Origin of the sequence: Hymenobacter yonginensis, from assembly GCF_027625995.1 — a bacterium.
Classification (GTDB): domain Bacteria; phylum Bacteroidota; class Bacteroidia; order Cytophagales; family Hymenobacteraceae; genus Hymenobacter; species Hymenobacter yonginensis.
Window position 1 is genome coordinate 2397671 of the sequence record NZ_CP115396.1, and the last position, 227779, is coordinate 2625449.

Here is a 227779-nt window from a genome sequence, read left to right on the forward strand (position 1 = left end):
GCTGCGCAAAAAGCATGACGTGCAGCACCGACTGGTAGAGCAGCTGCGCCAGAACGAGGAGCTGAAAGACCAGCTGAACTCGGAGCTGGAAAACCTGGTGGCCCAGCGCACGGCCGAGCTGCAGCGCCAGGGCGAAACAATTGCCTCCCAGAACCGCGACCTGGTGCAGGCCAACGGGCTGCTGGCCTTGCAGTCGGCGGCCATTGAAAAGCTGAACACCGACCTGCAGCGCGACCTGCAGAAGGCCCAGACGGCGCGGGTGCTCTCGCAGGAAGTGGATTTCGGCGAGTTCAGTCAGATCTACCCCGACAAGGAAGCCTGCCTCACCTACCTCGCCGACCTGAAGTGGGCCCACGGCTACCACTGCCGCAAATGCGGCCACGACAACTACTGCGAAGGCCGTGAGACGCTTTCGCGCCGCTGCACCCGCTGCCGCTACGTGGAATCGGCCACAGCCTACACGCTGCTGCAGAAATGCAAGTTTTCGATTGTGAAGGCATTTTATGCGGTGTTTTTGTTGCACACGCACAACGGCAGCTACTCGGCGCAGGAGCTGTCCCGGGTGCTGGATCTGCGGCGCGCCACCTGCTGGAGCTTCAGCCATAAAGTGCTGGAAGCCATGCGCCGCCAGCCCACCGACCCCGCCGGCGAGGACAGCTGGACCCGCCTGCTGCTGGACGACAGCGGCACCGAGCCAGACGAGCCCGCCGAGGAAGAATTGGCAGTAGCGGGCGAGGCAGGCCCGGGTTTGGAGCACGAACCAGCCAAACCCAAAAACAAGCAAAAAAAAGTGGGCTGAGGCCCCTTTTTTTTTGCTTGTTTTTTACCCGTTAGCTGGGCCTGAGGGGAATATAGGATTTGGAAGGACTAACGGCGAAATGCTCCTTAAAAGTGGGTGCCGTAAGCGTACAGGGATGCGTGCGATGTAAGCGAAAATCGGCCTTCCCGCTATTCCTAGCGGGGTTTCACGCTTGATTTTTAAGAAAAATGGCGGATACCTTTGATCATCCCCCCCGCCCTTATGATCCGTTCTGCCCCCTTCCCGTGCCTGCCTCGGGTGAGTGAACACCCACTCCTTTGCCCGGCAACCCGCGCCGACAGGCGCCTGCCCGGCACCCACGCCCGCGCATCACCTGTGCGCCGGCCTTGAGCTCTTATGCAGGGCTCCTGCCTGCTCCCTTTTTCCGGCTGAGTGCCCGGCGCACCTCCCTCTCTGCGGGTACCCGATAGCCGGCAAACCGGCGGCCCAAGCGGCCCAAGCGGCCGTGAGTTACTACTCACCCCGGAAGCCTACCACGTTTTCCTGTGCGACTTTCCGCCCTGCTCGCAGGGCATTCGGACCGTCGTTTTCAAATTCCCACACTCTTCCCCACTTCCTACACATGAACCGCAATCAATACTCGTATCTGGGGTTCCGGCGCGTGGTGCCTCTCGCAGCCTATGGGCTGCTGAGCCTGGCGTCGCCACTGGCTGCCCAAGCCGCTCTGGCGCCCGATGCCAGCCTGGCCTTTGTGGCCGACGTTCCGGTTTCGGGACGGATTACGCAGCGTAACGGCGACGGCCTGCCCGGCGTGACGATTATCGTGCAGGGAACCACCATCGGAACCAGCACCGACTCCAACGGCAACTTCTCGCTGTCGGTGCCCGAAGGCAGCACTCTCATTATCAGCTCCATCGGCTTTACGCGCCAGGAAGTTCGCATCACTGGTGCCAACCCTTCCCTGAACGTAGTGCTGGCGGACGACGCCAAGGCCCTGAGCGAGGTAGTAGTGGTCGGCTACGGCACCCAGGAGCGCGGCAGCGTGACGGGCGCTATTTCGTCGGTGGGGGCTGCGGAAATCGTGCGCCAGCCGGTGGCCGATGCCACGCAGGCCATCCAGGGCAAGGTGTCCGGCGTAACGGTGATATCGAACGGCGGGGCGCCCGGTGGGGCCTCCGGTACGGCCGTGCGGGTGCGCGGCATCACGTCGGCCGGCAACAACAACCCGCTGTACGTGGTCGACGGCTTCCCGCTGCCCGACGGCGGCGACAACCAGCTCAACGCCATCAGCCCCAACGACATCGAGTCGATTGACATTCTGAAGGACGCTTCGGCTACGGCCATCTACGGGGTACGCGCCGCCAACGGCGTGGTCATCATCACCACCAAGCGTGGCAAAGCCGGCCGCACCAACGTCAACCTCGACGTGTACCGCGGCGTGCAGACCGTGGCCCGCCGCCTGGACTTGCTCAGCGCCTCGGAGTACGCCGTTATCAACAACGAAAGCCGCCTGGCCAAGGGCCTGCCCATTGTGGTAGACAAGCTGCGCGACCCGGCTTCGCTGGGCGAAGGCACCGACTGGCAGGATCTGGTGTTTCGCCGAGCTCAGATTCAGAACTACTCCCTCTCGGCCACCGGCGGCAGCGAAAAAGCCCGCTATGCCGTGTCGGGCACGTATTTCCAGCAGGACGGTATCATCATCGGCACCAACTTCGAGCGGTTTACGATACGGGCCAACGGTGACGTGCAGATTGGCCGCATGCTGAAGCTGGGCAACAACATCCAGCTCACGCACCTGGAAGACCGGCAGGTAACCACCAACAGCGGCGAGTATGGCACGGTACAGCAGATGCTGCGCATCCCGGCCACCGTGCAGCCCTACCGGCCCGATGGCTACTGGTACCAGCCCAGCTCGGGCGCTGACAACTTCATCGAGGAAAACCCACTGGCCAGCGCCCTGATCAACAACCAGAAGTTCACGCGCAACCGGGCCCTGACCACGTTCTTCGCTGAGCTGGAGCCCCTGAAAGGCCTGCGCTTCCGCACCAACGTGGGCGTCGACTTCATCTTCGACAACTTCAACCGCTTCACGCCCAAAGGCCCCGAGCTGGCTGGCTACACCCAGCGCTACTCTACGGCCAGCGCCGAAGCCAGATCCAGCTACGCTCCCACGTATCTGATTGAAAACACGGCCACTTACGACCGCCTGTTTGCCGATAAGCACCAGCTGACGGTATTGCTGGGCCAGTCGGCGCAGGAGTTCAACTTCAGCAACGTAGTGGCTAACCGCCAGGGCTACCTGCGCAACGACCTGCAGGTAATCAACGTCGGCCCCATCAACTCGCAACTCAGCAACGAAGGTGCCATTAGCCCGCCCCAGCGGCTGGCCAGCTACTTCGGGCGCGTGAACTACGAGTTTGCCGGCAAGTACCTGCTTTCGGCCGTGGCCCGCTACGACGGCTCGTCGGTATTCCCGCCCGGTGAGAAGTTCGGCTTCTTCCCCGGCGTATCGGTGGGCTGGCGCATTTCGGAAGAAGGCTTCCTGGACGGCAACAGCACCATCAGCAACCTGAAGCTGCGCGCCGGCTACGGCAAAGTGGGCAACCCCCTGAACGCGGGTCGCTTCGCCTCGCTGTACACCATCAACTTCGGCGCCATTTACCCATTCGGGCCCGATGGCACCATCAACACCGGGGCCGCGCCCACCCGCCTCGCCAACCCCGAGCTGCGCTGGGAAAACAATAACCAAACCAACGTGGGGGTGGATGTGGGCTTCCTCGACAACCGCTTCGAAGCCAGCCTCGACCTCTACAACCGCAACTCGCCCAACCTGATTGCGCCGGTACCGCCGTCTTTGGTATCGGGTACGTTTGAGTCGGTGAACACCAACGCAGCTTCGGCCTACAACCGGGGCATCGACTTCTCGTTTACCTCGCGCAACGTGCAGGGTAGCGGGCAGGCTTTTAGCTGGACCACCCTGCTCAACATCTCAGCCTATAAGACGCGGCTGGAGTCGCTGGGCTTGGGCGTACCGTACAACGGGCCCAACTTCCTGAGCAACAGCGCCGTGGTTCGCTACGATGTTAACCAGGCCTTTGGCTCGTTCTACGGTTTCGTGGCCGACGGCCTGTTCCAGACGGCCGACGAGGTGAATGCCGCCCCCCGGCAGGAAACCGGCACCGCCCCCGGCGACATCCGCTTCAAGGACCTGAACGGCGACGGGGTCATCACGGCGGCCGGCGACCGGACGTTCATTGGCAACCCCAACCCCGATTTCACCTACGGCATCACCAACACGCTGGGCTTTAAGGGCTTCGACCTAAGCTTCTTCATCCAGGGCGTGCAGGGCAACGATGTGTACAACATCAACCGCTTCATCACGGAAAGCGCCCTGTACGGATCCAACAACGGCACCACCCGCGTGCTGAACCGCTGGACCGGCCCCGGCACCAGCAACGACGTGCCCCGCGCCATCGACGGTGACCCCAACACCAACCTGCGCGTGTCGTCGCACTTCGTGGAAGACGGCTCCTACGTGCGCCTCAAGAACCTGACGTTTGGCTACACGCTGCCGCAGACTCTGCTGAGCCGTATTTCGGCCAGCCAGGTGCGCTTTTACGTGACGGCCCAGAACCTGGCCACGCTCACCAAATACACTGGCTACGACCCCGAAGTAAGCCCCAGCGGCATCGACCTGGGCGTGTATCCGCAGGCCCGCGTGTTCATGGGCGGCCTCAATATCGGGTTCTAATCTTCTCCCTACAGCTCTACTGCAATGACTATTTCCAAATACGCTTGCGGCGCTTTCCTGCTGTCGCTGGGTTTGCTCACCGGCTGCGGTGAGAAATTCCTGGAAGAAACCCCTTCCGACCAGATTACGGACGCCAACTTTTACCGCACCCAGGACGACGCCATTCAGGCCGTTACGGCTTCCTACAGCGAGCTGACCAAGGAAGGCCAGTACAACCTGGCGCTGTGGGCCATGGACATCATGGCCGACATTTCCACCACCGGCGGCGGCGGCGGCAGCGACGGTATTGAGTACACCCAGCTCGACGACTACAACATCCCGACCACCAATACCGTGGCCAACCGCCTCTGGGGGGGCTGCTTCATCGGGCTGCAGCGCGCCAACATAGTATTGCTGAAGGTGCCCAACATTGAGGGCATGGACCCTGCCATCAAACAGCGCTGCCTGGGTGAGGCGCAGTTCCTGCGGGCCAAATATTACTTCGACCTGGTGCGGGCCTTCGGCGACGTGCCGCTGTTCACGACTCCACCCTCCGGGCCGGCGCAGGTGTATATCCCGCGCACGCCGGCTGCCGACGTGTACCGCCAGATCGAGCAGGACCTAACCGATGCCTTCAACAACCTGCCGCCTTCCTACAGCGGCGCCGACCTGGGCCGGGCCACCAAGTGGGCCGCCGCCGGCCTGCTGGCCAAGGTGTACCTGACCGACGGCAAGAAAACCGAAGCCGCCCAGTGGGCCCGCCAGGTCATCAACAACTCCGGTAAAAGCCTGTGGCCGAACTACGGCGACAACTTCAAGATTGAAAACGAGAACGGCCGGGAGTCGCTGTTTGAGGTGCAGTATGTGAGTGGCCGCAACGGCTACGAGCGCAACAACGTGGGTTTCAGCGGCAACGAGTTCTTCGCCCCCCGCGGTTCCGGCACCACGCCGGCCGGTGGTGGCTACGGCTTCAACATTCCGGAGCCCGACTTCGTGAGCGGCTACGAAGCCGGCGACACGCGCAAAGCCGTGACCATCTGGGTACCCGGCGACCCATATCCGGCCGGCAGCGCCACGCCGGCGCAGCTGCCCCAGGCCCCTGGCTCGCCGTTTGGCTTCAACTGCAAGAAGTGGTTCATCGGTAAGGTGAACACCAACATCTGGGACTCGGGCCTCAACATTCCGGTGCTGCGCCTGGCCGATGTGTACCTGATTCTGGCCGAGGCCGTGGGCCCCACCACCGAGGGTCTGGACGCCATCAACAAGGTGCGCCGCCGCGCCTTCGGCTTGCCCATCAACACGCCTTCGGCCGCCCGCGACCTGACGGCCGCCACGCCCAACTTCAACGACGCGGTGCTGCGGGAGCGGAAGTACGAGCTGGCCTTCGAGTTTGACCGCTGGTTTGACCTGAAGCGCTACGCCGGTACCCCCAACGGCCTGGTGCCACGCATGACCCAGCAGTCGGCCTTCCTGCGCACGCTCAACATTCAGCGCGGCGTGCCCACCGACAAAAACCTGGTGCTGCCCATTCCGCAAAGCGAGATGGACGCCAATCCGGCGCTGGTGCAGAACCCCGGCTACTAAGCCGCCTGCTTTCCCCCTTCCACGATTTTCAGCCTGATGTTCATGAAAACCCACTTTCATAAAGCAGCCCTGCTACTGCTGAGCGGCTCCCTGCTGCTGGGCGCCTGCAAGAAAGACGACACCGGCAGCCTCGACGGCGCGGTGCCGGCTTCTGATTTCACCTTCACGACGCGCACCGTAGGCTTCACCACCGAAGTCACCTTCACGGCCACCAACACCGACGCCTTCCTCTACCAGTGGGAGTTCGGCGACGGCACCGTAGGCTCCGGCCAGCGGATTGTGCACACCTACTCGGCCAGCGGCCCGGTAAAGCCCCGCCTGGTAACGGCCTACCGGGGCGGCACCAGCGTATCGGCCCAGAAGGAAATTGTGCTGCCGCCGGTGTTCGAGTTGGTGAAGACGGTGCTCACGGGCGGCTCGTCGCGCACCTGGGTGCTCGACGACACCCAGAACGCGCCCATCATCGTGGGCCCCAACGACTCCGACCCCGGCGGATACTTCTCCGGCAGCCCGGCGGGCTCACTGCCTGCCTGCCAGGCCGACGATGAATTCACGTTCAGCACGGCCAACGTGTACACCTACGACGCCAAGGCCCAGACCTTTGTGGCTGGCGGCGGCGGGTGCCAGGCGCCGCGCTCCGGCACCTCGGCCTTCACCTTTGGGGCGCCCACGGGCCCCGGCCTGGCGCAGTTCGTGCTGGCCCGCACCGGCGCCTTCATCGGCGTCACCGACGCGCCTGACCTAGTGTACCGCGTGCTGTCCATCGACAACCAGCGCATGGTGCTGCGCGCCGGCCGCCCCACGGCAGGCGTAGTGTTCACGATGAAACTGCGCGTGAAGCCGTAAGCACACCCCCGCCAACCGCCGGCCCCGCCAACCACTGCGGGGCCGACGGCTGACGGCTTTCGTACGCATTCCTCCTCCCCACCACCCATTTACATTTCCGCTATGTCTTTTTCCACTTCTTCGTGGGCGCGGGCTGGCCTGGGGCTCAGCCTGGCGCTGAGCACGCTGGCGGCCTGCACCTCCGATCCGCCCAAGCCCGTGCTGCCACCCGCCGCGCCGCCCGCCGTCAACTCCGAATCGCGCGACTACGCCGCCTACACCAAGCTTGTCTGGAGCGACGAGTTCGACACCGGCTCGCTCGACCTGACCAAATGGGGCTTTGACCTGGGCGCCGGCGGCTGGGGCAACAACGAGCTGCAGACCTACACCAACGCCCCGGAAAACGTGACGACCACTGCGGGCGGCACCCTCGTAATCAAGGCTATCCGGCCGGCCTCCAACAGCCCGGCCTACACCTCGGCCCGCATCCTCACCAAGGGCAAGCAGACCTTCGTGTTTGGCCGGATTGACGTGCGGGCCAAGATTCCGAAAGGCAAGGGCATTTGGCCGGCCATCTGGATGCTGGGCGCCGACATCGACCAGAACAACTGGCCCAAGTGCGGCGAAATCGACATTATGGAACTGCGCGGCAGCAAACCCAAGGAGCTGATTTCCACGATGCACTTCGCCAACAGCGCCGGCACCCGCGAGTTCCGCACGACCACCAAAGTGCAGGCCACGGACCTGTCCGACGACTTCCACGTGTACTCGGTGGTGCGCAGCCAGGACCAGATCCGCATGTTCCTGGATGGCCAGCAGTACCTGACCTTCAGCAAGAGCGACGTTGGCTCAGCCCCCTACCCGTTCAACAATCCGTTCTTTGTGATTCTGAACATTGCGGTGGGTGGCGACTTCGACGGCAACCCCGACGCCAGCACCACTTTCCCGCAGCAGATGGAGGTCGACTACGTGCGGCACTACCAGTACCAGTAATGCCGCCCGGCAGCCGGCGCCTGCGTCGGCACTCACGGTCTTTTCTATGGCTATGAACTTACGAATGCCTTTCCCCCGCCTGGCCGCCGTGGCTGCCACGGCAGGCCTGCTGCTTTGCGGCCGTGCCGCCAGCGCCCAGACCAAGCCCGCCAAAACTGCCAAGTCGCCTAGCTACAGCTTCAAGGAGCTGATCTGGAGCGACGAATTCGACAAACCCGGCTTGCCCGACTCGCTGAAGTGGACCTACGACGTGGGCGGCACCGGCTGGGGCAACAAAGAGGAGCAATTCTACACCAAGGCCCGCCGCGAAAATGCCCGCGTCGAAAATGGCCACCTCATCATCGAGGCCCGCAAGGAAGCCCTCAACGACAAGAACGCCTACACCTCGGCCCGACTGGTGTCGCGCGCCAAGGGCGGCGGCAGCCTCACCTACGGCCGCGTAGAGGTGCGGGCCCAGCTGCCGGCCGCTCGCGGCACCTGGCCCGCCATCTGGATGCTGCCCGACGATTGGAAGTACGGCGACAAGAGCTGGCCCGCCAACGGCGAAATCGACATCATGGAGTACGTGGGCTACCGGCCCGAAGTGGTGCAGGCGTCCACGCACAGCAAGAAGTACTACTTCCGCCTCAACAACCAGAAAACCGACTCCGTCCGCGTGCCGACGGCCACCACGGCCTTCCACGACTACGCCATGGAATGGACGCCCGAAACCATCACGGTGTTCGTCGATAACAAGCCCTACTTCACCAGCCGCAACGAGCACACCGGCTGGGAGGCCTGGCCCTGGGACCATCCGTTTCACCTGCTGCTGAACGTGGCCGTGGGCGGCGAGTGGGGCGGCCTCAAAGGCATCGACCAGACGGCCTTCCCCCAACGGATGCTTGTGGACTACGTGCGCTTCTACAAAATGCGCCAGCGCTAACCGCCGGCGCCTCACCCTGCCTTTTTTCAGCGTAGCGGCCCTTTTCGGAGGGTCTGTTGCCACGCTTTGCCCTCTATCTACCACACGACTATGGGCCGCCAAAGACAGTTTTTCCGGTTGTCGGCCGCCGAGCAGCAGGAGCTGCAGCACTACCTGCTGCTGCCCGGGCTGCTGCGCCGCCAGACCAACCGCGCCCACACCTTGCTCGACTGGCACGCCGGGCTGTCCGCCGCCGAATCGGCCGAGCACCTGGCCATGACTGAGGGCCGGGTGTATGCCCTGCGGCGGGCTTACCAGCGGCAGGGCCTCACGGCCTACCTCAACACCCAGCCGGGCGGTGGGGCACCCACTAAGCTCACGCCCGCCGTGGAAGCTGCGCTGCTGGCGCTGCTTTCGCGCCGCAGCGCCGACGCGCCTCGCCGCTGGACGCTGCGGCAGCTGGCCGCCTACCTCGTGGCCCAGGGCCACACCAAGTCCATTTGCCCCGTGACGGTGGGCAAGGCGCTGCACCGGCTGCAGCAGTTGCTGCCGACTGCTGCAGCCGGCTTGCGGGCTGCCTGAGCCGGTCGGATTTTTTCGAGCGGTGAGATGCCGGCTGCAGGAAGCTGAACGGCCGGCGCAAGCCTGCTTTTTTCAGCCGCCTGCCCCATCTCACTGCTATCCACTCAATACCTAATACTCCTCCGATGACTTTCTCCCGCTTTGTTGTGCTTACGCTGCTGACCAGCCTGGCCGCGCCCACTGCCATCCACGCCCAGAAGGCCCGACCCCGCCAGCCGGCCCGCACCGCCAAAACTGCCCGGCCGGCCGCAGCCCCGCTCACCGAAGCCACCATTGCCCGGCAGGTAGATGCCCTGCTGGCCCAGATGACGCTGGAAGAAAAAGTGGGCCAGATGACCCAGGTGACCATCGACGCCGTGACGCAGGGCAAGAACCGCTACAGCTCCGACGAGCCGCTGGCCCTCGACCCCGCCGACCTGCAGAAGGTGCTCGTGGACTACAAAATCGGCTCGGTGTTGAACTCGGCCAACAACCGCGCCCGCACGCCCGAACTCTGGTACACCACCGTGAAGCAGATGCAGGACGTGGCCACCCAGAAAACCCGCCTCAAAATCCCGATTATCTACGGTATTGATGCCGTGCACGGCGAAACCTACACGGCCGGGGCCACCATGTTTCCGCAGGAAATAGCGCAGGCTGCCAGCCGCAACCGTGCCTTGGTGCGCCGCGGCGCCGAAATATCGGCCTACGAAACCCGCGCCAGCAACATCCCGTGGGCCTTTTCGCCGGTGCTGGATCTGGGCTCCGATGCCCGCTCGCCCCGGCAATGGGAAACCTTCGGCGAAGACCCCTACCTAATTTCCGAGCTGGGCGTGCAGATGGTGCGCGGCTACGAAGGCGACCCGAACAATATCGGCGACCCGACCAAAGTTGCCTCCAGCATCAAGCACTTTCTGGGCTACCAGGTGCCGCAGTCGGGCAAGGACCGCACCAACGCCTACATCTCCGACGAGGCGCTGTATGAGTACCACGTGCCGCCGTTCCGGGCCGCCGTGGCCGCCGGCGCCCACACCATCATGATCAACTCGGGCCTCATCAACGGGGTGCCCATGCACGCCAACTACGCCCTGCTCACCAAGCTGCTGAAGCAGGATCTGGGCTTCAAGGGACTGGCCGTGACCGACTGGCAGGACATCGAGAACCTCTACACCCGTGACCATTTCGCCAAAGACCAGAAGGACGCCATCCGGCTAGCCATCAACGCCGGCATTGATATGTCGATGGTACCCTACCAGTACGAGCAGTTCTGCGACAACCTGGTGGCGCTGGTGAAGGAAGGCCAGGTGAAGCAGGAGCGCATTGATGATGCCGTACGCCGGGTGCTGCGCGTGAAATACGCCCTCAACCTGTTTCAGCAGCCCAACACCAACCGCCAGGATTACCCGCTGTTCGGTAGCAAGGAGCACGAGCAGGCCAGCTACCAGATGGCCGCCGAAGCCATTACGCTGCTCAAGAACACCGACAACATTCTGCCCCTGAAGAAAACCAGCAAGGTGCTGCTGGCCGGCCCCAACGCCAACTCCATGCGCACCCTGAACGGCGCCTGGACCTACTCCTGGCAGGGCGAGAAAACCGAGGAATTTGCCCAGCAGTACAACACCATTCTGGAGGCGGTGCAGAAGGAAATCGGGGCCCAGAACGTGCAGCACGTGCCCGGCGTGAGCTACAAGATGGACGGCAAGTACTACGAGGAGTACGCCGACAAGCTGGACGAAGCCGTGGCCGCCGCCCGCAACGTGGACGTGGTGCTGCTCTGCCTCGGCGAAAACTCCTACGTGGAAAAGCCCGGCGACCTGAACGACCTCTACCTCTCCGACCTGCAGACCCAGCTGGCCCAGCGCCTGCTGGCCACCGGCAAGCCCGTGGTGCTGGTGCTCAACGAAGGCCGCCCGCGCGTCATCAGCCGCATCGAGCCCGGCATGAAGGCCGTGGTGCAGACCTACCTACCCGGCAACTTCGGCGGCGACGCCCTGGCCGACATCCTGTTCGGCGACGTGAACCCCTCCGGCAAGCTGCCCTACACCTACCCGCGCTACCCCAACGCCCTCATTTCCTACATCCACAAGTACGCTGAGGAGCAGAGCAAGGCCGAAGGCGCCTACAACTACGAGGCCGATTACAACCCGCAGTACAAGTTCGGCGACGGCCTGAGCTACACCACCTTCCGCTACGCCAATCTCACCGTCGACAAGGCCTCGCTGCCCAAAACTGGCCAGCTTACGGTATCGGTTCAGGTGACCAACAGCGGCGCCCGCGCCGGCCAGGAAGCCGTGCACCTCTACTCCTCCGACCTCTACGCCAGCCTGGTAGCGCCCGACATGCGCCGACTGCGCCGCTTCGAGAAAGTGAACCTCAAGCCCGGCGAAACCCGCACCGTCACGTTCACGCTGCCCGTTTCGGAGCTGAGCTACGCCGGCCCCGACGGCAAGCCGGTGCTGGAAGCCGGTGAGTTTGAGCTGCGCATCGCCGACCAGACCACCAAGTTCATGGTAACCGAATAGCTTGAAACCCCGCCGCTGCAATTGGCGGCGGCAGCTCTATCTTTATCGGCCCGGCTGCCTGTGCAGCCGGGCCGTTTTATGTTGCTGCTATGTCTATTCGTCTGGTTACAATTATGCTGGAACGCCGGGGCCGAAAGCACTGCTTTGGCGCGCTGCTGATGGCGGCGGTTTTCGCCTATGGCGGCCTGTGGGTGGTGGCCGGCGCCCTGGCCCTGTTTGCCCTGTTCCTGGTTGGATACTCCTCGCAGTGGCAGCTCGACATCCGTACCCGCCAGTACCGGCACGGCGTCAGCCTGTTCGGAATGCACCTGGGTTCCGACTGGCTCCGCCTGCCCGACGTGCAGCGCGTAGTAATCCGCTACTTCTCCGATTTCGCGGTGACCGACAGCGGCTACAGCGACGGCGACGAGTCCAGCAAAGACCGGCGCTACATCCTGCTGCTGTCGGTGCCGGAGTCGGCGCAGGGGCTGGTGGTGGCGCAGCTTCGCAATCAGCAGCAGGCGGTGCAGCTGGGCTGCCAGCTGGGCCGGGCGCTGGGCTTGCCCGTGCTGGAGTGCGACCGGTACGGCGAGCTGACGGTGGTGGAGGAAGCCGATCCAGCTGACAATCGAGCCTACAATCCGCCGCATTTCGAGCCTGCGCCTTCAATAGAAACTTGATTTAAGGCGGCGCTGCAGCACGGTTCCGCTACTCCGTCCGCCGCTCCTTCTTGGTGCCCAGAATAAACAGAATCAGCAGCAGAAACGCCGCCAGCCCCAGGCTGTACCACGTCACGACGGGCAGGCCGCGGTAGTAGGGCATCTGGCCGGCGGGGTAGCGGCCCAGCAAGCTCAGGCCCGCAAACAGGATCAGCGCCACCGACACAGCCGCCAGAATGCCGCGGCTCACCAGCTGGTCGGCTTTGTGCAGCAGCAGCTGGTAGCCACTCAGCTCGATGCGCACGCGCAGGTCGCCGCGTGAGATTTTGCGCACAATCTGCCGGATATCGGCCGGCAGCGTCTGGATGAGGGCCAGCAGCTGGGTGCCGGTGTATTCGGCTTCGCTGAGGATGTTCTCGGTGGAATACTGCTCGGCCACGATGCGCGCGCCGTAGGGCCGCACAAACTCGAACGTATTGAAGCGCGGGTGCAGCACCTTGCCGATGCCCTCCAGAATCACGAGGGCCCGCAGAATCAGGAACACGGCGCCCGGCACTTGCAGCTTATAATTGTAGATGACGTTCTGCAGCGCGTCGGCCAGGTCCGACATGCTCATGTCCTTGACGTCGAGCGAAGCAAAATCCTCAATCAGCTCGCCCAGCGACGCCTCAAACGCCCGCATATCCGGAATATCCGACGTAAGCGCCAGCCGCCGGAAGCTCAGGGCCATGCCGCGCGGGTCCTGCCGCGCCATGCCAATGAACACGCCCGCAAAGGCGTATTTCTGCTGCTTGCTGAGCTTGCCCACCATCCCAAAGTCGATGAGCACCAGCGTGCCATCGGGACGCACCAGCACGTTGCCGGGGTGCGGATCAGCGTGGAAGATGCCGAACTCGAATATCTGCGTCAGGTAGATATCCATGCCGGTTTCGGCCACTTTCTCCGGGCTCAGGTCCCAGGCTAGCAGCTGCGGCTTGTCCGTGATTTTGCAGCCGCTCACAAACTCAATCACCAGAATCCGGGCCGTGCTCAGCTCGCGGTAGGGCTTCGGAATGTAGAAGGTTTCGTAGTTCTCGTAGAGCGAGCGGAACTGCTCCATGCTGCGGGCCTCGGAGGTATAGTCCAGCTCCTTGGTCATACTCCGCTCGAAGGCGTCCACAACGTCCTGGGGGTTGCTCAAGCCCTGCTTGCGCAGGAAACCGGCCGTCAGGCGCACCAGCTCGTTGAGCAAAGCCAGATCGGAGCGCACCTTTTCCGGCACGCCGGGGCGCTGCACCTTCACCACCACTTCCTCGCCCGTGAGCAGCCGCGCCCGGTGCACCTGCCCGATACTGGCCGAGCCCAGCGGCACGTCGTCGAACTCAGCAAATACCTCCTCCAGCGGCTGCCCCATTTCCCGCTCGATGATGGCCTTGGCCACCTGCACGTCGAAGGGCGGCACGTTGCTCTGCAGCTTCTCAAACTCATCGATCAGCGGCTGCGGCAGCAGGTCGGCGCGGTTGCTCATGGCCTGCGCCAGCTTGATGAACGTAGGCCCCAGCTCCTCGATAATCATCCGGATCCGCTGCCAGCGCGTGGTTTCAAACACGGCCTGCTCGCCCTCCTGCCACGAAAGGCGCCGGCTCCGCGTCACCAGGCGCCGCAGCGGCGTGCTCGTCACCACGTCTTCAAAGCCGTAGCGGATCAGCACCTCCGCCACTTGCCGGATGCGGGTCAGGTTGGATATCGTTTGCTTGAACATGAATCGCAGATTTTGCGGATTTTACGGATTTCGCAGATTGAGCGGTGCTGTTTCAGACGTTCAGGCAGCAGCTAAACAGCCACGCGGCAGCGAAATCAGTGGACGCCAGCCGCAAAGCTATTCCAACCAGCCACAATCCGCGAAATCCCCTGAAATCTGCAAAATCTGTGATCAAAAAACCCCGCCCGTAAAGCACGGACGGGGTTTCCAGCGGCACAAAGCCGCGCGGTATTAGGAGTTAGCCTGCGACGACGACGAAGCCGCGCCGGCTGCTTTGTTTTCTTCTTTCTTAGCGGCACCAGCCGAGCCGGCAGCCGATTTCTGCGTTTTGCTGGCAGCAGCGCTGGTTTTGTCAGCAGCCTTCTTCACCGTGGAAGCGGCTTTGCTGGTGGCGCTGGCTACAGCCCCTTTGGCGGCCGCAGCCGTTTTGCTGACCGGAGCTTTGGCAGCAGGCTTAGTAGCCCCGTTCTTGACGCCACCTCCCCCAGAAGCTGAAGTAGATTTTGAGCTGCCTTTCACGGTACGCTTCAGTTCCTCTACCTCTGCGTTGGGCGCTACGCCTACCGTCTTCATCATTTTTGCGGCCAAGCCCTGCACCTGCTTCTCCAGCTCCTTGCGCTTGGTTTCGCCGTTTTTCTTCAGCTCGTCCATGATCTTGGCCCCTTCCTTCTCCGACAGCTTGCTCTCTTTCACCAGCGTGTCGATGGTTTTCTGCACCCGGTCGGTGGTGAGCGAAACAAAGCCTACGCCGGCGTTAACGAACTTCTTAAATAGATCTTCCATGAGACTGTAGGGGATTGGAAAATGAAGGTGAGAGAATGTGAAACCCGGTACCGCAAAAATGCTGACCGGAAAAAGTAGTATGCAAGCCGACTACTTGACGCAAACCTACGAAAACGCCGCTATATAGTTGGATATGAGGATTGAAAATTTATCCATGCTGCTTACTGGCGTCTGTAAAAAAGCAAATTCAAGGCCTCTAAATGCCCAATTGAACGGTTTTCAGCCCGCTCAATTGGCCGCTACACCTGCGGCCGTGGGCGGTACGGCGTAGCTGAGCGGGCTTTCTGGCTGGCGCGCTCAGCTACTGCCTGCGCTGCCTCCTGAGCCGCCCACACACCCCGCGCGAAGTCCCCAACCTGCGCCAGCGCCAGCCGCGCTTCCGGCACGAAGCGCCAGAACAAATGCCACCAGTGCACCAGCCCCCCAAACACCTGCAGCGTGACAGGTACGCCCACGGCCCGAGCCTTCTGCGTGAAATGCAGCACGTCGTCGTGCAGCACTTCGGCGTCGGAAATCTGAATCAGGAGTGGCGGCAGATCGTGCAGTTGGGCGCGCACCGGCGAGAGCAGCGGGTGGGCCAGCGGCGTCTCGTGGGCGTACATGCCGCCCCACCCCCGGATTTCGAGGGCCTCGAGCAGCTGGCTTTCCTCGCGGCACACCTGCCGGAGCGTGGCGGTGGGCAGCACCAGGTCGGTCCAGGGCGAGAGGCCGATGGCGGCGGCGGGCAGCGGCTGGCCGGCGTCGCGCAGGTGTAGCAGCAGCGCCAGAGCCAGTCCGCCCCCGGCCGAGTCGCCGGCTACCATGATGTTGTGCGCGGCGTAGCCTTCGGCCAGCAGCCAGTCATAGGCCAGCCGGGCATCGTCGAGGGCGGCCGGAAACGGATACTCGGGCGCTTTGCGGTAGTTGATAACTAGCGTGTTGAGCTGGCAGCTGCGGGCCAGCACGCCCACCAGGGAGCGGTGCGTATTCAGGGAACCCAGCACGTAGCCGCCGCCGTGCAGATACAGCAGCACCCGCCCGGCGGGCGCGCCGGCCGGCCGCAGCCATTCAGCGGCCATGCCGTCCACGTCGGTTTCTTCCAGAAACACGTTCCAGGGCACAAACTGAAACAGGGCGGCCGCCTCGGTGGCCAGCCGCATGGTAGTGAGGCGGGGGCGCTGCCGGGCAAGCGGGCCGGTGGCAGCCGCCAGAAACTGCTTGAGCAGCAGGTGCTGAGGAGAAGGCATCAGAAAAGCACGTGGGAATTGGGCAGAAACCGGAGCAGAACGGTGGAATGCCGGAGCCGTCCACCACCACTATGCCAGATACGCACGGTGGCAACGATAAGATACTGATTTACTTGAACTCCACCTGAAAAAAGCCACCGCCACCAGTTCCCGAAACGGCCGATCCTCCGGCCGCCGCCTTTCCGCACCAGGCAGCCAGGCGCTGCGAGGTAGCTACGGCGTTACGGCTTTTCGCCGATGCGGTGGCCGCGGTAGCCGCGGATGGCAATCGGAATCCAGCCCAGAATCGGGATGAAAAAGGACAGGGTGAAGGGGTTGCGCCACACCATCCGGAGCCAGGCACCCGGCTTGTCGAGCTGCATCTTGAAGTCGCGGCGCCCTTCGCGCACGTACAGGCGCTCGAACTCCTGAAACAGCGCCGGCCAGGCCACGGGCAGGAAAAACGGGAAGCAGCGCCAGTTGGCCTTCATGCGCTGCCACAGCTCGCGCCAGCGGTAGGGCTGCTGCCCGTGCTTGGCCACGGCGGCGTCCAGCTCGGCCTGCATCAGCAGCCGCACCTTTTCCGAGAGGGCCGTGTAGTCTTCGCGCGTCATGTCGGCGGGGTCCTTGTCGAGCATCTCGTAGGGCCGGATGCGCGAGCCCAGCACAAACGTAAGCTTGGCCGGAAAGGCCATGTAGAACGACCACGGCTGCAGCAGCACCAGCAGCACAATGGGCCCCAGCGGAATAAACGGAATCCCGATTTTCTTGCTCAGGTTGTTGAGCCAGGGCCAGCTGTAGGCGTAGGGGTTGAGGTATTCGCCGTTGATGGTGTAGAACGGCACTACGTCGGTGCGGTGTGTGATGCTGTGGCGCACCATGCTGGAAGCCAAGCGCTGCAACTCGTACTTTTTGTTGAACCCCTTCCCGATGCCCGGCACGCCCTCCGGGTACAACATCAGGTTGTGGTCCTGGTAGTACATCATCGTCTCGAAGTTGAGCGTGGTGGCATCCACGCAGCCGCACTTCTTCCAGAATTCCTTCACCTGAAACGGGTTCATGAGCGTGGACTGCGAGAGCAGCGGCGCCGACAGCGGCCGGGGCAGCCCGCGCTGACCCGGCAGCGTGCGCCACATGTGTGCCAGGGCCACAATGGCATCCCAAGGAAAAGCCATGCCCGAGTGGTTGGAGGCGAAGATCAGGGGCACATCCGGGTCGTTGCGCTCCGGGAAGTTTTCGAATCCTACCAGCTCCGAGCGAAACCAGACGGCATCCAGCAGCTGCAGGATGTTGTTGTCGAGGGTTTGCACGAAGTCTTCCTCGAAATAATCGGAGTAGATGTGCTGGTTGGCTTGGATGGCGGGAGGCGGCTGGGGCAGCGCGGCAGGCGTGGTAGCCGTGGGCATCGGGAAGCGGAATGGGCGGGCGGAGAGGATAAACCGGAATAGCAGCGCCGGGTGGCGGCGGGCTTCTAATGTAGGCATTTTACGCGCCAGGGCAAATCCAGGACGCCCACCGGACGCCATACCGCCATGTCAGCGCAGCTTCGGCCTCTCGCACGCATTCTACCTTACCTTTTATAAGCATATTTTATATAGATTTAATTAAATTGTATATTTGCAATATATTCATTCTCGCCTCGGCATGAAAGCACTATCTATTCTACTTCCCGCGCTGATGCTGGCAGGGGTTTTACGAGCCCAGCCAACCGTGCCGGCACGCGGGCTAAGCGCCGGACCGTGGCGTGAAAGCGCCACCAAGCTGCTCCCGGCCACGCTGCGCCAGGCGCGGGCGTTGCTGCTCGATGAGCCGGCCCTGGCGCGCCTGTTGCAGGCAGCGCCGGCCGAAACCCAGGCCAGCCGGGGCGTACTGCTGCCGCTGCCCCTGCCCGATGGCCGGATTGACACATTCAGCGTGTGGCAGACGCCGGTGCTGCATCCGGCGCTGGCGGCGCGCTACCCAGCCATCCGCACGTTTGCGGGCCGCAGCCTGACCCGCCCGGGCGTGACCGGGCGGTTTGACCTTACGCCGCAGGGTTTCCATGCCTATGTGCGTGGGGGTGGCCAGGGGCCTGAATTCGTGGACCCCGTACCGGCCGAGCCGGGCCGCTATGCCGCCTTTGCAGCCGCCGACCAGCAGCCCGACCCGGTGTGGCGCTGCCTGACTACCGGCCAGTTGGAACTCACCTCTACGGCCGGCCGCACGCAGGCCGCGCCTTTCGGCAGCCAGCTGCTGACCTACCGCTTGGCGCTGGCCTGCACCGGCGAGTATGCCACCCGGGTGTGCCAGCCCGCCGCCCCTACCGTGCCCGCCACGCTGGCCGCCATGACGACGGCCGTAAACCGCGTAACGGGCATCTACGAGCAGGAAATAGGCGTGCGGCTGCAGCTCATTGTCAACAACACCGTCCTGATTTTTCTGGATGGCGCCACCGACCCATACACCAACACCAGCGGTTCCACCATGCTCACCGAGAACCGCAACACGCTGCGCGACCTGATCGGAGCCGACAACTACGATATCGGGCACGTGTTTAGTACGGGCGGAGGGGGCATCGCCAGTCTGGGCGTGGTGTGCCTCGGTGCCACCACCGGATCAGCAAATATCCGCAACCAGAAAGCCCGCGGCGTTACGGGGCTACCTAATCCCACCGGCGACGCCTTCTACGTAGACTACGTAGCCCACGAAATGGGGCACCAGTTTGGCGGCAACCATACCTTTAACAGTGAGACCAACAGCTGCGGCGGAGGCAACCGCAACGACGCCACCGCCATTGAGCCAGGCTCGGGCAGCACCATCATGGCCTATGCCGGCATCTGCGGCGCCGACAATATCCAGAGCCGCTCCGATGCCTTCTTCCACGCCATCAGCCAAGATGAGATTCGCACGTATATCACCTCCGGCGGCGGCAGCACGTGCCCGGTGAGCAGCAGCACCGGCAACACGCCGCCAAGCGTGAATGCGGGCCCCGACTACACTATTCCCCGGGGCACCCCATTTGTGCTGACCGGCTCGGGCACCGACACCAACAACGATGTACTGGCCTACAGCTGGGAGCAAACCAACCCCGACAATACGCCCACCGGCGGAACCCCGGCGGCCGCCGCTACCAGCACTACGGCGCCATTGTTTCGCTCGTTTGCGCCGGGAGCCAGCCCCAGCCGCACGTTTCCACGCCTGGCCGATATTCTGGCGGGCACGAATACCACGGGCGAAATTCTACCGCAGGTGGCCCGCGTGCTCCGCTTCCGCCTTACTGCGCGCGACAACCGCAGCGGCGTAAGCTCCGACGAAGCGCTGGTGACTGTGCTGGACGTCAACCCGTTTCTTATCACCAACGCCAATACGCCCTTCACGCAGGCCCCCAACAGCACTTTCACGCTCACCTGGGACCAGACCGGCACCACGGCCGCCCCTATCAGCGCGGGCACCGTCAATATCCTGTTTTCGGCCGATGGCGGGCTGACGTTTCCGTATCTGCTGGCAGCGGCCACGCCCAACGACGGCTCGCAGCAGATTGTGCTGCCCAACCTGACCACCTCCACCGGGCGCCTGCGCGTGCAGCCGATTGGCCAGGTGTTCTTCGACATCAACAACGCCAACATCACGCTGGCGGGCCCGCTGCCGGTTACGCTCACCTCGTTTGAGGCCACGGCGCACAATGGCACAATTGAAACGCGCTGGACAACGGCCCAGGAGCTCCGCAATGCCGGCTTCGAGGTGCAGGCGCAGGGGCCCGGCGAAACCGGCTTCCGCACCCGTGCATTTGTAGCAGGACAAGGCACCAGCAGCACCCCACGCACCTACCAGCACACGCTGCGCAACCTGGCCCCGGGCCGCTGGCACCTGCGCCTGCATCAGTTGGACCAAAGCTCCGCGGCCGCACCCGAAGGCAGCTATACCGCCGTCCGGACGGTGCAGCTACAGGCTGGTGCCGCGGCCGTACAGGTCTGGCCGAACCCCGCGCTAACCGACCGGCCGGCTACCGCCAGCATCTACCTGCCCGCGGGCGGCCCGGCCCAACTGGAGCTGTATGATCTGCTGGGCCGGCGCGTGCTGAGCTTGCCCCTGGAGCTGGCAGCCGGTGGTACGGAAGTGCCCCTGCCGCTGCGGGGCGTACCGGCGGGCCTGTATGTGTGGCAGCTGACGGCGGACGGGCACGCCCGGCTGCAGGGCCGGCTGGAGCTGCTACCGTAAAGCCACGTGTTTCGGGGTGGCCGACGCTAGATCTTGCGCTGCAGCCGTACCTGGGTGGTGTACAGCTCGCCATCGGGGCGGCGGAGCACCAGCAGCAGCATGCGGCCGTTGCCAGAATGGAAGATGCGGCTAAGCTCGGTGAGGCTGATGGCGGCGGCTGGCTGCAGGTTCACGGAAAGCAGTTCGTCTTTGGGCTGAATGCCAGCCATGGCTGCCGGCGAGCCGTCCTCAATCTGCATCACAATGTAGTTGCGGTATTGCTGGCCGGTAGCCAGCAGCTCTAGGCCGCACATGTCGTGCTCGAAAGGGTCGTGGTAGAGGGCATTGGGGCGCAGCCACACTTCGCGGCGCGAATAGTCTATCACCAGATCGAAGCGCTTGAGCAGCTCGAACCCGATGTTGCCGTTGCGAGGCACATCGGTGCGCAGGGCGGCGCTGTTGGCTTCCGGAAACGACGTGAGCAGCGTCTGCAGCTGGTAGCGGCCCAACTGCAGGCTCCGCACCCGACCCAGGTACCCGTTGATGGCCCCACTCAGGCCCCGCCCCAGCTGCGAGCGAAGCCGCTGCTCGGGCACCCGCAACCTTGGGTCGGAGGTGGTTTCGATGGATAGGGCGTGGCCGGCGCCGGTATCGAGCACCAGCTTGAGCGGCAGCGTGAGCGAATCGGTCAGGCCCACAGGCACGGTCAGGTAGGGCTTGCGGCGCTCCAGGGTGAGGGGTACGCGCGTCCAGCGGCGGCCGCGGCGGGGCTGGTAGCCAGCCGGAGCGTGCAGCACCAGCTGGGTGGCATTGGGCTCGATTTCGATGACAAAGCTCCGGAAGATGTCGTAGCCCAGAATGCCGTGAATGGGCATGCCCACGTAGCCTGACAGGTTCAGCACATCGGCAGAAAGCACCAGAAACGGCAGCGCTGGCGCCACAATGCCGGGCAGCGTCACGCGGATGCTGTCGGCGTAGTGGGCTTCGAGCGGCTCCTCCTCGCCCACCCCCGCCACCCGGTACACCTCGGCCCCGGGCCGCAGGCGCAGCAGCGGGGTCAGGCTGGGGTCGGTGATGATGGAGGTAGCCACCCCGGTATCGAGCAGGAAGTTGTAGGGCCCTGCCCCGTTCAGCTTCACCTCCACGATAATGAGGTTACGCTGGAAGTAGAACGGCAGCCGCACCTGCTGCTTGCCCGGCTTTTCCAGCCGAAACGGCAGGTCGGAGGACTGGGCCACGGCGCCGGAGGCAGCCCCCAGCAGCAGCAGCAGGCACACCCCCGCGGGCGCGACACGCAGCAGCAACAGCAGGAAGCAGAACCAGCGGGCGGGCATAGAAATAGGGGAGGCCGGGAAATATAGCCAAAAAACTACCTGTCTGCCTTACTGGTTTTTCCGGGCCCCAATGTTCTGCTTCGGCGGCCTGTTTTAGTCCAGCAGGCCCGCCTGCGGCAGCTCCCAGGAGCCGGCCGGATCGAAGGTCAGCTCGCCGGCCCGGATGTGCAGGGGCGCGGCCAGGTTGTTGTGGTAGAGCTGGCCCGTGCCCAGCCCCTGCGGAAAGCCCGGCAGCGCATACTCGCCGGCCAGCTGGCTCACCGCGTTCAGGCCGATATTGGATTCCAGGGCCGAGGTCAGCCACCAGCTGATGCCCTGCTCCTCGGCCAGCTGCCACCAAGCCAACGAGGCCGCCAGCCCACCCACCAGCGTGGGCTTCAGGATAATATACGCCGGCCGGATTTCGTGCAGCATCTCGGCCTGCCGGGCGGGGTCGGTTACACCAATCAGCTCCTCATCCAGTGCCACCGGCACCGGCGAGTGACGGCACACCTCGGCCATGGCCGCCCACTGCCCGGCCGCAATGGGCTGCTCGATGGAGTGCAGCGCGTAGCGGGCCAGCTGCTCCAGCTTGGAGGGGGCCTCGGCCGGGGCGAAGGCGCCGTTGGCATCCACGCGCAGCGTCAGCTCGTCGGGCCCGGCCTCGGCCCTGATTTCGGCCAGCAGCTGCAGCTCGGTGGCAAAGTCGAGGCTGCCGATTTTAAGTTTCAGACAGGAATAGCCTTCGGTGAGCTTCTTGCGGATCTGGCTGCGCATGAAGGCGGCGTCGCCCATCCAGACCAGGCCGTTGATGGGTACGCCGGCCTCGCCGCGGCTGAAGGGGTTGCTGAACAGCTGGCGGCGGCCGCCGTGGTGCAAATCGAGCAGGGCGGTTTCGAGGCCGAAGCGCAGGGCGGGCCACTCGGGCTCCACCAGCGCCAGCACTGGCTCCAGGTCGGTGTCGGGGCTGAAGCGCTGCTGGTTGAAGGCGGCGCACAGGGCCTGCAGGCGCGCCTCGAAGTCGGGCCGGAAATCGGGGCTGAGGCCGGCCAGCGGGGCGGCTTCGCCCAGGCCCAGCAGGCCGGGCCGGGTGGTGTCGGTCAGGTGCAGGTACCAGGCGGCGTGCTCGGTGAGGGCCCCGCGCGAGGTGCGGGCCGGAAAGTTGAAGCGCAACGTGCGGCGCGAGTACTGCAGCTCAAGCATAACCAGACAAATGAAACGGGCCCGCAAATAACGCGCAAAAGCGGCATCGGTTTGGCAAAAGCAGAAGCCCGCTTCCGGCACAGGCCGAAAGCGGGCTTCCATAGATAACAATGCGGATTGCGTAGGGGGTGCCGGCTGCTTAGGCTTCCGGCTGCGGCCGGCGGGTGGCCTGGCCTCCTTTGCGGCCGGCAGCACGGGCCTCTTCCGAGGTGAAACGATGCCCACGGCCGCTCAGATGCGAAGCCTTACCGCCTTCGCTGGCAATACGGCGCTGCATCTCGGGGTCCATAGACGCGAAGCCGCGCGGGCGCTTGGCCTTTGGTTCGGCGGCAGTCTGGGCCTGGGCAGATTTAGTCGTGGCAGAAGTTGTTAGAACGGAGGCTGGCATGCGCTTCGGTGGTTGATAAAGCTGACGAACATTTTCGATCAGCTAAAACAACGCAATAGATGGCGTCGATGGCGGTCTTTTAATGGCCTAATTCGCTGGATACTCCATAAAATACCACTTATTACGGACGCGTTCCGCTATTAATCCCGGGCCGTGTGCGGTAAATACCGATGGCCCGGCCGTGTCCGGCTGTCGGAGGCGGGTCAGGTGGCGCAAAACCCACGGCGCGCAAATCCAGTTAAGTACCTGGCCCTACTCTTTCCCACTATGTCTACTACTCTCCTGGCTGCTCCCGCAGCTGTTTCCGCCGCTTCGCTGGCCCACCGCTACCAGCAGGTTCGCCAGCGCACCGTGCTGCTGTGCCAGCCGCTGCTGCCCGAAGACACGGTGGTGCAGCCTATGATTGATGTGAGCCCGCCCAAGTGGCATCTGGCCCACGTTACGTGGTTTTTTGAGACGTTTCTGCTGAAAGCCTACCTGCCCGGCTACAGCGTGTACCACCCCGAGTACGCCTTCCTGTTCAACTCCTACTACAACTCGCTGGGCTCGCGCGTAAACCGCGCTGACCGGGGCACCCTCTCCCGCCCCGCCCTGGCCGACGTGTACAGCTACCGCGCCCACGTAGACGCGCAGATGGCCCGCCTGCTGGAGCTGGCCGATACGCTGCCGGATACCTTCCGGGAGCTGTTTGAGCTGGGTTTGCAGCACGAGCAGCAGCACCAGGAGCTGCTGGCCACCGACATCAAATACATCCTGAGCACCAGCCCGCTGGCCCCGGCCTATCTGCCGGCTTCGGTCGCCCCGGCGGCCGCTACGGCCGCGCCGGCCGTGGCGTGGCTGCCGGTGCCGGGCGGCGTGTCGCGCATCGGCTACGAGGGCACGGGCTTCTGTTTTGACAATGAACAGGCGCCCCACGACGTGCTGACGCCCGATTTCGAGCTGCAGAACCGCCTCGTAACCAACGGCGAGTATCTGGCTTTCATGGAAGCCGGCGGCTACCAGGATTTCCGCTACTGGCTGGGCGAAGGCTGGGATTTGGTGCAGACTCAGGGCTGGGAAGCGCCGCTCTATTGGACGCTGCACGAGGGCCAATGGCACCGTTTCACGCACCACGGCCTGCAGCCTGTGAACATGGCCGCACCCGTCACGCACGTCAGCTTCTACGAGGCCGACGCCTACGCGCACTGGGCCGGGGCGCGCCTGCCTACCGAGCCCGAGTGGGAAGTGGCAGCCCGCTACTTTGGGGCCACGCCCACCCACGGCACCTTCCTGGAAAGCAACCTGCTCGACCCGCAGCCCCTGCCCACCGACGCCGACCCGACCCGCTGCCACCAGCTGCTCGGCGACGCCTGGGAGTGGACCTACTCGGCCTACCACCCCTACCCCGGCTACGTGCGCGCCGCCGGCGCGCTGGGCGAATACAACGGCAAGTTTATGATCAACCAACTGGTGCTGCGTGGGGGCTCCTGCGCCACGCCGGTCAGCCACATTCGCCTCACTTACCGCAACTTCTTCCACGCCGACAAGCGCTGGCAGTTCACGGGTATCCGGCTGGCCCGCTGAGGGCAGCCCCGTTTTTCGTTTGCCTCTCTCCTGGTCGCTTTGGCTGCTTTCCCGCTCGTTTTCTGCTTATGACCTCTCTTTCTGCTGCCGCCTCGCCTTCGTTCTACGCTTCCGAGCAAATCGGAACGGACGCCGCCCCGGTTCCCCAACAGGCCGCCACTCCCAACCAGTCCCTCGAAGCCCTGAAAAAGCACGTGGCCGAGGGGCTGGCGCGCACACCCAAAACGCTGTCGTCGATGTATTTCTACGACGATGAGGGCAGCCGCCTGTTTCAGCAGATCATGGCCCTGCCCGAGTACTACCCCACCCGCACCGAGTTTGCCCTCCTTACCCAGAACCAAGAAGCCTTGGCCGCGGCGCTGCGCCCTGAAGACGCCCAGGAGCCCTTTTTCCTGCTGGAGCTGGGCGCCGGCGACGGCCTGAAAACCAAGATTCTGCTGCGCCACCTGCTCGACACCGGCGCCTCATTCACCTACGTGCCCGTCGATATTTCGGGAGCAGCGCTGGATGGGCTGGCCGCCAGCCTGCGCCAGGAGCTGCCCGCGCTGCGCGTAGAGCCTATCGTGGCCGACTACGGGGCGTCCCTGCGCCTGATGGCGGCCCGCCCCGGCCGCAAGGCGGTGCTGTTTCTGGGCTCCAACATCGGCAACTTCCTGCCCGCCGACCGCCAGGCGTTTCTGCAGGAGCTGGCCGCGCCGCTTTCCCCCAACGACCGGCTGCTGCTGGGCTTCGACTTGCAGAAAGACCCGCGCTTTATCCGGGCTGCCTACGACGACACGCAGGGCGTGACGGCCGCCTTCAACCTGAACCTGCTCACGCGCCTCAACCGCGAACTGGCCGCCGACTTCGACTTGGCCAGCTGGCAGCACTACACCGACTACGACCCGCTGTCGGGTGCCATACGCTCGTTTCTGATGCCCACACAGGCGCAGCAGGTGCATTTCGGGGCCTTGGGCCGCAGCTTCGATTTTGCTGCCTGGGAGCCGATTCATACCGAAAACTCCTACAAGTTCACCCGCCCGCAGATCAGCAGCCTCGCCGCCGATGCCGGTCTGGCCGTAGCCGAGTTCTTCACCGACGATCAACAGTATTTCGCTGACGTGGTGTTGCGCCTGGCAGTATAAAGCCACCAACCAGTAGCGCAAAATTTGCAGTTCGCGCCCCCGCGCCGTTCTCATCACCCGAACGGCGCGAGGGCACGAACCACACGATGCGTATCGATTAGTAGCGCGAACTTTGCAGTTCGCGTCCCCACGCCGTTTTCATCACTCGAACGGCACAGGGACGCGAACTGCAAAGTTCGCGCTACTGCCTATCGGCCCCTTCCCGCCTTTTTCCTATGCCTGCTTCCTCCGATTTGCCGCTGATCAGCCTGGCTTCCGGCTACGGCAATTTTTCCCTGCCCGAGCCGGTAGCAAAGCATGTGCAACGGGCCCTCACCCGGTTGCCGCTGCCGACCAGCCCCACCGAGGGCCTGCCGGAGCTGCGGCAGGCGCTGGCCCGCCGCTACCAAGCGCAGGGCGCCACCGTGGCTGAGGAAAGCATCGTAGTTACGCCCGGCACGAAAGCCGCGCTGTTTCTGCTGCTGGCCACGGTGCTGCGGCCCGGTGACGAGGTGCTGCTGCTCACGCCCAACTGGTTCGGCTTCCGCGCCCTGATTCAGCAAGCCGGCGCCACCCTGCGCGAGCTGCCCCTGAGCCCATCCGACGATTACCGAATCCAGCCGGAGACGCTGCAAGCCGCCATCGGGCCGCGCACGCGCCTGCTGCTGTTCACCAACCCCAACAACCCCACGGGCCGCGTGTACACCCGGCCGGAGCTGGCGGCGCTGCTGGCCGTTACGCAGCAGCACCCGCAGCTGCTGGTTTTGGCCGACGAGATTTACGACGGCATCCGGTTCGGGCCCGAGCCGGTGCCGACGCTGCTTTCCTTCCCCGACCCGCTGGGGCAGCATCTGGTGGTAAACGGATTTTCCAAGTCGCTGGCGCTGCTGAACTGGAACATGGGCTACCTGGTGGCGCCGCCGGCGGTGGCGCAGGCCTGCATAACGCGGCAGTTTGCCACCGGCGGGGCCGTGGCCACGCTCAGCCAGCTGGCCGCGCTGGCCGCCACCGAGGCCACGCCTGGCATCACAGAAAAGCTGCAAGCCAACCTGCAACCTAGCCGCCATCTGCTCCTCGACTTCCTAGCGAATCTTCCCGCCGCGCTGCCGCATCTGCCGCTGGGCACCTACTACGCCTTCCCCGATTTGCGCGCCTTCCTGGATCCTGCCCTGCCGCCCGAGCAATCTTCAGCGGATTTGGTGGCACGCCTGCGCACCGCGGGGGTGGACGTAGTGGACGGGGCCACCTGCGGCGCGCCGGGCTTCGTGCGGCTGTCGTATGCCGTGCCGGAGCCGGATTTGCGGGAAGCCATCCGGCGCATGGCGCAGGTGTTGCGCTAGCGCCGTAACGCGAAATTCTGTTTCGCGACGAGCGAGACGAGTTCCCACACGTTGTCAGGCATCGGATACTCGCTGTGCTCGTCACGAAACGGAGTTGAGCGGTACGGGGGCGGAAGGCCCTACCTTTGCGGTTCTTCGTTTGCTTCCTGCTATGCCGTTTACTGCCCTTCGCCCCCACCTCAAACCCCTTATGCTGCTGGCCTATCCGGTGGTGCTCAGCCAGCTGGGCCACGTGCTGGTCAACGTCTGCGACTCGGTGATGGTGGGCCAGACGGGCAAAGTGCCGCTGGCCGCCGTGAGTCTCGGCGTGAGCGTCAACACCGTGGTGATGGTGCTGGGTTTGGGCCTTTCGATGGGCATCACGCCGCTGGTGGCCGCCGCCGATGGCCGCCGCGACGTGCCGCAGCTGGGCCGCCTGCTGGTGGCGGGCGTGTGGCTGAGCGCCGTGGCTGGGGTAGTGCTGGCCGCCGCGGGCCTGCTGATTGCGCCGCTGCTGGGCTACCTGCGCCAGCCAACCGAAGTGGTGGCGCTAGCCGCGCCGTGGGTGCGGGTGCTGTTCCTGTCGTTGCTGCCGCTGATGGTGTTTCAGGGTTTCAAGCAGTTTGCTGAGGGCCTGGGCCTCACGCGGCAGGCTATGTACTTGTCGGTAATGGCCAATGCCCTGAACGCGCTGCTGTGCTACGTGCTGATTTTCGGGCACTTCGGGGCGCCGCGCCTGGGCATGATGGGCGCCGCCTGGGCCACCCTGATTGCGCGGGTGCTGATGGCCGTGTTCATGGCCACCTACGTGCTGCGCGCCGCCCGCCTGCGGCCCTACCGCGAAGCCGCCTCCCACTGGCTCCGCCCCGACGGCGCTACCCTGCGCCGCCTCGTTGGACTAGGCTCCCCTATCGGCGTGCAGATGATGTTTGAAATGGGTGCCTTCAGCTTTTCGGCCATCATGATTGGCTGGCTGGGTGCTACCTCCTTGGCCGCCCACCAGATTGCCATCAACGTAGCTTCCGTGACCTACATGGCCGCCAGCGGCATTGCGGCGGCGGCCACCATCCGGGTGGGCAACCTGCGCGGCCTCGGCGACGCGGAAGGCTCGCGGCAGGCCGGCTTTGCGGCCTACCTGCTCACGTTCCTGTTTATGAGCTCCATGGGGCTGCTGCTGGTGACGTTCCGGCACTACATTCCGCACTTCTACAACCACGACGCGGCCGTAGTAGCCCAGGCCTCGGGCCTGCTGCTGATTGCCGCCGCCTTCCAGGTGTCCGACGGCCTGCAGGTGGTGGGGCTGGGCGCGCTACGCGGCCTGCAGGACGTGAAAGTGCCTTCCATCGTGGCGCTGCTCTCGTATTGGGTGATTGCGCTGCCACTGGGCTACGGCCTGGGATTCTGGCTGAACCTGGGCAGCCTGGGCGTGTGGCTGGGGCTGCTGACCGGCCTTACGCTGGTGGCCGGCGCTTTGCTCTGGCGCTTCCGGCAGTTCAGCCGGGTGCCCGCGGCTGTGGCCCGACCCGCCGCCGTGTCGGCGGCTTAGCCGCTGCTACCGGCCAAGCCGGACCGGCAGGCGACTGCCGGGAACGGGAAACCGGTATTTGGTGTATTTTCTGCGCTAGTCACGTCTTCTTTTCTGCCTGTTGCATTCTATGGCGCTGCCCTCCCTCCTGCTCCCATTGCTGCTGCTGTTTCAGCCTGCTGCGGTCCCACCCCAAACCACGCCTGCTCCCGCCGCCAAACCCGCCAAGGAAATCCTAGGCTGGTCGGCCAGCCGGCCCCTCACCTGGGCCGACTTCAAGGCCCGCCCCATGGGCACCGACCGCCTGAAGGCCCTCACCTCGGCCAATATTGATGTGCAGGTGGCCTGCAAGGATTTTGTGTTCAGCTCCACCGTCACGGCTGTATTTCTGCCGCAGGAGTCGTGGGTGCAGGATGCTGGCAAGGCCTCGGCCAACCTGCTGCGCCACGAGCAGCTGCACTTCGACATCACCGAGCTGCACGCCCGCCTGCTACGCCAGAAGCTCAGCACTGTAAAGCTAGACTGCCAGCACCTCAACCCGGCGTTCAACACCCTCACCAAAAACTATTTCACGGCCTGGCAACGCGAAGAAGCCCGCTACGACGCCGAATCCAACCACGGCCTCAACCAGGAAAAGCAGCTATTCTGGGAAACCCAGGTCAAACAGCGCCTGGCCTTGCTGGAGTCGTTTGCGTCGCGGTAGTTTTGGGGTGATGAGGTGATGGAGAGATGAGGTGATGAGGGTAGAACGTCATGCAGAGGCGCAGCCGAAGCATCTCGCGTGAGCCTCCCCCCCTGGCCCCCTCTCCTTCAGAGAGGGGGAGCCAGACGAATATTTTCAGGTGATACAGCTTTAGGGAATTAGCCCGCAAGCGAGATTCCTCACTCTGCTCGGAATGACGTTCTTCCCTCATCACTCCATCACCTCATTACTTCTTCACCACCTTATGTCTACTATTTCCTGGGCTGATTTTGAACGGGTTGATCTGCGGGTCGGTACCATTGTGGAGGCGCAGGAATTCCCGGCGGCGCGGCGGCCGGCGTATCAACTGCTGATTGATCTGGGGCCGGAAATCGGCCTGAAACGCTCCAGCGCCCAGATAACCTTCCACTACCAGCCAGCCGACCTAGTGGGGCGGCAGGTGCTGTGCGTGGTCAATTTCCCGCCCAAGCAGATCGGCAAGTTTATGTCGGAAGTGCTGGTGACGGGGGCCGCCGATGAGCAGGGCCACATTGTGCTGGCGGCGCTGGCCGGCCCGGTCCCGAACGGCAGCCGCCTGATCTGAGCTGGGTTGGTGGAGTTGTGGGTGAGTGGAGTGCGGCAAATCCACCAATCCACTACTCCGCGAATCCACTTTACTTGGCGGGACCTAATTTCACTTGGCGCAGGGCCAGCGTGTCGATGACGAGGCCGTAGATTTCGTCGAGATCTTTGTCGTGGCTGGCGTAGTAGCGGTAGCTCTGATGAAACAGCGAGTCGGTGACTTCGCGGCGCCAGAACAGCGCTTTCTGCTGCTGCAGGTACAGGGCGCGGGCTGAATCGGGGTTCAAACCGGCCGTCTCCACGCGGGCTTCCAGCGTGTGCAGGTCGGCGAGCAGGCTCACCAACTGCTCACGCGGCAGCAGCTGCGGCGGCGGCAGCACCTCTTCGGGCGTCTGGCAGCCGGCCACCAGGCCGCTCAGCAGTACGCTGACTACCAACGAAAAAGCACGGGGATTCAGGAGTTTCACGTTACAAAAGTAAGGGTTCGGCCGCTTCTCAGCGCCAATACTGCCACGATTCGCGTAGTTTAGCCAATATGAACACGCCCACGCCCACGCCGTTTCAGTTGCTCGTACGCAAATTGCGGCAGGTGGAAATCCGGATGCTGAAGGCTGTGGATGCTCAGTTGCAGGGCAATTTCCGGTCCGTTTTCAAGGGCACCGGGCTCGAATTCGACGACGTGCGCCTTTACCAGTACGGCGACGAGGTGCGCGCCATCGACTGGGCCGTATCGAGCAAAGGCCACGGCACGTTCATCAAAACCTACAAGGAAGAGCGTGAGCAGCAGGTACTGCTGCTCTTCGACGTGAGTGCCTCGCAGAAGGTGGGCGCCGCTGGCTTGCGCAAGCTCGATGTGGGCCGCGAAATCTGCGGGATTCTGGCCCTGGCCGCCGCCCGGCAGGATGCGCAGTTGGGCATCCTGGCTTTCTCCGACCAGAAAGAGCTGTACCTGGCGCCCGGCAAGGGCGTGCGCCACGCGTATTCTTTGATCAAAAAATTGTTTGCGCTGGAGCCGCAGTCGGGGCAGACGGATGTGGGCAGTGGCATCAAGCAGGCGCTGGGGCTGCTCAAGCGCCGCAGCATTATCCTGCTGATTTCGGACTTCATCGACAGCGGCTACGAGCGGGAGCTGACCATGCTGGCCCGCAAACACGACCTGGTGGTGGTGCAGCTGCTCGACCAGCGCGAGCAGGAATTTCCGCCGCTGGGCATTGTGCCGCTCTACGACCAGGAGTCGGGCCGCACGCTCTGGACCAACACGTCCTCGGCCGCCTTCCGGGCCCGCTACCGCGCCACCTACGAGCAGAACCGCGACCAGATCAGCCAGATCTGCCGCCGCCACCGCACCGAATACCTGTCCATTGCCACCAACGCCGACTATCTGCCCCAGCTGATCCGGCTGTTCCGGCGGCGCAATCTTCGTTCCGGCCGTGCGTAGGAAGTCGTTGCTTACAGGGTTCTTGAGCTTAGGCTCGCTGCTGCTGCTGCTGCTGCTGCCGAGGCTGGCCGGGGCTCAGCCGGCCGCCGCCCCGCCGCAGGGCCGGTTTCTGCAGCCCAACACCCGCGTGGGCGAGATTGTGGAGTACGAGCTCAGCTACCGCCACGCCCCGGGCCTGAACGTCATCTTCCCCGACTCCACGGCCGAGTACGCGCCGTTTGAGTACGTGGGCAAAACCTACCAGCCCACCCGCACCCGCCAGGGCGTCAGCCTCGACCGCACCATCTACCGCCTGCGCACCTTCAGCCTGGCCCCGGAGCAGACCCTGCAGCTGCCCGTAACGGTGCTGCAGGGCCGCGACACGCTCACGCTGCCCAGCACCCGCGCCACCGTGCAGCTGCGGCGGGTGGTACCGCCGGCGGCCGGCGGCGCTACGCCGGCCCTGCGCCAGGCCACAGCGCTGCTGCCCGTGGAGCCGGCCTTCAACTACCCCTACTGGCTGGCCGGCGCGGGCGTGCTGCTGCTGCTGCTGGGCGGGGTGGCCCTCACGTTTGGGCGGCGCTGGCGGCAGCGCTACCAGCTGTACAAGCTGCGCAAAAACCACGTGTACTTTCTGGCGCAGTATGCCCGGCACGTGGAGCGCTTCACGCTGAGCCGCTCGCTCACCAACATGGAGCGGGCCATCACGCTCTGGAAAAACTACCTCACCAACCTCGAAAACAACACCATCAACAGCCTCACCACCCGCGAAATAGTGGCGCACTACCAGAACGACGCCGACGTGCGCCTGGCCCTGCGCCTCGCCGACCGGGTGATCTACGGCAACCAGTTCTCCGAAGACGACACCGAAACCGACCTGGCCTTCGACCTGCTCCGCACCTTCGCCGACCGCCGCTTCGAGCTGGTGCGGCAGCAAGTGGAAAAGTAGCCGGCCACCTATCCAGCATAGCCAGCCGCACAAACCAGCCGCTACCTTTACCAGCCCTCTTTACCTGTCACCTCATCATCCACCGTGCAGCAACTCTGGCAACAGCTTTTTGGGCCGATAGTGGATAGCCTGCGCTATGCCACGCTGGCCAGCTATGCCTGGGAGAAGCCGCGGCTGTTGCTGCTGATTGCGGCTATTCCGCTGCTGTTTGTGGGGCGGTGGCTGCTGGCTTACCGCCGGCGCAGCAAGCTGGGCGTGGCCTTCGTGAAGGGTGAGGTGCGCCGCGACTGGAGCGCCGTGCTGCGCTTTCTGCCCGATGTGGTGCTGGCCCTGAGTCTGGCGTTTGCGGTGGTGGCCCTGGCCCGCCCCCAGCGCACCGACGAGCGGGTGGTGCAGAACGGCGAAGGCATCGACGTGCTGCTGGTGCTCGATGTATCGGGCTCGATGGAGCTCGGCGACCTGAAGCCCAACCGCCTGGAAGCCGCCAAGCGCGTGGCCCTGGAGTTTGTGGACGGCCGCCAGGGCGACCGGCTGGGGCTAGTGGTGTTCGCCGGCGACGCCTACTCGCTGGCGCCCCTCACCACCGACTATGAGCTGCTGCGCGAAAGCCTGAGCGGCCTGCGGCTGGGCATGATTCCCAACGACGGCACGGCCATCGGCACGGCGCTGGGCGTGGCCACCAACCGCCTGCGCACCTCCCGCAGCCGCACCCGCGTGTGCATCCTGCTCTCCGACGGCGAAAACACGGCTGGCAGCCTCGACCCGCTCACGGCCGCCCGGCTGGCCCACGCCTACGGCCTCAAAATCTACACCATCGGCCTCGGCCAGGACGGCACCGTGCCCTTCGGCCGCGACGAGCTGGGCCGCCCCCGCTACGTGGAAACCCGCCTCGACGAAACCACCATGCGCCAGATTGCGCAGGCCGGCGAGGGCCAGTTTTTCCGGGCCACCGACAACGCCGCGCTCCGCCAGATTTTCCAGCGCATCAACCAGTACGAGAAGTCGGAAATCAAGCAAACCCGCTTCCGCAACACCAAGGACTACTACCGCCTCTATCTGTGGTGGTCGGTGGGGTTCTGGCTGCTGTGGCTGGGCCTCAAAAACACGTTCCTGGCTAACTCGCTGGAAGATTAGGCCACCGCGGCCACCAAAGTGTGCGGCGGCGCGGCAGCTGCCGGCAGCGCGCGAGCCAGCAGTTTTTGCTGGAATTTTCTTCTTAGCTCATAGCTAATTTTGCTCCGGCCGGGTTTATAAAAAACCTATCATCCACTCAGCGGAATCAGCTTAAACTCTCCCTACTCTGTGATTCAGGAAAACCTCAATTTCTTTCAGCAGCAACTGGCCGGCACCAACTGCCGCCTCGTCACGGTCACGAAAACCCACGCCGTGGACAAGCTGCAGCAGGCCTACGACGCCGGCGCCCGCCTGTTTGGCGAAAATAAGGTGCAGGAAATGGCCGCCAAGCAGCCCGAGCTGCCCGCCGACATTGAGTGGCACCTCATCGGGCACCTGCAAACCAACAAGGTGAAATACATTGCCCCGTTCGTGCACACCATTCAGAGCGTGGATAGCCTGAAGCTGTTGCTAGAAATGGAAAAGCAGGCCGCCAAGCACAACCGCGTCATTCGGGGGCTGCTGCAGTTTCATATTGCCGCCGAAGACACCAAAACCGGCCTCATCCTGCCCGAGGCCGAGGAAATCCTGCAGTCGGAGGAGTTCCGGGCGCTGCGGCACGTGCGCCTCACCGGCGTGATGGCCATTGCCACCAACACCCCCGATGAAGCCCAATTGCGCCAGGAATTCCAGTTGCTGCGCGGCTACTTCGAGCAGCTCAAAGCCCGCTACTTCGCCTCCGACGACGAGTTTCGCGAGATTTCCATGGGCATGAGCTCCGACTACCGCCTGGCCATCGAAGAAGGCAGCACGCTCATTCGGGTGGGCAGCGCTATTTTTGGCGCCCGGAACTATCAGTAGCACATCTCTGCCTGATGGGTTACGGTCATGCTGAGCTTGCCGAAGCATCTCGCGTGCTGACCACAGATTAGCAACTCGATATCAACACGCGAGATGCTTCGACAAGCTCAGCATGACGGTTTTACTACACTGGCGAGATGCTTCGCTTCGCTCTGCATGACGTTCAACGAATCAACCATTCCATATTCCACTAGATGACTGCCAAACTCATTCTGCAAATCGCGGCCCTGCTAGGCGGGCTGGGCGTTGCCATCGGCGCGTTCGGGGCGCACGGCCTGCGGGCCATGCTGGAGGCGTCCGGCCGCTTCGACACGTTTGAAACCGCCGTGCGCTACCAGTTCTACCACACGCTGGCCCTGCTGGCCGTGGGTGTGCTGCTACACGCTCGCCCCGAACTGCGGCTGCTGGGCACCGCCGCCTGGCTCTGGACTGGCGGCGTCATCGTGTTCAGCGGCTCGCTGTATCTGCTGTGCTTCACGGGCATCACCAAGCTGGGCGCCGTGGCTCCTATTGGCGGCCTGCTGCTGATTGCGGGCTGGATTGCGCTGCTGCTGGCCGCCCGGCAGGCCTAGCAGCCCGACCCTAAAGCCCATAAAAAAAGGCGGCCCGCACAATGCGGGCCGCCTTTTTTTATGGGCTGATAGCGCCGAAAGCCTTACGACTTCTTGGCTTTCACTTTCAGCTTGTTGTCTTCGGATTTCATCTTGGCTTTCTCGCTCAGCTCCGCCGACTCCACTTTGTCGCTGGCCATGGCCGTAGCTTCTTTCACCTCGCCTACCACCGACACCATAGCGTTGCCGTTGGCCGAGTTCGACTCGATGGTCAGCACCTTGTTCTGGATGCCCATTTTGCCGGCCGTGTTGAAGTTGGCGGTGATGGTACCGGTTTTGCCGGGCATCACGGGCTCCTTAGTCCACTCCGGGGTGGTGCAGCCGCAGCTCACGCCGATGTTGGAAATCACCAGCGGCTGGGTGCCTACGTTTTTAAACTTGAAGACGTGCTTCACCACCTCACCTTGCTTGGCGCTGCCGAAGTCGTACTTCATTTCGTCGAACTGAATTTGCGGGCCGGCCACTTTGGTCTGCGCGTTGGCAGGCTTCACGGAAGCCGATTGGGCCTGGGCGGCAAAGCCAGCGCAAGCCAGCGACAGCGCCAGTACAAGTGCTTTTTTCATGATTGCTACTTCGTTAGGGTGTTGATGGAAACAAAAATACACGTTTTGGCGGGCGGGGCAAGTTGAGTGCCAGTTTTCTACTTTCCCGGTGAAGCCTGCATGAAGACAGACGCAGCGTCTGGCCCGCACGTTCCGCCGGCCCCGCCTAAAACAACAACAGGACGAGCCAAAGCTCGTCCTGTTGCAGGAAGTAATCATACCGATAGCGCACGAAAGACTGGCAACGTGTTTACGATAGCCGATTTGTAAGTAATTATTTATCAATAGGTAGTCTGTATGATGCTTATCCTTTGAACTCCTTGGAGTACGGAAACTGGCGCGAGGCCTTGCGCATGATGGTCGTCACGATGGTGTTGGTGTCGCTGCCGAAGCCGCGCGAGAGGCTCTTGTCGTATTTCCACAGCAGCTCGCCCGATTTGCCGTCGTGGATGTTGATGAGCAGCTTGCCGGTGTTGGTGGGGCCGCTCATGCCTACCGCCAGGCTCAGAGCAATGGCCGCACCGTTAGACATGGGCTGGGTGCTGGCAAACGTGCCGGAGATGATGCCATCCACACCCAGCAGCAGCGCCAGTTGTTCGGGCGTCTGGGTGGCCAGCTGCTCCGGTGTGAGGCCGCTCTGGGCCAGCAGGGCGTTGGTGCGGGTGGGGTCCTGCATGTCCACAGTCAGGTCGTTGGAGGCCTTCTGCTTCAGGAAGTACGAATGCAGCGCCTGCTGCACGTCCAGGCCTTCGCGCTGCTCCAGCCGGGCCACGCCCTCGGGGCCGCCATTTTTGGCCACTTCCTGCGGCCGCAGCTGCAGCTTCACCATGAAGGGCAGAATGGCCAGCGTTTTGTGGCTCTGGGCCAGGGTTTTGAAATTATTGTTGGTGTAAATCTCGCGGGTCTGGGCCTGCGCGGCCAGCGGCGCTACTGCCAACAGGAGCAGGAAGAGTAGCAGCTTTTTCATAACAGCAAAAAAGGAAAGAAAGGAGAGGAAAATAGCAGCTCGCGAAGCCTGAATGGCACGTTACCAACATCGTGCCATAAAAACCCCAACTAATGAACTTTTTTCTTCTTCCTTTCGTTACGCGCCGTCTTACACTACTCTTCTATCTTATCTCCCAGCAATTTAGGATTAAAATTGAGCAGGAATAATTTTTCCGAGGCCCGCGTAACGGCCGTGTAGAGCCAGCGCGCAAACTCGGAGTTCACCATGTCCTCTTTCAAAAAGCCGTGATCAACGAACACGGCCTGCCACTGGCCGCCCTGCGCCTTGTGGCAAGTGAGGGCGTAGGCAAACTTCACCTGCAGCGCGTTCAGAAACGGGTCTTTGCGCAGCGCGGCGCTCTTGTCTTTTTTGGTGGTGAGGTGGTCGTAATCCTTGCCTACTGCCTCGTAGAGCTCCTTGCTGCGGTCGGCGGGCAGAGCAGGGCTTTCGGTGTGCAGCGTGTCCAGGAGCAGCTTGATTTCCATATCCGGCTCGTCGGGGTAGTCCACGAGCCGCACGCGGGCATCGGCGAAGCGGAAGCCGAATTCCTCGGTGAGGCGGATGATTTTCACCACCTGCACGAAGTCGCCGTTGGCCAGGAAGCCCATTTCCGAGTCTTTGGGCAGCCAGAAGTAGTTGTTGCGCACCACCATCAGGTAGTCGCCGCTCTCAATTTCGTCTTCGGCCTCAAACAGCACCCGCCGGATCATCTGGTTGTACTGGTTGGCATTCTTGTTGGAGCGGCAGATGATGGTGGTGTTTTCGTGCCCGAAGTTCTTGTAAGCCCAGCGCAGGCCGTCTTCCAGCTTGTCGCCGCCCATCTGAAACAGGTCGGGGTAGCCGCGGGTGTGGAACTGGATGTTGGGCTTTTCCTCGCGCAGCTCTTCGCGCAGCACAGTGGCGTTCATCAGAATGCCCGACTGCTCGGCCTGGCGCATCACCTGGCGCAGCTCCACCCCATCCACAGTGGCGCGGAAACGGTGGCGCAGCAGGTCGGGGTCGAGGGCGGGGCTGAGCAGCTGGCCCACGGGCGGCAGCTGGGCCGTGTCGCCGATGAGCAGCAGGCGGTTGGAGGGCTTCTCGAACACGTAGTTGAGCAGGTCGTCGAGCAGGCCGGTTTCGCCGAACGATTTCTCGTCGGAAATCATCGAGGCCTCATCCACAATGAACAGTGTGTCCTGGGCGCGGTTGGGCTGGCGCTGAAACGAGAGGCTTTGGCTGGGCGTGCCGCTGGTCTGGCGGTAGATTTTCTTGTGGATGGTGCTGGCCGGCACGCCCGCGTAGCCGCTCATCACCTTGGCAGCGCGGCCGGTGGGAGCCATCAGCACGTATTTGCGGCCCAGCTTGTGCAGCCACTGCACCAAGGCACTCACCACGGTGGTTTTGCCAGTACCAGCATAGCCACGCAGTACGAAGGCCTTGCGCCCCGGCAGGTCGTCCTTCAGAAACACATCCAGCTTCTGAAACAGCTGGGCCTGGTCCTGCGTGGGTTCGTAGGGAAAATAGTCGCGGACGGAAGGGGTTCTTACGGAGAGCATGGGCAGGGTGTATTCAGGCAACAAAGCTACACCCGTTTCAGGTCCCTGCCGCACCGGTTTCGGCATTGGAAAACCCCGCCCAACCGGCAGTTCAGCCCACGGGCAGCGTCACGATAAACTCGGTGCCCTGCCCGGCCGCCGGCTCCACCCGCAGCGTACCGCCGTGGCTCTGCACGATGTCGTAGGACAGAGAGAGGCCCAGGCCGGTGCCTTCGCCCAGGGGCTTGGTGGTGAAGAAGGGCTTGAACACCTCACCGCGGATTTCCTCCGGGATGCCGGGGCCATTGTCGCGCACACGCACCTGCACTGAACCATGGTGTTGCGCGCTGCTGATGTGCACCAGCGGCCGGTAGCCGGTTTCGCCGGCCTGCTGACGCTGTTGCACCGCGTAGAAGGCATTGGTGAACAGGTTCAGCAGCACGCGGCCCAGATCGGGAGGCATGGCGGGCACAAGGGGCAGATTGGGGGCCAGCGCGGTTTCGACCTGTACATTCGAGGTCTGGCCCCCAGGCGCCTGGCTTTGGCGGGCCAGCTCCAGATACTCCAGTACCAGGGCGTTGAGGTCGGTGGGCAGGCGCTGGCCGTTGCCGCTGCGGGCGTGCTCCAACATGTCGCGGATAATGCCCGAGGCCCGCAGCCCGTGCTGGCTGATTTCCTGCAGATTCTGCTTGAGCCCACTCAGAATCTCCTGCTCTAGGCCGGGCGCCTCGGCCTGCTGGCCCATGTTGTCGACCAAAGAGGTGCTCACCTCCGCAAATCGTTTCATGAAGCTGAGCGGGTTCTGTAGCTCGTGCGCAATTCCCGCCGACAGCTCCCCCACAAACGCCCACTTCTCGGCAGCTACCAACTGGCTTTGGGCCTGGCGCAGTTGGGCCAGGGTTTGCCGGTTGAGGCGCAGCTGCCGGTACAGAACCACCCCCAGCGCCGAAATCAGCACCAAAGCGGCCACGGCCACGGCGAGCAGCTGGCTGCGCTGGTGCAGCCGAAGCTCCTGCACCTCCTTGTCGTGGCGCAGGTTGGTAATTTCCTCGTTCTGAGCCTGCTCCACCCGTTCGGCCTCGTACTGGGCCAGTAGGTCGCCGCCTTGGGCAGCGTGGAGCGTATCCTGCAGGGCCAGGTAGGCCAGGCTGTACTGCCGCGCGGCGGCGGGCGTGCCGTGCGCCGCCTCAAAGCGGATCAGCGCCCGCAGATACTGGGGGCGCAGCATCTGCAGGCGGGTGGCAGTGGCCCGCGCGTAGGCTTGCCGCCAGGAGGTGGCCGCCTGCGGGTAAAGCTGGCGCATGGTGTAGTAACGGGCCCAGGTGGCATCCAGCGCAAACTCCCCGGGCCGGCCGGTAATCTGCATCTGGAGCGAGTCGGCAATCTGCTGGGCGCGGGTGAGCAAGGGGGCCGCCGCAGCCGCCTGCTGCCGGGCCAGCAGCAGCTCACTTTGCAGCACCAGCGCGTAGGCCATATACTGGGCGGCGTTCAGTTGGTCGTGGCGGGCCGTTTGAGTGGCTTTAGCCACGTAGCGGGCCGCCGCCGCGGTGTCGTCTTGCCGCAGGTACAGCTTGGCAATGGCATGCTCCGAGTAAAACCGCTGCAGGCCACCAATACGGGACTGGTCGTTCCAGTTCGACGCCATTTGCATGTACTGCAGAGCTTTGCGTGTGTTGCCCCACTCGGCGTAGGTGCTACCGGCCACCATCAGCTCGTTGCTGTAGAGGCGGCGGTTGAAGTGCCGGAACAGGTCGGCCGCACGCAGGTAGTGGCTGATAGCTTGGTTGAAGTTGCCGCGGTGCCGGTAAGAGCCGCCCAGCACCAGATGGCACGCGGCCTCATTTTCCGGGAAGCCGCCAGCCACTTTGTACTGCCGTAGCTTGCGCTGAAAGTAGCGCATGCGGCCTTCTGATTCGTGCAGTTCGTTGAAGACGGGCGCCAAGTCAATCAACAGCAACGGTACCGGCTGGCCGCCTTTGTCGAACAGCTCAACGGCCTGCTGCAGGGCAGCCAGCGCCGGGCCGGGCCGCTGCTGCAGCCAGTGCTGCAGACCCGCCTGCAGCTGCCGGTACGGCGCTTCCTGGAGCAGCTGGTGGGTGCGGGCATTCAGGCGCAGCAGCTCCGCCACCAGTCCGGCGGCCTGCCGGCGGTGGCTGGGCTCGGTCAGCTCCGTCACGTGCAGCATGTGCACCAGCGTCCGGACGCGGGCCGTATCGGCGCGCTGCCCGGCCAGCACCTGCTGCAACGAGTCAACATCAGCATTCCAGTACCCCGACTGCGCCCGCAACGGAAACCCGAGCAGCACCAGCCAGGTGGCAATAATCCATTTCATACAGTAGCCAGCAACCTGGGCACTAAGTGTTGCCTGGCGGCAAATAATGTGGGGAGAATTTGGCGTGTTCCGGCACCTGCACGGCAGCCCCTACCCCTGCGGCTCCACCACGGCCATCGTGGCCGTGGCCTTGGCAATCAGCTTGTCGTCGCACCATACCTCCGACTCGCAGAAGTGCAAACGGCGGCCGGCTTTCAGCACCCAGCCCACTGCGCGTAGCTTCTGCCCGATGCCGGGGTGCAGGTAGCTGGTTTTCAGCTCCACCGTCACCACGCCGGTGCCGTCGGGCACGAGCGTAACGGCCGCAAAACCGGCCACCAGGTCGGCCATGGTGGCCACAAGGCCACCGTGGGCGAAGCCGGTGTGCTGCTGGTGCTGCTGCTGCAACGTCACTTCGGCCTCGATACGGCCCGGCTCAATGCGGGTGAGGTCGGCGCCGATAAGGTGCATGAAGTGCTGGCGCGTGAGCTTGCGGCGGATCCGGGTTTCGAGCGAGTCGTCGGCGGCGGCGGGAGTTGGCGTGGTCGGGTTCATTGCTACAAAGGTCGGGAGTTGGCGGGCGTTGTTGGTGGTTTGATTTTCGTTTTTCGGCGTTTGTTTTTCGATATTGATTGCGGACTTCCGCCGACCACCGAAAACCAAACCTCACCCAACGACTATGCAACCACAGGAGTATTTATTGAGCGGGGCCCTGGGGCTGGCCCTGGCGGCATGCAGCGGCTTTCGGGTGTTTGTGCCGCTGCTGGCGGCCAGCCTGGCTTACCGGACCGGCGTGCTGGCGCCGTCGGCGGGGTTTGCGTGGCTGGGCTCGTGGGCGGCGCTGGGCGTGCTGGGCACGGCCACGGTGGCCGAAATCCTGGGCTACTATTTTCCGGTGGTCGATAACGTGCTGGATACTATCACCACGCCCGCCTCGTTTATTGCCGGTACCGTGCTCATGACGGCCACCCTGCCCGACCTCGACCCGGTGCTGCGCTGGGGCCTGGGCGTGCTGGTGGGCGGCGGCACGGCCGGCATGGTCCAGACGGGCACGGCGCTACTGCGGGCCGGCTCCACGGCGGCCACGGCCGGCCTCGGTAACCCCGTGCTGGCCACCGTCGAAAACACGCTGGCCATCCTGGGCTCGGCGCTGGCGCTGCTGCTGCCCGTGGTGGCCGCCGCCCTCATGCTGGGCGTGGTGCTGTATATTGCCACCCGGCTGCGGCGCTGGCGGCAGCGGCGGGCCGCTCGTCGCCCGGCGGCCAACGGCTTGTCCTGAAGCGGCGCCTTGCGCTGTTGCGGGCCGGGCTTCCTGTTCCTACTCTATCTACCTATCACACCTTTGCATGGCTACTGAATCTCTTTCTGCCCCCGACCTGCTCAACGCCTACACCGGCCAGGTGCGGGTGCGGGTCTGCGGCCTACTGGTACACCACGACACGCTGCTGCTCACCGCCCACCGCGGCCTGCTGCCCGGTGAGGCCCCTTTCTGGTCGCCGCCGGGCGGCGGCTGGCAGTTTGGCGAAACCATCCAGGAATGTCTGCGGCGCGAGTTTCGGGAAGAAACCGGCCTCGACGTAACTGTAGGGCGCTTTCTGCATCTGCACGAGTACAAGGCCGACGACCTGCAGGCTATTGAGCTGTTTTTTGAGGTGACGCCCGACGACCCGGCCGCCGTGCCCCGCCTGGGCTCCGACCCCGAGCACGCCGCCGGCGAGCAGCTGCTCACGCAGGTAGCCTTCGTGGCGCCGCGCGACCTAGTGGTGCTGCCCGCGGCCCAGGTGCACCCCATGCTGCGCCAGATCATCAGCCCCGACGACGTGTTCATCCCGCAGATCCGCTTTCAGCGGTAGGCCGCAACCAGGGGCTGGCCGCGCTGACCGGCTTTTGTACCTTTGCCGCTTCCGCCTCCACTCCTGCTGCTGTGTCTTTCGCTTTTCCTGCTTCGCCTGCTGTGCCTGCTCCGTCGTCTTTGCCTGCGCCCACGGTGCTCCACCGCCTGCGCGATGAAACCCTGACCCCGGACAATCTGGCGGCGTACAACCTCTACCTCACGGCCGGCGCGGCCGGGCTGCGCCTGGGCATCACGGAAGTGCGCCGCAACAAGTTTGTGGTGCTGGAAGAATACGCGCCGCAGGCCGCCACCTCACTCAGCGGGCAGCTGCAGGCCCTGGCCGCCCACCACGACCTGCTGGGCCAGCCGGGCTGGAACCACGTGCGGCTGGCTGTGCAGAACCGCCACTTCACACTGCTGCCGGCTCCCCTGTTCCGCCCCGGCGACGAAGCCGCCTACCTACGCCTGCACCACACCGTAGACCCGCAGCACGAAACCGTGCAGTCCTATGCCCACCCCGGCCGGGAGCTGGTCAGCATCTTCGCGGCCGAGAAGGCCCTGCTTGAGTGGTTCCGGGGCAGCTACCCGGGCGGCACGCTGCTGCACCAGACCAGCGCCCTGCTCGAAGGCCTCATGCACCAAAGCGACGCGGCCACCCCGCGCCGCCTCTATCTCAGCATCAGCCACCTGGAGCTCACCGTCGTCGTCATCCGCGACAAGCGGCCGGAGTTCTGCAACGTGTTTGCCTTCAGCTCGCCCGAAGACCTGATCTACTACACCATTCTGGTGATGCAGGAGTTTCAGCTCAACCCCGACCAGGACCCCGTGATGGTGTGGGGCGACCTGATGCACGACTCGGAGCTGTTCACCATTCTGCGCAAGTACATCCGCCACGTCAAGTTCGGCAACCGCCCCTTCGACCTCGGCTACAGCTACCGCCTCAACGAGCTGTTCGAATACCGCTTCTTCGAGCTTTACAGCCTGCACCTGTGCGAGTAGAGTAGCTGAGTAAGGGAGCAACTGAGTAAAAGGGTTGCTCCATACTCACAATACCTACTCAGTTACTCCCTTACTCTACCTCATGCGCATCGCCCTGTTTCCCGGCTCCTTCGACCCGTTCACCAATGGCCACCTCGATGTGGTACGGCGTGGCATCTCGCTGTTCGACCAGATCATCATTGCCATCGGCAACAACAGCAGCAAAAGCCGCTACCTGCCCGTCGAGCAGATGACCGAGATGATTGCCGAGGTGTTCCGCGATGAACCGCGCGTATCGGTCCAATCCTACAAAGGCCTCACCGCTGATTACGCCCGCGAAACCGGCGCCCGCTACCTACTGCGCGGCCTGCGCAACACCACCGATTTCGAGTACGAAAACACCATCGCCCAGGCCAACCGCCACGTCAACCCCGACCTGGAAACCGTGTTCCTGATTACCTCGCCGACGCTGGCCGCCATCAGCAGCACCATCATCCGCGAAATCCACCGCTTCGGCGGCAACGTCGACGACTTCGTGCCCTTTGCCTTGCCGGCTGCTGAGCCGCTTAAGGGTTAAGAACCGGTCAGGAAGCCCAGCCCGGGCAGCATACTGACTGGCCATCCAAGGGGTTTCCCGAAGCAGATTGGCCGCTCAACGATTCATCCTGAATCGTTGAGCGGCCAATCTGCAATTATGAACTCTTCGTTTTTAATTCTTCTTCGTCACCCGCACGCCGATGGTGCTGCCGGGGTTGCGGGGGTCCGTGACGGGCTGCACGGTGTAGGCGGGGTCGGAGATGCTGAGGTTGGCGCGTCGCATCAGCTCGTCCTCGTCGCTGCCCAATACCACAATGTCGTTGACCTTACGGGTGCGAGCGTTGAACGTGGCCACGATGGTGGTGCCATCCTTCTCAAACGTGTTGATCCAGTCCTGGCCTTTCGTGGACTTCATCTGCTCCGTCGTGGGTTCCAGCCCAATTGCCTGGCTCTTAGTTTCGCGCGGCGCGCCCAGGCTGCGGCGCAGCTGGTCGATGTTGCGGCCTACCAGCAGCGGCATGTTGAGGCTGTTGGCGGGCACGGCCTCGGTGCGGCCCGTCACGGGCGTACCGGTTTCCGATGCCTGCTGGGTGCCGGTACAGGCGGCCAAGCTGCCCAGCAGCAACAGTACAGGTAATGAGCGAGACGCAAAACGCATGAGCTTAGGGCTTGAGGTGGGGTTATTTGGCGGAAGCCTCCGAGGCGGGAGCCGAGCCGGTGGTTTCGCTCAGGTAGTGGCGCATAACCAGCGCAATGCTGGCATACGACTCGTCGAGGACGGCCAGGGCCTCCTGCGGCGTCATCCAGCGCACTTCTTCGATGTATTCTTCGGCCTGGGGCTTCATCAGCGAGTCGTCGAGGCAGCTCATGACGTACCAGTCGGTTTTCTTGAGAATCTTGTTGCCATTGTAGGCGTAGGAGTGCCAGGTGCTGGGCAGCACGTCGCCGAGGCCCACCTTGATGTTGCACTCCTCTTCTACCTCGCGCAGCGCGCCCAGGGCCGGGTCTTCCTCTTTTTTGAGCTTGCCCTTGGGCAAATCCCACTTGCCGAGGCGGTAGATCATCAGCACCTTGCCGTCCTTCACCACAAGGCCGCCAGCGGCTTTCACGATGCGGAACTGGTCTTTGAGGTGCAGAATGAGGCGCTTTTTCTTGCGGGCCAGCATCGTCAGCGACTTCAGCTTTTTCAGCTTCTTCACCTCCATCAGCCGCAGCAGCCGGTCTACAAACACGTCCGTGACGTCGCGCACCAGCACGTCGCCCACCAAGTCTTTCGAGATAAACTCGTCTTCCGGGTTCAGAATGAGGTCGTACTTGTGCTTGTACACTTTCTCGCTGTTCTTTTTGATGATCAGCGGTATATCGTTGATGAAGACGTTCATCGCGGGGCAATCAGGAGAGGCAACAATGGGGAATCTGGGCTAGGCTGGCCGCAAAGCACAGCATAAATCCTGGCAAACGGAAACCCGCCGCAGGACGGGCAAGATACGAGAAGCGGCCGGTTGTGTTGTCGGCCACGCCGGATTAGGTGCCGGAATTGCGGCGCGCCGCCGGGCCGACGCCCGGTTTCGGAGCCGCGGCGGCGCTTGTATCTTCGGCGCATGAAAAAAATCGGCCTGCTCTCCGACACCCACAGTCACCTCGACGAGCGGATTCTGCACCACCTGCAGGGCTGCGACGAAATCTGGCACGCCGGCGACTTCGGCACCGCCGCCGTGATTGACGAGTTGGCGGCGCTGGCCCCACTTCGGGGCGTGTACGGCAACATCGACGGCCGCGACGTGCGCCTCACGCAGCCACTGGTGCAGCACTTCGAGCTGGAAGGCCTGCGTGTGCTGATGACGCACATCGGGGGCTACCCCGGCCACTACAGCCCGGCTGCCCGGCCGCTGCTGCAGGAACATCGGCCGGGCCTGTTCATCAGCGGCCACTCCCACATCCTCAAAGTCATGCCCGACCCGCGGCTGCACTTGCTCCACCTCAACCCCGGTGCCGCCGGCCGCCACGGCTTCCACAAAGTGCGCACCCTGCTGCGCTTTGAGGTGGCCGAAGGCAAAGTGCAGCAGTTGCAGGTGGTGGAGCTGGGGCCGAAGTAGGGACCTCACCCCAACCCCTCTCCAAAAGAGAGGGGCTCTAGGTTTTAGCATCTAGAGGATAAGTACTGGAAGCTAGTCCCCCCTCTCTTTTGGAGAGGGGGCCAGGGGGTGAGGTCCGGACAAAAAGAAAGCGTCTTCCCTTTGCAGGCAAGACGCTTTGGAGATGCTGACCAGAACCCACCGACGCCGGGGGCAGGTGTGCCAGACGGGCGTTAGTTACGCAACCGTCGTAGCTTCGCTCTTGTTGAAGCGGGCTTTCAGCTCTTCGATGTCCACGTTCTTCAGAACGGGAGTCAGCAGGAGCTGCTTAATTACGCGCTGCTTGTTGTTGGCGCGGGCAATGTTTTTGCGGTGCTTCCGCTTCAGACGGGTAGTGCTCATTTTTTCCGGGTCGGTTAAGGTCTTTCTGTAAACGAGGGGCAAAAGTAACGACTAAATTTGAAACCGGGAAGTGTTTCCCCTTTTTACCCTAGCTATTCCATGTCTGCTCCTGTAATCGACCTGCGTTCCGACACCGTAACGCGCCCCACTCCGGCCATGCTGGAAGCCATGTTCCAGGCCCGCGTCGGCGACGACGTGTACGAGGAAGACCCCACCGTACGGGCTCTGGAGCAGGAAGCCGCCGCCCGTTTCGGGCTGGAGGCCGGCCTGTTCTGCCCCTCCGGCACCATGACCAACCAGATTGCCATCAAGGCCCATACCGAGCCGATGAGCGAGGTAATCTGCGAGCAGACCTCGCACATTTATCTGTGGGAAGTGGGCGGCATTGCCTTTCACTCGGGTGCCTCCGTGGCGCTGCTGCCCGGCGAGCGGGGCCGCCTGACGGCCGCGCAGGTGGAAGCCGCCATCCGGCCCCAGAATGTGCATTACCCCACCACCAGCCTCATCAGCCTCGAAAACACCCACAACCGCGGCGGTGGCAGCTGCTACCAGCTGCCCGAGCTGGCTGGTATTGCCGACGTGGCCCAACGCCACCGGATTCCGCTGCACCTCGACGGCGCCCGCATCTTCAACGCCCTGGTAGCCACCGGCCAGGACGCCCGCGAGTACGGCCGCATGTTCGATACCATTTCGGTGTGTTTGAGCAAGGGGCTGGGCGCGCCGGTGGGCTCGGTGCTGCTGGGCAGCCAGGCGTTCATCCAGAAAACCAAGCGCATCCGCAAGGTGATGGGCGGCGGCATGCGGCAGGCCGGCTATCTGGCCGCCGCCGGCCTCTACGCCCTGGAAAACAACGTAGAGCGCCTCCAAGACGACCACCGCCGCGCCCGGCAGCTGAGCGACACGCTGCAAACCCAGCCCTACGTGGCCGAGGTGCTGCCCGTAGAAACCAACCTCGTCATCTTCCGCCTGCACGACAGCATGCCCGCCGAGTCGTTTCTGGCGCAGCTGGAAGCGCAGGGCATCCGGGCCTCGTCGTTTGGCCCGCAGTTCATCCGCTTCGTCACGCACCTGGACATTGATGATGCCATGGTGGCGCGCATTGGGGCGGCCCTGCAGCAGCTGGCTGCGTAGAAGCCCGTAGAAAGGTCTGAGCGGCGTACCCGGGAAGGGGACCGGGCCGGCAATTGCCGCGCTTCGCCTCCTTGCTGGGTACGCCTTCCTGGCTACAGAGCCTTTTTGTGCGGTTATGGCGGAATCCAATGTATTTGTTATCGGGGATGTGCACGGCTGCCGGGCTACGTTCGAGGAGCTGCTGGGCCACTGGCAGCCGGCCACCGAGCGGCTGGTGCAGGTCGGCGACCTGGTGGACCGGGGCCGATTCAGTCCGGAGTGCGTAGCGCTGGCTATTTCGCTGGAAGTACGCTACCCGGGCCAGACGGTGTTCCTGAAAGGCAACCACGAGGCCGGCATGCTGCAGCACTTCGGGCCGCACGGGCCGCACGCGCCCTGGCTGAGCTGGGGCGGCCGCAGCACGGTGGCCCAGTACCGGGCGCGTCCGGCGCTGCTGGCGCCCCATTTGGCGTGGCTGAGCCAGCGCCCCCTGTACTGGCAAAACGACCACCTGCTGATCAGCCACGCCGGCTTTGCCGATACACCTGATCCGCTCGACGAAGCCAACTTCGATGGGGTGCTCTGGCGGCGGGGGCCGCTACGCTCCATGGGCCGGCGCCAGGTAATCGGGCACACGTCCACCACCGGCCAGCCCACCTTCGACCCCATCACCAACGTGCTCAACGTAGATACCGGCGCCGTTTTCGGCCAGTGCCTGACCGGCGTGCGCCTCACGGCCACCGGCGAGCTGCTGGCCGAAATAGCCATACCGACCCACCCTTCCGATCTGCCGGCCGCCTAGCCAATACAGCTACCTACTCTCCCTCTCTGCCCATGTCTACCTCCACTCCTACCCCCGACGACGCCGTGCAGCACCTACTGCAGGCCGACCCCGTGCTGGCCAACCTCATTCGGCAGGGCCGCCTGATTGCGCCGTCGCCGCACGAAGACTTGTACCTGGCGCTGCTGCGGGCCATTGTGGGCCAGCAGATTTCCACGAAGGCCGCGGCGGCCATCTGGCGCAAGGTGCAGGCCCTGTTTCCGCCCGATGGCTACCCCGAACCGCTGGCCCTGCAGGAAATGACCGAGGAAGACCTGCGCACGGCGGGCATCTCGCGCCAGAAGGCGGGCTATCTGAAGTCCGTTGCCGATTTCGCTTTGCGCGACCAGCTCGACCACACCCACCTCAGCCAGCTCTCCGACGACGACTTCACCCGCCACCTCACCCAAATCAAAGGCGTGGGCCGCTGGACGGCCCAGATGCTGCAGATGTTTGCCCTCGACCAGCCCGACGTGTTTGCCGAAGGCGACCTGGGCGTGCAGAACGCCATGCGCCGGCACTACGGGCTGGAAGAAACCGGCCGCGCCCTGCTCAAGCGCATGACGGAAATAGCCGAGCCCTGGCGTCCTTACCGCAGCCTGGCTTGCAAATACCTATGGCAGTCGTTGGACAACCAGCCCGCGTAGCGGCTGGCTCAGTTCTACAAATCTTCCCGGCGGCGGGCTTCGCGCAAACTGGCCGCTATGGCAATGAATATGCCCAGTAAAGGCAGGCAGAAGCCAATCAGCAGCCAGCGCTTGAGCGGCCGGCCGTACATATGCGCAATGTAGGCTGTCACCAGCGCCGAAAACGACGCGACCAGAAACAGACCAACAATCAGGGCAAATTCATCCATGTGGCAAAGGTAGCTTAGCGCACTTTCCCACGCTTCACCATGTAGGCGTAGAGAACCTTGTCGAACGGCTCGCGGATGTCCACCGGCACGAAATCAATCTTGTACTGCCCGCAGCGCAGGGCCAGCTCGTGCTCGTAGGCCCGCATGGCCGTGCGGTACTGCTCGCGTACCTGGGCCGGCTGCAGCTTCAGCGTTTCACCGGTTTCGATGTCCTCGAACAGGTAGGGCCGGTCCTGGAAATCGAAGTTGGCCTCGGTGGCGCGGTCCATCACGTGGAATAGCAGCACCTCGTGGTGCTGGTGGCGCAGGTGCTGCAGGGCGGCCAGCGTGGCGGTCTGCCCCTCGGGCGCCCGGCCCAGCATGTCAGAGAACAGCACCACCAACGAGCGTTTCGGGATTTGCTGGGCGATAGTATGAATGACGCCGGCCACGTCGGTGGTGGCGGTGGCGCGGGGCGCCGCCGGGGGCCGCTCCAGCAGCTGTTGGAGCGCCAGCAGCAGGGTGTGGCGGTGGGTGCTGGTGGAGCGCACCGGCGTCTGCAGCTCCACCTTGTCGCTGAACGTGACCAGGCCCACGGCGTCGCGCTGCTTCTGCAGCAGCGTGGAGAGGGCCGCTGCGCACAGCACCGCAAAGCGCAGCTTGTCGTGGCCGGGCGCGGGGTAGTACATGCTGGCACTCACGTCGAGCAGCAGGTGGCAGCGCAGGTTGGTTTCCTCCTCATAGCGCTTCACGAACAGCTTGTCGGTGCGGGCGAAGATCTTCCAATCGAGGTGGCGGGTGCTTTCGCCAGGATTGTAGAGACGATGCTCGGAAAACTCCACCGAGAAGCCGTGGTACGGCGACTGGTGCAGGCCCGTAATGAAGCCCTCGACCAGCTGGCGGGCCAGAAATTCCAGGTTTTCAAACGAGCGGACGGCGGCGAGGTCAAGCGGTTGGGCCATGCGGATACGAATAAGGCAATGTGCTCGGAAGCCCGACGGGCCCGGATTGCTTTTCCAAAGAAACAAATAACTGGGCAAGGTGGCCTCGGCATAGTATTAATCTAATATCCTCCTGCTTCGGATTTGTATCCGGCCGTTGCATGTTACTACCCGAATCCGACTGCAGCGCGCTAAAAATCGTCATTCGCAAAGACTATCAGCAGTTTAGACTAAATTGACTGCCTAAAAATTTTTATATCCGAACCAGTAGTTGTACTTTGGCCTGAAATTCAACCATCTTGGAATAACAAAACTTTACAGAAGGCCCCGTGGAAGACCGTCACGACCAAGAAGAGATTTACTCCCAGCGCATTAAAGCGGGCAAACGCACGTACTTTTTCGACGTAAAAGCCACGCGCGGCCAGGACTATTACCTGACCATTACGGAAAGCAAGCGCAAGCTCCGCGACGACGACACCTTCTCCTACGAGAAGCACAAGATTTTCCTTTACAAGGAAGATTTCCTGAAGTTCGTGGATGCCCTGCAGGACGCCGTGGAATACGTGCGCGAAGAGCTGCTGACCGCCGAAGAAGTGGCCGAGCTTGACCGCCCCCGCCCCGCCTACGAAGACCGCGAATTCAACCCGAACCGCGCCGACGACAACTTCTAAGCCCCGCGCCTACCGAAACACCGCATACTCTCCCCTGTTCCTTATCTGATTTACCCCAACGGCGCGCCCGGCTTCGGCCCAGCGCGCCGTTGTGCGTTGGGGCATCAGAGCGAATAATACTGGCTGACCAGCAGCAGCACGCCGGCAGCCAGGTAGAAACCCAGGCGCTGCAGCTTATGGGCGGGTTTATGGTGTTCACACATGCCCGCCTAACAGCGCCCGGGCCCTGTTGGGTTCACCGGCCAGCACATAGCGCGCCCTGGGGGCACTGGAGCCGTGCTTTCCCCGAAAAAGCCCCGTACCTTTGCGCCACGAAGCCGGCTCCTGGCCGTGCTTCTCTCACTTTTCTCGTCACTCAATCACCTTTTATATGGGTCTCCGCTGCGGTATCGTCGGCCTGCCGAACGTCGGCAAATCCACGCTTTTCAACGCTCTTTCCAACGCCAAGGCCGAATCGGCCAACTATCCGTTCTGCACCATCGAGCCGAACGTGGGCGTGATTACCGTGCCCGATGAGCGGCTGCAGATTCTGGAAAAGCTGGTGAACCCCAAGCGCGTGCTGCCCACCATAATTGAGTTCGTGGACATTGCCGGCCTCGTGAAGGGCGCCAGCAAGGGCGAAGGCTTGGGCAACAAGTTCCTGGCCAACATCCGCGAGGTAGACGCCATCATTCACGTTATCCGCTGCTTCGACGACCCCAACATCGTGCACGTAGCCGGCGGCGTCGACCCCGTGTTCGACAAGGACGTGATTGACACCGAGCTGCAGATCAAGGATCTGGAGAGCATCGATAAGAAGCTGGCCAAGTCGGAGCGCTCGGCCAAAAACGGCGACGCCGTGGCCAAGAAGGAAGTGGCCGCGCTGCAGCGCTTCAAGGAGGCTCTCGAAGCCGGCCAGAACGCCCGCGCCCTCACCGTGTCGCCCGAGGAGCTGGAAGCAGTTGCCGATCTGCAGCTGCTCACCATCAAGCCCGTGATTTACGTGGCCAACGTGGACGAGGCCAGCGCCACCACCGGCAACGCCCACACCGCTGCCCTGCAGGCCCACGTGGCCCAGGAAGGCGCCGAAGTGGTGCTGGTATCGGCCGCCATCGAGTCGCAGATTGCCGAGATGGAAGACCCCGAGGAAAAGGAGATGTTCCTGGCCGAGTACGGCCTCACCGAATCGGGTTTGAACCGCCTGATCCGCGCCTCCTACACCTTGCTCAACCTGATTACCTACTTCACGGCCGGCGTGCAGGAAGTACGCGCCTGGACCGTGCACCGCGGCGACAAAGCCCCCGCCGCCGCCGGCGTCATCCACTCCGACTTCGAGAAGGGCTTCATCCGGGCCGAGGTTATCAAGCTGGCTGACTACCAGGAATACAAGACCGAGGTAAAAATCAAGGAAGCCGGCAAAATGGCCGTGGAAGGCAAGGAGTACGTGGTGCAGGACGGTGACATCATGCACTTCCGCTTCAACGTTTAATCACTGATGTTGCAGATGGTTGGATGCCGCAGATGCGGACGACGGTAGCGCGAAGCCTTTGCTTCGCGTATTGTTGCTCGGTTTCATCCAGCATCTGCTTCCTGCCCTTCCTAACCTCATTATGGACGTAAAAGACAGCAACGGCAACCTGCTCGCGGAAGGCGATTCGGTGACGCTCATCAAGGACCTAAAAGTAAAAGGCTCCTCGCTCACGCTCAAGCGCGGCACGGTGGTCAAGAACATCCGCCTCACCAACTCGCCCGCCGAAATTGAAGGCCGGGCCGGTGGCAGCACGATGGTGCTCAAAACCGAATTCCTGAAGAAAGCCTAACGCCGTTGCTTCAGCAACAACCAGTAACTTAAGCGCCCCAGCCGAACGATTCGGCTGGGGCGCTTCTATTTATTATGCGACTACAGGTTTTTATTATCTGCTTCTTACTTACTGCAAGCTCAAAAAGCTACGGTCAACGGAGTATAAAATACACAATGGTTGTGCATCATAGTGAATGTACCAGCTGTGGTGATTTAGAGATTGATAGCGGAGCTGTATTTGTACCACCACAGTTGCGGAATGCGCTCTTACAGCATTACCAGCGTGTTTTTGGTAATTCACTCGTTAACTGGGAAAAGAACTGGCAGGATCGGAAATACATCGTTGGCAATGTGCGTATCGATAGTGACAGCACCTTTGATGCGATGTACTTATTGCCTGGCCGTACCCGCACCGACACCATCTATAACCAGTATGGCATAATCAATCCTTGGGACTTTCAACGTTGTTACCGTGTTACAGGTCACGTAGTGGGGATACGGGGGCTTTATCTCCTATTTCACGTCGATAAAGCCAGGCTGCTTAGAAAGCGAATTGATTATTAAACATATAATACTTCTTCATGGTGATAGAAAAAAGAAAGCCGGCTTTTAGACCGACTTTCTTCTTTATCATTTTCAATATCACTTCCCCACCACTTTAAACAGCATCCCAGCCGTCATTTTATCGGTGGTCTTCATACCATTGAGGATGGCCATTTCCTCGTAGCGCTTGCTGGAAATGCCATTGGCGGCGAGGGCCGAGGCCAAGGTCTGGCCGGCTTTGGCGGTGCGGATGCGGATGCGCTCGGGCTGGCGGTTGATTTTGGCGGCATCGGTGAGACGGCGGAAGCCCTGGGCGGTGCGCTGGAAGGTGTCGCCGTAGGTGCCGAGGGTGCCGGGGCCGCAGAGGCCTACTAGGGCGTAGATCGTCTGTCCGTCTTGGATGAGGTAGGTCAGGGTGCTGGCCGTGATGCCCTGCTGGCCGGTCTGCTGGTCCTGCCCTACCTGGTCGCCCTGGATAACCATGGCTGGAAAGCCGTTGACGGTGGTTTTCTGGGCCTGAGCGTTTTGCAGCTTCAGCTGCTGCGACAGGGCCTGGGCGGTTTCATCGAGTCCTTTGTTGCCGGCGGGCAGCAGGATCTGCACGGCCTTGCCGTTGGGCTCGGCCATCTGGAATTGGCTGGGCGAGTTCTGCGACTTCCAGCCCTGCGGAATCGGGAACTGGAATTTCAGATCGGGGTGGTAGAACACGCTGTTTTCCACGTAGCCCTCGCGCGGGTTGTCGCCGTAGGGCAGGCCCTCAATTAGCCGCAGGTACTGGTCGCGGTTCACGGCCAGCTGGCGGCCGGCTTGCTGCTCGGCCTGGGCGGCCAGCTTTTTCACGTTGGAGTAGCGGTCGGCGGAGTTGGGGTGCGACGACAGGAAGGTGGGCACCGTGGCTGCGCCGCTGCTTTGCTCGGTGCGCGAGAGGGTCAGGAAGAAATCAGCCATCGACGCCGGGTCGTACCCGATTTTGCTGGAGTATTTCACGCCCAACTGGTCGGATTCAGTTTCGTCGTCGCGGCCGTATTTCAGCAGCCCCAGGCCCACCACCTGCGAGGCCGGCTGGGCCAGGGAGGCCACCCGCTTCGAGAGAATGGAACCCAGGATCAGGGCGCCGTTGGCAATGGTGGAGCGCGTCTGCTGCTTCTGGCCGTGGCGGGCCGTAATGTGCCCGATTTCGTGGCCGAGCACCCCGCTGAACTGAGCCTCGTTGTTGAAGTAGGCCAGAATGCCGCGGGTGAAATACACGTGGCCATCGGGCGTGGCAAAGGCGTTGATGATGGGCGAATCGACCACCGTGAAGCCTTTCACGTCGTTGGGGCGGTCGGAAATGCGGCCCATCTGCATGCCTTTCTGGTCGATGTACGCCTGCAGTTTGGCATTATCAAGTAACCCGAATTGGGCAATAACCTGCGGATCGGGCTGGGCACCCTGCACGGGCAGGGCCACGGTGGCCGTGGTAGCGGCCGGCTGCGGGGCTGGGGCGGAAGTTAGGTAACGGGCACCGGCGGCCGGCAGCAGGGCCAGCGCCGCACTGGCGTACAGCAAAGAAGAGGGAGTTGGCATGAGCAAAGGGAATGAGCGTGGGAACGGGAGAGTGCGCACAAGATACGCCTGCAACGAAGCCCAACGGTGGCAAGGTTACAGTTCCCGACCCTCGGTAAGACCAATTCCGTGCCGAATCATCTCTGGGGCTTCTCCATCTCTTGCTGCTGTTGCTCGTCCAGCTCCCCGGCGGTGGGCCGGCCGTGCCGCCGGTCCAGCCAGTCCATCACGGGCGTGGCCAGCGTACCGTGCAGCACAATGGAGGTAAGCACCGTGAAGCCGGTAATGGCCCACAGCTGCCGGCCGTCGGCAAACCGGGCTTCGTGTAGGGCAAAGGCCAGGTAGAAAAACGAGCCGATGCCCCGGATGCCGAAAAAGGAAATCACCAGCCGCTCGGGCCACGTTACGCGGCTGCGGCCCAGGGTGAGAATGCCGCCCATGGGCCGCAGAATCAGAAGCAGAAACAAACCCAGGGCGGCGCCGGTCCAGGTGAGCGGGGCCAGCAGCCCGCGCACAATGGCCCCGCCAAACAGTAGCAGAATCACCACGATGAGCAGGCGCTCCAGCTGGTCGGTGAATTCGTGCATCTCGGTGTGATACTCGTGGCTGCGCTCGTGGGCCCGCAGCGTAATGGCGGCCACAAACACGGCCAGAAACCCGTAGCCGTGCAGCAGCTCGGTCACGCCGTAGGCCGTGAGCGTGACGGCCAACGCCACAAAGCCGTAGGCCTCGGGGTTGATACGCACCCGGTGGGGCAAATCGAAAATCAGAAACGACAGGGCCAGGCCGGCCAGCCAACCGGCCAGCACACCCATGCCGGTGCGGTAGAGCACGTCCATCCAGGCCCAGTGCACCAGCTCCCGCCCCAGGTGCAGCGACGAGGCCGCCAGCACCACCAGAGCCAGGTGCACGAACGGGAAAGCCAGGCCGTCGTTGAGGCCGGCCTCGCCGGTCAGGGCGAAGCGCACGTTATCCTCGCGGCCTTCGCCGGGGTTGCCCACCTGCACGTCGCCGGCCAGCACGGGGTCGGTGGGGGCCAGCGTAGCGGCCAGCAGCAGGGCCGAGGCCGGCACCAGGCCGCCCAGCTTCCAGGCCACCACCGCAAACACGGCAATGGTAATGCCCATCAGCACCAGCACCAGTTGCAGCGGGGCCCGCCAGCGCCAGAGGGAAAACTTCCGGTCGATTTTGAGCCCCGTGCCCGTGAGGGCCACCGTCACGCAGATTTCGGTGAGGTGCATGGTGAAAGTGGAGTGCTCGTTGGGGTCGGGGTTGGGAAGCCCCAGCGGCAGCCCAAACACCAGCATCCCCAGCCCCACAAACAGGATGGGATACGAGAGTGGAAACTTCTTCAGCAAAGAAGGCAGCCAGGCCACGGCCAGAATGGCCACGCCCAGGATTACCAGGATCAGATTGTAGTGCGACATGCAACGGCAGGCTCAGCAGAGCACAATGGGTCAGAGGTGCGGTTTTACGCAGGCTCACCCGTTTCGACTGGTTTTCGCCGGCGCTGCCCTACGGCCGGCGGCGGTTCACGTCGAGGCTCTGGTAGCCGATGAGCAGGTCGGCGCGGGTGCCCGGCGGGCGGTAATACACCAGCAGGTCGTACTGGTTTTCGGTTTCCTGGTGGCTGCCTTCCCACATCACGCTGTTGGGGCCCTGCGGGGTTTGGGTGGCGTACACGTAGTTGTAGTAGCCCTGCTTGAGCAGCGCGTGGCCAGTGTAGCGCTGGTTGGCGGCGTCATACGTCATCCGGAACTCGTCTTTGAGCTGCCAGTCGGTGAGGGCGCCCAGCACGTACACGGGGCCGGCGGCGGGCTGCTCGGCCGGCAGCTGAAACGTCACGTCGAGGTAGTCGGCGTTGGTGGCACCGTTGCCGTACTCGCGGCTTTCAATCACGCGCTGGCCGTTGATGTCGTCGAGCTGGGTGTAGGCGCGGCCGTTGCGGGTGGGCTCGGGCTGCAGCAGCGCCTGCCGGGGCGAGGCTTCGGCATCCAGCTGCGCAACCCCGATGCCCAGGCTGCGGAACGTGCGCAGGTCGAAGAAGCGGAACTCGCTCAGGGCCGGAAAGGCGTTTTCGAAATTGAAATACTGGTAGTCGAGCTGCCGGTCGATGTCGCGCACGAAGGTGGGGCGCAGGTTGTACTTGGCGTTGTCCCAGCGGAAGTTCTGGCGCAGCACCACCTTTACCTCCTGGGCCGGGTTGACGAGCTGCATGTTGTAGCGGATGCCGAAATCAATCTGCTGCAGGGTGTAGCGCTCCTGCCCCGCCACCGGAATGCCCTGCTTCATCGAAATCTGCACGCTGTTGTCGTACACCAGCAGGCGGCGGCTGAGCAGCGGCGTGCCGCCGGGGCTTTGCACCACCAGCAGGTAGTTGCCGCTCAGCTTCACGCGCGGCACCTGCATCCGGTAGTGGTAGTAGGGAACCTTAGTGTTGACGGAGGTGCGGTAGTTGGTGATAAGAATTTCGTTTATCTCGTTCAGAAACTGGATATCCGTGAGAATAGACGGCTTCCAGTCCAGGTCGCAGTGCACGAGCTTGGCCGTGAGGCGCTGGCTCTGGTCGCCAAGCACATCGAACTCCAGAGCAATGGGCTGCTCCTGGCTGATGGGCACCACCGGCGGCGTGAAGATTTCGTTGGTGCTGCCCGACTGCACGTAGCACTGCACGCTGCGCACGTTGGGGTCGTAGGTGTAGTCCTGGTAGCGCAGGGTTTTGTCGGCGTAGTACTCGGGCGGCGCGGTGGCCTGGCCGGGCGTGGCAGGCCGGCGGGCAGCGTTGGGGTCGGTGATGGGCGTACCGAGCGGCACGCAGGCCGTGGCCAGCAGCAGGAAGAGCAGGAGAGAACGAGGCATAAGGGCGAATGTAGCGCGAAGCTTTTGCTTCGTACTTTGTTGAACGGCCATCAGGAGATGGCAGCTTATCTTGAAAACGCAGGTATGTACGATACGCGAAGCAAAAGCTTGGCGCTACGTTACCCGGCGGATTTCCTATTCTCTTACCACCCAGCCCCGCCCTCGAAAGCTAACACGACAGCACAATAACAATGGACTACAAACAGACAAAAGGCAACGAAATCAAAGGAGACTTAGAAATATCCGTCTTTTACAACGAAGAGAAGTATGGGGGAAAAACAGAAAAGTGGAGTGAAGTTCTGATCCACGGAAGCCCCGAAGGACTTAAGTCTCTGGCGAAACTCCTTGTAGAAATAGCTGAGCTCAATCAGGAAAAAGTAGCCGACAAATATTTGCCGGTCGGGGCAAAAGAGCATTACCACCTGCGGCCCGGTTTTGAGTTGTCAAGGAGTTCTGTTGAAGTAATCGTCGGCAGACTGGATGCCAAAGGAACCGGGGCATTTCACGAAGGTTACATAGGCAAGTAAACCAAACAAGCCCCGCCCAAAGCCTATGGCTTCGGACGGGGCTTGTTGAATATGACCAACTGGTGGTCCAGGAAATTATTAGTTCTGGTGCAGGTCGAAGCGGTCCAGGTTCATCACCTTGGTCCAGGCGGCTACGAAGTCGCGCACGAACTTCTCGCCCGCGTCGTGGGTGCCGTAGACTTCGGCAATGGCGCGCAGCTCCGAGTTAGAGCCGAAGATGAGGTCCACGCGGGTGCCGGTCCACTTCACTTCGCGGGTTTTGCGGTCGAGGCCCTCGAACAGCTCGTCGGCCTCGGAGGTGGCGCGCCAGGTGGTGCCCAGGTCCAGCAGGTTCACGAAGTAGTCGTTGGTGAGCTGACCGGGGCGGGTGGTGAACACGCCGTGGCGCGAGCCGTCGTAGTTGGCGTCGAGCACGCGCAGGCCGCCTACCAGTACCGTCATTTCGGGGGCCGTGAGGGTCAGCAGCTGGGCGCGGTCGATGAGCATGGCTTCGGCCACGGCCTCGTGGTGCTGGGCCAGGTAGTTGCGGAAGCCTTCGGCACTGGGCTCCAGGGCCTCAAACGACTGAGCATCGGTCTGCTCCTGGGTAGCATCCGTGCGGCCGGGGGCGAAAGGCACCTCTACCGACTGACCCGCCGCGCGGGCCGCCAGCTCGATGCCGACACCACCACCCAGCACAATCAGGTCGGCCAGGGAAACCTGCTTGCCGCCGGTCTGGCTGGCGTTGAACTCCTGCTGAATAGCCGTGAGCTTATCCAGCACCTTGTCCAGTTCGGCGGGGTTGTTGGCCGTCCAGTACTTCTGCGGAATCAGGCGGATGCGGGCACCGTTGGCGCCGCCGCGCTTGTCAGAACCGCGGAACGTGGAGGCCGAAGCCCAGGCCGTGCGTACCAGCTCGCCCACCGTCAGGCCCGAGTTGGCCAGCGTGTTTTTCAGCGCGGCCACGTCGGCCTCGTCAATCGGGGCGTAGTCGGCTTTCGGCAGCGGATCCTGCCAGATCAGCTCCTCGGCGGGCACCTCGGGGCCCACGTAGCGCGAGATGGGGCCCATGTCGCGGTGGGTGAGCTTAAACCAGGCGCGGCTGAAGGCATCGGCAAACTCCTCGGGGTTTTCGAGGAAGCGGCGCGAAATCTTCTCGTAGATGGGGTCCACGCGCAGGGCCAAATCGGAAGTGAGCATGAACGGGGCGTGCTTCTTCGCCGGATCGTGAGCATCCGGAATCAGGCCTTCACCGGCGTTGTTCTTGGGGCGCCACTGGTGGGCTCCGGCGGGGCTCTTGGTCAGCTCCCACTCGTACTCAAACAGGAACTTGAAGTAGTCGTGGCTCCACTGCGCGGGCGTGGAGGTCCAGGCGCCTTCCAGACCGCTGGTGATGGTGTCGCCGGCGTTGCCGGTGCCGTAGGAGTTCTGCCAGCCCTGGCTCTGCTCGGCAATGCCGGCGGCGGCGGGCTCGTGCTTGATGTACTTGGCGGGGTCGGCGGCGCCGTGGGTTTTGCCGAAGGTGTGGCCGCCGGCAATCAGGGCCACCGTTTCCTCGTCGTTCATGGCCATGCGGCCGAAGGTTTCGCGGATGTCGCGAGCCGAACCCATGGGGTCGGGGTTACCGTTGGGGCCCTCGGGGTTCACGTAGATGAGGCCCATCTGCACGGCCGCCAGCGGCTTTTCCAGCTGCCGGTCGCCGGAGTAGCGCAGGTCGCCGCCCAGCCACTCCTTCTCCGAGCCCCAGTAGATTTCGTCCAGCGGCTCCCACACGTCGGCGCGGCCACCGGAGTAGCCGAACGGCTTGAAGCCCATCGACTCCAAAGCGCAGTTGCCGGCCAGAATCATCAGGTCGGCCCAGGAAATCTGACGGCCGTATTTCTGCTTCACGGGCCACAGCAGCAGGCGGGCCTTGTCGAGGTTGGCGTTATCGGGCCAGCTGTTGAGCGGGGCGAAGCGCTGCATGCCCGAGCCGGCGCCACCGCGGCCGTCGGCAATGCGGTAGGTACCGGCCGAGTGCCAGGCCATGCGGATAAAGAATGGGCCGTAGTGGCCGTAGTCGGCGGGCCACCAGTCCTGGGAGGTGGTCATCAGCTCGAACAGATCCTGCTTCACCGCATTCAGGTCGAGCTTCTTGAACTCTTCCACGTAGTTGAAGTCCGGGTCCATCGGGTCCGACAGGGTGGAGTGCTGCCGCAGGATGTTGAGACGGAGCTGATTGGGCCACCAGTCGCGGTTGCGGGTGCCGCTGCCGGCCGCCTGCTTCAGCTCCCCGCTCAGGAACGGACACTTCGCCACGGAGGTGTCGTTCATGAAGTACTCGGTGGTGTTGTTTTCGGGGGCATGCCCCTGCTGTTCGTGCGCCATGTGGGTGCAATTGGATGGTTTGAACGTAACGCTGAAAGACGCCGAATCCTCGCCGACCGTCATCGGCGGGGCTTGCCAGCCAGTCTCGGGGCAAGCATTTCGGTATCGGGCTCAAAAGTACAGAATGCCTTCCAGATAAGAATCATTCTTATCTGGAAAGACAAAATATCATTGCGAATGGTGCCGTCGGCGGGTTCGTTGTAGAGCGTCTCGCCGTTGATGATGCTGTTTAGCTGGCGCGGAACCGGCCGTTTAACGACGAGACGCGAATACGCGTCTCTGCCCCGTTCACTGTTGCGCTGTCGGCGCAGCATGGCCCCGCTAACGCAAAACGCCCCGCCGGAAGCACGGAGCTTCCAGCGGGGCGCTGCAAAGGCAGTTCTAGGGGCGGCTTACATTTCAGCCAGCATTTCCCAACGGTCGTTGAGCTGGGCCAGCTCCTTCTTCACCTGCTCGAACTTGAGGGTGGCGTCCTTGAGCTGGGCGGCGTTCTGGTAGATCTGGGGGTCGGCGAGCTGCTTTTCGTACACGGCCAGCTCCTTTTCCCGCTCGTCAATCTTCTTTTCCACTTCGGCCAGCTCCTTCAGGGCATTTTTCTGGTCGGGCGAAGGAGTTTTGGCGGGCGCGGCTTCTACCTTCTTCTCCTCTTTCGGCAGGGGTTTGGGGGCCGAGGGCGAGGGCAGGCCAGCCTTCTTGGCGGCTTTCTCGCGGTCTTCCTGCCACTGCTCGTACTCGGCGTAGGTGCCGGGGTACTCCTTCAGCTGGAAATCCTCGATGTACCAGATCTTGTTGGCCACGTTCTCCACGAAAAACCGGTCGTGGCTAATCACGATGTAGGTGCCCTGGTACTGGTCGAGCGCCTGAATCAGGATGTTCACCGACTGCATGTCCAGGTGGTTGGTCGGTTCGTCGAGCAGCAGGAAGTTGGCTTCCGAAATCAGGGTTTTGGCCAAGGCCACCCGGCTTTTCTCTCCGCCCGAAAGCACCTTGATTTTCTTGTACACCTCGTCGCCGGTGAACAGGAAGGAGCCCAGCACCGAGCGCAACTCCATTTCCGAGCGCCGCGAACCGGCCTCCACCATCTCCTGCAGAATCTCGTTTTCGATGCGCAGGCTCTCCAACTGGTGCTGGGCGTAGAACGACATGATGACGTTGTGGCCCAGCTGGTGGTTGCCGTTGGTGGGGGCCTCCTGCCCTGCCACCAGGCGCATCAGCGTGGACTTGCCCTTGCCGTTGGCACCGATGAGGGCAATTTTGTCGCCCCGCTCGATGTGTACGTGGGTGTCGCGGAAGATGAGCTTCTCGCCGTATTTCTTGCCCACGTGCTCCATGCGCAAAATGTGGCGACCGGGCGTGACGGTGAAGTTGAACTTGATGTTCACCTTGGCGTCGTCGCCGGCCACGTCCTCGATGCGCTCCAGCTTGTCGAGGGCCTTCACGCGGCTCTGGGCCTGCTTGGCTTTGCTGGCCTTGGCCTTGAACCGCTCAATAAACCGCTCAGCCTGCTTGATCTGGGCCTGCTGGTTTTCAAACGCGCCCTTTTGGATGGCGTTGCGTTCCTCCTTTTCTTCGAGGTAGAACGAGTAGTTGCCGGCGTACGGCACCAGCTTGCCGCCCGTCACTTCCACGGTGGTGTTGGTGGTGCGGTCCAGGAATTCCCGGTCGTGGCTCACAATGATAACAGCACCTTCGTAGCCGGCCAGGTAGTTTTCAATCCACTTGATGGAGGGTAAGTCCAAATGGTTGGTTGGTTCGTCGAGGAGCAGTAAAGAAGGTTGCTGGAGCAGGATTTTGGCCAGCATCACGCGCATGCGCCAGCCACCCGAAAACAGCTTCAGCGGGCGCTGCAGCTCCTCCGTAGTGAAGCCCAGACCTTCTAGAATCTCCTCGGTGCGGGCCTGCATGGTGTAGCCGCCCAGCGACTCGAACCGCTCCTGCAGGTCAGCCAGCTTCTCCACTAAATCGTCGGTGTAGTTGGTCTCGAACTCCACCAGAATGGCGTCGATCTTCTTCTGCAGATCCAGCGCCTCCGAAAACGCCTGCATGGCCACCACCAGGATGGACTCGTGCGAGTCGTAGCTGAGCAGATCCTGGTTGAGGAAGCCCAGGCTCACGTCCTTGCTCATGGAGATGCTGCCGCCGTCGGGCTTGTATTCGCCCACCAGAATGCGCAGCAGCGTGGATTTGCCCCGGCCGTTGAGCCCGATCAGGCCAATCTTATCCTTGGGTTTGATATGGAGGCTGGCCTTGTCGTAGAGCGTACGGGAGCCGAAATGGAAGTCGAGGTCGGTAATGGAAATCATCCTACTTTGCGGGGCTTGAGGCCGCAAAGGTACGAGCTAAGTTTTAGCGGTTGTCACGTTCTCAAAACAGCTACGATGATACGCTTACCTGAAAGTTCGCGCTTGCCTCAATATAACATGAATCGTTACTGGGTCATTGCGCAAGTACTTGGCTTCGTTCTTTTCCTTATGATGGTTTATCATCTGATGGAAAACGGGAAGGTTCATCACAGAAAGTACCTGACAACGGCATTTGCTGGCAGAATCGACACCATTTATCGATACGACAGGAACAGGCCTGTTGTATCCTTATCAGGCCGCCAAATGACTATAGAAGAAGGAAGCCACGGTTTTTCCACCTATCTATCCATTGGTGATTCTATAACCAAGGCCTCAGATACAGAGGTACTCGTGACATATAGGGTAGTTCCTGGTACATCAGGACGCCGAATACAAGTATCCGTTTGGGGCGACGACCCCAATAACAAGCTGGGCTACTGGGGGCTAATTGACAGATATTACATTAGGGGTGGATTCGTTCAAGACAGCCTCACAAAGCACTGAATCCTCCCTTACACGCCCTCAAACACCTCCGCCCACTCCATCTGCAACTCCGGCAGCGTAGCCACCGGAATCAAACCGGGCGTGTAAAATTCGCCTCGTAGCTGGTAGCGGCCGGCTTCGTCGAGCAGGTACACAATGATGTTTTTCTGCTCCGGCGCTACCACCCAGTATTCCAGCACGCCGGCTTCTTCGTAGAGGTCGAATTTCTCCTTGGTGTCGCGCGAGACGTTGCCGGCACTCAGGATTTCGATGATCCAGTCGGGGGCGCCGAGGCAGCCCCGGTCGTCGAGCTTCTGCGGGTCGCAAATGACGCACACATCGGGCTGCACCACGGTTTCGATGCTGGCGTCACCGTTGGGCGTGCTGCGGGTGAGGCGCACGTCGAAGGGAGCCACGTAAGTTTTGCATTGCCGGCCTCGCAGAAACCACGCAATGGGCGTGCTGATGTTGCGGGAAATATCCTGGTGCCGGCGCTTGGGCGCGGGGCTCATCAGGCGCACTTTACCCCGGATCAGCTCCACCCAATCCGTAAGCTGCCAGGTGAGATAGTCGGCGTAGGTGTAGCGGCGCGAGAGGTCCAGTTGCGACACATCGGTGATGAGAGCCATACTTTCAACTGCGTATGTGATAGGTAAAGATAGGTGCTGGCCGGTACTGTCAAGTGATAGGCAGGCTGAGGACTGCCTTTAAAATGCCGAATTACCCATTCGCCACTCCGTACCTTGCGGCATGAAACTGCTCCTGCTTGCCCCGCTCCTGCTCTTGGCCGCCTGCACCTCCACCGACCGCGAATCGTCGGGCCAGAGCATGGCCGAAACCATCCCGGACGACCTCAAAAGTGAGCAGTCTACCACCGAAGCCGTGGGCGAAACCGGCCGCAGCCACGCCTACATCCGGCGCTTCTACCAGCAAAACGGGCAGTACTACGTGGACGTGGACTACGTACAGTTTCTGAGCGGCGAGGCCGCCGTGGCCGCCGCCCGCCGCAAAGGCGACGCGGCCGTGGACGTGGTGAATGGCGACACCGTGTACTCGGTCTTCAACGACTATTACGTCCTCAACGACAACCCGCAGGTGCGCACGCTGCGCCTGGCGCCGGCGGCCACGTTCACGTTCTGGCGGGCCGGCGAAAATGGGCTGGAGCGCGTGCCGGCCACTCCGGCCAAACTGCAGGCCGATGTGCCGAAGGTGCTCACCCTCTCCCCGTTCATCATTGAAACCGAAAATGGCGTGGTGGTGAAGGCCGACGAGCAGTACGTACCGTAGCGCCCCGGTCCGACGCCGGAGGCGTCCGACCGGTTGCCGCCCGCTGACGTTGGGGCGCCATCGCTGCTACGGTGCGCCGCCCCCCCCGGTCGGACTCCTCCGGCGTCGGACCGGAGGCGGCGTCGATTACCCTACAAACGGCGCTTTAAACTCGGGCGCCACGCGCTTTTTGGCGGCTTGCTCGTAGGCGTAGGCCAGGCCCAGTAGCGGGCCTTCCTGCCAGGCGGCGCCCACAAACGAGAGGCCCACTGGCAGCCCGTACACCTGGCCCATGGGCACCGTCACGTGGGGATAGCCCGCCATGGCGGCCGGCGACGAGAAGCCGGGGCCGCCGCCCGAGTCGCCGTTGATCAGGTCGATGCAGCGGGCGGGGCTGTTGGTGATGGCCACAATGGCATCGAGCTGGTTGGCGCGCAGCACGCCGTCGAGGGCGGCGCGGGCGCCTTGCTGCGACTTGCGCAGGGCCGCCTGATACTTGGCGCTGCCCAGGCCTTCCAGCTTCTCGGAAGCTTCCAGAATCTCCTGCTGGAAGAAAGGCATGGCTTTGGGCTTGTTGCGGGTATTGAAGGCAATGACGTCGGCCAGGGTTTTCACCTCCGCGCCAGCCGTGGCCAAGTACTTGTTCACGCCGTCCTTGAACTCGTAGAGCAGCACGTCGTATTCGGCCTCGCCCAGCGGGTCGGTCAGCTTCTCCACCTCCACTTCCACCACCGTAGCGCCCTGCGCCTTCAGCAGCTCAACGGCCGTTTTGAACAGCGCTATGGCGTCGGAAGCGCCGGTGAGGTGGCTTTTCTCGATGCCCAGCCGCTTGCCACGCAGGCCGTTGGGCTGCAGGAACGTGGTGTAGTCGGCCGGAATCTTGCCGGTGCTGGATTTGGTGGCGGCATCGGCGGCGTCGGGGCCGGCCATGGCGGCCAGCAGCAGGGCGGCATCGTGCACGGAGCGGGCCATGGGGCCGGCCGTGTCTTGGGTGGCCGAAATCGGGATGATGCCGGTGCGGCTCAGCAACCCCACCGTGGGCTTCACGCCCACCAGCCCGCAGCACGAAGCCGGCGACACAATGGAGCCATCGGTTTCGGTGCCGACGGCTACCGCGCACAGGTTGGCTGAGGCCGCCGCACCCGAGCCGGCGCTGCTGCCGCTGGGCGTCCGGTCGAGGATGTAGGGGTTGCGGGTCTGGCCGCCGCGGCTGCTCCAGCCGCTGGTGCTGCGCGTGGAGCGGAAGTTGGCCCACTCGCTGAGGTTGGTTTTGCCCAGCACCACGGCCCCGGCCTCGCGCAGCTTCTTCACGATAAAGGCATCCTGGGTGGCCTTGTGGGCCGCCAGCGCCAGTGAGCCGGCGCTGGTGCGCATCTGGTCGGCGGTGTCGATGTTGTCTTTGATCAGCACCGGAATGCCGTGCAGCGAGCCGCGCAGCTTGCCGGTTTTGCGCTCCTGGTCGAGCTGGTCGGCGATGGTCAGGGCGTCGGGGTTCAGCTCGATAACGGAGTTCAGCCGCGGCCCGGCCTTGTCGATGGCTTCGATGCGCTTCAGGTACAGCTCGCACAGCGCCCGCGACGAGCGTTGGCCGCTTTTCATCTGCTCCTGCAGCTGCGCCACCGTGGCCTCGTGCAGCTCAAACGGCGCCACCTCCGGTCCGGCACCGGCCGCCGCACCGGCTTCCGGCACCGCAGACGAAGGCGACGACGAGCACGCCTCCAGCGTGAACGTGGATAGGGCCAGGCCGGCCAGGGAGCTGTTGCGCAGGAAGAGTCTACGGTTCATCGGGAGCAGGGTGCGGAGAAGGTGGTTTTGGTGGGGAAGATAGAACAGAATCGGGAGCTGCGGGCGGCAACTTCAGTTGGCTGAAGCTTGCCCCGGCTTTGGCTTGTTGCGCTGGCACTTCTCGCCGCAGTATTTCACCTCGTCCCAGCTGTTGCGCCACTTCTTGCGGTACTCGAAGGGGCGGCCGCAGGTGAGGCAGATTTTGGTGGGCAGGTTGCCCTTGACGAGCTTTTGGGGAACAGGCATAAGGCAGATTCAGGCTGGCAACGTATTGCCCAAACACCGCCCCGCCCCCATTGGTTATGGCCGCCGCTTCATGGAAGCCGGGCCCGCTGCACGGCGCCTGAGCCAGCACTCCCATAATTCTACACGCCAACAGCCCGCACAACCCCGTATTCGGGTAGGTACATAGTTCACATCAGTTTTTTGATTCATATGCCCGTACGTTCCTTTTTCACAGTGCCTGCCGCCGGCCACATGCGGCACTTTGCGGCGGCCACTCTCCTGCTGGGCGGCCTGCTGACGGCCTCCTGCTCCAACGACGATGACGACGACATGGCCACGCCAACCGCCCCCGACTCGGTGGCCTTTACCGTGTCCAACCTCTACCCCGAAGGCGTGCAGTACGACGCCAAAAACAGCCGCTTCCTGGTTAGCTCCCTCACTACCGGCAACGTGGGCCAGGTGAAAGACGACGGCACCTACAGCGTCTTTGCCCCCGGCGCCGGCGCAGGCATCATTTCGGCGGTGGGCATGAACCTCGACGACAGCCGCAACCGCCTGCTGGTGGCCTCGTCCAACGGCACGCTGCGCAACGTGGCCAAGCTCGTGAGCTTCAACCGTGACAATGGACAGGTGCTGTTTAACACCGACCTAGGCACCCTGCGGAGCGCCCCTAACCACTTCGCCAACGACATTGCCGTGGATAACCAGGGCAACGCCTACGTCACCGACAGCTTCGCGCCGGTGATTTACAAGGTTGACCCGCAGGGCGTGGCCTCGGTGTTTCTGGACAACCAGCAGCTGGCCGCGCCGGCCGGGGCTTTCGGCCTCAACGGCATCGTGTTCCACCCCGACGGCTACCTGCTGGTGGCGAAGTCCGACGAAGGCGCGCTGTTTAAAGTGCCCATCAGCAACCCCACCGGCTTCACCCGCGTGACCACCACCGGCCTCGACCTGCGCGCCGCCGACGGCCTGCTGCTGCAGGACAACAACACGCTACAGGTAGTGACCAACAGCCAGAGCAAAGTGTACCGCCTCAGCACCAGCAACAGTTGGGCGGCCGCCACGCTCAACGGCACGTTTGCCACGCTGCCCCAGTACCCCACCACCCTGGCCCGCCGCGGCGCCGACAGCTACGTGCTGTATGCCAACCTCGACAAGATAATGCAAACCCCGCCGGTGTCGGTGTTTACCATTGGTAAAGTGCGGTTTTAGGTACTGAGCCTTTAGGCAGTCATTCAAGAAAGACCCCATAGAAAAGGGGCGAATCCTACGTAGGATTCGCCCCTTTTCTATGGGGTGATGGTGCAGTTAGAAGGTGTTGCCGGGAGCGGCTTGGCGGCGCAGCTCTTGCACTTCCCGCTCCAGCTCCAGCGTCCGGAAAGTCACTTTCACTTCCAGATCAGCATAGGCGCGCTCCAGGTCCTGCTCCCGCTTGCGGAGGGCAAACTCGGTTTCCTTCTGCTCCTGAATATCAGTGCAGGTGCCAAACCATTGCTTGATGCGGCCGTGCTCGTCGAACTGCGGGCGGGCCTGGCCCAGAAACCAACGGTAGTTGCCGTCCTTGGCTTTGAAGCGGTACTCGATTTCGTAGAAGTCGCCGGTGGCCAGCGAGTGGCCCCATACCTGCCGGGCCCGGTCCTGGTCGTCGGGGTGGAGCAGGTTGTTCCACATATCGGGCCCCACGCTGTCGGCCAGGGTGTAGCCCGTGAAATCTATCCAGCGCTGGTTGAAGTAGGTATGAAAGCCGGTGGGGTCAGTAAACCAGACCAGCTGCGGGATGAAATCAGCGAGAAAGCGCATTTGCTCACTGGTTTGCTGCCGGAGCTGTTCTTCAGAAAAGATTGGTTCGGTATTCATGCAACGAAAGGCTTAACAGGGCCGGGCCAGCTGGATTTCCATGCCCGACTGAAAGTAGAGGTTAAGTTGGCTTTGCAGGCCATCGGTAGAGCGCCGCAGGCGGGTGATGAGCGCGCGGGTTTCTTCCTGCAGCATACGCAACTCCAGGTACGGACGATTTAGCAGCGAGTCGCGCTCCATGGTCCACTGGCCGGAATCCTGCAGCTCGGGGGCCTGCACCTGCACCGTGCCGGGCCGGATGGAGAAGCGCGTGGCCAGGGCCAGCGAACTATCCGGGGCATTGCGGTTGAGCACCCGGTCGGCCACGCACCAGTCGCCGGTGAGAAACTCCTCGGGTATCTGCTGCAGGTTTACGTCGAATAAAATATCGGTCATAGAGCAGAAAATGGGGGCTGAAAGAAGAGACCAGACTTAAGCAGGTAACCTTACCGGCAGGACTCTGTTTTTGCCAAGCCTCAAATTTAGCAAAGAGTTCAACTACGGCCACTACCTGCAGGCCGTGGCTTGGCGCTTCAGCTGAAAGTAGCGAGGCCGTACGCGGGCTGCTACTCCCCTTCGCTGAGTTTTTTGGCCAGTGGCGCCGGCACCCCGGCACTATTGAGCAGCCCGCTGACCAGCCCCTGCCGCCACAGCGAAAACACGGAGAAGCGCAGCTCCCGCGCAGAGGTCATGCGGCCCGAGCGCAGCTCCTGCCCGGCCTGGCGCGGGTTGTTGTCGCGCAGAAACAGGCCGTTGACCAGCGTGGTGCCCACCCGCCGCAGCGCGTCGCGCCGGCCCTGGCGGTTGAGCAGGTCCAGCTTGAGGTTGGTGTAGGACGCCCACATGGTACCCTGGGCCTGCTGGCGGTTTAGCTGCAGCTGGAACCGGATGGCACCGATGTCGCCGCTACGGAACCGAATGCCGCGCGTGGGCACCACCATGGGGTTGAGGATGGCCAGCGGTGTGGCTCCAAACGAGCCCGCCAGGGTGTGCCGCCCCTGGGCATCGAGCAGGTTGGCGCGCACCGCTACGCGGGCGAAGCTGCGGCCCTGCAGCACGCCGGTAGCTTCGCCGGTAAGAGGGCGGGCAGCACTCATGCGGCGCGGGTCGTTGCTGACGTTGCGGAGCGTAACCCGTAGCTGCCGGATGGCCAGTACGCCGGGCTGGGCGCTACGCGGGGCGCGGTAACTCATGCGCACCTCGCCGTTCTGGAGGCGCACCCGGCGCACATCTACCCGCACCGGCAGCCTGCCGATGGCCTCCGGCGTCACCACCGAGCGGTTGGGGTTGATGGGGGGCCGGCCGTCGCTGGTGGTTACCACCCGCACGCGGCCCAACGCAATGGTACTGGCCAGCAGGCTACCGTGGCGGGCCAGCGCAAACAGATCGAGCCCCTGCACCGCCAGGCGGTCGGCCCGCACCGTTACGTGTGCGGCCTGGTGGCCCTTGCGGCGCGCCATAGCCTCTACCGACATAGTAGGTGACACGGCAATGCTGGTGATGGTGAGCTGGTGGGCGCGGGTATCGGCCTGCAGGCTGCCAAACGTGGCGCGGTAGTAGGGCGCGCCCACCTGCAGCCGGCCGCCGCCGGCACGTAGCTGCCAGGCCCGGGCGTAATACAGGTACTGCGCGGAGCTATAGGTGGCTGCCGTAGGACGGATGTCCGTCCCGACAAGCGTAACCTGCCGTAGCTCCGGGCGGTGGTCTTCGCCCAGCACCCGCACCTGCCCTTTGGTCACGCGGAACTGCCCGAGCTGAATATCCCTGAAATACGGCGCCAGCAGCTGATGGGGCGGCGGCGGTGCTACGGCGGGCAGCGTTACGGCCAGCTGCGGCGCCTCCAGCACCAGCGAATCGGCCCGGAACCGGCCGCGGGCTAGCGCGGCTGCAGCCAGGCCCGCCAGCTGCAGCCGCGGCAGCCACAGTGCCACCCGGGCATCGGGCGTGCGCTGGCTGCTGATGGAGCGCAGCGGCAGCAGCCGCACGGAATCGAGCTGCACTTGCTGGCTGGCGGAGGCCAGGTGCAGCTGCCCCACGCGCACTACGTGGCCCGGCACCCGCGCCAGCAGGCCCCGGGCAGTAGCCGTCAGGGTGCGGGCGTAGGCTATACGGGTGGTGTCAGCGGCGGCGGCGGCGCTCAGCTCTAGGTCGGTGGCGTGTAGCGAAGCTTGGCTGAGCTGCGCCACGGCGCGCTGCACGGTGCCATAGCGCAGCTGCGCCCGGCGCACGGCCACCACTCCCAGGCGTACTCCGGGTAGGCCCAGCGGCAGCTGCTCGTAGAGAGGTCGGGCGGTGTCAGTAGTAGCCGGCAGCCGGGCCAGCCGCAGCCGAACAGAATCCAGCACTAGGCTATCAACGGGCAGCACCTCGCGGCGAACCAACGCCAGCAGCCCCACGCCCGACACCTGAATTTCTCCGACAGCCAGCCGCAGATCAGGAAGTTGGGCCGTGTCGGCTGTAGCAGTTGGCTGGGTGCGAAGCTGCACTGCCCGAGCCGTGACCGTGCGGGCCCAGAGGTGGGTTTCCAGCGCACCGATGCGCAACTCGTAGCGGCCTTTGCTGGCGGTGCGCACCTGCTTTTCGAGGGTCTGGCGCAGCCACGGGTCGAGCCCGAACAGGAGGAACACCGCTGCCACTAGCACCAGCAGCAGCCCCACGGCGCCCGCCCACCAGCCCCAACCCCGGCGGGGCGTGGCCGCTACAGGTATGGCAACAGAATCGGTGGCGGGTTGGGACACGAGCGGTTACGTACTGCCACAGCGGCAATTGAGAAGTCAGAAGGCGTAACCGACCAGGGAGCCACGCGGTTTGTCGTACGCGCCTGCGACTCAGTGTCCGGCAGCCCTGCGCTTACGGTAAATCACCGGATCAGGGCGAAGCTCACCCGCAGTTTGCTGGTTTTTACCGGTTAAACCGGCCGGCAATGCGGGAGCCTCGCAACTATCCGGCGCCAAGAGAGTAACAGTAGGCCGGCTGAGGGCCGCATGCCCCGCTCATTGTTCTACCCGTTTGTCAACCGATGCTCGCCATAACATCTGTGCTGAACCCGCAAAATGCGGAGCGAATCAACCGCATTATCAAAAGCCTGGAAACTGAGTTCGGCCTCGACGACGTGCAGGCCACGCCCGATCCGCACCTGACCTACCAGCTGGCGGGGGTGCGCAAGCTCTCGGCCCTCAACCAGGTGCTGCGCGAGGTGGCCCGCCAAACCGTGCCGTTTCCGGCCTTCACTACCGGGCTGGGGCTGTTTCCGGGGCCAAATCCTGTGATTTATATTCCGGTGCTACGCTCCGAAGCCCTCAACCGGCTGCACCAGCGCATTATCGAGGCTACCCGGCCGCTGTGTCTGCGCACCGACAAGTTCAGCGGGCCCGACTGCTGGCTGCCGCACATTTCGCTGGCCCTGCACGATACCACGCCCGAAATGCTGGGGCCGGTGCTGCAGTACCTCAACCACCAGACCTTCAACCTCAAGCTGGCCATCAACAACCTGACGATCATGCGCAAGGAAGGCGAGCAGTTTCTGCCGGAAAAATCCTTCCACTTCGAAGGCCACAAGCAGGATATAGCCCCTTTACTCTTCTAAATCACGGATTTTTGCGGATCAGCCGGATTGCGCGGATTTTGTGGACGGCGCGGTACCACCGTCGTTGCTGACGGCTGAACTTGTCGTTTTGTGATAGTGGGACCACGAAGCCCTCCGGGCAATTCGTCGCATCACAGCACAGCGTCCACAAAATCCGATCAATCCGGCTAATCCGCAAAAATCCGTGATTAGCTTTGCCCACACCAATTCACCTACCGACCTTACCTCATGTACCCAATCGTACTTGCATTGCACTCCTGGAGCCGTTGGCTCGTACTTATTTTCGGGCTGATTGCCATCTTCCGCGCCTTCTCGGGCTGGCAGGGCCGCAAGCCTTTCGTAGGTGCCGACAACGGCATGGGCGCCTCCTTTGTGGGCTCCATGCACCTGCAGCTGCTGCTGGGCCTGATTCTGTACTTCGGCCTGAGCCCATTCGGCGTGAAAGCCTTTGAAACGGCCGGCGGCGCCGTGATGAAAGACCCTACGGGCCGTTTCTGGGCCGTCGAGCACCTCGTGACGATGGTGCTGGCCGTGGTGGCCGCGCAGGTGGGCCGCACGCTCTCCAAGAAAGCCACCGACCCGGTGCTCAAGCACAAAAAGGCCTTCATCTGGTTCACGATTGCCTTTATCCTGGTGCTGCTCATGATTCCGTGGGGCATCTGGAACCCGGCCCGCCCGCTGTTCCGCTTCTAGTGCTCCGGCTCACCAAACGGCCCGCTTATCCTCAGGATAGGCGGGCCGTTTTGCGTGCTATGGGCAGTGGCGGCAGTTGCTCAGGGGTTCATCAGCAGAAACAGCAGGTTGTGGTAGAGGATGCCCTGCTCGCCGTCGTGGAGGCCGTCGAGGCCGGCATCCTCCATCAGGGCTTCCACTTCCTCGTAGTCGGTCAGGAAGTCGATTTCGGGCTCTTCCTCGCCCGACACCTGGGTGTGGGTGAGGTAGCGCCGCCTGGGTTCCAGCGTAATAAACAGCTTCTGGTGCCGGGTCTGGGCCACCAGCAGGGCATCGTAGGATTCTATTTCGTCTTCGTCGACGTGGATGAACACGGTGGTCTTCTCGCGCTCGGGCGTGTGGTGCAGAAAGCTGGCAAGATCGAGGGACATGGCGGCGGCGCTGGGGTGGAACAGGGCGAAGGTAGGCGTTTCGGCATCGAAACGGCCAGCCATCTGGACCTGGATGCAGAGCTAAAAATCTGGTTTTCCGGCGAAACCCAACCCAGCGTAATGCGCAAGTTCAACAAGCAGGTCAATATCTATGATTCGCAGAAAATACTGGCCCAGCACGTACTGTTCTAACGCATGCAGACGCTGCCAACACACTCAAAAAGCCCGCCACTGCACGTCAGCAGCGGGTTTTTTATGTAATATCCACTATTATTAATCCTTCAATTCTTCCGCTTTCCACACTATGTCCTCCATCTCCTTGCCTTCCGCACCTGTAGCCGCGCACCTTCCACTTCCGTCAGAAGCCGCGCATACCGCCGCACACACGTGCCTGAACTGCGGCCACCCCGTACCCGACCGGTTCTGCGGGCGCTGCGGGCAGGACGCCCACCACACCCATCGCCTCACCATGGCCGACATGCCCCACGACGTGCTGCATTCCATTTGGCACGTTGATAAGGGCATTCTGTACACACTGCGCACCATGATCCGGCGGCCCGGCCCTACCATCCGGGAGTATCTGGCGGGCAAGCGCGTCGACCATTTTCGGCCCCTGGCGCTGCTGTTTATGATAACGGGGCTGTACGCACTGCTGTCGTCGGTGCTGCACATTCAGATGCTGCCGCCCCGCGACCCCACTATGCCCGAGGCAGTGTGGAAGATGCAGCAAGCTTCCACCGGCTTCCTCATGAAGTACATGAGCTGGTGCTATGTGGCCATGGTACCGGTATGGGCGCTGTTTGCGCGGTGGTTTCTGCGGCGCGGCGGCTACAACTACGCCGAATGTCTGATTATCGCGGCCTTTGTTACAGCCATTATCAACTTCTTTGCCCTGCTATACCTACCAGTCACGTACACATATAGTGATACGCCCCAGATTGGTATGGCCAGCGTGTTGTTCATGCTGCCGGTGGTTGCCTACTCCACTTGGGCTTATGGCAGCTTGCTCAAGCACACTACCCTAAGCCTGGCCCGCCGCCTGTGGTGCGGCTTCATGACCTACATGCTGGGCTACATAGTCTGCGTACTGGTGATTGTGATTACTACCTACGCCATCAACTGGTCTACTTTCAAAGAAGCTATGAAGCAGCAGATGGAGCAGCAACGGCTGCAGCAGGCCCGCGTCGGTAAGCCCGCTGCGGCTCTACTTCGGTAGTTGTTGCCCGTGCCTCCATAAGCACAAAAAAAGTCCCGCCGCTGAATTCAGCGGCAGGACTTTTTGTAAATGATATGCGGCAATTACTGGCCCAGCACCATGGCAAACACCAGCGGCGCTACGATGGTAGCATCCGACTCGATGATGAACTTAGGAGTGTCCTGGCCCAGCTTGCCCCAGGTAATTTTCTCGTTCGGCACGGCACCGGAGTACGAGCCATACGAGGTGGTCGAGTCCGAAATCTGGCAGAAGTAGCCCCACAGCGGAACGCTGGTGCGGCCCAGGTCCTGGTGCAGCATCGGCACCACGCAGATGGGGAAGTCGCCGGCAATGCCGCCGCCAATCTGGAAGAAGCCTACTTTGCTTTCCTCGGTAGCCTGCTGGGTGTACCAGTCGGCCAGGTAAATCATGTACTCGATGCCGGTGCGCACGGTGTGCACGTTCTTGATGTCGCCCGAGATGACGTGGCCGGCGAAAATGTTACCCAGCGTGCTGTCTTCCCAACCGGGGCAGATGATGGGCAGGTTTTTCTCGGCGGCGGCCAGCATCCAGCTGTCCTTGGGGTCAATCTGGTAGTACTGCTCCAGCTCGCCCGACTTCAGGATCTGGTAGAAGAACTCGTGGGGGAAATACTGCTCGCCGGCCTTGTCGGCCTTTTCCCAGAACTTCAGCACCGAGTGCTCGAGGCGGCGCATGGCTTCTTCCTCCGGAATGCAGGTATCGGTTACGCGGTTCATGTGGCGCTCCAGCAGGGCCTGCTCGTCGGCGGGGGTCAGGTCGCGGTAGTTGGGCACCCGCTCGTAGAAGTCGTGGGCCACTAGGTTGAAGATGTCCTCCTCCAGGTTGGCACCCGTGCAGCTGATGATCTGCACCTTGTCCTGGCGAATGAGCTCGGCCAGCTGGATGCCCATTTCGGCGGTGCTCATGGCGCCGGCCAGGGTAATCATCATCTTCCCGCCTTCGGCCAGGTGCTTGTTGTAGCCTTCGGCGGCATCAATCAACGCGGCGGCGTTGAAGTGGCGGTAGTGGTGCTTGAGGAAGTTGGTGATTTGCATGTTGTTTTGAGCTTCAAGCCTCAAGCTGCAGGCTGCAAGCTTTTTGGCAAAACGAGGAAAAAGTAAGTAGACGGTAAAGCCGATGTAGAATGAGAACGAGCTTGCAGCTTGAGGCTTACAGCTTGCAGCTTGCAGCTCAAAAACTACTATACCGGCTCCTCAATCATGAGGTTGTGGTTGGTGTAGATGCAGATGTCGGCGGCGATGTGCAGGGCCTCTTCCACCATCTGGCGGGCGGTGAGGTGGGGGGCGTGCTTCTTGAGGGCCAGAGCGGCGGCCTGGGCGTACATGGCGCCCGAGCCGATGGCGGCCACGTCGGAATCGGGCTCCAGCACGTCGCCGGAGCCGGCAATGATGAGCAGCTCGTCTTTGTCGCAGACCACCATCATGGCTTCCAGCTTGCGCAGGTACTGGTCTTTGCGCCACTCCTTGGCCAGCTCGATAGCGGCACGGCGCAGCTGGCCGCTGTAGTTGCCGAGCTTCTCCTCGAACCGGTCGAGCAGCAGAAACGCATCGGCCGTGGAGCCGGCAAAGCCGGTGACCACCTTGCCGTCGTGGAGCTTGCGCACCTTGCGCACGTTGCTCTTGGCCACGTGCTTGTCCATGGTGGCCTGGCCATCGGCCCCGAGGGCCACCTGGCCGTTGTGGCGCACGCCCAGCACGGTTGTAGAACGGATTTTCATGGGGTAGTTAGTAGTTGGCGGAAGTCAGGAACCGGAAAAACGTTTGTCATCCTGACGAAGGAAGGACCCTATCACGCCCGAACAACTAACGGGTATCCGTCTTGTTCAGGCGTGATAAGGTCCTTCCTTCGTCAGGATGACAGCTGGTTTCGGGCTGACGTCCTATCAGAATCGGGCCTGCAATTTAGCAAAGTAAAACCGCCCGTTCGCGCCCATCTGCACCGGGTCCCAGGCGCCGCCGGTTTCCGTGAGCTGCGGATTGAACATGGTGGGGTAGCGGTTGAACAGGTTGGTACTGCCTGCCGAGAGCTGCAGATGGTCGGTGAGGGCGTAGCTGAAGGTCAGGTCCGTAGTGATGCGGGCGTCGTAGTTCATGTCGGCGCCGTCGAAATCCACGAGCCGTACCTTGTCGAAGCGCACGAAGCGCAGCAGCGTGCTGAAGCGGCCCAGCTGGTAGTCGAAGGTGAGGTTGATTTTGGACGGCGGCGCCGAGGCTTTCACAAACGCCTGCTCGCGGGGCCCGAAGAAGTCGTCCTCGCGGCCGGCTAGTCGGCCGGTGGTTTGCACCCGGTCAATCTTCAGGTTGTTGACGTTGGCGGCCAGCGTGGAGTTGAGGCGGCCGGTGCCCAGCGTGGCCGTGTGGTTCAGCACCACATCCAAACCAATAGAGCGGGTGTCGGCGGCGTTGGCAAAGAACTGCGCCTGATCCACATTCAGCGCCACTAGGTCGGGCCCGATAACCGGGTCGTCGGCCGAGAACTGGCTGGTGAGCACCACCCGGTCCTTCACCTTGATGTAGTAGCCATCCACGGTCAGACTCAGCGACGAGCCCAGGCGGCTGGTGAGGCCCACGTTGGCGCTGTTGGAGGTTTCCTGCTTGAGGGCCGGCACGCCCAGCTTCTGCGTTACGGCGCTGTTGTTGCGGGCCAGCAGCACCTCCACCGGGTCGCCGTTGATGAAATTGGTGAAGGTGGAGTTGAAGTTGATCTGAGCCAGCGACGGGGCCCGGAAGCCGGTGCTGTAGGTGCCGCGTAGGGTCAGAAACTCGGTCAGGTTGTAGCGCGTGGATACTTTGTAGTTGAGCGTGCTGCCGAAGTCGGTGTAGTGCTCGTAGCGCAGGGCGGCGGCCAGCAGCCACTGCTGGCTCACGCTCAGCTCGGCATCCACGTAGGTGCCCACGTTGTCGCGGTCGGCCTTGATGGCGTCAGAGGGCTGGTAGCCGGGGAAGCCCTGCGAGCCGCCCGATTTGGTGGGGTCGTAGTTGCGGTAGGAGGCTTCCTCGCCGGCAAATAGCGAGTACCATTCGCGCCGAAACTCAGCCCCGGCGGCCACGTTCAGTCCCTGCAGCACGGTTTTGTAGTTGCGCGTCAGGCCCAAACTCATCACGTCCTGCTGCAGCTGGAAGCCGCCGGCGTAGAAGTTGGTGGGCGAGGCCGCGCCGAGCGAGGCGTTCAGCGTGTTGCGCAGCCCATACTCGAAGCGGTTGGAGCCGAAGTTGTTGCTCAGATCCAGCTCCCACTCGCCCAGCTTGGTGCGCACCCCGGCCACCGCCGACACGTCCACGATGTCGCTGGTGATGATGGGGTCGAAACCGTTGGGGTAGATGGATGGGACGTTGCGGTCATCGTCGGCGAAGCGGGTCCAAGCGTAGGCATCGCCCTTGCGCTTGTTAGCGCCCCCAAACACGTAGATGTGGCTGCGGTCCGACAGCGCAAACTTGGAGTTGAGGTAAGCCGAGAGGTTGGACACCTTCGGGTCGCCGTACTCGCGGCGGGCCAGGCCATCGGGGGCGGGCACGTTGGCGCGCTGGGTGTGCTGGCGCTGGTTGAAGTCGACGGTGGCATTCACGAAGCTGCCCTGCTCGCCCAGGCCCACCCCGTAGTTGACGTTGGCGTTGAAGTTGCCGCCATCGAACTGCTGGTCGTCGCGGCGGTATTTGGCCTCGTAAGCACCGTAATTGGCGCTGGCCGTCAGTTCGTTCACGGAGCTTTTCAGCACGATGTTAATCACGCCGGCAATGGCGTCGGAGCCGTACTGGGCCGCCGCGCCGTCGCGCAGAATCTCGATCCGCTCGATGCTGGCCGCCGGAATGACGTTTAGGTCGGTGCCGGTGTTGCCCCTGCCGCGCGAGCCAAACAGGTTCACCAGCGCCGACTGGTGCTGGCGCTTGCCGTTCACGAGCACCAGCGTCTGGTCGGGGCCGAGGCCGCGCAGCGAGGCCGGGTCGACGTGGTCGGCGCCGTCGGAGCCGGTCTGGCGGTTGGAGTTGAACGAGGGCGCCACAAACTGCAGCAGCTGATTCACGTCGAGCTGGCCGGTTTTGGTGGTCACTTCCCGCAAATCGATGATATCCACCGGCGAGGGCGAATCCGTGACGGAGCGGTTCTGGCTGCGCGAGCCCACTACCTGCACCGCGCCCAGGCTGGTGGAGGCGTCGGCCAGCTTCACGCTCACACCGCTGCCGCCGCTCACTTCCTGGGTGGTGTAGCCAATCGAGCTAATCACCAGCCGCGGATTGGCGGCCCTGGACGAGAGCGTGAAGCGGCCGGCGTTATCGGTGGCGGTGCCGTTGTTGGTGCCTTTCTCCACCACCGTCGCCCCGATAACGGGCCGGCCAGCGGCATCCAGCACCTGGCCGGAAAGCGTCTGCGCCTAGCCATACGCGGCAAGACTGGCTACGCTGAGCGCAGCAACGAGTAACTGTTGTTTCATACGGGCTATCTGGTTTTCGTTGTTCAACCATTACAGGTGCTGCCGGCGCAACGCCCTCCTGCGGTAAGTATAGAGGAATTATTGTGATTTCCAGCCCCCTGCGAGTGGGGGTGGTGGCCAGCCCCGGCCTTGGCCATCAGCAACCAGGCACAAAAAAAGCCAGCCCCGGTAGAGGGCTGGCTTTTGTATGGAAGCGGTTATGCAACTCAGATGAGCATGCGCATCGGGTCTTCGAGCAGGGCTTTCAGCGTCTGCAGGAAGGCGGCGCCGGTGGCACCGTCCACCACGCGGTGGTCGCAGCTGAGCGTCACCTTCATGATGTTGCCGACAGCCAGCTGGCCATCCTTCACCACCGCGGTTTGCTTGATGCCGCCCACGGCCAGGATGCAGGCATCCGGCGGGTTGATAATGGCCGTGAACTCGTCGATGCCGAACATGCCCAGGTTGGAGATGGTGAAGGTGCTTCCCTCCCACTCGGCGGGCTGCAGCTTCTTGCTCTTGGCTTTGCCGGCCAGCTCCTTCACCTCAGTGGCGATGGTCGAGAGGCCTTTGCCGTCTGCGTTGCGCACCACAGGCACCAGCAGGCCTTCGTCCACGGCCACGGCCACCCCGATGTTCACTACCTTGTTCTGGCGGATCTTGTCGCCGAGCCACGAGGAGTTGACGGCCGGGTGCTGCTTGAGCGCCACGGCGGCAGCTTTGATTACGAGGTCGTTGAAGCTGAGCTTCACCGGCGAGAGAGTGTTGAGCTGCGTGCGTACCTCCATGGCCCGGTCCATCAGGATTTCCATGGTCAGGTAGAAGTGCGGGGCCGTGAACAGGCTCTCGGAGAGGCGGCGGGCAATCACCTTGCGCATCTGCGACACCGGCGTGTCGGTGTAGGTGCCGTCGGCGGGCTGGGCGGCCGGAGCCGGAGTAGCTTCCGCTTTGGGCGCTTCGGCCTTTGGCGCTTCGGCAGCTGCTGGCGCGGCGGCCGGGGCAGGTGCGGCGGCAGGCTGCGCAGCCGGAGCGGGCGCTGCAGCAGCGGGCTGGGCGTTTTCCAGGTCGCGCGACACGATGCGGCCGTTTTCGCCGGAGCCTTTCACGCCGTTCAGGTCGATGCCTTTCTCGCGGGCAATGCTTTTAGCCAGCGGCGACGCCAGGATGCGGGTGCCAGCCGGAGCCGGGGCTACTGCCGTAACGGCAGCGGCAGGCGCAGCGGCAGCAGCTGGAGCAGCAGGCGCCGGGGCCGGAGCGGTTGCCAGAGCTGGCTCAGGAGCCGGAGCAGCAGGAGCCGCCTCCGGGGACGGCGCGGGTGCGACCGGAGCCGCGCTACCGCCGCTCTGGCCGCCCAGCAGGGCCTGCACGTCGGCGCCTTCCTCGCCAATGATGGCCAGGATGCCGTCTACGGCTACCGATTCGCCGTCTTTCGGGCCAATGTAGAGCAGCGTGCCATCCTCGTAGTTTTCCAGCTCCATGGTCGCCTTGTCGGTTTCCACTTCGGCCAGCACGTCGCCGGACTTCACTTTGTCGCCTATTTTCTTGAGCCAGGAAGCAATGGTGCCTTCGGTCATCGTGTCGCTCATCTTAGGCATCCGAATGACCGTGGCTTTCTTGCCATTGCCAGCCGGAGCGGCCGCTGGAGCCGGAGCGGCAGGGGCCGGAGCCTCTGCTTTAGGGGCCTCAGGCGCCGGAGCGGCCGGGGCAGCAGCAGGAGCTGGTGCGGCTTCAGGGGCGGGAGCTGCCTCAGGAGCCGGCTCGGCTGCGGGGGCGGCAGCTGGAGCGGCACCACCGAGCAGGGCCGAAATATCTTCGCCTTCTTTCCCAACAATGGCCAGCAGCCCGTCTACGGGCACTGCCTCGCCGGCCTGGGGGCCAATATGAAGCAGGGTGCCGTCTTCGTAGTTTTCCAGCTCCATCGTGGCTTTGTCGGTTTCGACCTCGGCCAGAATGTCTCCGGATTTCACTTTATCGCCTACTTTTTTGAGCCACGAGGCAATGACCCCTTCGGTCATCGTGTCGCTCATTTTGGGCATTTTTATGATTTCGGCCATCTGCGTCTACTGTTGAATTGAATGGGTCAAAATTAGCCCGAAAATCCGGGGGTGCAAACGAAAGTCTCGCCTAAGCGTGCACCCGGCCGGCAGCGAATTTTCGCCTGCATCCCTTCAAAAAGCTTCTCCCACAGGCTATGCTCTACGGCCCAGCGGCACCCTGGAAGCAGGTCCGCAGATTCTTAGTTGAGCGGGCTGCGGTGGCGACTGGCGTTCCCTCCTCCCCTTTCCTTCCAGACAGCCCAGCTAACTCAGGTTGCGGATAAAACCCCGGTCCGGCGGCTCTTGCCAATGGCCGCCGCCTACAACTCCCGCACCCAGATGTTGCGGAAGCTGATCGGCTCACTCGGGTCGCCGTGCGACTGGAGCTTGATGGGCGACGGGCCGTGCTGCTGGTAGCTGGGCGGGCCGATGTAAACGGTGGCACCTTTCAGCTCGGTGTTATTCTGCACTAGTACGCCATTGAAGTGCACTGTTACGCGGGCTGGTGTTTGCAGAGAGCCGTCGGGCTTGAAGGTAGGCGCGGTCCACACCACGTCGTAGGATTGCCACTGGCCCGGCTTCTGGGTAGGGTTGGCCAGCGGGATAAACTGCTTGTAGATGCTGCCGGCCATGCCGTTCACGTACGTTTCGTTCTGGTACGAGTCCAGAATCTGCAGCTCGTAGCCCAGGTCGCCTTTGCCCAGCGAGGCCAGAAACAGGCCGCTGTTGCCTCGCACCTGCCCTTTGCCGCTGATAGTGGCGGGCACCCGCCACTCCAGATGCAGCTGGTAGTTGGTGAATTTCTGCTTGGTTTCGATGTTGCCCGTCTTCTTGTCCACGGTCAGCAGCCCGTCGGCCACCTTCCAGCCCGCCGGCTTAGTGCGGTCCTCCACCGATACCCACTGCGTCAGGTCGCGGCCGTTGAACAGCACCAGCGCATCGGAGGGCGGCGCGGTGAACACGCCGGTAGCCGCTACCACCTTCGGCACGGGCTTCCAGACTTCAGTTTCCTCGGGTTTGCCTTGCGGCTGGTTCTGGCCCACGGCTGACAGGCTGATGAGTAAAACGGGAAAAAGGAAGGCGGTTTTCATGGGCAGGAAGAGGGTGAGAAGCAGGTGGAAATAAAGAACGTCATGCTGAGCTTGCCGAAGCATCTCTACCGCTTCGTTGGTCGATTGTAGAGACGCGACACTTCGCGTCTCCTCGTTGCTGACGTTGGGGCGGCCGATTCGTTCTGGCGGGAGACGTGAAGTGTCACGTCTCTACATCATTCAATGAGGTTAGCCAGCGGTAGAGGTACTTCGGTCCCTGGCTTGATGCGCCACATGTTCAGCATAACAGGATTACGTTGACAACGTCAGCACGCGAGATTCCTCGCGCTGCTCGGAATGACGTTCTGGTGAGTCCGGCGCTACACATCACATAGCCGCACGGCCTCGCGCAACGACTTTAACCCGTCGGCTTGGCGGGGCATGAACTCCTGGGCCACGTAGCCCTGGAAACCGGTGGCCACAATGGCGCGCATGATGGCGGGGTAGTTTAGCTCCTGGGTGTCGTCGAGCTCGTGGCGGCCGGGCACGCCGGCGGTGTGGTAGTGGGCAATGTAGCGGTGGTAGGCGGTGAGGGTGCGGATGACGTCGCCCTCGTCGATTTGCATGTGGTAGATATCGTAGAGCAGCTTGAAGTGCTCCGAATCCAGCCGTTTGGCCAGCTCCACGCCCCAGGCGGTCCGGTCGCACTGGTAGTCGGGGTGGTCGATTTTGCTGTTGAGCAGCTCCATCACCAGCACCACCTTGTGCTTAGCGGCCAGTTCCATCAGCGGCTTGAGGCCTTCCACGCAGTTCGTCCACCCCTGCTCGTCGGAGAGGCCGCGGCGGCTGCCGCTGAAGCAGATGAGGTTAGTATAGCCGGCCTGCGCCACCTGCGGAATCATGGCGGCGTAGCGCTGCCGGAGCTGGGCGTGGAATTTGGGGTCATTGAAGCCGTCGGTAAGGTTGATTTCCGCGCCGTTGCACATCGGCGAATCGAGGCCGTACTTTTTGAGCGTGGGCCACTCGGCGGGGCCCACCAGGTCGATGCCCCGGAGACCCATTGCCTTAGCCGCCGCGCACAGCTCGTCCAGCGGCATCTTGCCGAAGCACCAGCGGCACACCGACTGTTTCAGGTTGTTCTTCAAGGGCTGCGAAGTGGTTTTCTGATCCTCCGCTGCACACGCCGCCGAAACGCCCAGCGTACCCACGGCCGCCGTGCCGGTTATCAGGCCCTTCAGGGCGGCTCGTCGGTTCCAGGTAGCCATACTTAGACGGCTTGGGTGAGTGAGGTGGCGGGGTCGTGCAGGGTATCGGCGGCGGCAGTGGCCTGGGGCTGGGGCTGGTCGCGGAAGAAGGCCAGGAAGGCCAGCAGCACTACCACCGCAATGCCGGCCGGAATCAGCCAGATCATGCGCCAGTCGTGAGTGGTGGGCGTGGTCTGGTAGGCGTCGAAGATGCGGCCCGAGAGCAGCGTGCCGATGAGCATGCCCACGCCGTAAGTGGCCAGGGTGATGAAGCCCTGGGCCGAGCTTTTGAACCGTTCCCCGGCCAGGTTGTCGGTGTAGATCTGGCCCGTCACGAAGAAGAAGTCGTAGCAGACGCCGTGCAGCACGATGCCCGCAATCAGCATCCAGTAGTTGCCCAGGCCGTCGCCGTAGGCGAAAAACACGTAGCGCAGCACCCAGGCCGCCATACCAATGGCCAGCATCTTCTTCACGCCCAGCCGGCTAAAAAACAGCGGAATGGCCAGCATAAACAGCAGTTCCGACACCTGCCCCAGACTCTGCACCCCCGCCGCCGACTTCATCCCGACTTCGTTGAGAAACGGGTTAGTAAAGCCGTAGTAAAAGGCCAGCGGAATGCAGATGGCAATGGAGGCCAAAAAGAAGATCAGGTAGGAGCGATTGCGCAGCATGCCAATGGCTTCCAGCCCCAGTAGGTCGCCGAGGGAGCTGGTCTGGTCTTTCTTGACGGGCGGGGTGGCCGGCAGCGTGAAGCTGAATACGCCCAGCAGGGCCGAGGCGCCGGCCGCCATCAGGAAGGTGCTTTGCAGGCTGTTGGTCTGCTCCCAGTTCAGCCAGCCGATGGTGAGGCCGGCCACAATCCAGCCCAGTGTGCCCAGCACCCGGATGGGCGCAAACTCCTTCTGCGGGTTTTGCATCTGCCGGAAGCTGATGGAGTTCACCAGCGCCAGCGTGGGCATATACAGCACCATGTAGGTGAGGATGCTGGGGTAGAAGCTGCCGAAATCAGGCGCCGCTGAGGCCCGCCACAGCAACACCGCGCCAGCCAGGTGCAGCACGCCCAGAATCTTCTGGGCCGAGAAAAACCGGTCGGCAATGAGCCCGATGATGAACGGCGCCACAATGGCCCCGATGGACTGCGTCAGAAACGCCACCCCCACCTGCGTGCCCGACGCACCGAGGTTGTGCAGCAGGTACGTGCCCAGCGTCACGAACCACGCGCCCCAGATGAAGAACTCCAGGAACATCATGATGGATAGCCGTATGCGGATGGAAGCAGTCATGGGCAGGTGGGGATTAGGAATAGGTTGATTTTAAACGTCATGCTGAGCGGAGGCGCAGCCGCAGCCGAAGCATCTCGCGTGCTGACGTTGCAATGATTGCGCCTCACCCCCCGGCCCCCTCTCCTTCAGAGAGGGGGAGCCAGACGACTGGTTAGGCGGTGTAGAGACGCGACACTTCGCGTCTCGGCGCGTGCTGATGTTGTTTTGGCTGGTGCGGGAACCGGTCGTTCAACGACGAGACGCGAAGTGTCGCGTCTCTACAATCGACCAGTCTGTCTGGCTCCCCCTCTCTGAAGGAGAGGGGGCCGGGGGGTGAGGCAATCGACCAACGAAGCGGTGGAGATGCTTCGGCAAGCTCAGCATGACCGTTCATCCCAACTGACGCCGCTCCGGCTACTTCAGCGCCAGAATGTAGCGGGTCATTTCCTCGGCGTCTTTCTGGGAGAGGGCGGGGTGGGGCGTCATCGGGATTTCGCCCCAGTTGCCTTTGCCGCCGTTGATGATCTTCTTGGCCAGCATGGTCACGTTGGCGGCGGTGTTGGGGTATTTGGCGGCAATTTCCCGGTAGCCGGGGCCGATCAGCTTTTCGTTTTCGCGGTGGCAGCTGGCGCAGTCGGAGCCTTCCATCAGCTTGGCACCCACGGCCACTGCCCCGCCAGTCGGGGCCGTGCCTATTTTGGTAACGCTGGTATCGACCTGGGGCTGGCGGGCCACGGCGCTGAGGTTGGCGGTGGTGGTGCTGTCCTGAGCGGGGGCCGATTCGTCGGCCAAGGTGTATTCTTCTTGGGCTTTGGTGGAAGCGGTGTTATCGGAGCCGCAGGCCAGCAGGAAAGAGCCCGACGCGAGCAATAGAAAAGCCTTTTTCATGGAAAGGAAGCGTTAGAGACCGAGAAGCTGGTGGTTGAGGGATTGGTCGATGCCGGAGGCGGCGAAATCGTCGAAGGCCTTATCGGTGACGCGGATGAGGTGGTTCTGAATGAAGGGCGCGCCTTCGCGGGCACCGTCTTCGGGGTGCTTGAGGGCGCACTCCCACTCCAGCACGGCCCAGCCGGGGTAGTCGTACTGGGTGAGCTTGCTGAAAATGGCCTTGAAATCCACCTGCCCGTCGCCGAGGGAGCGGAAGCGGCCGGCGCGGTCGGTCCAGCTCTGGTAGCCGCCGTACGCGCCCTGCCGCCCGTTGGGCCGGAACTCGGCATCCTTGACGTGAAACGCCCGGATCCGCTCGTGGTAGATGTCGATGTACTCCAGGTAATCGAGGCACTGCAGCACGAAGTGCGAGGGGTCGTAGAGCAAGCAGGCACGCGGGTGCTGATCTACTTCGGCCAAAAACCGCTCGTAGCTGACGCCGTCGTGCAGGTCTTCGCCGGCGTGCACCTCGTAGCACACATCCACCCCGCACGCGTCAAAGGCATCCAGAATCGGTCGCCAGCGCCGGCCCAGCTCGGCAAAGCCATCCTCCACGAGGCCAGCCGGCCGCTGGGGCCAGGGGTACAGGTAGGGCCAGAGCAGCGCCCCGCTGAAGGTGGCGTGGGCCGTGAGCCCCAGCCGCTGCGAGGCTTGGGCGGCGTACTTCAGCTGTTGCACCGCCCACTGCTGCCGGGCCTTCGGGTTGCCGCGCACGGCTTCCGGCGCGAAGCCGTCAAACAGGGCATCATACACCGGGTTCACGGCCACCAGCTGCCCTTGCAGGTGCGTGGACAGCTCCGTGATTTCCAGCCCCGCCGCCTGCACCCGGCCCTTCAGCTCGTCGGCGTAGGTCTGGCTTTCGGCGGCCAGCTGTAGGTCGATGATGCGCGGGTCGGTGGTGGGGAGCTGCACGCCCTTGTAGCCCAGCCCGGCCGCCCAGGCACAGATGCTGTCCAGGTTGTTGAACGGGGCCTGGTCGCTGAGGAACTGCGCCAGAAAGATGCCGGGGCCTTTGATGGTATTCATGTTTGAGAGCTGAGAGCTTAGAACCTAGAGCTTAGAGTGCAGGTGAACTGAGTCTAAGCTCTACGTTCTCTGTTCTAAGCTCTCAATAGCCGGGAAGTCCGTCCACTTCTGCGCGGAGCGGCCTGAGGCAATGACGGTTTCGATGAAGGCCATGCCGCGCAGCCCGTCCCGGATGCCGGGGTAGTCGGCAGCTTCGGGCGGGGCGGGCGGGCCGCCCAGGTCGGCGCGCAGGGTGAGGGCGAAGTTGCGGTAGAGGTTGGCAAAGGCTTCGAGGTAGCCCTCGGGGTGGCCGGGCGGAATGCGGCTGTTGTGGCGGGCGGCGGCGCAGAGGTAGCCCGCGCCCGTGCGGCGAATTTCCGTGGGCCGGTCGGGCCACTTCACCAGCAGGGTGTTGGCGTCGGCCTGCTGCCATTCCAGACCGCCTTTTTCGCCGTAGATGCGCAGGCGCAGGTTGTTTTCCTCGCCGGCCGCCACCTGGGTAGCTACCAGCACGCCGCTGGCCCCGCCGGCAAACTGCAGCAGCACGGCCCCGTCGTCGTCGAGCTGGCGGCCGGGCACCACGGTGTGGATGTCGGCGCAAAGCTGGCTTACTTCCAGCCCGCTCACGTACTCGGCCAGGTTGAAGGCGTGGGTGCCGATGTCGCCCATGGCCCCGGCCACGCCGCTGCGGGCGGGGTCGGTGCGCCAGGCGGCCTGCTTGTTGTCGGCGTTGCCTTCCTTGAAGCTGCTGAGCCAGCCCTGTGGGTACTCCACGTACACCTTGCGCACAGTGCCCAGCGCCCCCGACGCTACCAGGTGGCGGGCTTCCTTGAGCATGGGGTAGCCGGTGTAGGTGTGCGTGAGGCAGAGCCGACGGCCGGTGGCCTGCACCACGGCGGCCAGCTCCCGGGCCTCGGCCAGGGAAAACGTCATGGGCTTATCCAGCACCACATCAAAGCCCAGCTCCAAAGCCATTTTGGCGGGCGCGAAGTGCAGGTGGTTGGGCGTCACAATGCTGATTACCTGCACCCGCTCCTGGGCCGGCCGCTGCGCCTCCTGCTCCAGCAGCTGCTGGTACGAATCATACACCCGCCCGGCGTCCAGGGCCAGCTCCTGGCCGGTGGCGCGGGAGGTAGCCGGGTTGCTGCTGAAGGCCCCAGCCGTCAGCTCGTACAGCCCGTCCATCGCCGCCGCCATGCGGTGCACCGCCCCGATAAAGGAGCCCTGCCCCCCGCCAATCATGCCCAAGCGTAATTTCATGCAGTGCCTGTTGTGTTATTATATAATCCATTGGCCGTCATGCTGAGCGCAGCCGAAGCATCTCTACCTAGGGTAATCATTCCTCATGGCAACGAAGCGGTAGAGATGCTTCGACTGCGCTCAGCATGACGTTCTGGGAAAATGAATCAGGTAGTAGCCCAGGCCCGGTCGCCTTTTTTGTAGGGCACGTTGCCGTCGTAGCGGCCCGGTACGGGGAGGTAGCGCAGGGCTTTGGTGGCGCCGGGCTCGGAGGTGAAGAAGCCCAGCAGCGTCAGCTCCTTCACCATGCGGAAGTAGTGGTTGGGCTGCTCCGGGGTTTTGGCCTTCTCGTATTGCTTCATTTCCTTGTCGAGGGCGGTGAGCAGGGTGGTGCGCTGCGCGGCATCCAGGGCCAGAAAGTCCTTGCCGCCGCTTTTCTTCGCCGCCGCTTCCAGCTTAGTCAGGCCATCGAGGAAGATTTTCTGCTCTTCCGGCTTGTAACAGTCGCGCACCATCACGGCCATGAAGCCGCCCACGTTGGCCTCCTTGGCCCCCGGGGTTTTGGTGGCCGGAAGGATGGTTTCGCCTACTTCATTAAGCAGGTTGATCTGCTGGGCGTTCAGCACCTCGGCCAGCTTTTCGGGCTTGGCCGGAGCAGTTTTAGCTTTTGTAGTGGCCTTCTTGTCATTGTCGGCGGTGCAGCCGGACAGGAAGTAGTCGGCCCCGATGAGCGTGCCGCCCATGAGGAGGGCTACGCGGGCTACGGCGTCTCTTCTGTTCATGATGGGCAGTGGTTAGACGTTCTGTTTTTTCAGCTCGCTCACGGCGTGGTCTACGGCGCGGGCCGTGAGAGCCAAGTAGGTGAGGGACGGGTTCTGGCAGGCCGCCGAGGTCATGGCCGCGCCGTCGGTTACGTACACGTTGGGGGCGTCCCAGACCTGGTTGTACTGGTTGAGCACCGAGGTTTTCGGGTCGCGGCCCATGCGGGCGGTGCCCATTTCGTGGATGCCGCCGCCCAGCGTGTAGCCATTGTTATAGGTCTTCACGTTTTTCACGCCGGCCTTTTCCAGCATTTCCTGGGCATCGGCCATCATGTCGATGCGCATTTTCTGCTCGTTGTCGCGGATGCTGGCGTCCATCACCAGCACCGGCAGGCCCCACTTGTCTTTCTCGGTTTTGGAGAGCGAAATCTGGTTGTCGTGGTAGGGCAAGGTTTCGCCAAAGCCCATGATGCCCATCGTCCACTGGCCCGGCTCGGTCAGCGCATCCTTGAAGTCGCCGCCGATGTTCATCTCGGCAATTTCGCGGCCCCAGCCCTCGCGGCCGGCTCCGCCCTGGTAGCCGAAGCCGCGGATGTAGTCGCGCTTATCGCCGAACAGGTTACGGTAGCGGGGCACGTAAATGCCGTTGGCGCGGCGGCCGTACACGTATTTGTCTTCGTAGCCGGGCATTTCGCCGGAGGCCCCGGCCCGGAAGTGGTGGTCCATCACGTTGTGGCCCAGCTCGCCGCTGCTGCTGCCCAGGCCGCCGGGCCACACGTCGGTGGCCGAGTTCATCAGCACCCAGGCCGAGTTCAGGGCCGAGGCGTTCAGGAAGATTATTTTGGCGTAGTACTCGTAGGTCTGGTTGGTTTCGGCGTCCAGGATTTCCACGCCCTTGGCCCGCTTGGTGTCCTTATCATACAGGATGCGCGTGACGATGGAAAACGGCCGCAGCGTGAGGTTGCCGGTCGCCACCGCCGCCGGCAGCGTGGCCGACTGCGTGCTGAAATACGCCCCAAATGGGCAGCCCAGCCAGCACTTGTTGCGGTACTGGCAGCTCACGCGGTTGTTGTGGTTCTGGGTGATGTTGGCCGTACGGCCGATGATCATGCGGCGGTGCTCGTAGTGTTTTTTGAGGCGGGCCGCCACGTCCTTTTCCACGATGTTCATCTCCATGGGCGGCATAAAGTCGCCGTCGGGCAGCTGGGGCAAGTTTTCGCGCGAGCCGCTGATGCCGGCAAACTTCTCGGCGTGGCTGTACCACGGGGCCAGGTCCTTGTAGCGGATGGGCCAGTCCACGGCAATGCCGTCCTTGGCGTTGGCCTCAAAATCGTAGTCACTCAGCCGATACGACTGCCGGCCCCACATCAGGGAGCGGCCGCCCACGTGGTAGCCCCGGAACCAGTCGAAGGGCTTGGCCTCCACGTAGGGGCTTTCCTTCTCGTTTACCCAGTAGTCGAGGTTGCTTTCGTTGAGCGTGTAGTCGCGGCTCAGGACCGGGTGATCCTTAATCATCTGCTGCGTTTTGCCGCCCCGGTGCTCAAACTCCCACGGGTTCTTGTTGGCATTCACGTAATCCTTGATGTGCTCAATGTTGCGCCCCCGCTCCAGCATGAGGGTTTTCAGGCCTTTCTCGGTCAGCTCCTTGGCCGCCATGCCGCCCGAAATACCGGACCCAATGACGATGGCGTCATACGTGTTCTTTTCCATAGAATGTGGTGGGATGAGGGTAGGCAGATGAAGGCAGGGTGGTTTGAAAGCCCGTCATGCTGAGCGAAGGCGCAGCCGCAGTCGAAGCATCTCTACCTCTGACTAATGAATGCTATTACAACGAAGCGGTAGAGATGCTTCGGCTGCGCTCAGCATAACGTTCTTCTGCACCTACACCAGGCTGCGCTTGATGTAGCTGATGCTTTGCTGGATGCTGTCGAAGGGCGAGCCGGGGGTTTGGTCCTGCTCCACGAAGAAGTGCTGGAGGCCCGCCGTTTTGGCCTGGGCGAAGATGCGCTTGAAGTCGATGGAGCCGTTGCCGACTTCTGTGAAGCTGTGCGGCGGCGTTTTGGCCATGTCCTTCACGTGCCAGAGCGGGAAGCGGCCGGGGTTCTTGCTGAACAGCGCCACCGGGTCGTGGCCGGCTTTGGTGGCCCAGTACAGGTCCAGCTCCATCTTCACCAGGTTCTTGTCGGTGGTGAGCAGCACGTCGTAGGGCAGCTTGCCATCCTGGGCCACAAACTCGAAGTCGTGGTTGTGGTAGCAGAGCTGGATGCCGGCCTTTTTGCACCGCTCCCCGGCCTTGTTCAGGCGCTCAGCCAGCAGCTTGTAGTGGTCGAGGCTGCCGCGCTCCGACTCGGTGAGCCAGGCGCACACCATGTACTTGATGCCTACCTGGGCCGCGTCGTCCACGGCTTTATCCCAGCCGTGCAGGATGGTGCCGGCCGTGGGCTGGCCGTTGTTCTGCTGCTCGCCCAGCAGGTAATGGCTGCTGGGCATCCGCAGGCCGGCTTTTTTGAGCGCCTGGGCAAAAGCGGCCGGCGTCATGTCGTAGAACTTGAGGCTGCCCGTGTAGGTAGCGCCTTCCACGGTGGTGTAGCCCATTTTGGCCACCTGCGCCAGCGTGCCCACCGGGTCTTTCAGCATGGCGTCGCGCAGGGTATACAGCTGCAGGCCGATATCAGTCTGGCCCTTGGCCAGCAAAGCGGGAGAGGCGAGTACGCCGGCGGAGAGCACGGAGGCGGACTTTACAAAGGCACGTCTGGATAGCATAACGGCAGGAATGGGGAGGGAGACAGAACTGCGTTTGCCCGGGCGGCGCCTGCCCCAGTATTCAGGACAGCAGAAAGCAGTTCCAGGCAGCCTTTCGGACTTTACTACTCGCGGTCAGACAGCGCAGGCGCTGCCTATTGCTTGTTGCGAGTAAGTTACAAGTTGTTATTGCTAAACAAAATGCAGCCCGCCCATCAATCCTCTCTGCGAGCCTTTCTTCCTGCGTATAGTTGCTTTACGCCCATATTTCATAGGATAATGAACAGGCATAATTTTTCTTGAGAAACTGCGACAATCCCCCTGCCCAGCCGAACACAACCCCTATATTCGATAATATAATTATTGCCGGTTTCACTCATTCCGGCCTCTCCCCTACTGTCCGGGCTCCTGCAGATGCGCCACATCCAAGAAGCTGCGCACCGTGAACATCGAGCCTGAGTAGTGCAGCTGATACAACCCCAAGTTGCGGTGGTCGAAGGCGTCCATGTAGCGCAGCGGGTAGTTGAGCAGCTGGCACAGCAGCACCCGCATGGCGCGGCCGTGCATACACACCAGCACCGTTTCCTCGGCCGGCCGCGTTTTCAGCAGCTCAATAAACGGGCGCTGGCGGGCGGCCACTTCGTCGGGGCTTTCGCCACCGGGCAAGCGGGCGGCGGTGTTGCCGGCCGTCCACTGGCGCAGCACGCCGTAGTACTCCTCGTCTTCCTCGGGCGAAATGCGGGTGCCTTCGCGGGTGCCCCAGCTGATTTCGTTGAGGGCCACGTGCTGCTCGTGGGGCAGCTGCTGGTCGAGGAAACCCTGCACCGACTGGTGCGTGCGGCGCAGCACCGAGGTGTACACCCGGTCGAAGGGCAGATGGGCGTAAGCCGCGTGGAAGCGTCCGGCCTGCTGGTGGCCGGTGGCGTTGAGGCTGGAGTCGATACCGCTGCCCTGCACGATGCCGCGCACGTTGAAGTCGGTCTGTCCGTGCCGAATGAGGTATATTTTTTTGACGCTCACTTTCCCGCTAGCTTTGCTGTTTATGGGGTCAAAAGTAGCTTTTTCAGCTCCCGGAATCCCTGACCTCGCGCCTTATTTCCCTGCATCTGATGTACCCCGAATACCTTTCAGCTGACCTGGCTCAACTCAACGCCTTATGCCGCAACACGCTGGGCGAGCAACTGGGCATTGAAATTACCGCCGTGGGAGAGCGAAGCCTCACCGGCCGCATGCCCGTCGACCGCCGCACGCACCAGCCGATGGGCCTGTTGCACGGCGGCGCCTCCGTAGCCTTGGCCGAAACGCTGGGCAGCATCGGGGCGCAGCTGCAGGTAGACGTACGCAAGAAAGCCTGTGTGGGGCTGGAAATCAACGCCAACCATCTCAAAGGCGTGCATTCGGGCTACGTGGTGGGCCACGCCACGGCTTTGCACGTGGGCCGCAGCACGCAGGTGTGGGAAATCCGCATCACCCACGAAGAAACCGGCGTGCTGGTGTGCGTCAGCCGCATCACCATGGCCGTCATCGACCTGCCCGGCGGCCCCCAGAACCCGGCCGCGTGAGCAGCCTGCAGCGCCTGCCCTGGCACCCCGACCTCGCCCCGGCCGCCCGCCAGCGGCAGCTGGTAGCGCTGGCCCTGAGCAGCGGCCGGCCCGTGGCGCTGTGGCGGCTGCCCGGCGCCAGCCACGCCCGGCTCTGCCTGAGCTTGCGGGTGGAGGCCGCCTACGTGGGCTTGCCGCCGGCGCTGGAAGCCACGTCCCCGGCCGGTTTCGCCTTTTTTCCGTTCCAGGATTCCGATCAAAACCCGCCGCTGTTTCTGCCGGCCGACCTGTTTTTCGACCTGGCCTGGCCCGACGAAATCCAGGTCAGCGCCACGGCGGCAGCCCGGCTGCCGGCCCTGCGGCAGCAGTTTATGGCGTTGCCTGTTGAGGCTTCGCTGCCCTGGCACGTGAGCCCGCAGCCCGCCCCGGCGGCGGCCTCGCAGCCCGAGTATGAGGCGCTGGTGCAAACCGGCGTGGCGGCCATTGCCAGCGGGCAGGTGCAGAAAGTGGTGAGCAGCCGGGCCGTGCGGCGGGAGCTGCCCGCCGGGTTTGATGTACTGGCAGCCTTCGAGGAGCTTCAGGCGCGCTACCCCAACGCCTTTGTGTCGGTGGTGAGTGCGCCGGGCGTGGGCACCTGGCTGGGCGCCACGCCCGAGGTGCTGGCCGAGGTGGGCGCCGACGGCGTATTCCGGACAATGGCCCTGGCCGGCACGCAGCCGCTGCTGCCCGGCCACCGGCCCAGTGAGGCCATCTGGCGGCAGAAGGAAATCGAGGAGCAGGCCCTGGTGGCGCGCTACATCGTCAACTGCTTCAAGCAGCTGCGGCTGCGCGAGTACCAGGAAACCGGGCCGCGCACCGTGGCCGCCGGCGAGGTGTTGCACCTGCGCACCGACTTTGCCGTGGATTTGCGCAAGGTGCCCTTTGCCACGCTGGGCACCGATATGCTGCGGCTGTTGCACCCTACGTCGGCCGTGGGCGGCATGCCCCGGCAGGCGGCCCTCGACTTCATTGCCCGCCACGAAGGCTACGACCGGGCCTACTATAGCGGTTTCCTGGGCCCCGTAAACCTGCCCGACGCCGGCGTGGCCCGCCTCTATGTAAACCTGCGCTGCCTGCAACTGCGGCCCACCGAGGCCATCCTCTACGCCGGCACCGGCCTCACCGTCGACTCCGACCCGGCCCGCGAGTGGCAGGAAACCGAACTGAAGCTGCGCACCGTAGGAGCTATTCTGAAGTAACGCCAGGTTCCGGCCTGATGAATCGTTGAACGTCTCGGCTCGTAAGCTGTTCAACGCACACCGTCCACCGACTCGCCAAGCTAGAGCTTGGCGCTACCGCCTATGCAAGCCGTCCATAACATCCCCGAAATCTGCGCGCAGTTGGGCATCACCGATGTGGTGCTTTCGCCGGGCAGCCGGTGCGCGCCGCTCACCATTGCTTTTGCGCGCCATCCGGGCATTGCGGTGCGCACCGTGCCCGACGAACGGGCGGCGGCCTTTATTGCGCTGGGGCTGGCCCAGGCGCAGCGGCGGGCGGTGGCGCTGGTGTGCACCTCCGGCACGGCTGGCCTCAACTACGCGCCCGCCGTGGCGGAGGCCTACTTCCAGCAGATTCCGCTGGTGCTGTTCACGGCCGACCGGCCGCCGGAATGGATTGATCAGCTCGACGGCCAGACCATCCGGCAAACCGACCTGTACGGAGCCCACGCCAAAGGCTCGTTCACGTTTCCAGCCGACACCACGCACGCCGATGCGCAGTGGCACGCCACGCGCATCGTGAGCGAGGCCATCGGGCTGGCGCAGCAGTTTCCGGCCGGACCGGTGCAGGTGAACGTGCCGCTGCGCGAGCCATTCTACCCCAAGCAGGGCGAGGAGCTGCAGTTTGGCCCGGTGAAGGTGACGCGCGAGCTGCCCGGCCGGCCGCAGCTGCCCGCCGCCGTACTGCAGGAGCTGCACGAGGCCATCCGCGGCACCAGCCGCGTGCTGGTGGTAGCCGGCCAGCACCCCGCCGACACCGAGCTGCTGCTGGCCCTGCAGCAGTTTGCCGCCACCCACCACGTGCCCGTCGTCGGCGACCTGATTGCCAACCTGCACCTACCCGCTGCCGCCACCTACGACCAGCGCCTGCGCCCCTTGGGCCGCCAGGATGTATTCATGGCCGTGCCGGAGCCGGGCCTCAAGGAAGCCCTGAAGCCGGAGCTGCTCATCACCTTCGGCCAGTCCTTGATTTCCAAAGCCCTCAAGCTCTACCTGCGCAACGCCAAACCCGCCCAGCACTGGCACATCCAGCCCGCCGGCCCTGTAGCCGACACGTTCCAGTCGCTGACCAAAGTGGTACGCATGGAGCCGGTTGATTTCTTCACGGCGCTGGCCGCCGCCCCAAATCCACTCTCCAAAAGAGAGGAGTTGAACGGTTCGGTTGCGCTAGCGTCAGGCACCCCCTCTCTTTTGGAGAGGGGGCCGTGGGGTGAGGTCCCCGCCCAGGACGCCACCCGCGTAGCCCCGCGCCCGCAGCAGCTGGGCGAGCCGGTGCGCCTGAGCTGGCCCACGCCGGACGCCGATCCGGCCAAAGCCGCCTACCTCAAGCCCTGGCTGGCCGCCGAAAGCTGGGCGACCAGCTTTCTGCAGGACTTCATGCAGCAGCCCAGCCAGCCGTTCAACGAATTCACGGCCATCTACCGCGCCCTGCAGCACCTCCCCGACCGCACGGCACTGCACCTGGCCAACAGCATGGCCGTGCGCTACGCCAACATCCTGGGCGTGCCGGCCGGCCGCACGGTGGAAATCTTCGCCAACCGCGGCACCAGCGGCATCGACGGGTGCACCAGCACGGCCGTGGGCGCGGCCCTGGCCCAACCCGGCCGCCCGGTAGTGCTGCTCACCGGCGACGTGGCTTTCTTCTATGACCGCAACGCCTTCTGGCACAACTACCCTACGCCCAACCTGCGCGTGGTGCTGCTCAACAACCACGCGGGCGGCATTTTCCGGCTCATCGACGGGCCCCGCCAGCAGCCCGAGCTGGAGGAGTTCTTCGAGACGCGGCAGCCGCTGCGCGCCGAGAATACGGCCCGGGATTTTGGGCTGCACTACCAGGCCGTTTCCACTTTTGCTGAACTAGAGTCGGCGCTACCGGTTTTCTTTGCAGCCGAAACCGGCGCGGCGCTGCTGGAAATCACCACCAACAGCGCCACCAACGCCGAATTCTTTGAACACTACCGGGCCCTGGTCCGCACTTCTTTTTCACACTAGCACACCGCGCCCTCTGCGAAACCTCTGCGCCCTCTGCGGGCTGAAGACGTACCAACGACGTAGCCCGCAGAGGGCGCAGGGATTTCGCAGAGGACGCAGAAACCCGTTCATTCTATGTCAGAGCAAATCACCTGGACTCCGATTAAGGAGTTCCGCGAAATCCTCTTCACCCAGCACGGAGGCATCGCCAAAATCAGCATCAACCGCCCGCAGGTGCACAACGCCTTCACGCCCCTCACGGTGCAGGAGATGATTGAGGCCATGCGCATCTGCCAGGACCGCACCGACATCGGCGTTATCATCCTGACGGGTGAGGGCGGCAAGGCCTTCTGCTCGGGCGGCGACCAGAGCGTGCGCGGCCACGGCGGCTACGTAGGCGAGGACACCGTGCCCCGCCTAAACGTGCTGGAGCTCCAGAAAATCATCCGCTCCATCCCGAAGCCAGTGGTGGCCATGGTGGCGGGCTGGGCCATCGGGGGCGGCCACGTGCTGCACGTGGTCTGCGACCTGAGCATTGCCGCCGAAAACGCCCGTTTCGGCCAGACCGGCCCCAACGTGGGTTCGTTCGACGGCGGCTTCGGTGCCTCCTACCTCGCCCGCGTGGTGGGCCAGAAGAAGGCCCGCGAAATCTGGTTCCTCTGCGACCAGTACGACGCGCAGGAAGCCCTCGACATGGGCCTCGTAAACAAAGTGGTGCCGCTGGACAAGCTGGAGGAAACCACCGTGGCCTGGTGCCACAAAATCCTGCAGAAAAGCCCGCTGGCGCTGCGCATGCTCAAATCCAGCTTCAACGCCGAGTTGGATGGCCAAGCCGGGATTCAGGAGCTGGCCGGCAACGCCACGCTGCTCTATTACCTCTCGGAGGAAGCCAAGGAAGGCCGCAACGCCTTCATCGAGAAGCGCCAGCCCGACTTCTCCAAGTATCCGAAGTTCCCATAACGCCGGGAACCGGCCGCTATTCGACGAAAACTGCCCGCCCGAATCCGGGCGGGCAGTTTTCTTTTCGTATTTTTCTGACTGCGGCCCTTCTCCAGGCGCTTTCTTCAGTTGAACCGGCATTTTATGAAACCCTTCCTGACCTCTCTGCTGCTGGCCTTCGCCACCACCACTGCCGCCTACGCGCAGGCGCCAGCCGCCGCTATGGCCACGCCCGACAAAACCAAGGAAGTGCTGCTGGTCGACGCTTCATGCGGGCAGTGCCGCCTGGGCCTGAAGGGCAAGGACTGCGACCTGGCCATCCGGCTGAACGGCAAAGCCTATTTCGTGGACGGCACCACTATCGACTCGCACGGCGACGCCCACGCCAACAACGGCTTCTGCAACACCGTGCGCAAGGCCGAAGTGCAGGGCGAAATCGTGGACAACCGGTTCAAAGCCACCTACTTTCAGCTGCTGCCGGAAACCACCAAGGCCAAATAGCTCCGTCGGCATTGCATCAAGACGCAAAAAGCGCCTCCTGCAGCAGGAGGCGCTTTTTGTTTGTCTGAAGGAAGCTAGAATATCGAGCCGTAGGCTTCGCAGCCGCTGCACCAGGCGAAGAAGTCGCGCAGGCGGGCGTCTTTGGCCTGCTGCTTACGCCGGCGGCGGGCTTCGCGCAGGGCGCGGGCGCAGGTTTTGGTGGCGTTGAGGTAGTGGCGGAAGGTGATGAGGCGCCGGAACACCACGGTTTTGGCGCGGGCAAACGGGCTGACGACGGTGGTATCCATGAGGCGAATGGTAAGGTGAGCAGGATAAGATACACTTTTAATAGCCTCTCTGTCAAGCGCCCGCAAAATTTCAACCCACTGAACTGGCTTGGCGTACGTAGTTCCGGTTGTTTCTGAAAATCTTTGCCGCTTCTCTCGCCTGCTACTGCCCGCTATGGATACTGCCGCTACCTCCGCCGACCTGCTCCTGCCCGATTCCCTCCTGCTCAACGGCCGCGAGTTCCGCTACGCCGACATTCAGCAGTATCCGGCCAACTCGCCGCAGGACCTGAACGGCTACGAGGCCCGCGTGCTGGACTTTGTGCGGCAGTGGCTGAACGGGGCCCAGGAGTTTGGTTTGCGCACCTCGGGCTCCACGGGCAAGCCCCAGCTGGTGCAGATGAAGCGGCGGCAGCTGGAAGCCTCGGCCCGCCGCACCGGCGACTACTTCGACCTGGGCCCCGGCGACCGGCTGCTGGTGTGCCTGAACTGCGAGTTTGTGGGCGGCCTGATGATGCTGGTGCGCGGCCTGGAGCGGCGCATGCACCTGACCATCGTGGAGCCCCACGCCGACCCGCTGGCGCTGGTGCCGGCCGGCGCCGAGTTCGACTTCACCTCCTTTGTGCCCCTGCAGCTGCGCACCGTGCTCGATGCCGGCCACGCCCCGCGCCTCAACCGCATGAAGGGCATTCTGGTGGGCGGCGCGGCCGTGGAGCGCAGCCTCGAAACCGACATCCGCAAGCTGAAGGTGCCGGTGTACGTGACGTACGGCATGACCGAAACGGCTTCGCACATTGCCCTGCGCCGCCTCAACGGCCCCGATGTGCAGACCACCTACCGCATGCTGCCCGGCATCCACGTCGGGCAGGATGCGCGCGGCTGCCTCACCGCCCGCGCCGACGTCACCAACGACCAGCTCATCATCACCAACGACCGGATAACCCTCTCCGACGATGGCCACAGCTTTGAGTGGCTGGGTCGCGCCGACTTCGTGATAAACAGCGGCGGCGTGAAGGTGCAGGCCGAAAAGGTGGAGCTGGTGCTGGAAGTGGCCCTCACGGAGCTGGGGCTGGGCCGCCGCGCCTTCGTGGCCGGCCGCCCCGACCCGCGCCTGGGCGAGCAGGTGACGGCATTTCTGGAAGGCGCGGCCCTGCGCCCGCAGCAGCAGCAGCAGCTTCTGGCCCTGCTCAGCCAGCGCCTCGACAAGTACGAAGTACCCCGCGACATGGTGTATGTGCCGCAGTTCCGCACCACCGCCTCCGGCAAGCTGGATAGGCTGGGCACGGTGCGCGGCCTCGCGCCCGCGCCGGGCGTGGGCGGCCGGTAGCGGGCTGGCGCAAATATTAATTATGTGAAATTATCCGTTGATTTGTGCAAGTTCCTACTCTGCACCCGATCAATGAAGCGTACCCAAGTTTCTGTAGCGGCCTTGTTGCTGGCCAGCCAGTTGGTGGGCGGCTGTGCCACCACAGCCAGCACCACCACTACCCCCACCACTGCCGTCGGCAATGCGACTACTGAGGCCGTGAGCCAGCTGGGCGCGGCCGCCGCAGTGGTCCAGGAGGCGCCGGTCGCGCCGGCTTCGGCTGCCGTGCCGGCTGCCCCGCCGTTTCAGGTGGTGGCCGAGCAGTTTGCCGATCTGCGCGTGCTGCGCTACCAGGTGCCCGGCTTCGAGACACTGGAGCCTCAGCAAAAAGAGCTGCTCTACTACCTGTATGAGGCGGCGCTGAGCGGGCGCGAAATCATCTACGACCAGAACTACCGCCACAACCTGCGCGTGCTGCGCACCATTCAGGCCGTGTGGACGGCCAACGAGCAGCGCCGCACCGCCAGCACCAACCCGCGCGAGCTGGACCAGGCCACCAAGTTTGCCACCTACGCCAAGCGCGTGTGGTTCTCGAACGGCATCCACCACCACTACAGCACCCGCAAGATGCTGCCCGAGTGCACGCCGGCCTACTTCCGGGAGCTGATTTTTGCCGTCGATGCCAAGCAGCTGCCGCTGGAGCCCAGCGAGAGCGTGACGAAGTTTCTGGGCGCGATGACGACCATCCTGTTCGACCCCGCGGTGGCGCCCAAGCGCGTCAACCAGGAGGCCGGCAAAGATTTGGTGAAGACCTCGGCCATGAACTTCTACCAGGGCGTGAGCCAGACCGAGGTGGAAGCCTACTACAAGCGCAAAATCAACACCCAGGACCCGCAGCCCATTTCCTACGGCCTCAACTCGCGCCTCGTGAAAGACAAGCAGGGCCAGCTGCAGGAGCGCAAATGGATGACCGACGGCCTCTACGACAAGGCCCTCTCGCAGGTGGTGTTCTGGCTGAACAAGGCCGTGGAAGTGGCCGAAAACCCCGAGCAGAAGCTGGCCCTGCAGAAGCTGGTGAAGTTCTACCAGACCGGCGACCTGAAGGTGTGGGACGAGTACAACATTGCCTGGGTGCACGACACCAAAAGCCGCACCGACGTGGTAAACGGCTTTATTGAAGTGTACGGCGACCCGCTCGGCTACCGCGCCAGCTACGAGTCGGTGGTGTCGTTCAAGGACCTGGAGGCCACCAAGCGCATTCAGGCCATCGGCGACGAGGCCCAGTGGTTCGAGGACAACTCGCCCATCAAGCCCGAGCACAAAAAGCAGAACGTGGTGGGCATCACGGCCAAGGTGATTACGGCCGTGGTGGAAGCCGGCGACGCCGCCCCCGCCACGCCCATCGGCATCAACCTGCCCAACGCCACCTGGATCCGCAAAGAGCACGGCTCGAAGTCGGTGAACCTGGGCAACATCGTGGACGCTTACGGTGCTGCCGATGCGGGCGGGATGCTGGATGAGTTTGCCTACGACGAAGCCGAAATGCAGCGCGCCCGGCAGTTTGCGGGCATGGCCGGCAAGCTCCACACCGACATGCACGAGGTTATCGGGCACGCCTCGGGCCAGATCAACAAAGGCGTGGGCACACCCAAGGAAACCCTGAAAAGCTACGCCTCGGCCCTGGAAGAAGCCCGCGCCGACCTCGTGGCCCTCTACTACCTGCCCGATGCCAAGCTGGTGCAGCTGGGCGTGGTGCCGGCCGGCGGCGAGCTAGCCAAGGCCGAGTACGACAACTACATCCGCAACGGCCTGATGACCCAGCTGGTGCGCCTGCAGCCCGGCGAAACCGTGGAGGAAGCCCACATGCGCAACCGCCAGATGGTGGCCAAGTGGGCCTTCGAGAAAGGCCAGAAAGATAAGGTGGTGGAGAAAGTGACCCGCGACGGCAAGACCTACTTCCGCGTGAACGACTACGAGAAGCTACGCGGCCTGTTCGGGCAGCTGCTGCGGGAGCTGCAGCGCATCACCAGCGAAGGCGACTACGCCGCCGGCAAGGCCCTCATTGAAACCTACGGCGTGAAGGTAGACCCCGTGCTGCACAAAGAGGTGCTGGCCCGCTATGCCAAGCTCAACATCGCGCCCTACGCCGGCTTCATCCAGCCCAAGCTGGTGCCGGTGCTGACCAACGGCCGCATCACGGACGTGAAGGTGGAATACCCCACCGACTTCGCCCAGCAGATGCTGGAATACGGCCGCAAGTACCGCCTGCTTCCGAACTACAACTAGCACGCTCGCTTGAGTGGAACGTCGTTCTATAAAAAGAACGTCATGCTGAGCCTGCCGAAGCATCTCGCGTGCTGATGTTGCGTTACTGCTCCTGAGTCAGCACGCGAGATGCTTCGGCAGGCTCAGCATGACGTTCTCTTTCAAAACGACGTTCTTTTCGTCCCATATCAACCTCTCAACCAACCACACCACATGAAACACCTTTCCGCCCTTTTCCTGCTGCTGGCGCTGCTGCTGGTTGCCCCCGCCGCCCGCGCCCAAACTGCCCCCGACGCGGCGCGCTACGAGTACTGCGAGCTGCACCTGAAGGGCGCCGACGTATTTGCCGATTTCGGCTACGGGCCCGAGAAGCTGGGCGGCGGCTCGCTCTCCAAGCTGGAAGCCGGCAAGCTGCAGGTTTTCGCCACCCACATCAGCGCCCTCAACTACATGGGCTCGCTGGGCTGGGACGTGGTGCAGGTGTACGGCGACATCAACTCCGGCAGCGTGCGCAACAAAGAGCAGTTCTTTATGCTGCGCCGTCTGCGCTCCTCGCAGGGCGTAAACGTGAACAAGCAGTAAGCAGACGAATTACCTGTTAAATGGCTGCATGGTTAACTGGCTGGCCGTTCTACTACACTCAGTAGAATGGCCAGCCAGTTAACCATGCAGCCATTTATCCATTAAACCGCTACCAGTCGGCGCGGCGCAGGCCCTGCTGGGTGAAGAGGCGCTGCCGGCCGCGGGCGACTTTGTACAGGTCGCCGAGGGAAAGCTTGACGCGGCCGTAGAACACCGGGCCGTTGAGCTCGCGCTCCGTGAACTTGTTTACGAACACCGGCTGCCGCCAGCCCAGCCCCGTGCCCAGCGCCAGCCAGCGGTACACCCGCATCTGCCCCGACAGAGAGGGCTCGGCCAGCCAGATAATTTTTCGGGGCGAGCGAATGACAGTGCCATCGGGCAGCGCGTAGCGGGCGTAGGTTCGACCCACGCCCAGCTGCAGCTGCGTGGCTATTTCCCAGCGCGGGTTGCCCAGCACCACGTACTCGCCGTAGGCGGCCACGTAGCGCAGCCGCAGCTCCGATCGGGTAGCGGCCGGCAGCTCCGAGGGAATCGGCTGGCGCGACGGGATGCCGTTGCTGAGCAGGTACACGCCCAGACCGGTGCGCAGCCGCCCGCGCCATTCCACGCCCAGCTTCAGGCCCGGAATGGTAACCAGATGGTGGTTGATGATGGAGTTGCGGATATCCAGCTGAAACACCGGCCGGCGGTGCGGATGCCGCACGCTCACCGAGTCGTCGGTGGTGGTGGTGGTGGGCAGGGCGGGAGTAGCCGCCCGCGCAGAAGCGGCGGCAGCGCCGGCCAATAGCCACCCGGCTCCCAGGGTCAGGAGCCTTTTTCCCAAACGAAACTTTTCCGATGCTAACACGCCGCAAAGGTACGGCTCGCCGCCGAGGTGGTTGCCGCCTCTGCTGCGCATCGGCCAACGGCTGACCCCACCGCTGCCAACGGTTCAACGGCCTTGCGCGTCAACTCACCCCGTTTGCGGATGGCAGGGCCCTGCCGGCCTGGTATCTTCGGATCATCATCTAGGCCCTACTCCCATGCCCCTCACTCCCGACTCCCTGTTTGCCTTCGCCAACCCTGTAGCGCTGCTGGGCTGGGCCCTGCTGGTGCTGGCGCCGCGCTGGCGCGTCACGCGCTGGCTGGTGCTTAGCGGAGTGTGGCCGCTGCTGCTGGCCGTGGCCTACGCTTTGCTGATTGGCGGCCACTACCTGGGCCCGCACGCCACGGACGGCGGTTTCAATTCGCTGGCTGAGGTGGCGGCGCTGTTTCGCAATCCGTGGGCGCTGCTGGCCGGCTGGGTGCACTACCTGTGCTTCGATCTGAGTGTTGGCATCTGGGAAAGCCTGGATGCGCGGCGGCGCGGGGTGCCACACCTGCTGCTGGTGCCGTGTCTGCTGCTCACGTTTCTGTTTGGGCCGGTGGGGCTGCTGCTCTACGCCGTGGTGCGACGCTTCTACGCGGCTCCCGCCCCTGCCGCGTCCACTTCCCTTTCTGCTTCTCTTTAACCTTTCTGCGTCATGGCTACTCTTGACTTTTCGCTGAAATCCGGCGCCGCTGCCGCCGCTGGTTCTACCGTTGCTGGCGCTGCTTCGCCGGCCGGCTATGCGGCCACCTGGCTGCGCGTGCTGCACCGCGTGAATCCGGTGCTGGCCTGGGCCGGCTGGCTGCACGTAGCGCTGCTGCTGCTGGCGTTGGCGCTGCTGCCCTTCGACCACCGCCTCGTAACGGGCCTGCCCGTGTGGATCAAGCCGGCCAAGTTTGCTCTTTCCGGCCTGCTCTACCTCTGGACGCTGGCCTGGCTGCTGGCCGACCTGCCGGCGGTGGCGCAACGGTCGGTGCGCCGCATCAGCGGAGGCGTGGCTTTGAGCATGGTGGTGGAAATGGTGTGCATCACCACGCAGGCCGCCCGCGGCACCAGCTCGCACTTCAACGGCGCCACGGCGCTGGATGGGGCCCTGTTCAGTGTGATGGGCGTGTTCATTGTGCTCAACACCGTGCTGACTGTCTGGGCGGTGTATCTGGTGTGGCGGCACCGGCCCCACGGCCCGGCCGGCTACGTGTGGGGCGTGCGGCTGGGGCTGCTGCTGTTTCTGCTGGGCAGCCTGCTGGGCGGCATGATGATTCACCTCAACCAGCACACCGTAGGTGCCCCCGACGGCGGACCCGGCCTGCCCGGCCTGGGCTGGAGCACCCGCGCCGGCGACTTGCGCATTGCGCACTTTCTGGGTTTGCATAGCCTGCAGGCATTGCCGCTGCTGGGCTGGTGGCTGAGCCGGCACCTGCCGCGCCGCGCTGCACTGCTGACGTGGCTGGGCGCCGCCACCTACGCCGGTCTGGTAGTGCTGCTGTTTGCGCTGGCCCTGCAGGGCGTGCCGCTGCTGGCTGTCCGGTAACCAACTACTTCGTGTAGTCTACTTCTCATCGATACTCTCCCTTGCATATGTCTGCTTTCCAACTCCTGTTTCGCCAGTTACTGGTGGTTTTCGGCCTGCTCCTGCTTGCTACCCCAACCGCCATAGCCCAGCAGCGGGCCGGCCGGCTCACCAACGGCCCCACTGCTTTGCTCACCTCCGATTCGGTGCAGCTGTACGTGCGGGTGGCGGGCCAGGGGACGCCGTGCGTGTTTGTGCACGGCGGACCGGGGGCCGGCAGCTATTCGTTTGAGAAGCTGGGCGGCAACCGCCTTGAAGACAAGCTGCGCCTGATCTACTACGACCAGCGCGGCAGTGGCCGCTCCGGCAGCCCTCGGCGGCCCAACTACAGCATGGCGCGCATGGTGCAGGATCTGGAAGAGCTGCGGCAGCAGCTGAGGCTGGAGCGCTGGGTGCTGATGGCCCACTCATTCGGGGGTACCATTGCCACGGCCTACGCCACGCAGTATCCGCAGCGGGTGCAGGCCCTGGTGCTGGTGAATGCCGTGCTGAACCCGCCGGCTTCGCTGGAAAGCATGGTGCAGTACGGCACCACCCTGCTGCCGGCCGCCGCCCAGCCCAACCCCGGCCTGCCGATGATGCAGCGCGTGGGCATGGTGATGGGCGCGCTGCAGCAGCAGAAACTGGCCTGGCAGCTGCAGTTTTCCGCCGACTCGCTGGCTGCCCGCGCCAGCCGCGTGAGCCGCAGCGTGCCCGCCAACCCCGATTTCGGCACCCAGGTGTTCAGCGGCCAGCTGCCCGACTACGGCCAGGATTTCGTGCCTGCCACTGCCCAGCTCCGCATGCCCGTGCTCAACATTGTGGGCCAGGACGACCGCACCACGGGCGCCGCGCCCGGCACCTTCCGTTTCCCAAAGCAGCAGACGGTGGTGCTGCCCGGCAAGCACAATTCGTTTCTGGAGCAGCCGGCGGCCTTCCGGCAGGCCGTGGTTAGCTTCGTGCAGAAGCTACCGCGCTAACCGTAGCTTAGGCGGCGCGGCAGTAGCGCGAACTGTGTAGTTCGCGCCCTCGCGCCGTTCAGACGACTTTAATGGCGCGGAGACGCGAACTACACAGTTCGCGCTATTGCCGCTCACTGAACGCCAAACGGATTTACTACTGCATGCCGCTTCCCGCCGACCGCCCCGCTGCCTTCCTGAACGACCGGTGGTTTCTGCTGCTCGGCATCCCGACGCTGGCCTTGCTGGTGCTGCTGCCGCGGGGGCTGCTGCAGGTGCCCTCCGTGCCAGAGGCGCTGGGCGCCTGGGTGGTGTCGCTGGGCATTACCACCACGTTCTGGCTGGCGGGCCGGCAGCTGTGGCGGCTGCTGCTCCGGCGGTTTCCGCGCGTCGAGCAGACCACGCGGCGGCTGTGGTGGCTGGCCGTCATCAACACGTCAATCACGGCCGTCGTCACGCTGGGCATCGGGCTGCTGGCGGCGTGGGCGCAGGGCGGGCAGCTCACGGGGCGCGGCTTCCTGGCGGAGTTCGGGCTGAATATGGTGCCCACGGTGGTAGTGCAGCTGATTTATGAGAGCTGGCACCTGTTTCAACAGTGGAAGCAGAATCTGCGCCGCGCCGAGCAGCTGCAGAGCGCCGGCATCCGAAGCCAGCTCGAAGCCCTGCAAAGCCAGCTCGACCCGCACTTCCTGTTCAACTCCCTGAACACGCTGTCGGCACTGGTGGAGCCCGAAAACGAAGCGGCGCAGCAGTTTCTGGAGCAGCTTTCGGATGTGTACCGCTACGTGCTGCTGGCCCGCGACAAGCCCACGGTGCCGCTCGGCGAGGAATTGGCCTTCGTGGATACCTACCTAGCCCTGCACAAAACCCGCTTCCGCGACAACCTGCGCGTAACCACCACCGTGCCGGCCACGCTGCACACCCGGCAGGTGGCGCCGCTGAGCGTGCAGCTGCTGGTGGAAAACGCCCTCAAGCACAACGTAGCCTCGCGTGAGCATGCGCTGGAGCTGCGCATTGGAGTGGATGCCGGGCAGCAATTTCTGGTGGTGGAAAACACGCTACGCCCCCGCACCGCCGGCCTCGCGCCCGGCACCGGCACCGGCCTGCGCAACGTGCGCCACCGCTACGAGCTGCTGCAGGCCGCCGCCCCCGTAACCGTATCAGCCGCCGACGGCTGGTTCCGGGTGCAGCTGCCGTTGTTGAATGGGTGATGAGGTGAAAAAGAACGTCATTCCGAGCATGTGGCGCATCAAGCCAGTGACGAGGAATCTCGCCAGAAGCTAATCCCCTTTCCTGGACTGATAGACTGAATCAGAAATTCTCCCACAATCCACCATATTACCGGATTACTAATCTGGCGAGATGCTTCGGCTCCGCCTCTGCATGACGTACCACATATCACCCAAAAAAATGACCGTTCTGCTGCTTGAAGACGAATACCCGGCGGCCGAGCGGCTGCAGCGGCAGCTGCTGCAGGCCGCGCCCGAAGCCCAGGTGCTGGCCTTGCTCGACAGCGTGGCGGCCACCCTGCAATGGCTGGACAACAACCCCGCGCCCGACCTGATTCTGAGCGACATCCAGTTGGCCGACGGCCTCAGCCTGGAGGTGTTCGAGCAGGCCGTGGTGCGCAGCCCGGTCATCTTCACAACGGCCTACGACGCTTACGCCATCCGGGCCTTCCGGGCGAATAGCGTGGATTACCTGCTGAAGCCGGTGAAGCTGCTGGAGCTGCAGGCGGCACTGGCCAAGCTGCGCGAGTGGCGCACGGCCACCGCGCCCACCCCGCCGGCCCAGCGCCTGGAGCACCTCCTCGACAGTTTGCCGCGGGCCGAACGGCCGTACAAAACCCGCTTCCTGGTGCGCCACGGCGAGCAGCTGCTGCCCCTGCCCGCCACCCAGGTGGCCTGGTTCCAGAGCCGCCACGAAACCACCACCCTCGTAGCCCAGGACGGCCGCCGCTTCGTGGTCGACTACACGCTGGAGCAGCTGGAAAGCCTCCTCGACCCGCGCCAGTTTTTCCGCCTCAACCGCCAGTTTCTGGCCCAGCTGCCCGCAGTGCAACGCCTGCACCCGCACTTCAACGGCAAGCTGCTGCTGGAGCTGCACCCCGCCCCTAGCGAGGAAGTGCTGGTAAGCCGCGAGAAGGCTGGGGCGCTGAAGCAGTGGCTGGAGGGCTGAGTGCGCTGTCATTGCGAGGACGAAGGATGAAGCAATCCGTCCTCTCGTGGCAGACACTTTCCTCGCAGCAAAGCCCTCCGGCGCTAGTGTAACACTACTGCCGGAGGGCTTTGGGTTGAGGGTAGCTTAGAGCACGGAGAGGACAGATTGCTTCGTCCTTCGCCCTCACAATGACAGGCAATTTACCGATCCAGCCAGGCCTTGAACGTGCTTACTTTCTCGCGGCTTACCAGCACGGTGTCGTTGTCGGGTGGGGTGGGCTTGAGGACGGTTTGCAGGCGGGAGTTGGTGTAGTGGATGATGTCATGGATGGCGTCGGCGTGGGCCAGGTAGGCGCGGTTGAGGCGGAAGAATTCCAGCGGATCGAGCAGGCCTTCGAGCTGCTCCAGCGTGTAGTCGACCACGAACCGGCGGCCTTCGCGGGTATGCAGCAGCGTCACTTTTTCCAAGCTGGCGAAGTAGGCAATCTGCTCCACCGGAATGGCCTTGAGGTGCTCGCCCACCCGCACCACGAAGCGCGTTTTGTACTCCTTGGCGGGCTGGGTTTGCTGCAACACCCGCGCCAGCAGCGCCGCATCCAGCTGCGGTGTGGCGGCCTCGCGCTGGCGGTGCAGCTTGGCCAGGGCAGCCGTCAGCTCGTCGGCGTCGATGGGTTTGAGCAGGTAATCCACGCTGTTTACTTTGAAGGCCCGCAGCGCGTACTTGTCGTAGGCGGTGGTGAAGACCACCGGGCTGCGGATTTCCAGCCGCTCAAACAGCTCGAAGCTGAGCCCGTCGGCCAGATGGATGTCCAGAAACAGCACGTCGGGCGCGGGCTGCACGGTGCGCAGCAGCGCCTCCGCCTCGGCCACCGACTCGGCCGTGCCCACCACCTCTACGGGCTGGGCTTGCTTGTTGAGAAGCCCAATCAGGCGGTTGGCCGCCAGCGGCTCGTCTTCGATAATCAGGGCGCGTAGGGGTGTTGGCATAGGCGAAAGTAAACAGGTAAAACCTGTTGTAAGCATAATTGCGCGGTGTAAAGACGCAATACGTTGCGTGTCGTCGTTGCGGGTAGCGTATGAATCGGTTTAGACACTGCCCGCCAGTAGCGCGAACTTTGCAGTTCGCGCCCCCGCACCGTTATAGCCATCCGAACGGCGCGGGGACGCGAACTACAAAGTTCACGCTACTGCGCTACTGGCCGCGCTACGTCAGCTCCAGCAGCGGCAGCGTCACCACAAATTCGGTGTCGGTTTTCTCGATTAGCACGGGCTGGCTGGTCAGGAACTGGTAGCGGGCCTGCAGGTTGGCCAAACCCAGGCCCGTCGATTCGCCGTCGGGCACGCGGCGGTAGCGCAGGGCGTTGCGCACCACCAGCTGCCGGGCCGCTACGTCCAGCGTGAGGCTGAGGCGCAACGGGTCGCGCTGGGAAGTGGCGTTGTGTTTGAGAGCGTTTTCGAGCAGCAGCTGGACGGCTAGCGGCGGCACCAGCAGCGCGTCCAGGTCGGCGGCAGGCGGCAGGCTGATGTCCACCTGCAGGCCCTCGCCGAGACGGGTTTGCTGCAGATACACGTAGGATTCCACGAACCGCATTTCCTCGCGCAGCGGCACCACTTCCTGCTCCTGCGAGTCGAGCACGTAACGGTATACCTGGGCCAGCTGCCGCACGAAGCGCGTGGCGCGGGCCGGGTCGTGGTCTTCGATGAGCGAGGTGAGGGCGTTCAGCGAGTTGAACAGAAAGTGCGGGTCCACCTGCCGGCGCAACGAATCGAGGCGGGCCACGGCGTTTTCCTTTTCCACCCGCTCCACCCGGATAGCGGCCTCGCGCCAGCCCATCAGAAACGAGCGGCTGTGCATAAACAGCGACACCACCACCGTAATCAGCAGCGGAATAACGAAGGGCCGCCAGGTAAGCGAGCTGAGCGGCCGGTGGTGGTAGAACACCAGAAAGCCACCGGTCACAAGCAGAATCACGAGCAGTGACATCACCACCGACAGTAGCAGCGTAATCAGGAAGCGGCGGAACGGGTGCAACGTCCAGTCGACGCGGCGGTTCAGCCACTCGCTGGGAAAGCCGTTGGCCAGCCACAGGCCGGTGGTGTAGCAGAAGTTGTAGCCGAACGTGACCAGAAAATCCTCGCTCAGCAGCGGGCACTCAGAGCAGAACGTAAATGACAGCACCAGCGACATGGCCAGCATCAGCCCCAGCATCATCGCCCACTTGCGGTGGGGGTAGTATTGCCCCAGGTTGGCGAAGTGCCTGGCTGCCGGCGGCGGGGTGGCCGCTGTTTTCGGCGGCGCGGCAAAAGCGGATTCCAGCATAAGCTAAAGAGGCCTAAAGGCCGGTAGTACGAGCGAAAAGATACCACTTGTGCCGCGGATACCCGGCAGGCCACAGCCCGGCAGATATCCGCGGCACTGGCCGCCGGCTTACTTCACCGAGGCCGTTTCGTAGGCTTTCAGGCGGCCCAGCAGCTGCCGCTCGCCCCAGTTGGGGGCCGTGGCGGAAACCGGCGTGAAGGCGGCGTAACGCTTCTTGGCTTCCTCGTACAGCGGCTTGGCCACGTCGGCGCCGCCCCCGAACATGGCGGGCGTGTAGTACACGTTGTTGGCCTGCACCAGGTAGATGCGCGGGTTGGCGGCGTTCAGCTTCTTGGCCTGCTCCAGGGTGGCCGTCACCATGCCCGAGTACTTCATGGAGCGCAGCATCGGCGACACGCCCAGGCGGGCCTGATAGATGTAGGCCTGCAGCACCAGCAGCTCCGACTCGTCGCCGCCCAGCTTGCGGGCCTGGGCCAGGGCGGCTTCGGCTTGGTCGAGGTATTTGTCTTTGGTGTCGCCGTCTTCCTTGCTCTGGAAGCAGGTGATGAGGCGGGCGTAGGCCTGGTAGTAGCGGGGCAGCCAGTCTTTGCCGTTGACGGCAGCGGCGCGCTCTAGCTTGGCATCCACCTGCTTGAGCTGGGCTATGTCGCCGGTGCTCATCAGCTCCTTGATGGTCGCCGTCATCATGTCGGTGTAGGGGTCGTTGACAGCGGCAGTGGTAGCAGCGGCGGGCTTGGCGGCGGGCACCGTTTGAGCAGTGGCGGCGAAGCAGGCGGCAACGAGGGCGAGGGTGAACAGCGACTTTTTCATGACAGGAAAATGGTTTGTGGTGGTTGAGTGATTCAAAGGTGGGCGGCCCGGGGCGGCCCTGAAACTTGCCGTTACCGAAGCGTCGGATTTGACGGATGAAGCGTCGGTGGGGAACCTCACCCCAACCCCTCTCCAAAAGAGAGGGGCTCTAGTTTTAGCATCTAGAGGATAAAGACTAGAGACTAAGACTAGTCCCCCCTCTCATTTGGAGAGGGGGCTAGGGGGTGAGGTCACTCCGGCCGCTCGTTCACGTCGCCGGGGCTTTTCTTGTTGATGGAGATGAACACGCCCACGAACAGCATGCGCGGGGCGGTGGGCGTAATGGCCACGCGGCGGTACTGGCCGGTAGCGGCGTCGGGCGTGGTGGCGTAGCGGTAGCCGAACACGTTGGGGCGGCCCAACACGTTGGAGGCCGACACGTGTACGACCGTGAACTGGCCGAACAGCCGCGTGAGGTAGCTGGCGTTGAGGCTCAGGTCCTGGTAAGTGGGCAGCACGCCCTGGTTGTAGCCGTCCTGGTTGGGGTCGTGGTAGCGGCGGGAGCTGCCGTAGCTCCAGGTGGCCCCGAAGAGCGTGGTCAGCTTGGGCACCCAGTATTTCCCCACCACCGACACGTTGTGCTTGGCGGCAAACGTAGGCACGGCCGACACGGGGTCCTGGCGGTACTGGCGGCGGGTGTCGAGCAACCCGTAGCTCACCCAGTACTCCAGGTATTTCACCGTTTTCCGGTCGCGCCACAGCACGTCGAGGCCGCGGGCGTAGCCGGTGCCGTCGTTGTTGTAATCAGCGGGGTTGCGGGGGTTGCGGCCGTCGAAGCGGGTGAGGTGGGCGTAGGTTTTGTGGTAAGCTTCGGTTTGCAGCAGGCGGCCGTTGTGGTTGTACTGGTAGGTGAGCACGGCGTGCTGGGCCTGCTCGAAGCGCAGCCGGGGCTGCACGAGCAGCAGCGTGTTGTCGGGCGTCTGGTAGAAGCGGCCGTAGGCGCCTGACACGGAGCTATGCTCGGTGGTCTGGTAGGCCAGCGCCAGGCGCGGCGCGGCGTTGGCCAGCCCCAGCAGCGCCGAGTACTCGGCCCGGCCGCCCACCCGGCCGGCCAGCCGGTCGGTCAGCTGAAAGTCAGTTTCCACGAAAGCGGCCGTGCGCTGCTCCGTGAAGCTGGTTTGGTAGCTAAGCGCCGCCGTAGCGTGCGGCTGATAGGTTTGCGTGACGCGCTGGCCCACGCCTTCCAGGCCCAGCTTCAGGTTCCAGCGGGTGCCCACCGAGTCGTTGGTGAGCACCACCCGGCCCACCACGGCCTGCTCCAGGGTGCGCAGGCGCAGCGTGTCGGGCTGCAGGTCTTTGTCGTCGCGGCTCAGGGCCACGCCAATCTGGATGCTCCAGCCGTGGCGCAGGGGGCTGCGGAAGGTGGTGTTGAGGTAGGCGTTGTGGTTTTGCAGCGCTATCTGCTGGCGGCCGGCGGGCTCGGGGCTGGGCTGCCCGATAACGAAGCGCTGCCCGCTCCAGGTGCCGTACGCTTTCAGCATGCCGGCCTGGCCGGTGCGGTGGCTGAGCTTCACGGAGCCGCTGCTGCCGCGCGGGGCCTGCACCCAGTCCACGTTCTGCGGCAGCAGGCCCATGTAGGGCGTCAGGTTGGTGTAGTCGCCGGAGAAGTCCAGCGAAGTCCGCTCCCAGCGCTTGGTGCGCGAAGCCCCCACGAACACCGACGACACCGACACGCCGGTCTGGGTTTCAGCGGCCAAATCGGTGGAGTTCAGCTGCAGCACTCCCGACAGCGCCTGCCCATACAGCGCCGAATAGCCGCCGGTGCTGAATACCGTACCCCGGAACAGCGTGGGCGCAAACCGCCCGCGGGCCGGCACTGCGGGCACCGAGCCGGCGTAGAAGTTCTGCACCAGCAGGCCGTCGAGGTACACTTTGGTTTCGTTGGCAGCCCCGCCGCGCACAAACAGCTGGCCCTCCTCCCCTACTTTGGTGGTGCCGGGCAGCGTGTTGAGAGCCGCGGCCACGTCGGAGAGGGCGCCGGCGGTGGTTTGCACGTCGCGGGTGTTGAGGGCGGCGCTGCGGTGCTCGTCGCTGGCCTCGAAGGCGCCGGCCGTCACCACCACCGAGCCCAGAGCGTGCGGGGTGCCTTTCATTTTCAGGGCGAGGCGTACCGGCTGCCCATTGAGCGCCACGGGTAGCTCCTGGGGCTGGTAGCCCAGCAAGCTCAGCACCAGCACGGCCGCCCCGGTCTGCCGGGTCTCAAACCGAAACGCGCCCACCGAGTCGGTGCTGGCGCCATCGAAGGTGCCGCGCAGAAACACGTTCACGCCCGGCAACGCGCCCCCCGACGCGTCGCGGACGGTGCCGGAAAGCGTGGTGGCAGACTGAGCCAGCAAAGGCAGGCCGGAGGCGAGGAGCAGCAGCAGCGCGAGTAGCAGACGTTTCATGGGAGTAGCGGCGAAGTGATGCTCAAAAGTGAGCACCCGCCGCAGCCCAGGAAACTTGCCGTTACCGAAGCGTCGGATTAGGCGGATGAAGCGTTGGGAAACGGGAAGAATCTGCTTGCGGCAAGGTCGCGGGCATTGCTATCCGCACAGCTGAATGCCTGCCTGCACCATTAGCGCCCTCCCGCCGTAGGCTCCACATCAAGCTGTTTTTTTGATTTATCCGACGCGGTTTTGTGCGCGTCAACGCTTTATATTTGAAGCAGTTCAAAGACTTCGTTCCTACTGTTTTATCCTTGACTATTATCCGTTGCTGATGCGCTTGTTTAATCCTACTGCCAGCGTTGCCAAGGGCGACCAGCTAACTCCCGGCTGGCTGAAATCGGGCTGGCTGTATCTGCTGCTGCTGCCGGCCCTGGTGTGGGGGTTCTCTTCGCTGTCGGTGGAGCGGAGCGTGGCCTCCGTACTGCTCACGGTGTTTACCGTGGGGCTGGGTCATTCCATCGGGCTGCACCGCGGCATCATTCACCGCTCCTACCGCTGCTCGCGGCTGTTGCGCGGGGTACTCGCTTACTGTTTCGTGCACTCAGGCCTGGGCGGGCCGCTCTCTTGGGTGCGGGTGCACTACTTCCGCGACTACTGGCAAAACCGCCCCGACTGCCCCGCCTACTTCCGCTACGACCATTCCATATGGCAGGACTACGCCTGGAACCTGCACCTGGCGTTGCGGCCCGCCGATGAAGCCCGTTACGCTATTCCTGCCGAAGACCTGCACGACCCGTGGCTGCGCTTTCTGGAGCGTACCTGGTACTGGCACGTGCTGGGCGCAGCGGCCCTGATCTGGAGCGTATTCAGCTTCGAGGCCATGATTGTCTGCGTGTGCGTGCGGATCAGCGTTACCATCCTGGGGCACTGGTTTGTGGGCTTCGTATCACACAAATACGGCTACGCCCGCTATGATATTGACCAGGCTACCGAGCATGGCTACAACAACTTCGTTTTGGGCGCACTGTCCTTCGGCGAAGGCTTCCACAACAACCATCACGCCCACCCCAGCTCCGCCAAAATGAGCACCGCCTGGTACGAACTGGACCTTGGCTGGTACCTGATTGCCACGCTGCGGGCTCTGGGGTTGGTCTGGGACGTACAAGTGGTGGGCCAGACGCCGACCCAGAAGCCTCAGGCCAAAGCCCGCGCCTACCGCTGGCACTGGCCTTGGCAAGAGTAAGGCTGCCTACAATTACTACAAACCAAGCCATTATGCTGCTTTCCTGTCTTCGGAAGTGGCACAGTGGCTTTTTCTATGCCGAGGGCCTGCGGCTAACCGGAATTCATTCAGCAATTGAAACGAGTACAGTCAGCATACAGGCGGGTACACCCTACCGAATCACCCGGAAAATCAGCAGCAGAATAATCCCCACAATACCTACCAGCGCGGCCAGAAACAGGTAGTCGGCGAGACGCTCGGCCCGCTGCTCTTTGGCGCGGTCGGCAGTGCGGATGGAGAGGAACGAGAGCAGGCACGAAAACGCGAACAGCAACGCAATGAGCGAGGTAAACTCGTCGATGAGGCTGCTGGTGGCGCTGTTGGTGATGTGCAGCGAGGTGATGACGAACAGGCAAAAGCCCAGCAGATTGGCGGACGTGGGCAGAATATGTTGCGACGTGGTATTGGCCATAGACCAGCAATCTGGCGTTTTTGCGGCGTATTTCCGTGCCTGACAGGGTACGGCGGTTGCGGGCCCGGGCTACTACCTTCGGGGCCGCTAAAGTATCCGGCGGCTTGGGCCGACTACCAAGTTGGCGGCCACGGGCGCCGCTTCCCCGTATTCTGTGCGTATGCGTATTTCTTGGAAACTGATTGGGCGGCTGACCGCCAGTATTGTGGCGCTGCTGCTGGTGGCGGGCGTGGCCTTCGCCAACCTGAGCCCGCAGCTGGGCGGCTCGCCCTCCAAAGCTCAAAAGGCCGCCTACGCGCAGTCGGGGCACTACATGGATGGCGAGTTCCGCAACCTGGTGCCCACTGAGCTGATGACCGGCGGCAGCACGTTTTCGGCGCTATGGAAATTCGTATTCGGGAGCAAGCCCGCCAACGTACAGCCGCCCGCGCCGCTGCCCACTCGCCCGCTCGATTCGCTCAGTATCGTGCGCAAGCCGGCCGGGCTACTGCGCGCCACTTGGTTCGGGCACTCGGCCAGCTTGGTGGAAATAGCCGGCAAAAACATCCTCTTCGACCCCATGCTGAGCGTGAAAATGGGCCCGCTGCCGCTCGTCACGCCCAAGCGCTACAACCCCAACCTGGCCATCACGGCCGAGCAGCTGCCAGCCGTTGATGCGGTGCTGATTTCGCACGACCACTACGACCACCTCGACTACGAAACCATCCGGAAGCTGCGCGACAAGGTGGCGGGCTTCTACGTGCCGCTGGGCGTGGGTGCGCACCTGCTGGCCTGGGGCGTGGCACCGGCCCGCGTGCACGAGCTGGACTGGAACGACTCGGTGCAGCTGCCCGGCGGCCTCACCATCATCAGCACGCCGGCGCGCCATTTTTCGGGTCGGGGCCTCACCAACCGCAACTCCACTTCCTGGAGCTCTTGGGTGCTCAAAACCCCTTCGCAGCGCGTGTTCTACAGCGGCGACGGCGGCTACGGCCCGCACTTCAAAACCATCGGCCAGCAGCACGGCCCCTTCGACCTGGCTCTGATGGAGTGCGGCCAGTACGACGACCAATGGGCCCAAATCCACATGAAACCCGAGCAGACCGTGCAGGCCACGCTGGACGTGCGCGGCCGGGTGCTGCTACCAGTGCATTGGGGCGCTTTCACCGAGGCCAACCACGCCTGGAACGAGCCCGTGCGCCGCGCCTCCGCCGAAGCTGCCCGCCTACTGCTGCCCATCACCACGCCCGAGTTGGGACAGCCCGTCACGCCAGGCGCGGGTGCGCTGCCGCAGGTGCAATGGTGGCAGTAGCTGGCAGGCACAAACTATATAAAGCCCCAAAGCGGAAGGCAACCACTAGGTTCACCTTCCGCTTTGGGGCTTTATAGCGCTGGTTGCCGCAGAAAATGGCAGCTTCGGTGAATGGCGCTACAGGTTGTTCTGCTGGTTGCGGCGGGCTTCTTCCTGAGCCGCCCGCTCGGCCTTTTTCTTGTCGCGACGGTTGCCGATGACGGCGCCGCCCACAGCACCGGCGGCGCCGCCCAATACGGCCCCGCCCGTGCCACCTACGGCACCACCTACTACAGCCCCGCCGGCGCCGCCAATGGCCGCGCCGGTGCCGCGGCTGGTAGAACAATCCGTGAACAGAAAGCAGGCCGCAGCCACGAAAGCAAAACGTATAGTTCTCATGATTTCTTTGATTTCAGGTAGAAAATGATGCTTCCCGGCTGGGAAGGTGTCTCCGTAAAAACGGCCGTTGCAGGGAGTGGTTGGGGAAAGCAAAAATTATGTACCTACATTACTTAGCCTACCACAACGGCTAGCCTCCCTACCTTTGCCCCATGACCCTTACCTGGACCACCCTCCCCTTCGACCTGCTTTCCGTGCCCCAGCTCTACGCCTTGCTGCAGCTGCGCAGCGAGGTATTTGTAGTAGAGCAGACCTGCGCCTTCCAGGACATCGACGGGCAGGACCAGGCCGCCACCCACCTGCTGGGCTATACCGAAACCGGCGAGCTGGCCGCCTACGCCCGCCTGTTTGGGGCCGGCATCAGCTACCCCGAGGCCAGCATCGGGCGGGTGGTGGTCAGCCCGAAGTTCCGGCGCTACGGGCTGGGCCGCGAGCTGCTGCATCAGGCCATTGGCGCCGTCGAGCAGCTGTTCGGGGCCCAGCCCATCCAGATTGGGGCGCAGCTGTATCTGCAGGCGTTTTATGAGAGCTTCGGGTTTCGGCAGGTGGGCGAGGGCTACCTCGAAGACGGCATCCCGCACATCCACATGGTGCGCGCCTGAGCTGGCAGATTGGGCGGTATCGGGCTGATTGTGCCGCCAATGCTTACCTTACTGTGGAGCTTTTATAACCGCTGGCTTTGCGTCTATATTTGCCGGCTTGCTGCCGCCCGCAGCAGCCGTATTTCTGCTTCCCGTTTTTTCATCTGCCTGCTGCATGGCTTCTGCATTTCCGGTCGACTACCAACAGCTTTTCCGGGCCCTGCCCGAGAACTTTCTGCTTATTGCTCCCGACGCGGAGGCCACCATCGTGGACAATACGGATAGCCACGCGGCCGTGTCGCTGAAAAGCCGGGACGAGGTAGTGGGCAAGCCGCTTTTTGAGGCCTATCCGGCCACCAACGAAGAATCGGCTGCCATTATGCAGGATTCGCACGAGCACGTGCGGCAGCACCTGCAGCCCCACACCATGCCCCTGATCCGCTACGACCTGGAGCGGCCCGCAGCCCAGGGCGGTGGCCTGCAGGAGCTCTACTGGCAGGCCACGCACTACCCGATTCTGGACGAGCAGGGCCGGCTGCAGTTCATTCTGCAACGCACCCAGGACGTAACCGAGCAGCACCTGGCGGCCCGGGAAGCCACCCGCGTAGCCCAGGAACTGGCCGAAACCCAGCAGCGCAACACCTTCATTCTGGAAAACCTGCCGGTGATGGTGTGGACCAACCGCGCCGACGGCACGCCTGACTACTACAATCCGCGCTGGGAAAACTTCACGGGCCTGACGCTGGCGGCCAACGCCGAGTGGCAGGAAACGCCCGGTCTGATTCATCCGGACGATGCCGAGCGGATTGCGACGGAGGTAAGCCAGGCCGTGGGCGCCGGCCACGAATACCAACTGGAATTCCGGCTGCGCCGCCACGACGGGCAGTACCGCTGGGTGCTGGCCCGCAACGTGCCCCGCCACAACGAGCAGGGCGAGCTGGTGATGTGGGTAGGCAGCGGCACCGACATTCACGACCAAAAGCTGCTGGTGCAGGAGCTGCTGGAAACCAACGAGCAGCAGGCCCTGCTGTCTGAGCAGACCTACCAAGCCCAGCGCCAAGCCCAATACCAGCGCGAAAGCCTATACGACCTGTTTATGCAGGCCCCCGCCCTGATTTCCCTGGCCCGGGGCCCCGAGCATCGGCACGAGTTCGTGAACCCGCCCTACCAGGCTCTGTTTCCGGGCCGGGAGCTGCTGGGCCGGAGCGTGGCCGAGGTGATTCCGGAAGCGGAAAACCAGGGCTTCATTGCGATTCTCGACCAGGTGTATCAGTCGGGAGAACCCTTTTTCGGGCAGGAAGTACCGTTTTTGGTGTCAGATCCACAGACCGGCGACAGTACCGAGCGATTCTTCAATGTAACCTATCAGCCAGTGCGCGAAAACGGGCAGGTAGTGGGCATTTCGCATTTCTCCTACGACGTAACCGAGCTGGTGCTGGCGCGCCGGGCGCTGGCTGACTTCCGCTCCGGGGCGCAGTAAGCCTGTCTTTCTTTAGTATTCGGACTACTACTCCCCACGGCGGCCATGGACATAACCAACCTCGACTTTCAGCAGGCCCGCATCAAGCAGGTGCTGTTTAAGTCGCGCCTGCGCTCCGTGCTCTACGGAGTGCGCGAGGCGGATGACGCGCTGTTTTCGATGCGCGAAAACCCGCTGGGCGAGTGGCTCCACACCATTGTGAAGCCCAAATACAGCGCCCACCCGGAGGTGCGCGAAATTGAGCGGGTGCTGCAGCAGATGCTCATGGCCGGCCAGACGCTGGTGCGCCAGTACCAGCGCGGCCAGCTCGAAGAATCGCGCACCGGCCTAGAGCAGATTGACGGCTACGCCGAGCAGATTGTAGCACTGCTACAGAAGATGGAGCGCGCTTCGGCTTAGTTGTCAGTTGTCAGTTGTCAGTTGTCAGTTGTCAGATTGAAAATACGCTGACAACGAGCAACTAACCACTTACCTCAGTCCGCCTTCCCAAGGTGCCAGGGCGGCCTGGTGCTCGGCGTACACGCGGCGCACCAGCACAGAATCGGGCTGCGTGACCAGGTACAGGCGGGTGCCCCGCTCCCGCGCAAACGGATCGGTGATTTCGCCTACCTGCCGCATGGACTGGCAGTGCGCAGCCACGCCGGCGGGCTCGTCATCCTCGACTAGCAGCAGATACGGCCACGGCTGCGCGGGGCGCGCCGGAAACCAGTATAGGTAGGAGCCATTGAAGCTGTGGGCGGCCGGCAGCGGCCGGTGGCGGTTGAAGTAGTTGATGGCGCCGGCCTGGCCGTAGTTGTCGCACTTGATGAGGGTGCGGGCGCGGGTGGCGGCGGGCAGCGTCTGGTACACCTGCCACACCTAGTCGGCCAGTTCCTGCCAGCCCAGCATGTCGGCGTAGTCTTGCGGCAGCACGTGCTCCACGCCGTCTTCCCAGCGCGTGAGGCCCAGGCTCTGGTAGTTCTGGCCGATGTGGCGCATGTAGGCCGGCGGGTAGAGCGTGAACAGAAACGGCAGCAGCGGCAGCATGGTCAGCACGGGCAGGGCCAGCAGCGCCGGCCGCCACGCGCGCGGATGCCAGCGGCGCGCCACCCACTGCTCCAGCCACACCGCCCCAAATGGCAGCAGCACCGGGTAGTAGCCGAGGCTGTAGTAGCTTTTGCCGTGCAGCACCGTCAGGATCAGCAGCCCCGCCACCCACAGCCAGCCCACCACCCGAAACCGCCGGAACTGGTGCGCCCGCAGCAGCGCCAGCAGCCCCGCGCCCCACACCCACACCACCGGAAAGCACATCAGCAGTTGATCTTTCCAGAAACCGGCCGCCGACACGTGCACCAGCTGCGAGTCGTGGAGCAGGGCCATGTGGTGCCGGAACGGAACGCCGTGCAGCAGCTGCCACCCCAGATTCGGGAGCCAGAGCAGCAGCGCCAGCGCGGCCCCGCCCCACAGGTGGCGGCTGGCCAGCACATGCCGCTGAGGCGACACCAGCAGCGCCACCCCCAGCGCGGCCACATAAAACAGCGTGGTGTACTTGTTCAGCAGCCCCAGCCCGACGGCCGCGCCCAAGACGTAGAGGTAGCCGGACCGATGGGTTTGCAGGTGCCGCACCAGCGCGTAGCCGGCCGCTGTGAAAGCCAGCACCTCAAAGGCGTTGGGCTGAAACAGGAAATTGAGCCGCGCATACGCCGCCACCATGTAGCCGATGCTGGCCAGCGCCACCGCCCAGGCGCCGCCGCCCAGCTTCAGCACCAGCCGCCCCAGCAGCAGCACCGTGAGGCTGCCCCACAAAATCGGCCAGAGCTTCACCCACACCCAGCCGCCGCCCAGCGCCAGCGTCAGCCAGCTTTGCAGGGCCGTGAGCGGCGGCACCTCCAGGTAGCCCCAAGCCAGATGCCGGCCGTAGTCGAGGCAGAGGTACTCGTCGCGGTGCAGCTCGTAGGCCCGGCTGGCCAACCCGTAGCCCGACACGAACTTGAGCAAAGCCAGCAACGGCGGCAGCAAACGGCGGGAAGGTTTCATCCCTCAATATAACTCACTGATAACCGGAAGACTACCGTACGGCCGCTACAGCGGCTGCGGCAGCCGGATGTGGCGCAGGTACTCGCTCAGGCCGCCGGAGTGCTGAAACAGGTGAATGAACAGCAGATGGTCCTCACCTTGCACCCGCCACTCCTCCGCGTAGAAGTCGCCGAGGGCCAGCAGCCGCAGCACGAAGCTGTCCTCACGCCGCTCAGCCAAGAAGTGGCCGTGCTGCCGGAGCAGTTCGGCCTGCTGGCCCATGGGAAGCTTTTTGAAGACGCGCAGATTCATGTAGTGCCGGGCAAATCCGAAGATACGAAGTTGGGGGAATGAGGTGAGTCGTGGTGATGAGGTGACAGGTAAAGAAAGAACGTCATTCCGAGCGGAGCGAGGAATCTCGCCAGCGTAGTAATTCCCCAAAAACACGGTCGACTGAGAAAAATTCGGGTGTCGCCCGAGAAAGGTCATCTGGCTCCCCATCTCCATGGGAGAGGGTGCCGGGGGGTGAGGCCCACGCGAGATGCTTCGACTGCGCCTCTGCATGACGTTCTCCCCTCATCCCCCCATCACTTCATCACCTCATCACTTCACATCCCCTCCCACCTTACCTTCGCGGCATGAAAACGATACGCTTCCCGCATCCGCTGGTGCTACTGGTGGGGTTTATTCTGCTGGCCTGCCTGCTGAGCTACGTGCTGCCAACCGGCGTGTTCAGCCGCCACCCTGATGCCGCCACCGGCCGCGACGTGGTGGTAGCCGGCTCCTACCACCGCGTGCCCGCCACGCCCGTCAGCCCCCTGCAGGCCATCGTGGACATTCCGAAAGGCATGGTGGATGCCGCTTCGGTCATTTTTCTGGTGTTTCTGGCCGGCGGCGCCTTCACGGTTGTGGACCAGACCGGCGCCCTGCGTAGCGGCGTCGACTGGCTGCTGCGCCGGTTTCAGGGCCGCGAGGCCGTCGTGATTCCCATCATTTCGGTGCTGTTTGCCACCATGGGTGCCCTCGAAAACATGCAGGAGGAGATAGTGCCGCTGATTCCGGTGCTGCTGATTCTGATGCGGCGCATCGGCTACCCGGCCCTCACGGCGGCGGCCGTCAGCATCGGCTCGGCGGCGGTGGGCGCGGCGTTCAGCCCCCTCAATCCGTTTCAGGTGGGCATTGCCCAAAAGCTGGCGCAGCTGCCGCTGCTGTCGGGCGGAGGCTTCCGGCTAGCGTTTCTGGTGGTGGCGCTGGCCATCTGGATTGCGGGCACCGTGCGCTACGCCCTGCGCCACCGCGTGCAGCCCGAAACCAGCGCCGCCGCCGACCCGGCCGCGCTGGCAGAAGGCCGCAACCACGGCCTGGTACTGCTGCTGCTGTTCGCGGCCTTCGCCTTCTTCGCCTACGGCGTGCTCAAGCTGGGCTGGGATTTCGAGCAGATGGCGGCCCTGTTTTTCGGGCTGGGCGTAGTGGCCGGCCTCATCGGCGGCTTGGGTTTCACGGGCACGGCCGAAGGCTTTTTAGCCGGCTTCCGCGACATTGCCTTCTCGGCGCTGCTCATCGGGTTTGCCCGCGCCATTTTCGTGGTGCTGGAACAGGGCCAGATCGTGGATACCATCGTCAATGCGCTGTCAGCGCCGCTGGCGGGGCTGCCGGTTACGCTGTCGGCCCTGGGCATGATGGGCGTGCACACGGCCCTGCACCTGCCCGTGCCCAGCGTGAGTGGCCAGGCCGTGCTCACCATGCCGCTGCTGGTGCCCCTCTCCGACCTCATCGGCCTCTCGCGCCAGGTGACGGTGCTGGCCTACCAGTACGGCGCCGGCCTCTGCGAGCTGATTACGCCCACCAACGGCGCCCTCATGGCCATAGTGGCGGCCTGCGGCGTGCGCTTCGACCAGTGGTGGAAGTTCGTGCTGCCGCTCTACCTGCTCCTGCTGGCCCTAGGCGCCACCGCCGTGATGGTGGGCATTGCCGTGGGGCTGTAGCAACGGCCAGCGGCGCTGTCATTGCGAGGACGAAGGACGAAGCAATCCTTCCTCTCGTGGCAGACACTTCCCTTACAGCAAAGCCCTCCGGCGCTAGTGTACTACACTACTGCCGGAGGGCTTTCCACTTAATTTACCTTTTGCGCTTGGAGAGGAAGGATTGCTTCGCTCCGCTCGCAATGACAGTGGCAGCAATGACAGCCACCTGCTTAATCCGGCCGTAGTTCGTCGGCGCGGAAGATGCGGGGCAGCTTGCGCTTGCGCTCCACAATCTGGTAGCTGGCCGTGTCCGACTGCTCATCCCAGAATACGTCGCTCACTACGCCGAAGTGGCGGTAGCGGCCGGGCTCGGGCTGCACTTCCTCCACGGCATCGCCGAAGCTGAAGGCCGGGCGGCGCAGGTGCAGCTCCCGGAATAGCTCGGGCCGCACCAGAAACTGCTGCTCGTCGTAGCGCAGCGTAATCCACTCGCCCTCTTCGTCTTCGGCAATTTTCTCGAACAGCTTGCCCACCGGTTCCAGCCACTCAAACGAGCGGCGGTTGGCGGGGTGAATGTAGCGGAAGCCGTAGTCGGGCGTCCAGGGGTACAGGCCGTAGATGACGGGTTTGGGTCGGGGCACTTGTAGAGAATGAAAGGCTGATTGGGTATGGAATGAACAACCGTCCAAAGGTAAAGGCTCCCGCACAATCACCCTACGCCCCTGATTTCTCTTCGCCTGCATCCACCCGCCAACCCGAAACCGGCTCTGAGCGCTTAGTTTTTCACCACCCGCCGCACAAACGTACCGCCGGCGGCGTAGCGCACTTTCAGCACGTAGGCCCCGGCAGGCAGCGCGGCAATATCCAAGCTCAGCGTTGCCTCATTCACCAAAACCGGCCAGCTCATCACCACGCGGCCCAGGGCGTCGTGCAGCGCTACCTGCTCGGGGCGGCTGGCGGCGTCGAGGCGCAGGTGCAGCTGGTCGTGAGCCGGAATAGGCCACGCCTCGGTGCGCGGCGCCTGCCGCGAGGCGCCGGCATTCAGCACGTTGGCATCGAGCAGCCGGGCCAAGGCGTAGTTGGGCTGATTGCTGCCTATGGGCGAAAACTGGCCGCCCACCAACAGGGCGCCACCGGGCTGCACGGCCAGCGCCAGCACCAGATCATCGGGACCCAGCGGCGAGCTGAACGAGGCGTCGGTGCTGCCGTCGGGCAGCAGGCGCACCAGACCCGACGTGTTGGCGTTGGGGCTGAAGACTGTTCCGCCCACCAGAATGCGGTTATTGGGCTGAATGGCCGCCGCGTTCAGCACCACGATATTGCCCGCAATGGCGGCGCTGAAGCTGGGATCGGGGATGCCGGTGGCAGACAACCGGGCTACCGAGCTGGCCGGAACCCCGCCCAGCTGATCGAAATAGCCGAACACCAGCAGCCGGCCATCGGGGTAGCGGCGCAGGCCGTTAATGGAAAAGGACTGACTGCCCGACGCCACGGCCGCGAAGGACGGATCGGGGCTGCCGTTGGGGAGCAGCCGCTGCACTGCCGGATTCTGGTAGCTACCCACCACAATGCGGCCATCGGGCTGCACCAGCAGGGCCGAAGGGCTGAAGTTGGATGGCGGCTGAAACGAATTGTCGATGCTGCCATTGGGCAGCAGCCGCTGAAACGAGCGGAACGTAGTGCCGGAGCTACCCGGCACCACCAGATTGCCCGCTACCAGCACCGCACCATCGGGCTGCAGCGCCAGGCTGGTGATAAAGTTGGTATTCAAACCCGCAATGCGGGCCAGTGGGGACACAAAGCCGGCGTCGCGCATGCCGGAGCTTTCCACCCGCACCAACGACGTGACCGGCTGGCCGGCGTAGGCGGAAAACCGGCCGGCCACCAGGGCTTTGCCATCGGGCTGCAGCGCCACCTCCGTCGGGTAGCCCTGCGTGATAATGCTGGCGGCGGTATAGGCGGCATCCACGCTTCCATTGGCTTGCAGGCGGGCAAGGCCACGCGCGGCACTACCGTTGATTTCCGAAAAAGCCCCCACTACCAGCAGTTTCCCGTCGGGCTGCTGCGCAAAGTCCTCCACCTGCCCGGCTGTCTGCAGGACAGGGATGGGAAAGGTGGTATCGAGGGCGCCAGTGGAAAGCAGCTGGTTTACGCCGGCCGGCACCGCCGATGCCGGCCCGCCCAGCACCTGAGGCGTACTTCCAACCAGCACCTGCCCCCCGGCCAGCAGCTGCAGTGAGTACACTGCTATAACGTTCTCCGGCGTGGCGGACACGCTCCAGGTGGGGTCGAGGGCGCCGGTGGCCGTGAAGCGGAGCACATGGCCGGGCGGCGGCGAACCACCCCCAAAAGCCGCCAGAATCTTGCCATCGGGCTGCACCAGCAGCGTGGCCGGTCCACCCGAGAAGGCTGGGCGGACACCATAGTTTACCCCGGTGAAAGTGTTGTCGAAGGCACCCGTGGCAGTGAAGCGCACCAGCGCCTGGTTTACGCCGGGCACCAGGTAGGTGCCGTTGAACGTAGCCGCCAGAATCCGGCCGTCGGGCTGCACGGCCACCGAGCCCACGAGGGCAGTAGAGGTGGTAACGGGCGCGAACGTCAGGTCGAGGGTACCATCGGCGTTGAAGCGCGCCAGGCCGCTACGGGCCCGCCCGGCGGCCGTCCGAAACGAGCCGCCTACTACCAGCTTGCCATCGGCGGGCTGGCGCGCCACTACCGGCCCGAAGCCGCTCAGCGTCAGGCCGCCGGCCGTATTGGCCACAAATGGCTGGTCGAGGCTGCCGTCTTCGTTCAGGCGCAGGATACCGGCGGCGGCTTGTCCGGCGTAGTTGCTGAAGTTGCCGGCTACCACCACCTTCCCGTCGGGCTGCACCTGCACCGACGATACGCGGTTCAGGGAGCTGGGCTGCGCCCGAAACGCCGGGTCGGGCAGGCCCGACGGCAGCAGCCGCACCATGCCGTAGTGCACCTGCCCGTTCAGCGTAGCCGGCCCAAACAGCGTGACAAACACGCGCCCGCCCCCGGCGTCGGTGAGGCCCTGCGGCGCCCAGGTGTAATCGGCAATGTTCAGCGCAAACGTCGCGTCGGGAGTGCCCGCCGCCGAGTAGCGCAGCAACGACTGCAGGGTTTTCACCCCGTCGGCCCGCACCAGTTCGCTGCCCAGCACCAGCCGCTCGCCGGTGCTGAGCTGCAGTGCCTGAAGCGCCGTGGCGGGCTGGTAGATCTGCATGGGCCCGTAGCTGGTATCCACCTGGGTCTGGGCGCGGAGCCTGCCGAAGGGCAGTAGCAGCAGCCAGCACATCAGCCATACACGAGGCCGGGTCAATAATCGGGAAGTAAATATTGCATTCATAGGGTATTGGAAGTAAGGATGATGGATGAATCGTAAGTAAAGCCAGTGCTTCGGTATAAGCAGAGCCTGTATGCCCGCAAAAGGTGGCATTGCACTTCTAAAAATCAGCGAACTGCTGGTACGCTTGGCGTATAATCACCGCGGCATAAACCCGCTACCGGCAGCACCAGGCCGCTGCTGACGCTACCAAGCCGAGGCCGGAGCAGCTTCACGCGTCCTGCTTACTGCCGGGACTGTCGTTCGGGCCCTGTTGTGCATGGGTTCCCCGCGCCGCGTGTGCCAGCAACTGGTCGCGGTGCGCGGCGCCGTCGTGCACCTGCGCGAAGGACAACAGGCGCGGCTCGCCGGCCACCGTATGCACCACGGCGTCGGTGGCCCCGACGGGTTCCACGCGCGTCAGCTGGTCCCAGCGGAAGTCAAACCGGCGGCGAAACGGGTGCAGCCGCCCGCTGAAGCCGGCTTCGTGCAGGTGCAGAAACCGCCGCCGGTGCAGCTGCGCCAGCCCGAAGGCCATCAGACCATACCACACGGCCACCGCCCAGTACAGCCACGGCAGCACGTGCAGGCGGTGCACGCCCGTGCGCAAGGCCGTTTCGTGGTGGCGGTGCCAGATGTGGTAGCCTTCCAAGGCCAGGATACCGGCGGCGGCCAGCTCCAGCCAGGCTATTTTCTCGTGGTGGGCCACGCCGTGGCGCCGCAATTGCCGCAGCTCGCGCAGCAGCAGTAGCACGTAGGCAGCGCCCACGGCCACTTCCAGCCCCAGCAGTGGCGTCAGCGTTTCCTCGCCCACCAGCACGTCCCACAAACCGCTGAACAGGATTAGTGCGGGCAGCAAATGGGAAAACCCGCGCAGCCGCTCAATCCGGCCCCGGTTTTTGTGGTAGAGCGTAACCGGACCGGACGTATCGGGAGTGTTCATAGCCTCTAAGCACGCATTTTTTCCGCAGTCTGCCAGCCTGTTCCAGCCTGGCCATCTGGCACTCTGTACGGCGCCTTAGCTGCTTACCATCAATTATTTACAAGCCATCATATAACCCCAGCTCTATTTATAGAGTTTAACCCCCGCACTCTCCCCTGCTGTGCTGATTCCTTTCCTGCTTATCATGTCTACGATTTCTTCTTTGCCTACCTCCACGCTGCAAGCCGGCATGGGGGCTATTCCACACGACCACGGCACCACGTTCCGCGTGTGGGCACCGGCCGCTACTGCCGTTTCGGTGGTGGGGCCACTCAACGACTGGGATGCCACCACGCACCCGCTGCAGCACGAAGCCGACGGCTACTGGGCCGCCGATTTTCCGGACCTGCCGGCCGGTACCGAGTACAAGTTCGAGCTGACCACGCCCACCGGCCAGCTCCGCAAAAACGACCCCTACGCCCGCCAGGTGACACACTCGGCCGGCAACTCCATCGTGCCCGACCACGGCTTCGACTGGGAAGACGACCAGTTTGAGATGCCGGCCTGGAACTCGCTGGTAATCTATGAGCTGCACGTGGGCACCTTCAACGTGAAAAACCCCGACCAGCCCGGCACCTTCCTCGACGTGATTGAGAAGCTGGACTACCTGCGCGAACTGGGCATCAACGCCATTGAAATCATGCCGCCCACCGAGTTTCCGGGCGGCCGCAGCTGGGGCTACAACCCCTCGCACCCGTTTGCGCTGGAAACCGAGTACGGCGGGCCGCAGGCATTCAAGGAGCTGGTGAAACAGGCCCACCGCCACGGCATTGCCGTGATTCTGGACGTGGTGTACAACCACTTCGGGCCCGGTGACCTAGACTTGTGGCAGTTTGACGGCTGGCAGGAAAACGACGGCGGCGGCATCTACTTCTACAACGACTGGCGCGCAGAAACGCCCTGGGGCCACAACCGCCCCGACTACGGCCGCGACGCCGTGCGGGCCTACATCCGTGACAACGCCCTGATGTGGCTGGAAGACTACCGCGTGGACGGCCTGCGCTGCGACTCCATCTCGCACATCCGCAACGTAGACGGCGCCTCCGACCCCTCGCGCGACCTGCCCGACGGCTGGAGTCTGATGAAGTGGATCAACGAGGAAGTACAGCGGCACATGCCCTGGAAAATCATGATTGCCGAGGATCTGCAGGGCAACGAGTACATCACGCGCCGCCCCGAAGACGGCGGCCAGGGCTTCTCCAGCCAGTGGGACGCGGCCTTCGTCAACATCATCCGCGACGCGCTAGTGACGCCCAACGACGCCGACCGCGACATGCCCCACGTGGCCGAAACCCTCACCGGCGTGTACAACGGCGATGCCTTCCAGCGCATCATCTACACCGAAAGCCACGACGAGGTAGCCAACGGCAAGAGCCGCGTGACCGAGGAAATCATGCCTGGCGATGCCCACACTTGGTTTCCGAAGAAGCGCGCCACCCTGGGCGCGGCGCTGGTGTTCACAGCCCCCGGTATCCCAATGATGTTTCAGGGCCAGGAGATGCTGGCCGACGGCTACTTCTCCGACGACCAGCCCCTGCAGTGGGAGCACGCCGAGCAGCACGCCGGCCTTGTACATCTCTACCGCGACCTGATCAAGCTGCGGCGCAACCTGGCCGGCCACACCCGCGGCCTGCTGGGCCAGCACACCGAGGTGCACCACCTAAACAACGACGACAAGACACTGGCCTTCATCCGCCGCGACCAGTCGGGCCCCGGCGACACCACCGTGGTACTCTGCAACTTCGCCGACCGCTCGCACGACAACTACACCATCGGGCTGCCGCGCGGTGGCACCTGGCGCGTGCGCTTCAATTCCGACTGGGCCGGCTACGACGAGGAGTTCGGCAACTTCGAGAGCCTCGACACACTGGCTGAACCCGGCATTTACGACGACCAGCCCTTCCACGCCTCGTTCGGGCTGGGCCCTTACTCGGTGCTGATTATTTCGCAGGAGCCGGCCTAACCGCCCTGGCTGACGCCTTCCCGGGAGGTCTGCAACGTGGCCCACGCCGCCTGCAGACCTCCCGACTTTTTTCTGGGTTTCCGGCCGCAGTGGCCACGGAAACTGCGTACCGTACCATATCTTTCCTGCCTGCACCCAATCCTGCCCGCTATGCAAGTTCCTGCTGCTGCCCCCGCCCCCCTCGCCCCCGATGCCCTGCTGGTAGAAGTGGCCTGGGAAGTCTGCAACCAGGTGGGCGGCATCTACACCGTAATCCGCAGCAAGGTGCCCGCCACCGTGCAGGGCTGGGAAGACCGCTACTGCCTGCTCGGGCCCTACTTCGCGCAGCAGGCCCAGAGCGAGTTTGAGCCTTACGACGACTACCAGCTTTCCACCCTCAGCGACCCGTTTGCCGGGGCCGTGCGCGAAATGCGCAAGCTCGGCTACGACGTGCACCTGGGCGTGTGGCTCGTGACGGGCCGTCCCCGGGTGGTGCTTATCAACCCCTACCAGGCCTACCCGCAGCTGGGCCAGATCAAGAGCGACCTGTGGCACCACCACGGCATCCCGACGCCCGACCACGACGACCTGCTGCACCAGGTGGAGGCGTTCGGGCATCTGGCCAAGATCTACCTGCAGACGCTGGCCGCCGAGGTGGTGCCGCCGCAGCGCGTGGTGGCCCACTTCCACGAGTGGATGACGGGCGTGGCCATTCCGGCGCTGCGCCGCGAGCAGACGCCGCTGCACATCGTGTTTACCACCCACGCCACGCTGCTGGGCCGCTACTTGGCCATGAACGACCCCAATTTCTACGAGCACCTGATGCTGGTGGACTGGGAAGCCGAGGCCAAGCGCTTTAACATCGAAACGGCCGTGCGCATTGAGCGCGCCGCCGCCCACGGCAGCCACGTGTTCACGACGGTGAGCGAGCTGACCGTGCGCGAGTGTATCTATCTGCTGGACCGAATTCCGGACGCGGTGCTGCCCAACGGCCTCAACATCGAGCGGTTTGTGGCCTTGCACGAGTTCCAGAACCTGCACCAGCAGTACAAGGCCAAGATTCACGAGTTCGTGATGGCGCACTTCTTCCAGAGCTACTCGTTTGATCTGGACAAGACGCTCTACCTGTTCACGAGTGGCCGCTACGAGTACCACAACAAAGGCTTCGACCTCACGCTGGAGGCGCTGGCCCGCCTCAACTACCGCCTGCAGCAAAGCGGGCTGGAAGGCAATGTGGTGATGTTCTTTATCACCAAGCGGCCGTTCCATAGCATCAACCCGCAGGTGCTGCAGAGCCGCGCCATCTTGGAAGAGGTGCAGGAAACCTGCGAGGCCATTGAGCGGCAGGTGGGCGAGCGGCTGTTCTACGCCGCCGCCGCCAGCCAGGACCACCGCCTGCCCGACCTCAGCAGCATGGTCGACGACTACTGGAAGCTGCGCTACCGCCGCACGCTGCAAAGCTGGAAAACCACCAACCTGCCCCCGGTCATCACCCACAACCTCGTCGATGATGCCAACGACGACATCCTCAACTTCGTGCGCGGCGCCAACCTGGTGAACAACCGCCACGACCGGGTGAAAATCGTGTACCACCCTGATTTCGTGTCGCCCACGTCGCCGCTGTTTGGCATGGAGTACGGGCAGTTTGTGCGGGGCTGCCATCTGGGCATCTTCCCCAGCTACTACGAGCCCTGGGGCTACACCCCGCTGGAGTGCGTGGCGCGCGGCGTACCGGCCATCACCTCCGATCTGTCGGGCTTCGGCGACTACGTGATGCAGAACGTGCCCCAGCACGAAGACAAAGGCATTTTTGTGGTGCAGCGCCAGGAAAAGAGCTTCGACGAGTCGGCCGAGGAGCTGACTGAGATGCTGTGGCAGTTTGTGCTGCTCAACCGCCGCGAGCGAATCATGCAGCGCAACAACGTGGAAAGCAACGCCGAAATCTTCGACTGGAAAAACCTACGCGTGTATTACGACCGCGCCTACACGCTGGCTCTGGAGCGGCAATAAGTGTTTGTGTTGCCATTCCCAAAACCTGGCCTCCCGTAGCGGAGGCCAGATTTTTTTTTTGGTCGATACCTGCTCGAACTAGGCGGAGACTTTGCGGAAACAACGCAAAAAAAGTCCTGGCCACGCAAGACGCAGCCAGGATAAGATCAGCGGCTCAAAGCCAGCCCGAAGTTAGGGCCGGAGCACCTGATCAATGACGTGCACGACACCGTTGGTAGCCAAAATGTTGGCGGTAGCAATGTTGGCGGCTGTGCCGCTGCCGCCCCGCACCGTAAAGCCAGTACCGACAGCAGCCACCGTCACGGGGCCACCCAGCGTCGTGACGGTGCCGGCCGCCAGATCAGACGAGAAAACGCGGCCCGTCCCAATTACGTGACGCGAAAGAATAGCCGTCAGGTCGGCATCCGACACCGAACTTAGTGGCGCGGTACCCAACAGTGCCCGGAAAGCAGCATCTGTGGGAGCAAACACCGTTACGTTGGCACTCTGGGTGCCGGCAGCCGCCAGAATAGGCGCGGCGGCTGGGCGCTGCAGCGCCTGTAGCAGCAGCGTAAACTCGGGGTTGGTGGTGCGGGTAGCACTGGCCGCCACAATAGCTGCAATAGTCTGGCTCGGCGGCATCAGCACGTTGTCGATGGCATGGATGGTGCCGTTGCTGGCCGCTACATCGGCTGTCACCACACGGGTGCCACCATTAATAAAGATGCCCGTTCCGTTTTTAGTCAGATACAGCGTGTTGTCGTTGATAGGCGTGCCGCCCACGGAAGTAGCAGGCCGGGCCGTAGTGGCAGAGCTGCTGCCATTGGCAATGTCAGCGGCCTTCACATTGGAGCCGAGCACGTGGTAGAGCAGAATGCCCCGAAGCGTAGCAATCTGGGCAGGATCGGTGATGGCCGTAATGTTGGCAGCGCTGTTGAAAGGCGCCGACAGCTTGGCAAACGCATCGTTGGTGGGCGCGAATACAGTAAAGGGCCCGGTACCACTCAGCGTGGTGGCCAGATCCGCCTTCGTAACGGCGGCAACCAGGGTGCTGAACGCTGGGTTACCCTGCGCCACCTGCACAATATTCTGGGCTGGCGTGGCCATAGTAGTGTCTTCGTCGTCATCGCAGGCTACTAAGCTGAGGCTACCAAGCGCAAATAGGCTCAGCAGTAGCGTGCGAAACAGGTTCCAGGCAGTGGGAAAGGTGGGTGTGTTCATTGCGTTGAACTTTTAAGGGTGAAAGTTTGAACAACACTCATAATACCAGCATCTTCAACTGATGTTGAGGAGGGCCAAAATTTTGTAATTACGCTGCACCAGGTGCTTTGTCAGGGTTACATCTTTGCGGTATGCGCCATTCGTTCCGCTTTCGTTTTCGTGTTTGTCTGCTGGCGGGGGTGTGCCTGCTGGGCGGCACCACTCTGGCCCGGGAGTTCTGGCTGCAGCCAGCCCAGTTCTTCGTAGCGCCCGGCACCAGCCTGGCCCTGCGCGTATTTGTGGGCGAAAACTTTACTGGCGAACGGTGGGCCGGCAAAAGCAGCCGCGTCACGCGCCTCACCCACTTCGCCCCCTCCGGCCCGCACGACCTGCTGCCCGCCGCCACCACTGCCGACACCCTGCACGCCGCCCTGACGTTCCAGGAGCCGGGCACGCACCTGGTGGCCCTGGCCACCAACAACACCAGCAGCACTCTTGAGGCCAGCCAGTTCAACACCTACCTTAAGCAGCAGGGCCTCGACTACATTCTGCTGGAGCGGCAGAAGCGCGGCACCCTCAACCAGCCCGGCCGCGAGGCCTACCGGCGCTGCGCCACCACACTGGTGCAAGCCGGTGCCCCCGCCGCCCTCGACACGGCCCGGGCCTGGAGCCGACCCACCGGCCTGCCGCTGGAGCTGGTGCCCGAGCAGAACCCCTACACTCTGAAAGCCGGCGCCTCGCTCACGGTGCGGGTGCTGGCTGAGGGGCTGCCCCAGGCCGGCCAGCTGGTGCAGGTATGGCAGCGCAGCCCCGGCCAGCCCGTCCGGATTAGCAAGCTCTACAGTAACCAAAACGGCCGGGTGCTGTTACGTCTATCCGGGGCCGGGACGTTTATGCTCAGCACCGTCAGAATGGTGCCTGCCACGCTTCCTGAGGCCGACTGGCAGAGCACCTGGGCAAGTCTCAGCTTTGGATTTCGGCCGTTAGCAGCCCGTTGAGCGGTTTTTTTTTTAGAAAATTGTTCAACCGCTTGCGCCGCTTCCGACGAATCTTTTTTTTATTACCTTCGCAACTCTCTTACAACTCCGAACCACCGACGGTATGAAGTACTCAATTGATAAAAAGGAAACGTACACGATAATTACGATCGACGAGAAGAAGCTGGACACCACCGTAGCTCCCGACCTGAAATCGGAATTCGTGAAGCTGAATGCCGAAGGAATCAACAACCTGATCCTCGACCTCAGCAACGTAAAGTACACCGACTCATCGGGGTTGAGCTCTATTCTGATTGCCAATCGCCTGTGCAATTCCACCGGCGGCCTGCTGGTGCTCACCGGCCTGCAGGACCACGTGATGAAGCTCATCACCATCAGCAAGCTCGAATCGGTTCTGCACATTCTGCCCACCGTGGAAGAAGGTATCGACCGGATTTTCCTACACGCCATTGAGCGCGATCTGACAAGCAAAGAATAGCGTTTTTTCAAGTTGTCAGTTGTTGGTTGTCAGTTGTCAGACTTTAGGTTAGCTGGCACCTGACAACCAATTTGTATTTCATCCCCCTGGGAACTGCCCCTGACACCCCTCCACTGACCATACCCAACTCTCTTGGAGTTTGAGCTCAAAATCCTGGGCAGCGCTTCGGCCACCCCGTTCATGGACCGGCACCACACGGCGCAGGTGCTCACGGTGGGCGGCACCCAGTACCTGATTGACTGCGGCGAAGGCACCCAGCGCCGGCTGATGGAGCACAAGATCCGGCACCAGCGCATCCACACCATCTTCATCAGCCACCTGCACGGCGACCATTTTTTCGGGCTGTTCGGCCTGCTGGGCACCATGCACCTGAACGGCCGCACCGAGCCGCTGAAGATATTCGGTCCGCCCGGCCTCGATGAGGTGCTGACCATGCAGTTCCGGCATTCGTACACGCACCTGAGCTTCGAGCTGGAGTTTACGCCGGTGGATACCACCCAGCACCTCCAGATTTTCGAGGACAAGCACCTGACGGTGCACACGCTGCCCATGCGCCACCGCATTCCGTGCTGCGGCTACCTGTTCCGCGAAAAGCCCAAGCGCCGCCGCCTGCTGGCCGAGCGCCTGCCCGATGGCCTCACCCCCGCCCAGCTCACGGCCCTCACCCTCGGCGACGACCTGCTGGACGACGCCGGCCAGCTGCTGGTGCCCAACGCCGCCGTCACCACCGAGCCCAAGCACGCCCGCAGCTACGCCTTCTGCTCCGATACGCTGTACACCGAGGGCCTAGCCGATCTGGTGCGCGGTGTGGATCTGCTCTATCATGAGGCCACCTTCATGGACGATATGCGCGAGCGGGCCGCCGTGACGCACCACTCCACCGCCCGGCAGGCCGGCCTGCTGGCCCGTCGCGCCGAGGTGCACCGCCTGCTCATCGGCCACTTCAGCAGCCGTTACCGCGACCTGGAGCCGCTGCTGACCGAGGCCAAAACCCAGTTCGAGTGGACGGAGCTGGCCGTGGAAGGCCTGTCGGTTTCGCTGGCCGAGTAGCAGCGCGTCATGCAGAGGCGCAGCCGAAGCATCTCGCGTGCTGACGCCTGACTACCATTACAACGTCAGCACGCGAGATGCTTCGGCTGCGCCTCTGCATGACGTTCGTTTTAGCACCCGAAATCAACCGTTGATTTCTCTCTCCCCTCCTATGCCCCAACCCTTATCCCACAAAAAGCAGCAGCTGTACCTGGTGCTCAGCGGCATTTTCATCGTGAATGCGCTGCTGGCCGAGATTATCGGGGTGAAGATTTTCTCGGTGGATGCGCTGATGGGGCTGCCCGGCAACCTCACGGCGGGCGTGCTGATCTGGCCCGTAGTGTTCGTGACCACCGATATCATCAACGAGTACTTTGGCAAGGAAGGCGTGCTACGCGTGAGCTACCTCACGGTGGGCCTGATTCTGTTTGCCTTCCTCGTGATTTACGCCACTACCCTGCTGCCCCCGGCCGCCTTCTGGCTCGATGCCAACAAAGCCGACGCCCAGGGCCGGCCCTTCGACGTGGACTTTGCCTACCGCAGCATTTTCCGGCAGGGTCTGGGCATCATTGCGGGTTCCATCACGGCGTTTGGTATCGGGCAGGTGCTCGATGCCACGGTGTTTCAGCTGCTGCGCCGGGCCACCGGGGGACGCTACGTATGGCTGCGCGCCACGGGCTCCACGCTGGTTTCCCAGCTCGTCGATTCGTTCGTGGTGCTGTTCGTGGCCTTCTACGTGTTCGGCAACTGGACGTTGGAGCAGGTGCTGAGTGTGGCCAACGCCAATTACTGGTATAAATTTGCCGCCGCCATCCTGCTAACGCCCGTGCTCTACCTCGCCCACTTCCTCATCGACCGGTACCTGGGTGACGAAGCTACCCACGAGTTGCAACAGGAAGCCGCTGCTGATGCGGCGGTGTAACTTGCTTTCTGTTATCTAATAATACTGATGCGTTCTGCTATTCTGGTTTTCTGCCTGCTGTTGCCGCAGGCCATCTACGCTCAATTCAAGAAGTTTGAACCCGGCACGTACATCCTGGATGCCGACCGGAAAACCCGGCATGATGCAGAGCTGAAGCTGAAAAGCAGCACGCAGCTGGTAGTGCGTGAAGGCCGCAAGCAAAACCTAACGCTAAGCCCCAAGGACATTTACAGCTTCCGCATCGGCCCCCGGCGCTATCGTACGGCCCGCGGGTTTGAAGTGAAGAAGGGGCTCGGCCGAGAATATGTTGACGAAGGATTTGTTCAACTGCTGGACAGCGGGCAGGTCTTGCTGATGCGTTACGATTACGAAATCAACTCTCCTAGCCACATGGGAGCTGGCGGCATGATGTCCGGGGGCTTTAGCTATGCCGAAAGCGTGTACCTGCTTCGTGGAGCTACCAGCTACAGTGCTCCGGTTGTCATTAAAGGCAATGGCAACGCCAAAGAACAGGAGCTACTGAAATCTACCCTCACCTACTACGTTGCCCAGCGCCCCGACCTGGCCCAGCTGTTGCAGGATGGGCGCATCTTTATCGGCAACCTGCAGTCGTTTGTTCACGCCATCAACACCGGCCAGCCTTTCAATTAACCCTGATCAGGCGCTGCCAACGCGCCCCTACCCCGAATCTCATGTCCCGCATCCTCACCGGCATTCAGAGTACCGGCCGCCCGCATCTGGGCAACCTGCTCGGTGCCATCCTGCCCGCCATTGAACTCTCCAAAAGCAGCGCCAACGAGAGCCTGCTGTTCATTGCCGACCTGCACTCTCTCACCACCGTGCGCGACGCCGAGCTGCTGCGCCAGAACACCTACGCCGTGGCGGCCTCCTGGCTGGCCTGCGGCTTCGATACCGACAAGAACCTGTTCTACCGCCAGTCCGACGTGCCGCAGGTGACGGAGCTGACGTGGTACCTGAGCTGCTTCACGCCCTTCCCGATGCTGGCCAACGCCCACTCGTTCAAGGACAAGAGCGACCGGCTTTCCGACGTGAATGCGGGCCTGTTCACGTATCCGGTGCTGATGGCGGCCGATATCCTGCTCTACGACGCGGAAATCGTGCCCGTGGGCAAAGACCAAGTGCAGCACCTGGAAATTGCGCGCGACATTGCCTCGGCCTTCAACAATCGCTACGGCGAAACCTTCGTGCTGCCCCAGTCGCGGGTGGACGAGCAGATCCAGACAATCCCCGGCCTCGATGGGCAGAAGATGAGCAAGAGCTACGGCAACATCATCGACATCTTCCTCGACGACAAGGCGCTGCTGAAGAACATCAAGCTCATCGTATCGGACAGCACGCCGCTGGAAGCCCCCAAAAACCCCGATACCGACACCACCTTCAAGCTGTTCTCGCTGCTGGCCACGCCCGAGCAGACCGCCGAGATGCGCCAGAACTACCTTAACGGCGGCTACGGCTACGGCCACGCCAAGCAGGCCCTGTACGAGGTTATCCGCAGCCGTTTCGCCCAGGAGCGGGAGCAGTTCAACTTCTACATGAACAACCTGCCCGAAGTGGACCGCAAGCTGGCCGAAGGCGCCGCTAAAGCCCAGGCCTATGGCTCCGAAGTGCTTAATAAAGTGCGCGAGAAAGTAGGCTACCAGAAGCGGTAGAATACATCTGTCATTGCGAGGAGGCACGACGAAGCAATCCGTCCTCTTCAAGGCGACAAGTCTCGAACAAGCAGAAAGCCCCTGCCGTCAATACGAACGGCAGGGGCTTTTCGCGTCTTTGAAGCTTGTCACTTCGGACAGGACGGATTGCTTCGTCGTGCCTCCTCGCAATGACAGAAAACTCAATACGGCAGGCCGTCGATGTTGGGGTGGCGCTGTTCCTGGTAGAAGCTGAATCCGACTTTGCTGCCGCGGCTGACCTGCTGGTTTTCCAGCTTCTGCTTCACGGAAATACGCTGGATGTCGGTGAGCGGCGGGGCAATCAGGTCGTTGTTGACGGCCGCAATCATGGCGCTTTCCACGAACAGGCGCAGGCTGTCCGGCGTCACGGGGTTGTCCGACATGTCGTTGTCGGGCAGTTCCAGTTGCTGCACGCCTTCCAGGAAATAGTGGCTGTCGATGTTGATGAGCAAGCGGCCCACTAGGTAGCCGGGGTCGTTGAGACGCTGGTATTTGATGCTGTCGGCCATGAAGTTGTAGGCCATAATGTGCCCGAAGAAGCGCCGGCGGAAGTCCTCCTCCACATATTTCGTATCCATCGGGCCGTAGTCGTCGGGGAAAGTGACGATGTTGGAGTGCATCACAAACACCAGCAGGTCGCCGCTGAAACGGATGTGAAATTCCATGTCGTTGACCGGCCGGTACTCGATGATAACCGAGGAATCGACGGGCGAAATACGGCGGCTCAGCTCCACCACCAGCTCCTGCGACACCTTGCGCAGCATGTCAAACGTGGCCAGGGTATTGCGGTAGATAGCCTGTTTTGCCGACGACTTCTGTTTGAGGCCGTCGGAAATCAAATCAAGACGGTCTTCGGGCGACGGAGCCGGCTCGCCGGGCGCATTGGGGGCATTGCCCTCGGAGTTGGGCGTGCCGGCCGTGGCGGGCGTTACGTGGGGGGCGCCGGGCGTGCCGTCGTCGGTTTGGGGGGAAGTGGCGGGAGTGATGGGGGGCAGTTCGTCCATGTAGTAACAACGCAGCGGCAACCGGCCAAACCGGTCGCCAGTGAAACAAAGGCCAGACCGAAGCCCGCACCCGTAAAGCATTCTGTACGCAAAGTAGCCACCACGGAGTTTTAGCTGGGGCAGTAGCGCGAACTACAAAGTTCGCGCTACTGTGCTCCTACTCTGGCCCGAGAGGCGGCGGCGCGCTCAGGGCAGCCGCTACAGGCCACGCGCTGCTGCGAAACGCCACCGTGCGCACGCCAGCGTACGGGAAGCCGGGCGCGGGTGGCAGCAGCATAGGCTGGGCCAGCGGGTGGGCCAGGGCCTCCCCTACCGTGCGCACTGCGCCGGCTGGCACGGCCAGTTGCTCCAGTTGGGTTAGCAGTTCTTGGCCGCTCACCTCTGCAATGCGCTGGGCCAGTAGCTCTTCCAGCGCGGCGCGGTGCGTTACCCGGTCGGGGTTGCGGCGGAAGCGGGCATCGTCGGCCCACTCGGGGCGGTGTAGCACGGTGCAGAGGTGGCGAAACTGTCGGTCGGCACCCACGGCCAGCAGCAGGCGCGTGCCGTCCCGGGCCGTGTACACGGTGCCGTAGGGTACAATGCTGGGGTGGCCCGAGCCCAACGGCTGCGGTTCCTGCCCCGTGACGAGGTGGGTGGCGGCCTGGTTGGCCAGCGAGGCCAGCGCGCTATCCAGCAAACTCACCTGCACCAGCGCGCCCCGGCCGGTCCGCTCGCGGCGGTAGAGGGCCGTGAGCAGGCCTTCCTTGAGCTGGTGGGCGGTGAGCAAATCGATGAGGGCCACCGGCATTTTCTGGGGTGGCTGGCCGGGGCCGGGGGCGTTGAGGTGCATGAAGCCGGTTTCGGCCTGCAGCACGGCATCGTAGCCGGCGCGGGTTTCGGCGGGGCCGTAGCCGGTGATGTGGCCGTAAATCAGGCGCGGGTTGAGGGCCGAGAGCGTGGGGTAGTCGGCGCGGAGCTTCTCGGCGTCGCCGGGCTTGTAGCTGGTCAGCACGATGTCGGCGGTGGCGGCTAGGTGGTGCAAGGCGGCTTGGCCGGCTTTGGTGGTCAGGTCCAGCTGCTGGCTGCGCTTGCCCCAGTTGGCGCTGCTGAAGTAGGCCGTGACGGTGGTGGCGGGGTCTTCGGCGGCCGTGCGCCAGGTGCGCGTCACGTCGCCGGTTGGGGGCTCCAGCTTTAGCACCTCGGCCCCCAGCTCGGCCAGAAACTGGCCCACCTGCGGCCCGGCCAGCACCGAAGCCAGCTCCAGCACGCGCAAACCAGCCAGCGGGAGTTCATCGGAAACATTCATGCGGCCGAAGGTAGCACCCGCCCCACTTTACCGCTGCCCGGCCCGCGCAAACACCGGAAACACCACCTCCCGCTCGCCCGCCCCCCAGAGGCGCGTCACCTCGTCAGCCAGCAGCAAAACCGAGTCCTGGCCGTGCTGCTGCTGGTACTTCACCACGCTCGACCAGGTGCGCAGGTAGTTCAGAAACCACTCCGCCGACCACTGCCGCCGCACCTCGAAACGGGCAGTTTGCACCTCGGCAAACGGGAACGGCAGGCGGGCGTACTCGTCGGTGATGTGCCAGCGGTTGTCGTCCCAGTAGGGCCGCATGGTGTCGTTGTGGAAGTGCTGTACCAGCGCGTCCAGTTCGGGGCTGATGCGCAGCAGGCCGTAGCCCCACTCGGCCACCACGCCGCCGGGCTGCAGCACGCGGCGCACCTCGGCGTTGAAAGCGGCCATATCGAACCAGTGCACGGCCTGGGCCACCGTCACCAGCTCGAAGCTGGCAGCGGCAAACGGCGTGTGCTCGGCCGGGGCTTGCCGGTAGGTGATGTTGGGCCGGCGGGCCGCCTGAGCCAGCTGCGCCGCGCTGATGTCAGTGGCCTCTACCTGCCCGAAGTGCTCGGCCAGCACGGCCGCCACCTGCCCGTTGCCGGTGGCGCAGTCCCAGGCCCGGCGGCGGTCCGGCACCTGCGGCAGCAGCCAGTCGTAAAGCGCCGCCGGGTAGTCGATGCGGTAGCGGGCGTAGAGGTCGGCCTGGGCAGAGAATCGGTCGAGCATGGCGGTTGGGTGGTTGAACTGGTGGCTTGCTGAATGGGTGATAGAAGAACGTCATTCCGAGCTTGCGAGGAATCTCGCGTGCTGATGTTGCAGCGCTAACCATACGGTTGCAACGAAACGGCAGAGATGCTTCGGCAAGCTCAGCATCACGGTTACCAGTACAACGTCAGCACGCGAGATTCCTCGCAAGCTCGGAATGACGTTCTTGAAACGACGTTCCCGGAATACCGTTCTTGACAACCCGTTCTACCGCTTGCTTCCCCAACAACGAAAAACGCCCATGTCCTCTCCCATCCAAACTGGCCTGCTGGCTTACGGCATGTCGGGCCGCATTTTTCATGCGCCGTTTCTGAGCACGCACCTGGGCTTTTCGCTACGGGCCGTGGTGGAGCGCAGCCGTAAGCAGATGGCCCAGCACTACCCCGCCATCATCAGCCACGACAGCGTGGCCGAGCTGCTGGCCGACCCGCAGCTAGAGCTGGTAGTGGTGAACACGCCCAACGACACCCATTTTGCCCTCGCCCGGCAGGCGTTGCAGGCCGGCAAGCACGTCCTCATCGAAAAGCCCGTGGCTACCACCGTGGCCGAGCTGGACGAGCTGCTGGCCCTGGCCGCCGAGCGCCGCCTACACGTGCTGGCCTACCAGAACCGCCGCTGGGACTCCGACTTCCAACTGGTGCGCCAGGTGGTAGAAAGCGGCCAGCTGGGCCAGCTCACGGAAGTGCATTTCCGCTTCGACCGGTACAAACTGGCCCTCAACGCCAAAACCTTCAAGGAAGACCCCAGCGTGGCGGGCAGCGGCCTGAGCTTCGATTTGGGCCCGCACGTGCTGGATCAGGCCCTGAGCCTGTTCGGGCAGCCCGAGCGTACCCACGTCACGCGCGCCAGCCACCGCCCCGGCTCCCGCGTCGATGACTACTTCCATCTGCATCTGCAGTATCCGCAGGGGCTGAACGTGTTTGTGGCCGGCAGCCTGCTCACGGCCGCGCCCGGCCCGGCCTACGTGCTGCACGGCACCCGCGGCTCGTTCCAGAAAAGCCGCGCCGACGTGCAGGAAACCCAACTCGACCAAGGCCTGCTGCCTACCGCCGCCACCTACGGCCACGAGCCCGCCGGCCAGCAAGGAACCCTCACGCTGGTGCCCGCCCCCGGCGAAACCCAGGTTTCCCACCTCCCCGCGCCCCAGGGCCAGTATCAGGGTTTGTTTGAAGCGGTATACCAAACCATCCGCCACGGCCAGCCCTTCCCGGTGCGCGCCGAGCAGCTGCGCTGGCAACTGGAGGTACTGGAGGGTAAAAGCTAAAGGGTAAAAGCTAAAAAGAACGTCATTCCAACTAGAACGTCATTCTGAGTGGAGCGAGGAATGACGTTCTATGCGGGCTAACGCCGCCCCAACCTCAACCGCACACAAATCCCGTTATCTTTGTTTCAATCCAATCCAGCGGTTTGCTGACCGAGACGCAAGGTCAGCCCTCTATCATCTTAACGAAGCTGTACTTTGACGTTTCACGAGTTTAACCTGCACGATGACCTGCTCGCGGGCATCGATGCCATGAATTACCAGAATGCCACGCCCATCCAGGAGCAGGCCATTCCCCGCATTCTGGAAGGCAAGGACTTGATTGCCTGCGCCCAGACCGGCACCGGCAAAACCGCTGCCTACCTGCTGCCGCTGCTCGACAAGATTTCGCACGCCAAGCACGGCACCACCTCCACGCTGGTGCTGGTGCCCACCCGCGAGCTGGCCACCCAGATTGACGAGCAGGTGACCGGCTTCGGCTACTTCGTGGAAGCCAGCTCCATTGCCATCTACGGCGGGGGCAAATCCGAGGGCTGGGAGCAGCAGAAGCGCGCCCTCACCTCCGGCGCCGACATCATCATTGCCACGCCCGGCCGCCTCATTGCCCACATGCAGATGGGCTACGTGAAGTTCGAGGACCTGAAGTATCTGGTGCTCGACGAGGCCGATAAGATGATGGACATGGGCTTCTCCGATGACATCCTCAACATCGTGCGGCAGCTGCCTAAAGAGCGCCAGACGCTGCTGTTCTCGGCCACCATGCCCAGCAAAATCCGCGACTTTTCGCAGCAGCTGCTCAAGAGCCCCGAGGAAATCCGCCTGGCCGTATCCAAGCCCGCTGCCGGCATCGACCAGCAGTTCTACATGGCCTTCGACCGCCAGAAGATCTACCTGCTCGAGCACATCATCAAAACCCAGGATGTGCAGAGCATGGTGCTGTTCACCAGCCAGAAAGCGGCCGTGGGCGGCATTGTGCGGGCCATCAACAAGCTGGGCATCGAGGCCCGGGGCATCAGCTCCGACCGCACCCAGGAGGAGCGCGAGGAAATCATGCGCGCCTTCAAAAACAAGCAGTTCCCCATCCTCGTCGCCACCGACGTGCTGAGCCGGGGCATTGATATCGACTCGCTGAGCCACGTGGTGAACTACGACATCCCGCGCGCGGCCGAGGACTACGTACACCGCATCGGCCGCACGGCCCGCGCTGCCACCAAGGGCACGGCCATCACCTTCATTGCCGACCAGGACCAGGACCGCGTGCTCAAAATCGAGAAATTGATTGAGCGCGAAGTAGAAAAGCAGAACATCACCGAAGGCCTCGGCCTGGGCGAAGCGCCCGAGTTCGACCCCAAACGCTTTAGCGGCCTGCGCGGCAAAGTAGGCGGCCGGCTCGAGCGCGGCCCCCGCAGCGGTGGTTCCAGTGGTTCAGGCGGCGGCGGTGGCCGCGACCGGGGCCCCCGCCCCGAAGGTGGCGGCGGTGGCGGCCGCTCCGGCGGTGGCCGCGACGGTGCCCGCCCCAACCGCGGCGACGGCAAGCCCGACGCCGACCAGCAGGCCCGCATAGCCAAAGCCCAGGCCGCCCTGGCCGCCCTCGACGCCGGCCAGGCCCCGGCCCAGCCCTACCAGCGCCCACCCCGCGAAGACCGCCCCGAAGGCAGCGACAGCCGCCCCCGCCGCGAGCCGCGTGAACCCCGCGCCGAAGGCGAAGCTCGTCCACCGCGCGAACCGCGGGCTCCACGCCCCGAAGGCGAAGCCCGCCCGCCCCGCGAACCGCGTGCCCCGCGCCCCGAGGGCGAAGCCACCGCTGAGCCGCGGGCCGAAGGCGACAAAGCCGAAGGTCAGCGCCGCCGTAAGCGTGGGGGCCGCAACCGCTCCGGCCGTGGCCCGCGCCCCGAGGGTGGTGCCGCCACCTCCGAGGCTTCTGCCCCGGTAGCCCCAGCTGCTGAATAATTCAGCCAGCCCACACCAAAACGGCCCCGTTGCATGTGCAGCGGGGCCGTTTTGGTGTGGGCCGGTTGGTGACATCAGCCTAGAACTTTACGCATCCGCAATGTATTTTAGCCCTTGCCTATGGTTAATATTAGGCCATTGGACGGTGTAGAGACGCAATATTTTGCGTCTCGTCGTTGAACGACCGAGAGCGTGCATTCTGAACAACATCAGCAACGACGAGACGCAAAATATTGCGTCTCTACACCGTCTGATCTGCCAGGAACTACCCCGGCTCGTCGAGGCGGCGCTGGAGCTGCGCGGCGAAATCGGGGGGCAGTTGGGCGGTGGAGGGGGCCTGCGCGGCGAGGCGGGCGGCGCGAGCCAGGGCCGGGCTCTGCACGGCGTAGCGGCGGCAGTAGGCACACAGGCGCAGGTGGGCCCACAGCTGCATCCGCTCAGCCAGGGGCAGCTGCTGGTCGGCGCGGCGCTCAATGAGCAGGGTGGCGCGTTGGCAATCGGAAATGAAGGTGCGCATACGTTACGAACGGAGAGTGGAGCCGAACCAGTTCTTTTCGAGGCAGCGGCGCAGGTGAAGTTTCAGGCGGTGTACGATAACCCAGTAGTTGGCGGCCGTCAGCTGCAGCGCCGCGCAGATTTCCTCGGCCGATAGTTCCTCGGCGAAGCGCAGCACAAACACGGCCCCGTGCTGGGGCGAAAGCCGCTGCTGGCAACTGCGCAACACTGCCTGAAACTCCTGCTGCTCCAGCGCGTCTTCGTCGCTGGGCGCGGCCCAGTCGGCGGGGCCCTGGCCGGGCTGCCAGTGGCCGGTAGCAGGCTGGAAGAATTCGGCCTCGGGGTCCTGCTCGGGCAACACGGGCAGCGGCACGAAGGGCGAGCGGGCCTGCCGCCGGTAAAAGTCCACGACTTTGCGGCGCAGAATCACAAACAACCAAGTGCGCTCCGAGGCTTCCCCGCGGAAGGAAGCCAGCGCGTCGAGGGCGCTGCACAGGGTATCCTGCACCAGCTCCTGCGCCTCCTCCGCCGAGGCCACCCGGCTCAGGGCGTAACGGTACAGCTCGTCGCCGTAGCGGGCAAGCCACTGCGCGGGCTCGGGCACCAAAAGGGCCATGCGGGAAAGGATAGGTGAAGATGAGAAAAACCGGGCCGCCTGATTCAGCCGACAGTAGCGCGAACTTTGCAGTTCGCGCCCCCGCGCCGTAGAAACGAAACCGTCCGAACGGCGCGGGGGCGCGAGCTGCCAGGGGCGCTACGGCACCACGCGGCACCACAATAACGCAAATATCCCGGCGGGCAGATTGACCCCTGCCCGTTTCGTCCCCGACTGTCACAGGCTGGCGTGCCAGTCGTAGCCCCGGGCGGCCCAGTAGTCGGCCGGGCGCTCCGCCACGAAGGCCAGCGTACCGATGCGCTTGAGCTGCTTGATGCCGTACTTGCGGGGCGTGATGAGGCGCAGCGGCGCGCCGTGCTCCGGCAGCAGCGGCCGGCCGTTCATCTCGTAGCACAGCAGGGTTTGCGGGTGCAGGGCACTGGCCATATCGAGGCCCACGTAATAGGCTTCGTCGGGAGTACGCAGGCTTACGTAGGGCGCTATTTCGGCAGAGGGAAGGGTGGCCAGCGGGTAGCGGGCCAGGAAATCGGTGAGGCGCACCCCGGCCCAGGTAACCACCGTGCTCCAGCCCTCGATGCACTTGAGCTCGGTGGTCATTTCGGTGCGGGGCAACGCCTGCAGCTCGGCCAGGGAGAACTCCCGGGCCGGCTGCCCGCCGAAACCTTCCACCCGCAGCCGCCACGCGGCCGTGTCCAGCGGCTGCTTGAGGCCCACGGAACCGTTGGCGCGGGGCGTGCGGGCCTGGCTGCGCGGAAACTCGGGGGCCAGCTGGGTGGGGCTGAGCAGGGTGGCGGCTACGCGGGCGTTGGCCTCCAGGCCGGCCCGCAGCGGCCCCGGAATACCCATCACCTCAGGTTGGCCCAGCAACCAGCGCCAGCCGCCCAGGCCCGCCAGCGCGGCCAGCCCACCCACCAGAAAGGCCCGCCGGGAACGGCGCGTCACTTCCCGCTCCAAGGCAACGTCAGCAGCAACGGGTGGCGTGGCGGGCGGCTGCGGAAGGGATGATTCGGATTGCATCGGGCAGTACAATAAACAAGTGAGGAAAAACTGGTAGTTCTGGCTGCTTTGGGTGGCGCGCCGCAATCAGCCTCATACCCAGGACCGGGGCCAGATGTGGGAGCCTGAACAACGGGGCTCAGGCTAGGGCCGCATGGGCAGCGGCGGCACAGCGGGCAGCGGATTGCCACTGCCGGAGGCTGCATCCGGCGCGGCGGCCCGGGGTGCAGTTGAGGGCATAGGTGCGGGGTCCTCTACCACTTCAAACCCCGCTACCATGGCCCGGAAGTTGTTCCAGCCGGCCCGCACCACCTGGGCAATGTGTACCAGAAAAAACAGCACGTACCCGATGGTCAGGGCAAAATGCTCCAGGCGGGCCCACTCGTAGCCGCCCAGCGCGGTGGTGAGGCCGGCCAGCTGGGTGGGCTTGTAGATGGCCAGGCCGGTGAGCAGCGAGCCGGCCCCATCAGCACCACCGAGGTGTAGGCCAGCTGCTGGGCTCCGTTGAATTTGGCGGGCGGCGGCGGGTCGCGGCGCAGGCCCACGTCGTGCAGCAGGGTGTGCCAGGCGCTGCGGAGCGTACCGCGCTGCGGCACCAGGTACCGCCACTCGCCCGATAGCAGGGTGTAGCTCACGTACAGCAGCCCGTTGAGGGCAAACACCCACATCAGCACGAAATGCCAGCTCATGCCCTTGGCCAGCTTGTGGTCCATGTCCAGCACATCGTATACCGACTGCGGGAAAAACCGCAGCAGCGTGGTGTCGCCCCACCCGAGCCGGTACACGTCGTTGGCCCAGTAAATCAGCAGGCCGCTCCAGATCATGAGGCCCAGCACCGGAAAATTGAGCCAGTGAAACCAACGGATAGCCAACGGGTGCTTTTCAACGAGACGAGGCATAGGACACAGGGCGTTTGAGGGGAGAAATCAGCAGGCGGCCAGCCGCCGCCACCCCGATAGACGCCTGCTTGGCGTCCGCCTTACAGCTGCCCCCGAAAAATATTTTTCGGGGGCAGCTGTAAGGCCGAAAGCGGTGGCGCGTCTAGCCGGGTAGCCGCCGCCGTTGGCTGGCCCTGTCTGCCTTCTGTATGAAACTGCTGCTTGTCGCCGGTCTGGCTTTCGGAAGTCTGCCGCTCACCTCCCCCACCCCGCTGCCTGGCTCACCTGCCGGGCCGGCACCGGCCCGCGTGCCGGTGGCCGTGGAGCTGTTCACGTCCGAGGGCTGCTCCAGCTGCCCCGCCGCCGATGCCGCGCTGCGGGAACTGGAAGCTAGCCAGCCGGTGCCGGGCGTAGAAATAGTGGCCCTGGGCCAGCACGTGGACTACTGGAACCGCCTGGGCTGGAAAGATGCTTTCTCCTCGGAGCAGTTCACCCAGCGCCAACGCACCTACGCCGCCGGCTTCGGCTCGGGCTCCTACACGCCGCAGGCCGTCATCAATGGCCGCTACGAGCTGGTGGGCAGCCAGCGGACCAAGCTACTGGAAGCCATTGCGCAGGCGGCCCGCACGCCGCGCGCCACTGTGCAGCTCAGTGGCCCCGCCGCCGCCCTGCGCGTGCAGGTGCGTGACCTGCCTGCCGGCACCGGACCGGCCGACGTGCTGCTGCTCATCACCGAAACCGGCCTCACTACCCATATTGGGCGGGGCGAAAACGCCGGGCGACTGGTGCGCCACGCCGCCGTGGTGCGGGAGCTGCGCCCGCTGGGTGCGGTAGCCGCCGATGGCACGTTTGGGGCCTCGCCCGCGCTCCGGCTGCTGCCGCAATGGCAGCAAAGCCACCTGCGGGCGGTGGTGCTGGTGCAGGAGCGCGCCAGCCACCGCGTGGTGGGCGTGGGCAGTCTGCCGCTCAGCCCCGCCGGCTAGGGCCTGGGCAGCTTACGGCCGCCACCTGCGCGGATTTCAACTCAGCATATCGTTCACTTTTTACTGTTTTTTCTATGACTACCCGCATACTAGGGCTGTTGCTGCTGGGCCTGAGCCTGGGCGCCTGCCAGCAGGAAACCCCGGAGCCCGCCGCCTCTACCACTACCACCACGCCCCCGGCCGGCACGCTCACGGTGGTGCGCAAGGGCATTGTGCAGCCCCAGGGCGGCGTGCCCAGCTCAGGCACCGTAGATCTGGTGCGCGACGCCGCAGGCAAGGAATTTCTGCGCTTCAACGCCGATTTCATGACCGATTTCCACACCGGCTCGCTCACCATCTACCTGGCTAAATCGGCCGAACTGATTCGGGTGCAGCGGGGGCGCGGGGCTGATAACGTGCTGAGCGTGGGCGTCATCACGCAATCGGGGGCGCAGGTGCTGGCCGTGCCGGCGGCTTCGGCAGTCTTCTCGCACGTGGTGCTGCACTGCGAGCCGGCCCAGTACAACTTCGGTGCGGCGGCTCTGCAATGAGACGCGCTGCCCGCGCCGGGTGGCTGCTGGCCGCCGCGCTGCTGCTCGCGGCTGAGGCTCGGGCCGGCGGCGGCTGGACGCGCAAGAAGAAGCGCGGCTACGCCAAAGCCGGCCTCACCACCGTCAGCACCACGCGCTACCATCCGCTCCGCGGCCCCACCATCGAAACGGCCCGGTTTCGGCAGCAGGTGTACAGCCTCTACGCCGAGTACGGCCTCACCGACCGCCTGGAGGCTACCCTCAACTTTCCGGTTTTCCGGCGCGCCGCCTACGCTACCGTCACGCCCAGCCGGGGCGTTGGCGACCCGGAAGTGGGCCTGCGCTACGGGCTGCTGCGCGGGGCCTGGCCCTTGGCCGTGGGCCTGAGCGTGGAAGCGCCGCTGGGCAACCCGCGCGCCCGCGGCTTCGACCGCACCGACCCGCGCGTGTTCGTGGCCCTGCCCACCGGCGACGGGGAGTGGAACGTGTGGACGCGGGCGGCCCTCTCGCACAGTTTGAGCCGTTGGCCGGCCTTTTTCACGGTGGCGGCGGGTTACAACCAGCGCACCGCCGGCCTCACCAGCCAGTACAGCTACGGGGCACAAGCCGGCTACCACCTCCGGAAAAAAGCCTGGCTGACGGCCACATTCCGCACCCTCGACAACGTGCGCCCGCCCGACCCCAACCGGCTGGGCAGCATCGGGCTGGGCGAGGGCGTGGCGTATTCCACGGCAGGACTGGGCGTGAGCTTTGAGGCCACCCGCCACCTGCGCCTCACCACCGACTGGGCCACCGGTTTTGGCAGGCTTCGCAACGTGTACTCGGGCCAGCAGCTCACGTTTGGGGTGGCAGTGGAATGGTAAACGGGCCTCGGCCGCTACCAAAAAAAGTCCTGCGCCCGCTGTAAGGCCTACCGTCGGGCCGCGTCTACCCGGGCAACACCACACATGTTTCACGTTTCACTTTTCCTCCTCTTCCTTATGCGTACCAACCTGTTCTTCGCCCCCAGCTCCCTGCTACTCGCCGCCGCTTTCTGCTTCGGCACGCTCCTACCCACCCCTACCCTCGCCCAAGGTGACAAAATGCAGGGTGACAAGATGAAACCGATAAAATGGCCGACAACAAGATGGCCGACCGCAAGATGGACAAGATGTAACCACGCCCCGGCTGCCGACTGCTTCCCTGCTGCCATGCCGGAAGCCGCTAGCCCCCAGAACCCATCAGGCCCCGACTACAGACGTAGCCGGGGCCTGATGGGTTCTGGGGGCTAGCGGCTAGCTACACGTCCGCGTACACGCAATCGGTTATCAATTCCCGGTTCAACCAGGCCCCTGCTTTGGCTCCCTGCGCTACGGCCGCTGCCACCTGCCGCATGCCCGTGGTGGCGTCGCCGGCCGCAAACAGGTTGGGCACGTTGGTTGCGCAGACTTCCGTCACCTGAATAAGGCCAGCTTCGGTGAGCGAGCAGCCCAACTGCCGGGCCAAGTCGCCGGGCAGGCGCGTGGGGAAACGGGCAAATAATGCTTCCAGCGGATGCAGTTGGCCATCAGCCGTGCGCAGCCCGGACAGATAGCCGCCTTGGTGAGGAATATCCAGAACGGGTTCTTCTACGACGGGCACCTGATGCGCTTGCAGCAGGGCCTGTTGCTCGGGGGTGAAATCGGCGGGGCCATTGGTGAACACCGTCAGCTTGCGGCTCCAGTTGCGGAGCAGCGCTACCAGCTCCGCCGCCACGGCCCCGTTGGCGAGCAAGCCCAGCTGCTGCCCCCGCACCTCGTAGCCGTGGCAATACGGGCAGTGCAGCACCGAAATCCCCCAGCATTCGGCCAGCCCCGGAATCGGCAGCAACTCGTCCAGCACGCCGGTAGCCAGCAGCAGCTTGCGCGCTGTCACGTTCGCGCCGTCGGCCATTTCCACTTGAAAGCCCGCCGCCTCAGCCGTAGCCGCAACCACCGTGCTGTTCAGGAACGCCACCGTGGGATACCGCGCCACCTGCTCCCGCGCCACCGTGGCCAGCTGAATGGGCGTCGCACCGTCCTGGGTTAGGAAGCTGTGCGAGTGAGGCGTCTGGCGGTTGGCGGGCCGTTGATTATCCACTACCAGCACCCGGCGCATCGAGCGTCCCAGCAGCAGCGCCGCACTCAGCCCAGCGTAGCTGCCGCCCACTATCACTACATCGTATACTTCCATTATGCCTATTCACTTAAATGCAACAATGATGCAAATATAGAATTTGGCAGGAAAAAACCCAGTGAATACTGGGTGTAGGTGACGAAATAGCGTGGGACTAACTACGCCGCAGTATCGTCGGGTAGTTGCAGGTAGCGGGCCGGGACTTCCTCGGTCAGCCACACGCCGTTGTCGGCACGGTAGAATGCGTGGCCCTCGGCGTGCATGCGGGCGGCATCTACTCGGAGCACAACTGGCGCGCCGTGGCGGCTGCCTACTTGCCGGGCGGTGGCTTTGTTGGTGCTCAGATGCACTTGCTGGCGGCTCATCTTCAACAGGCCTTCCCTCATGATTTGGGCCTGATGGCGGGCAGCGGTGCCATGGTAGAGCACAGCCGGCGGCACGGCCGGCGCATAGCCCAGCTCCACCGCCACTGAATGGCCCTGGCTAGCCCGAATGCGCTGCTGGTCGTCGCTGAGGCGGAAACGCTGCTTGGGGCTGGTGTCCACGATGTGCAGCAGAGCCTCGTGGGTGAGGTTGACGTTATTCGCCTGGGCCTGCCGGAGCAGTTCTTCCACACTCACCCAGCCCTGCTCGTCCAGCGTCAGGCCCAAATGGGCTGGCTCGTGGCGGAGCACCAAGCTCAGGAGCTTACTGAGGCGGGTGATTTCTTTGTCAGGTAGCATAAGTTATTCTTCTAATCCGAGGTAATCTTCAATGTCCTCATCTGATACCGGCCAGTTGTCACCTTTTGCCTCATGGATATAGGCAAGGCCACACAGCTCAAGGGTTGAATAGCAAGTTAGTTGTATATCACCTTTCTGAGCTATCCACCAATTCTGTTCTTTGACAAAAGACACCTTATAATCTTTCTCCTCCAGCAAATAAAAAGCGGGCGCAAGAACATTACTGGCTGCTGATAACTGCGACATAGTATTGCGTCCAGCTTACAGCACCTGCCCCAGCCCGAACAGCAGCGTGAATACCAGCGTGGTGAGGGCCATTTGCTTGAGCAGCGGATCGAGCTGCATGCTGTCATGGCGCTGCCACACGGCAGCGGCGTTGCGTACCAGCAGCGGGGCGCTCAGCAGAAACAGCCACTGCCAGGGCGAGCGGTAGGTGAGCAGCACGTACAGCACGGCACATACCAGGCCGGCCGTGAGCAGCACCGCGTGGTACACGCGGGCCCGCTGCGGCCCCAAACGCACCGGAATGGTGATTTTGCCGGCCAGCGCATCGGAGCGGATGTCGCGGATGTTGTTCACGTTGAGCACGGCCGTGGCGAAGCAGCCCAGCGCGGCGGCGGGCAGCAGCACCGGCACCGGCAGCGCGCCAGCCTGCAGAAAATACGTACCGCACACGCCCACCAGCCCAAAAAACACAAACACCGACAGGTCGCCCAGCCCGGCATAGCCGTACGGCTTGGAGCCGGCCGTGTAGTTCACCGCCGCCCAGATGGCCGAGAGGCCCAGCACGAAAAACGCCAGGAAAATCCAGGCTCCGGCCGTGCCCAGCGCCACCCACAGCAGCAGCAGCCCGCTAACGAGCGACAGGGCTCCGAACACGCCCATGCCCTTCTTCATCTGCGCCGGCGTGATGACCCCGCTCTGCACGGCCCGCTGCGGCCCCTCGCGGTGCACGCTGTCGGCGCCGTTCTGCGAGTCGCCGTAGTCGTTGGCCAGGTTGCTCAGGATTTGCAGCAGAATGGTGGTGAGGGCCGCCAGCCCGACTACGCTGCCGCGAAAGTGGCCGTAGCTGGCCGCCAGAAAGCCCCCGGCCATGATGCTGGCCAGCGCCAGCGGCAACGTACGCGGCCGAAACGCCGAAATCCAGGCTTTGGCGGGGCTAACAGGGGCGGGAGCGGCGGGAGAAGAAGTTGCCATGAAAGTATGTTTGAGTTGCGTGCGAAGGCGCAGCTCTTTAGAAATGCGTGTTGGTAGGTGCGGCCCGAATGATGTAGAGACGCAATACTTTGCGTCTCGTCGTTGCTGATGTTGACCGTTCTTATATCACAGTTCAACGACGAGACACAAAATATTGCGTCTCTACATCGTTCAGCTACTCGTTTCCAATGCTGCTATGCGCTCGGCGGTCAGCTCGTTGAAGTGCGCTACCACCAGATCGGCGTGGTTTAGGTCCTGCAGGGGCGAATGCTCGCTGTTGTAGCCGATGCAGTAGAGGCCGGCGGCTTTGGCGGCCGTCACGCCGTTGGCCGAGTCCTCGATGACCACGCACTCGGCGGGCGAGGCCGTGGCCAGCGCGGCAGCTCGGGCGAAAATGGCCGGATCGGGCTTGGAGCGCGGGAAATCCTCGCCGCTGAGCAGGTGCGTGAAATACGGCCCCAGCGCGAAGCGGCGCATCACCCGATCAATGGTGGAGTGCGAGGCCGACGACGCCAGAATCAGCTCCAGGCCGTGCTGGTGCAGGTCTTCGATGAGGCGGCGCACCCCGTCGAGCAGCTCCAGGTCGGGCTTTTCGTCGAAGGCGCGGTTGAAATGCTCCCGCTTGCTGAGCACCAGCTCCCCCACCTCGTGCGGCAAGCCGTGGCGGTCTTTGAGGTGCTGGTACACGTTTTTGGTGGAGCGACCAGTGAACTGCGCGTACTCGTCATCCGACACTCCGATGCCCAGCTCCTCGAAATGCCGGAAATAGGCGTAGCGGTGAACGGGCTCGGTATCGACGATAACGCCGTCCATGTCAAAAATAACGGTGCGGACCATGCGGAAGAGGGTTGTTGCCGCCGCGAAGGTAGGCATCCGGCCTACCACTCACTACGCCACGCCGGCCGGAGCCGGGCCGCTATTGCCGGATGGCAGCCAGCAGCTCCGGGCCCGTGGGGCTTACCTTGGAAGGGTAGAACGCCTGCACGTGGCCCTGCTCGTCGATGAGGTACTTGCAGAAATTCCAGGTCGGCTTCTCGTCCGTGACGCCGTTCTGGGCCTTGCTGCCCAGGTACTGAAACAGCGGGGCCGCGTCCGCGCCGGCCACCGATATTTTGCTGAACAGTGGGAACGTCACGCCGAAGTTCCGCTCGCAGAACGTGGCAATCTGGGCATCGGTGCCGGGCTCCTGGCCACCGAAGTTGTTGGCCGGGAAGCCGAGCACCGTCACCTGGTTGCCGTACTGCTGGTGCAGCGCCTCCAGCTCCTTGTACTGCGGCGTGTAGCCGCACTCCGAGGCGGTGTTCACAATCAGCAGCTTTTTGCCCTGGTACTGGCGCAACGAAACCGACTGGCCATCAATACCCTGAAGCGTGAAATCATAAACGGAACCGGCAGCAGCGGGAGCAGACATAGTAGTGGCGGGCGATGAGGTGGAGGAAGACGAAGAAGAAGCGGCAGGCGCTGTTGGCGAAGAACACGCCAGACAGCCGGCCAGCAGCCCTAAAGCAACGGATTTCATGGGCAAAACGGAAATAATCACCTGCTACGAAACCCTGCCGGCTCTGCAATGTTCAACTCATCCGGCCCGGGTCTGGCTCCTGACAGCAACGGGTCAGCCAGGCCGGAATTTTGTACATTGACAAGTGCCGCTACCGAAAAAGGCCCTACTTTCGTCTCTTGACGCTCTTCACTTCTTATCCGCCTGCTCATGCGTAGGACTCTCTATTCGGTCATTACCGGAACAGGCAGTTACCTCCCCTCCCGCGTTGTTCGCAACGCCGACTTCGTTACCTCTACCTTTTTCGAGGCCACCGGCCAGCCCCTGACCAAGCCCGGGGAGGAAATCGTGGAGCGCTTTGCCCAAATCACCGACATCCAGGAGCGGCGCTACGCCGCCGACGACCAGGTAGCCTCCGACCTGGCTTTTCTGGCCGCCCAAAACGCGCTGCAATCCAGCAACACCGACCCCGAAACCCTGGACTACATTCTGGTGGCCCACAACTTCGGCGACGTGGCCCTGGACAACCGCCGCTCCGATTTCGTGCCCACGCTGGCCGCCCGCGTGAAGCACAAGCTGGGCATCGAAAACCCCAATTGCGTAGCCTACGACCTGCCCTTCGGCTGCCCCGGCTGGCTGCAGGGCGTCATTCAGGCCGATTACTACCTGCGCTCCGGCGACGCCCGGCGGGTGCTGGTGATTGGGGCCGAAACCCTCTCACGCGTATGCGACCCCCACGACCGGGACAGCATGATCTACGCCGACGGGGCCGGGGCTATCATTCTGGAAGCCCAGGAAAGCGACACGCCCACCGGCATCCTGGCCCACGGCTCCCGCTCCGATACCGTGCAGGCGGCGCACCTGCTGCGCATGGCCAAATCATACAACCCGGCCTACGAGGGCGAGGAGCTGTTTCTGAAAATGGAAGGCCGCCGGCTCTACGAGTACGCTCTCAAAACCGTGCCCCAGGCCATCAAGGATACGCTCGATAAGGCCGGGCTGCCCATTGAGGCCATGAGCAAGCTGCTCATCCACCAGGCCAACGGCAAGATGGACGATGCTATCCTCAAGCGTCTCTACGGCCTCTACAACCAGGCCACGGTGCCGGCCGGCGTCATGCCCATGACCATTTCCTGGCTCGGCAACTCCTCCGTCGCCACCCTGCCCACCCTGCTCGACCTGATCCTGCAGCACCAGTTGCCCGAAACCACCATCAACCCCGGCGAAATCATCGTCTTCGCCTCCGTAGGTGCCGGCATGAACTGCAACGCCGTGGTGTACCAGATGCCCGCGGAGTAAAGCGGGCTCAAATAAAAGCGTCATCTTGAGCGAAGCGAAGGACCTTATCACACAAGAGCAAATCCTGCCAACGTGATAAGGTCCTTCGCTCCGCTCAGGATGACGCTTTTTTGTCTTCGCCTATCGGCTACGTCGTTTTTGGCGTGAGCCATTTTTCGAGGCTGATGGGCTCGTAGGCCAGCATGGCGTCGAGGATGCCGTGGGGCTCGGGGTGGCTCAGGAGCTGGTTGCGGTTTTCGCGGCGCAGCAGGCCTTCGTCGGCCATGTGGTTGAGGGCCTGCAGCAGGTGGTCGTAGTAGCCAGCCACGTTGAGCACGCCGATGGGCTTGCGGTGCAGGCCCAGCTGGCCCCAGGTGAGCACCTCAAACAGCTCCTCCAGCGTGCCATAGCCGCCGGGCATCGCCACGAAGCCTTCGGCCAGGTCGGCCATCATCAACTTCCGCTCGTGCATGGTTTTCACGATGTGTAGCTCCGAGAGACCGGTGTGGGCCAGCTCCTTATCGGCCAGAAAATCGGGAATCACGCCCACGGCGCGGCCGCCGTGTTGCATCACGGCATCGGCCACGGCCCCCATCAGGCCTACCCGGCCGCCGCCGTACACCAGCGTGAAGCCCCGCTCGGCCAGGGCCTGGCCCATGGCCTGGGCCTGCTGAGTGAACAATTCGTTGGTGCCGCTGCTGGCACCGCAATACACGGCTACGCTTTTCATAAGCAAACCGGACTCGGCCACGCCTCGTCCGTCATTAGTGACAAAAGAAAAAACAGCAGCAACGCCAACTACTGGCGTTGCTGCTGCACTACAAACAAATTATAATCGTCATGCTGAGTGAAGGCGCAGCCGTAGTCGAAGCGTCTCTACCGCTTCGCTCCACGGTAATCCAACGAAGCGGTAGAGATGCTTCGGCAAGCTCAGCATGACGTTCTGAGGGGAACCAGCCCCGTACCCTACTGCCGTTACATCCGCTCGGGCACCTGGATGCCCAGCAGGCCCAGGCTGGCCTTGATGGTGCGGCCGGTGAGAGCCGAGAGGGCCACGTAGAACGAGCGGCTGGTTTCGTTGGGCTCGGTGAAGATTTTGATGTCGGTGTAGAAGCGGTTGTAGGCACGGGCCACCTCGTAGGTGTACTGGGCCACCACGGCGGGCGAGAACGTACGGGCGGCTTCCTGTACTACGCCGGCGTAGCGGCCCAGCTCCTGCACCATCTCGCGGGCAGCGGCGGGCAGCTCCGGCAGGGCGCTCAGGTCGGCATCGGGACGGATGCCCATTTCGGCGGCTTTGCGCAGGATGGCGGCAATGCGGGCGTGCGAATACTGCACGAACGGCCCCGTGTCGCCTTCCAGCTTCACCGATTCCTCGGGGTTGAAGAGCATACGCTTCTTGGGGTCCACCTTCAGCAGGTAGTACTTGAGCGCGCCCAGGCCCAGCATGTGGTAAAGCTGCTGCAGCTCCTGCTCGCTCAGGCCTTCGGTTTTGCCTTTTTCGAGGGTGGCAGCCTGCGCCGCATCCACTACTTCACGCACCAGCTCGTCGGCGTCCACCACGGTGCCTTCGCGGCTTTTCATCTTGCCCGAGGGCAGGTCCACCATGCCGTAGCTGAGGTGGTAGATGGCGTCGGCGTAGGGCTTACCCAGCTTCTGAAGCACCGCCCGCAGCACCTGCATGTGGTAGTTTTGCTCGTCGGCAATGACGTACACGCTCAGGTCGTAGTGGAAATCCTGGTACTTCAGCTCGGCCGTGCCCAGGTCCTGGGTGATGTACACCGAGGTGCCGTCGGCGCGCAGCAGCAGCTTCTCGTCGAGGCCTTCTTCCTTGAGGTCTACCCACACCGAGCCGTCTTCTTTCTTGAAGAACACGCCCTTCTGCAGGCCTTCCTCCACCCGCTCCTTGCCCAGCAGGTACGTGCCCGACTCGTAGTAATACTTGTCGAAATCGACGCCGATGTTGGTGTAGGTGGCGTCGAAGCCTTCGTACACCCAGCCGTTCATCTGCTTCCAGAGGCTCACCACGGCTTCGTCGCCGGCTTCCCAGGCGCGGAGCATGTCCTGGGCTTCCAGCATCATCGGGGCTTGGCGCTTGGCTACGTCGGGGGCCACGCCTTCGGCTTCCAGCTGGCGCACCTGCTCGCGGTAGTGCTTCTCAAACAGCACGTAGTACTTGCCGGCCAGGTGGTCGCCCTTGATGCCGGCACTCTGCGGGGTTTCGCCCTGCCCGTACTGCTGGTAAGCCAGCATCGACTTGCAGATGTGGATGCCCCGGTCGTTGACCAGATTGGCCTTCGTGACGGTGGCGCCGGTAGCATTCAGAATCTCGGCCACCGAGTAGCCCAAGAAGTTGTTGCGCAGGTGGCCCAGGTGCAGGGGCTTGTTGGTGTTGGGCGAGGAATACTCCACCACCACGTTGCGCGGGCCCTCGGTAGTGACAGGCGCGCCGGCCGGCTGCTGGTACAGGCTGGTAAAGAGCTTCACCCACTCGGCGTCGGCAATTTCCAGGTTCAGGAAGCCTTTCACCACGTTGTAGCCGCTCACCAGCGGCGAGTTGGCCACCAGCCACTCCCCTACGGCCTGCCCGATTTGCTCGGGGCCTTTGCCCAGGGTTTTGGTGAACGGGAACGTGACGAGCGTAAACTGGCCGGCAAACTCCTTGCGCGTGGGCTGCAACGTAAGCTGGGCGGCGGGCACCTCGGTGCCGAATACAGTCTGGATAGCCGCGCCGAGGGCGGCTTTGAGGGTTTGTTCGAGTTGCTGCACTTGGAAAAGCGAAACGCTGAAAAAGAAGCCTTATCGTAGGCTTCGGATAGATTTTGAGGCGAAATCCGGGAGGCGGCGTAAGCTACCGGCTTGGGCGGGGCAAGGGCGTTTCCGGCCCTGGGGGCAGGCGCCAGCCATCCGCGTCGGCCGTGGCCTACGCTACATTCGTCGGGAAGAAAGCCGCCAAAAAACCGGGTTCATAAGCACTTACCGCCGCGGCCACCCTGGGCTGCGGCAGGCACAAAGGTAGAAACCTGGGCCGGAAGAGCCCGCGCCCGCGCCTACTTTCCTGCCCGGCGCAGCACCATGGGCACCTGCCGGGGGTTGCCGCGCGTGATAACCGGGTAGGCCACGTCGCTGACAAACAGCAGCTGCCCGTTCAGCCGGATGCGCGCCTGCAGGCTGTAGGTGTTGCTTTCCTGGATGCGGCCGGGGTCGTAGGTGAGCGTGAAGGGCAGCGGCACCTGCTCGCCGTTGGGCCGGATCGTGACGGAATCAATGACGGTAGCCGCCACGTCCTGCAACGACACGTCCAGCAGCTGCACCTGCACCACAGCGGCGGCCGGCAGCGCCATCCGCTCGCGGTACGTGAGCGTGCCCGTCACGGTGTCGCGGGGCAGCTTCATGGGCTGCCGGGCTTCGGCGCCGGGGCCGCCACCAGTGGCAGAGGGCGAGGCGGAGCAGGCCGCCAGCAACAGGGGCACGCAAAGGGCAGGCAACAGACGGATCAGCATGGGGCGGCGGCAAAAAGCAGGATTTCGTTATGGCTGGTCACGAATATATCCGCTTTTTGCCGCCGCGCAAGCTGGCCGCTACCGGCTCACCACTTCTTCCAGCCGCAGGCGCCGCTGAATGGCATCGGTGGCCGCTTCCAGAATGTCGAAGGCGTTCTGGGCCATGGTGTTTTCGGAGTCTAGCGTGGGGTTGATTTCCACCATCTCAAAGCACACCACCCGGTCGTTGTCGAGCAGGGCGCGGCACAGGCTGATGGCTTCTTCCACGTTGAGGCCATCCACCACGGGCGTGCCGGTGCCTTTGCTGAAGCGCGAATCCAACGAGTCTACGTCGAAGCTGATGTACACCATGTCGCAGAAGCGCAGGCGCTCATACACCTCGCGGGCTATCTGGCGGGTGCCTTTGCTTTTTACTTCGTCGAGCTTGTAGTTTTTGATGCCCAGGCGCTCGATGATGGCGTCTTCCTCGGGCTCGGTGTCGCGCACCACCACGTACACCAGATGCTCGCCGGTGATTTTGGGGCCGGGCTCGCCCAGGTTTTTCAGCTTCTGCCAGAAAAACTCAGTTTCGGGCTCGGGCTGGTTGCGCTGGCACTCGCGGTTGTCGTCGCCGAGGCTGATGGACAGCGGCATGCCGTGCATGTTGCCCGAGGGCGTGGTGTAGGGCGAGTGAATGTCGGCGTGGGCATCTACCCACACCACGCCCAGCGTTTTGTGCGGGTAGGCCGCCTTGATGCCCGCAATGGTGGCGGCGGCGCTGCTGTGGTCGCCGGCCAGCACCAGCGGAAACTCGCCGAAGCGCAGCGTTTGCTCTACAGTGCTGGCAATGCCTTTCTGCACCGTGTAGATAGAATCGATGTGCTTGGCCTTCGGGAAATGGTTTTTCTCGAAGAGCACGTGGTTCAGGTCCGGAATGTGGACCGAGTTGAACCGGCGGAAGTAGTCGGACCCTTTGTTGAGGCAGGCCACCTTGAGGGCATCTACGCCCAGGCTGGCACCACGGGTTCCGGCTCCAAGCTCGGAGCGGACTTCCAGAAGCTTAATGCGTCGCATATTACATTGGCAGGAAAAAGGTTAGAGTGGTTTTAATGCTTGCCGATTGAGCGGGTGGGAATTCCTCTCAGGCTTGACGCGCGCGGACCCTCCGGCGCAACCAACGAACAAAGCACAACCAAAACCCCGCGCGCGGGGTATCTTTGCAGTTGCAAGTTCGACAAAAGGATTGCGAAGAAAAAGAACGTCATGCTGAGCTTGCCCAAGCATCTCTACTGAGAGTGGTCAGTTACTACCGCAACGAAGCGGTAGAGATGCTTTGGCAAGCTCAGCATGACGTTCTTGCCTCCAACTTCTCCCCCACACATTCCTTCAATGGATACCTACCACGACCTGATTTCGCAGACGTTTGACTTTCCTACCGACGAGTTTCAGGTAGATGGCAACGAGCTGCGCTTCCACGACATCGACCTGATGGCCCTGGTGAAAAAGCACGGCACGCCGCTGCGCCTGGCGTATCTGCCCAAAATCAGCAGCCAGATTCAGCGGGCGCAGGAGTGGTTCCGGGCCGGCATCGAGAAAATCGGCTACCAGGGCAAATACTCCTACGCCTACTGCACCAAGGCCTCGCACTTCAGCTTTGTGGTGGAAGAAGCCCTGAAAAACGGCGTGCACATCGAAACGTCGTCGTGGTTTGATACCAACATCATCCGGGCCATGCACGCCAAGGGCAAGGTGCAGAAGGACACGTTCATCATCTGCAACGGCTTCAAAACCGACGAGTACAAGCACGAAATCACGCGCCTCATCAACGACGGCTTCGTGAACTGCATGCCCATCCTCGACTCGCCCAACGAGGTGGACTACTACCACGACAACGTGCGCGAGAAGTGCAGCGTGGGCATGCGCCTGGCCTCCGACGAGGAGCCGCGCTTCCAGTTCTACACCTCGCGCCTGGGCATCCGCTACACCGACGCCATTCCGCTCTACGAGCAGAAAATCAAGGATGACCCGCGCTTCGAGCTCACGATGCTGCACTACTTCATCAACACCGGCATCAAGGACACCAGCTACTACTGGTCGGAGCTGAGCCGGTTTGTGCACAAGTACTGCGAGCTGCGCAAGGTGTGCCCTACCCTCACCACCATCGACATCGGCGGCGGACTGCCCATCCAGACCAGCATCCAGAAAGAGTACGACTACCCGTACATGATTGAGGAAGTGCTGCGCACCATCCAGCGCATCTGCGCCGAGGAAGGCGTGGCCGAGCCGGACATCTTCACCGAGTTCGGCATCTTCACCGTGGGCGAGTCGGGCGCAACCATCTACAGCATTCTGGACGAGAAGCTGCAGAACGACAAGGAGTTGTGGTACATGATTGACGGCTCGTTCATCACCAACCTGCCCGACACCTGGGCCCTGAACCAGCGCTTCATCATGCTGGCCCTCAACGGCTGGAACAAGCAGTACAAGAAAATTCAGCTCGGCGGCCTCACCTGCGACTCGCAGGACTACTACAACGCCGAGAAGCACATCTACCAGGTGTTTCTGCCCGAGCGCAAGCCCCAGGATGCCGAGCCGCTGTACGTGGGCTTCTTCCACACCGGCGCCTACCAGGAAAGCCTGAGCGGCTACGGCGGCGTGAAGCACTGCCTGATTCCGGCCCCCAAAATGGTGATTCTGGACCGCGCCGAGGATGGCACCCTCACCGACCGGGTGTTTGCCGAAGAACAGACCGCCGACTCCATGATGCGCATTCTGGGCTACCAGGCCTAGGGTTTCGGCAAGTTTCGGGCGGGCCGGTTGGAAGGCCCGCCCGGAACTGCTATTTTTGGGCTGTAACTCCTCTTTATTAACCAGTTCTCCTCTTCTTTCGATGAAAAAGCTACTCCTGCTGGCCTCTGTGGCTGTTTTGGGTCTGAGTGCATGCAACAAGCAGAAGTGCCCGGCTTATACCAGCACAAAAGCCGCCAACCGCGTGTCGTCGCCGATTATGGCTTCGTCGGTTTCGGCCCCAGCTGCCCGCCAGTAGTTTTCTGGTAGCCTCAACCGCCCTGAAAAGCCCGCCCTGCCTCAGGCAGCGGCGGGCTTTTTGCTGCCTTGCAAACTGAATTTTACAAATTCTGTATTCTGCATAATTTAAAGAAGAACCCTTCGTTATGCGTTAGAAAGTTTTCATATTTAGCAGGTTGCAAATAGTGCACCTGTCTTTCATTGCACAAAAACATGAAAAAAGTATTGCTTTTTGCGGTTCTGGGGGTTCTCTCTCTCAATTCATGCCGCACCAAATGCCCTGCTTACTCCACCACCAAGCCGGCTACCCACACCGCGGCCCCCATCATGGCCAGCAACGCCGCCGCAACGCCCCGGCAGTAAGGGGTAGCTGCCCTGAACTGAAAACGCCTCCCGCTCTTATTTACCTGAGCAGGAGGCGTTTTTGCGTGTAGCTCTACGGGCCGCAGCCACCCATTTTGGGCCTTACGACGCGGCGGCCAGTATCAGGTCGGTGGCGGCGGCCAGGTTGGGCACGCGGGGCTGGAACGTGGCGGGTTCCTCCTCGCCTACCAGAATCCCGCGCACCCCCACTTTAGCACCCGCCTGCATGTCGCGCAGCCGGTCGCCTACCAGCCAGCACTGTGCCGCCTCCAGCTGGAAGCGTGCCATGGCCTGCTCCAGCATCAGCGAGTCGGGCTTGCGCCTGAGCGACTCCGACACGCTGGGGTGGCCCGGCGCGAAGTACAGCGCATCGAGGGCGCCGTGGCAGGCCTGTTGCAGCTTCTGGTGGCAGGCCTGCACGTCGGCGGCCGTGTACAGGCCCTTGGCAATACCGGCCTGGTTGGTCACGACGATGAGGTAATAGCCGGCGGCTTTGAGACGCGCCAGGCTCTCGGGCACGTCCGGCAGCACCTCAAACTGCCCGGGCTGCCACACGTAGTCGCCCATTTCCCGGTTCAGCACTCCGTCGCGGTCCAGAAATACAGCTTTGTTGGTCATGTTTCAGGTGATGAGGTGATGAGGTGATGGAGTGATGAGGTGTTTTTGGGTGACAGGTGACAAAGGTAGCGGGGCAACGGCCTGAAGCACCTTGTTTGTGACTACTACCTTTGCTGCGTGTTATAGCATTGACTATCCCCTCTTACCCCATTGCTTATTACTTATCACCTGTCACCTCATTACCCCATCACTTCATCACCCAAAGTCAACAACATGTCCATAGCCATACTCGGAGGCGGTATTTCAGGGCTTACGCTGGCCTGGCAGCTGCAGAAAGCGGGTGTCGCCTACGACCTGTTTGAGGCCGAGGCCACGCCCGGCGGCTGCTTGCGCAGCCTGGCCCATCCGGCCGGCTACCTCCTCGAAACCGGCCCCAACTCCCTGCAGCTCAGCGACGAGCTGCAGGAGCTGCTCACCGAGCTCGACCTCACCGACAAAATCCAGGACGCAGCCGACGTCAGCAAGCACCGCTACGTGCTGCGCGACGGCCGCATTCAGGAGCTGCCCGGCTCGCCGCCGGCCCTGCTCACCAGTAGCTTTTTCAGTTTAAAAGCCCGGTTCAGCCTGGTGCGCGAGTTGCTGCGGCCGGCTGCCGCGCCCAATCCGCAGGAAACGGTGGCCGGCTTTTTCCGCCGCCGCTTCGGCCCCGAGCTGGTCGATTACGCCGTGAATCCGTTCATTTCCGGCATTTACGCCGGCGACCCCGAGCAGCTGCTGATTCATAAGACGTTCGGGAAAGTGGCGGCGCTGGAGCAGCAGCACGGCTCGGTGCTACGCGGGCTGGCCAAAGCCGGCGGCGGCGCGGGCCGCAAGCGTATCATCACGCTGCAGGGCGGCATCCAGACCCTCACCGACGCGCTGGCCGCCCGCCTCACCCACCGCCACGTGGGCCAACCCGTGCAGGCCCTGCACCGCCTCCCCAACGGCCACTACCAGCTACGTACCGCCGCCGGCCGCGAAAGCCAGCACACGGCCCTGGTGCTGGCGCTGCCCACCTACGCCGCCGCGCCCCTGCTGCAGCCGCTGTTTCCGGAGGCCGCGGCGGCGCTGGCCGCTGTGCACTACCCGCCGATGGCCGCCATCTACACCGCCTACCAGCGCGCCGACGTCAGCCATCCACTCAACGGCTTCGGGGCGCTCAGCCCCAAAATCGAGCAGCCGTACGCGGCCGGCACCATCTGGACCAGCGCCATCTTCCCCGACCGCGCCCCGTCCGGCCAGGTGCTGTTTACCACGTTTGTGGGCGGTACTCAATATGAGGAACACGCCCGCCAGCCCGAGGCCACCCAGAAAGCCGCCGTGCACGCCGAGCTAGGCAAACTCTACGGAATCCGGGAGGGCGCGCAACCTGCGTGGCAGTTCCGGTACTATTGGGAGCGCGCCATTCCGCAGTTCGACCACCGCATTGTGGCCGCGCACGCCGCCGCCGATACGCTGCAAACCCAGAATATCTGGAGCGCGGCCAACTGGCGCGGCGGCGTGGGCGTACCAGACTGCATCCGGCACGCCCGACAAATTGCTGCTCAACTTGTTGCGTAAGCTGGGCCGGTAACCACGGGCGGCGTGGCCGGGAAGAAGCCCTTGGCAGACTACCAGCCAGCTTTTTCCTGTTCGCCAGTTTCTGCATATTGCCGGGCGGGCGCACCAAAAACCCCTCTATCTTTGTCCGATGAATGACGGGCTCGTCCTGATACCAACCTACAATGAGCGGGAAAATGCGGAACTGATTCTTCGCAAGGTCTTTTCGCTGCCCAAAGAGTTCGACGTGCTCATCATCGATGATGGCTCGCCGGACGGCACCGCGGCCATTGTGCGGGGCCTGATGGCGGAGTTTCCGAACCGGTTGTTTCTGGAAGAGCGCAGCGGCAAGCTGGGGCTGGGCACGGCTTACATCCACGGCTTCCGATGGGCCCTGGCGCGCGGCTACCAGTACGTGTTTGAGATGGACGCCGACTTCTCCCACAACCCCGACGACCTGGTGCGCCTCTACGACGCCTGCGCCCACGACGGCTACGACCTGGCTATCGGCTCGCGCTACATCCAGGGCGTAAATGTGGTCAACTGGCCCATGGACCGGGTGCTGATGTCGTACTTCGCCTCGGCCTACGTGCGCTTCATCACGGGCATGCCCATCCGCGACGCCACGGCGGGCTTCAAGTGCTACACCGCCCGCGTGCTGCGCACCATCGAGCTCGACCGGATCCGGTTTGTGGGCTATGCCTTCCAGATTGAGATGAAGTGGCTGGCCTACAAGTATGGCTTCCGCATCAAGGAGGTGCCGATTATCTTCACTGACCGCACCCGGGGCTCGTCCAAGATGAGCAAGGGCATTGTGCAGGAAGCTTTCCTGGGCGTCATCAAGATGAAGGTAGACAGCTGGTTCCGGCGCTTTGCCCCGGCGCAGCCGCGCGCCGCCGTTTCGACGGGCAGCGCAACCCCGGCGCGGGAAACCCGGTAAGCGTAGCTGCAGCCGGCCCGCTGCGGCGTTTGGTTTTCCGGGCCATTAGCGGCGCTACCAATGGAAATTACTCCCTGGTTCTGGGTGGGCTTCAACGCCTTCGTGCTGGCCATGCTGCTGCTCGATCTGCTGGTGTTCAACCGCCGGGCCCACGTGGTGCGCATGCGCGAAGCCCTGGGCTGGAGCGCCTTCTGGATTGCGCTGTCGCTCACGTTCAACTACCTGGTCTACCACTTCCTGGGGCGCACGGCCGCCCTGGAGTTCCTCACGGGCTACCTGATTGAGAAGTCGCTGAGCGTGGACAACCTGTTCGTGTTTCTGCTCATCTTCAGCTACTTCAAGGTTCCGCCGCAATACCAGCACAAGATTCTGTTTTGGGGGATTCTGGGGGCGCTGGTGCTGCGAGCCGCCTTCATTCTGGTGGGCGCGGCGCTGCTGGCCAAGTTCCATTTCCTGCTCTATGTGCTGGGCGCCTTCCTGGTGTACACCGGCGTGAAGATGGCCACCAACGCCGGCGAGCCCGAAATAGACCCCGACAGCAACCCCGTAGTGCGCTTCCTGAGCCGCCACCTGCCCATCACCAACCGCCTCCACGACGACCGGTTTCTGATCCGTCAGGATGGCCGGCTGTTTGCCACGCCGCTGCTGGTGGTGCTGGTGATGGTGGAAACCACCGACGTAGTATTTGCCGCCGACTCCATTCCGGCCATCCTGGCCGTCTCGCGCGACACGTTCATCGTGTACACCAGCAACGTGTTTGCGCTACTGGGTCTACGGGCCCTCTATTTCGCCCTGGAAGGCCTGATGCGGCTGTTCCACTACTTGCAGTACGGCCTCTCGCTGATCCTTGTCTTCATCGGCGCCAAGCTGCTCCTGTCCGAGGTTTACCACATTCCCATGGGAATTTCGTTGGGTGTGGTGGGCGGAATATTGCTGCTGTCGGTGGTGGCCTCCGTGCTCTGGCCCAAGCCACAGGAAGATCCAGTCTGACACTGTCATTTTCTGCCATACAAAAAGGCCGCCTTGCAGTGTGCACGGCGGCCTTTCAGTTGCGGAAAAAGCAGTTACGGCTTAGGAACCGGGGTGCCTTCGGCGGGCGCGGGAACGGTGGTGTTCACGCCTTCGTCGGGGGCGGCGTTGCCACCGAGCAGGTCAATGAGGTTGAGCGGCTCAAACTGTGTGGAGTCGGAAGGCTGGGTGGCACGCACGGTGTCGCGCACGGCCCGGAAGATGGAGCCGTGGGCCCGTCCGGGGAAGCTCAGGCTGTAGCTGAGCGTGTTGCGGGCGCCTTCCGAAATCAGGCCTTTCTGCAGCATCAGGTCGGCGATGAGGCGGTGGAAGTAGCGTGCCGCGCTGCGCATTTCGCCGTATTGGTTGAACGACATCTGGTAGCGCCGCGGCCGCGGGATGATGCTGGCCATGTACAGACTTTCCGAAAGGTTCAGCTCGCTTGGCTCCTTAGCGTAGTAGAACTCGGCAGCCTCCTTCACGCCGTAGATCTTCGGGCCCCACTCGATGATGTTGAGGTACACTTCAAACATGCGCTCCTTCGAAACGAGACGCGTGTTTTCAATCAGCCACACAATCAGGGCTTCCTCAATCTTGCGGGTCACAGTCTTCTGCCGGGTCAGGAACACGTTTTTCACCAGCTGCATAGAAATGGTGCTGCCGCCACGGGCGAAGCGCTTTTCCTTGATGTTCTGGATGGCCGACTTCACAAACGCCTTTTCCATGAAGCCCTTATGCGACAGAAAGCGCGGGTCCTCGGCCGTCATGATGGCCGCCTTCAGGTAGTCCGACACCTCGCCGTAGGGCACGAAATCGGGGTTGGTGGCGCCTACTTTGAAGGTCTTGATGGAGTCGCCCTTATCGTTGTAGGCCGTGTATCGGAAATCCTGGTTGAGTTGATTGAGGTCTTCGCGGCCCATGCGCGTGATGCGGAAGTTGTTGGGCGTGAGGCTGGAGCTGAACTCCAGGCTGTCCACCTGGTTCATGTCCAAGTCAAGGTGCATGCGGTACTGCAGCGTGCCGCTACCCTGCATGCCTTCCAGGGTGTTGAACATGCCCTCGGGCAGGGCCGCAAAGAACGTGTTGGCCGCCGTTTCGGCCGACTCGATATCGGCCTGCACCTGCAGGCCCGCCAGCATTTCGCGGCGGTTGCGTACCCCGTTGATCATCTTGCCCACCACACGCTGGTTGAGCGGCAGCTTACGCACGCTCAGCGTGGGGTAGAACTCCATGCGGTTGAGCGTAACCTTGGTGCCCTTTTCCAGCGCCGCGTAGGCCTGGCCCAGCGTGGCCACAAAGTCGATGCCGCCGCGCGGGAAACGCACGTCGCGGTCGGAGAGCTTGGGATGGTTCACGATGAAATTGGCCGCCGAAGCCGTGCCGCGCACGGTCAGCTGGTCGTCGTCCATCTCTTTTTCGGTGAGGCTAAAACGCAGCGTGTCGAACTGCACGCGGGCCCCGTAGCGGCGCTGCACGTAGGGCAGCGTCACGGGCCGGCGCTCCAGGCCAAACACCTCTGCCTGCAGGGCATAGTCGCCGGGCTCGATGTGGCCCTGCACGCCCACCCGGTTTTCCACCGAGTCGATGACGGCCGTCAGCTGGCCCTGAATGTCGCCATCCTCAATGGAGAGGCGCGGCATCACCACGCGGGCGCGGTGGCGGGGGCTGTCGTAGGTCACTAGGAAGTTCTGGAAATCGGCCTCGCCCGGGATATTGTCGAAGCTGGCTTCCAGCAGCTGGTTGGCCAGCAGCCCGTAGTTTACGCCCTGTGTGGTATCGCGCGGCACTTCGGGCTGCGCGCCTTTTTTGCGGTACAGAAACGAGTAGTTGTCTTGGCCGGAGCGGGTTTTGCGGGCCGTGAAGCGGGCGTCGCTGATTTCGAGGTTGCTGAACACCGGGCGGCCCGCAAACAGGCTCCGCACGCTCAATGACACCGTGAGCAGGCGCGCCTGCAGCAGCGTATCGGTGGGCGCGGCCTTGGGTACCAGGCTCATGCCGGCAATCTGCACCGTGTTGAGGTCGGTGAAGCGGGCCGGGCCCAGCGCGAGCGTAACGGGGTATTTGCGCTCTACTTTGGCCGTGGCCTGCCGGATGGCATAGTCCAGCAGCTGCTGGCGCTTGAGCAGGAATACGGTGAGGCCGAGGGCCAGCAGGGCCACCACAATGCCCAGGCCGATGGCAATTTTTTTCTTAGTTGCTGGAGTCACGCGAGCGAGTCGAGAGGAAGGATAATCGCGGGCGGGGCGTGCCAGATTCGTGCCGAACCCGCCGCCGATCATAGTACAAAGGTAGGGAAAAAGGGGCGCGCCCGTTTCCGGCCCGCGGGGGCTTCGCTACCTTTGGCCCATTCTGGCCAACCCTCTCTACGCATGAACGCTGCTGCCGACTACGCCACGCTCACTCCGCTCACCGCTGTTTCGCCCCTGGATGGCCGCTACCGGCGCACCACCGCGCCCCTGGCGCCGTATTTCTCGGAGCTGGCCCTGATCCGCTACCGGGTGCTGGTGGAGGTGGAATACTTCATTGCCCTGTGCGAGCTGCCGCTGCCGCAGCTGCAGCCCATAGATGCCGCCCTGTTTCCGGAGCTGCGTGCCCTCTACACCAGCTTCTCGCTGGCCGACGCCGACGCGGTAAAGTCCTATGAGCAGACCACCAACCACGACGTGAAGGCGGTGGAATACTTCCTGCGCGACAAGTTCACGGCGCTGGGGCTGGAGGCGTATCTGGAATTCATTCACTTCGGCCTGACCTCGCAGGACATCAACAACACGGCCATTCCGCTGAGCTTGCAGCACGGCCTCATCAACACGCTGCTGCCGGCCTACGCGCAGGTGCGCAACGCCTTGGCCGCCCGCGCCACCGAGTGGGACACCGTGCCGATGCTGGCCCGCACCCACGGCCAGCCGGCCTCGCCCACGCGCCTGGGCAAGGAAGTGCAGGTGTTTGTGGCCCGGTTGGATGCCCAGGTGGCGCTGCTGGGCCAGGTGCCGTTCGGAGCTAAATTCGGCGGTGCCACCGGCAACTTCAACGCCCACAACGTGGCTTATCCGCAGGTCGACTGGCACCAATTCGGTGACGTGTTCGTGAACAACCGGCTGGGGCTGCACCGCTCCTTCCCCACCACCCAGATCGAGCACTACGACCACTTGGCGGCCCTCTGCGACGCCCTCAAGCGCCTCAACACCATTCTCATCGACCTGGCCCGCGACGTGTGGCAGTATATTTCGCTGGGCTATTTCCGCCAGACCATCAAGGCGGGCGAAGTGGGCTCATCGGCCATGCCGCACAAGGTAAATCCCATCGACTTCGAAAACGCGGAGGGCAACCTGGGCCTCGCCAATGCCATGCTGGAGCACCTGGCGGCCAAGCTGCCCATCAGCCGCCTGCAGCGCGACCTGACCGACTCCACGGTGCTGCGCAACCTGGGCGTGCCGCTGGGCCATACGCTCATCGCCCTTACGGCGCTGCAACGCGGCCTCGGCAAGTTGGCCCTCGACGAAGCCGCCCTGGCCCGCGACCTGGACGCCAGCTGGCCCGTGGTGGCCGAGGCCATCCAGACCATCCTGCGCCGCGAAGCCTACCCAGACCCTTACAACGCCCTCAAGGCCCTCACCCGCACCCACGGTCCCATCACCGAAACTACCATCCGTGAGTTCATCGAAACGCTGGACGTGAGTGAGAAAGTGAAAGCCGAGCTGCGCGGGATTTCGCCGCACAACTATGTAGGCATCTAGCTTTTTGTCATCCTGAGTGAGCGAAGCATATTATCATGCCCGAACGACAAGTTTGGTAGCTAGTTAGCCCTGATAAAAACCTTTGTTTCACTTAGGAGAACAGTTTTACCCGTTTCCCTGCCCCCCCTACCATGTCCGACCTGAACGGCATCACCGTCCATGCTGACTGCCGCCACTTTCGCGGTGATATACCCTGCCGTCCCAACAAGGCGCACGGCTACGTGTGCCAGGATTGCCCGTCGTATGCACCCGCGCAGCAGCGCATCCTGCTCATTAAGCTGGGCGCCATCGGCGACGTTATCCGCACGACGCCGCTCCTGCGGCGGCTGCGGCAGGAGTATCCGGGGTGCTACATCACCTGGCTCACGCTCACGCCCGCCATTCTACCCCAGCAGGAGGTCGACGAGATTCTGAAGTTCGATTTTGCCAGCGCCCTGCAGCTGATGGCGCGCCGCTTCGACATAGCCATCAACCTCGACAAGGAAAAGGAAGCCTGCGCGCTGCTGCTGAAAGTGGAGGCCGGCCGCAAGTTCGGCTACACCCTGCGCGAAACCGACGGCGTGCCGTGGCCCCACAATGAGCAGGCCAACCACAAGTTCCTGACCGGCGTGTTCGACCAGCTCAGCCTGCAGAACCAGAAGCCTTACGTGCAGGAGATATTCGAACTGTGCGGCTTCGATTTTCAGGGCGAAGAGTATGTCTTCGACACCCACGACGACAAAGGCTACAACTGGAGCGCACTGCCCACCGGCCGCCCCCGCATCGGCCTCAACACCGGCTGCGGCGACCGGTGGACCACCCGCCTGTGGTCAGACGAGAAATGGGTGGCCCTGATTACGCAGCTGCAGCAAGCCGGCTACGCGCCCGTGCTACTGGGCGGCGAGGCCGAAGACGCCCGTAACCGCCGCCTCCACGCTGATACCGGCGCCGCCTACCTCGGCACGTTCCCGCTGCCGCAGTTCATCAACCTGCTGCACCAGATGGACGGCATCGTGACACAGGTGACCATGGCCATGCACATCAGCATTGCGCTGCGCAAGCCCACCATCCTGATGAACAACATCTTCAACCCCTACGAATTCGACCTCTACGGCCGCGGCCAGCTGGTGCAGCCCGACAAGCAGTGCGTGTGCTTCTACCGCGGCTCCTGCCAGCTCGGCACCAGCTGCATGGAAGATCTACCGGCCGAAAAGGTACTGGCCGCGGTGCAGGCCAGCGTGCCAGTGTAGCGCAGTTCAGCCAAACCGCAAGAACGTCATGCAGAGCGAAGCGAAGCATCTCGCTAGTGTGGTAGAATTACTACACTAGCGAGATGCTTCGCTTCGCTCTGCATGACGTTCTGTTTATTTCTGGCCTACCTCCTTCAGCGCTTTCACCATCTCGCTCCACGAAAACTCCTTTTTCTTAGCCCACACGCCAGCCGTAAATTCCTGCTCACGCTGGTGCTCGTAGAAATCCACCAGCGCATCGGCAATGGCGCAGGGCGTGGGCGGCACCACGTAGCCCACTTCGCCGTCCGGAATCAGCTCGGCCAGACCGCCCACGTCCGTTACCAGCATGGGCCGCTCGAAGTGGTAGGCAATCTGTGACACGCCGCTTTGGGTGGCGTTTTTGTAGGGCTGCACGATAAGGTCGGCGGCGCAGAAGTAGTCCACCACCTTTTCGTTCGGGATGAAGTCGGTGGCGCGGACGAGGCGGCTTTCCAGGTTGTGCTGCCGGATCAGAGCCTCGTAGGGTGCGGCGTCTTCGTAGTACTCGCCGGCAATAATCAGCTTGAGGGGTAGCTTCGCCAGCCGCGCGTCGGCAAAGGCCTCCAGCAGAATATCCAGCCCTTTGTAGGCCCGGATGAAGCCAAAGAACAGCAGGTAGCCAAACGCCGGATCGAGCCCTAGGGCCGCCAGCGCGGCGGGCTTGGCCTTGAGCGGGCCGAAGTTGTCGTAGAGCGGGTGCGGGCGGTAGAGGGCAGGCTGCCGGAAGCCCAGGCGGCGCAGATCGGCCAGTACCGAGCGACTCATGGTCACGAAGCCGTGGCAGGCCGAGAGGAAATAGCGCGTAAGTGGCCGGTCGCCGGGGCGCTTCTCGTGCGGAATGACGTTGTCGGTGATGGCCACCACGCGGGTGTGGCGGTTGCGGGCAATGAGGCGGGCCACCGTGCCCAGCGCCGGCCCCATAAAGGGCAGCCAGAACCGGAAAATCACCAAGTCGGGCCGTTCGCGGCGCAGCTTCTCCCCCACTTTCCACCACGACAGCGGGTTCACTGAGTTCAGGCTGACTTCAATATCCAAGTCGGCGGGACCGGACTCGGTGCTGAACTGGGTCTGGCCGGGAAACAGGAAATCGGGGTACTGCAGCGAAAACGTCACGAGCCGCACCTCGTCGCCGGCCTCGCGGAAGGCCCGCGCCAGCCGCTCGTTGTAGGTAGCCAGCCCGCCCCGCAGCGGATACGCCGGCCCGATGATGACGACTTTCATAGGGTATTTATGCAAAAACGAACGTCATGCAGAGCGGAGCGAAGCATCTCGCCAGTATAGTAATTTCGCTACACTGGCGAGATGCTTCGCTCCGCTCTGCATGACGTTCAGGTTGTCATTTCCTCAGTTCAGATTCACCTTATCCCGCACCAGATAATCGTTGCGGTTGGGCCCGTTCAACTGAATCAGCTCGGCCAGGAAGCCCGTCAGGAACAGCATGGCCCCGATGGTGACGGCCGTGAGGGCCAAGAAAAACAGCGGCTGGTCCGTGACGTTGCGGGCTCCCAGATTATGCCACGACAGGTACACCTTCTCGCCCACCAGCCACAGCGTAATCAGCATCCCGAGCACAAACGACAGCGTGCCCATCGTGCCGAAGAAGTGCATGGGCCGCCGCCGGAACCGGCTCACAAACGTGATGCTCAGCAAATCGAGGAAGCCGTACACGAACCGCTCCAGCCCGAACTTGGTGGTGCCGTATTTGCGCTCCTGGTGCTGCACCACCTTCTCGCCAATCTTGCGGAAGCCCGCCCATTTGGCAATTACGGGGATGTAGCGGTGCATCTCGCCGTACACCTCAATGCTGCGCACCACGCGGTGGTCGTAGGCCTTGAGGCCGCAGTTGAAGTCGTGGAGCTGAATGCCCGAAATCCAGCGCGTGACGCCGTTGAAGAGCTTGGTCGGAATGGTTTTCGACAGCGGGTCGAAGCGCTTGCGTTTCCAGCCGCTCACCAACTCAAAGCCGTCCTGCGTGATCATGCGGTACAAATCGGGCAGCTCCTCCGGCGAGTCCTGCAGGTCGGCATCCATGGTGCAGATGACGCGGCCGGTCGTTTCCTTGAAGCCCACGTTCAGCGCCGCCGACTTGCCGTAGTTGCGGTTGAAGCGGATGCCGCGTAGGTGGGTGTCGGTTTCGGCCAGCTCCTCGATTACGTCCCAGGAGTTGTCCGTCGAGCCGTCGTCTACCAGAATCACCTCGTAGGTGAGTCCGTGCTGGGCCAGCACCCGGTTGATCCAGCGGGTCAGCTCCGGCAACGACTCGGCCTCGTTGAGCAAAGGAATAACGATGGACAGCTCCACCGGAAACGAATGCGAAGTGCGCTTACTCAAACTCGGGAAGTTTATGCTTGGTAAAAGCGGAAATAATCAGTCCCAGCACGGCCCCACCAATGGTACCGCCCAGCACTACTTTCCCAATGCCCAGAACAGAGCCCAGCTTTTCCTGCGAAATATCGGCCAGGGATTTTTCCAGTTGCTCTTCCGGCACATTCATGCTGCTCATCCAGGCTTCCATATCGGCCCGCATGGCCGTCACGTAGTCCGGATCAATGAAATTGATGTACACGTAGTTGAACGTACCCGTCAGGATAGCACTGATTGCGCCCAGCACGATGGAAATCACCACGCCCTGCCCAAACGTCATCAGGCCGCCGTTCTGACTCTTGAAGTAGCGGTGGGCCAGAATAATGCCCACCACCCACACCAGAATGGATATGGGCATAGCCACCGAAAACTTAAACGCAAGTTCCGTGACTTTCAGGCCGAAGTCTACGATGATGCCAATGACGCCAAACAGCAAGCCGTAGCGAATGCCAACAGATACCGGCGTTTCGGTGGTGGTAGCGGTGTTTTCCATAGCAGAAAGAGGTAGGGAGGTGGAAAGAAGAAAAAGCAGGCCGCAATATTCTATTTCCGCAGGAATATCCCGCCCGGGATACTCAAAAACACGCCCCACAGCAGCTTTTTCAGAAACTCGTCCTGGGCGAAACCAGCCGGCGTATGCGCCAGCCCCTGGAGGGTGGCCTCGAACTGCTGGTGGCCATTGGGGTTTTCCAGGTACAAGCGCCGGGCGTTTTCCAGCAGCTGCCGGGCTTCCGCCAGATGCTGCTGTATTAGACCGGGGTCGGCCAGCCGGGCATACAGGTACAGGCCAGTAGCGGCTATTAGGGCAGTCAGCAGGGTTGTCAGCAACCCGACGCCCACCGCCTTGCCCAGCCCCGGCCCCTGCGGGTAGAAGCGGCGCAGAATAATCTGGCTGCCAATGGCTGCTACGGGAGTGAAGAAGTCGGAAAGGGTGCGTTTGAGCCCGTAGGCATTGTTGTGGGTGAAGTGCAGGAACAGCACCCAGCTGATGCAAAGCAGGCCGGCGGCTGTGCCCCACAGCAACGCTGTGCGCAGAACCGGATTGGCGTGTGAAGGCGTATTTTCCAAGAGTAGTACAGATGAGAGCGGCAAGATACGATACCGCCTCCCAACCTAAGCGGCTACCCGCACATCGGCGGGCACTGCGGGGCGCCCCATAAAGCGCAGCAGCAGCACTTCCGCCAGCAAGCAGACCAATGCGGCCCACAGGCAATACTGCCACAAAGGCGTCCCGACCCGCTCCGCCTTGTAACGCGCCGCCACCGACATCCCCTGACCGGTTTCATACACCTGCACATTGGGCCGGTTAGGCCCCACCAGCTGCCGCAGCTCAGCCGCCGTATACGCCGCCAGCTCCGACTCCCGCTTGTCGTTGTTGAACGCCAGCTGCGCTATCGTCCGGCCGTTACGCGTGAGCCGGTAAAAGCCGGGCTGCTGCATGCCGGCTGGCACTTCCATCCGCACCATGCCTTCCTGCACCCGCTGGGCCGGGATAAACGTCAGGCTATCATTCACCAGCTTGTAAACCTGCTCGCCCTGTTGTGCACCATCAGTGCCCACAGCCACCGTCACGTTTCCCTGGTTAAGCCGATACGCCAAAGCCTGCTCACTCCGAAAGCTCTGCATGGCCAGCCGGTACATCACCGGCACAAACAACGCATGCTGCAGGAAATCCGTCGAACTCTGCTCAAACGGGGTCGAAAACAAATACACCGTCCCTTTCCCGCTGCTGAACGCTGAGAGGAACCCATCCCCATCCTGCGTGCGCAGAATATCAGTACCCGAACGGGACCAGCTCAACACAGGCGCTACTTTCGGCATCACCGGCGGCCTGCTCTGCGCGCCAAACACCTCCCGAAAGAATGGATTGCGCCGGTCAGGCACGGCAACTTCACGCTGCGCCGCTTTAGCCGTTTCCCACTGCACCGGTCCTATGCCCAATTCCCGAAACAACTGGTCATAGGTAGCCCGCCCGGCCAGATCGGCCGAAGGTACCACTACCACTGAGCCGCCGCGCTGCACCACCCGCCGGATATTCTCGCGCAAAGCGGCCTCAATGCGGCCGACACCCTGCACAAGCAGCAGGTTGGCTTTCTCAAGCTGCTCGTAATTAAGCTGAGCAGATGTGGCTTGGCTGTACGCGAACATTGGCTCGTTGCCATACACACGTTGTAAGGCCTGCCCCTCTCCCGCCTTCACCTCCAGCACGCGTATGGTAGGCGAGGCCTGCAAAGCGAAGTAATAGGTGTTGTCAAACACCACCGGAAAGTCGTCCAGTTCTACCCGACACTGTTGCACCTGGTCAGAATCCAGACGCACTCGGGCAGTCATGGTAACAGGAGCTTGAACAGGTACCGTGGCGTTAAAAGTCGTAGCCTGCCGATTGCCAACGAATAGCCGCACCTGACAATTTTCCACTGCTTCCGTCCCACCATTGCGCAACCGGATGTGCAGCACCATGTCGGCATTACGCCGCACAAAGGCGTCTTCCAGCCATAGGCTATCCACGAATACGTTGCGCGTGCTACTGCCACCTACGGGCACCAAGGTTACCTGAGTAGAAGAATCTACGTCGGCCAGACTACGCGCTGGAAATCCTGACTTTTGAAAGTCCGAGAAGACGAATAGTTGCTTCGCACTGTTACCCGGCTGCTTTACCACGCGCTGCAGCGCATCCTCCACTCCCGTAGCCCTCCCCGAAACGCTTGCTTGATCCAGAGCCACGCGATAAGCAGTCGGCGTTAGTAGAGCGTTTTGGTTCTGATTGAACGCAAAGCGGGCATTGGCTGGAAAGGCTGTCGGCAATTCCCGAGCCTGATCAACCGCCTTATCAAATCTAGACACGCTACCAGCTTCCGCATCGGCCTGCATACTTGGAGAAGTATCCAGCAATACCGTCGGAACCGACTGCACAGACTGCTTGGAATCCAGCGCCTCCACCTGCGCCGGGATGAATGGCTGCGCAAACATCAGCACCAGAAAAGCCACGAAACCAATTCGTGCCATCAGCACCAGCAAGTGCTTGATTTTGCGCTGTCGAGCCGTCACAATCCGGACTTCACGAATGAAACCCAGATTCGTAAACAACACGCGTGTGGGCCGCCGCAACTCAAACAGGTGAATAAGCACCGGTATGGCGGTACACAGCAAGCCCAGTAAAAACCAGGGATAAGTAAAATTCATTGGTTGCCAGAGTTTCCTAAAGATAGACCCAGAATAACTTTAGCAAGCTGCGTAACGGTTCCTTACCTCGTCATAAACCTATTATATAAGCATCTGGCGTATCCTCTAGCAAGTTACATGCTGGGCAACAACCCGTATAAACGCCGCTGCCCCCGCGCCAGGCCCCGGGGAGGGGCGGCACGGGGGCAGCGGACAATGCAGTAAGGTTGGCGGCGACCGACTCTCCCACCGATGAAGGCAGTACCATAGGCGCTCCGGGGCTTAACGACTCTGTTCGGAATGGGAAGAGGTGAACACCCGGGCTAAAGCCACCATTACTGGTGCGGCAGCTCTGTGTTCAATGGCGAGCTGCCAACAAAACCGTTGACGTAAGGACAAAAGAGAAAAACAGCGAAGGTTCGAGCATTGTCAAGCAAAGCGTTCGAGTCCTTAGTACGGCTCGGCTGTGGCATTTCGGCCTCTACACCTACCGCCTATCTACGTCGTGGTCTACGACGACTCTTCCTATATAGGATATCTCATCTTCAGGTGAGTTTCGCACTTAGATGCTTTCAGCGCTTATCTCATCCCAGCGTCGCTACCCGGCGCTGCAACTGGCGTCACAACCGGTGCACGAGCGGCTGGTCCAACTCGGTCCTCTCGTACTAAAGTCAGGTCCTGTCAAATATCCAACGCCCACCACAGATAGGGACCGAACTGTCTCACGACGTTCTGAACCCAGCTCGCGTGCCACTTTAATCGGCGAACAGCCGAACCCTTGGGACCTTCTCCAGCCCCAGGACGTGACGAGCCGACATCGAGGTGCCAAACCTCCCCGTCGATATGAGCTCTTGGGGGAGATCAGCCTGTTATCCCCGGCGTACCTTTTATCCTTTGAGCGATGGCCCTTCCATGCGGAACCACCGGATCACTATATCCGTCTTTCGACCCTGCTCGGCTTGTAGGCCTCACAGTCAAGCCCGCTTCTGCTATTGCGCTCTACATCCGGTTACCAAGCGGATTGAGCGGACCTTTGAAAGCCTCCGATACTCTTTTGGAGGCGACCACCCCAGTCAAACTACCCAGCAGACACTGTCTCCGTTGCCAGATTAGGCACCAAGCAACACAAGGGTGGTATTTCAACGGCGACTCCCCAAAACCTAGCGGCCCTGGCTCAACGTCTCCCACCTATGCTACACATGTGTTACCCAGCGTCAATGTCAACCTATAGTAAAGGTGCACGGGGTCTTTCCGTCCCGTGGCGGGTACTCGGCATCTTCACCGAGACTACAATTTCACCGAGCTCACGGCTGAGACAGCGCCCAGATCGTTACACCATTCGTGCAGGTCGGAACTTACCCGACAAGGAATTTCGCTACCTTAGGACCGTTATAGTTACGGCCGCCGTTTACCGGGGCTTCGATTCAAACCTTCGCAGCTTGCGCCACTAAGTTCCCCTCTTAACCTTCCGGCACCGGGCAGGTGTCAGACCTTATACTTCCGCTTGCGCGTTCGCAAAGTCATGTGTTTTTGTTAAACAGTCGCCTGGGCCTTTTCACTGCGGCTTCTCTGCTTGCACAGAGGAAGCGACCCTTCTCCCGAAGTTACAGGTCCATTTTGCCGAGTTCCTTGGCCGTGATTCACTCGAGCGCCTCAGGATGCTCTCCTTGACTACCTGTGTCGGTTTGCGGTACGGGCTAGAATTCAGTAAACGCTTAGCAGGTTTTCTTGGCAGTCTGATTAGGTACACTATCTCCGTGGCCGAGGCCGTAGAGTACTATCATGTTTCAGCAAAGTCGGCGTACTTGACTACCAACCCTATACCTACGCACTTTAACGGGCACTTCCGTCCGCCCGCGGTACTTTCACTTCTGCGTCACTGCATCACTCCAAATCCTAGGTGCGGGAATATCAACCCGCTGTCCATCGACGTAGCCTCTCGGCGTAGCCTTAGGTCCCGACTAACCCTGCTCCGATTAGCGTTGAGCAGGAAACCTTAGTCTATCGGCGAGGGGGTTTCTCACCCCCTTTATCGTTACTCATGCCTACATTTGCTTTTCCAGCCGCTCCAGCATGCCTGACGACACACCTTCTCCGCTGCTGGAATGCTCCCCTACCACTTAGCGGTCTTTCACGCTAAATCCATTGCTTCGGTACCGGACTTGATGCCCGCGTATTATCGATGCCCTCTCGCTCGACCAGTGAGCTGTTACGCACTCTTTAAAGGAATGGCTGCTTCCAAGCCAACCTCCTGGCTGTCAAAGCAAGTGGACCTCCTTTGTTCAACTTAGTCCGAATTTAGGGACCTTAGCAGATGGTCTGGGTTCTTTCCCTCTCGGCCTGGGACCTTAGCACCCCAAGCCTCACTGCCGGCTATATTACGTGGCATTCGGAGTTCGTCAGGATTCGGTAGGCTATGACACCCCCTAGTCCTATCGGTAGCTCTACCTCCACGTAACTCAACGCCGACGCTGTACCTAAATACATTTCGGGGAGTACGAGCTATTTCTCAGTTTGATTGGCCTTTCACCCCTACCCTCAGGTCATCCAAATCCTTTTCAACGGAAACTGGTTCGGTCCTCCAGTTGGTGTTACCCAACCTTCAACCTGCCCAAGGGTAGATCACAAAGTTTCGCGTCTACCCCCTCTGACTCTGCGCCCTATTCAGACTCGCTTTCGCTGCGGCTCCGTGCTTTCAAGCACTTAACCTTGCCAGAGAGGAGTAACTCGTAGGCTCATTATGCAAAAGGCACGCTATCAGGCAACGAATGCCCCCTAACTGCTTGTAAGCACACGGTTTCAGGTTCTTTTCACTCCGGTATTCCCGGTTCTTTTCACCTTTCCCTCACGGTACTAGTTCACTATCGGTCTCTCAGGAGTATGTAGCCTTGGCGGATGGTACCGCCGGATTCAGACGGGATTTCGCTGGTCCCGCCTTACTCAGGATTCCACTACCGTATGTAATCAGGTCGCCTACGGGATTCTCACCCTCTATGATCGACTTTCCCACGTCGTTCAGCTAAGATTGCATAATCAGATGTTGTGGTCCTACAACCCCGGACTGGCCGTAACCAACCCGGTTTGGGCTCCTCCCCGTTCGCTCGCCACTACTTGGGGAATCATTGTTATTTTCTTTTCCTCCGGGTACTTAGATGTTTCAGTTCCCCGGGTTTGCCCCATTCTACTTACTGTAGATGGTCACTACGCTTCACGTAGTGGGGTTGCCCCATTCGGACATCTGCGGATCACCTCGTATGTGCCAATCCCCGCAGCTTTTCGCAGCTTATCGCGTCCTTCATCGCCTCTGAGAGCCTAGGCATCCCCCGTGTGCCCTTACTTACTTCTCTTGTGCTCCATCCGAAGACGGAGCGGGCTCGGGTGACTAACCATAGGTTAATCACTTTTCTTTCTTTGTTTTTCTCTCTTGTTAGCCTTACGTCAAAGAACGTCTGTCTTCCCAATTGGAAGACAACGTGTTTATAATGAGTCACCCACACCATAAACGATACTGTGTGCACTACTTGTCCCGCCGATGCGGAGACGAAGTGGAGAATAACGGATTCGAACCGTTGACCCCCTGCGTGCAAGGCAGGTGCTCTAGCCAGCTGAGCTAATCCCCCGGTTTTGTTGTCCTGGCAGCGTCCCCACCAGTTGAACAGTGGGCCTGCCTGGACTCGAACCAGGGACCTCTACATTATCAGTGTAGCGCTCTAACCACCTGAGCTACAAGCCCTGTTCGTATGATTTGCACCATACTAAAATCAGTGAATGAAGGAAATGACAAACGGGGTGAACCGTGTTGGACTGGCGACCGAGTGGTCAACCGAGTCGGATAGCTCCAGAAAGGAGGTGATCCAGCCGCACCTTCCGGTACGGCTACCTTGTTACGACTTAGCCCCAGTTACCTGTTCTACCCTAACTGGCTTCGTTGCGGAGCACCAGCTTCAGGTCTACCAGACTTCCATGGCTTGACGGGCGGTGTGTACAAGGCCCGGGAACGTATTCACCGCGTCATTGCTGATACGCGATTACTAGTGATTCCAGCTTCACGAAGTCGAGTTGCAGACTTCGATCCGAACTGAGAACGGCTTTGTGAGATTGGCATCCTGTCACCAGGTAGCGACCCTCTGTACCGTCCATTGTAGCACGTGTGTAGCCCTAGGCGTAAGGGCCATGATGACCTGACGTCGTCCCCGCCTTCCTCACTGCTTGCGCAGGCAGTCCATCTAGAGTCCCCAGCTTAACCTGATGGCAACTAAATGTAGGGGTTGCGCTCGTTGCGGGACTTAACCCAACACCTCACGGCACGAGCTGACGACGGCCATGCAGCACCTTGCTTTGTGTCCCGAAGGAAAGGTCCATCTCTGAACCGGTCACGCGCATTCTAGCCTAGGTAAGGTTCCTCGCGTATCATCGAATTAAACCACATGCTCCACCACTTGTGCGGGCCCCCGTCAATTCCTTTGAGTTTCACTCTTGCGAGCGTACTCCCCAGGTGGGATACTTACCGCTTTCGCTAAGCCAGTGACTGTCTATCGCCACCAGCGAGTATCCATCGTTTACGGCGTGGACTACCAGGGTATCTAATCCTGTTCGCTCCCCACGCTTTCGTGCCTCAGTGTCAGTACCAGCCTAGTCAGCTGCCTACGCAATCGGGGTTCTGGAAGATATCTATGCATTTCACCGCTACATCTTCCATTCCGCCAACCTCGTCTGGACTCAAGCCCGCCAGTATCCAGGGCAGTTCCACAGTTGAGCTGTGGGCTTTCACCCCGGACTTAACGGGCCACCTACGCACCCTTTAAACCCAATAAATCCGGACAACGCTTGCACCCTCCGTATTACCGCGGCTGCTGGCACGGAGTTAGCCGGTGCTTATTCCTCAGGTACCGTCAGTTTAGGACGCATCCTCTTTTTCTTCCCTGAGAAAAGCCGTTTACAACCCAGAAGGCCTTCATCCGGCACGCGGCATGGCTGGGTCAGGCTCTCGCCCATTGCCCAATATTCCCTACTGCTGCCTCCCGTAGGAGTCTGGCCCGTATCTCAGTGCCAGTGTGGGGGATCACCCTCTCAGGTCCCCTAGACATCGTCGCCTTGGTGGGCCGTTACCCCGCCAACTAGCTAATGTCACGCAACCCCATCCTGAACCAATAAATCTTTACCAATTAAACGATGCCGTTCTGTTGGTTTATGCGGTATTAATCCGCCTTTCGGCGGGCTATCCCCCAGTTCAGGGCAGGTTGGTTACGCGTTACGCACCCGTGCGCCACTAGTATATTGCTATACCCGTTCGACTTGCATGTATTAGGCCTGCCGCTAGCGTTCATCCTGAGCCAGGATCAAACTCTCCATTGTAAGAAATTCTCTACACCTATCCGAAGATAGGCTGATGTCAAGTGCTGATCCGACCCGGTATCGTTGACTGCTCGTAGTGTTACCAGCGTCACGCTTCTTTACTTCTTGCGCCTGCCCTTCCGAAGAAAAACAAGCCACGAAGCTTACCTATTTGTCATTTCCATCCATTCAAAGAACGTATGTCTCACCCAATTGGTGAAACTCGGTGACTCAAGAACTGAGTCGGTACGCTTATCTTTCGTTTCCCCTTCCGTGTGAAGCGGGCTGCAAAGGTAAGTAACTTTTCGGGACCGGCAAGAAAAACTTTTCGCGTTTTTCGCTGGCTTTTCTTTCTCGGCGCCCCCCTTCCGTGTGAAGCGGGCTGCAAAGGTAAGAAGCGGTTTCTGATTTGCAAGAAAAACTTTTCGTGTTTTTCTGTGCCGTGTTTTTCAGTGGCCGCCTCCGGTTGAAGCGGGCTGCAAAGGTAAGACGCTTCTTTCGATATGTGCAAGTGCTGAAGAAATATTCTTCAGCACCCTGCCCGCATCCGTTTGACTTGGGGGTGCAAAGATGGCGAAAGAGTATGTATGAGACAAGGGTTGCTGTCGGCTTTGGCCTTTGACGCAGTCCATCACACTGACAAACAATATTTTACATACCATTATTTTAATACACAAAGCTGCGGCCACTCATTATAATTGAGTTGCCGCAGCTTTTGTATAGGTTAGATGGCTAGGCAAGGTGCAGTGTGCTCACTCGATCCGGCCCGACGCTGACGATGCTTACCGGCACTTCCAGATGCTCTTCGAGGAACTTCACGTAGCTTTTCAGCTCCTGTGGCAAGGACGCTGGGTCGGTGATGGACTGCAGGTGAGTGCGCCAGCCAGGCAGGCTCTTATATATAGGAGTGAGACGCGCCAGGTCGCCGTGGTCGGGCAGATGGTCTGTCTGTTCGCCGTTGGGGAGCTGGTAATGCGTGCATACCCGGATTTCATCGAACTCGTCGAGCACGTCGGCCTTCATGAGGTGGATCTCCGTGACGCCATTCAGCATGATGCTGTAGCGCAGGGCGGGCAAATCGATCCAGCCACAGCGGCGCGGGCGGCCGGTGGTGGAGCCGAACTCCCGGCCAGCCTGCCGGATTTGCTCTCCTACTTCGTCGTGGAGCTCGGTGGGGAACGGGCCGCTGCCCACGCGGGTGCAGTAGGCCTTGCTGATTCCGTAGACCTTATTGATGTGGCGCGGCGCGATACCGAGGCCGGTGCAGGCGCCGGCTACGATGGTGCTGGAAGAGGTAACGTAGGGATAGGTCCCGAAGTCGATATCCAGCATGGAGCCCTGAGCACCTTCGGCCAGCACGTTTTTGCCCTGGCGCAACAGGTCGTTGAGCAGGTATTCGGTGTCGGTGAGCTGCAGAGTGCGCAGGAAGTCGACGGCAGAAAAGAAATCGGCCTCGAATTCTTCAATTTCGAGGCCGCGGCCGTGGAATTCTGCGAGGGTGGTGTGACGAGCTACGGCTTCTTGGTAGCGCTGCTGAAAATCGGGAAGCAGAATGTCGCCGACACGGAGGCCAGTACGACCGATTTTATCCTGGTAAGTGGGGCCGATGCCCTTCAGGGTGGAGCCGATCTTGCTACCGCCGCGGGCTTCTTCGCTGATACGGTCGAGGGCGCGGTGCGAGGGCAGGATGAGCTGCGCCTTACGGGAAATGTAGAGGTTCTGGCCCCAATCAACGCCCCGGTCGGTGAGCTTCTGCAGCTCCTGCCGGAACACCACCGGGTCGAGCACGACGCCGTTGCCGACTACATTGATGATGTGCGGATGGAAGATACCGGAGGGCACCTGGTGCAATACGTGCTTGGTACCATCGAAGGTGAGGGTGTGGCCGGCATTGGGGCCACCCTGGAAGCGGGCTACTACGTCGTAGGTGGGGGCCAGAACATCGACAATCTTGCCTTTGCCCTCGTCACCCCACTGTAGTCCTACTAGTACATCAACGGGCATTAGTTTGCGGATTTTAACTGTTGAGCAGCCGATTGTTCATCATCGGCAATGGAGAAAATGGCGTTCAGCTTGGTCAGCGCCAGCATTTTGCGGGGGTGTTCGGCTGGGTTGATCAGCACCAGCTCGCCCCCGCGGCTGCGGAACTTAGTCAGCAACGATACCAGCACACCGATGCCGGTGCTGTTGATGTAGCGAACATCGGAGAGGTCGATGGCGCAATGGCGCACTTCTTCTCCGAGCTGCTGATCGACGGATTGCAGGAGCTGCTGGGTATCGGGGCTGCCGATCAGGTCGCCGGAGAGGCGCACGAAGAGGATGCCGTCCTGGACGGAGGATTCTGTTTTCATTCAGCTTGGGAACGGGCAGCGGCTTTGGCGCGGCAGTCGCCGCACACGCCGTATAGGTTTAAAGAGTGGTGCAAGATATGGAAGTTGAGTAACTCCCCGACCATGGTTTGGATGCCATGGATGCGCGGATCGCAAAACTCAACCACCTTGTGGCATTCGGTACAGATGACGTGGTCGTGCTGGCGGTAGCCGTAGCTTTTCTCGTACTGCGCCAGATTACGGCCAAACTGATGCTTGCTGACCAGGCCGTGCTCAACCAGCAAATCCAAAGTGTTGTAGACGGTAGCGCGGCTGACCTGCAGGCCCTGGGTTTTCATGCCGGCGTACAGCTCCTCCACATCAAAGTGGCCGGTGCGCGAGTAGATTTCCTCCAGAATGGCGTACCGCTCAGACGTTTTGCGCAATCCTTTATTTTCGAGGTAAGCAGTGAAGATCTTTTTCACTTCCTCGTACTTCTCTTTGTCGAGCATTTTAGGCGACCTATTATATAAGGAGTGAAACAAAGATACGGCAACGCCCCGGAAGCACGCCTATTCGCCTCCAGAAGCCCCTGCAACACATTTTGTTTTATACTCTTTTGTACCGCAGGATTTATCTAAAGCCTTTTAGAACTACGCAGCCCTTACGTATCGAACCGCTGCACCACCAGCACACCGTTTACGCGCGACAGGCGCTGGATGAGCTTGTTCAGGTGGGCGGTATCGTTGACGAACACCATGATCTGGCCTTCGAACATGCCGTCGTCGGAGTCGATGGTGATGGAGCGCATGTTTACCTTGAGACTGTTGCTGATGATGCGCGTGACATCGTTCACGAGCCCTACCCTATCGGAGCCTTTGATGCGGATGCCGGCCAGGAACGCCAGCTCCAGCTGATCGGTCCATTTGGCGCGCACGATACGGTTGCCGTAGTTGGACATCATCTGCACGGCTTTGGGGCAGGAAGTGCGGTGGATGACGATGCCGTCTTCCGTCTCGAAGCCGAACACATCATCGCCGGGGATGGGGTTGCAGCAGGGCGCAATGCTGTAGTCGAACTTGTCGGTTTGCTCCCCGATGACGAGCATGTTGGCGTTGACGCCGCGCACTTTCTGCACTTCGTGGTCGAAGGCTTTGGGCTCCAGCATCGACGGTGGCCGGGGAGCCTCTATTGCCGCGCTGAACAGATCGGCCTTGATTTCGCGGCCGTCCAGCTGCCCAATGGCTAGGCGGTAGTAAAACTCCTGTACACTATAAGTGTTGAAGTGCGCCAGCAACCGGTTCAGGTTTTCGGGTGAAAACTCTATGCCCAGCAGCTCCAAGCGCTTTTCCACCAGGAAGCGGCCATCCTCGGCCTTGGCGCGCTTATCGTCGCGGAGCCAGTCCTTGATTTTGGAGCGGGCCTTAGACGTAATGACGTACTGCAGCCATTCTTCGGTGGGCTTCTGCTTCTGCGAGGTCAGGATTTCGACCTGGTCGCCGTTGCGGAGCTGGTAGCTAAGCGGCTGCAGCTTCTGGTTGACTTTGGCGCCGAGGCACTGCAGGCCGATGTGGGTATGGATGTCGAAGGCGAAATCGAGGGCCGTGGCCTTATCGGGCAGAATGACCAGCTTGCCTTTGGGCGTGAAGGCGTAGACTTCCTTCACGAACAGGTTCTGGCGGAACTCGTCCATGAATTCCAGGGCGCTGGAATTGTTGGTTTCCAACATCTCGCGCACCTTGTTGATCCAGGCTTCCAGCGTCGACTCGGGCTGGATAGCGCCGGTTTCCTTGTACTTCCAGTGCGCGGCGTAGCCTTTCTCGGCAATGTCGTCCATGCGGCGGCTCCGGATCTGCACTTCCACCCACTGGCCCGAGCGGCTCATGACGGTGGTGTGCAGGCTTTCGTAGCCGTTGGCTTTGGGCGTGCTCACCCAGTCGCGCAGGCGGTCGGGGTTGGGCTGATAGAAATCCGTAACGATGCTGTAGACCTGCCAGCAGGCGGCCTTCTCCTGCTCCTGCGGCACCTCCAGAATCACGCGGATGGCAAACAGGTCGTACACCTCATCAAAGGTGATGTTCTGCTTGCGCATCTTCTTTAAGATAGAGTAGATGCTTTTGGGACGCCCTTTGATTTCAAAGGCAAAGCCCTGCGCCGACAGCTCCTCGTCAATCGGCTGCACGAACTCCTTGATAAACCGGTTGCGGGCACTGCGGCTCTGGCGCACGCGGTTCACCAGCTCATTGTACACCTCCGTGTCGGTGTACTTGAGGTGCAGGTCCTCCAGCTCCGTCTTGATGGCGTAGAGGCCTAGCCGGTGAGCCAGCGGCGCGTAGAGGTAGATGGTTTCCGAGGAAATCTTGAGCTGCTTGTGGCGCGGCATCGAGTCAAGGGTCCGCATATTGTGCAGGCGGTCGGCGAGCTTGATGAGGATGACGCGCACGTCTTCGGAGAGCGTGAGCAGCATCTTACGGAAGTTCTCGGCCTGCTCGGACGTGCCGTACTCGAACACGCCCGAAATCTTGGTCAGACCATCCACGATACGGGCCACCTTGACGCCGAACTCGCGCTCGACGTCGGCAATTTCCCAGGGCGTGTCCTCTACCACATCGTGCAGCAGCGCGGCCACGATGCTGGTGGTACCCAGCCCGATTTCCTCCACCACAATCTGGGCCACGGCCAGCGGGTGCAGAATGTAGGGCTCGCCGGACTTGCGGCGCATGTCTTTGTGGGCCTCCAGCGACGTGTTGAAGGCTTTTTTGATCAGCTTGGCGTCGCCTTCCTTTAGATACGGCTTGGCCGTGCGGAGGAGGCGGCGGTATTGGCGCAGGATTTCCTGGCGCTCTATTTCGGGGTCGATAAGGGTGGCCATGCTACACGGGCGGCGCCAGGGCGCCAGGGTCAGGAAGTGCTAAAGTACGGGATGAAGCGCAAGCTTCGGCCTGCGCCGGACAGAATCCGGCCGCTGCCTATTCTCTAACAACGGGCTGCCCCGGATGGTGCACGCCGGCGGCCGGCACCGCCCAAACTGCCTTCGGGCAACCCCTGCCCGCTTGGCGCGCGGCGTAAAAGAGTTGACCTGAAAGCTAAAGCACCGGCTACATTGGAATTTTCAATTGCCTTACGTAGCTTTGCGCCCCCGAGGCAGTTGGCCTCCGGACGCGGATGTGGCGAAATTGGTAGACGTGCCAGACTTAGGATCTGGTGCCGCAAGGCGTGTGGGTTCGAGTCCCTCCATCCGCACAGTAGTCTGGTTTTGACTTTACAAACCGCTTCTCAAACCCTCAACCCACCCGTTGGGGGTTTCTTTTTAACCGGGTTTTGCCCGTTGTTTACACCCGTAGTACCCTTAACCGACCCTCGTTTTGGACATTACCCTCGACAAGAAAGACGACCAACTGAATGCCATCCTGACAGTAAACCTCACGGAGGCTGACTATGCTCCGGCGGTGGATGCCAAGCTGAAGGACTACAGCAAGAAGGCGCAGATCAAAGGGTTCCGCCCGGGCAAAGTACCGGCTACGCTGGTGCGCAAGATGTACGGCAAAGGCATCCTGGCCGACGAAATCAACGCGTTGCTGGGCAAGGCGGTTGACGGCTACATCAAAGACAACAACCTCAAAATCCTGGGCGAGCCCCTGCCGATGTCCAACAACATCGACCTGGACGCGCAGAAAGACTACGCTTTCCAGTTCGAGCTGGGCTTGCTGCCCGATTTCGAGCTGCCCGCCGACCAGAGCGTTTCCGTTGACCGCCACAAGGTTGACCTCGACGAAAACACCCTCAACGAAACGTATGAGCAGATTGGCCGTCAGTTCGGCGAAAACTCGGAGCCCGAGGTTTCGGAAGCTGGCGACTACCTGACCGGCAAGCTGGCCAAAGCCGGCGAGGAAGGCGAAGGCCGTCCCGTGCTGCTGCCCATCAACAAAGTGAAAACCGGCGCTGACAAATTTGTTGGCGTGAAGTCGGGCGACGTGGTAACGTTCGACCTGAAGGAGGCTTTCGGCGACGAAGCCGCTATCCGCAACTTCACCGGCTTCAGCAAGGATGAAGCCGCTGCCGCCGAAGGCGAATACACGCTGACGGTAGACAAAATCAACCGCAGCGCCGCCCCTGAGCACAACCAGGAGCTGTTTGACAAGGTGTTCGGCAAAGACATCGTGACCTCGAAAGAGGAGTACGAAGAGAAAGTACGCAGCACGGTACAGGAGAACTACGACCGTGAGGCCGACAACCTCGTGAACCGCCAGATCATCGACAAGATGCTGGAAAACACCACGATTGAGATTCCGAAGGAATTCTTCAAGAAGTGGTTGCTGCGTGCCAACGAAGGCAAGCTGACCGCCGAGCAGATTGAAGAGCACTACGACGACTACGAGAAGGAGCTGAAGTGGAGCCTGATCCGCAACAAAGTGGTGGAAGAGCAGGAGCTGAAAGTTTCCAACGAGGAAATCGTAGACCGCACGATGCAGAAAATCCTGGGCCAGTTCAACATGGAAATGACCCCGGAGCTGGAAGAGTCGGTGCGCGGCTTTGCTGACAACTACCTGCGTCAGGAGAACGGCAAGAACTACATCAGCGAGTATGAAGCCATTCTGGCAGAACGTGTGCTGGAAAACCTGCGCGGCAAAGTTGTTGTTAACGACAACCCGATTACGGCCGAGGACTTCCGCAATCAGAATGCTGGCTAACCGCTGACATTTTCGGTTTTCGAACCAACAAAAAAGCCCTTACTTGCCGTATGGGCTTTTTTGTTGTCCATGCACTTCGTTTGATTCCTTTCATCTCCCTCATTTTCTCCCATGCTGAATAAGAAAGAGTTCCGCAAATTCGCCGTTCACGGCCAGGGCCTGAACGGGCTGGGCGTTGACCAATATATCCAACACGTAGAAGGCCAGACCCGCAACGGCCTGATCATGCCTACCGGCATGACCCGCTCGGTAATTGAGGAGCGCCCTACGCGTTTCGCTGAAATTGACGTGTTTTCGCGCCTGATCATGGACCGGATTGTGTTCCTGGGCACGGCCGTTGACGACTACATTGCCAACATCCTGACGGCGCAGATGCTGTTTCTGGAGTCGGTAGATGCCAAGAAGGACATTCTGCTTTACATCAACTCGCCCGGCGGCTCGGTGTATGCCGGCCTTGGCATCTATGACACCATGCAGTACGTGAACCCCGACGTGGCCACGATCTGCACGGGTCTGGCGGCCTCGATGGGTGCCGTACTGCTGGCTGGCGGCGCCAAAGACAAGCGTTCGGCTCTGCCCCACGCCCGCGTCATGATTCACCAGCCTTCGGGTGGCGCGCAAGGCCAGTCGTCGGATATCGAAATCACGGCCCGCGAGATCCTCAAGCTCAAGAAGGAACTGTACGACATTCTGGCCGAGCACACCGGCAAAACCTACCAGGAAATCCACGACAACTCCGACCGTGACTACTGGATGCGCGCCGATGAGGCCAAAGAGTACGGCCTGATTGACGAGGTGCTGGAAAAGAAGAAGGCCGAGTAATCTGCCAGGAAGCGCCAAGCCTGGCCACGCCCGGCATGACGCTCTTTACCAACTTACTACCCCAAAAAGGTCCGCTTCGGCGGACCTTTTTGCTTAAATAGAAGCCAGTACTGCCGGCACTTTTTTAGCCGTGCAGGGCGTTGGCCTTTTCGTACCTTTGAGGTGGAGCGGCGCAAGTGGCTGCTCCTCCCCTACCCTGAGAGCTTCCCTGGCAATGGCAGATATAACGTGTTCTTTCTGCGGAAAGAATAAAAAAGACGTCTCGGTTATGATTTCCGGCATCAACGCGCACATCTGTGAGCGGTGCGTCGGGCAGGCCCAGCAGATTCTGAACGAGGAAAACAAGATTCGGACGAGCTCGAAAGCGCCGAAATTCAACCTCGTGAAGCCCCGCGAGATGAAGGACTACCTCGACCAGTACGTGGTGGGTCAGGACGAAGCCAAGAAGGTGATGTCGGTGGCAGTGTACAACCACTACAAGCGCCTGATGCAGAAGCCGCAGAAGGATGACGTGGTGATTGAGAAGTCGAACATCATCATGGTGGGCGAAACCGGCACTGGCAAGACCTTCCTGACGCGCATGCTGGCCAACATCCTGCAGGTGCCCTTCTGCATTGCCGACGCTACCGTACTGACCGAGGCCGGCTACGTGGGCGAAGACGTGGAAAGCATCCTGACGCGCCTGCTGCAGGCCGCCGACTACAACGTGGAAGCGGCCGAGCGCGGCATCGTCTACATCGATGAAATCGACAAGATTGCCCGCAAGAGCGACAACCCCAGCATCACGCGCGACGTGAGCGGCGAAGGCGTGCAGCAGGCCATGCTGAAGCTGCTGGAAGGCACGACGGTGAACGTGCCCCCGCACGGCGGCCGCAAGCACCCCGAGCAAAAGATGATTACGGTGAACACCGAAAACATCCTGTTCATCTGCGGCGGCGCCTTCGTGGGCATTGAGCGCATCATCAAAAACCGCCTCAACACCAAGCCGATTGGCTTTGCCAAAACGCAGCTCGACGAGAAGGTGGACACCAACAACTTCCTGCGCTACGTAACGGCCCAGGACCTGAAAGCCTTCGGCCTGATTCCGGAGCTGATTGGGCGCCTGCCGGTGCTCACGCACCTCAACCCGCTCGACCACGCCACGCTGCGCAAAATCCTGACGGAGCCCAAGAACTCCATCGTGAAGCAGTACCAGCGCCTCTTCGACATGGAAGGCATTCAGCTCAGCTTCTCGGAGGGCGCCCTGGAGTACATCGTGGTGAAGGCCGACGAGTACCGCCTCGGGGCCCGTGGCCTGCGCAGCATCTGCGAAGGCATCATGACCGACGCCATGTTCGACATGCCCTCCGAGGAAGGCGTGAAAGAGCTGGTCATTGACGAAGACTACGCCAGGAGCAAGTTCGAGCAGACAGCGTTGAAGCAGTTGCGCGCGGCGTAGATGATTTTATTGACTCAATGGAAAAGGCAGAATCTAACCGGTTCTGCCTTTTTCGTTGGGATGCCGAGAGACGGAACAAAAGCAATAGCCCGCTCCGTTTGTAATTACATTGTACTTACATTTACACCTATGCAAACCCGCATCATCCGGGTAGGCAATTCCCAGGGGATTGTGCTACCGAAGAAACTGCTGCAACAATATCATCTGTCGGGCGAAGTAGATTTGCGGGCTACTCCGGATGGCCTGCTGATTACGCCCGTGCTGCGGCCGGCCCGCCAGGATTGGGACGCCCGCTTTGCCGCGGCAACCGCCGCCGGCGAAGAGCCGGAGGAAGAGATGCTGGAAGGGTTTGCCGATGCCTCTGAAGACGAGTGGACATGGTAGCAATTTCCCGGTTTGAGGTATGGCTCGTAAACCTTGACCCCACCCAAGGTAGCGAAATCAACAAAACCCGCCCGTGCGTTATCATCTCTCCGAATGAGCTGAACCGCCACCTGCGCACCGTCATTATTGCAGCCCTGACCAGCACCCGCCGCAACTACCCTTCGCGAGTGAACTGTGAGTTTGAGGCCAAAGAAGGGCAGGTAGCGCTGGACCAAATCCGCTCAGTGGACAAAACCCGGCTGATGCGGAAGCTAGGGACACTGCCGGATTCAGCTGCCCAGGAGATTTGTGCAGTGCTGCAGGAGTTGTTTCAGTATTGAGGCTGCGAAGAAGGCGTGAAGTAACTGGTGATTAACGAGGAATATACTTGGAGCAAGTTCGAGCAGATGGCCATCAAGCAGTTGCAGGCGGCGTAGATGACAGCAGCTACCAATGAGAAAAGGCAGAACCGGATAGGTTCTGCCTTTTCTCATTGGTAGCTAGAGGTAGATGTCAGTAGTGAGCTATGGAATCATGACCCAAAATGATTAATCTATCCTCCGGCTTATCTAATTCAAATTTTACTACTACTGTATCCCCCACATGATATTCTTCAGTTGACAGACAATGCTGAATATACCATTTTCCTTTGTACTGATATTCTAAAAGTGTATTCCAGTCGTTCCTCAAAAATTGCACGTGCATTACTTGTGCTTCAACTCTAGCACCGCTATTTTCAATAGCATTGAACTTACTTACATCATAATAATAAAACGCTACTAAAACAAAGGAAGCAATAATCAACAAATAGAAAGCATATCTATCGACTTTCTCTTCATTATCACTCAGCATATTTAATTATCATTTTTTTAAATACCCCACCATCAGCTTGGCAGCCTTCTCGGCGGATTTCTGCTGGCCTAGCTTCGCGCGGATTTCGGCGTAGTCGGCTTTTTGCTTCGCGATGAAGGCCTCGTCGGCGGTAATTTTCTTGAGCTCGGTGACGAGGTTGCGGGAGTTGAATTCGCCCTGAATCAGCTCCTTCACCACTTCCTTGTCGGCAATGAGGTTGACGAGGGAAATGTAGGGCACCTTGATAACGGCTTTTCCTATTGCGTAGGACACGGCGCTGGTGCGGTAGCAGACCACCTGCGGCACGTTGAAGAGGGCCGTTTCCAGCGTGGCGGTGCCGCTGGTGACCAGCGCGGCCTTGGCATGCGCCAGCAGGTCGTAGGTCTGGTCGAAGATGATGCGGACGTTGTTGCGCTCGAAGTGGGCGTAGTAATTGGGGTCGAGGTTGTCGACGCCGGCCACGATGAACTGGTACTGCAGAAACGGCGGGATGATGGCCGTCATTTCGTAGAGCATCTCCTCGATTTCCTGCTTGCGCGAGCCGGGCAGCACCGCAATAATGGGCCGTTCGGGGTCGAGGTGGTTGCGCTGGTAGAAGTCGGTGGCAGCCTGGTGCTCGGCTACCGAGTCGGAAATGGGGTTGCCGATGTAGTCGACTTCGTAGCCAAAACGCTGGTAGAAGTCTTTCTCGAAGGGCAGAATGACGAACATCCGGTCCACGAGCTTCTTCACGTTGTGGACGCGCCCTTGGTTCCAGGCCCAGATTTTGGGCGAAATGTAGTAGAACACCTTAATGCCCTGCTCCTTGGCAAACTTGGCCACCCGCATATTGAAGCCAGCATAGTCCACCAGAATCAGCACGTCGGGCTTGTACTGGAGCAGGTCGCGCTGGGCTTCCTTGAGGTAGCCGCGAAACTTGAGCACGCTGGTAGCGGCCTCCCAAAACCCCATGATGGCCATTTCCTGGTAGTGGCGCACCTGGGTGCCGCCCACTGCCTGCATCTGGTCGCCTCCCCAGAACCGGAAATCCGCCTGCGGGTCTTGGTGCTGCAGCTCTGCCATCAGGCTAGCCGCATGGAAGTCGCCGGACCGTTCGCCAGCAATGAGGTAGTATTTCAATTGCTAAATGATTGAATTGTTGAATGGTTGAAGTGGCAAATGGTTAAACGGCTGATTGATTATCTGAACAGACAGCCATTTAGCCATGCAGCCATTTGACCATCTACTCGCCCAGGTATTCCACAAAGTTGCGGGGCGTCTCGTAGAGCTTGATGCTGTGCAGGCGGGCAGCGGAAATCCGCTCGATTTCGGGCGCCAGAATCTGCCAGAAGGCAATGGCCAGGTTTTCGGTGCTGGCCATCTGGCCCTGCATGAACGGCACGTCGAGGTTCAGGTTTTTGTGGTCTACCTGGTCGATGATGTGCGTGCGGATGACGGTGCTGAGCTGCTTGAGGTCGATGACGAAGCCGGTTTCGGGGTCGGGCTTGCCTTTCACGGTCACGATGAGGTCGAAATTGTGGCCGTGCCAGTTGGTATTGGCGCAGGGGCCGAACACTTCCCGGTTGCGCTCTTCGCTCCACTTGGGGTTGTAGAGTTTGTGGGCGGCGTTGAAGTGTTCCTGTCGGCTGATGTAAATCATTCGGTGCTGTACTGAGTATTTGATGGCTGATGGAGTGACGGATGCAGCCCGTAAGCTGGCAGCCAATCCGGTAGAACGAAGCGCGTGGCCAGCCGCTGATTAGGGCAATCAGCGGAGCAGCGCATGGGAAAATCAGCGCATCAACCTTTATTCCGCAGCAAATATACGAAGAACGGTACGCCGAACAGGGCCGTGACCAGGCCAACCGGCAGGCCGGCCGGCGGGTAGAGCACCCGCGCCAGCAGGTCGCAGGCCAGCAGGAAATTGGCCCCGAGCAGGGCACAGAACAGCATGTTGGCCCGGCCCGTGACGCCCAGCAGCCAGCGCGTGAGGTGCGGCACCATCAAACCCACGAACCCCACCGGGCCGCATAGCGCCACCACGCAGCCCGTGAGGGCCGAGGCCGTGAGCAGCAGCAGCCAGCGCGTACGGGCGACGTGCACCCCCAGCGCCTGCGCCCGTTCTTCACCCAGCAGCAGAATGTTCAGGTCTTTCTGCACGAAGCCGAACAGCAGCAGCGCCGCCGCCAGCAGCAGCGCCGGATACGGCAGCACCGTCCAGCCGGCCCGCTCGAAACTGCCGGCGGCCCAGAACGTGACGCTGCGCAGCCGCTCCTGCGTGGCCGACAAAAACGTGAACACGCCCCCGATGGCCGTGGTGAGGGAGCCCAGCGCCACGCCCGCCAGCAGCAGCTGCGCCGGCAGAATCTGGCCCCGGCGGCTGCCCACGGCCACCACTACCAGCGTGGTGCCTAGGGCCCCGGCCAGCGCAAACAGCGGCGGCAGGTAGAAGCCGCCCACCGTGAGCACCGGCAGCAGTGAATACGCCAGAATAGCCCCCAACGACCCACCCGACGCCGTCCCGAGCAGGTACGGGTCGGCCAGCGGATTATTGACCATGGCCTGCATCAGGTAGCCGCTGAAGGCCAGGCTGCCGCCGGCTAGCAGGGCCAGCAGAATCCGGGGCAGGCGCAGCTCCAGCAGCACCAGTTGGGCGGGGTCTTGGGGGTTGTAGTGCGTGAGCGTCTGCCAGACGAAGCCGTAGCTGGTGGCGTAGGAACCAATGCGCAGCCCCAGCACCACCAGCCACAGCATCAGCAGCAGGCTGGCCACAATCCAGGGCAGAGCAGGTCGGTTCATCAGCGGCAAAAGTAGTGGCTGCCTGTCATTCCGAGCGCAGCGAGGAATCTGAGGTACATACATGGCAGCAACTCAGATTCCTCGCTGCGCTCGGAATGACAGTTATTTTCCCTTCAACAGCCGCTGCAGCTCGCGCACCGACTCTACCACGCGCGGGCCGGGGCGCTCCATGAGGCTGCCGGTGATGCCGTAGACGCGACGTTGCTGATACGCCCGTATGCGCTTCAGCTCGGGGTAGTTGCGGAAAAAGGTGCTATCGAGCTTGCCGAAACTGCCGCCGATCAGCACATCGGGGTTGAGCTTCAGAATGTACTCGCGGGTGAGGGCCGGGTAGGGCTGCGCGAACTGCTCGACCACGGCGTTCTGGCCGCCAGCCAGCCGGATTTTATCGGTGAAGAGCGTGTTCTGACCGTAGGCGTAGATGGGGTCCTGCCAAGTGATGGCCAGCACGCGGGGCGGCTTCTGACGCGGCTGCGTGGCCGCCGCCACGGCCCGCAGCTCCCGCCGCAGCGAGTCGGTGAGGCGGCGCGCCTGGGGCTGGCGGCCCAGGATGCGGCCGATGTCTTGCAGCCCCCGGAATACGTCTTCCACCGTCGTGAAGCGCTGGTAGTACACCGGAATCCCGAAACTGGCCAGCCGCGCCGCGTCTTCCTGCGACGTAATGCCTTCCACCGTAAACACCACATCGGGGTGCAGGGCCACCAGCTTTTCCATATCCAGCGGGTAGCTGCTGACAACCGGCTTGCGCAGGGCCGCCGCCGGATAGTCGCAGACCTGGGTGCGGGCCACGATGGTAGCCGTATCGGCCACGGCGTAGAGCATTTCGGTGCTGGAGGCGGCCAGGGCCATGATGCGGCGCGGGTGGGCTGCTACCTGCAGCGGGCGGCCTAGGTCGTCGCGGAGCTGCTGGGGGGCGGCGGGCGGCGCAGTGGTGGTAGCGGGCGGGTCAGATTGGCAGGCGGCCAGCGCGGCCAGCAACAGCGGCGTCAGGCGCCGGAATAAGAAAGGCATACCCCAAAAGTACCACCAAGCGGCGCTTCCACCGCTGACCGATTTTCGGTGTTTGGCATGGCCGGGAAAAGCGCTTGTTCAGGCTTCGACGGGAAAGAAATCGGCGGCATCTCAACAATCCGCGTAGTCTGTGCTTTACTTTTGGTGAAAATCTCTGCCTTATGATAGTCGTCACCGGAGCCGCCGGCTTTATTGCCAGCTGCCTTGTCACCCGCCTCAACGCCGCCAAGTTCAACGACATTGTGGTGGTCGATAACTTCGCCGTGGAGCGCAAGCTGGCCAACCTCACCGGCAAGCACCTGCGCGAATACGTGGACCGCAACGAGTTTTTTGACTGGCTCGACATCCACCACGCCGACGTGGAGTTTGTCTTCCACCTCGGCGCCCGTACCGACACCACCGAGCAAGACCGCGCCGTGCTCGACCTGCTCAACCTCGACTATTCCAAGCGGATGTGGCAGGCTTGCGTGCAGTACCAGTTGCCGCTGGTGTACGCCTCGTCGGCGGCCACCTACGGCTCGGGCACGCTCGGCTACTCCGACCACGACGACGCGCTGCTGCCGCTCTACCGCCCGCTCAACCCCTACGGCGACTCCAAGAACGACTTCGACAACTGGGCCATCAACCAGCCGGAGAAGCCGTTTTTCTGGGCCGGCCTGAAGTTTTTCAACGTCTACGGCCCCAACGAGTACCACAAAGGCCGCATGGCGTCCGTGATTTTGCACGCCTTTGAGCAGATCCGCAAAACGGGCTCCATGACGCTGTTCCGCTCGCACAATCCCAACTTCACCGACGGCGGCCAGATGCGCGACTTCGTGTACGTGAAGGATGTGGTGGAAGTGTGTTTGTTTCTGATGCACCACCGCCGCAACTCCGGCATCTACAACCTGGGCACCGGCGAGGCCCGCACCTTCCTCGACCTGGCCCTCAACACCTTCGCGGCCCTCGACCGCACGGCTGACATCCGGTTCGTGGACACGCCCGAAGATATCCGCGACAAGTACCAGTATTTCACGCAGGCCGATATGAGCAAGCTGCGCGGCATCGGCTACGAGCGGCCCTTCACCCGCCTCGAAGACGGCATCGACGATTACGTGCGCAACTACCTGGTGCCGGGCGCCTATCTGTAAGGGGCCCTAATTTTATTGCGCGCCGACTTTCGGCCGCCGGCTGCCTGTTTTCTGAAGCAGAATGTGGCCTGACAGCATCAGCAGCCCGGTTGTGGTAGTTCCACGGCCGGGCTGCTGTGCGTATGAGGCCGGCCGGCCGGCGGGCCGGATTTGTTAAGAACTATTTTTCACCCATTTTTTCGGACCCATTCGCCACCCCTACTCCTGTTTACCTCTTGCGGCAACCAACGATTACGATTCTGGGCGGAGGCTTTTCGGGCTCGATGGTGGCGCTGCAGCTGGCGCGGCAGCCGGGGGCGTGGCATGGCGGCACGGTGCATCTGGTAGAGCCGCGGCCGGTGCCCGGGCCCGGCCTGGCCTACACCGCCCGCCGCCCCGAGTACCTGCTCAACGTACGCGCCGCCGCCCTCAGCGCCTTCCCCGACCAGCCCACGCACTTCACCGACTGGCTGCAAGCCAACGGCCTGACGTGTGAGCAGAACTTCTGCTCGCGCCAGACCTACGGCCGCTACCTGCAGGAGCTGGTAGCCGGCCTGCTGGCGGGCCCGGCCGCCAACGGCCTCCGGTTTGAGTGGCACCCACAAGCCGCCACGGCCGCCGAAGTGTCGCCCGATGGCCGCCGCGCCACCGTGCACCTGCCCGATGGCACTGCCCTGGTTTCGGATGCCGTGGTGCTGGCGCTCGGCAATTTCCCACCTCTCTCCCCGGCCGGGCCAGGCGCGTATCTCACGCACCCCGGCTTCCACGGCAACCCGTGGGCGGCCGGCGCTTTGCGCACTATTGGGCTGGACGAGGAAGTGCTGCTGATTGGCTCGGGCCTGACCGCCGTGGACGTGCTGCTGGGCTTGCGCGCCGACGGCCACCGGGCGCCGGTTACCATTGTGTCGCGGCACCAGCGCTGGCCGGTGGTGCACGGGCCGGCCACGGCGCCCTACCCCAGCTTCTACCAGACTGACCTGCAGGGCCTGGCCTCCGTGGGGGAAGTGCTGGCCGCCGTGCGCCGCCGCATCCGGCAGGCCACTACCCAGGGCCATGATTGGCGGCCGGTGTTCGACTCGCTCCGCCCACACCTGGGCCAGATCTGGGCGGCGTGGCCGCCGGCGGAGCAGACGCGGTTTCTGCGGCACCTGGCCTCGTTGTGGGCGGTGCTACGCCACCGCAGCCCCCCGCAGAACGACGCCATCGTGCGCGACATGCTGGCCACCGGCCAGGCCCGCATGCACCTGGGCCGGGTGCGTGGCATCACGGTAGCCGACAACCATGACCTGCTGGTGCACTCCCAGCATCAGCACACCGAATCCGTGTTGCGCACGCGGCACGTCGTCAGCTGCACCGGGCCGCTGCTCGACTACAGCCGCATCAGCGACCCGCTGGTAGCTAGCTTGCGCGATGCCGGCCAGCTCGTGCCGGACGCGTTGCGGCTGGGCATCCAGACCGATGCGCACGGGGCGCTGCTGAACCGGCACGGCCAGGCGTCGCAAGTGCTGTTTACGCTGGGTCCCAGCCGCCGCCCCGCCTACTTCGAGTCGACGGCGGTGCCGGAGCTGCGGGAACAGGCCGTGGCGCTGGCGCGGGAGCTGGCTGGCCGCTGGTAGCAATAACAGGCACACAAAAGCCCTGAACCGTACTGGCTCAGGGCTTTTTGATGGTGGTTTTTATTCCCCGGCGGGTTTAGGCGGCCTGCTCATCGGGGTAGAGCGGCAGCACCGGCGTGGAAGGGCGGATGGAGAATTCGCGCACGCTGGAAGCCGGCGGCACCAGGGCCAAGCCCACAGCCGCTTCGGCGCGGTTGCGGCGCAGGGCCCGCATCAGCAGGTACTTATATTTCTCGGCGTCGGCCAGGGCGGCTTCCACGGCGCGCAGCGCATCGGTGTAGGCTACTACGGGCACCGATTCGGCTGCTTCGCCCGTTGGATACGTCAGTTCAAAAACCGGGCATTGCAGGTATTCAGCAGGCGTTTTCATAGGGGCAAGTTACCAGATTCCGGGGTTGAAATCCTAACAAAATACTAACATTGCTAGCATTTTATTGATTCCGTATACGTCAACTATTTTCTTTGGATTTATAATTTTCAAATCATTGATTAACAGCATTATACAATACAAATCATAAACTCATAAGACACTCAGTCTCAGACAGTGCGCGCCGGGGATATTGCTTTCGGCGTCCAGGCTGTTGCTGAGGGCTAAACACGCAGCCGCCCGCTACCAATCTATCGGCAGCGGGCGGCTGGTCTGTGCTGAACTTCTCGCTTACTCGGCGGCAATCCGCAGCACGATCTTGCCGAACTGCAGGCCTTCGTCCATACGGCGCAGGGCGGCTTCGCCCTCGGCCAGCGCAAACGTCTCGTCTATTTCCGGCACGATGCCGTGTTGCTCAAACAGCTCAACCATGGCGGCGAAGTCCTGCTCGGTGCCCATGGTGGAGCCCAGGATGGACAGCTGCTTCCAGAACACCTTGGCGGCCGGTACCGAGGGCATATTGCCCAGCGTGGCCCCGTAGAACACGATGCGCCCGCCCGGCGCGGCGGCATCTAGTAAATCGAGGAAGCCCGGCCCGGCGGCGCTGTCCACGATGACGTCGAAGCCACCGCCGGCCTGCTTGGTGAGCGTGGCAGGCCACTTTTCCGCCTTGTAGCTGATGCCGCCTTTGGCGCCCAGGGCCACGGCGCGGGCAATTTTCTCTTCCGAGCCCGACGTCACCCACACTTCCGCGCCCACGGCCACGGCCATCTGCAGGGCCAGCAGCGCCACGCCGCCGCCCACGCCACTGATGAGCACCCGCTCGCCGGGCTGCAGCGCCGCCCGCGTAAACACGGCGCGGTAGGCCGTGACGCCGCCCAGCGGCAGCGCGGCGGCCTGCTCGAAGCTCAGGTGGCTTGGCTTGGCCCGCACCTGGCGGGCTTCTACGCACACATATTCGGCGAAGGTGCCATCCTGTGGCAAGCCCAGAATCTGGAAGTCGCGGCCCTGGGCGGCGGGGTGCTCGCCCCACTGCCGGCCGGGGTTGATGAGCACGGCCTGGCCCAGCAGGCTGGCATCGGTGCCTTCGCCAACGGCCGTCACGGTGCCGGCACCATCGGAGCCGAGGATGATGGGGAATTTCAGACCGGCGTACTGGCCCTTCTGAATCCAGACGTCGCGGTGGTTGAGGGCGGCGGCGTGCAGGCGCACCTGCACCTCACCGGCAGCCGGCTGCGGGGTGGATACTTCGCGCAGCTGCACGGCCTGGTTGATGCCATCAAGAACTAGAGCTTGCATATTTTTAGTGATGAGGTGATGGAGTTATGAGGTGACACGTGACAGGTGGCGGGTGACAGGTAGCAGATGACAAATGGCAGGGAGGAAGCTGCTGCTATGGAGCGACTGTTTGCACTGGGGAGACGGAAAAGTTTCTGACACCGGAGGGCGTACAGGCGCCGGATAACGGGGCTTCCCGCGTGGTGCTCGGTCGGCTGCCTTACTGTCGGACAGCTTACAGAAAACGTGCTTTCAGCTCGGGAGTTGGCAGCCAGCAGGCTTCCTGGCGGCCAAACCAGCGGTAGCGGTTGCGCGCCACCCAGCGGTACACGGCGTCGCGCAGGGGGCGCGGGGCCCAGCGGCCCACCCGGGCCAGCACTGCCCACCCGCCGCCGAGTCCGGCCAGAATGCCCAGCGCCGCCGCCGAATGCGTGTAGGCCTGACCATCGGCCACCAACACCACTGAGTCGGGCTCGGGGGGCGCGGGCAGGCGGTATTCGCGCAGCAACGCCTGCCCCGCCGCCGACTGCAAAGCTGCAAACCGGAACCGAGCGGCCGGATCGTGCTCAATCACAAACTGCACAAAACCGTTGCAGAGGTTGCACACACCATCGAAGAGCACAATTTGGGAGGAAGCAGGCATGGGCAGGAAAGCGGGCGGTTCGGGTACAGGACTGCCTGAGTGGCCGGATTGTTTCGGCGCGGCCGTGGCTACGCTAGCGCGTGCCGGCTTCGGCCACCGGCAGCAGGTCGCAGTACCAGAAGCCGGGCGCGAAGGGGTCGGGGGCGGCGGGTTCGGCCGGAGCTTCTGCCGCCGGGGCGGGTGGGCAAACGGTGCTGGCGGCAGCCGGCCGCTGGTAGGTGCGGCGCACGATTTCGCCTAATTCGAAGGCAATGGGCGCGCTGAAGTACGGCGCATCGAACACGAAGCTGTGGTACTCGCCGTTTTCGCCGCAGCTGTCTACACCGGGCGGCAGGTCGCGCAGGAAGTTGGCGTTCAGTTCGCGGCCGCAGAAGCTGGCATCAAGGTACTTCTCGTTGACGCACACCACCACGGCCCGGAAGCCCAGGTCGAGGTATTCGCGCAGCAAATCGGCGTTAGGGCGCTGCCAGAGCGGAAATATAGCCTCCATGCCCACCCGGGCCAGCTGCTGCTCGCGGTAGCGGCGCAGGTCTTCGAGGTAGATGTCGCCGAAGACGGCGTGCTGGATGCCGCGGTCCTGCAGCGGGGCCAGGGTGGCGGCCATCAGGCGCTCGTAGTCGTCCATGTCGGGCATTTCGGGCAGCTCCAGCTTGGTAAGCGGCAGGCCGATGCGCTGGGCCTGCTGATCCAGCAGCGCCACCCGCACCCCGTGCATCGACACGCGCTGATAGTGGGCGTTGACGCTGGTGAGCAAATCGGTGACGTGGTAGCGCGGGTCGCGCAGGGCGTGGTAGAGGGCGAGGGCCGAGTCTTTGCCCCCGCTCCAGTTCATGAGGGTTGGGGCGGGCATGCGCCAAAGGTAGGGCCGCCAGCACACCGTGCAAGTCGGCGGCAACCGAAGCAGGCGCTATGCCGTTTGCCCAGAAGCTACTGGCTATCCGCTCATCGTCTTAACTACTACTTCATCTGCTTCACCTGCCATGAAACGTCTTCCTTCCCTCCTTCTGGCCTGCAGCCTGGGCCTGGCCCTCACGGCCTGCGACTACAACAAAACGCCCGGCAAAGACCCACAAGCTAGCCAGGACTTCACCGAAGCCCCCGCGGCTACCCCCAACGAAACCGACCGCGACAGCCTCAGCGGCGGCCAGCGCGTGGAAACGCCCACCGGCAAAGGCTCCGCCGCCGACCAGAAAACGTCGGCAGATGCCGGCTTGCAAAGTGCCCCCGGCAACGCCAGCTCGCCGGTCAACAACATGCCGCAGGAGTCGCCCGAAGCCCGCTCTACCGTCGGCAAAGACTAGGTTCTCTAATCCACAAAAAAGCCCGTCAGTGCTATGCTGGCGGGCTTTTTTGTGGACTAATGAGGCTTACAGCGCGTAGCCGGCGGGGGCTCCGGCCGCGCTGCCTTTAGACAGCGCCAAACCGCTGCCCAGTACCAGCAGATCCTCGAAGCCGCCGACCACGGAGATGGGCAGGCCCGACTCGCGGGTGGCCTTTTTGCGCAGCCAGAAGCTGCCGAACGTGGCCGCCCCGGCCACCAGCCCGCCCAGCAGGGCCCCGTTGCGGGTGCTAGCGTGGTTGGCCCGGTACAGCGCCGCCCCTACCAACGCGCCCGACAGCAAACGGCCCAGCAGCACGGGCGGCGCAATCCGGTCGGGGGTTTGCGGGAGCTTGTCGCCTACCATTTCGCCGCCGGCCAGCAGTTTGAGACCGGTAGCCACCAGCGGCTTCTGCAGATAGCGCAATGGCGAGCCGGCCAGGCCCTGCGGATGAAATTTTACGAGGTTGGCGCTGAGCAGGGCCGGAGCCGTCATGCTGCGGAAGCCGGCTACGGTGCCCAGGCCTACGGTTTGCCAGAAGTGCTTTGTCATGTTGTCAGAAGGTCAGATGCAGAAGTAACTTTCCGCTTAAACGGCCACTGGCGGGCAGTGGCTGCCTTTTTCCTGAAAACTACCTGGCTATTTGGCTTCCGGCTTGGGCTGCGGGCCCTGGCCGGGGCGGGCGTAGGCGAAGGCGCCCACCGGCTGGGCCTGATAGTAGGTATCGAGGCCGGAAATGCAGGTGGCCTGGGCGGCGGGCAAATCCAGCGTACCATCGGGCAGCAGCAGGTTTTCGGGCAGGTAAATGTGCTCGACGGTGCCTACCAGCAGCACCGTGCCGTTGTGAATGGGCAGTTCCTCTTTCAGGCGCAGCCCGATGCTGATGGGGCTTTCGGCCACGTAGGGCGCCGCAAACCCGTCGCGCCAGGCCGCCGTGAAGCCGCAGGCTTCGAACTCCGATTCTTCGGCGGGGAAGTCGGCGGAGGTGTAGTGGGCCTGCGCCACGTGGCTGGCGGGCACGTGGTTGATAGTGAAGCAGCCCGTGTCTTTGAGGTTCTGGTAGGTGTGGCGCGGCACCGTAGTCGGGCGCGTGACGATGCCCAGCACCGCCGGCGCCGACCCCAGGTGCAGCACCGAGCTGAAAATGGCCAAGTTGGTGGCGCCGCCCGCGGTGGCCGTGCCGATAAGGTTGGCCGGTTTGTAGCCGGGCAGCGAATTGATGAGGTTAAGGCGGAAGATTTTCTCTAGGCCCAGAATATCGTCGGAAGTGAGGTGGCGCATCTGTCTTATTATGGCTTGAATGGCTGAATTGTTAAAGGGCTGGTCGTTCAACCATTCCGGCGAACGACCAGCCCTTTAACAATTCAGCCATTCAACCGTCTAAAATCTACTTCTGCGAAGCGGCCCAGGTGTCCATTTTGCGCTCCAGCACGGCCAGCGGCATCACGCCATCCTTCAGCAACTCGTCGTGGAAGTCGGAGAGGCTGAAGTGGGCGCGGTTTTGGCCGGCGTACTTTTCGCGCAGCTTGGTGCTGCTGTGGGCCCCCAGCTGCTCCTCGTACTTGCGGCGCAGCTCCTGAATTTTGAGGGCGCCGGTTTTGTAGCTCAGGGCCTGGCCCGGAATGGCCATGTAGCGCTCAATCTCGGCCGTGGCGCCGTCCTCGCTGATGGCCTCGTTGGCCATCATGTACTGGATGGCCTGCTCGCGGGTCATGTTTTTGGTGTGCATGCCCACGTCCACTACCAGCCGGATGGCGCGGTGCATCTCGTCGCCGAGGGCGCCCATGTACTGGTAGGGGTCGGTGTAGAGGCCCAGCTCCTTGCCCAGGCTCTCGGTGTAGAGGGCCCAGCCTTCGCCCATGGCCCCGTACCAGGCAAAGCGACGGAACTTGGGCAGGGCCTCGTTTTCCTGCTGCAGCGAAATCTGGTAGTGGTGGCCCGGAATGGCTTCGTGCAGAAACAGCGACTCCATGCCCGAGGTGGTGTTGAACTTGGTGGCGTCCACAATCGGGATGTAGAAGATGCCGGGGCGCGAGCCGTCGGGGCTGCCCTGGTTGTACTCGGCCGAGGCCGAGGCGGCGCGGAAGGCCTCGGTCTGGCGGATTTCGAACGGCGTTTTGGGCGTGCGGCCGAACATCTTTTTCAGGTTCGGGTCAATCTTGGCTTGAATGGCGCGGAAGGCCCCCAGCACGTCTTCCGGCGTTTTGTAGGGCATCAGCTTGGGGTCGGTTTTTAGAGCGGCGAAGAAGGCCGGCAGGTCGCCTTTAAAGCCCACCTGGGTTTTCACCTTCTCCATTTCCTGCCGGATGCGGGCCACTTCGCGCTGGCCGGTCTGGTAGATTTCCTCGGGCGTCTTGTCGGTGGTGGTCCACGTTTTCACGTAGTACTTATACAGCTCCGCGCCGCCCGGAATACCCGAAATGCCGGTGCTGGCGCGGGATTTGGGCAGGTATTCCTTCTCCAGGAAGTCGCCGAGCTTCTGGTACGTTGGCACCAGCTCCTCCATGATGGCCTTGCGGTAGGCGGCCGTCAGCCGGTCTTTGTCGGCGGCCGGCATGTCGGCGGGCAGCTTGTTGATGGGGCCGTAGAACAAACTCTTAGTGGGGTCCATCACCACTAGGTCGCGCATCTGCGGAATCATTTTTTTCACCAAAGCCCGGGGCAGCACCACGCCGGTTTGCATGCCCACCCGGAAGTTGCTGATGGCCGTATCGGCCCACACCGAGAAGCCCCGCACGCGGCCCAGCCAGTTGTCGTAGTCCTTGGCCGTCTTGAAGGGCTGCACGCCCTCGCCCGAGCCGTACTGGCCCATCGTTATCGGCAAGCCCCAGAACTGCTGAAACGGCATCATCCAGGTGTTGAGCTTGAGGCCTTCAAGCTTGTTTTCGAGGTCGTACTTGAAGATGTCGTAGCTCACCTTGTCGTTAGCCGACAGCGTTTCGCGGTCGAACTTCTGCAGCGCGTCCAGATACTTCTGGTAGGTGGCAGCCAGGTTCTGGCGGAAGGCCTCTGTGCCGTCGTTGGGCAGCTGGTCGTTGTAGCGGTTGTCGCCCTGGGTGGTGGCTTCCAGCGGAAACAGCTTGGCCTGCTCTTCCCAGTACACGTCGAAGAGCTGGCTGATTTCCTTGACGTCGGCCAGGCTGGTAACGGTGGCGGCCTCCCCGGTTTTGGGCGGTGTCTGGTTGCAGGCGCTGAGCAGCGTGCTCAGGAGCAGACCCGTCAGAACGATTTTTTTCATGCGGAGCGAAGGAGTGGAATTGGAAGCGGAAATATCACGCATTTATCCGGATTTGCGTACAGAGGCTGACCGAGACGCCGCGTGCCCGGTGTGGTGCCACGAATTGCCGCAGGCTTCGTGGTACCACACCGGGCACGATTCGGACCCGCGCCGTGCAACGATAGTGGAACCACGACTGAAAAGAGTCGTGGCACCACACCGGGCCACTCGCAACCTTTGCCGCCTCGGATAGTTTTACACCTTCACCTTCAATTACCCCAACAGTATGGCATCAATAGCCGGAAAAACCGCCCTGGTAACGGGCGCAGGCAAAGGCATCGGCCGCGCCGTAGCAATAGCGCTGGCCCAGGAAGGCGTGCACGTGGCCCTGCTGGCCCGCACCGAAGCGCAGCTGCAGGACGTAGCCAAAGAAATAGAGGCCCTCGGCGTGAAAGCCGTAGTACTGGCCGCCGACATTGCCGACCGCGCCGCCGTGGAAGCCGCCGTTGCCAAAGGCACCGAGGCCCTCGGCTCCATTGATATTCTGATCAACAACGCCGGTATCGGCACGTTTGCCAAGCTCGTGGACATGGCCCCCACCGAGTGGGAGCATATCATTCAGGTGAACCTGTTGGGCACCTACTACGCCACCCGCGCCGTGCTGCCGGGCATGATTGCGCGCGAAACCGGCGACATCATCAACGTAGCCAGCACCGCCGGGCAGCGCGGCGCCGCCACCACCAGCGCCTACAGCGCCTCCAAGTTCGCCGTACTCGGCCTCACCGAGTCGTTGATGCAGGAAGTGCGCAAGCACAACATCCGGGTGTCTGCCCTCACGCCCAGCACCGTCGCTACGGATTTGGCCATCAGCAACAAGCTCACCGACGGCAACCCCGACAAGGTGATGCAGCCCGAAGACCTAGCCGAGTTCATGGTAGCCCAGCTCAAGCTCAACCGCCGCATCTTCATCAAGGAAGCCGGCATGTGGAGCACCAATCCGTAGGGTTTACACGTCGTCTGTCATTCCGAGCGGAGCGAGGAATCTCGCCAGTGTAGTGATTTACCACACTGGCGAGATTCCTCGCTCCGCTCGGAATGACAGACGACACGCAACCTCAGCCCCGCCGCACGGGTACACCCTCCTGATCGACCACCCTTCTATCCCCTTCCGCCATGCTTAAGAGAGATTTTCTGAAAAACGGCCTGCTGACGATGGTTGGCGCCCTGGTGAGCCCCGCAGTGCTGGCCGCTGCCCACGAAGAAAAGCTACTACGCGAAGCCCGCGCCACGCCCATGGCCGACGGCCCCTTTACGCTGCCGGCGCTGCCCTATGCCTTCAATGCGCTGGAGCCGCACATCGACGCCAAAACCATGGAAATCCACCACGACGCGCACCACAAAACGTACGTGTCGAAGCTCAACGAAGCCGTGGTGGGCAAACCCGAGGAAAAGCTGACCCTGGCGCAGCTGCTGGCTTCGGCCAGCAAGCAGCCCGACGCCATCCGCAACAACGCCGGCGGCCACTGGAACCACTCCTTCTTCTGGCAGATTCTCTCGCCCAAGGGCGGCGGACAGCCTACCGGCGGCCTTGCGGCGGCCATCAACAAGGACTTCGGCTCCTACGAGAAGTTCACCGAGGAATTCACGAAGGCCGCCACCGGCCGCTTCGGCTCCGGCTGGGCCTGGCTGATCCACGACAAAAAGGCCAACAAGCTGATGATAACGAGCACGCCCAACCAAGACAACCCCCTGATGGACGTGGCCGGCATCCAGCGCGGCACGCCGCTGCTGGGCCTCGATGTGTGGGAGCACGCCTATTATCTCAAGCACCAGAACAAGCGCCCCGACTACATCAAGAATTTCTGGAGCGTAGTAAACTGGGGCGAAGTAACCAGCCGCTACGACGAGTCGCGTAAAGGCTAAACTTAGGGCTTTCATAACAGAACGTCATGCAGAGCCGGAGGCGAAGCATCTCGCTAGTGTAGTAATTTACCACACTAGCGAGATGCTTCGCCTCCAGCTCTGCATGACGTTCTGCTTTACCGGATAATCCGGCCGTCGCGGATCTGCACGTCGGGTTTGGGGGCGGCTTTCTTTACCATCGTGCCGAAGGCGCCGCGCTTCTCGAACGAGGCAATAACCTCGTCCTCAACGGGCGTGCGCTGCACTACGGGGTTGTTGGCCCAGAACTCGGGGTCGTATTTCAGGGCTTTGATGGCTGCCAGGTCGCGGTCTTCCACGCTCACGCGGGCGTAGGGAATGGTAGTGGGCGTGGTGTTGGTGTCGTAAAAGAACGTGAACGACGACACAGCCAGCGGCGTGGCCGCCTTGCCGGGGCTGGTTAGGTTGGCGGTCAGGTTAACCTTCATGTATTCCAGCGGGGCCACCACCACGGCGGGGTCGTCGTTGCGGAAGGCCATTTCGATTTCCAGCTGGGTGTCGCGGAATTTCTGGGTGGGGTTGGACGTGGAGCCCGTGAAGTTGGGCGAGGTCATGTGGTAGCGCACCACTTTGTAGCTGTCGATATCAATCCAGATGGTGCCTTCCGACTTGTACTTGGTCAGCTCGGGCCGGGTCTGGAAGGTAATTTCGGCAATGCCGCCCTTGGTGCTGTCGGGGCCCGAGGCCACAATGCCTTTCAGCTCCAGCAAGTAGTTCTGCACCACGTTGGGACTGAGCAGAGCCAGCGAGCGGGTGGTGTCGGCGTTGGCATCGAACAGGCCGTAGGAGCGGGTGTAGAGCGAGAAGTTGCTGAAGTTGGTGATGCTGGGCACGGCGGCGTAGCGGCCCTGCGCAATGGCCGTACCCTCAATGCGGGCGTTGCTGGACTTCACGTTCCAGACCACTTCCTGCAGCTCGGTGGGCTGCCCGGCCACTCGCGTAATCTGGCGGTAGAAGGCCTTGCCGTAGAACTTCTGGCGGTAGCCGGCCCGCATCTGTCGGTATGCGCGGTCGACGAGCTGAAACGGGTAGCTGCCCACTTTCACCTCGGGCAGCGCCACGGCCGCTGTGGCCAAGGCCAGCTGCAGCGGCCCGGCGGCACTCGTCACCCGGATGGTGTCCTTGAGGTGGCCCAGCTCCGACACCAGCAGCGTCACGGGCAGGCTGGGCACCGACAGCGTGAATTCGCCGTCGGCGTTGGTGGTAGTGCCGCGGGTGGTACCGCGCACAACTACGCTGGAAAAGGGCAGCGTCTCGCGGGTGTCTTTATCAACGACGGTGCCGCGCAGCTGCACCTGGGCCTGGGCAACTTGGGTGAGCAGCAGCGCCGCCAGCAGCAGGCCGGCGGGGCGCACCAGACGCCGGCAGGAAAGCAGGAAGGCAAAAAAGGAAGATAACAGCAAAGCAACTAGGATTGAGGTGAAACGATGATCCGCTGCGGAGCTAACGCCGCCGCGGCCCGCAGGCATATACGGCCTCTGCAAAAGTAGGCCTGCTCTGCGGTTGGTGCACCGGTTTTTTCGACTGGATGCCGTCAGCAGTACCACGCGGCGGGCCGTAGCATGAGCTTTGCAGTGCGCGCTACGGGCGTGCAAAGCGTCACCTGTTCTTCTGAAGCAAGTGCCAGGATTGCAGACACAATCCAGGCTACTCAGGCAACTACCGGCTCGCACATGCTGTCAATTGCGCTAAATTCGCCTTCCACCTTCTGCTTATCGCCTCCTATCTTGTTTGTTCTCCGCTCGCTCCCGTTTCTGTGGCTGCTGCTGGCCCTGCTAAGCCCGGCCGACTCTGCTGCCCAGAGCCGCAAAAAGTCCAAGAAGAAACCTGCCCGCACCACCGTTCGGCGCGCTACTTCCGCCCGACGTGAGCGGCCGGCGCCCCGGGTGGCCCCGCGCCCAGCCACGGTAGCACCCGCCCGCAAAACGGGAGTTGCCGCGGCAAAAACGCCAGCCAAATCCCGCAACCAGGCCGTGCCCTTTGCCGCCCAGATGGCCGGCTCGCGCTGGGTTGATTCGGTGATGGCCACGCTCACGCCCGACCAGCGGGTGGCGCAGCTATTTATGGTGGCGGCCTATTCCAACCGCAAGCGCATCGACGAAGACTCCATCACGGCCCTGATTCAGCAGTATGGCATCGGCGGCATCGTGTTTTTTCAGGGCGGGCCGGTGCGCCAGTCGCGCCTCCTCAACCGCTACCAGAGCCAGAGCAAAGTGCCGCTGCTGGTGGCCATGGACGCCGAATGGGGCGTGGGCATGCGCCTCGACAGCGTGCAGCGCTTCCCGTTTCAGATGAGCCTGGGCGGCATCCGTGACAACCAGCTGATGTATGACATGGGCACCGAGGTGGCCGCGCAGTTCAAGCGCCTGGGCATGCACGTCAACTTCGCGCCGGTGGTAGATGTCAACAACAACGCTGCCAACCCCGTCATCGGCTACCGCAGCTGGGGCGAAGACCGACAGAGCGTGACCGAGAAAAGCTACCTCTACATGAAGGGCATGCAGGACGCCAACATCCTGGCCGTGGCCAAGCACTTCCCCGGCCACGGCGACACCGACACCGACTCGCACCTGGCCCTACCCCTGCTGCGCATCGACCGCAAGCGCATTGATACGCTGGAGCTGTTTCCGTTCCGCAGCCTGATGGCACGCGGCCTCGGCGGCATGATGGTGGCCCACCTCAACATCCCGGCCCTCGATACCACCGGCATGCCCAGCACCCTTTCCCGGCCAATTACGACGGGTTTGCTGAAGCAGAAAATGGGCTTCGAAGGCATGGTATTCACCGATGCCATGAACATGAAGGGCGTCATCAGCAAGTACCCGCCCGGCGACGCCGACGTGCGCGCTCTGCAGGCCGGCAACGACATTCTGGAGTTCAGCAAGAACATTCCGCTGGCCATCCGCATGGTGCGCGACGCCATCAACGCCGGCCAGCTCTCGCAGGAATCCATTGATGCGCGCTGCCGCAAGATGCTGGCTTTGAAGCAGTGGGCCGGCCTCGATAAGTACCGCCCCATCGACCTGCAGAACATCACCCAGGACCTCAACACGCCGCACGCCCAGTACCTGAGCCAGCATCTCACCGAGCTGAGCGTTACGGTGCTGCGCAACCAACGCAACCTGCTGCCGCTGCAGCGCCTCGACACGCTGCGCCTGGCCACGCTCACCATCGGCACCAAAGACACCACCGACTTCCAGCGCATGGTAGCCGACTACGCCCCGGCCCGCCACTTCTGGATTTCGGCCACGCCGAGCCTGGATGAGCTGACCAAGATGCGCGAAACGCTGAAGGGCTTCAACACGGTGCTGATTGGGGTGAATAACCTCGGCCGCCTGCCGGCCACCAACTTCGGCGTAACCTCGGAGACCAACGTGCTATTGCACGAGCTGGGCAGCCAGGGCCAGAAGATGGTGGTGTCGGTGTTCGGCAATGCCTACGCGGTGGCCAAAATCCGGGACCTGGACCGCGCTGATGCGGTGGTGCTGGCCTACCAGGAAAGCAAAAACGCGCAGGACGTGGCCGCCGAGGTGATTTTCGGGGGCATATCGGCCAGCGGCAAGCTGCCCGTAACCGTGAGTGACAAGTACAGCTACGGCGCCGGCCTCACCACGCAGGGCGGCACCCGGCTGCGTTACAGCTTCCCCGAAGCCGTGGGCATGAACAACAACCTCGAAGCCCGCGTGGACTCGATTATGAACGGCGCGGTGGCGGCTAAGGCTTTCCCCGGCGGCGAGGTGGTCATTGCCCGGCGCGGGGTGGTAGTGCTGCGCAAAAGCTACGGCACCCACTCCTTTGCTGATGCGCCCGTGCAGGCCGGCAAGCCCAGCCGCGCCGTCCGCAACACCGACCTCTACGACCTGGCTTCGCTGACCAAAGTATCAGCGGCGCTGCCGGCCCTGATGCGCCTGCAGGACCAGGGCAAGTTCAACCCCGACATGACCATGGGCCAGCTATTCCCGGAGCTGGCAGGCACCAACAAGCAGGACCTGAAGCTGAGCGACGTACTCACGCACCAGGCCCGCCTGAAAGCCTGGATTCCATTCTGGCGCGACTACGCCAAGCCCCGCGGCTTCTTCAACGCCCTGCTCGGCAAAAGCCCCGACGCCAAAGACGTGTCCACTACCCAACCCGTGGAGCTGAACCGCCGCTACTTCCGCCCCGACTCCTCGGCGCGCTTCCCGCTGCCGGCTGGCCCGCGCCTGTGGGCCCGCCAGGACTTTCCGGCCCGCATTCTGAAGGCCATTGGCGAGTCGCCGCTGAACGAGAAGCCGGGCTACGTCTACTCCGACCTGTCGTTTATTCTGTACCCGCGCTTCGTGCAGGCCGCCAGCGGCAAGCCTCTCAACCAGTTCATCACCGACGAAATTTACCGCCCGCTGGGCGCCACCACGCTGGGCTACAACCCTACCCGCCGCTTCCCGCTCAGCCGCATTACGCCCACTGAGTACGACTCGCTGTTCCGCCACGGCCAGCTGCACGGGACGGTACACGACGAAGGCGCGGCCCTGCTCGGCGGCCTTTCGGGCCACGCCGGCTTGTTCGGCAATGCCAATGACCTGGCCAAACTGGTGCAGCTCTACGCCTGGAACGGCAAGTACGGCGGCCAGCAACTGATCAAGGCCGAAACCGTGCAGGAATACACCAAGTGCCAGTTCTGCCCCGACAACCGCCGCGCCCTCGGCTTCGATAGGCCCGCCGCCAACCCGACGGTAAACTCGGCCAAAAGCGCGTCGCAGCAGAGCTACGGGCACACCGGCTTCACGGGCACCTATTTCTGGGTCGACCCCAAGGAGGAGCTGACCTGCGTGGTGCTCACCAACCGTGTGAACCCCACGCGCCGCAACAACAAAATCACGGAGCGGAGCGTGCGCTCCGGCGTGCTGCAGGTGGCGCTGGAAAGCGTACGGCCGGTGCAGAAACAAGCCGTAGAAACGACGGTGGAAGAATAGCCACCGCCGCGGGCGCAGGCGCAACAATTCGGGCGCAACGGCTCTTGTAGTGGGGCACCTCATCTTTCACCCCCAACGCGCCCGCCATGAGCCAGATTCTACAGGAAGTTCTCGCTGCCAACAAGCAGTATCAGGCCGAATTCGGCGACAAAGGCGCGCTGGCCCTGCCACCGGCCCGCGCCTTTGCCATCCTCACCTGCATGGACCCCGCCTCGACCCGGCCAAGTACGCCGGCCTAGCCGAAGGCGACGCCCACGTCATCCGCAACGCCGGCGGCCGCGCCAGCGACGACACCATCCGCTCGCTGGTGATTTCCTACAAGCTACTCGGCACCAAAGAGTTTTTCGTCATCCATCACACCGACTGCGGCATGCTGCTCTTCACCGACGACATCATGCGCGACCTGCTGGCCAGCAGCCTCGAAACGGCCACCGTGGACGAAACCGGCTGGCACGACGTAGGCCAGGGCCCCGGCTCGGCGGAAGCCCGCAATATTGCGTTCCTGACGTTCAAAAACCTGGAGCAAAGCGTCGTCGACGACGTACAGCGCATCCGCCAGCACCCGCTCGTGCCTGCCACGATTCCGGTGTACGGCTACATCTACGACGTGAAAAGCGGCCAACTGCTGGAAGTGCCCGCCGCCACGCAAATCGGGCAGGCGAAGTAACCAGTCCTTCCGACCAGTCTTGCAAATGCCCCGGCCATCTGGCCGGGGCATTTTTATGCAACTTACTTGCTCGGTCATGGCTCTATCCTACCGGTGGCAGTAGCGCGAACTTTGTAGTTCGCGCCTCCGCGCCGTTTGGCAGCATTGCAACGCTGCTAGGGCGCGAACTGCAAAGGCTGCATAAAATTTGGCAGAACGGCAGGTACGGTAGCGGAGCCGCGGTTTTCTCTGTAGCTTATGGCCCTGCCAACTCCCCCCAACCGACCTCCCATGCTAGGACTCATGATGCAGGAGCCGCTGCGTATCGCCGGCCTCCTCGAACACGCCGAAAAGTGGCATTCTGACACCGAAATCGTGAGCCGGCTGGCCGAGGGCGGCCTGCACCGCTACACCTACGCCGGGCTGGGCCGCCGCAGCCGGCAGCTGGCCCACACCCTGGCCCGCCTGGGCATGCAGCGCGGCGACCGGGTGGGCACGCTGGCCTGGAACACGCACCGCCACCTGGAGCTGTACTATGGCGTGTCGGGCAGCGGGGCCGTGTGCCACACCATCAACCCGCGCCTGTTTTTCGAGCAGCTGGTGTATATCATCAACCACGCCGAAGACCGGCTGCTGTTCTTCGACCTTACCTTCCTGCCGCTGGTAGAAAAGCTAGCCCCCAGCTGCCCCAAAGTGGAAAGCTGGGTGCTGATGACCGACCGGGCCCACATGCCCGAAGCCACCAGCCTGCCCGACCTGCGCTGCTACGAAGACCTGCTGGCCACCGAAAACGACGAGTACGCGTGGCCCTACTTCGACGAGAATACGGCCTCCTCGCTGTGCTACACGTCCGGCACCACCGACCAGCCCAAGGGCGTGCTCTACTCGCACCGCTCCACGCTGCTGCACAGCTACGCCGCCTCCCTGCCCGACTGCTTCAACTGCTCGGCCCGCGACACGGTGCTGCCGGTGGTGCCCATGTTCCACGTCAACGCCTGGGGCATTCCGTACGCGGCGCCGCTCAACGGCTGCAAGCTAGTGCTGCCCGGCCCCGGCCTCGACGCGGCCAGCCTCTACGAGCTCTACGAGACGGAAGGCGTGACCTTCACGGCCGGCGTGCCCACCATCTGGTTCGGGCTGCTGACGTTTATGCGCGAGAAAAAGCTGCAGTTCAGTACCCTGCGGCGCATGATTGTAGGTGGCGCGTCCTGCCCGCCGGCCTTGCTCAAAGCCTTTGACGAAGAGCTGGGCGTGGAAATCCGGCACGCCTGGGGCATGTCCGAAACCTCGCCGCTGGGCACGGTCTGCACCCTCAAAACCCAGCAGCTTAGCCTCAGCTCCGACGAGCAGTTTGCTATACAGACCAAGCAGGGCCGCGCCATTTTCGGGGTGGATATGAAGATTGTGGACGATGCCGGCCAGCCCCTCCCCCACGACGGCGTGGCGTTCGGCGACCTGCTGGTGCGCGGCCCGTTCATCGTGGCCGAATACTTCCGCGCCGCCCACCCCGGCGAGCTGACCGCCAGCGGCTGGTTCCGCACCGGCGACGTAGCCACCATCGACCCCAACGGCTTCATGCAGATCACCGACCGCAGCAAAGACGTCATCAAGTCGGGCGGCGAGTGGATTTCGAGCATCGAACTGGAAAACCTGGCCATCGGGCACCCGCACATTGCCGAGGCGGCCGTCATCGGCGTGCCCCACCCCAAGTGGAGCGAGCGGCCCCTGCTGGTGGTAGTGCGCAAGCCTGAGGCCACCATCACGGCCGAAGAGCTGCTGGCTTTCTACGACGGCAAAGTGGCCCGCTGGTGGATTCCTGAAGCCGTGGAATTCGTGACCGAGCTGCCCCACACCGCCACCGGCAAGCTCCTAAAAACGCAGCTCCGAAAGAATTTCGCGGGGTATACTTTCCGAATCGCGGATTCTGCAGATTAATCGGATTGGTCGGATTTTGGTGACGATTTCAGGTGTCTTCGTTTTAAACCTGCTTATGTTACTAGACAGCCGCTATAACGGCATTACTGAGAAGGTAATTGGGGCGGCTATGGCCGTGCATCGGGGGCTTGGACCAGGATTTCAGGAGGTTATCTATCAGCGGGCACTGGCCTTCGAGTTGCGGGAGTTGAGCGTTGGTTTTGTATGGGAAATTGAGATACCCATCTTCTACAAAAAGCAGGAAATTGGTTCGCGCCGGGTTGATTTTTTGGTAGAGGACATGGTGCTGGTAGAGTTGAAAGCGTTGGCAGAAATCACCACCACGCATCACGCCCAAATCATCAACTACCTCAACGCCTATCAACTCGAAATTGGCCTCCTTATAAACTTTGGCGAACCCAGCCTACGATTCAAACGCTTCATCAAAGGCCGCTCCAACCCCAATTTTTAGATATAAACAAGAGAAAAATCAGTCAGAACAGAGTCGGCCACCCGAACGAAATCGTTCAAGAACAGAATCGTCACCGAAATCCGACCAATCCGACTAATCCACAAAATCCGCGATTCACACCTTGATGATGACGCCCTTCTTATACATCAGCCACAGCACGCCCAGCCAGATCAGCACGCACACCAGCGCACCGGCCAACGAGGCGTTGACGGGGCTGAAGTAGGGCGTGAAAAACGTGTTGTAGAGCCAGGCGCGCAGCGTCACGTCGCCGACTTTGAGCAGGTTGAGGGTTTTGGAGACGATGGCCGAGAGGAAGAACACGGTAATGGCATTCACGCCGTAAGCCAGGGCCGGCTTGGTCCACCAGCCGCGGTAGTTTTGCACGTCCGTCAGCCAGTAGAGTGCCGCCAGGGCCATCATGGCTAGGCCACCGGTGTAGAGCACGTAGGAGCTAGTCCAGAGGCTTTTGTTGATGGGAAACCAGCCGTTCCAGACGAGGCCCAGCAGCACGGCCGCGCCGCCCGCCACAAACAGCCACGCCACGCGGGTGGCCGGCTCCACTTCCTTGCGCCGCAGCCACTGCGCCGTCAGCATACCCAGCAAACCGGTGCCGATGGCGGGCAGCGTACCGAGCAGGCCTTCGGGGTCCCAGGTGCGGCTGCTTTTCCAGAGGTGATTTTCGGTGAACACCACGCGGTCCAGCCAGGCGCCGAGGTTGGTGCCAGCCTCCAGGTTGGCGGGGCCGTAGCCGGGCACCGGCACCACCTGCAGCAGCACGTTGTAGAGCACCAGCACGAAAGCCAGCAGCCCGAACTGCTGCCGCCGCGTGGTTTTCAGAAACAGCACCCCGCACACCAAAAACACCCACGAAATGCGCGCCAGCACGCCTGGAATCCGCACCGTCTCAAACTCAAACTTCGGGTACAAGGCCCCCAACAGCCCCAGCCCGAACAGAATAGCCGACCGTTTCAGGATGCGCACCATTGTGCGGCCATGGGTTTCGGGCTGCTGCCGCGCGCCGTCAAGCGCGTACACGATGCTGACGCCCACGATGAACAGGAAAAACGGGAAAATCAGGTCGGTGGGCGTGCAGCCGTGCCAGTGCGCGTGCTCCAGCGGCGCGTAGATGTGGCCCCAGTCACCGGGGTTGTTCACCAGAATCATGGCCGCCACGGTGAGGCCGCGGAATACGTCGAGCGAAATCAGGCGGGCCGGCTGGGAAGCCTCGGCCAGCGGCACAGTGCCGGTGGTTTCTACGGCAGCCTGGGTGGTGGTTTGCATGGCGGGATGGGCGGCGAAAGTCAGAGAAACGAGAATACCCAAAGCTAGGAAATGCGGCCACGCCACGAACATTTTTTCGGGCTTTTGGCTGGCGCGAAACGCAAACGGCTGGCCTCCGCCTAAAGCAGAAGCCAGCCGTTTTATCGTACTCGCCTCGGTCGGCTTAAATAGCCGGGTCAGCAGGCGTGTTGGTGTTGTTTTCGCGCTCGGTGCGCGGATACGGGAAGAAGTTGCGGTTGCGCTCAGCCCCGGTAGTGCCCGGACCGGGGCGGCCGAAGCGGCGGCTGTCATCCAGCCGGAAGCCTTGGAAGGCCAGCTCCACCTGCCGGTTGCGGTAAATATCGAGCAGGATGGCATCCTGGGTGAGGGCGCCGCTGTACGCCGCCAGCCCGGCGCCGGGAGGAGCCGTGGGGAAGCTGGTGCTGCCTACAGTGAGCGTAGTGGCCGCCGCCGTGCTGGTGCGCACCCGGTTCAGCTCGGTTACGGCGTTGGATAGGTCGTTTTTGCGGGCGTAGGCCTCGGCCCGGATCAGCAGCATCTCGCTGGGTACGTACACCGGCACCGGCGCGGCGCTGGCCATATAGAAGCCCGTTCCGCGGTTTTGGGTGGCCGTAGGGTTGGCGCGCGTATAAAACGGAATGCGCCGGTCATTGGCTTCAGGCGCCAGCGCGCCGGTCAAACCCAGGTTCACGTCGGTGGGCTCGAACACGTTGCGGTTGCCAAAGGCCACCTCCGACACGGCATTGCGGGCCAACTCGTCAAACGTGAAGTACGAGCGGCTAACCTGGTCGACGCGGGCGGCGGCCGCCAGGGCCTTGTCGTAGTCGCCGGCCTGCAGGCTGTAGCGCGCAATCAGGGCCTGCAGGGTGTTCGGGAGGTTGATGCCGCCGATAATCTTGCTGTTGAAATCGGCGGAAACCGGGTTAGCGGCCAGCTGGGTGGCGGCCGTTTCCAGCTGCGCCACCGCCGACTGCAAGGCCTGCACCCGCGGCACAAACGGCGCGTTGGTGGCCGTGGTGATGGGCAGCTGCTCGAAATACTGCGCCACCGTGCCGATGGCCAGCGCCCGGAAGATGCTGGCGTAGGCCACAATGCCGCTGCGTGTGCCGGGGTCGGCGGCGTTACCGGCGTTGGCCAGCACCAGGTCGGCGTTGGCGCGCACCAGCTGGCTCTGGGTCCAGACGTTGCGCACCACGCCGTTGAGGTTGGTGACGTTGCCGGCCCCGAGGCTCACGTTGAATTCCTCGATGTTGCCCACGTTAATCACCGTCAGCTCGCGGGTGCTCAGGCCCCCGGCCGCCACGGTGTTGTAGAGCGGGCTCAAGGCCCCGCCCGTGGTAAAGCGCGCCTGCAAGCCGTTGCAGACGGTAATCAGGCCGTCGGAGTTGGTGACCACCTGCTCCTGGCTGGCGGTGCTGGGGTTCAGGTATTCTTTGTCGCAGCTGCTGACCGTCAGCACGGTCAGGGCCGCTAGCGAAACCAGTATCTTTTTCATGACGTGAATCGAAGTGAGGGAGAAAAAAGACCACCGGGCCTAGAACGTGCCGGCCAGCCGCAGCTGGTAGGTGCGCGGAATCGGCACGTTGCCGAAGTCGATGGCCCGCAGCAGATCCGACGAGCCGCCGGCGCTGGTTTCAGGGTCGAAGCCCTTGTAGTCGTCCCAGGAATAGAGGTTGCGGCCTACCACCGACACGCTCAGGTTGCTGATGAACTTGCTGACGGTGGGCAGCGTGTAAGTCAGGGCCGTTTCGCGCAGCTTCACGTAGGAACCGTCATCCACCCGAAACTCCTGGGTGTTGTAGACGCTGAAGATGTAGCCCCGGGGCAGCTCGCCGCGCAGCTCCTTCTCGGCCAGGTCGCCGAGGCCCACGCCCTGCCGGGTGCGGTAGTCGGCATTGAACACGTCCACGCCCTGCACGGCATCGAGCAGCACGCGCAAGCCCAGCCGCTTATAGGTGAAGTTGGTGCTGAACGAGCCGGTCCAGTCGGGGTTGGGGTCGCCGATGATGACGTTGGCAATGCTGGTGCCCTGCGCGTAGCTGGGCTGGCCGTCGGAGTTGCGGGCCGGCGTGAAGCCCACCGCGCCGGTGCTCTGGCCGGTGGTGCGCTCGTCTTGCGGGAAGCCCTGGGGCGTGAGTAGCAGCGAGCCGTCGGCGTTGCGGGCGTAGGCCGAGCCGTAGAACACGCCCGCGGGCTGCCCATTCAGCAGGTACACCGGCGCCCCCGTCACGTTGTCGATGGCAATGGCCGACGAGCCCACCAGGTCCACAATTTTGTTGCGGTTGCGGCTGTAGATGGCTGTAAAGTCCCAGCTGAAATCGGTGGTTTTCACCGGCGACACGCTCAGCTGTACTTCCACGCCCTTGTTATTGAGCCGGGCCACGTTCTCCACGATAGACGAGCCCCCGCGCGAGGGCGCAATCGTGCGGTCCACTACTAGGTCGGTAGTTTTCTGGTTGTACACCGTCACGCCCAGGCCCAGCCGATCGTTCAGGAAGCCCAGGTCGGCACCCACTTCCAGCTCGGCCACGCGCTCGGGCCGCACCCGCGGGTTGGCCAGGCGGGCGTTGGGCAGAAACGTGGCCCGGCCCTGAAACGCCACCGGCGTAAACTGATAGAACCGGTCGTAGCTGTCGATGCCGTTTAGGTTGCCGGCTTCGCCGTAGCTGGCGCGCAGCTTCAGCGAGTTAAAGGCTGTGGCGTAGCCGGCATTCTTCCAGAAGCTCAGATCCGACAGCACCAGCGAGCCGCTCACTTTGGGGTAGTACTGGTTGGTTTCGGAAGGTGAGAACTTCGACGACCGGTCGCGCCGGATGGCGGCCGTCAGGAAGGCCAGGTTACGGAACCCAACCGTGGCCTGCCCGAAAATCCCGCTCAGATCAAACTGGTCCAGCCCGTAGGCGGAGGCCACCGTGGTGCTGCCCGAGCCGCTGACCGTGGAGATGAACGGCGTCTGGTTCTGGCCCTGAGTGCGCACCAGCTCGCCGCGCAGGTACTGGTAGCTGTAGCCGGCCAGCACCGTCAGCTTGAGGTTTTCGGTGAACTGCCGCTCGTAACCCAGATTCACGTCGGAGTTCAGCTGCAGCACGTTGTTGTTGGCATTGGCCGCAAAGCCCAGCGGATAGCGGGCCAGCGGCAGGCCGGCCGTGGCCTGGTACGGGTAGGGCCGGATGTAGTTCTGCCCCGCCTGCGAGTAGGTGTCCACGCCCAGAATGTAGTCGAGCGAGAAGCCCGCAAACGGCGTCAGGTTCACCTGCAGGTCGCTGATGGTGCGGTTGATGCGCTGCGTGAACTTCATGTCCTCGATGGTGGACAGCGGGTTGACGCGAGTGGGCTCCACGGCCTGCAGATTGCCGTTGACGTCGCGCTGGTTGATGTCGTAGATGTTGTTGGTAATGTTGATGGAGTTGATGGGGCTGTAGAACACGTTGCCGTTGGCTTTCTCGTTGGAGAAGCTGTTGTTGTAGGCAATGCCCGCCGAGGCCCGCGCCCAGCTGGCGAAGCGCTGCTCCACCCGGGCCCGCAGGTTGTAGCGCGTGAAGTCGGTACCATCAATAATGCCCTGGTTTTTCAGGTAGCCCGCCGACACCAGGTACTGCGTCCGCTCGGCCCCGCCCGCCACCGACACGCCGTTGTCGGTGCCGTAGCCGGTCCGGAAGATGTCGTTGAAGTAGTCGTAGCGCGGCACATCCACGAGGTTGGTGGCCAACTGCGTGGTGGCGCCAGCCCGCGTGATGCCGGTGGTGGTGGTGCCGGGGTTGGCGGCCAGCTGCTGGGGCGTGGGCGCCCCGATAGTGTAGAGCCGCAGCCCCGCAAACCCAAACTGCTTGCCGTAGGTATTCACCGGCACCGACTTACGTAGCTCGTTGACGTTGAAGCTGGTGTACACCGACACCCGCGCCGCGCCCGCCACGCCGCGCTTGGTGGTGATGAGCACCACGCCATTGGAAGCCCTGGAGCCATACTGCGCCGCCGCCGCCGCCCCGTTTATCACGTTGATGCTGGCAATGTCGTTGGGGTTGAGGTCGGCCAGGCGGTTCTGCCCGGCATTGGCCGACCCAATGTCCGGCCCCGCCGCAAGCTGCGACACGTTGGTGCTGTTGTTGCTCACAATCACGCCGTCAATCACGTACAGCGGGTCGGAGGAGCCCCGCAGCGAGTGAATCCCGCGCAGCCGCACCGACATGGAGCCGGAAGGGTCGCCGGAGTTCTGCACGATCTGGGCGCCGGGCAGCTTGCCCTGCAAGGCGTTCAGCGCGCCGCCGGTGCCGCTCTGCACCAGGTCGCGGGCCGTTACGGTGCTGATGGCGTTGCCCAGCTCGCGCTTGTTTACGCTGATGGTGGAGCCAATCACCACCACGTCATCAAGGTTCTGGCTGGACTCGGCCAGCGACACATCGGTCGTGACGCTGGCGCTGCTGCCCACCGTGACGGTGCGGTTCTGGGTGCGGTAGCCGATGGTGGAAAACGTGAGCGTGTACGTGCCGGGCGCCAACTGCACGGGCAGCGTGTAGTTGCCATCGGTGTTGGTAGCGGTGCCAAGGGTGGTACCCCCAAGCAGCACGGTGGTACCAGGCAGGCCCTGCCCCCGCTCATCCGTGACGCGGCCCTGCAGGGTATATGGCTGCCGGGTACCATCCTGGGCAAGCGCCGGCACGGCGGCCAGCACGCTCAGCAGCGGACCACCCAGCGAGCGGGCCAGCCGGGCAAAAGAGTAGGAGTTTTGCATAGGTAAGAAGGAAAAAAGGGTGGGAAGTGAGGCGTAACACTCAGGAAATATATACTATTATTCCTGTAAATAATCACAACTAAAACACTGCTGCCTTTTGGCGGCGTATCCTTGCTTACAGGCCTGCAGCGCCTGGTTTCATGGGCTTCTCCATAAGCGCCAAACCCCGGCCTGCCCCGGCCTGAATCCGAATAATTCAGGGAAGGACAGGCCGGGGCTTGAGGTAGAAGCTGCTTGAGAAATAGTGGAACGTCATGCAGAGCGCCGCGCAGCCTCTCGCATGCTGACGTTGCCTGGTAATTCAGACGTCAGCACGCGAGAGGCTGCGCTGTGCGCTGCCTGACGGGCTGTCAATTTTTATGACTTCGCAGCCACCTAGAGCAGATCAGCCGCCCAAGAAATCGGCTAGAAATGCCACCGCACGAAGGCTTCGATACCTTCGTACTCGGGTAGGCCCAGCTGGTCGTAGAGGCGGGCGGTGGTGCGGTTGCGCTCCTCGGCGCGCTGCCAGAACTCGCGCTGGTCGGCGCCCGGAAACAGCGGCCGGTCTTTCTGGCTCTGGTGCTTGAAGATGGCGCGGCGCTTGCGCGTGAGCTCCTGCGGGCTCAGCGGCACGGCCATTTCAATCTGGGCCACGTCCCACTCCTGCCAGGCGCCGCGGTAGAGCCACACCCAGCAATCCTGCAGCCAGGGCGTGCCAGCCGCCTTCAGCCGGCGCACGGCCTCGAAGATGGCCGCCAAACACACGCGGTGCGTGCCGTGCGGGTCGCTCAGGTCGCCGGCGGCGTAGATCTGGTGGGGCTGCAGGCGGTTGAGCAAATCGATAGTGAGCTGGATGTCTTCTTCGCCGAGCGGCTTTTTGCGCACCCGGCCGGTTTCGTAGAACGGCAGGTCCTGGAAGTGGGCGCGGGTTTCGGGGTCGAGGCCGGCGTAGCGCAGGGCGCTTTTGGCCTCGCCGCGCCGGATCAGGCCCTTGATCTGCTGCACCTCGTCGGAATCGACCTGGCCGGGCTGCTTGTTTCTCAGGAAATCGGCCACGCGCTGGTAGAGCGTCTCGGCCGGCTGATCGTCGAAGCGGAAGGCCTCGTCGTAGTCGGCCACAAAATCAGCGAAGCGGATGGCCTCGTCATCGAATACGGCAATGTTGCCGGAAGTCTGGTACGCCACGTGCACCTCGTGGCCCTGATCGACCAGCCGCAGTAGCGTGCCGCCCATGGAAATTACGTCGTCGTCGGGGTGGGGCGAGAAGATGAGGGCGCGCTTGGGGAAGGGCGCGGCCCGCTCGGGGCGGTGAGTGTCGTCGGCGTTCGGCTTGCCGCCGGGCCAGCCCGTAATGGTGTGTTGCAGTTCGTTGAACACCCGAATATTGAGGCTGTACGCCTGCCCTTCAGCCGCGGCCAGCAGGTCGGAGAGGCCGTTTTCGTTGTAGTCTTCGTCGGTGAGCTTGAGGATGGGCTTTTCCACCAGCCGGGCCAGCCAGGTCACGGCCTTGCGCACCTGGGCGGCCTCGTGCCAGTTGCAGGGCTGGCCGGCCAGCCAAGGCGTTTTGCGGGAGCTGAGCTCGGCGGCGGCGGCCTCATCGAGCACGGCCTGTACGGCGGGATGGTGCTGCAGGTAGGTGGCCGGCACGGTATCGGTGGGCTCGCCTTCCACCATGCGCTTGATGACGGCGGCCTTGCCTTCGCCCCAGGCCAGCAGCACGATGTGGCGGGCTTCCAGAATGGTGCCCACACCCATGGTGATGGCGCGGCGCGGCACGTTTTCCTCGCCGTAGAAGTCGGAGGCGGCGTCGGTGCGGGTGATGTGGTCGAGGGTGATGAGGCGGGTGCGGGAGGCGGCGCCGGAGCCGGGCTCGTTGAAGCCGATGTGGCCGGTGCGCCCGATGCCCAGCAGCTGCCAGTCGATGCCGCCGGCCTCCCGGATCTGCTCTTCGTAGCGGCGGCAGAACTCGGCTACCTGGTCGGCGGGCACGGTGCCGTCGGGGATATGCACGTTTTCGGGCTTGATGTCGATGTGGTCGAACAGGTACTCGCGCATGAAGCGCACGTAGCTCTGCAGCGAGTCGGGAGCCATCGGGAAATACTCGTCGAGGTTGAAGCTGACGACATTCTGGAAGCTCAACCCTTCTTCACGGTGCAGCCGCACCAACTCCTCATATACCCGCGTCGGCGACGAGCCCGTGGCCAGGCCCAGCACGGCCGGGCGGCCCTCCTGGGCGCGCTGCCGGATGAAGGCAGCCAGCTCACGGGCCACCTGCACGGAGGCCTGCTCAGAATCGGGGAAGATGCGGACGGGCACGCGCGAGGCGGTGGGGTTGGTGGCAGACATGGCAGACAGATTAGATAGAGAGTGGACAGGAAGGCGCGGAAAAATGGAGCTTTGCCAGCAGCATTCAAAGTCAAATTTCTACTAAATAAAATACCATATATAGTTGTCTGCTATTACGCAGCTTTCTAGCTTTAATCCCGACTTTTTTTCCTGATTGACGGCTTTTCCGATTCAACTACTCCGGAACTACCCCAAAACTTCGCTCCAGACGCGGTTTTTCTATGGCTAACGCACCGTTTTGTTGTTTGCTGCCCGCGCGTCTGCCTCCATGCCGGCCGGAGCCAATCTGCTTGTAGCAGCCTGGTTCCGGCCGCTTCTTTTGCCGCATTCTCTCACTTATTCCCACAACTCATTCCTCTATGAACAGACTCTACCTGCTAGCGCCGGTACTGAGTGTGGCGGCGGCCCTTCCGGCCCACGCCCAGCAGAACCTGCGCACGGTCACGGGCATCGTGACGGACGCCAACAATACGCCCCTACCCGGCGTGACGGTGCTCGTGAAAGGCACCACCAACGGCGCCAGCACCGGCACCGACGGCCGCTACTCGCTGCAGGCGGCTCCCGGCAGCACCCTCAGCTTCAGCTTCATCGGCTACACCAGCCAGGAGCGCACCGTCGGCCCCGACGGCGCCGTGGATATCAGCCTGAAGGAGAATACCACGGCCCTGAACGACGTTATCGTGACGGCCTTTGGCATCAAGCAGGAACGCCGCCAGGTGAACTACGGCGCCCAGGAAGTTTCCAGCAAGGACATCATCGACTCGCGCCAGCCCAACATCGTGAATGCCCTGCAGGGCAAGGTGGCGGGCGTGCAGGTAACCAGCTCGGGTGGCGGGGCCGGCGAAGGCGCCTCCATCGTTATCCGGGGTGGCAACTCGCTGGACGGCGACAACCAGCCGCTGTTCGTGATTGACGGCATCATCATGGACAACACCTCGTTTGTGGAGTCGACGGCGCCGGGTGGTGGCTCGGCCTTCAACGGGCTGCTAGGCCGCTCGGTGTCGTCGCAGAACCGCGCCGCCGACATCAACCCCGAGGACGTGGAAACCATGACTGTGCTGAAGGGTGCCGCCGCGGCGGCGCTCTACGGCTCGCGCGCGGCCAGCGGCGCCGTTATCATCACCACCAAGAAAGGCAAGTCGGGCGTGGTGACCGTGGACTACCGCACGCAGGTATCGGTGGACGAGGTGAACCGCCTGCCCAAGCTGCAGGGCGTGTACAAGCAGGGCGCCAACGGCATCTTCGACCCAACTACGCGCATTTCGTGGGGGCCGCAGTTTGCGCCCGGCGAAAAAGTTTACGACAACCTGGGCGACTTCTACAAAACGGCTTACAACTTCCAGAACTACCTGACCGTGACGGGCGGCACCGACAAAGGCTCGTTCCTGCTTTCGGCCTCGCACCTCGACCAGACAGGTGTGGCCCGCAACTCGGAGTTCGACAAAAGCACGGTGCGCCTATCAGGCACGCTGCAGGTGTCGCCGAAGATCCGGGCGCAGGGCTCGGCGCAGTACCTCAACTCGGGCGGGCGCCGGCCGCTGCAGGGCCCGGGTCTGTTTGGCGGCTCGGGCGGCTATATGGTGAGCTTGCTGACCTGGCCCCGCAACGACGATGCCCGCAACTACCTCAACCCCGACGGCACCCGCCGCCGCCTGATTGGGGGCGTGGGCAGCTCCGATGCCGACAATCCCTACTTCACGGTGGAGCGCAACCCCATTACGGACCGCACCAACCGCGTCATCGGCAACGCGCAGCTGACGTATGACCCCTTCAAGTGGCTTACTATCAGCTACAATTTGGGCACCGATTACTACACCGAGCGAGTGCGTTCCATCCGGGCGGTGGGCACCTCGCAGCCCGGCAACCAAGACGGCGGTATTTCCGAAACTACCACCCAGAACCGGCTGCTCAACTCCAACCTGACGGCCATCTTCTCGCACTCGTTCAGCGAGAATATCGGGGCCACGCTGCTGCTGGGCAACACCATAGAGCAGGGCCAGCGCGAAACCACCGACATCATTGGGCTGGTGTTCCGCTCGCCCAACTTCAACTCCATCAATAACACCGTGAACCGCGGCGCCCTGACCACCAACTCGCTGCGGCGGCTGGTGGCCAATTTCGCCCGCATCAACCTGGATTTGTTCAAGCAGGTGACGGTGGAAGCAAGCGTGCGTCTCGACCAATCCTCGACGCTGCCGCGGCCTAACCTGAATAAAAACTACGGCAAGCCCTTCGTGTATGGCTCAGCTACGCTGGGCTACGAGTTTTCGCGCACGCTGGGCCTCGACAACAGCTCGATTCTCAACTATGGCAAGCTCCGGCTGGCCGTGGCAGAAGTGGGCAAAGACACCAGCCCCTACCGCGTAGATTCGCCACTGGCCCAGAGCACCTACATCGGGGGCGGCTTCCGGCAGGGCTTCTTCGGCTCGAATACACAGCTCCGGCCCGAGCGTACCCGCTCCTATGAGGCCGGCCTGGACTTCCAGTTTCTGAAAGGCCGCCTGGGCCTCGATGCCGGCGTGTACTACTCCGAAACCCGCGACCAGCTGATTGCGCCCCGCGTCAGCCAGGCTTCCGGCTATATTCTGCAGTACATCAACGGCGGCACCGTAACCAACAAGGGCGTGGAAATTGCCCTGAACGGCCGGCCTGTGCAGACGGCTTCAGGCTTCACCTGGGACGTGCTGGCCAACTTCTTCCACAATGAGAACCGCGCCAAAAAGCTTCCGAGCTTCCTGACGGAGGTAAACCAGTCGGACTCGTGGGTGATTGACGTGGCCCGGGGCAGCGCCTTCCCCAACCGGCCCATCACGTCCATCGGCGTGCAGGACTACGCCCGTGTAACCGACCCCAACTCGCCGTATTTCGGGCAGGTGATTATCAGCCCTACCACCGGCTATCCGTCGGTGGTGGCGGGCACGTTTGTGTATGCCGGCGACCGAGCCCCACAGTTCACCACGCAGCTGACCAACACACTGGCCTACAAAGGACTGTCGCTGACCTTTATGCTGGACTTCCGCAAAGGTGGCGACGTGGTGAACGGCAACGAGTGGACGGCCGTGCGCTCGGGCCTGAGCAACAAAACCCTGGACCGCAACAAAACTGCCGTTATCGAGGGCGTGGTACGCGCCGCCGACGGCTCGTACTCGCCAAACACGCGCCCCGTAGAGCTGACGCAAGGCTACTTCATCAACCAGGTGGGCGGCACCGGCTGGGCCTTCGTGGAAGACGGCTCCTGGACCCGCCTGCGCTACGCCACGGTGGCCTACCGCCTGCCGGCCACGCTGCTGGGCAAAAGCTTCGTGAAAGGCGTGGAGCTGAGCGTGACGGGCCGCAACCTTGTACTACTGACCAACTACTCCGGCGCTGACCCTGAAACGGCCGCAGCCGGCGCCGGCGTGCGTGGCGGCGGCTCGGGCGGCTTCGACTACGGCAGCACGCCTGCTACCCGCGGCGTCGACATGGCGTTACGCGTGAATTTTTAATTGAATGGCTGAATGGTTGCATTGCTAAATGGTTGGCCGTTCGACGAGCAGCCGTAAGGAGTAACCATTTAACAATTAAGCCATTAAACATAAAAAGCAAATGAAAAAATATCTTCTCCTTCTGGGTTTGCTGGTTGGTGGCGGGGCCCTGAGCTCGTGCGAGAGTTTCCTCGACGTGAACACCGACCCCAACAACCCCATCAGCTCAACGCCCAACTTCCTGCTGCCCGGCGGTATTTCCCAGGCCTTCCAGCAGCAGATGTTCACCTCGCTGGTGACGCCCTACATCACGCAGCAGATTGTGCGCCGGGCCCCGGCCTCCAGCACCGACCAGTATTACTTTGCCACCGGCAACGGCAACAACACCTTCAACTACTTCTACTTCTACGTTTCGGGCAACCTGCGCGCCACCATCAGTGCTGCTGAGGCGGAAGGCTCGCCGGCTTACGTAGGCGCGGCCAAAATCACGCAGGCCATGGCACTGGCCCACCTCACCGACATGATGGGCGACGTGCCGTTCACGGAAGCCTTCCAGGGCGGCGGCAACTTCTCGCCGAAGTACGATCCGCAGGAGCAGATTTACGCCACCATTTTCCGGCTGCTGGATGAGGGCGAGCAGGAAATGCTGAAGCCAGCTTCGGCCAACGTGCGCCCACTCTACGTGACCGTGCCCAGCCCCAGCGGCGACATCCTGTACCGCGGCGACCAGACCAAGTGGGTGAAGCTGGCCTACGCGCTGCGGGCCCGCCAGCTGCAGCACCTCACCAAAAAGAGCACCTACAGCGCCCAAGCTGTGCTGGCCGCCGTCGATAAGGCCTTCACGTCCTCGGCCGACGACGCGCAGCTGCAGATGGAAGTGCCCGTGCCCCCGATTACGGGCAGCACCAGCATCTTCGGCACGGCCCGCGGCAACTTCGCCGGCGCTACCTTCTCCGTGAACCTGCTGCGCTACCTCAACGGCAGCGCCGCCAACGCCACCTACCCCGGCGTGACGGACCCGCGCTTTGCCGTGATGGCCACGCCCGTAAGCGTGGGCACCAACCCCGGCGTGTCGGGTGGCACGCCCATTGCCCAGACTGGCGGAGCTTCAGACTTCTACTCCGGCTGGTATGCCCGCGACCTAGGCTACCACGAAATCATCACCTACCACGAGCTGAAGTTTATTGAGGCAGAAGCGGCCTTTCTGGCCGGCGACCGGGCCCGCGCGCTGCGTGCCTACCGGCAGGGCATCGAGGCCCACATCCGCAAGATTGGGGGCGGCGGCACATTCGCCTCGCAGGGCCTGACGGTTACGTTCCCCATCCTCACCCAGCAGCAGATTGACGGCTACCTCAACAGCGCCGCCGTGGCCCAGAATGAGGCGCAGCTGGATTTGAAGCGCATTATGGAGCAGAAATACATTGCCCTGTTCCTGAACCCGGAGGTGTGGTCGGATATGCGGCGCTATGATTTCCGCTCCGATATCTA

General features: G+C 62.7%; 203 protein-coding genes, 3 tRNA genes, 3 rRNA genes and 1 pseudogene (2 of these 210 cut by a window edge). 98 read left to right on the plus strand and 112 right to left on the minus strand.

Features of this window, described 5'->3' with window-relative positions; translation table 11 throughout:
* From O9Z63_RS10350 to O9Z63_RS10390, 9 genes are all read left to right on the plus strand, one after another.
* Positions 1-799 carry the end of a 7TM diverse intracellular signaling domain-containing protein gene (locus tag O9Z63_RS10350; protein WP_270125121.1) on the plus strand. The gene continues 1253 nt to the left of window position 1, outside the view, so only the last 799 of its 2052 coding nucleotides appear in the window; its start codon lies beyond the left edge, outside the window; it ends in the stop codon at positions 797-799.
* A gap of 583 nt (positions 800-1382) precedes the next feature.
* Entirely contained in the window at positions 1383-4511 is a 3129-nt protein-coding gene (locus tag O9Z63_RS10355; RefSeq protein WP_270125123.1) for a SusC/RagA family TonB-linked outer membrane protein, read from the plus strand.
* Between the two features lie 24 nt (positions 4512-4535).
* Positions 4536-6074, plus strand: a complete 1539-nt coding sequence (locus tag O9Z63_RS10360) for a RagB/SusD family nutrient uptake outer membrane protein (RefSeq protein ID WP_270125124.1) — start codon at positions 4536-4538, stop codon at positions 6072-6074.
* A gap of 42 nt (positions 6075-6116) precedes the next feature.
* Complete coding sequence (locus tag O9Z63_RS10365; RefSeq protein WP_270125126.1) at positions 6117-6920, plus strand: PKD domain-containing protein; 804 nt, start codon at positions 6117-6119, stop codon at positions 6918-6920.
* A gap of 102 nt (positions 6921-7022) precedes the next feature.
* On the plus strand, positions 7023-7892 hold the full coding sequence (locus O9Z63_RS10370) for a glycoside hydrolase family 16 protein (RefSeq protein WP_270125127.1): 870 nt from the start codon (positions 7023-7025) through the stop codon (positions 7890-7892).
* Positions 7893-7944: 52 nt separating this feature from the next.
* Complete coding sequence (locus tag O9Z63_RS10375; RefSeq protein ID WP_270125128.1) at positions 7945-8814, plus strand: glycoside hydrolase family 16 protein; 870 nt, start codon at positions 7945-7947, stop codon at positions 8812-8814.
* A 90-nt stretch (positions 8815-8904) separates the two neighbouring features.
* The gene (locus tag O9Z63_RS10380) at positions 8905-9375 is read left to right on the plus strand and encodes a helix-turn-helix domain-containing protein (protein ID WP_270125129.1); all 471 of its coding nucleotides are present in this window, start codon (positions 8905-8907) and stop codon (positions 9373-9375) included.
* Positions 9376-9500: 125 nt separating this feature from the next.
* Complete coding sequence (locus tag O9Z63_RS10385; RefSeq protein ID WP_270125130.1) at positions 9501-11876, plus strand: glycoside hydrolase family 3 N-terminal domain-containing protein; 2376 nt, start codon at positions 9501-9503, stop codon at positions 11874-11876.
* A gap of 89 nt (positions 11877-11965) precedes the next feature.
* Complete coding sequence (locus tag O9Z63_RS10390; protein ID WP_270125132.1) at positions 11966-12535, plus strand: hypothetical protein; 570 nt, start codon at positions 11966-11968, stop codon at positions 12533-12535.
* 28 nt (positions 12536-12563) lie between these two features.
* On the opposite strand, the gene O9Z63_RS10395 is transcribed toward O9Z63_RS10390, so the two are convergent.
* From O9Z63_RS10395 to O9Z63_RS10410, 4 genes are all read right to left on the minus strand, one after another.
* Positions 12564-14255, minus strand: coding sequence for an ABC1 kinase family protein (locus tag O9Z63_RS10395; RefSeq protein WP_270125133.1), 1692 nt, complete (start codon positions 14253-14255; stop codon positions 12564-12566).
* A 231-nt stretch (positions 14256-14486) separates the two neighbouring features.
* Entirely contained in the window at positions 14487-15038 is a 552-nt protein-coding gene (locus tag O9Z63_RS10400) for a phasin family protein (protein WP_270125134.1), read from the minus strand.
* 239 nt (positions 15039-15277) lie between these two features.
* Positions 15278-16264: an alpha/beta hydrolase gene (locus tag O9Z63_RS10405; protein WP_270125135.1), complete on the minus strand. Its 987-nt coding sequence runs from the start codon at positions 16262-16264 to the stop codon at positions 15278-15280.
* Between the two features lie 221 nt (positions 16265-16485).
* On the minus strand, positions 16486-17727 hold the full coding sequence (locus O9Z63_RS10410) for a lysophospholipid acyltransferase family protein (RefSeq protein WP_270125137.1): 1242 nt from the start codon (positions 17725-17727) through the stop codon (positions 16486-16488).
* Positions 17728-17887: 160 nt separating this feature from the next.
* Here O9Z63_RS10410 and O9Z63_RS10415 point away from each other — a divergent pair, with 160 nt between their 5' ends.
* Positions 17888-20440 (plus strand): reprolysin-like metallopeptidase, encoded by a 2553-nt coding sequence (locus O9Z63_RS10415; protein WP_270125138.1) that lies wholly within the window; start codon positions 17888-17890, stop codon positions 20438-20440.
* Positions 20441-20466: 26 nt separating this feature from the next.
* Here O9Z63_RS10415 and O9Z63_RS10420 read toward each other — a convergent pair whose 3' ends face one another.
* From O9Z63_RS10420 to O9Z63_RS10430, 3 genes are all read right to left on the minus strand, one after another.
* The gene (locus O9Z63_RS10420) at positions 20467-21753 is read right to left on the minus strand and encodes an aspartyl protease family protein (RefSeq protein ID WP_270125139.1); all 1287 of its coding nucleotides are present in this window, start codon (positions 21751-21753) and stop codon (positions 20467-20469) included.
* Positions 21754-21846: 93 nt separating this feature from the next.
* Positions 21847-22935, minus strand: a complete 1089-nt coding sequence (locus tag O9Z63_RS10425) for an o-succinylbenzoate synthase (protein WP_270125140.1) — start codon at positions 22933-22935, stop codon at positions 21847-21849.
* 139 nt (positions 22936-23074) lie between these two features.
* A complete protein-coding gene (locus O9Z63_RS10430) occupies positions 23075-23323 on the minus strand; it encodes a KGG domain-containing protein (RefSeq protein ID WP_270125141.1) in 249 nt (82 codons plus the stop codon).
* 267 nt (positions 23324-23590) lie between these two features.
* Between O9Z63_RS10430 and egtB the strand changes: the two genes are divergently transcribed.
* The 6 genes from egtB (at position 23591) to O9Z63_RS10460 (ending at position 30119) form a co-directional block, all read left to right on the plus strand.
* Entirely contained in the window at positions 23591-24886 is a 1296-nt protein-coding gene (gene egtB / locus O9Z63_RS10435; RefSeq protein WP_270125142.1) for an ergothioneine biosynthesis protein EgtB, read from the plus strand.
* Positions 24887-24954: 68 nt separating this feature from the next.
* Positions 24955-26010 carry an L-histidine N(alpha)-methyltransferase gene (gene egtD / locus O9Z63_RS10440; protein WP_270125143.1) on the plus strand — a complete coding sequence of 352 codons (1056 nt, stop codon included), beginning with the start codon at positions 24955-24957 and terminating at the stop codon, positions 26008-26010.
* A gap of 215 nt (positions 26011-26225) precedes the next feature.
* Positions 26226-27329, plus strand: coding sequence for a pyridoxal phosphate-dependent aminotransferase (locus O9Z63_RS10445; RefSeq protein WP_270125144.1), 1104 nt, complete (start codon positions 26226-26228; stop codon positions 27327-27329).
* 151 nt (positions 27330-27480) lie between these two features.
* A complete protein-coding gene (locus O9Z63_RS10450) occupies positions 27481-28854 on the plus strand; it encodes an MATE family efflux transporter (protein WP_270125145.1) in 1374 nt (457 codons plus the stop codon).
* 109 nt (positions 28855-28963) lie between these two features.
* Positions 28964-29536 carry a DUF922 domain-containing protein gene (locus O9Z63_RS10455; RefSeq protein ID WP_270125146.1) on the plus strand — a complete coding sequence of 191 codons (573 nt, stop codon included), beginning with the start codon at positions 28964-28966 and terminating at the stop codon, positions 29534-29536.
* Positions 29537-29780: 244 nt separating this feature from the next.
* Positions 29781-30119: a tRNA-binding protein gene (locus O9Z63_RS10460; protein ID WP_270125147.1), complete on the plus strand. Its 339-nt coding sequence runs from the start codon at positions 29781-29783 to the stop codon at positions 30117-30119.
* A gap of 70 nt (positions 30120-30189) precedes the next feature.
* Here the strand turns inward: O9Z63_RS10460 and O9Z63_RS10465 are convergent, their stop codons facing one another.
* Positions 30190-30564 (minus strand): DUF4296 domain-containing protein, encoded by a 375-nt coding sequence (locus O9Z63_RS10465; protein ID WP_270125148.1) that lies wholly within the window; start codon positions 30562-30564, stop codon positions 30190-30192.
* Between the two features lie 68 nt (positions 30565-30632).
* Here O9Z63_RS10465 and O9Z63_RS10470 point away from each other — a divergent pair, with 68 nt between their 5' ends.
* From O9Z63_RS10470 to O9Z63_RS10490, 5 genes are all read left to right on the plus strand, one after another.
* Entirely contained in the window at positions 30633-31535 is a 903-nt protein-coding gene (locus tag O9Z63_RS10470) for a DUF58 domain-containing protein (RefSeq protein WP_270125149.1), read from the plus strand.
* A 22-nt stretch (positions 31536-31557) separates the two neighbouring features.
* Positions 31558-32463: a hypothetical protein gene (locus O9Z63_RS10475; RefSeq protein ID WP_270125150.1), complete on the plus strand. Its 906-nt coding sequence runs from the start codon at positions 31558-31560 to the stop codon at positions 32461-32463.
* 84 nt (positions 32464-32547) lie between these two features.
* Positions 32548-33597 (plus strand): VWA domain-containing protein, encoded by a 1050-nt coding sequence (locus O9Z63_RS10480; protein WP_270125151.1) that lies wholly within the window; start codon positions 32548-32550, stop codon positions 33595-33597.
* Between the two features lie 168 nt (positions 33598-33765).
* Positions 33766-34437 (plus strand): YggS family pyridoxal phosphate-dependent enzyme, encoded by a 672-nt coding sequence (locus O9Z63_RS10485; RefSeq protein ID WP_270125153.1) that lies wholly within the window; start codon positions 33766-33768, stop codon positions 34435-34437.
* A 194-nt stretch (positions 34438-34631) separates the two neighbouring features.
* A complete protein-coding gene (locus O9Z63_RS10490; RefSeq protein WP_044017049.1) occupies positions 34632-35009 on the plus strand; it encodes a DUF423 domain-containing protein in 378 nt (125 codons plus the stop codon).
* An 83-nt stretch (positions 35010-35092) separates the two neighbouring features.
* Here the strand turns inward: O9Z63_RS10490 and O9Z63_RS10495 are convergent, their stop codons facing one another.
* The 5 genes from O9Z63_RS10495 to O9Z63_RS10515 all read right to left on the minus strand — a co-directional run bounded on the left by O9Z63_RS10495 (position 35093) and on the right by O9Z63_RS10515 (position 40961).
* Positions 35093-35611, minus strand: a complete 519-nt coding sequence (locus tag O9Z63_RS10495; protein ID WP_270125154.1) for a DUF1573 domain-containing protein — start codon at positions 35609-35611, stop codon at positions 35093-35095.
* 283 nt (positions 35612-35894) lie between these two features.
* Positions 35895-36557: a DUF4136 domain-containing protein gene (locus O9Z63_RS10500; RefSeq protein WP_270125155.1), complete on the minus strand. Its 663-nt coding sequence runs from the start codon at positions 36555-36557 to the stop codon at positions 35895-35897.
* A gap of 134 nt (positions 36558-36691) precedes the next feature.
* Positions 36692-38116, minus strand: a complete 1425-nt coding sequence (locus O9Z63_RS10505) for an ATP-dependent DNA helicase (RefSeq protein WP_270125156.1) — start codon at positions 38114-38116, stop codon at positions 36692-36694.
* Between the two features lie 91 nt (positions 38117-38207).
* Positions 38208-40427: an ATP-binding protein gene (locus tag O9Z63_RS10510; protein ID WP_270125157.1), complete on the minus strand. Its 2220-nt coding sequence runs from the start codon at positions 40425-40427 to the stop codon at positions 38208-38210.
* 90 nt (positions 40428-40517) lie between these two features.
* Positions 40518-40961 carry a PaaI family thioesterase gene (locus O9Z63_RS10515; RefSeq protein WP_270125158.1) on the minus strand — a complete coding sequence of 148 codons (444 nt, stop codon included), beginning with the start codon at positions 40959-40961 and terminating at the stop codon, positions 40518-40520.
* A 124-nt stretch (positions 40962-41085) separates the two neighbouring features.
* On the opposite strand from O9Z63_RS10515, the gene O9Z63_RS10520 reads away from it, so the two are divergent.
* From O9Z63_RS10520 to coaD, 4 genes are all read left to right on the plus strand, one after another.
* Positions 41086-41685: a DUF4126 domain-containing protein gene (locus O9Z63_RS10520; RefSeq protein ID WP_270125159.1), complete on the plus strand. Its 600-nt coding sequence runs from the start codon at positions 41086-41088 to the stop codon at positions 41683-41685.
* A gap of 67 nt (positions 41686-41752) precedes the next feature.
* Positions 41753-42259, plus strand: a complete 507-nt coding sequence (locus O9Z63_RS10525) for an NUDIX domain-containing protein (protein WP_270125160.1) — start codon at positions 41753-41755, stop codon at positions 42257-42259.
* A 101-nt stretch (positions 42260-42360) separates the two neighbouring features.
* Positions 42361-43239, plus strand: a complete 879-nt coding sequence (locus O9Z63_RS10530) for a DUF3822 family protein (protein ID WP_270125161.1) — start codon at positions 42361-42363, stop codon at positions 43237-43239.
* 82 nt (positions 43240-43321) lie between these two features.
* Positions 43322-43795, plus strand: a complete 474-nt coding sequence (coaD, locus tag O9Z63_RS10535; protein WP_270125162.1) for a pantetheine-phosphate adenylyltransferase — start codon at positions 43322-43324, stop codon at positions 43793-43795.
* Positions 43796-43927: 132 nt separating this feature from the next.
* Here the strand turns inward: coaD and O9Z63_RS10540 are convergent, their stop codons facing one another.
* Together O9Z63_RS10540 and O9Z63_RS10545 are read right to left on the minus strand one after the other, a co-directional pair.
* The gene (locus tag O9Z63_RS10540; RefSeq protein ID WP_270125163.1) at positions 43928-44413 is read right to left on the minus strand and encodes a hypothetical protein; all 486 of its coding nucleotides are present in this window, start codon (positions 44411-44413) and stop codon (positions 43928-43930) included.
* A gap of 22 nt (positions 44414-44435) precedes the next feature.
* A complete protein-coding gene (locus O9Z63_RS10545) occupies positions 44436-45137 on the minus strand; it encodes an NUDIX hydrolase (RefSeq protein WP_270125164.1) in 702 nt (233 codons plus the stop codon).
* A gap of 219 nt (positions 45138-45356) precedes the next feature.
* Here O9Z63_RS10545 and O9Z63_RS10550 point away from each other — a divergent pair, with 219 nt between their 5' ends.
* The gene (locus O9Z63_RS10550) at positions 45357-45851 is read left to right on the plus strand and encodes a metallophosphoesterase family protein (RefSeq protein WP_270125165.1); all 495 of its coding nucleotides are present in this window, start codon (positions 45357-45359) and stop codon (positions 45849-45851) included.
* 216 nt (positions 45852-46067) lie between these two features.
* Here O9Z63_RS10550 and O9Z63_RS10555 read toward each other — a convergent pair whose 3' ends face one another.
* Positions 46068-46232: a hypothetical protein gene (locus O9Z63_RS10555; protein ID WP_270125166.1), complete on the minus strand. Its 165-nt coding sequence runs from the start codon at positions 46230-46232 to the stop codon at positions 46068-46070.
* Between the two features lie 99 nt (positions 46233-46331).
* Between O9Z63_RS10555 and O9Z63_RS10560 the strand changes: the two genes are divergently transcribed.
* The 3 genes from O9Z63_RS10560 (at position 46332) to O9Z63_RS10570 (ending at position 48809) form a co-directional block, all read left to right on the plus strand.
* On the plus strand, positions 46332-47363 hold the full coding sequence (locus O9Z63_RS10560) for a threonine aldolase family protein (protein WP_270125167.1): 1032 nt from the start codon (positions 46332-46334) through the stop codon (positions 47361-47363).
* Positions 47364-47478: 115 nt separating this feature from the next.
* A complete protein-coding gene (locus O9Z63_RS10565; protein ID WP_270125168.1) occupies positions 47479-48144 on the plus strand; it encodes a metallophosphoesterase in 666 nt (221 codons plus the stop codon).
* Between the two features lie 32 nt (positions 48145-48176).
* A complete protein-coding gene (locus O9Z63_RS10570) occupies positions 48177-48809 on the plus strand; it encodes a DNA-3-methyladenine glycosylase family protein (RefSeq protein WP_270125169.1) in 633 nt (210 codons plus the stop codon).
* Between the two features lie 14 nt (positions 48810-48823).
* On the opposite strand, the gene O9Z63_RS10575 is transcribed toward O9Z63_RS10570, so the two are convergent.
* Both O9Z63_RS10575 and O9Z63_RS10580 read right to left on the minus strand, forming a co-directional pair.
* Positions 48824-49018 carry a hypothetical protein gene (locus O9Z63_RS10575; RefSeq protein WP_270125170.1) on the minus strand — a complete coding sequence of 65 codons (195 nt, stop codon included), beginning with the start codon at positions 49016-49018 and terminating at the stop codon, positions 48824-48826.
* A gap of 14 nt (positions 49019-49032) precedes the next feature.
* Complete coding sequence (locus O9Z63_RS10580) at positions 49033-49959, minus strand: DUF58 domain-containing protein (protein ID WP_270125171.1); 927 nt, start codon at positions 49957-49959, stop codon at positions 49033-49035.
* A gap of 308 nt (positions 49960-50267) precedes the next feature.
* Here O9Z63_RS10580 and O9Z63_RS10585 point away from each other — a divergent pair, with 308 nt between their 5' ends.
* The 4 genes from O9Z63_RS10585 to O9Z63_RS10600 all read left to right on the plus strand — a co-directional run bounded on the left by O9Z63_RS10585 (position 50268) and on the right by O9Z63_RS10600 (position 52953).
* Positions 50268-50609, plus strand: coding sequence for a DUF3276 family protein (locus tag O9Z63_RS10585; RefSeq protein ID WP_270125172.1), 342 nt, complete (start codon positions 50268-50270; stop codon positions 50607-50609).
* A gap of 370 nt (positions 50610-50979) precedes the next feature.
* Positions 50980-52077, plus strand: a complete 1098-nt coding sequence (ychF, locus tag O9Z63_RS10590) for a redox-regulated ATPase YchF (RefSeq protein ID WP_270125173.1) — start codon at positions 50980-50982, stop codon at positions 52075-52077.
* 121 nt (positions 52078-52198) lie between these two features.
* Positions 52199-52408: a zinc ribbon domain-containing protein YjdM gene (locus O9Z63_RS10595; protein WP_019947089.1), complete on the plus strand. Its 210-nt coding sequence runs from the start codon at positions 52199-52201 to the stop codon at positions 52406-52408.
* A 74-nt stretch (positions 52409-52482) separates the two neighbouring features.
* On the plus strand, positions 52483-52953 hold the full coding sequence (locus O9Z63_RS10600) for a hypothetical protein (protein WP_270125174.1): 471 nt from the start codon (positions 52483-52485) through the stop codon (positions 52951-52953).
* A 78-nt stretch (positions 52954-53031) separates the two neighbouring features.
* Here O9Z63_RS10600 and O9Z63_RS10605 read toward each other — a convergent pair whose 3' ends face one another.
* From O9Z63_RS10605 to O9Z63_RS10615, 3 genes are all read right to left on the minus strand, one after another.
* Entirely contained in the window at positions 53032-54498 is a 1467-nt protein-coding gene (locus O9Z63_RS10605; protein ID WP_270125175.1) for a M48 family metalloprotease, read from the minus strand.
* Positions 54499-54614: 116 nt separating this feature from the next.
* Positions 54615-55904, minus strand: coding sequence for a cation:proton antiporter (locus tag O9Z63_RS10610; protein WP_270125176.1), 1290 nt, complete (start codon positions 55902-55904; stop codon positions 54615-54617).
* An 88-nt stretch (positions 55905-55992) separates the two neighbouring features.
* Positions 55993-57336 carry a type IX secretion system plug protein gene (locus O9Z63_RS10615; protein WP_270125177.1) on the minus strand — a complete coding sequence of 448 codons (1344 nt, stop codon included), beginning with the start codon at positions 57334-57336 and terminating at the stop codon, positions 55993-55995.
* A gap of 191 nt (positions 57337-57527) precedes the next feature.
* Here O9Z63_RS10615 and O9Z63_RS10620 point away from each other — a divergent pair, with 191 nt between their 5' ends.
* On the plus strand, positions 57528-57863 hold the full coding sequence (locus O9Z63_RS10620; protein ID WP_270125178.1) for an Imm32 family immunity protein: 336 nt from the start codon (positions 57528-57530) through the stop codon (positions 57861-57863).
* Positions 57864-57941: 78 nt separating this feature from the next.
* On the opposite strand, the gene katG is transcribed toward O9Z63_RS10620, so the two are convergent.
* The 4 genes from katG to O9Z63_RS10640 all read right to left on the minus strand — a co-directional run bounded on the left by katG (position 57942) and on the right by O9Z63_RS10640 (position 63663).
* Entirely contained in the window at positions 57942-60209 is a 2268-nt protein-coding gene (gene katG / locus O9Z63_RS10625) for a catalase/peroxidase HPI (RefSeq protein WP_408613516.1), read from the minus strand.
* A 59-nt stretch (positions 60210-60268) separates the two neighbouring features.
* The gene (locus O9Z63_RS10630) at positions 60269-60523 is read right to left on the minus strand and encodes a hypothetical protein (RefSeq protein ID WP_270125179.1); all 255 of its coding nucleotides are present in this window, start codon (positions 60521-60523) and stop codon (positions 60269-60271) included.
* A gap of 78 nt (positions 60524-60601) precedes the next feature.
* Positions 60602-62512, minus strand: a complete 1911-nt coding sequence (locus O9Z63_RS10635; RefSeq protein WP_270125180.1) for an ABC-F family ATP-binding cassette domain-containing protein — start codon at positions 62510-62512, stop codon at positions 60602-60604.
* Between the two features lie 551 nt (positions 62513-63063).
* A complete protein-coding gene (locus tag O9Z63_RS10640) occupies positions 63064-63663 on the minus strand; it encodes a Uma2 family endonuclease (RefSeq protein ID WP_270125181.1) in 600 nt (199 codons plus the stop codon).
* A 121-nt stretch (positions 63664-63784) separates the two neighbouring features.
* Between O9Z63_RS10640 and O9Z63_RS10645 the strand changes: the two genes are divergently transcribed.
* A complete protein-coding gene (locus tag O9Z63_RS10645; RefSeq protein WP_270125182.1) occupies positions 63785-64321 on the plus strand; it encodes a hypothetical protein in 537 nt (178 codons plus the stop codon).
* Between the two features lie 126 nt (positions 64322-64447).
* On the opposite strand, the gene O9Z63_RS10650 is transcribed toward O9Z63_RS10645, so the two are convergent.
* On the minus strand, positions 64448-66085 hold the full coding sequence (locus tag O9Z63_RS10650; RefSeq protein ID WP_270125184.1) for an amidase: 1638 nt from the start codon (positions 66083-66085) through the stop codon (positions 64448-64450).
* A 72-nt stretch (positions 66086-66157) separates the two neighbouring features.
* Positions 66158-66331, minus strand: a complete 174-nt coding sequence (locus O9Z63_RS10655) for a DUF2256 domain-containing protein (RefSeq protein ID WP_270125185.1) — start codon at positions 66329-66331, stop codon at positions 66158-66160.
* 189 nt (positions 66332-66520) lie between these two features.
* On the opposite strand from O9Z63_RS10655, the gene O9Z63_RS10660 reads away from it, so the two are divergent.
* Complete coding sequence (locus O9Z63_RS10660; RefSeq protein WP_270125186.1) at positions 66521-67522, plus strand: beta-propeller domain-containing protein; 1002 nt, start codon at positions 66521-66523, stop codon at positions 67520-67522.
* A 96-nt stretch (positions 67523-67618) separates the two neighbouring features.
* Here O9Z63_RS10660 and O9Z63_RS10665 read toward each other — a convergent pair whose 3' ends face one another.
* From O9Z63_RS10665 to O9Z63_RS10675, 3 genes are all read right to left on the minus strand, one after another.
* The gene (locus O9Z63_RS10665; RefSeq protein WP_270125187.1) at positions 67619-68110 is read right to left on the minus strand and encodes a PAS domain-containing protein; all 492 of its coding nucleotides are present in this window, start codon (positions 68108-68110) and stop codon (positions 67619-67621) included.
* Between the two features lie 69 nt (positions 68111-68179).
* On the minus strand, positions 68180-68542 hold the full coding sequence (locus tag O9Z63_RS10670) for a hypothetical protein (RefSeq protein ID WP_270125188.1): 363 nt from the start codon (positions 68540-68542) through the stop codon (positions 68180-68182).
* A 170-nt stretch (positions 68543-68712) separates the two neighbouring features.
* The gene (locus O9Z63_RS10675) at positions 68713-70884 is read right to left on the minus strand and encodes a hypothetical protein (protein WP_270125189.1); all 2172 of its coding nucleotides are present in this window, start codon (positions 70882-70884) and stop codon (positions 68713-68715) included.
* 299 nt (positions 70885-71183) lie between these two features.
* Here O9Z63_RS10675 and O9Z63_RS10680 point away from each other — a divergent pair, with 299 nt between their 5' ends.
* Positions 71184-71732: a 2'-5' RNA ligase family protein gene (locus O9Z63_RS10680; protein WP_270125190.1), complete on the plus strand. Its 549-nt coding sequence runs from the start codon at positions 71184-71186 to the stop codon at positions 71730-71732.
* A 228-nt stretch (positions 71733-71960) separates the two neighbouring features.
* Positions 71961-72425 (plus strand): hypothetical protein, encoded by a 465-nt coding sequence (locus O9Z63_RS10685; RefSeq protein WP_270125191.1) that lies wholly within the window; start codon positions 71961-71963, stop codon positions 72423-72425.
* Between the two features lie 80 nt (positions 72426-72505).
* Here O9Z63_RS10685 and O9Z63_RS10690 read toward each other — a convergent pair whose 3' ends face one another.
* A complete protein-coding gene (locus tag O9Z63_RS10690) occupies positions 72506-72898 on the minus strand; it encodes a hypothetical protein (RefSeq protein WP_270129295.1) in 393 nt (130 codons plus the stop codon).
* On the opposite strand from O9Z63_RS10690, the gene O9Z63_RS10695 reads away from it, so the two are divergent.
* On the plus strand, positions 72851-73027 hold the full coding sequence (locus O9Z63_RS10695; RefSeq protein ID WP_270129262.1) for a PH domain-containing protein: 177 nt from the start codon (positions 72851-72853) through the stop codon (positions 73025-73027). The genes O9Z63_RS10690 and O9Z63_RS10695 overlap by 48 nt on opposite strands.
* Positions 73028-73139: 112 nt before the next feature.
* The gene (locus tag O9Z63_RS10700; protein WP_270125192.1) at positions 73140-74051 is read left to right on the plus strand and encodes a DUF3667 domain-containing protein; all 912 of its coding nucleotides are present in this window, start codon (positions 73140-73142) and stop codon (positions 74049-74051) included.
* Between the two features lie 83 nt (positions 74052-74134).
* Here O9Z63_RS10700 and O9Z63_RS10705 read toward each other — a convergent pair whose 3' ends face one another.
* The 15 genes and pseudogenes from O9Z63_RS10705 to O9Z63_RS10775 all read right to left on the minus strand — a co-directional run bounded on the left by O9Z63_RS10705 (position 74135) and on the right by O9Z63_RS10775 (position 91747).
* Complete coding sequence (locus O9Z63_RS10705) at positions 74135-75106, minus strand: deoxyhypusine synthase family protein (protein ID WP_044016978.1); 972 nt, start codon at positions 75104-75106, stop codon at positions 74135-74137.
* Between the two features lie 146 nt (positions 75107-75252).
* Complete coding sequence (gene hslV, locus O9Z63_RS10710; RefSeq protein ID WP_044016976.1) at positions 75253-75789, minus strand: ATP-dependent protease subunit HslV; 537 nt, start codon at positions 75787-75789, stop codon at positions 75253-75255.
* Between the two features lie 165 nt (positions 75790-75954).
* A complete protein-coding gene (locus O9Z63_RS10715) occupies positions 75955-78237 on the minus strand; it encodes a TonB-dependent receptor plug domain-containing protein (RefSeq protein ID WP_333490343.1) in 2283 nt (760 codons plus the stop codon).
* Positions 78211-78423: pseudogene (locus O9Z63_RS10720) on the minus strand (carboxypeptidase-like regulatory domain-containing protein); the annotation flags it as partial. The gene O9Z63_RS10715 and the pseudogene O9Z63_RS10720, both read right to left, overlap by 27 nt.
* Positions 78424-78707: 284 nt before the next feature.
* Positions 78708-80534 (minus strand): pyruvate dehydrogenase complex dihydrolipoamide acetyltransferase, encoded by a 1827-nt coding sequence (locus tag O9Z63_RS10725; RefSeq protein ID WP_270125193.1) that lies wholly within the window; start codon positions 80532-80534, stop codon positions 78708-78710.
* A gap of 302 nt (positions 80535-80836) precedes the next feature.
* Positions 80837-81607, minus strand: coding sequence for a 3-keto-disaccharide hydrolase (locus tag O9Z63_RS10730; protein ID WP_270125194.1), 771 nt, complete (start codon positions 81605-81607; stop codon positions 80837-80839).
* Between the two features lie 320 nt (positions 81608-81927).
* A complete protein-coding gene (locus O9Z63_RS10735; protein ID WP_270125195.1) occupies positions 81928-82812 on the minus strand; it encodes a hydroxypyruvate isomerase family protein in 885 nt (294 codons plus the stop codon).
* A 2-nt stretch (positions 82813-82814) separates the two neighbouring features.
* Positions 82815-84074, minus strand: a complete 1260-nt coding sequence (locus O9Z63_RS10740) for a nucleoside permease (protein ID WP_270125196.1) — start codon at positions 84072-84074, stop codon at positions 82815-82817.
* Positions 84075-84467: 393 nt separating this feature from the next.
* Positions 84468-84941, minus strand: coding sequence for a c-type cytochrome (locus O9Z63_RS10745; protein WP_270125197.1), 474 nt, complete (start codon positions 84939-84941; stop codon positions 84468-84470).
* Between the two features lie 12 nt (positions 84942-84953).
* Positions 84954-86006 (minus strand): sugar phosphate isomerase/epimerase family protein, encoded by a 1053-nt coding sequence (locus O9Z63_RS10750; protein WP_270125198.1) that lies wholly within the window; start codon positions 86004-86006, stop codon positions 84954-84956.
* 60 nt (positions 86007-86066) lie between these two features.
* Positions 86067-87245: a Gfo/Idh/MocA family protein gene (locus O9Z63_RS10755; protein ID WP_270125199.1), complete on the minus strand. Its 1179-nt coding sequence runs from the start codon at positions 87243-87245 to the stop codon at positions 86067-86069.
* Between the two features lie 146 nt (positions 87246-87391).
* Positions 87392-88006: a gluconate 2-dehydrogenase subunit 3 family protein gene (locus tag O9Z63_RS10760; protein WP_270125200.1), complete on the minus strand. Its 615-nt coding sequence runs from the start codon at positions 88004-88006 to the stop codon at positions 87392-87394.
* Between the two features lie 12 nt (positions 88007-88018).
* Positions 88019-89695 (minus strand): GMC oxidoreductase, encoded by a 1677-nt coding sequence (locus O9Z63_RS10765; protein ID WP_270125202.1) that lies wholly within the window; start codon positions 89693-89695, stop codon positions 88019-88021.
* Between the two features lie 171 nt (positions 89696-89866).
* A complete protein-coding gene (locus O9Z63_RS10770; RefSeq protein WP_044016954.1) occupies positions 89867-90748 on the minus strand; it encodes a sugar phosphate isomerase/epimerase family protein in 882 nt (293 codons plus the stop codon).
* A 372-nt stretch (positions 90749-91120) separates the two neighbouring features.
* On the minus strand, positions 91121-91747 hold the full coding sequence (locus tag O9Z63_RS10775; protein WP_270125203.1) for a histidine phosphatase family protein: 627 nt from the start codon (positions 91745-91747) through the stop codon (positions 91121-91123).
* Positions 91748-91836: 89 nt separating this feature from the next.
* Here O9Z63_RS10775 and O9Z63_RS10780 point away from each other — a divergent pair, with 89 nt between their 5' ends.
* From O9Z63_RS10780 to O9Z63_RS10800, 5 genes are all read left to right on the plus strand, one after another.
* A complete protein-coding gene (locus tag O9Z63_RS10780; RefSeq protein WP_270125204.1) occupies positions 91837-92289 on the plus strand; it encodes a hotdog fold thioesterase in 453 nt (150 codons plus the stop codon).
* Positions 92286-93506 carry a chorismate-binding protein gene (locus O9Z63_RS10785; RefSeq protein WP_270125205.1) on the plus strand — a complete coding sequence of 407 codons (1221 nt, stop codon included), beginning with the start codon at positions 92286-92288 and terminating at the stop codon, positions 93504-93506. Before O9Z63_RS10780 ends, O9Z63_RS10785 begins: the two co-directional genes overlap by 4 nt.
* A 102-nt stretch (positions 93507-93608) precedes the next feature.
* Positions 93609-95516 carry a 2-succinyl-5-enolpyruvyl-6-hydroxy-3-cyclohexene-1-carboxylic-acid synthase gene (gene menD, locus O9Z63_RS10790; protein WP_270125207.1) on the plus strand — a complete coding sequence of 636 codons (1908 nt, stop codon included), beginning with the start codon at positions 93609-93611 and terminating at the stop codon, positions 95514-95516.
* Between the two features lie 114 nt (positions 95517-95630).
* A complete protein-coding gene (gene menB, locus O9Z63_RS10795; RefSeq protein ID WP_270125209.1) occupies positions 95631-96455 on the plus strand; it encodes a 1,4-dihydroxy-2-naphthoyl-CoA synthase in 825 nt (274 codons plus the stop codon).
* A gap of 123 nt (positions 96456-96578) precedes the next feature.
* Positions 96579-96935, plus strand: a complete 357-nt coding sequence (locus O9Z63_RS10800) for a DUF6370 family protein (protein ID WP_270125210.1) — start codon at positions 96579-96581, stop codon at positions 96933-96935.
* A 74-nt stretch (positions 96936-97009) separates the two neighbouring features.
* Here O9Z63_RS10800 and O9Z63_RS10805 read toward each other — a convergent pair whose 3' ends face one another.
* Complete coding sequence (locus O9Z63_RS10805; protein ID WP_270125211.1) at positions 97010-97222, minus strand: hypothetical protein; 213 nt, start codon at positions 97220-97222, stop codon at positions 97010-97012.
* Positions 97223-97376: 154 nt separating this feature from the next.
* On the opposite strand from O9Z63_RS10805, the gene O9Z63_RS10810 reads away from it, so the two are divergent.
* From O9Z63_RS10810 to O9Z63_RS10820, 3 genes are all read left to right on the plus strand, one after another.
* Entirely contained in the window at positions 97377-98528 is a 1152-nt protein-coding gene (locus tag O9Z63_RS10810) for an AMP-binding protein (RefSeq protein WP_270125212.1), read from the plus strand.
* Between the two features lie 72 nt (positions 98529-98600).
* The gene (locus tag O9Z63_RS10815; RefSeq protein ID WP_270125213.1) at positions 98601-100793 is read left to right on the plus strand and encodes a dipeptidyl-peptidase 3 family protein; all 2193 of its coding nucleotides are present in this window, start codon (positions 98601-98603) and stop codon (positions 100791-100793) included.
* Between the two features lie 192 nt (positions 100794-100985).
* Complete coding sequence (locus O9Z63_RS10820) at positions 100986-101354, plus strand: hypothetical protein (protein WP_270125215.1); 369 nt, start codon at positions 100986-100988, stop codon at positions 101352-101354.
* A gap of 109 nt (positions 101355-101463) precedes the next feature.
* Here O9Z63_RS10820 and O9Z63_RS10825 read toward each other — a convergent pair whose 3' ends face one another.
* A complete protein-coding gene (locus O9Z63_RS10825; RefSeq protein ID WP_270125217.1) occupies positions 101464-102177 on the minus strand; it encodes a hypothetical protein in 714 nt (237 codons plus the stop codon).
* Positions 102178-102376: 199 nt separating this feature from the next.
* On the opposite strand from O9Z63_RS10825, the gene O9Z63_RS10830 reads away from it, so the two are divergent.
* The 5 genes from O9Z63_RS10830 (at position 102377) to O9Z63_RS10850 (ending at position 106887) form a co-directional block, all read left to right on the plus strand.
* Positions 102377-102844, plus strand: a complete 468-nt coding sequence (locus O9Z63_RS10830; protein WP_270125219.1) for an ABA4-like family protein — start codon at positions 102377-102379, stop codon at positions 102842-102844.
* 12 nt (positions 102845-102856) lie between these two features.
* On the plus strand, positions 102857-103732 hold the full coding sequence (locus O9Z63_RS10835) for a hypothetical protein (RefSeq protein ID WP_270125220.1): 876 nt from the start codon (positions 102857-102859) through the stop codon (positions 103730-103732).
* A gap of 47 nt (positions 103733-103779) precedes the next feature.
* The gene (locus tag O9Z63_RS10840; RefSeq protein ID WP_270125221.1) at positions 103780-104730 is read left to right on the plus strand and encodes an alpha/beta fold hydrolase; all 951 of its coding nucleotides are present in this window, start codon (positions 103780-103782) and stop codon (positions 104728-104730) included.
* A gap of 143 nt (positions 104731-104873) precedes the next feature.
* A complete protein-coding gene (locus O9Z63_RS10845) occupies positions 104874-105920 on the plus strand; it encodes a sensor histidine kinase (protein WP_270125222.1) in 1047 nt (348 codons plus the stop codon).
* A gap of 199 nt (positions 105921-106119) precedes the next feature.
* A complete protein-coding gene (locus O9Z63_RS10850) occupies positions 106120-106887 on the plus strand; it encodes a LytR/AlgR family response regulator transcription factor (protein WP_270125223.1) in 768 nt (255 codons plus the stop codon).
* Positions 106888-107069: 182 nt separating this feature from the next.
* Here O9Z63_RS10850 and O9Z63_RS10855 read toward each other — a convergent pair whose 3' ends face one another.
* The 4 genes from O9Z63_RS10855 to O9Z63_RS10870 all read right to left on the minus strand — a co-directional run bounded on the left by O9Z63_RS10855 (position 107070) and on the right by O9Z63_RS10870 (position 112424).
* On the minus strand, positions 107070-107855 hold the full coding sequence (locus tag O9Z63_RS10855) for a LytR/AlgR family response regulator transcription factor (protein ID WP_270125224.1): 786 nt from the start codon (positions 107853-107855) through the stop codon (positions 107070-107072).
* A gap of 217 nt (positions 107856-108072) precedes the next feature.
* A complete protein-coding gene (locus tag O9Z63_RS10860; RefSeq protein WP_270125225.1) occupies positions 108073-109188 on the minus strand; it encodes a sensor histidine kinase in 1116 nt (371 codons plus the stop codon).
* Positions 109189-109296: 108 nt separating this feature from the next.
* Complete coding sequence (locus tag O9Z63_RS10865) at positions 109297-109998, minus strand: hypothetical protein (protein ID WP_270125226.1); 702 nt, start codon at positions 109996-109998, stop codon at positions 109297-109299.
* 230 nt (positions 109999-110228) lie between these two features.
* Positions 110229-112424 carry a TonB-dependent receptor gene (locus O9Z63_RS10870; protein ID WP_270125227.1) on the minus strand — a complete coding sequence of 732 codons (2196 nt, stop codon included), beginning with the start codon at positions 112422-112424 and terminating at the stop codon, positions 110229-110231.
* Between the two features lie 313 nt (positions 112425-112737).
* Between O9Z63_RS10870 and O9Z63_RS10875 the strand changes: the two genes are divergently transcribed.
* Entirely contained in the window at positions 112738-113649 is a 912-nt protein-coding gene (locus O9Z63_RS10875) for a fatty acid desaturase (protein WP_270125229.1), read from the plus strand.
* Positions 113650-113800: 151 nt separating this feature from the next.
* Here O9Z63_RS10875 and O9Z63_RS10880 read toward each other — a convergent pair whose 3' ends face one another.
* Entirely contained in the window at positions 113801-114100 is a 300-nt protein-coding gene (locus O9Z63_RS10880) for a hypothetical protein (RefSeq protein ID WP_270125230.1), read from the minus strand.
* Positions 114101-114260: 160 nt separating this feature from the next.
* Here O9Z63_RS10880 and O9Z63_RS10885 point away from each other — a divergent pair, with 160 nt between their 5' ends.
* Positions 114261-115391 carry an MBL fold metallo-hydrolase gene (locus O9Z63_RS10885; RefSeq protein ID WP_270125231.1) on the plus strand — a complete coding sequence of 377 codons (1131 nt, stop codon included), beginning with the start codon at positions 114261-114263 and terminating at the stop codon, positions 115389-115391.
* A gap of 117 nt (positions 115392-115508) precedes the next feature.
* On the opposite strand, the gene O9Z63_RS10890 is transcribed toward O9Z63_RS10885, so the two are convergent.
* Complete coding sequence (locus tag O9Z63_RS10890) at positions 115509-115769, minus strand: glycine zipper domain-containing protein (protein ID WP_270125232.1); 261 nt, start codon at positions 115767-115769, stop codon at positions 115509-115511.
* 152 nt (positions 115770-115921) lie between these two features.
* Here O9Z63_RS10890 and O9Z63_RS10895 point away from each other — a divergent pair, with 152 nt between their 5' ends.
* The 3 genes from O9Z63_RS10895 to O9Z63_RS10905 all read left to right on the plus strand — a co-directional run bounded on the left by O9Z63_RS10895 (position 115922) and on the right by O9Z63_RS10905 (position 118229).
* Positions 115922-116371 (plus strand): GNAT family N-acetyltransferase, encoded by a 450-nt coding sequence (locus O9Z63_RS10895; RefSeq protein WP_270125233.1) that lies wholly within the window; start codon positions 115922-115924, stop codon positions 116369-116371.
* Positions 116372-116525: 154 nt separating this feature from the next.
* Entirely contained in the window at positions 116526-117830 is a 1305-nt protein-coding gene (locus O9Z63_RS10900; protein ID WP_270125234.1) for a PAS domain-containing protein, read from the plus strand.
* Positions 117831-117875: 45 nt separating this feature from the next.
* Positions 117876-118229 carry a hypothetical protein gene (locus tag O9Z63_RS10905; protein WP_270125236.1) on the plus strand — a complete coding sequence of 118 codons (354 nt, stop codon included), beginning with the start codon at positions 117876-117878 and terminating at the stop codon, positions 118227-118229.
* A 69-nt stretch (positions 118230-118298) separates the two neighbouring features.
* Here the strand turns inward: O9Z63_RS10905 and O9Z63_RS10910 are convergent, their stop codons facing one another.
* From O9Z63_RS10910 to O9Z63_RS10920, 3 genes are read right to left on the minus strand one after another with little or no spacing between them, the layout of a single operon-like run.
* Positions 118299-118679, minus strand: a complete 381-nt coding sequence (locus O9Z63_RS10910) for a hypothetical protein (protein WP_270125237.1) — start codon at positions 118677-118679, stop codon at positions 118299-118301.
* Between the two features lie 9 nt (positions 118680-118688).
* Positions 118689-119846: a glycosyltransferase family 39 protein gene (locus O9Z63_RS10915; RefSeq protein WP_270125238.1), complete on the minus strand. Its 1158-nt coding sequence runs from the start codon at positions 119844-119846 to the stop codon at positions 118689-118691.
* 45 nt (positions 119847-119891) lie between these two features.
* Positions 119892-120137, minus strand: coding sequence for a hypothetical protein (locus O9Z63_RS10920; RefSeq protein WP_270125239.1), 246 nt, complete (start codon positions 120135-120137; stop codon positions 119892-119894).
* A 326-nt stretch (positions 120138-120463) separates the two neighbouring features.
* Between O9Z63_RS10920 and O9Z63_RS10925 the strand changes: the two genes are divergently transcribed.
* Positions 120464-121810, plus strand: coding sequence for a YfcC family protein (locus O9Z63_RS10925; protein ID WP_270125240.1), 1347 nt, complete (start codon positions 120464-120466; stop codon positions 121808-121810).
* A gap of 209 nt (positions 121811-122019) precedes the next feature.
* Here O9Z63_RS10925 and O9Z63_RS10930 read toward each other — a convergent pair whose 3' ends face one another.
* From O9Z63_RS10930 to O9Z63_RS10940, 3 genes are all read right to left on the minus strand, one after another.
* Positions 122020-122430 carry a DUF6960 family protein gene (locus tag O9Z63_RS10930; RefSeq protein ID WP_270125242.1) on the minus strand — a complete coding sequence of 137 codons (411 nt, stop codon included), beginning with the start codon at positions 122428-122430 and terminating at the stop codon, positions 122020-122022.
* A gap of 134 nt (positions 122431-122564) precedes the next feature.
* Complete coding sequence (locus O9Z63_RS10935; RefSeq protein ID WP_270125243.1) at positions 122565-125141, minus strand: T9SS type A sorting domain-containing protein; 2577 nt, start codon at positions 125139-125141, stop codon at positions 122565-122567.
* Between the two features lie 208 nt (positions 125142-125349).
* Positions 125350-126060 (minus strand): hypothetical protein, encoded by a 711-nt coding sequence (locus tag O9Z63_RS10940; protein WP_270125244.1) that lies wholly within the window; start codon positions 126058-126060, stop codon positions 125350-125352.
* Between the two features lie 184 nt (positions 126061-126244).
* Between O9Z63_RS10940 and O9Z63_RS10945 the strand changes: the two genes are divergently transcribed.
* Positions 126245-128062, plus strand: coding sequence for an alpha-amylase family glycosyl hydrolase (locus O9Z63_RS10945; RefSeq protein ID WP_270125246.1), 1818 nt, complete (start codon positions 126245-126247; stop codon positions 128060-128062).
* Between the two features lie 150 nt (positions 128063-128212).
* Positions 128213-130051 (plus strand): glycosyltransferase, encoded by a 1839-nt coding sequence (locus O9Z63_RS10950; RefSeq protein ID WP_270125248.1) that lies wholly within the window; start codon positions 128213-128215, stop codon positions 130049-130051.
* A 171-nt stretch (positions 130052-130222) separates the two neighbouring features.
* Here O9Z63_RS10950 and O9Z63_RS10955 read toward each other — a convergent pair whose 3' ends face one another.
* The gene (locus O9Z63_RS10955) at positions 130223-131251 is read right to left on the minus strand and encodes a fasciclin domain-containing protein (protein WP_270125249.1); all 1029 of its coding nucleotides are present in this window, start codon (positions 131249-131251) and stop codon (positions 130223-130225) included.
* Between the two features lie 131 nt (positions 131252-131382).
* Between O9Z63_RS10955 and O9Z63_RS10960 the strand changes: the two genes are divergently transcribed.
* The 6 genes from O9Z63_RS10960 (at position 131383) to trpS (ending at position 136327) form a co-directional block, all read left to right on the plus strand.
* Positions 131383-132228, plus strand: coding sequence for a DUF4198 domain-containing protein (locus O9Z63_RS10960; protein ID WP_270125251.1), 846 nt, complete (start codon positions 131383-131385; stop codon positions 132226-132228).
* A 103-nt stretch (positions 132229-132331) separates the two neighbouring features.
* Positions 132332-132706 carry an STAS domain-containing protein gene (locus O9Z63_RS10965; protein WP_044002696.1) on the plus strand — a complete coding sequence of 125 codons (375 nt, stop codon included), beginning with the start codon at positions 132332-132334 and terminating at the stop codon, positions 132704-132706.
* A gap of 132 nt (positions 132707-132838) precedes the next feature.
* Positions 132839-133756 (plus strand): ribonuclease Z, encoded by a 918-nt coding sequence (locus tag O9Z63_RS10970; RefSeq protein WP_270125252.1) that lies wholly within the window; start codon positions 132839-132841, stop codon positions 133754-133756.
* A gap of 151 nt (positions 133757-133907) precedes the next feature.
* The gene (locus O9Z63_RS10975; RefSeq protein ID WP_044016886.1) at positions 133908-134657 is read left to right on the plus strand and encodes a queuosine precursor transporter; all 750 of its coding nucleotides are present in this window, start codon (positions 133908-133910) and stop codon (positions 134655-134657) included.
* Positions 134658-134684: 27 nt separating this feature from the next.
* Positions 134685-135308: a hypothetical protein gene (locus O9Z63_RS10980; protein ID WP_270125253.1), complete on the plus strand. Its 624-nt coding sequence runs from the start codon at positions 134685-134687 to the stop codon at positions 135306-135308.
* A gap of 41 nt (positions 135309-135349) precedes the next feature.
* Complete coding sequence (trpS, locus tag O9Z63_RS10985; RefSeq protein ID WP_044002700.1) at positions 135350-136327, plus strand: tryptophan--tRNA ligase; 978 nt, start codon at positions 135350-135352, stop codon at positions 136325-136327.
* Between the two features lie 182 nt (positions 136328-136509).
* Here trpS and O9Z63_RS10990 read toward each other — a convergent pair whose 3' ends face one another.
* From O9Z63_RS10990 to O9Z63_RS11000, 3 genes are all read right to left on the minus strand, one after another.
* Positions 136510-137352, minus strand: a complete 843-nt coding sequence (locus tag O9Z63_RS10990; RefSeq protein WP_270125255.1) for a hypothetical protein — start codon at positions 137350-137352, stop codon at positions 136510-136512.
* A gap of 157 nt (positions 137353-137509) precedes the next feature.
* Positions 137510-138637 (minus strand): CaiB/BaiF CoA transferase family protein, encoded by a 1128-nt coding sequence (locus tag O9Z63_RS10995; protein WP_270125256.1) that lies wholly within the window; start codon positions 138635-138637, stop codon positions 137510-137512.
* 27 nt (positions 138638-138664) lie between these two features.
* The gene (locus tag O9Z63_RS11000) at positions 138665-139396 is read right to left on the minus strand and encodes a class I SAM-dependent methyltransferase (RefSeq protein ID WP_270125257.1); all 732 of its coding nucleotides are present in this window, start codon (positions 139394-139396) and stop codon (positions 138665-138667) included.
* Between the two features lie 280 nt (positions 139397-139676).
* Between O9Z63_RS11000 and O9Z63_RS11005 the strand changes: the two genes are divergently transcribed.
* Positions 139677-140699 carry a Gfo/Idh/MocA family protein gene (locus O9Z63_RS11005; RefSeq protein WP_270125258.1) on the plus strand — a complete coding sequence of 341 codons (1023 nt, stop codon included), beginning with the start codon at positions 139677-139679 and terminating at the stop codon, positions 140697-140699.
* A 195-nt stretch (positions 140700-140894) separates the two neighbouring features.
* Positions 140895-142646 (plus strand): DEAD/DEAH box helicase, encoded by a 1752-nt coding sequence (locus O9Z63_RS11010; protein WP_333490311.1) that lies wholly within the window; start codon positions 140895-140897, stop codon positions 142644-142646.
* Between the two features lie 265 nt (positions 142647-142911).
* Here O9Z63_RS11010 and O9Z63_RS11015 read toward each other — a convergent pair whose 3' ends face one another.
* The 5 genes from O9Z63_RS11015 to O9Z63_RS11035 all read right to left on the minus strand — a co-directional run bounded on the left by O9Z63_RS11015 (position 142912) and on the right by O9Z63_RS11035 (position 145652).
* Positions 142912-143163 carry an anti-sigma factor family protein gene (locus O9Z63_RS11015; RefSeq protein WP_270125259.1) on the minus strand — a complete coding sequence of 84 codons (252 nt, stop codon included), beginning with the start codon at positions 143161-143163 and terminating at the stop codon, positions 142912-142914.
* A 3-nt stretch (positions 143164-143166) separates the two neighbouring features.
* Entirely contained in the window at positions 143167-143757 is a 591-nt protein-coding gene (locus tag O9Z63_RS11020; protein WP_270125260.1) for a sigma-70 family RNA polymerase sigma factor, read from the minus strand.
* Positions 143758-143973: 216 nt separating this feature from the next.
* Positions 143974-144774 carry a molybdopterin-dependent oxidoreductase gene (locus O9Z63_RS11025; RefSeq protein ID WP_270125262.1) on the minus strand — a complete coding sequence of 267 codons (801 nt, stop codon included), beginning with the start codon at positions 144772-144774 and terminating at the stop codon, positions 143974-143976.
* Between the two features lie 123 nt (positions 144775-144897).
* Positions 144898-145206: a hypothetical protein gene (locus O9Z63_RS21120; RefSeq protein WP_408613896.1), complete on the minus strand. Its 309-nt coding sequence runs from the start codon at positions 145204-145206 to the stop codon at positions 144898-144900.
* A complete protein-coding gene (locus O9Z63_RS11035; protein ID WP_270125266.1) occupies positions 145107-145652 on the minus strand; it encodes a cytochrome b/b6 domain-containing protein in 546 nt (181 codons plus the stop codon). Before O9Z63_RS11035 ends, O9Z63_RS21120 begins: the two co-directional genes overlap by 100 nt.
* A gap of 188 nt (positions 145653-145840) precedes the next feature.
* Here O9Z63_RS11035 and O9Z63_RS11040 point away from each other — a divergent pair, with 188 nt between their 5' ends.
* The 3 genes from O9Z63_RS11040 (at position 145841) to O9Z63_RS11050 (ending at position 147986) form a co-directional block, all read left to right on the plus strand.
* Entirely contained in the window at positions 145841-146614 is a 774-nt protein-coding gene (locus tag O9Z63_RS11040) for a DUF1223 domain-containing protein (RefSeq protein ID WP_270125267.1), read from the plus strand.
* Between the two features lie 74 nt (positions 146615-146688).
* Positions 146689-147144, plus strand: coding sequence for a hypothetical protein (locus O9Z63_RS11045; protein ID WP_270125268.1), 456 nt, complete (start codon positions 146689-146691; stop codon positions 147142-147144).
* Positions 147141-147986, plus strand: a complete 846-nt coding sequence (locus O9Z63_RS11050) for a hypothetical protein (protein ID WP_270125269.1) — start codon at positions 147141-147143, stop codon at positions 147984-147986. The genes O9Z63_RS11045 and O9Z63_RS11050 overlap by 4 nt, the downstream gene beginning before the upstream one ends.
* Positions 147987-148401: 415 nt before the next feature.
* Here the strand turns inward: O9Z63_RS11050 and O9Z63_RS11055 are convergent, their stop codons facing one another.
* From O9Z63_RS11055 to O9Z63_RS11080, 6 genes are all read right to left on the minus strand, one after another.
* Positions 148402-149313, minus strand: coding sequence for an NAD(P)/FAD-dependent oxidoreductase (locus O9Z63_RS11055; protein WP_270125271.1), 912 nt, complete (start codon positions 149311-149313; stop codon positions 148402-148404).
* A gap of 101 nt (positions 149314-149414) precedes the next feature.
* The gene (locus O9Z63_RS11060) at positions 149415-149978 is read right to left on the minus strand and encodes an RNA 2'-phosphotransferase (RefSeq protein WP_270125272.1); all 564 of its coding nucleotides are present in this window, start codon (positions 149976-149978) and stop codon (positions 149415-149417) included.
* 3 nt (positions 149979-149981) lie between these two features.
* Positions 149982-150224, minus strand: coding sequence for a hypothetical protein (locus O9Z63_RS11065; protein ID WP_270125273.1), 243 nt, complete (start codon positions 150222-150224; stop codon positions 149982-149984).
* Between the two features lie 15 nt (positions 150225-150239).
* Entirely contained in the window at positions 150240-151175 is a 936-nt protein-coding gene (locus tag O9Z63_RS11070; RefSeq protein ID WP_270125274.1) for a 1,4-dihydroxy-2-naphthoate polyprenyltransferase, read from the minus strand.
* A 171-nt stretch (positions 151176-151346) separates the two neighbouring features.
* Complete coding sequence (locus O9Z63_RS11075) at positions 151347-152012, minus strand: HAD family hydrolase (RefSeq protein ID WP_270125275.1); 666 nt, start codon at positions 152010-152012, stop codon at positions 151347-151349.
* A 79-nt stretch (positions 152013-152091) separates the two neighbouring features.
* Positions 152092-152586 (minus strand): glutathione peroxidase, encoded by a 495-nt coding sequence (locus O9Z63_RS11080; RefSeq protein ID WP_270125276.1) that lies wholly within the window; start codon positions 152584-152586, stop codon positions 152092-152094.
* 297 nt (positions 152587-152883) lie between these two features.
* Between O9Z63_RS11080 and O9Z63_RS11085 the strand changes: the two genes are divergently transcribed.
* A complete protein-coding gene (locus O9Z63_RS11085; RefSeq protein WP_270125277.1) occupies positions 152884-153972 on the plus strand; it encodes a 3-oxoacyl-ACP synthase III family protein in 1089 nt (362 codons plus the stop codon).
* A gap of 127 nt (positions 153973-154099) precedes the next feature.
* Here O9Z63_RS11085 and O9Z63_RS11090 read toward each other — a convergent pair whose 3' ends face one another.
* The 4 genes from O9Z63_RS11090 to O9Z63_RS11105 all read right to left on the minus strand — a co-directional run bounded on the left by O9Z63_RS11090 (position 154100) and on the right by O9Z63_RS11105 (position 158507).
* A complete protein-coding gene (locus O9Z63_RS11090) occupies positions 154100-154681 on the minus strand; it encodes an LOG family protein (protein WP_270125278.1) in 582 nt (193 codons plus the stop codon).
* A 245-nt stretch (positions 154682-154926) separates the two neighbouring features.
* Positions 154927-156720, minus strand: coding sequence for an arginine--tRNA ligase (gene argS, locus O9Z63_RS11095; protein WP_270125279.1), 1794 nt, complete (start codon positions 156718-156720; stop codon positions 154927-154929).
* Between the two features lie 281 nt (positions 156721-157001).
* Positions 157002-157454, minus strand: a complete 453-nt coding sequence (locus tag O9Z63_RS11100; protein ID WP_270125280.1) for a YbaY family lipoprotein — start codon at positions 157452-157454, stop codon at positions 157002-157004.
* Between the two features lie 78 nt (positions 157455-157532).
* A complete protein-coding gene (locus O9Z63_RS11105; RefSeq protein ID WP_270125281.1) occupies positions 157533-158507 on the minus strand; it encodes an arginase in 975 nt (324 codons plus the stop codon).
* Positions 158508-158822: 315 nt separating this feature from the next.
* On the opposite strand from O9Z63_RS11105, the gene O9Z63_RS11110 reads away from it, so the two are divergent.
* Both O9Z63_RS11110 and O9Z63_RS11115 read left to right on the plus strand, forming a co-directional pair.
* Entirely contained in the window at positions 158823-160223 is a 1401-nt protein-coding gene (locus tag O9Z63_RS11110) for a type III PLP-dependent enzyme domain-containing protein (protein ID WP_270125282.1), read from the plus strand.
* A gap of 100 nt (positions 160224-160323) precedes the next feature.
* The gene (locus O9Z63_RS11115) at positions 160324-160479 is read left to right on the plus strand and encodes a hypothetical protein (protein ID WP_156109326.1); all 156 of its coding nucleotides are present in this window, start codon (positions 160324-160326) and stop codon (positions 160477-160479) included.
* 446 nt (positions 160480-160925) lie between these two features.
* On the opposite strand, the gene O9Z63_RS11120 is transcribed toward O9Z63_RS11115, so the two are convergent.
* Positions 160926-161441 carry a D-glycero-alpha-D-manno-heptose-1,7-bisphosphate 7-phosphatase gene (locus O9Z63_RS11120; protein WP_270125283.1) on the minus strand — a complete coding sequence of 172 codons (516 nt, stop codon included), beginning with the start codon at positions 161439-161441 and terminating at the stop codon, positions 160926-160928.
* Between the two features lie 213 nt (positions 161442-161654).
* On the opposite strand from O9Z63_RS11120, the gene hemG reads away from it, so the two are divergent.
* The 3 genes from hemG (at position 161655) to O9Z63_RS11135 (ending at position 164889) form a co-directional block, all read left to right on the plus strand.
* On the plus strand, positions 161655-162980 hold the full coding sequence (hemG, locus tag O9Z63_RS11125) for a protoporphyrinogen oxidase (RefSeq protein WP_270125284.1): 1326 nt from the start codon (positions 161655-161657) through the stop codon (positions 162978-162980).
* A gap of 130 nt (positions 162981-163110) precedes the next feature.
* A complete protein-coding gene (locus O9Z63_RS11130; protein WP_270125285.1) occupies positions 163111-163899 on the plus strand; it encodes a polyprenol monophosphomannose synthase in 789 nt (262 codons plus the stop codon).
* A gap of 60 nt (positions 163900-163959) precedes the next feature.
* Positions 163960-164889: a TerC family protein gene (locus tag O9Z63_RS11135; RefSeq protein ID WP_270125286.1), complete on the plus strand. Its 930-nt coding sequence runs from the start codon at positions 163960-163962 to the stop codon at positions 164887-164889.
* 74 nt (positions 164890-164963) lie between these two features.
* On the opposite strand, the gene O9Z63_RS11140 is transcribed toward O9Z63_RS11135, so the two are convergent.
* The gene (locus tag O9Z63_RS11140; protein WP_408613898.1) at positions 164964-166901 is read right to left on the minus strand and encodes a transglycosylase domain-containing protein; all 1938 of its coding nucleotides are present in this window, start codon (positions 166899-166901) and stop codon (positions 164964-164966) included.
* A 375-nt stretch (positions 166902-167276) separates the two neighbouring features.
* Here O9Z63_RS11140 and purB point away from each other — a divergent pair, with 375 nt between their 5' ends.
* Both purB and O9Z63_RS11150 read left to right on the plus strand, forming a co-directional pair.
* Positions 167277-168641 (plus strand): adenylosuccinate lyase, encoded by a 1365-nt coding sequence (purB, locus tag O9Z63_RS11145; RefSeq protein WP_270125289.1) that lies wholly within the window; start codon positions 167277-167279, stop codon positions 168639-168641.
* 131 nt (positions 168642-168772) lie between these two features.
* A complete protein-coding gene (locus tag O9Z63_RS11150; RefSeq protein WP_270125290.1) occupies positions 168773-169870 on the plus strand; it encodes a glycosyltransferase family 9 protein in 1098 nt (365 codons plus the stop codon).
* Positions 169871-169984: 114 nt separating this feature from the next.
* On the opposite strand, the gene O9Z63_RS11155 is transcribed toward O9Z63_RS11150, so the two are convergent.
* From O9Z63_RS11155 to O9Z63_RS11220, 14 genes are all read right to left on the minus strand, one after another.
* Positions 169985-171112, minus strand: coding sequence for a glycosyltransferase (locus O9Z63_RS11155; RefSeq protein WP_270125291.1), 1128 nt, complete (start codon positions 171110-171112; stop codon positions 169985-169987).
* A gap of 123 nt (positions 171113-171235) precedes the next feature.
* On the minus strand, positions 171236-172222 hold the full coding sequence (locus tag O9Z63_RS11160) for a glycosyltransferase family 2 protein (RefSeq protein ID WP_270125292.1): 987 nt from the start codon (positions 172220-172222) through the stop codon (positions 171236-171238).
* Positions 172215-172748 (minus strand): DUF4199 domain-containing protein, encoded by a 534-nt coding sequence (locus O9Z63_RS11165; protein WP_270125293.1) that lies wholly within the window; start codon positions 172746-172748, stop codon positions 172215-172217. Before O9Z63_RS11165 ends, O9Z63_RS11160 begins: the two co-directional genes overlap by 8 nt.
* Positions 172749-172798: 50 nt before the next feature.
* On the minus strand, positions 172799-173323 hold the full coding sequence (locus O9Z63_RS11170; RefSeq protein WP_270125294.1) for a DUF4199 domain-containing protein: 525 nt from the start codon (positions 173321-173323) through the stop codon (positions 172799-172801).
* A 45-nt stretch (positions 173324-173368) separates the two neighbouring features.
* On the minus strand, positions 173369-175438 hold the full coding sequence (locus O9Z63_RS11175) for a BatA domain-containing protein (RefSeq protein WP_270125295.1): 2070 nt from the start codon (positions 175436-175438) through the stop codon (positions 173369-173371).
* 204 nt (positions 175439-175642) lie between these two features.
* Positions 175643-175754, minus strand: a 5S ribosomal RNA gene (gene rrf, locus O9Z63_RS11180).
* A gap of 93 nt (positions 175755-175847) precedes the next feature.
* Positions 175848-178764, minus strand: a 23S ribosomal RNA gene (locus O9Z63_RS11185).
* A gap of 199 nt (positions 178765-178963) precedes the next feature.
* A tRNA-Ala gene (locus O9Z63_RS11190) sits at positions 178964-179037 on the minus strand.
* Between the two features lie 39 nt (positions 179038-179076).
* Positions 179077-179150, minus strand: a tRNA-Ile gene (locus tag O9Z63_RS11195).
* A gap of 109 nt (positions 179151-179259) precedes the next feature.
* Positions 179260-180772, minus strand: a 16S ribosomal RNA gene (locus O9Z63_RS11200).
* The 16S, 23S and 5S rRNA genes sit together here with 2 tRNA genes alongside, the layout of an rRNA operon.
* 711 nt (positions 180773-181483) lie before the next feature.
* Complete coding sequence (locus O9Z63_RS11205) at positions 181484-182755, minus strand: adenylosuccinate synthase (RefSeq protein ID WP_270125296.1); 1272 nt, start codon at positions 182753-182755, stop codon at positions 181484-181486.
* A complete protein-coding gene (locus O9Z63_RS11210; RefSeq protein WP_044016827.1) occupies positions 182755-183102 on the minus strand; it encodes an STAS domain-containing protein in 348 nt (115 codons plus the stop codon). The genes O9Z63_RS11205 and O9Z63_RS11210 overlap by 1 nt, the downstream gene beginning before the upstream one ends.
* Positions 183099-183572, minus strand: a complete 474-nt coding sequence (locus tag O9Z63_RS11215) for a Fur family transcriptional regulator (protein ID WP_044016825.1) — start codon at positions 183570-183572, stop codon at positions 183099-183101. Before O9Z63_RS11215 ends, O9Z63_RS11210 begins: the two co-directional genes overlap by 4 nt.
* Positions 183573-183724: 152 nt before the next feature.
* The gene (locus O9Z63_RS11220; protein WP_270125298.1) at positions 183725-185932 is read right to left on the minus strand and encodes a RelA/SpoT family protein; all 2208 of its coding nucleotides are present in this window, start codon (positions 185930-185932) and stop codon (positions 183725-183727) included.
* 289 nt (positions 185933-186221) lie between these two features.
* Between O9Z63_RS11220 and O9Z63_RS11225 the strand changes: the two genes are divergently transcribed.
* From O9Z63_RS11225 to O9Z63_RS11250, 6 genes are all read left to right on the plus strand, one after another.
* Positions 186222-186303: transfer RNA gene (locus tag O9Z63_RS11225), tRNA-Leu, on the plus strand.
* A 122-nt stretch (positions 186304-186425) separates the two neighbouring features.
* The gene (gene tig / locus O9Z63_RS11230; protein WP_270125299.1) at positions 186426-187751 is read left to right on the plus strand and encodes a trigger factor; all 1326 of its coding nucleotides are present in this window, start codon (positions 186426-186428) and stop codon (positions 187749-187751) included.
* Between the two features lie 111 nt (positions 187752-187862).
* Positions 187863-188573 (plus strand): ClpP family protease, encoded by a 711-nt coding sequence (locus tag O9Z63_RS11235; protein WP_044016820.1) that lies wholly within the window; start codon positions 187863-187865, stop codon positions 188571-188573.
* A 214-nt stretch (positions 188574-188787) separates the two neighbouring features.
* Entirely contained in the window at positions 188788-190011 is a 1224-nt protein-coding gene (clpX, locus tag O9Z63_RS11240) for an ATP-dependent Clp protease ATP-binding subunit ClpX (protein ID WP_044016818.1), read from the plus strand.
* 129 nt (positions 190012-190140) lie between these two features.
* The gene (locus tag O9Z63_RS11245; RefSeq protein ID WP_270125301.1) at positions 190141-190395 is read left to right on the plus strand and encodes an AbrB/MazE/SpoVT family DNA-binding domain-containing protein; all 255 of its coding nucleotides are present in this window, start codon (positions 190141-190143) and stop codon (positions 190393-190395) included.
* Entirely contained in the window at positions 190389-190715 is a 327-nt protein-coding gene (locus O9Z63_RS11250) for a type II toxin-antitoxin system PemK/MazF family toxin (RefSeq protein ID WP_270125302.1), read from the plus strand. The genes O9Z63_RS11245 and O9Z63_RS11250 overlap by 7 nt, the downstream gene beginning before the upstream one ends.
* Positions 190716-190887: 172 nt before the next feature.
* Here O9Z63_RS11250 and O9Z63_RS11255 read toward each other — a convergent pair whose 3' ends face one another.
* From O9Z63_RS11255 to O9Z63_RS11275, 5 genes are all read right to left on the minus strand, one after another.
* Positions 190888-191226, minus strand: a complete 339-nt coding sequence (locus tag O9Z63_RS11255; RefSeq protein WP_270125303.1) for a hypothetical protein — start codon at positions 191224-191226, stop codon at positions 190888-190890.
* Positions 191227-191235: 9 nt separating this feature from the next.
* Entirely contained in the window at positions 191236-192345 is a 1110-nt protein-coding gene (lpxB, locus tag O9Z63_RS11260; RefSeq protein WP_270125305.1) for a lipid-A-disaccharide synthase, read from the minus strand.
* Between the two features lie 103 nt (positions 192346-192448).
* The gene (locus tag O9Z63_RS11265) at positions 192449-192865 is read right to left on the minus strand and encodes a 6-pyruvoyl trahydropterin synthase family protein (protein WP_044016814.1); all 417 of its coding nucleotides are present in this window, start codon (positions 192863-192865) and stop codon (positions 192449-192451) included.
* A gap of 140 nt (positions 192866-193005) precedes the next feature.
* Positions 193006-194004, minus strand: coding sequence for a FecCD family ABC transporter permease (locus tag O9Z63_RS11270; protein WP_270125307.1), 999 nt, complete (start codon positions 194002-194004; stop codon positions 193006-193008).
* A gap of 102 nt (positions 194005-194106) precedes the next feature.
* Positions 194107-195015 (minus strand): ABC transporter substrate-binding protein, encoded by a 909-nt coding sequence (locus O9Z63_RS11275; RefSeq protein ID WP_270125309.1) that lies wholly within the window; start codon positions 195013-195015, stop codon positions 194107-194109.
* Positions 195016-195176: 161 nt separating this feature from the next.
* Between O9Z63_RS11275 and rfaD the strand changes: the two genes are divergently transcribed.
* Together rfaD and O9Z63_RS11285 are read left to right on the plus strand one after the other, a co-directional pair.
* Complete coding sequence (gene rfaD, locus O9Z63_RS11280; protein WP_270125310.1) at positions 195177-196145, plus strand: ADP-glyceromanno-heptose 6-epimerase; 969 nt, start codon at positions 195177-195179, stop codon at positions 196143-196145.
* A gap of 215 nt (positions 196146-196360) precedes the next feature.
* Positions 196361-197740 (plus strand): FAD/NAD(P)-binding protein, encoded by a 1380-nt coding sequence (locus tag O9Z63_RS11285; protein ID WP_270125311.1) that lies wholly within the window; start codon positions 196361-196363, stop codon positions 197738-197740.
* Positions 197741-197816: 76 nt separating this feature from the next.
* Here the strand turns inward: O9Z63_RS11285 and O9Z63_RS11290 are convergent, their stop codons facing one another.
* The 4 genes from O9Z63_RS11290 to O9Z63_RS11305 all read right to left on the minus strand — a co-directional run bounded on the left by O9Z63_RS11290 (position 197817) and on the right by O9Z63_RS11305 (position 200878).
* Positions 197817-198110: a hypothetical protein gene (locus O9Z63_RS11290; protein WP_270125312.1), complete on the minus strand. Its 294-nt coding sequence runs from the start codon at positions 198108-198110 to the stop codon at positions 197817-197819.
* A 288-nt stretch (positions 198111-198398) separates the two neighbouring features.
* A complete protein-coding gene (locus O9Z63_RS11295) occupies positions 198399-199406 on the minus strand; it encodes a zinc-binding dehydrogenase (protein ID WP_270125313.1) in 1008 nt (335 codons plus the stop codon).
* Between the two features lie 214 nt (positions 199407-199620).
* A complete protein-coding gene (locus O9Z63_RS11300; protein WP_270125314.1) occupies positions 199621-200028 on the minus strand; it encodes a thiol-disulfide oxidoreductase DCC family protein in 408 nt (135 codons plus the stop codon).
* A 73-nt stretch (positions 200029-200101) separates the two neighbouring features.
* The gene (locus O9Z63_RS11305) at positions 200102-200878 is read right to left on the minus strand and encodes a Dph6-related ATP pyrophosphatase (RefSeq protein ID WP_270125316.1); all 777 of its coding nucleotides are present in this window, start codon (positions 200876-200878) and stop codon (positions 200102-200104) included.
* Positions 200879-201008: 130 nt separating this feature from the next.
* On the opposite strand from O9Z63_RS11305, the gene O9Z63_RS11310 reads away from it, so the two are divergent.
* Complete coding sequence (locus tag O9Z63_RS11310) at positions 201009-201329, plus strand: hypothetical protein (protein ID WP_270125318.1); 321 nt, start codon at positions 201009-201011, stop codon at positions 201327-201329.
* Positions 201330-201395: 66 nt separating this feature from the next.
* Here O9Z63_RS11310 and O9Z63_RS11315 read toward each other — a convergent pair whose 3' ends face one another.
* The 3 genes from O9Z63_RS11315 to O9Z63_RS11325 form a co-directional block, all read right to left on the minus strand.
* Complete coding sequence (locus tag O9Z63_RS11315) at positions 201396-201899, minus strand: DUF4126 family protein (RefSeq protein ID WP_270125320.1); 504 nt, start codon at positions 201897-201899, stop codon at positions 201396-201398.
* 87 nt (positions 201900-201986) lie between these two features.
* A complete protein-coding gene (locus O9Z63_RS11320) occupies positions 201987-202628 on the minus strand; it encodes a flavin reductase family protein (RefSeq protein WP_270125322.1) in 642 nt (213 codons plus the stop codon).
* Between the two features lie 106 nt (positions 202629-202734).
* The gene (locus O9Z63_RS11325; RefSeq protein WP_270125324.1) at positions 202735-204585 is read right to left on the minus strand and encodes a DUF885 domain-containing protein; all 1851 of its coding nucleotides are present in this window, start codon (positions 204583-204585) and stop codon (positions 202735-202737) included.
* A 265-nt stretch (positions 204586-204850) separates the two neighbouring features.
* Here O9Z63_RS11325 and O9Z63_RS11330 point away from each other — a divergent pair, with 265 nt between their 5' ends.
* Together O9Z63_RS11330 and O9Z63_RS11335 are read left to right on the plus strand one after the other, a co-directional pair.
* Positions 204851-205567 (plus strand): 3-ketoacyl-ACP reductase, encoded by a 717-nt coding sequence (locus O9Z63_RS11330; protein ID WP_270125326.1) that lies wholly within the window; start codon positions 204851-204853, stop codon positions 205565-205567.
* Positions 205568-205737: 170 nt separating this feature from the next.
* The gene (locus O9Z63_RS11335; protein WP_270125327.1) at positions 205738-206487 is read left to right on the plus strand and encodes a superoxide dismutase; all 750 of its coding nucleotides are present in this window, start codon (positions 205738-205740) and stop codon (positions 206485-206487) included.
* Between the two features lie 116 nt (positions 206488-206603).
* Here O9Z63_RS11335 and O9Z63_RS11340 read toward each other — a convergent pair whose 3' ends face one another.
* Positions 206604-207908, minus strand: coding sequence for a carboxypeptidase-like regulatory domain-containing protein (locus tag O9Z63_RS11340; protein WP_270125328.1), 1305 nt, complete (start codon positions 207906-207908; stop codon positions 206604-206606).
* 324 nt (positions 207909-208232) lie between these two features.
* Between O9Z63_RS11340 and O9Z63_RS11345 the strand changes: the two genes are divergently transcribed.
* The 5 genes from O9Z63_RS11345 (at position 208233) to O9Z63_RS11365 (ending at position 214489) form a co-directional block, all read left to right on the plus strand.
* Positions 208233-211457 carry a glycoside hydrolase family 3 N-terminal domain-containing protein gene (locus O9Z63_RS11345; RefSeq protein WP_270125330.1) on the plus strand — a complete coding sequence of 1075 codons (3225 nt, stop codon included), beginning with the start codon at positions 208233-208235 and terminating at the stop codon, positions 211455-211457.
* 86 nt (positions 211458-211543) lie between these two features.
* The gene (locus O9Z63_RS11350; protein ID WP_270129296.1) at positions 211544-211696 is read left to right on the plus strand and encodes a hypothetical protein; all 153 of its coding nucleotides are present in this window, start codon (positions 211544-211546) and stop codon (positions 211694-211696) included.
* A 20-nt stretch (positions 211697-211716) separates the two neighbouring features.
* A complete protein-coding gene (locus O9Z63_RS11355) occupies positions 211717-212124 on the plus strand; it encodes a beta-class carbonic anhydrase (RefSeq protein WP_270129265.1) in 408 nt (135 codons plus the stop codon).
* A 270-nt stretch (positions 212125-212394) separates the two neighbouring features.
* Complete coding sequence (locus O9Z63_RS11360; protein WP_270125331.1) at positions 212395-214038, plus strand: 3-(methylthio)propionyl-CoA ligase; 1644 nt, start codon at positions 212395-212397, stop codon at positions 214036-214038.
* 55 nt (positions 214039-214093) lie between these two features.
* Complete coding sequence (locus O9Z63_RS11365) at positions 214094-214489, plus strand: GxxExxY protein (protein ID WP_270129266.1); 396 nt, start codon at positions 214094-214096, stop codon at positions 214487-214489.
* A gap of 114 nt (positions 214490-214603) precedes the next feature.
* Here O9Z63_RS11365 and O9Z63_RS11370 read toward each other — a convergent pair whose 3' ends face one another.
* The 4 genes from O9Z63_RS11370 to nagB form a co-directional block, all read right to left on the minus strand.
* Complete coding sequence (locus tag O9Z63_RS11370) at positions 214604-215770, minus strand: acyltransferase family protein (protein WP_270125333.1); 1167 nt, start codon at positions 215768-215770, stop codon at positions 214604-214606.
* A 163-nt stretch (positions 215771-215933) separates the two neighbouring features.
* Positions 215934-217265: a RagB/SusD family nutrient uptake outer membrane protein gene (locus O9Z63_RS11375; protein WP_270125335.1), complete on the minus strand. Its 1332-nt coding sequence runs from the start codon at positions 217263-217265 to the stop codon at positions 215934-215936.
* Between the two features lie 39 nt (positions 217266-217304).
* Positions 217305-220499 (minus strand): SusC/RagA family TonB-linked outer membrane protein, encoded by a 3195-nt coding sequence (locus O9Z63_RS11380; protein ID WP_270125336.1) that lies wholly within the window; start codon positions 220497-220499, stop codon positions 217305-217307.
* 405 nt (positions 220500-220904) lie between these two features.
* Positions 220905-222827 (minus strand): glucosamine-6-phosphate deaminase, encoded by a 1923-nt coding sequence (gene nagB, locus O9Z63_RS11385; protein ID WP_270125338.1) that lies wholly within the window; start codon positions 222825-222827, stop codon positions 220905-220907.
* A gap of 359 nt (positions 222828-223186) precedes the next feature.
* On the opposite strand from nagB, the gene O9Z63_RS11390 reads away from it, so the two are divergent.
* The gene (locus tag O9Z63_RS11390) at positions 223187-226312 is read left to right on the plus strand and encodes a SusC/RagA family TonB-linked outer membrane protein (protein ID WP_270125340.1); all 3126 of its coding nucleotides are present in this window, start codon (positions 223187-223189) and stop codon (positions 226310-226312) included.
* 100 nt (positions 226313-226412) lie between these two features.
* Positions 226413-227779, plus strand: the 5' portion of a protein-coding gene (locus O9Z63_RS11395) for a SusD/RagB family nutrient-binding outer membrane lipoprotein (protein WP_270125341.1). 193 nt of this gene lie beyond the right edge of the window; the window shows 1367 of its 1560 coding nt (coding positions 1-1367); the start codon lies at positions 226413-226415; the stop codon falls past the right edge of the window.

Coding starts and splice junctions, on each gene's coding strand:
- O9Z63_RS10765 (WP_270125202.1), bottom strand. CDS start 89,695: ATGGAAAAGAACACGTATGACGCCATCGTCATTGGGTCCGGTATTTCG.
- O9Z63_RS11085 (WP_270125277.1), top strand. CDS start 152,884: ATGCGTAGGACTCTCTATTCGGTCATTACCGGAACAGGCAGTTACCTC.
- O9Z63_RS11235 (WP_044016820.1), top strand. CDS start 187,863: ATGCTGAATAAGAAAGAGTTCCGCAAATTCGCCGTTCACGGCCAGGGC.
- O9Z63_RS11130 (WP_270125285.1), top strand. CDS start 163,111: ATGAATGACGGGCTCGTCCTGATACCAACCTACAATGAGCGGGAAAAT.
- O9Z63_RS10580 (WP_270125171.1), bottom strand. CDS start 49,959: ATGGCCCAACCGCTTGACCTCGCCGCCGTCCGCTCGTTTGAAAACCTG.
- O9Z63_RS10875 (WP_270125229.1), top strand. CDS start 112,738: ATGCGCTTGTTTAATCCTACTGCCAGCGTTGCCAAGGGCGACCAGCTA.
- O9Z63_RS11300 (WP_270125314.1), bottom strand. CDS start 200,028: ATGCCTGCTTCCTCCCAAATTGTGCTCTTCGATGGTGTGTGCAACCTC.
- O9Z63_RS10455 (WP_270125146.1), top strand. CDS start 28,964: ATGGCGCTGCCCTCCCTCCTGCTCCCATTGCTGCTGCTGTTTCAGCCT.
- O9Z63_RS10445 (WP_270125144.1), top strand. CDS start 26,226: ATGCCTGCTTCCTCCGATTTGCCGCTGATCAGCCTGGCTTCCGGCTAC.
- O9Z63_RS10400 (WP_270125134.1), bottom strand. CDS start 15,038: ATGGAAGATCTATTTAAGAAGTTCGTTAACGCCGGCGTAGGCTTTGTT.
- O9Z63_RS10360 (WP_270125124.1), top strand. CDS start 4,536: ATGACTATTTCCAAATACGCTTGCGGCGCTTTCCTGCTGTCGCTGGGT.
- O9Z63_RS10620 (WP_270125178.1), top strand. CDS start 57,528: ATGGACTACAAACAGACAAAAGGCAACGAAATCAAAGGAGACTTAGAA.
- O9Z63_RS10835 (WP_270125220.1), top strand. CDS start 102,857: ATGGCTACTCTTGACTTTTCGCTGAAATCCGGCGCCGCTGCCGCCGCT.
- O9Z63_RS11045 (WP_270125268.1), top strand. CDS start 146,689: ATGACTACCCGCATACTAGGGCTGTTGCTGCTGGGCCTGAGCCTGGGC.
- O9Z63_RS10525 (WP_270125160.1), top strand. CDS start 41,753: ATGGCTACTGAATCTCTTTCTGCCCCCGACCTGCTCAACGCCTACACC.
- O9Z63_RS10840 (WP_270125221.1), top strand. CDS start 103,780: ATGTCTGCTTTCCAACTCCTGTTTCGCCAGTTACTGGTGGTTTTCGGC.
- O9Z63_RS10740 (WP_270125196.1), bottom strand. CDS start 84,074: ATGACTGCTTCCATCCGCATACGGCTATCCATCATGATGTTCCTGGAG.
- menD (WP_270125207.1), top strand. CDS start 93,609: ATGCAAGCCGTCCATAACATCCCCGAAATCTGCGCGCAGTTGGGCATC.
- O9Z63_RS11325 (WP_270125324.1), bottom strand. CDS start 204,585: ATGAAAAAAATCGTTCTGACGGGTCTGCTCCTGAGCACGCTGCTCAGC.
- O9Z63_RS10660 (WP_270125186.1), top strand. CDS start 66,521: ATGCCCGTACGTTCCTTTTTCACAGTGCCTGCCGCCGGCCACATGCGG.
- O9Z63_RS10780 (WP_270125204.1), top strand. CDS start 91,837: ATGTACCCCGAATACCTTTCAGCTGACCTGGCTCAACTCAACGCCTTA.
- O9Z63_RS10705 (WP_044016978.1), bottom strand. CDS start 75,106: ATGCAAATCACCAACTTCCTCAAGCACCACTACCGCCACTTCAACGCC.
- O9Z63_RS10500 (WP_270125155.1), bottom strand. CDS start 36,557: ATGAAAAAGCTGCTACTCTTCCTGCTCCTGTTGGCAGTAGCGCCGCTG.
- O9Z63_RS10915 (WP_270125238.1), bottom strand. CDS start 119,846: ATGAAACCTTCCCGCCGTTTGCTGCCGCCGTTGCTGGCTTTGCTCAAG.
- O9Z63_RS10945 (WP_270125246.1), top strand. CDS start 126,245: ATGTCTACGATTTCTTCTTTGCCTACCTCCACGCTGCAAGCCGGCATG.
- O9Z63_RS11270 (WP_270125307.1), bottom strand. CDS start 194,004: ATGAACCGACCTGCTCTGCCCTGGATTGTGGCCAGCCTGCTGCTGATG.
- O9Z63_RS10905 (WP_270125236.1), top strand. CDS start 117,876: ATGGACATAACCAACCTCGACTTTCAGCAGGCCCGCATCAAGCAGGTG.
- O9Z63_RS10665 (WP_270125187.1), bottom strand. CDS start 68,110: ATGCGCTTTCTCGCTGATTTCATCCCGCAGCTGGTCTGGTTTACTGAC.
- O9Z63_RS10685 (WP_270125191.1), top strand. CDS start 71,961: ATGTACCCAATCGTACTTGCATTGCACTCCTGGAGCCGTTGGCTCGTA.
- O9Z63_RS10920 (WP_270125239.1), bottom strand. CDS start 120,137: ATGAATCTGCGCGTCTTCAAAAAGCTTCCCATGGGCCAGCAGGCCGAA.
- O9Z63_RS10735 (WP_270125195.1), bottom strand. CDS start 82,812: ATGGCTACCTGGAACCGACGAGCCGCCCTGAAGGGCCTGATAACCGGC.
- O9Z63_RS10560 (WP_270125167.1), top strand. CDS start 46,332: ATGTCTGCTCCTGTAATCGACCTGCGTTCCGACACCGTAACGCGCCCC.
- O9Z63_RS10395 (WP_270125133.1), bottom strand. CDS start 14,255: ATGTTCAAGCAAACGATATCCAACCTGACCCGCATCCGGCAAGTGGCG.
- O9Z63_RS10760 (WP_270125200.1), bottom strand. CDS start 88,006: ATGAACAGAAGAGACGCCGTAGCCCGCGTAGCCCTCCTCATGGGCGGC.
- O9Z63_RS11350 (WP_270129296.1), top strand. CDS start 211,544: ATGAGCCAGATTCTACAGGAAGTTCTCGCTGCCAACAAGCAGTATCAG.
- O9Z63_RS10670 (WP_270125188.1), bottom strand. CDS start 68,542: ATGACCGATATTTTATTCGACGTAAACCTGCAGCAGATACCCGAGGAG.
- O9Z63_RS10995 (WP_270125256.1), bottom strand. CDS start 138,637: ATGAATGTTTCCGATGAACTCCCGCTGGCTGGTTTGCGCGTGCTGGAG.
- O9Z63_RS10890 (WP_270125232.1), bottom strand. CDS start 115,769: ATGAGAACTATACGTTTTGCTTTCGTGGCTGCGGCCTGCTTTCTGTTC.
- O9Z63_RS10980 (WP_270125253.1), top strand. CDS start 134,685: ATGCGTTCTGCTATTCTGGTTTTCTGCCTGCTGTTGCCGCAGGCCATC.
- O9Z63_RS11305 (WP_270125316.1), bottom strand. CDS start 200,878: ATGCCCGCCCCAACCCTCATGAACTGGAGCGGGGGCAAAGACTCGGCC.
- O9Z63_RS10425 (WP_270125140.1), bottom strand. CDS start 22,935: ATGCTTGAGCTGCAGTACTCGCGCCGCACGTTGCGCTTCAACTTTCCG.
- O9Z63_RS10405 (WP_270125135.1), bottom strand. CDS start 16,264: ATGCCTTCTCCTCAGCACCTGCTGCTCAAGCAGTTTCTGGCGGCTGCC.
- O9Z63_RS11065 (WP_270125273.1), bottom strand. CDS start 150,224: ATGTCGCAGTTATCAGCAGCCAGTAATGTTCTTGCGCCCGCTTTTTAT.
- O9Z63_RS10595 (WP_019947089.1), top strand. CDS start 52,199: ATGGACGTAAAAGACAGCAACGGCAACCTGCTCGCGGAAGGCGATTCG.
- O9Z63_RS10575 (WP_270125170.1), bottom strand. CDS start 49,018: ATGGATGAATTTGCCCTGATTGTTGGTCTGTTTCTGGTCGCGTCGTTT.
- O9Z63_RS10805 (WP_270125211.1), bottom strand. CDS start 97,222: ATGGATACCACCGTCGTCAGCCCGTTTGCCCGCGCCAAAACCGTGGTG.
- O9Z63_RS10370 (WP_270125127.1), top strand. CDS start 7,023: ATGTCTTTTTCCACTTCTTCGTGGGCGCGGGCTGGCCTGGGGCTCAGC.
- O9Z63_RS11275 (WP_270125309.1), bottom strand. CDS start 195,015: ATGCCTTTCTTATTCCGGCGCCTGACGCCGCTGTTGCTGGCCGCGCTG.
- O9Z63_RS10820 (WP_270125215.1), top strand. CDS start 100,986: ATGAAACACCTTTCCGCCCTTTTCCTGCTGCTGGCGCTGCTGCTGGTT.
- katG (WP_408613516.1), bottom strand. CDS start 60,209: ATGGCGCACGAACAGCAGGGGCATGCCCCCGAAAACAACACCACCGAG.
- O9Z63_RS10940 (WP_270125244.1), bottom strand. CDS start 126,060: ATGAACACTCCCGATACGTCCGGTCCGGTTACGCTCTACCACAAAAAC.
- O9Z63_RS10810 (WP_270125212.1), top strand. CDS start 97,377: ATGGATACTGCCGCTACCTCCGCCGACCTGCTCCTGCCCGATTCCCTC.
- O9Z63_RS10815 (WP_270125213.1), top strand. CDS start 98,601: ATGAAGCGTACCCAAGTTTCTGTAGCGGCCTTGTTGCTGGCCAGCCAG.
- O9Z63_RS10355 (WP_270125123.1), top strand. CDS start 1,383: ATGAACCGCAATCAATACTCGTATCTGGGGTTCCGGCGCGTGGTGCCT.
- O9Z63_RS11265 (WP_044016814.1), bottom strand. CDS start 192,865: ATGATTTACATCAGCCGACAGGAACACTTCAACGCCGCCCACAAACTC.
- O9Z63_RS11075 (WP_270125275.1), bottom strand. CDS start 152,012: ATGGTCCGCACCGTTATTTTTGACATGGACGGCGTTATCGTCGATACC.
- O9Z63_RS10900 (WP_270125234.1), top strand. CDS start 116,526: ATGGCTTCTGCATTTCCGGTCGACTACCAACAGCTTTTCCGGGCCCTG.
- O9Z63_RS11220 (WP_270125298.1), bottom strand. CDS start 185,932: ATGGCCACCCTTATCGACCCCGAAATAGAGCGCCAGGAAATCCTGCGC.
- O9Z63_RS10640 (WP_270125181.1), bottom strand. CDS start 63,663: ATGGCTCTCATCACCGATGTGTCGCAACTGGACCTCTCGCGCCGCTAC.
- O9Z63_RS11040 (WP_270125267.1), top strand. CDS start 145,841: ATGAAACTGCTGCTTGTCGCCGGTCTGGCTTTCGGAAGTCTGCCGCTC.
- O9Z63_RS10990 (WP_270125255.1), bottom strand. CDS start 137,352: ATGGACGAACTGCCCCCCATCACTCCCGCCACTTCCCCCCAAACCGAC.
- clpX (WP_044016818.1), top strand. CDS start 188,788: ATGGCAGATATAACGTGTTCTTTCTGCGGAAAGAATAAAAAAGACGTC.
- O9Z63_RS10520 (WP_270125159.1), top strand. CDS start 41,086: ATGCAACCACAGGAGTATTTATTGAGCGGGGCCCTGGGGCTGGCCCTG.
- hslV (WP_044016976.1), bottom strand. CDS start 75,789: ATGAAAATCCGTTCTACAACCGTGCTGGGCGTGCGCCACAACGGCCAG.
- O9Z63_RS10430 (WP_270125141.1), bottom strand. CDS start 23,323: ATGCCAGCCTCCGTTCTAACAACTTCTGCCACGACTAAATCTGCCCAG.
- O9Z63_RS11025 (WP_270125262.1), bottom strand. CDS start 144,774: ATGCAATCCGAATCATCCCTTCCGCAGCCGCCCGCCACGCCACCCGTT.
- O9Z63_RS10960 (WP_270125251.1), top strand. CDS start 131,383: ATGCGCCATTCGTTCCGCTTTCGTTTTCGTGTTTGTCTGCTGGCGGGG.
- O9Z63_RS11295 (WP_270125313.1), bottom strand. CDS start 199,406: ATGCAAGCTCTAGTTCTTGATGGCATCAACCAGGCCGTGCAGCTGCGC.
- O9Z63_RS10380 (WP_270125129.1), top strand. CDS start 8,905: ATGGGCCGCCAAAGACAGTTTTTCCGGTTGTCGGCCGCCGAGCAGCAG.
- O9Z63_RS11070 (WP_270125274.1), bottom strand. CDS start 151,175: ATGGCAACTTCTTCTCCCGCCGCTCCCGCCCCTGTTAGCCCCGCCAAA.
- O9Z63_RS10570 (WP_270125169.1), top strand. CDS start 48,177: ATGTCTACCTCCACTCCTACCCCCGACGACGCCGTGCAGCACCTACTG.
- O9Z63_RS10470 (WP_270125149.1), top strand. CDS start 30,633: ATGAACACGCCCACGCCCACGCCGTTTCAGTTGCTCGTACGCAAATTG.
- O9Z63_RS10855 (WP_270125224.1), bottom strand. CDS start 107,855: ATGCCAACACCCCTACGCGCCCTGATTATCGAAGACGAGCCGCTGGCG.
- O9Z63_RS10510 (WP_270125157.1), bottom strand. CDS start 40,427: ATGAAATGGATTATTGCCACCTGGCTGGTGCTGCTCGGGTTTCCGTTG.
- O9Z63_RS10365 (WP_270125126.1), top strand. CDS start 6,117: ATGAAAACCCACTTTCATAAAGCAGCCCTGCTACTGCTGAGCGGCTCC.
- O9Z63_RS10650 (WP_270125184.1), bottom strand. CDS start 66,085: ATGAACCGTAGACTCTTCCTGCGCAACAGCTCCCTGGCCGGCCTGGCC.
- O9Z63_RS11140 (WP_408613898.1), bottom strand. CDS start 166,901: ATGAGCCTGGTACCCAAGGCCGCGCCCACCGATACGCTGCTGCAGGCG.
- O9Z63_RS10935 (WP_270125243.1), bottom strand. CDS start 125,141: ATGAATGCAATATTTACTTCCCGATTATTGACCCGGCCTCGTGTATGG.
- O9Z63_RS10645 (WP_270125182.1), top strand. CDS start 63,785: ATGAAACTGCTCCTGCTTGCCCCGCTCCTGCTCTTGGCCGCCTGCACC.
- ychF (WP_270125173.1), top strand. CDS start 50,980: ATGGGTCTCCGCTGCGGTATCGTCGGCCTGCCGAACGTCGGCAAATCC.
- O9Z63_RS10495 (WP_270125154.1), bottom strand. CDS start 35,611: ATGAAAAAAGCACTTGTACTGGCGCTGTCGCTGGCTTGCGCTGGCTTT.
- nagB (WP_270125338.1), bottom strand. CDS start 222,827: ATGTCTGCCACCAACCCCACCGCCTCGCGCGTGCCCGTCCGCATCTTC.
- O9Z63_RS10630 (WP_270125179.1), bottom strand. CDS start 60,523: ATGCTGCGCCGACAGCGCAACAGTGAACGGGGCAGAGACGCGTATTCG.
- O9Z63_RS10975 (WP_044016886.1), top strand. CDS start 133,908: ATGCCCCAACCCTTATCCCACAAAAAGCAGCAGCTGTACCTGGTGCTC.
- O9Z63_RS10965 (WP_044002696.1), top strand. CDS start 132,332: ATGAAGTACTCAATTGATAAAAAGGAAACGTACACGATAATTACGATC.
- O9Z63_RS10450 (WP_270125145.1), top strand. CDS start 27,481: ATGCCGTTTACTGCCCTTCGCCCCCACCTCAAACCCCTTATGCTGCTG.
- O9Z63_RS11035 (WP_270125266.1), bottom strand. CDS start 145,652: ATGCCTCGTCTCGTTGAAAAGCACCCGTTGGCTATCCGTTGGTTTCAC.
- O9Z63_RS10555 (WP_270125166.1), bottom strand. CDS start 46,232: ATGAGCACTACCCGTCTGAAGCGGAAGCACCGCAAAAACATTGCCCGC.
- O9Z63_RS11375 (WP_270125335.1), bottom strand. CDS start 217,265: ATGAAAAAGATACTGGTTTCGCTAGCGGCCCTGACCGTGCTGACGGTC.
- O9Z63_RS10750 (WP_270125198.1), bottom strand. CDS start 86,006: ATGAATACCATCAAAGGCCCCGGCATCTTTCTGGCGCAGTTCCTCAGC.
- trpS (WP_044002700.1), top strand. CDS start 135,350: ATGTCCCGCATCCTCACCGGCATTCAGAGTACCGGCCGCCCGCATCTG.
- O9Z63_RS11210 (WP_044016827.1), bottom strand. CDS start 183,102: ATGAAAACAGAATCCTCCGTCCAGGACGGCATCCTCTTCGTGCGCCTC.
- O9Z63_RS10730 (WP_270125194.1), bottom strand. CDS start 81,607: ATGAAAACCGCCTTCCTTTTTCCCGTTTTACTCATCAGCCTGTCAGCC.
- O9Z63_RS11000 (WP_270125257.1), bottom strand. CDS start 139,396: ATGCTCGACCGATTCTCTGCCCAGGCCGACCTCTACGCCCGCTACCGC.
- O9Z63_RS10515 (WP_270125158.1), bottom strand. CDS start 40,961: ATGAACCCGACCACGCCAACTCCCGCCGCCGCCGACGACTCGCTCGAA.
- purB (WP_270125289.1), top strand. CDS start 167,277: ATGAACGCTGCTGCCGACTACGCCACGCTCACTCCGCTCACCGCTGTT.
- O9Z63_RS11360 (WP_270125331.1), top strand. CDS start 212,395: ATGCTAGGACTCATGATGCAGGAGCCGCTGCGTATCGCCGGCCTCCTC.
- O9Z63_RS10545 (WP_270125164.1), bottom strand. CDS start 45,137: ATGAACGTCTTCATCAACGATATACCGCTGATCATCAAAAAGAACAGC.
- O9Z63_RS10955 (WP_270125249.1), bottom strand. CDS start 131,251: ATGAACACACCCACCTTTCCCACTGCCTGGAACCTGTTTCGCACGCTA.
- O9Z63_RS10610 (WP_270125176.1), bottom strand. CDS start 55,904: ATGTCGCACTACAATCTGATCCTGGTAATCCTGGGCGTGGCCATTCTG.
- O9Z63_RS11005 (WP_270125258.1), top strand. CDS start 139,677: ATGTCCTCTCCCATCCAAACTGGCCTGCTGGCTTACGGCATGTCGGGC.
- O9Z63_RS10375 (WP_270125128.1), top strand. CDS start 7,945: ATGAACTTACGAATGCCTTTCCCCCGCCTGGCCGCCGTGGCTGCCACG.
- O9Z63_RS10770 (WP_044016954.1), bottom strand. CDS start 90,748: ATGCTATCCAGACGTGCCTTTGTAAAGTCCGCCTCCGTGCTCTCCGCC.
- O9Z63_RS10845 (WP_270125222.1), top strand. CDS start 104,874: ATGCCGCTTCCCGCCGACCGCCCCGCTGCCTTCCTGAACGACCGGTGG.
- O9Z63_RS11335 (WP_270125327.1), top strand. CDS start 205,738: ATGCTTAAGAGAGATTTTCTGAAAAACGGCCTGCTGACGATGGTTGGC.
- O9Z63_RS11105 (WP_270125281.1), bottom strand. CDS start 158,507: ATGCGACGCATTAAGCTTCTGGAAGTCCGCTCCGAGCTTGGAGCCGGA.
- O9Z63_RS11245 (WP_270125301.1), top strand. CDS start 190,141: ATGCAAACCCGCATCATCCGGGTAGGCAATTCCCAGGGGATTGTGCTA.
- menB (WP_270125209.1), top strand. CDS start 95,631: ATGTCAGAGCAAATCACCTGGACTCCGATTAAGGAGTTCCGCGAAATC.
- O9Z63_RS11290 (WP_270125312.1), bottom strand. CDS start 198,110: ATGAAAACGCCTGCTGAATACCTGCAATGCCCGGTTTTTGAACTGACG.
- O9Z63_RS11110 (WP_270125282.1), top strand. CDS start 158,823: ATGGATACCTACCACGACCTGATTTCGCAGACGTTTGACTTTCCTACC.
- O9Z63_RS10745 (WP_270125197.1), bottom strand. CDS start 84,941: ATGAAAAAGGCTTTTCTATTGCTCGCGTCGGGCTCTTTCCTGCTGGCC.
- O9Z63_RS10550 (WP_270125165.1), top strand. CDS start 45,357: ATGAAAAAAATCGGCCTGCTCTCCGACACCCACAGTCACCTCGACGAG.
- O9Z63_RS10860 (WP_270125225.1), bottom strand. CDS start 109,188: ATGCTGGAATCCGCTTTTGCCGCGCCGCCGAAAACAGCGGCCACCCCG.
- O9Z63_RS10755 (WP_270125199.1), bottom strand. CDS start 87,245: ATGAAATTACGCTTGGGCATGATTGGCGGGGGGCAGGGCTCCTTTATC.
- O9Z63_RS10635 (WP_270125180.1), bottom strand. CDS start 62,512: ATGATTTCCATTACCGACCTCGACTTCCATTTCGGCTCCCGTACGCTC.
- O9Z63_RS10460 (WP_270125147.1), top strand. CDS start 29,781: ATGTCTACTATTTCCTGGGCTGATTTTGAACGGGTTGATCTGCGGGTC.
- O9Z63_RS11020 (WP_270125260.1), bottom strand. CDS start 143,757: ATGGCCCTTTTGGTGCCCGAGCCCGCGCAGTGGCTTGCCCGCTACGGC.
- O9Z63_RS10385 (WP_270125130.1), top strand. CDS start 9,501: ATGACTTTCTCCCGCTTTGTTGTGCTTACGCTGCTGACCAGCCTGGCC.
- O9Z63_RS10410 (WP_270125137.1), bottom strand. CDS start 17,727: ATGCCTACATTAGAAGCCCGCCGCCACCCGGCGCTGCTATTCCGGTTT.
- O9Z63_RS10865 (WP_270125226.1), bottom strand. CDS start 109,998: ATGAAAAAGTCGCTGTTCACCCTCGCCCTCGTTGCCGCCTGCTTCGCC.
- O9Z63_RS10655 (WP_270125185.1), bottom strand. CDS start 66,331: ATGCCTGTTCCCCAAAAGCTCGTCAAGGGCAACCTGCCCACCAAAATC.
- hemG (WP_270125284.1), top strand. CDS start 161,655: ATGTCCATAGCCATACTCGGAGGCGGTATTTCAGGGCTTACGCTGGCC.
- O9Z63_RS11255 (WP_270125303.1), bottom strand. CDS start 191,226: ATGCTGAGTGATAATGAAGAGAAAGTCGATAGATATGCTTTCTATTTG.
- O9Z63_RS11320 (WP_270125322.1), bottom strand. CDS start 202,628: ATGCGCCACCTCACTTCCGACGATATTCTGGGCCTAGAGAAAATCTTC.
- O9Z63_RS10880 (WP_270125230.1), bottom strand. CDS start 114,100: ATGGCCAATACCACGTCGCAACATATTCTGCCCACGTCCGCCAATCTG.
- O9Z63_RS11155 (WP_270125291.1), bottom strand. CDS start 171,112: ATGAAAGTCGTCATCATCGGGCCGGCGTATCCGCTGCGGGGCGGGCTG.
- O9Z63_RS10870 (WP_270125227.1), bottom strand. CDS start 112,424: ATGAAACGTCTGCTACTCGCGCTGCTGCTGCTCCTCGCCTCCGGCCTG.
- O9Z63_RS11390 (WP_270125340.1), top strand. CDS start 223,187: ATGAACAGACTCTACCTGCTAGCGCCGGTACTGAGTGTGGCGGCGGCC.
- O9Z63_RS10800 (WP_270125210.1), top strand. CDS start 96,579: ATGAAACCCTTCCTGACCTCTCTGCTGCTGGCCTTCGCCACCACCACT.
- O9Z63_RS11205 (WP_270125296.1), bottom strand. CDS start 182,755: ATGCCCGTTGATGTACTAGTAGGACTACAGTGGGGTGACGAGGGCAAA.
- O9Z63_RS11165 (WP_270125293.1), bottom strand. CDS start 172,748: ATGGAAAACACCGCTACCACCACCGAAACGCCGGTATCTGTTGGCATT.
- O9Z63_RS10390 (WP_270125132.1), top strand. CDS start 11,966: ATGTCTATTCGTCTGGTTACAATTATGCTGGAACGCCGGGGCCGAAAG.
- O9Z63_RS10565 (WP_270125168.1), top strand. CDS start 47,479: ATGGCGGAATCCAATGTATTTGTTATCGGGGATGTGCACGGCTGCCGG.
- O9Z63_RS11330 (WP_270125326.1), top strand. CDS start 204,851: ATGGCATCAATAGCCGGAAAAACCGCCCTGGTAACGGGCGCAGGCAAA.
- O9Z63_RS11365 (WP_270129266.1), top strand. CDS start 214,094: ATGTTACTAGACAGCCGCTATAACGGCATTACTGAGAAGGTAATTGGG.
- O9Z63_RS11015 (WP_270125259.1), bottom strand. CDS start 143,163: ATGCGCACCTTCATTTCCGATTGCCAACGCGCCACCCTGCTCATTGAG.
- O9Z63_RS11080 (WP_270125276.1), bottom strand. CDS start 152,586: ATGTCTGCTCCCGCTGCTGCCGGTTCCGTTTATGATTTCACGCTTCAG.
- O9Z63_RS11120 (WP_270125283.1), bottom strand. CDS start 161,441: ATGACCAACAAAGCTGTATTTCTGGACCGCGACGGAGTGCTGAACCGG.
- O9Z63_RS10950 (WP_270125248.1), top strand. CDS start 128,213: ATGCAAGTTCCTGCTGCTGCCCCCGCCCCCCTCGCCCCCGATGCCCTG.
- O9Z63_RS11055 (WP_270125271.1), bottom strand. CDS start 149,313: ATGGAAGTATACGATGTAGTGATAGTGGGCGGCAGCTACGCTGGGCTG.
- O9Z63_RS11175 (WP_270125295.1), bottom strand. CDS start 175,438: ATGAATTTTACTTATCCCTGGTTTTTACTGGGCTTGCTGTGTACCGCC.
- O9Z63_RS10895 (WP_270125233.1), top strand. CDS start 115,922: ATGACCCTTACCTGGACCACCCTCCCCTTCGACCTGCTTTCCGTGCCC.
- O9Z63_RS11115 (WP_156109326.1), top strand. CDS start 160,324: ATGAAAAAGCTACTCCTGCTGGCCTCTGTGGCTGTTTTGGGTCTGAGT.
- O9Z63_RS11370 (WP_270125333.1), bottom strand. CDS start 215,770: ATGCAAACCACCACCCAGGCTGCCGTAGAAACCACCGGCACTGTGCCG.
- O9Z63_RS11315 (WP_270125320.1), bottom strand. CDS start 201,899: ATGACAAAGCACTTCTGGCAAACCGTAGGCCTGGGCACCGTAGCCGGC.
- O9Z63_RS11150 (WP_270125290.1), top strand. CDS start 168,773: ATGTCCGACCTGAACGGCATCACCGTCCATGCTGACTGCCGCCACTTT.
- O9Z63_RS10885 (WP_270125231.1), top strand. CDS start 114,261: ATGCGTATTTCTTGGAAACTGATTGGGCGGCTGACCGCCAGTATTGTG.
- O9Z63_RS11310 (WP_270125318.1), top strand. CDS start 201,009: ATGAAACGTCTTCCTTCCCTCCTTCTGGCCTGCAGCCTGGGCCTGGCC.
- O9Z63_RS10415 (WP_270125138.1), top strand. CDS start 17,888: ATGAAAGCACTATCTATTCTACTTCCCGCGCTGATGCTGGCAGGGGTT.
- O9Z63_RS10615 (WP_270125177.1), bottom strand. CDS start 57,336: ATGCCTCGTTCTCTCCTGCTCTTCCTGCTGCTGGCCACGGCCTGCGTG.
- O9Z63_RS11215 (WP_044016825.1), bottom strand. CDS start 183,572: ATGCTCGACAAAGAGAAGTACGAGGAAGTGAAAAAGATCTTCACTGCT.
- O9Z63_RS10505 (WP_270125156.1), bottom strand. CDS start 38,116: ATGCTCTCCGTAAGAACCCCTTCCGTCCGCGACTATTTTCCCTACGAA.
- coaD (WP_270125162.1), top strand. CDS start 43,322: ATGCGCATCGCCCTGTTTCCCGGCTCCTTCGACCCGTTCACCAATGGC.
- O9Z63_RS10925 (WP_270125240.1), top strand. CDS start 120,464: ATGAAAACGATACGCTTCCCGCATCCGCTGGTGCTACTGGTGGGGTTT.
- O9Z63_RS10700 (WP_270125192.1), top strand. CDS start 73,140: ATGTCCTCCATCTCCTTGCCTTCCGCACCTGTAGCCGCGCACCTTCCA.
- O9Z63_RS10490 (WP_044017049.1), top strand. CDS start 34,632: ATGACTGCCAAACTCATTCTGCAAATCGCGGCCCTGCTAGGCGGGCTG.
- O9Z63_RS10420 (WP_270125139.1), bottom strand. CDS start 21,753: ATGCCCGCCCGCTGGTTCTGCTTCCTGCTGTTGCTGCTGCGTGTCGCG.
- O9Z63_RS11060 (WP_270125272.1), bottom strand. CDS start 149,978: ATGCTACCTGACAAAGAAATCACCCGCCTCAGTAAGCTCCTGAGCTTG.
- rfaD (WP_270125310.1), top strand. CDS start 195,177: ATGATAGTCGTCACCGGAGCCGCCGGCTTTATTGCCAGCTGCCTTGTC.
- O9Z63_RS11100 (WP_270125280.1), bottom strand. CDS start 157,454: ATGCTGATCCGTCTGTTGCCTGCCCTTTGCGTGCCCCTGTTGCTGGCG.
- O9Z63_RS11135 (WP_270125286.1), top strand. CDS start 163,960: ATGGAAATTACTCCCTGGTTCTGGGTGGGCTTCAACGCCTTCGTGCTG.
- O9Z63_RS10540 (WP_270125163.1), bottom strand. CDS start 44,413: ATGCGTTTTGCGTCTCGCTCATTACCTGTACTGTTGCTGCTGGGCAGC.
- O9Z63_RS10850 (WP_270125223.1), top strand. CDS start 106,120: ATGACCGTTCTGCTGCTTGAAGACGAATACCCGGCGGCCGAGCGGCTG.
- egtB (WP_270125142.1), top strand. CDS start 23,591: ATGTCTACTACTCTCCTGGCTGCTCCCGCAGCTGTTTCCGCCGCTTCG.
- O9Z63_RS10690 (WP_270129295.1), bottom strand. CDS start 72,898: ATGGCTGGCCGTTTCGATGCCGAAACGCCTACCTTCGCCCTGTTCCAC.
- egtD (WP_270125143.1), top strand. CDS start 24,955: ATGACCTCTCTTTCTGCTGCCGCCTCGCCTTCGTTCTACGCTTCCGAG.
- O9Z63_RS11090 (WP_270125278.1), bottom strand. CDS start 154,681: ATGAAAAGCGTAGCCGTGTATTGCGGTGCCAGCAGCGGCACCAACGAA.
- O9Z63_RS10830 (WP_270125219.1), top strand. CDS start 102,377: ATGCCCCTCACTCCCGACTCCCTGTTTGCCTTCGCCAACCCTGTAGCG.
- O9Z63_RS10605 (WP_270125175.1), bottom strand. CDS start 54,498: ATGCCAACTCCCTCTTCTTTGCTGTACGCCAGTGCGGCGCTGGCCCTG.
- O9Z63_RS10725 (WP_270125193.1), bottom strand. CDS start 80,534: ATGGCCGAAATCATAAAAATGCCCAAAATGAGCGACACGATGACCGAA.
- O9Z63_RS10600 (WP_270125174.1), top strand. CDS start 52,483: ATGCGACTACAGGTTTTTATTATCTGCTTCTTACTTACTGCAAGCTCA.
- O9Z63_RS11250 (WP_270125302.1), top strand. CDS start 190,389: ATGGTAGCAATTTCCCGGTTTGAGGTATGGCTCGTAAACCTTGACCCC.
- O9Z63_RS11050 (WP_270125269.1), top strand. CDS start 147,141: ATGAGACGCGCTGCCCGCGCCGGGTGGCTGCTGGCCGCCGCGCTGCTG.
- O9Z63_RS11380 (WP_270125336.1), bottom strand. CDS start 220,499: ATGCAAAACTCCTACTCTTTTGCCCGGCTGGCCCGCTCGCTGGGTGGT.